Raw genomic sequence first — 222613 nt, 5'->3', positions numbered from 1 at the left:
ACCAGGTTGCCAACTGCGTGCCCAGGTTCGAGTACCTGGAACGCGACGCGATCAGCGGGGAGCAGCGGTACTTCTTCCAGTTCGAGTTCCCCAATCGCCGACTGAATTGCAAGGAACCACTGCCCCCCAGCTCGATCACCGAGCCCCGCGGATTCGCGAAGGCTCTCCTGGAGCGCACCCCAGGCGGCATGTTTGAAGGTGGGGAAAAAGTCCTGGGCATGCTCAAGAGCGATTGGCTGCGTAACCCCAACGTAGTCCGCACGCTGCCCTTCGTGGGTTACGACGAAGTCACCGGCGCCTACTGCTATCCGGGCTTCGGCTTTCACAACGGCAAGGCCATGCAGATGAACGATCACGGCTATCTCGACATCAAGGGGCAAGGTTTGAAGACATCCGCTCGCAGTTTCCCCATGCACCGTGGCGAGTCGTTCGACCCGTCCTGGTTCGACGACTTCCAGCGCGTATTCGGTCTGAACGGGGTGGCCAGCCTGGCCTGGTGGACCGGCTGCCTGTTCGCCGAGCAGATCCGGGCAGTGCAGCAAGGGTGGGCCTTTCTGGAACTGACTGGCGATGCCGGCGCAGGTAAGTCCACTCTGATCCGCTACCTGTGGCGCCTGGTTGGCCGCAAGAACGAGGAAGGCATCAAGCCCAGCGGCTCTGGCGCCTCGGCGATCGGCCTGCTGCGTTCGCTTTCGGCCGTCAGCAACCTGCCGGTAGTGCTCCTGGAGTCGGACAAGGAAACCACGGACGCCATGGGCCGAACGGTGGTCCAGCAATACGCCTGGGACGAAATCAAGTCGCTGTTCGACATCAACGCCAAGCTACGAGTAACGGGCGTGAAGTCCGGTAATAGCGACACTGATGCACTGATCTTCCGAGGTGCGATCTGCATCTCTCAAAACACCATGGTGGAAGGCTCCGAGGCGATCATCACCCGGATCGGCTATTTCCACATGACGCGGGATAACCACTCCGATGAGCTGAAAGCGGTAGCCAATCGCTTGAAGGCCATGCCGGTCGAGCAGTTGTCTGGCTATCTGCCAGCTGTCCTTGGCCGGGAAAGCGCCTGGCTGGACCGGTACTTCGAGGTCTACCCGGAATGCGAACAACGTTTCACGGCTATGGGTGGCGTGGAGCACTCACGGATCATCCAGGTCCACGCACAGATCCTGGCTGCAGCAATGGCTACCCAGTCCCTGTTCCCAACCTGGACCGATCGGCAGATGGAGAACCTGGCCAAGCATCTGGAAGCCCGAGCCCTTGATCGTCAACAGACCCTCTCGGCCGAAAGCAAGACGGCCTCGGTGTTCTGGCAGGCCTACCACTACCTGAACGAACAGGTCGTCACGATCGAAGACGCAGACGGTCGCCGCCAGGAAACCCGCGAGACCCTGAACCACAGCTCTGACAAAGAACTAATCGCGGTCAATCTCCAGCACTTCCAATCCGCGTGCCGCGCTGCCGGTCTTGAAATGTTGCCGACGATCTTGCTGCAGAGGGCGCTCAAGCAGAGCCGCACTCACCCCTTCCTGGAGACGCGAAAAACCCACTCTCGCATCGAGCAGAGGTCGCTCAACTGCTGGGTGTTCAAGAAGCGGGGATAACCCCGTCAGCGCGGGGGTAAGAGATTCGGAGCCAGGGGTAGCTGGGTGCTCTATGGGTTTCTGAGTAATCCCTTAAATCATCTGGAATATCTAGAAGGAATAGGAATAGGTCAATGAATACAGGTGGTTACGGTCGTTCGGCAAGCTGCATGCCACTGGAAGGAGCTGGAAGAAATTTCATTCCACCATCTTCCACCAACCTTCCACTTTGGATGTTCTTCCGTGAAACGGCTGTAGCCCAAGCGCTGCGCGGCCTGCAGCTGGATACGGGCAAATTGACCTTCCATTACCTTCCACCCCTGCTGGAAGGAAGCAAAAAAAGCTCAGCCCAGCAACCACGAGGGCTGGGGGGCCTACACCACTGGGTCCTTCCAGACATTCCAGATGTCTGGGGGGCATACCCGACGCATTCGAAAAACCGGCGGGAAACCGCCCAACTGCGCCGATGGGCGCACCAAGGAGAAGCACGCATGCAAACCGAGCAATCAACCGCTGACTTTCAATTGGCTGTGAGCGAATTTCGCGAGTTCGCGAAGACACGACTCAGCAGTGACAAGTTGAAAATGGAAGGCCAAGCCTTTGCCCACCCTGCTGTCCAGTTGGCGTTCAAAGCGTTCCAGGCCGGCCGCGACCCTAAACCTGTTGGGCAGCTGTTCGCGAGCATTCGCGAGGACAGCAAGTACCACCACCAGATCGAGTGGTGCATCCGGGACGGCATAGGGCATCCCTTCCCTGTCCGCTTCCAAGCACCAGGTGCGTACTACGACGACCACGTTTTGGCAGGCGGCGTCGGTGGTGCATATCGGCTGGCTGATGTGGATCTGTTCGTACTGCACGACGGCCAGCTGCATCGCGTAGCAGAAGGAGGTAACGGCGATGAGTAACGGACTGCGCACGATGGCCTCTGCACTCGCCGCCATCCAGGCCCATCAGGCGCAAGTACCAGCGATCCGGATCGCAGGCACTCAGGCGCTCAATCGATTGGTACCGGTCGCCCTGCGTGATAGCGGCCAGAGCCGTGTCCTGGGCCGCTTCCTGCTGAGCGTTTACAACGGCGAAGACTTCCCCTTCGCCATGAGCGACCTGCGCAGCTTGGACCTACCGCTGTTCGAGGACTGCCTGAAGGTGCTGATGATGGACTACACACCCGACTTGGAGGTGCATGAGCGCATCCAGAACGGCAGTGCGATATGGCAGCAACTGATCGAGCGCTGGGCCCCGGAGGTGATGGATTGAACGTGCAGTACACCGTCGATGGCGCACCTGGTGCGCTGCTGATGCCGGCGACGTATCTGCTTGTTGCCCGGGCTGAGGATCTGGCGGAACTGGTGGCCAGTGACTACTGGCGCGAACATCCGGCGCCTCCTGCAGCATGCGAGGTTCACCTGCAGAGCGTGGACGGGGTCGACCTAGGAATGTTCGAAGTGCAAAGCGTGACACGCCCGGTGTTCACCGCGAAAGCAGTGATCCGGGGCTGAAGGAGACGGTGCCAAGGAGGGGCAACTCCCTGGCACCAGACCACCACAAGAAGGAGAGCAACATGCGATCACTTACCCCTAGTAGCAGCGGTTCGAAGGCTACCACAACCCCGAGGCGCCTGCAGGCTACCGCCATCGTCGGCAGTGCGCTGATCGGCTTCCTGGTCGCCAAGAGTCCCGAGGCACGCACCCACCTGGAGACCATCACGGACCAGGCTCGCCATGAACTGGCGCCCGATGAGATCGCCCTGGTCGTGCGGCTGCTGGCCACTTACACCAAATTTCCCACCAATTGAAGGAAACAACCCATGGCTACTACCTATTCTTCCCGTGTCGCTGACAAATTCGTTCTACGGATGCCGAACGGCTTCCGCGACGAGATCGCCATCCTGGCCAAGGAGAGCGAGCGCAGCATGAATGCTGAGATGATCTGTCGGCTGAAGCAATCAGTGACCCAGGCCAAGGTCGTTCAGGATCAGGAAAAGCTCATCAGCCTCTTGCTCGAAAAGATCGAGTATCTGGAGGCCCGCCTGCACCCGCAGCAGACGGCACAGGTGGCCTGAGGTGGCTATCGATAGCGCCGATCCGCGCTTTGACGACCAGGACATCCGCCGGGCACGCACAGAGCTGCATCTGCCTTCGGACTTTCAGTTGGTCGGTGCCACTCGTTGGTTGGAGGTCGACACCGGTGACGGCCATGCAAGGGTATCGCTCCCCCTGGGCATGTACTTCGTCATGTTCGAGTCTGAAAAAGGACATCGGAAATATGGCGTTGTGCCGCTGCAGAGCGGGATCCGCGAAGATTTTTAGCGGCTAAATAGGAAAACAACTGAGGGCGCAATGCGCCCTCTTTTATTTTTAACTTCCAGTCATTAATTAGATTAGTGTTCGATATAAAGAATAAAGCCACTCTATATACAGAGTATTCCTATTGATAATTTTCGATATATCGAAAATTGCGCGAACAGTTCATCTAGACATTTCTCAAAACGCTATTCAACCACTCAAAAAAATCTTGACGCATCTAAACGCACATACCTAAACTAGCGGCTATATGCCATCACATTGAAGTGGAGAAACAGATGATTCACGCGGTTCCCTGTTTGAATAAGCTGGTCGAGGACATTGAGCAACATGGCAACCAATTAGCACTACTTGCAGATATAGCCACAGGTGAAATTAAACTTTCTAATCGCGCAAAGGTCGGCTTGGTGGACTTCGCGATTAATAGTCTAAATCACTTCTCAGATATTGAATCCCGGGTCCGCCACTATCGAGCGGCAGCGAACCCCAGTTGAGTGAATAGCTCTTTCTGTCGAGCTGGCGGAATATCCCGCAACAGATCGAAAAGAAGTCTATCCATCATATGCGCCGAAGGGGTCAGGGTGTGCGAAAACGTCAGGTTCGCCACCCATCGGTGCCCGCACCCGAGGCACTGGCAGTAGAGTGACGAGAACTCCTTGGAAAGATCATTCCTTGAAGTGATCCGGCCCCGCTCCCCACATTCCTTGCATGTAACTCGCATATCCCCTCCCAGGGTTCCTTATCCGGAACTATTCTGCCACAAGAAATATCCGTTGCGCTCAGCCTTTGACCATCAAGCAGCATCAGGCTTTAGTGGTTCCCGCCAACTAATTCGACGGTCATCACGCAACCGCTCATTGACGTGATTAAACAACTGGCAGATCGGCACAATCTCATTGCTGGTATAAACCCGATCGATTTTTTCAATGTCGCCAAAGCCACCCGTGTTCTCCGGAATGATTCCAGCCAGTGCGGGATTCATGCGCCAGGCGGCAATGATGTCGTTCCTGGTGATGTTCTTCACCTTCTCCAGCTCATCCCGCGCCTGGAAATCACCAACCGGAATAATCTTGATTGCGTTCTCCTGCCCACCCGGGATGTTGACGAACATCGACCGGAAGTTACCCACACCCTTGCTCGCGCTGATCTGAGCCCGCAGGTTGTCTTCGTCTTCTTCACTCAGGTTCGGGTCGTTGGTGTAGAAGATGTACCCAGCGTGGGCCCCGTTGCTGTAGTAGCGCCGGCGGAACAGCGTGGCCGCCTCGTTGAGCAGCAGCGCCTGCAGGCCGCCGAGGTAGTCGGGGATACCGTAGATGTTCTGCTCGACGTCGTAGTCCATGACATGGACCACCTCGTCCTGGTCGAACTCCTCCTCCTGCCCGTTGGGTAGCAACTGGACGAACCCACCATCCACCTTCACCCGCATGTTTATGGCCGGCAGGTGCTCCAGCTCCAGGACGTGCCCCAGGAAGTTCTCATGCGCCAGGAAGTAGGCTTCGCCGAAGACCATGTAGTCCATCGCGGCACACCCCATGGTGTAAGCACTGCAGCCCAGCGAGGGGATGAACTCGCGGATCAGCAGGTTGCGCTTGAACTTCGGGATCGCTCCATGGTGAGCGTTAGCCCGCAGCAGCTTGGCCAGGCCTGCCCGTGATACGGGCGGCTTGTACAGGCGCCCATCGTCGCTGGCGAACACGCCCAGGTACTCGCCCATATTGGCGGTTAGGACCTGTTCGGGCTCACCGAACGTGAACAGTCGCGTGGGCTGTTTGCCTCGTTGCTGCCCGGTCTGTGCTTTTTTCCGTTGCCGTTGATTGCGCATGTGTTCCGCTCAAGAGGTAGCGGCTGGAGCGCCGCTTGTTGGTGTTCAGGGGCTCGTTGTAGAGGGCGTGCATGACTGCCCAGGCTATGTCGGCATGGCCGGTGGCGTCGGTCCGGGAAGCGCTGAAGGTGATCTGGCCGCCGCCGGTGGTGCCACGCTTGATCGTCAGGAACGCCTGAGCGATATCGGTCCAGCTCGCTTCCCACTCGATCCGGCCCGCCCGGATGACGTCCTGGGCCTTGAGTACCAGCGTGGTCTTGGTTTCGAGGCTGTAGTGGATCCTGACCGCCTTCGGATAGAAGTCGTGCACCAGGTCATAAACGCCGATCCCTACTCCCGTCGTATCGATCCCGATGTGCTGGACGTTGAAACGCTGGGTCAGCTTCTTGACCTGGGCGGCCTGATAGGTGAACGACTGGCCGCGCCAACTGTGTTTCTCCAGGATCCGGAACTTGCCACCAGGCTCCGCCGGCGGCGCCACGACCACACACGTCGCATCGTCGCGGGTTCGGCTTGGGTCGTAGCCCAGCCACACCGGCGCGTTGCCGAACGGCCGTGGGTCGTCCGGCTTGTAGTCGTCCCACAGGCCAATGTCCGAGTAACAACGCTCCAGGTGGGAGAGGGAGAACGCTGACTGAGTGCTATCGATGAATTTGCACATGAACAGCTGTTCGAAGCGCTCTTCGTCGTTCTCCAGGCGCAAGCGATCAATGTTGAACAGGTGGCATCCGCCGGCAATCGCATCCTCCAGCGTGATGATTTTCCGCCACTGCCCATCCGGACAGAGCGTGCCGGCATGTATCTCTGCCTCGCTTGGCCATGGGCCGGCTTTCTTGCCGCGTGAGTCGTTGCGGAACGTCTCACCCGTCCAGAAGGGATAGGCCTCATGCGTGACGGCGCTGGGGGTAGAAAAGTAGGTTTGGCGCCACTTCTCGTGCGATGCCATACCACTGGCCACGGTCTGGATCTTGGCGAAGCGCGGGATCCAGAACACCTCATCGACATACAGGTGCCCGTGGTAACTCTGAGCGGTGGACGCGTTGGTCGACAGGAAACGAAGCTCGGCCCAGGGCTTGCCATCTTTACTCAGCTTGATGGGGTTGCCGGTCAGATCGATGTCGAACCACTTACTGGCGAAGGAGACGATGTAGCTCCGGAAGACCTCAGACTGGGCACGGCTGGCGGACAGGAATATCTGGTTATCGCCTGTCAGCACCGCATCCATGAACGCCTCGGCGGCAAAGTAGTACGTCAGGCCGATCTGGCGACTCTTGAGAATGTTGCGGATCCGAGCGGTCAGCGGGTTCTGCTTGGCGGCGAACAGCTCCTGCTGGTAGGCGAACATGGTCGAGGTGAACTTCTCCAGGAAGTCGACCTCGGTCAGCTGGCTGATGTCGTTCTTCAGCTTCTTGCCGCGCTTCTTCTCGCCATCATCGTCGCGGTGGGCACGTTCCCCACGTCGGCCTCGCCGGCGCTCTTGTGGCTCGCCTGCAGGCTGATCGTTGGCCGGTGGCTGTGTGGCCTTGCCGGTCTGCTTCAGCAACCGTTCCCGCAGGGACGTCAGCCGGTCCAGCTCGTCCAGTTCGCCCTTGGTCAGCGTCTCCACTTTTTCCAGGATAAGGGTGATCCTCCGGCTGACAGCGGTCAGCGGCTCCTCATCCGTCAGCATTTCGTCCCAGCTGTAGGTCCGGATCCAGTGATAGATGATCCGCACGTTGGGCAGCTTGAGCTGCGCCTGAATCTCTTTCACCGAGGCGCGGCGAAGGTAGAGGCGTTTGGCGGCTTCCTTGACTTCGATCGAATAGTTCATGGGCCGCAGTCTATGCGGCGAAAACCCTGAAAACGCGGGGTAAAACTGCGCGAAATTCCTAGATCGTGGAAATAGGAATTTCGCTCAATCGAACCGTTTGGCGGGGCCCGTTTCGCTCCCTATGGTGGCGCTCATCGACCACCACCGAGCGTTTCAACCCATGCCCCGATCCCTTGTCTCCTACTGGAAACGCGTAGCTGTCAGCGGCTCGACCGCCGACAACCGCGAGATCACAGTCCAGGAGCTTCGCGAGTGTGCGGAGACTTACAGCCTCTCCACCTACACCGGCGTGATCTGGAACGAGCACGATCGGGAAAAGGAAACGCTCGGGACCGTTTACGCCATCCGCCTGGTTGAAGATGACCCGGAACTGGCGCCTGGCCAGGTGGCCCTGGAGGCACAGCTCAAGCCGAACGACGACCTGCTCTATCTGAACGACCGGGGCAAGAAACTGTTCACCAGCGTGGAGATCACCCCGAACTTCGCCAACACCGGCCGCTTCTACCTGACCGGCTTGGCCGTCACCGACTCGCCGGCCAGCCTGGGCACTCAGGAGCTGTATTTCTCCCGGCGCGGCAACAAAGGGCGCCGCTACGCCAAATCCTCCTACTTCTGCGCCGCCGTTCCGCTGACCTCGCTGCGTGAAGGTAGCCAGCAACAAGGCGAGTTCCGCCGCTTCTTCTCCGCCCTGACCGGCCTTTGCAAGCGCTTCGCCGACATCAGCAACCCCGATACCCCATCCCCCGACGAGACCAATCCAATGGATGAAGCAACCGCCAAGGCGCTCAAGGCGCTGACCGACCAACTCGTAATCATTCTGGCCGGTTTCCAAGCCGTGCTTGAGCCAGTCCTGGAAGGCGTCGACACCGCCGGTACCGAGGAACACGTAGATGCCGTGGGCACTGCTGTCCAGGACGTCGTCGACGAGGCCGACGAAAACCGCGAGTTCAACCGCAAGGGCAGCAAAGCCGCCAAGGGCAAGGACGAGGTCAAGGAACTGAGCGCCCGCGTCGAGGAGCTTACCGAGACCATGACCCAGATGTTCAACTCGACCCAAAATCGCCGCCAGGTGAAGCGCAATACCGGCCCAGCTGACAACAAGAAGCGCGGCGGGGGCCTGCGCTAATGGGCGCCCTTTCGAAACGCGCTGCAGCGGAGTACCTGCAGCTCCAGTACGACCTGGCTGAGGCGTACAGCGTCGACGATGCTACCCGGACCTTTGCGGTGGAGCCGACCCACGCTCAGGAACTGAACGAACAGATCACCGAGCGCGTGGACTTCCTCGGTCGGATCAACGTCATCGGCGTGACCGAAATCAAGGGCGAGAAGGTGCTGCTGGGTCTGAACGGACCCGCGACCGGCCGCACCGATACCGATGAAAACGACCGCGAGCCGAGCAACCTGCTCGACCTCAAGAACAACATCTACGAGCTGTTCCACACCGAGACTGACGTCTCGCTCAAGTTCGCCACCATTGATGCCTGGGCCAAATTCCCCGAGTTCGCCCGCAAGTACCTGGAGGCGGTCCAGAAACGCATCGCCCTGGACCGGATCCTGATTGGCTGGAACGGTACCCATGTCGCGAAACAGTCCAACAAGACCAATTACCCACTGCTCCAGGACGTGAACAAAGGCTGGCTGCAGATCGCGCGTGAACAGATCCCCGAGCAGGTCCTGAAACCAGCCGACCCGGCTACCAAGATCAAGATCGGTGCGGGTGGCGACTACGCCAACCTCGACGCCGCGGTGCACGACGTCAAGCAGATGATTGACCCGGTGTTCCGCGATGAGGGCGACCTGATCGTCATCGTCGGCTCCGATCTGCTCGCCCACGAAAAGGGCAAGCTGTATGCCGCACAAGGCCGGACCCCGACCGAGAAGGAGCGCGTGGAAGAAGCCCAGGTGATCGACACCTACGGCGGCCTGCCTTCTTTCGTCGTCCCCTTCTTCCCGGCCAAGGGCATCCTGGTCACTTCCTGGAACAACCTGTCCATTTACTTCCAGGACAGCAGCTGGCGTCGTCACCTGCTGGAGAACCCCAAGCGTTCCCGCGTCGAGGACTACAACGGCCGCAACGAGGGCTATGTGATCGAGCAGTTGGGCAAGTTCGCCTATCTGGAATCCGACCAAGTGGAAACCGTATGAGCCTCGCCCTGGAGCACAAGCGCCGGATGCTGGCTCAGGGCAGCGTAGCTGTCGCCAGCATGGTCGCGGCTGCAGCCCTGCCCTACTCGCCTGCCGAAGCTCTGAGCAGCCCAGCGAATGCACGGAAGCATCTCGCACTCATGGAGGCCAGCCTGGACCAGGACCTGGCGCGACTCAGCGATATGTCTGGCCGCACTGCCGCCCGACAGGATTTGAAGCGCGACGAGCTGCTGCCCAAGTACGACGACTACATCCAGCGCTACCTGCAGTCCGACCTGGTGTTCCCGAACCGTGTCCTGATCCAGGTGATGATCTGGCTGTTCGACACTGCTCAACTGGACGACGCCCTGGCGCTCGCGGACATCGCGATCGAGCAAAAGCAGGTCATGCCGGAAGGCTTCAAGCGCCGGGATATCCAGACTTTTGTGGCCGATGCGGTCTTGGAATGGGCCGAAGCCGAGCACCAGGCCAAGCGTAGCCCCGAGCCATACCTGTCGGACCTTGTTCACCGCGTCGACGGCGAGTGGGAGGTGCCAGAGCAGATCCCGGCCAAGTACCACAAGCTGATTGGCATCAGGGCCATGGAGGCCGAGCCCAAGGAATGGGCGATCGCGGTGATGCACCTGGAGCGTGCGCACGAGCTCTATCCGAAGGTTGGCGTCGGTACCCGGATCGAGAACTGCCGCAAGGCCCTGCGCAAGGCCGAGGTCGCGCAAGCGGCCGCCGTCGGCACTGCATAACGACTACCCCCCCAGCGGGAACCCGTGAAGCGAGTCAGCCACTTGTGGCTTGCCCCGTGGCAACGGTGTTTCCCGCCCTTTTCGAGTGGCCAGCATGAGCTTTTCAGGCAAACCCAACACGGTCGTAGACCAGACCATCAAGAACGACGGCTTTTGGCCCGACCTCTCGCTGGCTGATTACCAGAAGGCTTACCGCCTGCCAGGCGAGTACCTGGGCGACGTGCTGGTCACTCAACTTGAACATGCGATGGGCGAAGTAAATGCCGACCTCGATCGCGTGAAAGCCGAGCTGCAGAACGCCGGCGTGGTCACTTTGGAGGCTGCCGCCGATGCCACGACCGTCTCCGGCTGGGCTTACGCATTCAAGGTCACGCTGTACCAGCGTGCGGTCTACTGCAGGGCCAAATCCACGGCCCTGACCGACTTCGCCACCGTCACCCGCCGCGAGGTCGCCGAGAACACCGGCAAGGAAGCCCCGGAGCGCTCGGAGACCTACCTGGCGCTGAGCCAGCAGGCCGTCCGCGCCCTGCAGGGCCGCAGCCGCATCACGGCCGCACTGGTATGAACAAGCTCAAGGCGCTGACCGCGTACCTGGTCGACCGGCAGTTGGTGCAGCCCGAGCAGTTGGACAGCTGGACCGAGCAGGTCGACCTCGCGCAAGTGTGGAACGACACAGAACAGGGCCTGCACATGGGCAACATGCGCTACCGGGCGGTCATCAGCATGGAGCGCTTCCAGGATCACCCCGGGCGCCTGATGGCACTGGTCGGCAGTTGGCTGGAAACCCACGACCCGGACCGTGACCGTCACGAACTGCCGGCGCCGACGTTCAGCATCGAGCCGATCGATCTCGGCAACGACCTGTTCGACGTCGACCTGGTGCTGGAGCTGGTCGACCCGCTGTATCTGTCGGAAGACCCGGCCGGCGAGTTCGAGGCCTTCGGCAAGCGCTGGTCGTTCGAGCCCTTTGACCTGTGGATAGCCGAGACGGGCGAGGTCGTCAGCCATGGCCAGTAGGCTCGCGGACCTCGACATTCGTGGCCTGCTCGATGCCCAGGACCAACTGGCGCTCCTGCAGCTGCCGCCCCAACTGCGCCGGCGACTGCTCAACAACGTCTCCAAGCGCGCCCGTTCCCAGGGGCGCAAGCGGATCCGCGAGCAGCGCAACCTGGACGGCTCAGCATTCGCCCCGCGCAACAGCACCGAGCCCGGCAAGAAGAAGATGGAGGCCGGCCTGGGCAAGCGCCTGCAGGTGACCAGCCTCACGCCTGACCAGGTTGTCCTGGGCTGGAAGAACGGGCTGACCGGCTGGATCGCTGCCCAGCAGCACAACGGCGCATCCGAGCGCCGCACCGCGCAGCAGATGCGCCGCTGGAATCGCGTACCCGAAGGCGCCGTATCGACACCGCGCCAGGCCAAGCGCCTACGCCGGCTGGGCTTTCGCGTGCGTATGGAAGGCAAGAAGCGCCTCACCCGGCCACCCGTGGCCTGGATCCTCGAACACGTCAGCTACATGCAGGCCGGCCTGCTGATCCGGATCCTCGACGAGGAGCGCGGCGAGACCACCGGCGCCGACAGTTGGGAGATCAAAGTGCCGAAACGGCAGTTCCTGGGCGCGAGCCCCGAAGAAACCCGCGACCTGGTGCAGCAGGTGCTGCAGCAGATCCTCAATTCACCCCGTTAACGAGGCATCCACATGGCACTCGGACAAGTCAGCGTCAACAACCTCAACCTCGGCCAGGGCGCTGTGGCCGAGGTGGAGCGCTACTTCCTTTTCATCGGCCCTGCCGCCAAGAACGTCGGCAAGCTGCTGGCCCTCAACACCCAGTCTGACCTCGATGTCGATCTGGGCGTTGCTGACAGCGACCTGAAAACCCAGATCACCGCAGCCCGGGCCAACGGCGGCGATCGCTGGGCCTGCGTCGCGGCGCCGATCGGCGCCGAAGGGGACTGGCAGACCGCGCTGGAATACTCGGCCCAGCAGGGTTTTTCCGTCGAGGCCGCAGTCATCACCCAGCCCGTCGATGCAGGCGCTGACCTGCTGGCCATGCACACCGCCGTCGAGACCTTGAGCAACAAGTACGGGCGCCGGATGTTCGTCATTGCGGCATCTGCCGGCATCTTGCCGACCGCCACTTGGGCGGATTACCTGGTGGAACAGAAGGCGATCACCGCGAACATCGCCGCGCCGCGTGTCGTGGTCGTGCCCCAGTTGCACGGTAACGACCTCGGCGTGCTGGCCGGCCGCCTGGCCAATGCGGCCTGGAGCATCGCCGACACCCCGATGCGCGTTGCCAGCGGCGCCGTGGTCGGCTTGGGCGAGACCCCGGTGGACAAGGACCTGGTACCGCTGCCATCGGCCGTCCGGAGCGAACTCGACAAGTCACGTTTCTCCGTCTCTCAGACCTACCCGGACTACGAGGGCGTGTATTGGGGCGACGCGAACCTGCTCGACACCGCTGCCAGCGACTACCAGGTGATCGAGAACCTGCGCCTGGCCGACAAGGCCGCCCGCCAGATCCGCCCGCGGCTGATCCGCCGCATCGGTGACCGCCGGCTGAACAACACCTCCGGCAGCATCGCCTCGAACACCAGCTACCTGATGACCCCCCTGCGCAAGATGGCCAAGGCCGTGACGTTCGGCGGCGAGGTGTTCCCGGGCGAGATCCAGTCGCCTCGGGACGGCGACCTGGTGATCTCCTGGAAGAGCCGTACCGCGGTCGAGGTGTTCATCAAGATCCGGCCGTACAACTGCCCCAAGGACATCACCGCGAACATCGCGCTGGACCTTTCCCAGGACGAGGAATAACCCATGGCCAAAATCAGTGGCATGAACTTCGACATCAACGTGGGCGACCTGAAGATCCACGTTGAAACCGCCACCCTGGACATCACCGACAACAGCGCGGTAGCCCAGACCAAGGGCGTACCGGATGGATGGGTCGCCGGCGACGTCGCGGCCAGCGGTGAACTGGAGCTGGACTCCTACAACTTCAGCCTGCTGATGGAAGCGGCCAAGGCCGCCGGCAGCTTCCGCGAGCTGGAGCCCTTCGACCAGCTGTTCTACGCCAAGACCCCGACCGAGGAGATCCGCGTTGAGGCGTTCGCCTGCAAGGCGAAAATTTCCAGCCTGCTCAACATCGACGGCAAGGGCGGCGAGAAGACCAAACACAAGGTGCCGTACGACGTCACCAGTCCGGACTTCATCCGCATCAACGGCGTGCCGTACCTGTCCGCCGCCGAGATCGAGGGCCTGAGCTGATGGTCTGCCCGTTCGACCGCGCTCAGAGGCTGGAGCAGCGACAGCGTGACCAGGCGATCGCCGCCGCGCTGGCCAAGGTCCGGTCGAAGAGCACGGGCCCGAGCCTGGACGAGTGCAAGGACTGCGGCGACGAGATCCCCGAAGCGCGTCGCGCCCTGGGCAGTATGACCCGCTGCGTTCCGTGCCAGACCACTTTCGAGAAGAGGGGCCAACGATGAGTGCGAATCAGGCCGCCCAGGACACTGCCATCGCCGTGGCCAAGGCCGCGCCGGCGATCGGAGTAGCCGCGACGGGCGCCACGGGAACCGTCGATTGGTCGGCGGTCGCCTACATGCTGACTGCTCTGTACATGGTGCTGCAGATCGTCCTCCTCGTTCCCAAGTACCGCCAGATGCTGCGCGACTGGAGGGGCAAGCCATGAGCCTGCGCAACAAGATCCTGACCGGGTCGATCGCTCTGGTACTGAGCAGCAGCACGCTGATGGCGTTCCTGGGCAATTGGGAAGGCGACGGCCAGAACGTCGTCTATGCCGACAAGCTGGCCCGTGGGCTGCCGACCGTCTGCAAGGGCATCACCCGTTACACAAGCCCGTATCCGGTCGTGGTCGGTGACTACTGGTCGCCGGCGCGTTGCGCCGAGGTCGAGCACCTGGTGGTCAGCAAGGGCCAACTGGAGCTGGCCGACTGCCTGACCAACGTCAGGATCAGCCAGAACACGTTCGATGCTCTGAGCAGTCACGCGCACAACTTCGGCGCGCCGAACACCTGCGCGAGCCGGGCGGTCGGCTGGATCAACGCCGGCGATATCGCCCGGGGCTGCAAGGCATTGGCCTGGGCGCCGGACGGCAAGACGCCGGTTTGGGCCTTCATCACCGATGCCCAGGGCAAGAAAGTGTTCGTCCAGGGCTTGCACAACCGCCGCTTGGCCGAAATGGAGCTCTGCGCCCGATGAACACCGTCACCCAACTTCTTTTCGCCCTGGTGCTGGCCGGCGCGACGTTCTGGATGTTCGACGACCTGAACGATCAGCTCGACAGCACCAGGACCGAGCGCGACCAGGCCCAGTACGAACGGGACGGCCTGCGCGAGGCTGCGCGGATCGCTGGCGAACGGCTGGCGATCGCGGCCGCAAACGACTTCAAGCACACCCAGGAACTGAAACATGAGCTCGATGACATTGATGACCTGCAGCGTGGTGTTGGCGATGGCCATAAGCGGCTGCTCGTCAAAGCCACCTGCAGCGCCGCAGTGCCCACCAGTGCCAGCGCCGCCGGCGTGGCTGATGCAGGAACCGCCGAACTCGCTGCAGACGCTCGACCGGATTATTTCACCCTCAGACGAGAGCTTGCCCTCAGCCGGCGAATGATTCTCGGCCTGCAGGACCACCTGCGACTCTGCCCTACAACCCCTACCACTACTGGAGCACCACAATGACCGGACGCACTGAGATCACCCTGGAAATCAATGGCCAGGCCTTCGACTTCCGCATGGACGTCGCCCTGCAGACCAAATACATCAACGGCCTGACCCAGGCCAACAAGGTGGCCCCGTCCCACAACCTGCTGATGGCCGCCGTGGTACCCGAGCACAAGGAAGCGCTGAAGCCTTTCCTGGTGCACCCGACCACCACCCTCGAAATCGCCGGTGCCCTGGTCGAGGAGTTCTCGCCGAAGGTTGAGGTCACCGTAAAAAAGCGCGAGAGCACGCCGAGCGACTGACCGACGACGGCCTGGGCCAGATGCTGGCCCTGGCCGAGCGCTGGCTGCCCGGCGCGCCTGCGACACCCGAAACACTGGGCACCGCCCTGTGGCTTGAAACGAACCACTGGGAGCGTATGGAGCAAGCGGTGGCCAACGGCATAGCCCGAGCATTCAACGGAAGCTGACCCCACATGGCGAACACCTCAAGCCGCCTGGACTTCATTCTGGCACTGACCGACAAGGTCACCGCGCCACTGGCCAAGGTGACGGCGGGTTTCAATGACCTCGCTGAAAAAAGCGAGGCCAACATCAAGCAGATCGGCGCCGGCGTGGCGGGTCTTTGGGGCTCGCTGACCGGCATCGATGCCGCGTTGGAACCCGCCCTGGAAGTGAACCGCGCCCTCGGCGACGTTCGATCGCTGGGCGTTGCCGAAAATGCCCTGGACGCGCTGAACCAGAAGTCCCTCGAGTTCTCGATCCAGTACGGCGAGAACGCCCATGAATTCGTCGCATCGGCCTACAAGATCGAGGGCGCCATCAAGGGCCTGGCCGGCTCCCAGCTCGCCACCTTTACCAACACAAGCAACGTGTTGGCCAAGGCCACGAAGTCCGACAAGGAAGTCATGAGCGAGTACATCGGCACGATGTACAACCTGCAGAAGCAACATGCGGACGCCATGGGCAAGAACGAATGGGTCGAGAAACTGGGCGGCCAGACCGCACTGGCGGTCGGGCTGTTCCGCACCAGCGGCGAGCAGATCAAAGACGCATTCAAGGAATCCGGGGCGATCGCCACCGCCGCCGGCATCGACCTGGCCGAGCAGATGGCGGTCATCGGCTCACTGTCCAGCACCATGGAAGGCGGCGACGCCGGCGGCCGCTATAAAGCGTTCTTCGAGAACATCGAGAACGCCTCGGAAAAGCTGGGGTTGAAGTTCACGGACACCAACGGAAAGGTCCTGCCGATGGTCGACATCCTGGACAAGCTCCAGGGCAAGTTCGGCGACCTGCGCGGCGCGGCCGCGAACGCCAAGATCGTCGAGGCCTTCGGTGGCGAGGGTGCCCAGGTGATCGGTGCGCTGGCCAGCGACACCGAGCGGTTCAAGAACGGGCTGGATCAGCTCGGCAAGGTGCGCGGCCTGGAGCAGGCCGAGAAGATGGCCCAGGCGATGGTCGACCCGTGGCAACAGTTCGGCGCGGCCGTCCAGGCGTTGCGTATCGCCTTTGGCCAGGCGCTGATCCCGATTCTGCAGCCGCTGATGACCCGCCTGGTCGATATCGGAAAGACCCTGGTGCGCTGGACCAAGCTGTTTCCGAACATCACCCGTCTGATCGGCATCGCCACGCTGACAGTGCTGGCAATCACGGCCGCGCTCAGCGCCCTGACCATTGTCGTCGGGCTGAGCAAGATGACCTGGCTGGGCCTCAACGTGGTATGGACCCTGCTGACCTGGACGGGCTGGAAGAGCATCGCGATGTTCTTCAAGCACACCGTGGTGCTGTCGATCTTCATGGTCCGCCTGGTCGCCATGGTCGCCTGGATGGGAATCGTAAAGGTGGCCACGCTGGCCTGGCAGAGCGCGATCTGGCTGGTGAACGCCGCACTCGCGGCGAACCCCGTGGGCCTGGTCATTGCCGGCATCGTCGCGCTGGCCGCTGCGATCACCGCCGTGATCGTGTACTGGGACGACATCAAGGCGGCGATTATGGACACCGCCGCGTTTCAGTGGTGCGCGGAGCAGCTGCAGGCGCTTGGCACCTGGTTCGATTCAATGGGCGGCTGGGCCGGCATGGTCAGTGCCGCGTGGGACAGCATCGTCTCGATCTTCAAGAAGGCGATCGCCGGCGTCATCGAGCTGCTGAACAAGATCCCGGGCGTGAGTATCGATGCGAGTTTCGGCGAGATGCCGGCGGCGCCGCAGGTTCCGGAAATCCCGGGCCAGACGGTGCCTGTCGGGGTTATGCCGATCCAGACGCCGCCCGTGCTCACCTCGATGCCTCCGGTGCAGCAGCTCCTGCAGGTGCCCCAGCGCGGACCGGTTGTGCCCTCGGTTCCTGGCCCTGCAGTACCGCAGACGCCCATCCGCGTAGAGGTTGAGGCCCCTGCAGCACAGGTCGAGCGCACCCGCGAGCGGATGGTTCAAGCGGCGCCGAGCATCACCCCGACGCGCCCGACCGCGGTGCCGAAAGGCGGCCTGATGAGCAGCATCCAGAACACCACCAACAACACCGATCGCAGGCCGCACATCGAGAAAGTCGAGATCAACACCAGCAAGCCCATGACCCCGCTTGAGCTGGAAAACATGATCGGGATGGCGGTCGGCTGATATGGGTGAGTACATCGACTTGCTGATCCAGGGCAATGACCTGGTGCTCGATGCGTCCCGTCAGCCGCTGCTGATCGAGGACCGAGCCAGCATTGCCCAGGACATCGGCCACATGATCCGCGAGAGCGGGCTGCTGGTGACCCTTGTCGCTGAGCGCAGCAAGCAGCGTCAGGCCGACTGCGTGCTGCAGATGGAACTGCTGGTGGAAGACGACGAGCGCCTGGTGCCCGGTACCGCCCGCATTACCCAGGAAGGCCTTGGCGTGTACCTCATCACAGCCAAGACCCTGAAATTCGGAGATATCGAGGTGTATTTGTGAGCGACGTGGATTTTCGCCAGGCGCTGAGCGACGCCGGCATTCCAACGACCGAAGCAGGTCTGAAAGCCGCATGGGAGGCCGAAGTGGCCGCGCAGGGCAGCAAGCTGAGCAACACCAGCAGCTACTCGCCCTTTTGGCGCCTGGTCACGGCTCTGGTGACCAAGCCAGTGCTGTGGCTGATCGCCCTGGTCAGCGACACGGTCCTGCCGAACTTCTTCGTCAAGACCGCGACCGGCGCCTGGCTGGAAATGCTCGCCTGGGCGGTGAACATCGAGCGCAAGGGCGCGACGAAAGCCGAGGGCGTGCTGCTGTTCACCCGCGAGAGCCCCGCCGGCGAACTGGTGATCCGTGCCGGCGTCCTGGTGCAGTCCGCAGCGATCAATGGCCACGTCTACCAGCTGGTGACGACGGAGGACCTGGTCATTCCTGACGGCCTGCTGCAGAAGACGGTCAAGGTCGAGGCCGTCGAGGTCGGCAGCGGCTACAACCTGGCCCCGGGTTACTACGCGATCCTGGTCGAGCCGATCCCGGGGATTGCCCAGGTCGTCAACGCCGACAGCTGGCTGACGACGCCCGGGGCAGATCCCGAGCCTGACGACCAGCTGCGCCTTCGCACGCGCAACCAGTTCAGCGCCGTCAATCAGTGGCACACGGATGCGGTCTACCGCGCCCTGATTACCGCGTTCGCCGGCGTTCGGCCGGATGGCGTCTACTTCCTGCACGGTGCACCACGCGGCCCGGGCAGTGCCAATGCCTACGTGTTGTTCGACGCCGGCGTACCGGCGGAGGCCTTCCTGCAGGAGATCAACGCTCACATCCGGGACGCCGGCAATCACGGGCACGGCGACGACATGCTGGCCATGGTGATGCCGGAGACCCAGCACGCTCTGGCCGTCACTGTCTGGCTGCGCGCCAACCTGACCTCGATGCGCCGAACCAGCCTGCAGACCGACATCGAGCTGTTTATTCGGGCCGCGTTTCGCGAGAGCACCGCGAGCGACTACCAGCCGACGCTGACCTTCCCCCAGTCGCGGTTCTCGTTCAGCCGCCTGGGGGAAGAGCTGCACCAAACCTTCCCCGACATCGACTCGCTGCAGTTCGGCAATGACGACATCGTTTCGGAGCTGAGTATCCCGCGCATCGCCAGCCTGCAGGTCGTGCTCGCATGATCCGGCTCAAACTGCCTTTCTGGCTCGCCGGCCCCGAGCTGGCCAAGCTCAAGCAGTCCGCCCAGGGCTGGTGGGAAAAGGTGGAAGGCTGGCTGCAGTGGCCGCTGCTGCAGCTCGACGCCGAGACCTGTCACCTGACGATCCTTGACCTGATGGCCTGGCAGCGGGACATCACGCGGTTCAAGGGCGAGCCGGAAAGCCTCTACCGGCTGCGCGTGAAGTACGCCTTCATCAACGCCGTGGACGCCGGCAGCACGGCCGGCCTCAAGCGCATCTTGCGCCGCCTCGGCGTCGGCTACGTCGAGATCGAGGAGCGCATGGAAGACCGGGACTGGGACGTCGTGCTCCTGCGCCTTTCCGACTCCCAGCTCTCTGAGAACCCCGAGCTGTTGCGCGTGCTGATCCAGCAGTACGGCCGCACCTGCCGGCGTTACGACTTCGTGACCATCACCCCCGTTTCGCTGCGTGTCTACGCGGCCGACTTCAACGACGATCAGCAGACGCTGGTCGCGACCCTGTAGGAGCCATCAGTGGCCAGGATCACAATTGCCGGCGAAAGCCTCATTGCCCAAAAGCAGGGCGCGCAGCAGCTGCTGCAGATCACCCGGTTCATCTACGCGAACGTGCCCGGCCTCGATGCCTCTGCGCCGGTAGACCGCGCTGCAGGCAAGCCGCCGGCAGGCCAGATCGTCCACACCTACGCAATTCCGCCGGAGAACAGCGGGTATGTGAACCCGAACCAGGTCGTTTACAGCTCGATGCTCGGTAGTGATATCGGGGACTTCGACTGGAACTGGCTCGGCCTTGAGTCGGCCGAGGGCGTGCTGTTCGCGGTCGCGTACGTGCCACTGCAGCAGAAGCGCAAGAACATTCCGCCGCTGCAGATCGGCAACAACGTCACCCGCAACATCCTGGTGGAGTACAGCGGCGCGCAGGAACTGACCGGCATCAGCATCGATGCGAGCACCTGGCAACACGACTTTACCGCTCGCCTGGCAGGGGTCGACGAGCGCGAGCGCCTGAGCAACCGCGACGTATACGGCAGGGCCTGTTTCCTCGGTACCGCGCTGCAGCTGGAAAAAGTCGGAAGCGCCTACCAGCTCAAGCCAGGCACCGCGTACTTGGAGGGGATCAGGGTCAGCTTCAGTGCCGCCACGCCGGTGGCTGTGCCGGCACTGCCTGCCCAGGCATGGCTGGACGTGTCGCTGCAGCGCCAGGGCAATGACCGCGTGGCGCTGGCAACGGTGGTATTCGGCGCCAACCTGGTCGACTACACCGACGCTGCAAGTACCCAGCACTACCTGATTCCGCTGGCCGAGATCCTGAACGCTGCGACTATCAACGATCTGCGCGCTGTTGAGCCGATTGATCTGCCCCTGGTGAAGGCGTTCGCCACGGTGCAGGCCCTGCAGCAAGTGAATACCCGGGTCACCGCGCTGGTCGACGGCACTACGCCGGCCGGCAAGGCCAAGCAGCTGAGCACTGCGCGAAGCCTATCGATCGCCGGCGCCGGCTTTGGCGCTGTCGCATTCGACGGCACAACGGACGTGGTGATCCCGTTCACGCTGGCCAATTCCGGTGTGCTCGACGGTATCTACACGAAGGTTCAGGTCACATCGAAGGGGATTGTTGTCGCAGGCCAGCAGTTGTCCGCTGGAGATATCCCGTCACTGGACTGGAGCAAGATCACAACCGGGCATCCGACCTCCCTTGCGGGTTACGGCATTAGCGACGGCCTGCAGCGTGGCGCATACGGCCTGGGCGGGCAGAACGCACCGGACAGCAATATCGACACGATCGGCTTGCCCGGCGGCTTTCACGTCTGCGTTACCGACGCCTATGCGATGCCGAAGTACACCACTGTCCTGAACATGCCGTATGCGTCGAACGGCGCAGCCCAGATAGCAATCCACCAGGGGCTGGCCGGGGTCAAGATGTTGGTGCGTTCGACCCAGTTCAGCGGCAGTTGGACACCGATCTACGAGGTCTATCACACCGGCAACCTTGATCCTTCTGCGATCCTGCCGGCCGGGTGCGTGGTCATGTTTGCCGCCGCCGTGGCTCCGTCGGGCTTCATCAAAGCCAATGGTGCAGCAGTGTCCAGGACCACCTTCGCCCGCTTGTTTGCTGCGATCGGCATTCAATACGGTGCTGGGGATGGCTTCACAACGTTCAACGTTCCAGACCTACGCGGTGAGTTCTTGCGCGGCTGGGACGACGGTCGAAATGTCGACCCCGGCCGGACCTTCGGCAGCGCTCAGGCTGGGCAGAACGCCGCGCACACCCACGCAGCGACTGTGTCGACGAACGGCGTTCACTATCACGACATCAACGGCACGGCGGCTTCCGCAGGCGATCACAGCCACAACTTGCGCAAAGCGAGTTCGGGTAACAACACGATCGGCGCCTACACCTCTCCAGCGAACGAGGGCGGCAGTTACGCCACAACCGAGACAGCCGGAGCACACACCCACACGGTCACAGGCACTGCGTCTTGGGCCGGAGACCACACCCACACCGTTTCGATCGCTTGGGACGGCGGCACCGAGGCACGCCCGCGCAACATCGCGCTGCTCGCCTGCATCAAATACTGAGGTAGTTCATGGAATCGAAAGTCGTCTATCAAACGAACGAGCTGGGCCTCTACATCGGCGCGGTCGCCGCTGATCCATGCCCCGTGGAAAAGGGCGTATGGCTGATCCCAGGCGGCTGCGTTGAAGTCGCCCCGCCAGAGGTCCCCCAGGACAAGGCCGCGCACTGGAACGGCAAGGCCTGGGCGCTGGTGAACTACTACCAGGGGCTTGTCGTGTACAGCATCGTCAATGCCGAACCCCTGACCATCACCGGCATCGGGCCTATCCCGGCCGGCTACACAACCAGCATCCCGGGGCCTGACCAGGTCTGGAAGAACGGCGCATGGGTGGATGACATCACAGCCGTGCTGGCCAAGCTGCATCCTCAGAAGATCGAGGAGATCAACAGCGGCTGCTCGGCATATATCGAAGGCGGGTTCTCGTCCGCCGCCCTGGGCGAGTCGCACAGCTACAGCAGCGCTCTCACAGACCAGGTCAACCTGACAGGCCTTGTGTTCAGTGGTCTGGACAGCGCGTATCCCTGCACCGGCGCCGACGGCGTCCGACAGTTTCGCGCTCACACCCGCGACCAGTTGCACCTGGTGAACCAGGACCTGGTCGTCTTCAAGCAGTCCGCGCTGCAGCACGCCGACAGCCTCAAGCGCGAGGCTGACCAGGCTCTGAAGGACAAGAAGTTGAAGGTCATGCGCAGCATCAAGTGGACGGTGCCGGCATGACCTGGTCGTCTGTCTCGATGCGCTGGCCCGCCCAGGCCACGCAGTGGATGGGGCAACTGGACGCTGCCAAGGGGCTGGCCGGTACCGAGCTGGCCAACACCGGCCAACGGCTGGCCAGCCTGCAGGACATCGCCAAGACCAACCCGGGGCCGGTGGGTGAAGCCGCCCAGGGCGCGATCGCTGCAGGCCGTCAGGCTCTGGCCGAGCAACTGGGCGAAGCGCCGACGGCGCTGGTCGTGACCCCATTCCAGAGCGGTATCGGCCAAGGGCGCGGCTATCAGCGTTTCCTGTCCGCGCCGAACCTCCTGCAGCAGCTCGCCGGCAAGATCGAGGACGACACCGATCCGGCCCGGCCGCAGGGTGAGCTTCATGCGCTGTGCGTGCTGTTCCTGGCTACGCGCTTCGATCAGCTCGCCGCTGGCCTTGTCCGGTTCAACGCGCTGATGCCGATGCCGGAGCTGGTCCGCGCCGAGCGCCGGGCCACACACCTGGCCAAACTGGAGACGGAAAAGTGGGTGATCCCCGAGGCTGGCCAGCTTCCGCGCTGGGCGCCGTTGCCGCTGGAGCGCTGCACCGTGGTGAAGGCCGCTCAGCAGTCCTTGGCCGGCCAGATCGCCGCCCTGGAGAGTTACGCCGCCGACAGCTCGCCCATGGCCGACCTCGCGGCCCTGGCCTCTCGTAAGGCACAGCTGCAGCAGGCCCGCGACCAGGCGCTGGCGGATCTGCAGGCGTCCCTGCAGGGTGGCCAGGCCGACAGCAGTACCCGGGCGCGGATGATCGGGCCTGGTACCGGCGCCGAGCTGCGCCGGCAACTGCTCGCCGGCGACGCCCCGGGGCATGAGTATGTGATGAGTGCCGGCGTGCTCCTGGTCGGGTCCGAGAAGGGCATGAGCTTCGTCCGTGAACTGGTGGGCCTGTAATGCTGCTGCTCCTGGACGGCGAAGCCGTGAAGGGCAAGACCCTCAAGATCACCGCAGACATGCGCATCGAGGCCGACGACCTGTCAGGCCAGACGAGCAACACGGAGACGGCGCACAAGGGCTTCAAGCCCAAGACCCTCACCGTGACCCTGACCATTCCCTATGTGAACGCGGCATGGCTGCGCGACCTGATGCGCCTTGCAGAGGCGACGGAAAGCGGTGGCCAGCTCAAGACCTACCGCGTGGTCAACGACAGCGCAGCGGCCTTCGGGATCCGACAAGTGCAGTTCAGCGACGGCGTGAGCGCCCGGGAGGATGACAACCTGGCGTGCTGGCGGATCCAGTTCAGCCTGCAGGAGAAGAAGTCGAACCCCGAGAAGGTCGAGAAGCGCCGCGACAAGAGCAAGGTCGCCGCCCAGGGCGGTACCGGCTCGGCGGTCGGTGGCAGCGCTGCCGGCGGCGATGGCGGCGCTGTCCAGCCCGGGCTGAGCCGTTTCGAGGAAACGCTGAAACAGGTCGATGACTGGCTGGGGACTGGCTCGTGAAGCTGCACCAGGTACTCACCATTGCCGGCGCCGACGTCGACCTGGTGAACGCTGATGTTCGCCTGGAACTGCACAACCCGGGGCGCGCCACATTCACGATCCAGGCCGAGGCGCCGGTGAAGGGCCTGGTGACGCTCGATGTCGGCTACAACGACAAGACTCTGCAGCGGCACTTCATCGGCTACGTCGAGCGCTGCACCGCGGCCAATAGCCGCCAGCAAGTGCTGTTCTGCCGCGAGCTGGCGGCGATCCTTGCCAAGCCTCTGCCGATGAATCTGCGCCACGTCGACCTGCGCGCCGTGCTCGAGGAGATCAGCCGACAGACCGGCCTGCGCTTCCGCGTGCCCGAGCAGGCCTACGCGACGACCAAGGCGCCGTTCTTCTACAGCCTCGCCGCCGGCATCCAGGCGATGGAAAGCATGGCCAGCGTCTACAGCATTCCGGACTTCATCTGGCAGCAGCAAGGTGATGGCGAGGTGTTCGTGGGCAGCTGGGCAGACAGCTTTTTCGGCGCCCGGCCGGCCCTGCAGCTGCCGATCGAGCTGTTCGACGGCTACCAGGGCAACCAGTCCGCCATGATCGCGGCCCTGCCCGGGCTGCGACCAGGTGCAACGATCAACCAGGGCGAGCGGGTGACCCACGTCGCGCTCGCCGGCAACCAGATGGCCATCAAATGGAAGACGCAATCCGCCGCGCTGTAGAGCGCCAGTTCCCCGAAATCACCGGTGGCTACCACCTGCCGCGCTTCGGTCGCGTCGTTGCGGTACCGGACGCGCCGGCGGCGCCGGGCCTGTGCGACGACTTCCGGCCTCGCTTCGGCGTCGACGTCCAGGTACTGCTGCCAGACGGCGAGCCCGACCCGGCGCTGCCGGTGTTCACCAGCTTGCCGCTGCCGGCGCCGATGGGTGGCCAGGAAGCCGGCATGTTCGGGTTTCCCGAAGAGGGCACCACCGTGGTGGTGTCCTTCGCCTATGGCCTGCCGCACAAGCCCTTCATCCAGCAGATCCTGCCGCACGGCCTGAGCCTGCCCCGGGTGCCGAAGGGCGACCAGGTCTGGCAGCACAGCGAGGCCTGCCAGCAGCGTGTCGACGCGGACGGCAACTGGCTGCGCCAGACGGACGGAAAGATCCAGGACAAGGCGATCGAGCGCGAGGTGGAGGCGATGGCCAACACCGAGCAATTCCAGAGCCATACAAGGAGCGTGGACGACCACAGCACCGAGACGGTGGGCGGCATCAAGAAGATCGAGGCGCTGGGCGCGCTCAAGCTGCTGTCAGGCGGATCCGCGAGCCTGGCGGCGTTCGACGATCTGCACCAGGCGACGGGCCGGGATCTGAACCTGGTGGTGGGGCAGAAGCTGAATGCGACGGTCGGGGGCGACCTGCAGGAGCGGATCCAGGGCATCCGCCGGAGCATCGCGCCGAAGACCTGGCTGGGGTCGGAAGGGGTCAACGTGCTGCAGGTGCTGTGTGACCTGTTGGACCTGGTGGAGCAGATGAACCTGCAGATTGCAGGTCACGTTCACGCATCCAGTCCGCCGCCCAATAATGCCAGTAGTTTCACTGCAGATGCGGCGAGCGCGTTAGCGCTTTCGGGGAAGCTGAAACCAATTACTGCATGAAACAAGGCCGCCAATTGGCGGCCTTGTACGGAAGTAAACTAGGGTTCAGGTACTTATTTGATAGTAAGGTCACAGATATCGCGAATTATGGGCGAATATTCTTTCACGAATTGAATTGCAGCATGCCTTGTTTCAATGAGGTAGGCTTCATAGTTATCCCCAAGAGTCACAAAGGCGACAGCGGCAATATCAGCGTCTGGATTCTGGTTAATATGAAGTTCAAGCTCAGCGACACTTTCTCGTCCAATATGAACCGACGAGTAGTAACCTAGGATCTCCAAGGAGTCTTCTATGCAACTTTTTCCGGACTTATCTAACAGCTGCTCGACAGTAAGGGTAGCCGCTGTGCTGATTACCCCGTTGTGTTTTACATACATCATTGTCATAAATCTTCCTTATTGATTGGTGCCCGTGGTGAGTGTTTTAAGTTGCGGAGCGTTGAGAATTGCCCACGCAAGGGCCTTTTTTTTACTTCCGTCGAACTGCGACACCAGCTCTTCCCAAGCCTCTGCTAATTCTTGCTCGGTAGTCGGGTTGATAAGAGCCTGAATCTGAATTTGTTTGGCCTTATATCGTGCGCTGGCTTTTTTCTGTGCGGTAGTCATAGGCGAAAAAGTTCAGCCTCTCGACTCAAAAGATCGATCATATAAGCAGTGCCTTGTTCGTCGCTTACTGCCACTCCACGGTAACCGAGAATTTTGGCCGCCCGAGCTGTCGCTAGTTGAATATCCCAGCTTGCCTCTGCCAGATCCTCTGGTTCCACGTTGCAGTCTAAGTCGTAAATGCTGATTGATTCATCAATCAATTTTTCAGCGTCAGACTCGCTTACATCGAATCGCTCGGCCAGTTGAGTAACCAAGCCCTCGAGCTTCTCCGCGCCCTGGTGGAAGAACAGGCTGCTGGCCTCGATGATGTCGCTATCGGCCACTTCAATTTTGTAAGTGACGTGAGTCCCTGCTGTGGTGACGTATTCGCTATCAGCAAAGAACAAAAACTCGCCAAAGCGACCATGCTGGCCAATGGCGGTTATCTCAGTAGGGCTGGTATGAAACAGTTCCATGTCGATATCTCTCCTGGGCATGGCGGTACTCTATCTATATCATATGATATAAGCAAGGGCTGCTTGTTGATTCTGCCCCTACAGCCTCATCTTGCCCGGCACCACCAGGACTGCGCATACGCGCAACCATCGACGAACTCGATCCCACTCAGCACGTACCCCATTGTCGACATCCCTGACAGGCGGGCATCGTAGAGGGGCGGTAGATGAGAGAGATCCCGCTTGTTCAAGGGGTGCAGCTCGGCAACATTCGTTGCACGCCCCAATCGACGATCATGCCCACATGCCACCCGGACATCGCCGCGATGCGGCTGATACGTCCGTCGCTCATCCTTGGTCAACTCTATCCCCCGTAGTCGCAGCGGGATTACGTCCGCGTGCATGACACGCTCCCCTTGCCTTGAGTCGCTGCTTCGTCCAGGTCCTGGGCACGCTCCAGGGCGTGCTCCAAGGCCGCATCCGCCAGTTCCAGCATCTCGGCGAGGGTGTTCTGATCGATCACATGGACATCGCGCAGAGCGTAGGCCTGATGCAGCAGCTCGCGGTGGTGAGCTATCGGAGCCTCATACAACGCTCGTTTGTCCTGGAGAAGCTGATGCCAATCCTCGGCAGAGCTCAGGGGTGTGGTCGACATGGAATGGGCACTCGAAATTTACTGTATGTGAATACAGTATTTCTTCTGGACTGCGCTTGGCTATCCCCACCAGACGAACCGCTCGGCCGGCGAGTGAAAAATCCGGGCGTGGGAAAAAAATCGATCGAGAAAATCACTTATCCCCCTCCCGCCGACGCGCTTTGCGTCAGAAAAAAGTGCAAAGACCAGATGCGGTGCAACGGGGGCGAAGATCAAGCCCCCCGTGGGCCCTGGGCAGGCGAGAGGCATTGCACGGAGTGCAAAGAACTGAAAACCAGAGAAAGACCACGCGTGCAATAACGTCCACATAGTGTCCACACACGGAAATAATATGCAGCCCAAATATCCGTCAATATCCAATAAAACCGCAGGATGTATGGGTTTTACCTGCAAACACTGGTCGCAGGCTTGGACTTGTAATCAGTAGGTCCCGGGTTCGATTCCTGGTGCCGGCACCATACGTAGTACTCAAAGGGCTCACCGAAAGGTGGGCCTTTTTTGTTTTTGGCTGCGAAAGGTGACTCACATGGCGAATTTCCCCAGCCTCGCTCCAGACGTTGTGCAGTCGGCTACGGCGTTCTCAAAGGCGTTCCGGCGAACCCCTCCGCGCTGGTTTGCGTTCGGTCTTTTCTCCATGTTCCCCACAAACTGCTGTGAATTCGCGAGCTTGTTGCTGGCGTGGTTCCTATGTGAGGAGCACGAGGGCATTACAATCGACGTGGTAACGGGCGAGTTGGAGGAAGATCGGAACCTACGGCACATTTGGCTGAGGCTCGAAGGGCATAACCTGGATATCACCGCCGACCAATTCGATAAAACTCTTCCTAACCTGCTTATCACCCAAGCCGGAGACTGGCATGAGCGATACGCCGTGATTCAAGTGGAGCCATTCCAAAGGGATTTTCATGAGGATTACGGTGATGATTGCAGGCAAGACATCATCGACGACTACGGGGCCTTGGCACATAGGGCACGGGCGCAGTTCAAATCGTAGGATCGGAGCTTGCTCACGATACGGAGTTAGCCGTCGTAGTGGCTCAACGTTATAGCGAACCCAGCCGTTCCGAGTCCGAGCTGCACTGTTGCTCCGAGACCCGAGTTCGAAAACGCTCCGCGTCGTTTGTGGGAGCGGCCTCCCGCCGCGATGGGCCGCAAAGCGGCCCCGGCATTCACGGAACATGACAGTGAAACCTCAAGACTCAAAATGTTCTATCAGGCGGCTTTCTGCTCCAACTCTCCGCGCGCCAATGTGCGCAGAACCGCTTCACGACCACTGCTGCAGCCCTGATCGCACATAGCCTTGCGGCAATCACCTTCGTGACAAACTCCAATGTCACCAGCAACAGCCTTGTAGATGATGGTGCCGCAGACCAGGGAATGGACTGCACCTGACTGACGGTCAGGCATGCCCCGGTCATCGCATTGCTGCTTGCGCCTGGATCAGGATCTTCAGGCACTGGTCTCGTCAGTCAATGCCGCCTCCATCCGCCCACCGGTAACGGAGCTCAGGAGGCCCGATCATGAAATGCCCTTGCTCTTGGCCGTAAAGAGACGCCAGTCCCACGCTAGAGAACATCCCCACAGGTCTCAGGGGCCTTGATCCCTGGTAACACTCAGCATTCTTGGCGGGATGACGTGGGGCGAGGATCGGAGAACGGCGGATGAGGTGACCGATATTACATTGGTGGGTAGACGCGATGAATGGGACAAGTCAAAACGCGAAGCTGAAAGTGGAAATATTGCAAGTTCGGATAGGCATGCAGACTGACACTGAAAGACGTAAATTCTTGCATTATATTCTGGAAATGTAAGAGCCTGAGATTGACCATATTAGTACTTGCCCCTAGGCAGCAATCGGCCTACGCCAAGCGCAATATAAGCCAATTACTACCGCCTGGTAGCTCGACAAACTTGCCACCCGATTATGCGAGCATAAATTGATAAGAATCTTATGCTTATACAGTTTTTCGACTCTTGGTGCGCACCACCTTAGAAGCCCCGAATTGCGGGGCTTTCGTCTTTTCAGGTGTTAGGTTTTACAGCGTAGGCTCATTCAAACGTCCACATTGTGTCCACACATCGTTCATTCCAGCATCGACTTCTTTAGCGGCTCATCAGTGAGTTAGCGATCTTCATCGCCTCCTGGAGTAGATAAACCGCCTCGTCGAAGTGCGCCCAGTCATTTGTGCCTTCATACAGCACCCCTCCAGGGGAGACATCCACAACCCAGCCACCAACAAGCTGATGGAAACGAACTATGTCCATTGCCTCCTCCACCGATAACAATCCAAGGCGATTGAGATTGGCTTGGTAGATCTGATTGAACGTGTCTGCGATGGCAATCGGGAAGCGATGCACTAGCCCCATGCTTCTCATGTCATCTCCATCTGAGCTTTGGAGATCAGCCGAGTAGTGCTTCATCTCAGCGATATAGCCTCGTGTTGCTTCAATCTCAACAAGTGCAGCAACTTCCGCAATTAAGGCTGCGCGAACACTGCGCTGCTCAGATCTCGCGGTCCCCCTCTGTCCGAACCATATCCCCGCCAAACTGAAAAAGCCCGCAAGCACCGCAGCCATAGACGCAGCACCAATAGTAATCAAGCTAGAAGTTGATGCTTTGGTCGACGGATCGGCCATAGACCAGATCACAGTGCACCATTCAACAGGATCAGCCATTTTTATTCTCCATGAGTTGCGCTCCCGCTTATAGACTCAGCGTCACAACTTCCGCGAAAAGACCAGAAGAAGAGGTGACAGGTTTGAATGGCTTACTTAACATGTTTCGGATGCCCATATTTTCTGATCTCCGCCCTTACTGATTGACGTGGTTTGGTCAGCAAGGGGTATGCTTGAGGTCTTCGTTTTATGGCCCGAGTCCTCGATACGCCCGAGCCGCTTGCCCACACGCCTCTGAGCAATCAGCACCAGCAAATCCACCACCTGATCCTCCTTGGCATCGGCGCCACGTTGTCGTAGCGCCAACCACAGCTGAAGACTGTGCTTGAAACTCAATTCACGAGGCAAGCAATCGGCCAACAATGCCGATTGCGACATGAGCACCCGGATCAGGTTGTGGGCCAAGAGATAAACCCACAGCTTCTTGATGGCCATTCCAGGGTTTTGCAGCTCAGCTTTCCCAGCCCCAGCGTTGCTTTCAGGTTTCGCAAATCCAGTTCGACATGCCAGCGCCTCACGTACCGTTTGCTACCAGCGCTGACAAAAACCCTAGACCGACCCCACAGGACGAGCCACAAAGGAAAGTCTTTTTAAAGCAACTTCAACAACTCATTAATCATCTTCGTAACTAGGAAATCATCCACACCCAGCCATACCTTTTTGCCAAGAAAACAACTTTATATTCTAAAATCATTAGGCGGCCAGCCGAAGGGTTATGCCCGCGTCAAAAACATGAGACACCACCACTATAAAAACAGTCGGAACCAAATCCTTAAACAAAAAATCACAAGCAGGCAAGCACTTCTCTGGATCTTATTCTAGCCATATAAACGCCAAATGAAAGAACTAGCTGCCCTAGAAGACTTATTAAAAACAGCATCATTCCTCCACCACTAGTAATTCCAGACTTAACTAGCCATGGCGAAATTGATATCACTGCAAAAATCACCGCATAATGTAACGCCACCCAGACATGGCATTTTAATTTCCAGTAATCCGGCCAAGCCGTAAGTATTTTGATCGTCTCCTTATCCTCTTGCAGTAACGTCCGGATCTCATTAAAAACCCACACAGCAAGGGCGACAGGAAGTACCATTATGTACTTCAATATCTCTTCATTTAGCGCCATCGAACCTGCGACAGAATCTATCTCCTTTGGAAAATTAATCCAAATCGACAGCCCGACCAATAAAACAACAGCCTCTAAACTTAATAGGAAAACTCGAGAAAAATATAGGACTCGCATAATCAATGCTTCATATCTCGCTCTTCACTAACTCGCTTAAAATGCTGATTCGCAAGCGTCGCAAGCTTCTTGGGATCTGGGCTTTTATCGAAGAGGAAGCTTTTCTGAGACTCTGAAGTTTTGACTACTACCTCATCGCCGCCCTCGATACCTACAGCTTTTCCAGAACCATATCCATCAGCAGCCATTAACAGTGCGGCATCTGTAATATCGGGTTCCTTCGATGGTTGGAAATTCGGATTTTCAAGAATTTTCTCTATCAATTCCACCAACTGCGTTGATAACCCTTCTGGTTTAGCTGTTACTTCTTTAACCATCACTTCTTCAGCTTGACGGCGTTTTACATAATTATCCAGACTACCCCAAAGCCTTCCAAATAAAGGGTTTGGTGGATGTACCTTGGCAGACAATTCGCTAATCACTTCCAAAGATTTGAGCTTCTCTAGAAACGCTCTATAATCTGTCACTGACTCAATTGTACAATCTACAAAAAAATTGTCATATGCCGACTCAATTATAGCCTTGAAACGTTTAGGGAAAATATTCTCTTGTATTCCGTTCCAGACGTGCAGAAAAGCTAGCCCAGAGAACTCTGGAAGATAAACAAACGGAGCGCTAGCCTCTAGCAAGTAAGGAGCGCGAGCTTGCCGCTGTTTTTTTGCAGATTCATTGACAATCGTAACCTCGCCATCCTCGGAATACTTAACTAAGTTTCCGTATATAAATGGCATATCAAAGTTACGACCATCAACAACGTCCGTGATAGTCCACTCGAAACTCCCAATAGCTACGATAGGAGCATTAGCGATCGCGTTTAAGAGCTTTTCCTGGTTAAGCAGGCCAAGCTTTATTACTCTCGCTAAATAATATCTACCCCGTCTAGACATTCTTTTCTTCCATAAAAAGACTTTTACTATTTTTCTTCAACATGTCTCATCAGACATGACAACACAATTGCCAGCGGCCAAAAGCTACTACTTTGACATCATCATGTCTAGAGTCTCAGATTTACGGCATTTCTTCTTCGCAGCTATGCTGGCTTAACCCTCAAAGGCTTCCTCAACTTGGAGAAGTAACAAAAAGGCCCACCTCCCGGTGAGCCTTCTTCCTTCACGCAGCGCTTCTACCCACTCACCCCCAACCGCCTCATCTCGATCCCATCCAGCACCGCATCCACCAACCCTTTGGCCATTTCCGCCGAATGCATCGGCGCCAGCAGCAGCCCTTTGCAAACGGGCAATTCTGCGGTTTCACAGGTTTGCTGGAGGGTTTCGTAGATGCCTTGCAGGAGCAGCGCGGCGTGGACCAGAGCGTCTTCCGCGTCGACATCGGCGCGGACGGTGAACAACGGGGGATGACCAGCCTTGCATTGGCCGAAGACGACAGCGGCGGTTTTGCCGAGAAAAGCTTTTGGGGGATCTGGAACAATCTTTGTCACGATGAATCTCCTCCTTAAGTGGAGCCATCACCGTTCCGCGACCAAACAGATTGGTGACGACTGTGTACGGATTGGTCGACCGGGACAAAGAGGCAAACCCGGCAGGCACGAATGCCTCCCGCACACAGCCGCCATAACACGCAACAAACGCAGAAGCGCCTGTACGCATGGAGGATGTATCTGTTTGCACACTTTTTAAACGGGCGACCAAACCCGATCGCTGTCTCGCAGCGACCGCGAAAGCCTACAGCCCATCCCCGCCCCAGTCCACCGAAACCCGCACGGAACTAAATCCCCCGCCAACCGGGCTAATCCAGTATCGATAGCTGACTCCCAAAGGCCCTCGACGTGAGCGATCCCCAAGTCCTTCCCGCCGGTCTGCACTACGTGGACGACACCCAACCCGGCATCCGCCGGCGCAAGCTGCGCGGCAAGTTCGCCTACTTCGACAGCCAGGGCGAACGTATCCGAGATCCGGAAGTGGTGGCCCGCATCAATGCGCTGGCGGTGCCGCCCGCCTACACCGACGTATGGATCTGCGCCGACCCCGACGGCCATCTGCAAGCCACCGGCCGCGACGCCCGCGGGCGCAAGCAGTACCGCTATCACCCGCGCTGGCGTGAGGTGCGCGACGCCGACAAGTACGCCAGTCTGCTGGCCTTCGGCAAGGCGCTGCCGGCACTGCGCGAAACCCTGCAGCAACACCTCGCCCTGCCCCAGCTCAGCCGCGAGAAGGTGCTGGCCACGGTGATCCTGCTGCTCGATGACACGCTGATCCGCGTCGGCAACACGCGCTACGCCCAGGAGAACCGCTCCTATGGCCTGACCACGCTGCGCAACCGCCATGTCGAGGTCAGCGGCAGCACCATCCGTTTTCACTTTCGCGGCAAGAGCGGCATCGAGCATGAGGTGAGCGTCAACGACCGGCGTCTGGCGCGGATCATCAAGCGCTGCCTGGAACTGCCCGGCCAGCAGCTCTTCCAGTACCTGGATGAAAACGGCGAGCGCCACAGCGTGACCTCCAGCGACATCAACCGCTATCTGCAGGAGCTGACCGGCGCCGAGTTCACCGCCAAGCACTACCGCACCTGGGCCGGCAGCGCCCTGGCCCTGACCCTGCTGCGGGAGCTGGAATGGCAACCCGAAACCGCCGCGAAGAAGCATGTGGTGGCGATGGTGACCGCCGTGGCGACCGAGCTGCGCAACACCCCGGCCGTGTGCCGCAAGTGCTACATCCACCCGGCGCTGATCGATGCCTTTCATGCCGGGGAGTTGAACGGCCTGCGCCTGGCCGCGGCGCGCAAGGGGTTGCGGGCGGAAGAGAGTCTGTTGATGAGGTTTCTGGAGAAGTTGTCCGTGAGTGCCGGGCAACCGGGCTGATATCGCACTTGCCATCCCCGGTGAGCCGAATACACTCATTATTCGGCTCATTTTGTGAGCCGAATAGACTTGGTATTCGGCTCAGAGGCACTCATGGCACCGCAATGGATATGGCAACAGCCGCAATGGCCGGCCTTTCACTGGCAGGCAGACGCGCTTGGCGAGCTGCTGCGCCAGTGCGTCCAAACCGTGCGGGCTATTACCGCATCCTCGAACAGAGCCAGAAGCGCACGCTGGACATCACGCACTGGCTGGTGTGGTTTCTGCAAACGCTGCTGGCGGCCATAAGCCAGGCGCTCGGCACCATCGACCCCGTGTTGAACGAGACACGGTTCTGGCAAAGCCACCGCCTGACACCGCTGTCGACAGAGCAGTTGAAGGTGTTGAACCGGCTGCTGGACGGCGGCACCAAAGGCTTCGAAAACGGCATCAGCGCCGCGCAGTATCAGGCGGTAGCGAAGGTGAGCAAGGCGACGGCGACCCGGCACCTGGCAGACTTGCTGGAAAAGGGATTGCTTGAGCGACTGCCGGGCGGCGGGCGGAGCACGCGGTATCGGATTCCTCCCGCCCGTTAGCGGGAGCGTCAGTAACTCCATACCAGCAACAACTGCCCATACAGATTCCCCCGCGTCGTCCCCAACTGACTACCGCCCTCTTCGGCACTGCGCCTGGGCTTGTAGTACCCCACCAGCGGCAGCACGCTCCAGTGCTCGTCCACGGCCCATTCCGCGTACAGGTCCAGCTCGCGGGCATCGCGATTGCCCAGGCTCGGGTCGAGGGTGTCGAAGGTGTAGATCAGCGCGCCCACGTTCAGGTTGTCATGCACGGTGGCCTTGAGGCCGAGGTGATGCACGCGGGTGTTGCTGTTGAACGGGCCGGCGTAGTTGGACGCGACTTCGCCCTGGAACCAGGTGCCTAGCGCCCGGCCATTGCCGTAGAACAACGGGTCGTAACCTTCGGAGAAGCGGCTGTAGCGGTAGTTGACGCTGGGTTTGCCGGGCAGTTGCGAGAAGGTCCAGCCGGCTTCGAGGTACCAGGCATTTTCGTTGCCGGCGTCCTTGCGCTCCCAGGCATGTTCGGCGGCGAGGAACAGGTCGCTGACGCCGGCATTGCCCTGGGCCCGGGCGCTGTAGAGCTTCATGCCCTTGCGTTCCGGGTACAGCAGGTCGGCCAGGGCGGCGTCGGTGTCGGTGACCTTGATGGCGGTGAGGCCGAAGGTGGCCGGTGCGGCGATGTGTTCGAGGGTCGCGACGGCGAGTTCGGGGCTGGCCTGGGCCGGGTTGTCGGACTTGAGCCACATGAGGTCGCCGCGCCAGCCCTGGTCGCCGCCCAGGCGCAGGATGGCGGTCTGGTCGAAGGCCTTGCGGCCGGTAAGGTAGTAGGCGCCGCCCCGATTGACCGCGCCGTCCAGCAGGCCGCGGCCGATGTTCAAGGCGTCGCTGGAGATCAGGAAGCCGTCACCCACCACGACGTTCTGGCGCCCGCCCGATATGTCCCACGCCGTTCTCGCCCAAGGCCGGGAACAGGTCGGCGGAGCGCCAGCCGAGCCAGGCGTTTTCGATCTTGGTGGTGCGTTCGTCGCCGACCGTCCAGCCGGCAGCGTCGCCATCACCGAAGCTGGCGCTGCTGACCCAGTCGAGGGCGCCGTGAAGTTCGCCGAACCCTGCGCTGCGGTGCTTGAAGTCGATGCCGTATTGCAGCGTGGCTTCCTGCCAGTCGACACTGCCGGCTTCGCGCTCGCCGGTCTGGGCGTAGCTTTCGCGGCTATGAAAAAGGCCGGCGGCGCCTTGCAGCCGGGCGGCGATTTCGCTGTCGGCGTCCTGGTACAGGGTCAGCGCCTGGGCCCAGGGTGACAGGGCCAGCAGTAGCGGAACGGATGCCAGGAGTTGTTGTTTTCGCATCGTGACGGTCTCGGATCAGGAAGAAGAACGGCTCCCGCAGGAGCCGGCGAAAGGGCTTCAGGCCGGGATCTCGCCTTCGGCGTACATGTCGGCGATCACCCGCCACTGGCCGTCGCTCAGCGCCCAGACGAACAGGCTTTTCATCGCGAAGGCCTCGCCCTGCAGCGGCAGCACGTGCCAGGTGACCCAGGTGTAGGCGGCGCTGTCGCCCAGCGCGGTGAGGCGGTCGATGCAGATCGAGGCGCCGCGCGAGTCGGTGACCAGGGCCGTGAGCAGTTCGCGCAGTTGCGCGGTGCCGTGGTACAGGGCGTCGCTGCCGGCGCCGGTGATTTCGGTGGCGTCGGTGTACAGCTCGCGGACGATGGCGTCGGCATCACGCCGCGCCCACAGGGTTTGCAGCAGGTCGAGGCGGGCTTGCAGGGCCGTTTTCAGGGCAGCAGAAGGCATGTTCGAATCCTCTCGGTCGAAGGGTTGGGTGCCCCGCGAGGGGCGTTTCAGAGGGGGTTGGCGGTCAGCGACGGCCGTTGCGGTAGCCGGCGAGCTGGTGGCTGACCTTGCCCAGGGTGCAGATCAGGTTGCGCAGGTTGTCCTTGCCGGGAATGCGGGTGCGGGGGATCGCACTCATCACGTCCCAGTGGCGCGAGCCGTGGGTCATGCCGTCGGCCACTACCTGGCTAATGACGTGGCTCGGGGTCACGCCGAAGCCCGAATAGCCCTGGACGAAATAGGCGTTGGGCCGGCCCGGCAAGGTGCCGATCTGCGGGAACAGGTTGGCACTGCATTCCATCGGCCCGCCCCAGGCCAGGTCGATACGCACCGGCTCCAGGTACGGGAACACCTTGAGCATCAGCTGGCGGTTCCAGGCCTTGAGGTCGTTGGGGATGTACTCGAGCATCCGCGTGGCCGAACCGAACAGCAGGCGGTTTTCGTTGGTGACGCGGTAGTACTCGATCACCGGGCGGATGTCGCTGAAGGCGCCGCGGATCGGGCTGATCTGCTGGATCAGTGCGTCGGGCAGCGGCTCAGTGACCAGCTGGAAGGCGTAGGTATTGACGATGCTCTTGTGCAGCTCGGGCTCCAGGCGGTCGAGGAAGGCGCCGCATGACCAGAGGACCTTCTTCGCCCGCACCGAGCCCTTGGCGGTGCGGATATGGATGGTGTCGCCGTAGGTCACTTCCAGTACCGGCGTGTTTTCGAAGATCCGCCCGCCCTGCTCCACCAACGCCTTGGCCGAGCCCAGCAGCATGTTCAGCGAGTGCAGGTGGCCGTTGCCCATGTGCTTGAGGGCGCAGGTGTAGATATCCGAGCCGACGATACCGCGCACTTCGCTGCCTTCCAGGTAAGCGATCTCATGGTTCGGGCTGAGTTGCTTGAACTCCTTCTCCCACGCCTGCAGCAGCTTGCCCTGGCGCTTGTTGAAGCCGAGGTAGCCGTAGCCGTGGCGAAAGTCGGCGTCGATACCGTATTTGGCGATGCGTGACTGGATGATCGAGGCGCCCAGGTCGCTGATCTCGAACACCGCCTGCAGGCCGTCGTCGCCAACGCTCCTGCGGATCTTTTCCAGGTCGTGGCCGATGCCGGCCATGATGTGCCCGCCATTGCGCCCCGAACCGCCGAAGCCGAGGTAGCGGGCCTCCAGCAGAACGATGTCGGTGACACCGCGCTCGGCCAGTTCCAGCGCGGTATTGACGCCGGAAAAGCCGCCGCCGATGACCACGACTTCGGCGTCCAGGTCCTGCTCCAGGTCGGGGAACCGTAGGTCGTACTTGCGCGTGGCGGTGTAGTAAGTGGTGGGGGTTTCTACGGACAGCATGGGTTCACCTTGTACGTGTCGTGATCGAACCGATTAACGGGAGAGCGCGTCCGGCGCGGGGTGCCGGTCCTGCAGCCGGCGGATGCCGTAGAGCACCAGCGACAGCAGCAAAATGCCGAGGCCGGTGGCGACTTCTTTCAGGCCGCCGTAACCCGCCAGTTCCGCCGAGGCGGTACCGACCACCACCACCGTGGCGGTGAACAGGCTCAGCACCCAGGCGACCACGATCCAGCCACGCCCCAGGCGCACCGGACGCGGCAGGTCCGGGGCATCACGGCGCAGCAACAGGAAGCCGGACAAGGCGAAGAAGATCGCCACCAGGTAGCCAATGTTGGCGGTCACCAGCATCGCCAGCGGCGAAGACAGCAGGAAGATCATCGCCAGATTGAGCAGCACCGCCACGCTCATGCAGCGCCCCGGCACCTGGTGCTTGTTGAGGGTGCCCAACTGGCGAATGGTCAGGCCCTCCAGCGCCATGCCGTAAAGGGCACGGGAGCCATCGGCCAGGGCAGCGTTGAGGCCCATGAACAGGCCGACCAGCAGCGCGGCGACGAAGAAATCGCTGTAGCCGCTGCCCACCACCGCGTTGAAGGCATCGATGTAGAAACCGCTCGGATTGGCCAGTGCGGCTTCGCGGTCCACCAGGCCGCCGAGGCCGAAGGCGACGGCAGCGAAGACCAGCACTGTGTAGCCGCCGGAGGTCAGCAAGGCCAGGCGCATGTCGCGCTGGCTGCGGTATTCCGGGCCGAAGGCGGCGCACATCTCGGTGCCGTAGGCACTCCAGCTGACGAGGAACAGCCACACCAGCGCGGTGCGCCAGAAGCTCCAGTCCAACGCCACCGGCTCATCCAGGGCGTGGCGGAAACGCTCGAAGCTCCAGCCATCGCCGAACACGGGCGACACCGCCAGCACCAGGATTGGCACCAGCAACAGCGCGCCCATGTATTTGGAAACGGACGCCGCCATGTGCACGCCCAGGCGATTGAACTGCCAGAACAGCAACAACAGGCCGGCCCCGATCAATTGCGGCAGGCCGACACTCAACGGACCGACGCTGTAGCTCCAGGTCTGATCCGCGAACCACTGCGCCTGTGCCAGCGCACCGGCGCTGACGCTGACAATCGACAGCACCGCCGACCAGCCCAGCCAGTAGCCGAATGAGGCCAGCGGGCCGACCAGCGTGCAGCGTCGGCGCCAGCCTTCGGTGGCGATCATGGCGATGCCACCGGGCTTGTCGGGGAACATCGCCGAGACTTCGAGGAAGATCCAGTTCTGGCAGGCGCCGATGGTCGCCGAACCGACCCAGAGCGCCAGGGCACCAACCGGGCCGAGCACGCCGAGGGCGAAACCGAAGGACGCGAAGATGGAACCGGACACCGCCATCGACAGGGCGAAGGCGTCGGTCCAGCGCAAGGTGGGCTGCAGATGCTGGCTGTTGTTGTTATTCATGGCCGGATACGAAGTAGTGGGACGAGCCATGATTAAAGTCCCTCTGTGCCCATCGTGAACACGGCTCACAGCGCCAGGCGCTTGCCTGGTGGTGCCATGCGTCGCGAGGGCGTCGGCGAACTTGTAAAAACAATTAACATGTTAGTAGATTGTTACCAGCTCCCGCACCACGCGCCCCGCCCCACAAGAACAACACCGGCCAAAGCCGGCCCGAGGTGAGCGATGAACCTGCAACACGCGAATCTGTTTCAAGGGCGCGAAGGCTTCGAGGTCTGGCATGGCGACCTGGCGTCCAGCTGCGGCACCTTCCATGTCGAACCGCCAGTCGAGACCCACATCACCAGCTTCCAGGGCGCGGTCACCGCGCTGGACAGCCAGCGCTGCCAGGTCGAAGGCGCGCGCATCACCAGCAACTGCTCCCATGTGCACCGCTCGCTGCGCGACATCCGTGGCGACGACAAGGACTTCTTCTACCTGGTGCTGCAACTGAGCGGCGAAGCGCTGAGCTGCCAGTCCGATACCCAGACCCGCCTCGCCAGTGGCGACCTGGTGTTGCTGGATGTCACCCGGCCGAGCGATTTTCACTTCAGCGGGCTGAGCGATCAGGTGTCGCTGATCCTGCCGCGCCAAGAGGTACTGCGGCGTTTTCGCGAGCAGCGCCTGCGCATCAACCAGCGCATCGACGCGGCATCATCCATGGGCGCGATGAGCGCCGTGCTGGTGGGCCAGTTGCTCAACGACACCCGTCTCACCACCGACGAATCCCTCGCCGTCCTCGACGCCATCCTCGCCCTGCTGCGCCCCGCCTTGACCGCGGCACAGGGCGAGGCTTGCGATGCTTCGCCGCCGGCGGTCATGGCCAAGGCCAAGGCGGTGATCGAGCGTTACCTGGCGGACGAAACCCTGTGCCCGGAGCGAATCGCCTCGGTGGCGGGCACCTCGGTGCGCAACCTGCATCGCCTGTTCGCACGCTACGAAACCAGCGTGGGCCGCTACATCCTCGAACGCAGGCTACAACGCTGCGCCGAGGCGATCCTGCAGAGCGACGTGAAGATCACACCCATCGCCCTGAGCTGGGGGTTCAAGGACCTGAGCCATTTTTCACGGGCGTTCAAGAGCGAGTTCGGGATGTCGCCGCGGGAGTATCGGGAGCAGCGGGGGTGAGCTCGAACGCGCTCTTCATCAGTCAAATATCCCCTGAATTTCATCGAGCGTCGGAATAGCCGCTGGTACGACTTCAAGTTGGCAATCCAGAGCAGCCAACGCTTGAGCGTAGAAAACCATACTCACCGAGGAGTTGCCTTGCTCAATCGCGATAACTTTTTGCCTGGTAATGCGCGCCAACCTGCCAAGCTCCGCTTGGGTCAATCCACGGTTTATGCGCAACTGACGGATCTGGTGCGCCAGGCGGCTGATGATGAATGCTGGGTCCATGTTTTGTATTCGTGACATTTGTTTTGATATGTAACGTATACGCTACTTTTACCAAAATCAAAGCCCCTCTCCTGCCCTTTCGTCGTTTAAGAGCTGTGCCGGGGTTTCACCCCTCCCGCGATAAAGTGTTTTACCGATTCCCCAGGTTTTCCCCCGCCGCGCTTTGCCTATCCTTGGCCCGATCAAGAGCCCAGCGGAAAACCCATGAAAGCGTTGTTCCAAAGCCGTTACGCCTGTCTGATCGGCTGCCTGTCGTTCACCTTCGTCAGCCTCCCGTTTCTGCCCGGCCACGCCTGGCTGTGGCCGTTCACGGCCATCACTGCACTGCTCAGCCTGGTCGGCCTGAACGATCTGCGGCAGACGCACCATGCGGTGCGGCGCAATTATCCGATCCTCGGCAATCTGCGTTACCTGATCGAAACCATCCGCCCGGAGATTCGCCAATACCTGATCGAGGGCGACGACGAGCAACTGCCGTTCTCCCGTGCGCAGCGCTCGCTGGTGTATGCCCGGGCCAAGAACGAGAGTGCGGAAAAGGCCTTCGGCACGCTGAAAGACGCCTATCGTCCCGGCTTCGAGTTCATCGGCCATTCGATGTTGCCGGTCGCCACGCCCGACCCGGCGTCGTTTCGCATCGCCATCGGCGGGCCGCAGTGCCGGCAGCCGTACTCGGCGTCGATCTTCAATATCTCGGCGATGAGTTTCGGCGCCCTCAGCGCCAATGCCATCGCGGCACTGAACAAGGGCGCCAAGCGCGGGCGCTTTGCTCATGACACCGGTGAAGGCAGCATCAGCCCGTATCACCGCGAGCATGGCGGCGACCTGATCTGGGAGATCGGTAGCGGCTATTTCGGTTGCCGCACCGCCGAGGGCCGCTTTGACCCGCAACGCTTCGCCGAACAGGCCCGTGACCCGCAGGTGAAGATGATCGAGATCAAGCTGAGCCAGGGCGCCAAGCCGGGGCACGGCGGGATTCTGCCGGGGCACAAGGTGAGCGCGGAAATCGCCGAGACGCGTGGCGTGATGGTGGGCCAGGACTGCATTTCGCCCGCTGCCCACAGCGCGTTTTCCACGCCGGTCGGTCTGCTGGAGTTCGTCGCCCGGTTGCGCGAGCTGTCCGGCGGCAAGCCGGTGGGGTTCAAGTTCTGCCTCGGGCATCCGTGGGAATTCATGGGCATTGCCAAGGCAATGCTGGCGACCGGCATCACCCCGGACTTTATCGTCGTCGACGGCAAGGAAGGCGGCACCGGCGCCGCCCCCCGCGAGTTCAGCGACAACATCGGCGTGCCGATGCGCGAGGGGCTGATGTTCGTGCACAACACCCTGGTGGGGCTGAACCTGCGGGACCGCATTCGCATCGGCGCGGCAGGCAAGATCGTCAGCGCCTTCGACATCGCCGCCGTGCTGGCCATCGGCGCCGACTGGGTGAATTCGGCGCGGGGCTTCATGTTCGCCATCGGTTGTATCCAGTCACAGAGCTGCCACACCAACGCCTGCCCGACCGGAGTCGCCACCCAGGACCCGCTGCGCCAACGGGCGCTGGTGGTGCCGGAGAAAGCGGACCGGGTCTACAGCTTCCACCGCAACACCCTGCACGCCCTGGCGGAGATGTTGGCGGCGGCGGGCCTGGAGCATCCGGGCGAGCTGAAGCCCAAGCATCTGGTCCGGCGCATCAGCCCAAGCGAGATCCGGCTGTTCTCGCAGGTGCACCTGTTCCTCAAGCCTGGGGAGTTGCTCAGCGGGTCGATCGACAGTGAGTTTTATGCGCGGATGTGGCGGATGGCCCGGAGTGACAGTTTCGAGCCGGAGATGGGGGATGCGGGGAGCGCTGCGTCACCTGCGCAGAGGGCGGTTGCCTGAGTCAGTCAACCTCAGGCACCAGACAATACCCGCAACGCGGCAGACGCCAGAAAGCCAGAGCGACTCTTCTGCTCCGGATGTGTTTTCACGTAGTCATCGATGCGCTGCAACAAATGCTCAGGAAGCGTTGCGTTGAAACGGACGGACTTCCCCAGATACGGCGTGATATCGAAATCGACTACAGCCCAGACGCCTCCTGCGTAGTCGCTGTTGCTCAAGTGAAAATCAATCGCGCGGCCTTGAGGCAGCGCTTCACCATCGGCCACCAACGCTTCGAAATGCAGCGCCAGCGCTTCCTGGACATTGTCCAGAGCGTCCTCGACCGTCTCGCCAGCGCTGAAGCAACCAGGAACATCGGGGATGGTTACGCCGTAGTCGGAGTCGGGGTCTTTGTGAATGACTATCGGAAACTTCACGGGGTTCTCCTGGGGCCATGCTAAGGGATCGCTGCAGATCATTTGAGGCCGGCGGTCTTGAGTATGCTGTGCAGCGTGCCGGTGGCGATCTGAGTTTTAGGATGTGGGACTGTGACCCTTCCCGACTTCACTGGATGCTTGAAATGGTGGTGGCTCCCACGTACACCTATTAACAGCCACCCATCCGCCTCAAGTAGGGTAATGACGTCCCTACTGCGCATGCTGTCAAGCGCCTCCGATAAGTGTGTACGGTACACATCAATGCACTAAAAGCAACGATTTTATACACACAGCACACACTATTAAGTCAGCAGCCGCTTCACTCTCTGTACAACAGTTCCGAAGGTAAAAACAAAAAAGGCCCACCCTCAGGTGAGCCTTTTCTTCACGCAATCAGAATCAGAAGATGCTGATCGGGTACTCGACGAACACGCGCAGCTCGTTGCCGTCTTCGGTGTAGTCGATGTTCTGCAGGTTGTTCGAGCCACGCAGGAACGAACCGCGAACTTTCATGCTCAGGTCCTTGGCAGGGCCTTCCTGAACGACGTATTTGACCTGGGTGAAGATCTCGCGCTCGGTACCTTCGCCAGCACCGCGGGTGTTGATGTTGTCACCACGGACGAACGCCAGGTTGTAGGTCAGACCCGGTACGCCAAAGGCGCCGAAGTCCAGGCCGTAGCCGATCTGCCAGGAACGCTCGTCTTCAGCGTTGAAGTCGGACCAGTAGGAGTTGGCCAGGTAGATGGTCGAACCACCGTCACCCACGCCGCCGCCATTCTGGTACCAGCCGTACTGGTAGCCGGTGCTGCCGGTGCTGCGCTGGTGCGCAACGGTGATCGAGTGCGGGCCGAAGGCGTAAGTGGCTGCCAGGCTCCAGATGGTGTTGCGGTCGCCGCTCAGGCCGATCTTGTCGACGTATTTCTTGTCGATGTCGGACTTGTAGCCGTTGAAGTCCAGGGTCAGGGACTGGTCTTTGGCGATCGAGTGAACGTAGTTGACGCCCAGGTAGTGCTTCTTCAGCACGTCTTCGACGTCGGAGGTGTACAGCGAAGCGGTCAGGTTCGGAGCGAACTTGTAGGTACCGCCGAAGACGTTGATCGACTTCAGGCCGCTGTCACGCTGCTCGGTGGACTTGCGTGCTTCGCGGGTGTAGCGACCGGCGTTCAGCTCCAGGCCTTCGATTTCCTTGGAGTTGATCGAGGTGCCGGTGAAGCTTTCTGGCAGCAGACGAGCATCGTCGTATTGCAGCACTGGCAGCGCTGGCATCTGGTCGCCGTATTTCAGCACGGTGTTGGAGACGCGGAATTTGACCGCTGCGCCGGCACGGGAGATGTCGTGCTGGGCATTGCCGCTGTCGCCACGCTTGAAGAAGTCGATGCCGCCGCCTTCGTTGTGGCCAGTACCGCCGTCCAGACGCACGCCGTACAGGCCGAAGGCGTCAACGCCGACACCAACGGTGCCTTGGGTGTAGCCGGAGGTGAACTTGCCGATGAAGCCTTGGCCCCATTGCATCTGGTCGTTGGTGTCGTGCTTCTTGTCGCGCTTGATGTAAGCGTTGCGCAGCAGCAGGCTGGCGTGGCTGTCTTCAATGAAGCCCTTGGACTCTGCTTGATCGTTTGCCATTGCCGAAGAGGCGGCCATGAGTCCCAGTGCGAGCAGACTGATCCGGGTTTTCAACATCTTGTTTTCCTTATTACGTGATTTGATACGCGCTGCAGCCAAACGCCAGACCACGCCCCCTGCGTGGGTTGACGCTCACGGACTGGAAATGAAAAGCCCGCGTGCGAGTGATCGCAGCGGGCCTTTTATTGTTCGAGTCTTGGCCTATGGGCCTACAGGCGTTGGGCCGAATCCTAGCCGCGTGCGGAACGGCATGTCAAAAAATCGTGAAGAAATGATGGCAATTTTCATCTTTTTCGTGATTTCGGCTGCAATTTTCTGCGAATACGGACGAAATCAGCTGCGGCAAAATCGCTGAAACTGCCCGACTGGACAGGGTTTCGTCTTCCGGCTGAATAGCTTCAGCAAAGATACATTCAGAAACAAATATCCGGATTACCTACGACTAAAGGCTTAACGTTTGCAAATGCCAAGCATTATCATTCGCGCGTTTTGCCAACCTCCTACAACACATCCGGATACACCCTCTCAATGCCTGCCCCTTGCCGCCTTTCCCCTTTGTCCCTGGGTATTTCCCTGTTGCTCGGCTCCGGTCTGACCATGGCCGCTTCTACCACCTTGCCGGAAACCTCGGTCAGCGCCGAGCAGGAAAGCGAGCGCGATGATCCACGGGTAAAGGAAGTCACCACCGCCACCCGCACCTCGACACCCGTGCGCTACGTGCCACAGGCCATCGACTCGGTGAAAACCAGCAACCTGCTGGACTACGGCACCAGTGAACTGGGCAAGGCCCTGAGCGGCATCCCCAACGTCAGCAGCGGCGCCGATACCCGTTTCGACAGCGTGCGCATCCGTGGCTTCGATGCCAGCAACGACTTCTATCTGGACGGTATCCGCGACGACAGCCAGTACGTGCGCGACCTGCACAACATCGAGCGGGTCGAAGTGCTCAAGGGCCCGGCAGCGGTACTTTACGGCCGCGGCAGCCAGGGCGGGATCATCAACCGGGTGAGCAAGGCGCCGGAGGCCGGGCGTCGCTCCAGCATCGAAGTCCAGGGCGGCAGCGAAGACCTGCGCAGCCTCTACGCCGACCTCAGCGCCGACCCGTCCGACGACATCAGCCTGCGCCTGAACATGGGCAACCGCGACAACAACAGCTTGCGCGACGGTATCGACGGCAACCGCCAACTGTTCGCCCCGTCCATGAGCTGGCAACTGACCCCGGACCTGAACTGGCTGGTGCAGTACGAGTACAGCCGCTACAACCGCACCCCGGACCGTGGCATCCCCGGCAATCCGCTGACCGGCCGCCCGGTGGACGTCAGCCGCGACACCACCTACGGTGACACCCAGCGCGACTACATCGACGACAAGACCGAGTCGCTGCGCTCGCGCCTGAACTACCAGCTCAACGAGCACTGGCAACTGCGCCACACCCTGGGCCTGATGACCCTGGACAGCAACTTCGACAACACCTACCTCACCGGCTACACCCCGGCCACCGGCCTGGTCACACGCCAGCGCTGGCAACAGGACCTGAACACCCGCAACCTGTTCAACAACCTGGAAGTGGAAGGCCGCTTCGACACCCTGGGCCTTGAACACACCCTGCTCACCGGCCTGGAACTGGGCGAGCAGCGGCGCAACTCGCTGCTGCACACCGCTCAGGCCGTCAGCGCTGGCGGCCAGGCCGTGCCGTCGCTCAACGTCTACAACCCGAACCGTAACCTGCAGCACACAGGCCGGATGGTGGTGTCGAGCAACAACCACACCGATGTCAGCAGCAGCGGGCTGTATGTCCAGGACCAGATCCGCCTGAACGATCACTGGCAGATCCTTGCCGGCGTGCGCTTCGATCGCTTCGAGGTAGAGACCACCAGCAAGGTCAGCGGCCGCAGCGAAAAACAGGACAGCACGGGTGTCAGCCCGCGCCTCGGTGTGGTCTGGTCGCCATGGCAGGAGCATTCCTTCTATGCTTCGTGGAGCAAGACCTTTTCGCCACCGGGCGGCGGCCTGATCGGCATCACCCCGGGCGCGGCGGGCAACACCAACGAGACCGATCCGGAAACCACCCGGCAGAAAGAAGTCGGGGTCAAGAGCGACTGGTTCGACGAGCGCCTGAGCACCACCCTCGCCGTCTACGAGCTGGAACTGTACAACCGCCGCAACCTCGACCCGCTTGACCGCAACCGGGTGATCCTCACCGGCCTGCAGCGCTCGCGCGGCATCGAGCTGACCGCCACCGGCAAACTCGGCGGCAACTGGTACGTGCGTGGCGGCCTCGGCCTGCAGGACGCGACGATCGTGGATGACACCGACGGCAACGCCGGCAACCGCGTCTCCGACGTCGCCAAGCGCAACGGCAGCGTGTTCCTGACCTGGAAACCCGAGATGGGCTGGTACGCCGAGACCGGCCTGACCTTTGTCGGCCAGCGTTATGCCGACACCCGCAACACCATTGTCCTGCCGGGCTATGGCACCTGGGATGCACTGGCGGGCTACCGGACCCGGGACTGGGACCTGCGTGCGGCGCTGAGCAACATCACCGACAAGACCTACTATGCGTCGGGCACCAGTACCTCGCAGATCCAGTTCGGCGACCCGCGCAGCCTGGTGGTGACGGGGACGTACAGCTTCTGATCGTTGCTGTGGCTACCGGCCTCATCGCCGGCAAGACCGGCTCCCAGGGTGACTTGCCAGCGAGAGGGCCTCTCCCAGCCAGCGGCCCCCAAGCCCATGAAAAAGGGCGGCACCGTCAACCGGTGCCGCCCTTTTCGCCTTTCAACCGTCGCCCCTTCAGCCGTGCCAGATACCCAGCAGAGCATCGAGCTCGGCATCGGTGATCAGGCCAGCGGGATAGCGTTCGAGCAGCAAACGCCGTGGATCGGTCTTCCTGACCCGGGTTGGTCCATTGTGTTTCAACCACTGCGCCAATACCTGAAGCGCCTCGTGATTCATCACGGTCGGGTGCGAAGCCAACTCACGTGCTGCATTCATTTCACACGTACTCCCCCAGAGGCGTGAGTTGACCAAAATACTCAAGCTTTATGACAAAACCGTGCAGAGCAAAGGTTTGCTCACTCACTTGATAACAAGTGAATCAAATACAAGAGCTGTGCCATTGGGGAGTGCCAGTCGTCGGCCGGGTACAAAAAGCCCGTCGCGGGACGGGCTGTTTTTTGGCGTCAGATCAACGACTTGCGGGCGCCGGCTGTTGCTGGGTGAGGCAGTGGATGTTGCCGCCGCCCAGCAGCAGCTCGCGGCCCGGCACCATGACCACGTCGTGATCCGGGAACAGGCGCGCCAGGATCGCTCTAGCCTCGGCATCCGCCGGGTCATTGAAGCTCGGCGCGATGATGCCGCCGTTGACGATCAGGAAGTTCACATAGGAGCCGGCCAGACGCGAAGACGGGCTGCGCTCCTGGCTGCCGGCGACCATGTCGACGCCGTCGCACTCGTCCTGGGTGGCGTACAGCGGGCCCGGAATCGGCATTTTGTGCACGACAAAAGTGCGTCCCTTGGCATCGCGCTGGCTTTCCAGCACTGCCATGGCCGCGCGGCAACGCGCGTAGTTGGGGTCATTGGAATCATCGGTCCAGGCCAGTAACACTTCGCCCGGGCTGACGTAACAGCAGAAGTTGTCGACGTGGCCGTCGGTTTCGTCGTTGTACAGACCATCCGGGAGCCAGATGATGGTGTCCACGGCGAGGTTGTCGCGCAGGATATCTTCGATCTGCTCGCGGTTCAGGTGCGGGTTGCGGTTGGCGTTGAGCAGGCATTCTTCGGTGGTGATCAGGGTGCCTTCGCCATCGACATGGATCGAGCCGCCTTCGAGCACGAAACCTTCAGTGACATAGCGGCCACTGCGCTCGAGCCCGAGGATCTTGCCGGCCACCTGCTCGTCACGGTTCCACGGCGCGTAAAGGCCGCCGTTGAAGCCGCCCCAGGCGTTGAAGCCCCAATCCACGCCGCGTACGTCGCCATGGTCGTTGATCACGAAAGTCGGGCCGGTATCACGGACCCAGGCGTCGTCGTTGCTGATTTCCACCACGCGAATGTTCGGCTCGCCGGCCAGGCGAGAAACCGCGTTCTCGTACTGGGCGGCGGAAACACCGACCGTCACCGGCTCGAAGCGGGCGATGGCCTTGGCAACAGCCGTATGGGCCGCCTGGGCCGGCTTGCCGCCAAGGCGCCAGTTGTCCGGCCGCTCGGGCCAGATCATCCAGACCTGGGTTTGTGGCGCCCATTCGGCGGGCATATGGAAGCCATCGGCGCGGGGAGTAGAGGTGAACGTCGTCATGGTCAAACCCAGGTTGGTCAGCGATAAATGCCTTTATAGCGGATAAATATCTGCTTTAGAAGTGACATTTAAATTTAATCAAGTATAAAAAAGCCGGATATGCCGATAAGAATCGAACTATCCGGCCCGATACTCACGCCCTAGAGCGCTTCGGACAACACCTTCGCCACGCTGTCCACAAAATAGTCGACGCTTGCACGGGTAGTGCACATCGGCGGCTTGATCTTGAGGATATTGAGGAAGTCGCCCGTCGGCTGCATGAAGATGCCCAGGTCGCGCAGGCGGTTGCACAGGGCCATGGTCTCTTCGGTCGCCGGCTCCAGCGTCTGTGCATCACGCACCAGTTCCAGCCCGAGGTAGAAACCGGAGCCGTGTACCGCGCCGGCCAGCGGAGAGTGATCGACCAGTTCCTGCAAGCGCGCCTTGAAGTAGCGGCCGACATCGCGGGTGTTGTCCCACAGCCCTTCGTCGGCCATGACGTCCAGCACCGCGATGCCGATCCGGCAACTGACCGGGCTGCCGCCGGCGGAGGAGAAGAAGTAACCCTCGGCCTCCAGCGCCTCGGCGATCTCCCGGCGGGTGATCACCGCGCCCAGCGGCTGGCCGTTGCCCATGCCCTTGGCCATGGTGATGATGTCCGGCACCACGCCCTGCTCTTCGAAGCCCCAGAAGAATTCGCCCATACGCCCGTAGCCGACCTGCACCTCATCGGCTATGCACACGCCGCCGCGCTCGCGCACGCGGCCGTAGACCTGCTCCAGATAACCCGGCGGCAGCGGGATACCGCCAGCGTTGCCGTACACCGGCTCGCAGATGAAACCGGCGAGCTGGCGGCCAGTAGCGTCCACTTTGGCCAGGGTGGCATCGACGTCGCGGACATAGTCGGCAGTGGTGTCGCTGCCGCGGTACTTGCCGCGGAAGGTGTTGGGCGCAGTCACCGGGTGCACCCACTCCGGCCGGCTCTCCAGGGCCTGCGGGTTATCGGCGATGGAGGTGGACACCGCGTCGGCGGCCACCGACCAGCCGTGATACGCCTCCAGCACGCTGAGCATGTCGCGCCCGCCGCTGTAGGCCCAGGCCAGGCGGATCGCCAGGTCGTTGGCCTCGGTGCCGCTGTTGACCAGGAACACCCGGTCCATGCCCTCGGGCGCCAGCGCCAGCAGGCGCTCGGAGAATTCGGCGATGGCCGCGTAATGGAAGCGCGAGTTGGTGTTGAGCAGCGACCATTGCCGCGCCGCCTCGCTGACCATCCGTGGATGGCCGTGGCCGAGGGTGGCGACGTTGTTGAGCATGTCCAGGTAGGAGCGGCCCTGCAGGTCGATCAGGTAATTGCGCCAGCCGCGCTCGATCTGCGGCGGCTGCTCGTAATAGTGCTTCTGCGAGCGGGCGAAACTGGCGTCGCGGCGCTGCAGCAAGGCCTGTGCATCGCTCAGCGGTTCGGCCTCGCAGTCGAAGCCGAGCAGCACCGCCGGAGACGGGCACAGCACACGCCAGGCCTCGGCGCGGGACGGCACCACGAACGCCGGCGGGCGCAGGCCTGCGACACGGCACAGCTGTACCCTCAGGTGCCCGCCCGTCTGACCGAGGATCTGCCCGCCTTCGAGCGTGCGGCCGTCACCCGGCGTGCCTTCCACACCCGACAGCCACACACTGATTCGCTCGCCCTGCAGGCAACCGCCGTTCGCGCCGTCGGCGTGCCAGACGCCAGTGAACGGCGCCAGCACATCGATCCCCGGCAGCAGGTGCACTTCAACCTGCAACGCGAACGTCTCGGGCTCCGCCGGGTTGTCGATGTGGGTGCGGGACAACCGGTACTGGCCGTATAGCGTCGTCGCCGGCGCCGGGTGCTGGCGCAGCAGTTGCCGGTCGATCCCAGGCTGCTCCCAGTTGCCGGCGCTGAAATGCTCGCTGAGCACACCCAGATCGACCCGCGCCACCGCCTGCCCTTCCACGGCGGGTACCAGTGGGCCGCAGGCCGACAGATCCGGGACTTGCGGCACGATGCCCGCCGCCTGAAGAATCGCCGCCTCCATCAAGGCAAACGGCACGCTGTCGGCGACCTCGAAGATTTCCCATTCGTGCGCAAGGTTGGCGCGGCTGTAATGATTGTCCGGGTCGATGCTCACCTGCTGCTCGCCACTGAGCACCAGTACCGCCGCACGGGCCACGATCAGCGGCCACAATGCGCGCAATTCGGCTTCAGTCAGCGGGTTGAGGGCGTGATAGGCGGCGACGGCAGGCAGAATGCGCAGCGGATCGCCTTCGGCGTGGTGCAGCAAGGCGGCGCAGGTCACCGACAGATCGGCAATGCGCCAGGTGCGCAACAGGTCGCCGAAGTCGATCACGCCCTGCAGTTGCCACTGGCGTTCGGCGTCGCGCTGCCAGACCGCATTGTCGTCGGTGATGTCGAGGTGCACGGCTTGCTGCGGCAGTTGATCCAGCAGCGGCGCCAGGGCTTGCTGCGCCTGGGCGGCGGCGGTCTGGACGCGGACCTTGCGCGGGCTTTCGGCGAGCACTGGCAGCAGGTGGGTAATCAATGCCTGGGCGTGTTGCGGGTCCCACTGCAGGGTGCGTTCGAGGCCGGGATGGGTGAAGTCGGCCAGCGCCTGATCGACCCGGGCACAGAGCGCGCCCAGCTCGGCCATCAGCCGTGGCTCCATGTGCTTGAGCCGGGTCAGGGTCTGGCCGTCGATATAGTCCAGCAGGCGGGCGCGAATGGGTTGCCCATCGATATCCAGCGCCAGCAGTTGCTCGCCCGACACCGACACGCGCACCGCCGGCACCGGCACGCCACGCTCGCGCAGCCAGCGCAGGGCCGCATGCTGCGCCTCCAGCTCGACCGCCGAGTAGCTGCCATGGCACACCTTCAGCACATAGCGCCCCTGCGGGCTGTCGAGACGGAAGTTGAGGTCCTGCTGGCTGCCCAGCGCCTGCAATGTGCCGTCGAAGCCATAGTGCTGATTGAGCAACGCGCGAGCCTGCTGCTCGCTGAGGGTGGGTGAAGGCTGGCTGGCACGATGGATCAGGGTGCTGAGGGGCATGACGGGGACCTCGGTTCTTTTGCGGTTATATCGCCATCTGCACTGCCATTACGCAAGTAGGGTGATTAAAATTCCGCACAATTTGTGCTGATTACGTTGCATAAACCGTCACAAAACGGTTATCCGGCGCAATCTGCTTGCACCTGCTCGCGCGTGCACACAAGCTATGCACCTTTTTGCTCAATGTCAGTTATGGAAGAAGCCCGACATGCGAATTCTCATCACCGGCGGAGCCGGCTTCATTGGCTCGGCGCTGGTTCGCCACCTGATCAATAACACCGATCACGAAGTACTCAACCTCGACAAGTTGACCTACGCCGGGAATCTGGAGTCGTTGACCAGCATCGCGACCAACACCCGCTACGAGTTCGTGCAGGCGGACATCGCCGACCAGCCGACCGTCAGTGCGATCCTCGAGCGCTTCCAGCCCCATGCCATCATGCACCTGGCCGCCGAATCCCACGTCGACCGCTCCATCGACGGCCCGTCCGACTTCATCCAGACCAACATCGTCGGGACTTACAGCCTGCTGGAAGCGACTCGCGCCTATTGGACGAAGCTGCCGGCCGGCGAGCGTGAAGCCTTCCGCTTCCACCACATCTCCACCGACGAAGTGTACGGCGACCTTCACGGCGTCGACGACCTGTTCACCGAAACCACCCCGTACGCGCCCAGCTCGCCCTACTCGGCGAGCAAGGCTGCTTCCGACCACCTGGTCCGGGCCTGGCAACGTACCTACGGCCTGCCGGTGCTGCTGACCAACTGCTCGAACAACTACGGCCCGTTCCACTTCCCGGAAAAACTGATCCCGCTGGTCATCCTCAATGCCCTCGCGGGCAAGTCGCTGCCGGTGTATGGCAACGGCCTGCAGGTGCGCGACTGGCTGTTCGTCGAAGACCACGCCCGTGCCCTGTTCAAGGTGGTGACCGAGGGCAAGGTCGGCGAGACCTACAACATCGGTGGCCACAACGAGCAGAAGAACATCGACGTGGTGCGCGGCATCTGCGCGCTGCTCGAAGAGCTGGCGCCACAGCGTCCTGAAGGCGTGGCCAACTACGCCGACCTGATCACTTACGTCCAGGACCGCCCCGGCCACGATCAGCGCTACGCCATCGACGCCAGCAAGATCGAACGTGAACTGGGCTGGGTTCCTGAAGAAACCTTCGAAACCGGCCTGCGCAAAACCGTCCAGTGGTACCTGGATAACCTGGAGTGGTGCCGCCACGTACAGGATGGCAGCTATCAAGGGCAGCGCCTGGGCACCTCCGACATCAAGGATCTGATCGCATGACCAAAGGTATCGTTCTGGCAGGTGGCTCCGGCACCCGCCTGCACCCCATCACTCTCGGCGTTTCCAAGCAACTGCTGCCGATCTACGACAAACCGATGATCTACTACCCGATCTCGGTACTGATGCTCGCCGGCATCCGTGAAATCCTGCTGATCTCCACCCCGCAGGACCTGCCGCAATACCGCCAGTTGCTGGGTGACGGCAGCCAGTTCGGCATCGAGATCAGCTACGCCGAACAGCCGTCCCCGGATGGTCTGGCCCAGGCGTTCCTGATTGGTGAAGAGTTCATCGGCAACGACCCGGTGTGCCTGATCCTCGGCGACAACATCTTCCACGGCCAACGCTTCAGCGAGCAGTTGCTGCGCGCGATCAAGCAACCTTCTGGCGCTACCGTGTTCGGCTACTGGGTCAAGGACCCGGAGCGCTTCGGCGTGGTCGAGTTCGACAAAGAAGGTCGCGCACTGTCCATCGAAGAAAAACCGGTCGAGCCAAAGTCGCACTATGCCGTCACCGGCCTGTACTTCTATGACAACGATGTGGTCCGCATCGCCAAGGACGTCAAGCCATCCCCACGGGGCGAATTGGAGATCACCGACGTCAACAATGCCTACCTGAACCGCGGCGACCTGCGTGTCGAGCGCTTCGGCCGCGGCTTCGCCTGGCTCGACACCGGTACCCACGACAGCCTGCTGGAGGCCTCGCAGTACGTGCAGACCATCGAACACCGCCAGGGCCTGAAAGTGGCGTGCCTCGAAGAGATCGCCTATGACCATGGCTGGATCGATCGCGAGCAACTGCTGGTTCGGGCCAAGGCATTCGGCAAGACGGGGTACGGCCAGTACCTCTACACCCTGGCCGGTGAGCGTCAATGACCCTGAAGGTCCTCGTCAGCGGTCATCAGGGCCAGGTCTCCCGCGAGCTGCAGGCCCGCCTGGGCGACCTGGCGCACCTGCACGTCCTGGGCCGCGACCAGCTCGACCTGGCGCACCCTGAAGGCATCGCCGAGAAGGTGCGCGCCATCGCGCCCGACCTGATCATCAACGCCGCCGCGCACACGGCGGTGGACCAGGCCGAGAGCGAGCCGGAGCTGGCCTTCGCGATCAACGCCACGGCGCCCGGTGTCTTCGCCGAAGAGGCCAAGCGCCTGGGCATCCCGCTGATCCACTACTCCACCGACTACGTGTTCGATGGCAGCAAGGCCGGCGCCTACAGCGAAGACGATGCCACCAACCCGCTGGGCGTCTACGGCCAGAGCAAGCTGGCCGGTGAACAGGCGATCGCCGCAGTGGGCGGGCAGCATCTGATCCTGCGCACCAGTTGGGTCTACTCGACCCACGGTCGCAACTTCCTGCTGACCATGCAGCGCCTGCTGCAGGAAAAGCCGGAATTGCGCGTGGTGGCCGACCAGATCGGCGCGCCAACCTGGGCCGGCACCATCGCCGACAGCACGCGCCAGCTGATCCAGCACTGGCAGGCCGGCAACGCCGGTGCCTGGGGCGTCTATCACCTGACCGCGCAGGGTGAAACCTCGTGGTTCGGCTTCGCCCAGGCCATCGGCGAGCAGCTCAAGGCCCAGGGCAAGCCCTGCGCCAACCTGTTGCCGATCGCATCCAGCGAGTACCCGACACCGGCTCGTCGGCCGTTGAACTCGCGCCTGGACTGCAGCCGTCTGCAACGCGAATGGAACGTCAGCCAGCCCGACTGGCACCAGGCGCTGATCGACTGCCTGAAGTAGCGCATAATGCGCCAGACCTTTCTGGCGCATTTTCCGCGATGACCATGACCCCCAGTATTCCCCGTCGTCCCCGCTGGCGCAGCCTGGCCCTCCTGGCACTGTGTCTGGCGCCACTGCTGTGGCCGCTCAAACACCTGGCCGAGCACTATTACCAGCAGGAGCTGGCCAGCCAGAACCGCCAGACCCTCGACCTCTACGTCGCCAACCTGCTGGGCACCCTGCACCGCTACGAAACCCTGCCGCAGATCCTCGGCGACTTGCCAACCCTGCGCGACGCGCTGGCCGACCCGTTGCGCCTGGAATACCTGACCAACGCCAACCGCCGGCTCAAGGAAATCAGCACCCAGACCGGCGCCGAAGTCATCTACCTGATGGACGCCAAGGGCAACACCCTGGCCGCCTCCAACTGGGACAAGAAAGACAGCTTCATCGGCCGCAACTTCTCCTTCCGCCCCTATTTCAGCGAAGCCACCGCCGGACGCCTGGGGCGTTTCTTCGGCCAGGGCACGACTTCGGCCAAGCGCGGCTACTTCTTCGGCGCCCCCGTGTGGCAAGGCAACGAAGTGATCGGCGTGCTGGTGGTCAAGATCGACCTGGACCACACCGAAACCCTGTGGGGCAAAAGCCCGGAGCAACTGCTGCTGACCGACAGCAACGGCGTGGTGGTGCTGACCTCGCGTCCGGACTGGCGCTTCCGCGCCACGCGTCCGCTGACCGATGAAGAACGCCAGGCGATTACCGCAATCCAGCCCTACCCGACCCAGGAACCCAAGCCGCTGAACCTCAATCGCCAGGCCTGGCTGATCCAGACCCAGGCCATTGAAGAAACCGGCTGGGAAGTGAACATCCTCGCCCCCCGGGTGCTGGTGGATCGCTCGGTGAGTACGGTGATGGCGGTCGGCGGCGCCACACTGCTGGTGGTGATGCTGCTGGTCGGACTGGTGATGCAGCGGCGTCGCCACTACATGGACCGCATCGACTTCGAAGCCCGCGCCCGCCACGACCTGGAAAAGCGCGTGGCCGAACGGACCGCCGACCTCGAAGGCCTCAACAGCCGGCTGAAAAACGAAGTGCTGGAACGCGAACACGCTCAGCAAGAGGCCGCCCGCGCCCAGGACGAACTGGTTCAGGCTGGCAAGCTGTCGGTGCTCGGCACCATGTCGGCGAGCATCAGCCACGAGCTCAACCAGCCGCTGGCGGCAATTCGCAGCTATGCCGAGAACGCCGAGATTCTGCTCGATCACCAGCGCATCGACGACGCCCGCGGCAACCTCAAGCTGATCAACGAATTGACCGGGCGCATGGCCTCGATCATCGCCCACCTGCGCGCCTTCGCCCGCCGCGACCGTCATGCGCCAGAAAGCGTGGCGCTGCAGCCGGCACTGGATGACGCCCTGGCCTTGCTGGCCAAGCGCCGTCGGGCCATGGCGGTGGAGCTGGTTCGCGATTTGCCGGAAGCCACCTTCTGGGTCCAGGCCGGGGAAACCCGCTTGCGCCAGGTGCTCGGCAACCTGCTGGCCAACGCCCTCGACGCACTGACCGAAAAGGCCAACCCGCGCAAACTATGGATAAGTGCCGAACGCCGCGAAGACTACGTCTACCTGACGATTCGCGACAACGGCCCGGGCTTCACCAGCCAGGCCCTGGCTCACGCCCGCGAACCGTTTTTCACCACCAAGACCCGTACCCAGGGCCTCGGACTGGGCCTGGCGATCTGCGACACGCTGATGCGCGCACTCGGCGGCGAACTGCTGCTGGCCAACCATCCCGAGGGTGGCGCACTGCTGACCCTGCAACTGCGCGTGGCCAAGCCCGGCGCCAATCTTCAGACTTCGGAGGACTCCTCGGCATGACCACCGAGACGCTGATCGACAGCCGCATCCAGGTAATCCTGGTGGACGACGACCCGCATCTGCGCCAGGCCCTGAGCCAGACCCTCGACCTCGCCGGCCTGCGCGTCCTGGCGTTGAGCGATGCCCAGGGCCTGGCCGGGTGCATCGAGGCCGACTGGCCGGGCGTGGTGGTCAGCGATATCCGCATGCCCGGCATCGACGGCCTGCAACTGCTGGAGCAATTGCACGGCCAGGACCCGGACCTGCCAGTGCTGCTGATCACCGGTCACGGCGACGTGCCGCTGGCGGTGCAGGCCATGCGCGCCGGTGCCTATGACTTCCTGGAAAAGCCTTTCGCCAGCGATGCCCTGCTCGACAGCGTGCGCCGCGCCCTGGCCCTGCGCCGCCTGGTGCTGGACAACCGCAGCCTGCGCCTGGCCCTGAGTGACCGGCAGGAGCTGAGCGGCCGGCTGGTTGGCCAGTCGCCGCAGATCCTGCGCCTGCGCGAGCAGATCGGCGCCCTCGCCGCGACCCGCGCCGACGTACTGATCCTTGGCGAGACCGGCGCTGGCAAGGAAGTGGTGGCCCGAGCCCTGCACGACCTGTCGGGCCGGCGCAACGGCCCGTTCGTGGCGATCAACGCCGGCGCCCTGGCCGAATCGGTGGTGGAAAGCGAGCTGTTCGGCCATGAGCCCGGTGCGTTCACCGGCGCGCAGAAACGTCGCATCGGCAAGTTCGAGTTCGCCAACGGCGGCACGCTGTTCCTCGACGAGATCGAGAGCATGAGCCTCGACGTGCAGGTCAAACTGCTGCGCATGCTGCAGGAGCGGGTGCTCGAACGCCTCGGCGGCAACCAGCAGATTCCGCTGGATATCCGCGTCATCGCCGCGACCAAGGAAGACCTGCGCCAGGCCGCCGACCAGGGGCGTTTCCGCGCCGACCTGTATTACCGCCTCAACGTCGCGCCGCTGCGCATTCCGCCACTGCGCGAGCGCGGCGACGATGTGCTGGTGCTGTTCCAGCACTTCGCCGACGCCGCCAGCGAACGCCACGGCCTGCCGCCCCACAGCCTGCAACCGGCGCAGCGGGCGATGCTGCTGCGCCACACCTGGCCAGGCAACGTGCGCGAACTGCAGAACGCCGCCGAGCGCTTCGCCCTGGGGCTGGAACTGGCCCTCGACGGCCAGCCCGACAGCAGCCCGGCGCCTCAAGAGCTGCCGCCAGCCAGCGGCAATCTGAGCGAGCAGGTCGAGCACTTCGAGCGCTCGCTGATTGCGGCCGAGCTGGGCCGTACCCACAGCTCCCTGCGCAGCCTCGCCGAAGCCCTCGGCATTCCGCGCAAGACCCTGCACGACAAGTTGCGCAAGCACGGCCTGAACTTCGCCGGGGCCAGCGCCAGCGACGACCTGGAGGAAAACCGCTGATGAGCCGCGACAGCCAGTACCTGCAGGACGTCCTGCACCAGGACATCCCGCTGACCCGCGACATGGGCCTGACCGTGCTCGACTGGCAGCAGCAGCGCCTGCGCCTGCAACTGCCGCTGGACGCCAACGTCAACCACAAGAGCACCATGTTCGGCGGCAGCCTGTACTGCGGCGCGGTGCTGGTGGGCTGGGGCTGGCTGCACCTGCGCCTGCGCGAGGCGGGGATCGATGACGGGCATATCGTCATTCAGGAAGGCCGGATCACCTACCCGCTGCCGGTGACCGGTGCGGCAACCGCCGTGTGCGAAGCGCCGGAAGAGAAGGTCTGGAACCGTTTCGTCAGCACCTACCACCGCTATGGCCGGGCGCGGCTGAGCTTGCACACCCGGGTATTCAACGAAAACGGCGAAGCGCCCGCCGTGGAATTCGACGGGCAGTACGTGCTACATCGCTGAGGCGAGCGCCAGCAGCTTGCCTCGCCATGGCGCCGCCGCAGGCAGGGCGAGGAAGAAGGGATTGAGCAGCGATTCGCGGGGCGGATAGACGAACGGCTCGCCGTCCAGGCCGAGCACTTCGCCGCCCGCGCCTTCCAGCACGCCTTGGGCGGCAGCGGTATCCCACTGCGAAGTCGGTGCCAGTCGCGGGTAGCAATCGGCGGCGCCTTCGGCCAGTAGGCAGAACTTCAGCGAGCTGCCGATATTCGCCAGCTCCAGCTCACCCACCGCCTCACCGAGACCGGCCAGCAGCCGCTCCTGCTGCGGGCTGGAATGACGGCGACTGGCAACCACGGTGAAGGACTCGCCGGCCGGCGGCGCCAGGCGTACCTGGATCGGCTGCGCCACGCCATCGGCGTCCGCGCACCAGGCGCCGAGCCCCAGGCCGCCGTAGTAGCACCGGCCATTGACCGGCATCGCCACCACACCGAACACCACGCGCCCCTGCTCGATCAACGCGATGTTGACGGTGAATTCTTCGGTACCGGCAATGAACTCCTTGGTGCCATCCAGCGGGTCCACCAACCACCAGCGCTGCCAGCCTTGCCGCTCTTCGAGGGTGATATCGCAATCTTCTTCGGACAGCACCGGGATCTGTGGTGCCAGCGCCAGCAGGCCCTCGACGATGACCTTGTGGGCAGCCAGGTCGGCCGCGGTCACCGGGGATTCATCGGCCTTGCTGGTGACGGCCACATCAGCGCGCCAGAACGGCAGGATTGCCGCGCCGGCACCACGGGCCAGCGCCACCACCTGGGAAATCAGTTCAAGATCGGTCATACAGGGAAAACTCCGCGCTGGGTCAGCAGGTCCCGCACCAGGTACAGCGCCGCCAGCGCCCGACCTTCGGAGAACTGCGGATGCTGGGCCAGGGCCGACAGCTCGCGCAGGCTCACGCGATCAACGCGCATCGGCTCCGGCTCGTCGCCCGGCAGATGTTCTTCATAGAGGTCGGTGGCGAGCACCACCTGGATTTTCTGGCTCATGTAGCCAGGCGACAACGACAGCTCGGTGAGGTGCTCGAGCTGGCGAGCGCCGAAGCCGGCTTCTTCCTTCAACTCGCGGTTGGCGGCCGCCAGCACGTCCTCGCCTGGCTCGATCAGGCCCTTGGGCAGCGACAGCTCGTATTCGTCGGTGCCGCCGCAGTATTCCTCCACCAGCACCGCGTGCTCGCTGTCGAGCATCGCCACGATCATCACCGCGCCGTAGCCGTTGCCGCGCCCCACCAGCCGTTCATAGGTGCGCTCGGTACCGTTGGAGAAGCGCAATTCTACGGCTTCGACACGGAACAGGCGGCTGCTGGCGACGATCTCGCGGGAAAGGACAGTGGGTTTCTGGCGCATGAGGGGGCGGCTCCTTGGCGGTAACGGGTTACTATACCGCCCACGACAGCCTGACCGAACGAGAATCTTTCACATGCCTGCCCTTGCCTGGCGCGACATCGACACCGTCCTGCTGGACATGGACGGCACCCTGCTCGACCTGCACTACGACAACCACTTCTGGATGGAACTGCTGCCCCAGCGCTACGCCGAGCACCACGGCATCAGCCGGGCCATGGCGGAGCTGGAAATCCAGCCGCTGTTCGAGCGCAACGCCGGCTCCCTGAACTGGTACTGCCTGGACTTCTGGACGGCGGAGCTGAAGCTGCCGATCCGCGAACTGAAGCAGGAAACCGCCAACCTGATCGCCCTGCGCCCGGACGCCGACACCTTCCTGGCGGCGATCCGCAACGCCGGCAAGCGGGTGATCCTGATCACCAACGCGCACCGCGATTCGCTGTCGCTGAAACTGGAACGAGTGGCGCTGGCGCCCTACTTCGAACGCCTGATCAGTTCCCACGACTACGGTTTTCCCAAGGAAAACCAGCAGTTCTGGAGCGCCTTGCAGGCCGACACCGGGTTCGACCCGGCGCGCAGCCTGTTCATCGACGACACCCTGGCCATCCTGCGCAGCGCCCGCACCTTCGGCGTCGCCCACCTGCTCGCCGTGCGCCAGCCGGACAGCCGCCAGCCTGCGCGCGATACCGAGGAATTCGCGGCACAGGAAGACTACCGGGTTCTACTGGAAGGGCTGTAAGAGCTGATCCGGCCTCATCGCTGGCAACGCCAGCTCCCACAGGTTTTGTGTACACCACCGCCCCTTGTGGGAGCCGGCGTTGCCGGCGATGGCGTTACTCCGGAATGCGTAGGGTCTGCCCCGGATAGATCTTGTCCGGATGGCTCAACAGCGGTTTGTTGGCCTCGAAGATCTTGTTGTACTGGTTGGCGTTGCCGTAAACGCTGAGGGAAATGGCACTCAGCGTGTCGCCTTTCTTGACCACCACAAAGCGTGCGGCCGCAACCACCGGGCCAGTCACCGTGATCTGGTCATCCACCGTCGCCACACCCGCGATATTCCCCAGGGCCAGAAGAATCTTTTCCTTCTCTTCCTGGCTGCTCACCTCACCCGTGACCGTGACCTTGTCACCGTCCACCGTGGTATGCACATTGGGGTTGCCGAGCCCCACCTTGGCGACGTGATCCTTGAGCTGCTCACTGGCATTGGCATTGCCGGGCGTCAGCAGATCGATGAGTTTTTCTCCCGCTTCTTTCACGAAACTGAACAGACTCATGACACTCTCCCTGATAAAGGAATCTCGGAGCCCAAAGTCTAGGACAGGTTAGAATGCCCCGCTCGCCAGCCTCCGAGACGACGATGGACATCAAACAACTGAAATTCCTCATCGCCCTGGACGAAACCCGCCACTTCGGCCAGGCCGCCGCGCTTTGCCACGTGACCCAGCCGACCCTGTCGATGCGCCTGCGCAACCTGGAGCGGGAGCTGGGGCTGGAACTGGTCAATCGCGGCCAGCGCTTCGAAGGTTTCACCGCACAGGGCGAACGGGTGCTGGCCTGGGCACGCTCGGTACTGGCCGCCTACGACGGCCTGCAGGCCGAAGCCGCCGCTTGCCGCGGGCACCTGGCCGGGACCTTGCGCCTGGGCATGGTGCCGCTGTCGAGCTTCGATCCGCTGCCGCTGCTGCAACGCCTGCATCGCCAGCACCCGGACCTGTGCTTCGAACTCAGTGCCCTTAGTTCCGAACAGATCCTCGAACAGCTCACCAGCAATCGCCTGGACATGGGCCTGTCCTACCTGGAAAAGCTCGACCACGACCGCTTCGAAGCGCTGCCCCTGGGCGAGTCGCGCATGGGCCTGCTGTACGACCCGGCGCACTTCCACTTCGCCGACCAGGCGCTGCACTGGGAGGCACTTGCCGAACTGCCCCTGGGCCTGCTCACCGCCGGCATGCATTTTCGCCAGTCGGTGGACCACAACTTCCACAGCCGCGGGCTCACGCCGCGCCTGCTGCTGCAGACCGATGCCGTCCATCAGTTGATCCAGGCCGTGCATGGCGGGCTGTGCTGCGCAGTCATGCCGCTGGGCACCGGACTGGATGCGGTGACTGGCTCGCTGCGCCTGCACGCCATCGAACAGGCCAGCACCCTCGCCCCACTGGGCCTGATCATGCGTCGCACCGCACCGCGATCAGCGCTGGCCGAAGCCTGCCTGGCCGAATACCGGCAACTGCTGGACGAACGTTGATCGACGGCCTCTATCGAGGCATCGGCACAAGCGATTAGACGATACCCGAGCACGGGCCTAGGCTTAAGACTGATTAGCCTGCGGGTATCCAATAATGAGCAGCAAACCCCCGGTCTGCGCGGCCTCGACGCCGCTGCAAGCACCGGCAGCCAGCGTGCGCTACGACTACAGCCAGCTCGAAGACAACCTCCCCGCCAGTGCCGACCTCGCCGAAGAGGTGGCCCTGGCCATTGCCTACAACGGCATCAGCCAGGCCGTGATGCTGGTCAGCCCAACCGATCTGGACGACTTCGTGGTCGGGTTCAGCATCGGCAGCGGCATCGTCGAAAACATCGACGACATCTATGACGTGAAGCTGGCCGGCAGCGGTTCGGCCTTGCATGCGCAGGTGGAAATCGCCAGCCGCGCCTTCTGGAACCTCAAGACCCAGCGCCGGCAGATGGCCGGCACCAGCGGCTGCGGCCTGTGCGGCGTCGAAGCCGTGGAACAGGCCCTGCCTGACCTGAAGGTGCTGCCCGGCGCGCCGCTGCCGCCTGCCGAATGGCTGGCCGGCCTGCGCCAGCGCATCAGCGCCTTCCAGCCGCTGGGCCAGCACTGCGGCGCCGTGCATGCAGCGCTGTTCATGAACGCCCAGGGCGAGCTGCTGCTGGGCCGTGAAGACATCGGCCGGCACAACGCCCTCGACAAGCTGATCGGCGCCCTGCTGCGCCAGCGCATCGACACCACTGGCGGCCTCGCCGTGGTCACCAGCCGCTGCAGCCTGGAACTGATCCAGAAAGTCCTGCGCGCCGGCATTCAGACCCTGGTGAGTTTGTCCTCGCCGACGGGCCTGGCGCTGCAATGGGCACGCCGTCACAACCTCAACCTTATCCACCTGCCTCAGCACAGTGCGCCACGGGTGTTCAGCCCGGCACGGGAGAATCGATCGTGAGCCTGCATCATCAAGCCGACCAGAAACCCGTTCCCCGCTACAAGCCCTACAACGGCGCCGCCGGTGGCTGGGGCGCGCTGCGCAGCGTGGCGCAGGCGTGGATCGGCAGCGACAACGCGCTGAAGAACATCCGCGCCCTGCTCAAGACCAACCAGAACGGCGGCTTCGACTGCCCCGGCTGCGCCTGGGGCGACTCGCCCGAGCACGGCATGGTCAAGTTCTGCGAGAACGGCGCCAAGGCGGTGAACTGGGAAGCGACCAAGCGCCGCGTCGATCCGGCGTTCTTTGCCCGCCACAGCGTTTCGGCACTGCTGGACCAGAGCGACTACTGGCTCGAATACCAGGGTCGGCTGACCGAGCCGATGGTCTACGACCCGTCCAGTGACCGCTACAAGCCGATTGCCTGGGACGATGCCTTCGCCACCATCGCCCGCCACCTCAAGGCGCTGGAAAGCCCCGACCAGGCCGAGTTCTACACCTCGGGCCGGGCCAGCAACGAGGCGGCGTACCTGTATCAACTGTTCGTCCGCGCCTACGGCACCAACAACTTCCCCGATTGCTCGAACATGTGCCACGAGGCCAGCGGTGTGGCCCTGGGCCAGAGCGTCGGCGTGGGCAAGGGCACGGTCACCTTCGACGACTTCGAACACGCCGATGCGCTGTTCGTCTGGGGCCAGAACCCCGGCACCAACCACCCGCGCATGCTTGAACCGCTGCGCGAGGCGGTGAAACGCGGTGCCCAGGTGGTCTGCATCAACCCGCTCAAGGAGCGCGGCCTGGAACGCTTCCAGCATCCGCAGCACCCGATCGAAATGCTCACCAACGGCGACCGCCCGACCAACACCGCCTATTTCCGCCCGGCCCTGGGCGGCGACATGGCGATGATGCGCGGCATGGCCAAGTTCCTCCTGCAATGGGAACGCGACGCCCAGGCCAACGGCGGCGAGCCGGTGTTCGACCACGCCTTCATCGCCGAGCACACCGCTACCGTGGATGACTACCTGGCAGTGGTGGACGCCACTTCGTGGGAGCAGATCGAATCGCAGTCGGGCCTGCCGCTGGCCGATATCGAACAGGCCGCGCGCATGTACGTGCGGGCGAAGAAAGTGATCATGTGCTGGGCCATGGGCATTACCCAGCACCGCCATTCGGTGGCGACCATCCAGGAAATCGCCAACCTCATGCTGCTGCGCGGCAACCTCGGCCAGCCGGGCGCCGGCCTGTGCCCGGTGCGCGGCCACAGCAACGTGCAGGGCGACCGCACCATGGGCATCAACGAGCGTCCGCCGGTGGCGTTGCTGGACTCGCTGGAGCGGCATTTCGGCTTCACCGTGCCGCGCCATAACGGCCACAACACCGTCGAGGCGATCCACGCCATGCTCGAAGGCCGGGCGAAGGTGTTCATCGGGCTGGGCGGCAACTTCGCCCAGGCAACGCCGGATACCGAGCGCACAGCCAAGGCCCTGCGCAGTTGCGACCTCACCGTGCAGATCAGCACCAAGCTCAACCGCAGCCATCTGATCCACGGCAAGGAAGCGCTGATCCTGCCGTGCCTGGGCCGTACCGACATCGACCTGCAGGGCGAAGGCCCGCAGGCGGTGACCGTGGAAGACTCGTTCAGCATGGTCCACTCCTCCAACGGCCAGTTGAAGCCGCTGTCACGGCAGATGCGCTCGGAGCCGGCAGTGGTCGCCGGGATCGCCGCCGCAACCCTGGGTGCGCACCCGGTGGACTGGAACTGGCTGATCGCCGACTACGGCCGCATCCGTGACCTGATCAGCCACACCATCCCCGGCTTCGACCGGTTCAACGAGCGCCTGAACCACCCGGGTGGCTTCTACCTGGGCAACAACGCCGGCCAGCGCATCTGGAAGACCGCCAGCGGCAAGGCCAACTTCAAGGCCAACCGCCTGCCGGACGACCTGCTGCACGAAGGCGTGCGCGCCAGCGGCCAGATGCCGGACCTGATCATGCAGTCGATGCGTTCGCACGATCAGTACAACACCACCATCTATGGCCTGGACGATCGCTATCGTGGGGTACGCGGCCAGCGCAACGTGCTGTTCGCCAACGAGGCCGACATCATTCGCCTGGGCTTCAACCCGGGCGACAAGGCCGATATCGTCTCGCTGTGGGGCGACGGGCTGGAGCGTCGGGTCAAGAGCTTCACCCTGCTGGCATTCGACATCCCTGCGGGCCAGGCAGCGGCGTACTACCCGGAAGTGAACCCGCTGGTGCCGCTGGAGAGCGTGGGCGATGGCAGCCACACGCCGACCTCAAAGTTCGTGGCGATCCAGTTGCAGCGGGCCAGCGCAGAGGCGCGGATCATCTGACACTCTTTCTGGCCTCATCGCTGCATGGGGCCGGATCACTTGCGATCCTCTGGGAGCGGATTCATCCGCGAAGGGCCGCAACGCGGCCCCAAAACCGGTATCCCGGGTGTATCAGTCAGATCGGGGATTCAGGCTTTACGACGGCTGCGCCGCCGATCGCGGCTGAAGCCGCTTCTATCAAACAAAAGATAACCCACTGTTTTTTCTAACGAAAAAACAGGTGCGCGGGTCGATGGCGGCGAAGTATTCACTCTTCTATACGTGGTCACAGCAAGCTGTGCCGACAGGGACTACACGCCGATGCCATTTGGGCCACTCTCTCATTCGGGAGCAAACTGCACACCAGTGCTGGTTACGGCCTCTATCCCGCGCATTGGGAAACATAGCAAAGCATTCGGCGACTGACCTACCCGGATCAGTCGCCGAATGCTTTTCAAAATCTCGATGTCAATACAGATCTAAAGTCATACGCATCCTGTTTGCTGCGCGACAGCGCGGCGCCGAGGCGACGGGCGGACTCTCATCAAACAAATCCCAACCCATTGATTTTTAATCATAAAAATCAAGCCGCGACCAGCTGCAATCCCAATTTCCGGGCTTTGCGTTGCAAAGCCCGGAGCTGGCGATCCTGGCTTCTGGCTTCGAATTCAGCCAGCCCTTGCTCCACATAGGCCTTCTTTTTGGTCAGCATCAAGTAGATCAGTCGTGCGAGCTGATGCGCCGTTGCGTTGATCGCACAGCTCGTATCCATGCGCGTCAGCCTTGCTCTGTGCGAAGCGCCGATAAACCCTTTGTCGTTTCGTGCGTTTGAAGCGGCTTGCTTCAAGGCTTGCCCCGCATGGTTGTGAATCTTGGGTCCAGCGCCGGATAAGGATTTTCCGCCCGATATGCGCGTAGGCGGAGCAAGGCCGAGCCAGGAACAAAAGTGCTGTGACGACGGGAAGCGGGAAAGATCAGCGCCGACTTCACTGGCAATGACTAGCGCAGTGTCGACACCAATGGTCGGAATGGCGGTCAGATCCACGCCCATCACCCGGCATAGTGCTTGATGCAATTGAGTTTGCTGTGCCGCTGTGCGATGCGGGCTACGCAAAGTCTTTTGGGGCCTGAATTCATAGAATAAGCGCAACGCTTGAAACGAGAGGCAGAGAGCCAGCCACCGGTAGAATCCAGGCTCTCACACCGAAGGATTCAAGCGCAGATGACTACGCATTACCGGCAGCTGACTCAGGGACAACGTTACCAGATTGAGGCTGGCTTGAGCGCCGCAGAGAGCCAGGCGAGCATTGCAAAGCGGGTCGGCGTGCATCCCTCGACGATCAGTCGCGAGGTTCGCCGCAACAGCACCCAGAATATCTACAAGGCTGTTTCTGCGGCCCATGAAAGTGATGCTCGTCGAGCGGGTGCGCGCAAGTTTTGCAAGCCGGCGACATGGCTCAGCCATCATCTCCCGGTGTGGCTCAAGCATGGCATGAGTCCGGAGCAGATCGCCCAGCGGTTGAAGCAGGAGCAGCCAAGCCGGGCGGTCAGCCATGAGTGGATTTATCGGTTCATTGCCGCCGAACAGCGCGCCGGTGGTGAGCTTTATACCTATCTGCGACATCGCCGAAAGCGCTACCGGAAACGCTATGGAAGCCACGATCGGCGCGGGCAGCTGCGTAATCGCGTGTCAATCAGTGAACGCCCAGCCGAGGTCGAAAGCCGCGAGCGCCTGGGGGACTGGGAGGGCGATACGGTACATGGACTGGGCGGTAACCTGGTGACCCTGGTTGATCGCAAAAGCGGCTATCTGAGCGCCTATCCGGTCAAGCGCAGAACGCGCCGGCAGGTAACGCGGGCGATCAATCTGATGCTTCAGGGCCATGCCGCTCACACGCTGACGCTGGATAACGGAAGGGAGTTTGCCGGGCATGAACGCATCGCGCTACGGAGCCAGTGCCAGGTCTTTTTTGCAGACCCCTATTCATCCTGGCAACGTGGCACCAATGAAAACACCAACGGTCTGCTCCGCCAGTATTTCCCCAAGGGCAGCGACTTCAGCAAGCTGACCGTCGAAGCCGTCAATCGGACAGTAGCGAGGATCAATCTACGCCCGCGCAAGCGCTTGGGCTGGAAGACGCCGTACGAAGTGCATACAGGGGTGAGCGTTGCACTTATGTGTTGAATTCAGGGGGCTTGGGTGGGGAAACATCCAATACCGGCATCTGGTCTATCACCTCGACAATAGCTTCGTCGCATTCGGCGATCTGTTTTTCCAGAAAGTCGTAAAGCGCCAACTCCAGCTTCAATGCCGTCAGGTGCTCCTTGCGCCAATTGCCGAGCAAGCTACGCGCTATGGTTTCCTGGCTTGCCTTGATGCGTGGGTCGCTCAAGCTGGCGAGTACGTACGGATCGCGCTCACCCTTATTGATAGCACGCAGGATTTTCATCCCAGTGACGCCGGAAATGTCGCTGATGACATTGGCCAGTTGAATATTCATCTGGGCCAAGGCTTTCTGGATCCGGTTCAGGGTCTTCGCTTGATCACGAACCTTGTGACTTCGCTGCCTGAACAAGGATCGCGCGACACATGTCAGGTCATCGGGTCGGAAAGCACTGCGCAGGAGCCCATAAGACATCAACTGCAAGATCCATTGGCAATCCATCACGTCAGACTTACGGCCTGTAATCTGTCGGGTTGACCGTGCATTGACGAGACGAACATCAAAACCTCGCGCATCGAGGATTTCGTAAATGGGGATCCAGTAAACGCCTGTCGACTCCATGGCTACGACCTTGATATTCAAGCTCTCCAGCCAGTCGGCAAGCTTATGAAGGTCGTCAGTGAAGGTCGCGAACTTGCGGACGGGCTTGTCATGCCTGTCATCAACTGCAACGAAGTGCTCCCGGCTGCCGATATCAATCCCGGCACAGTCGGTGTGGACAAGGGTGAGGTGTTGCTTGGAGGGCTTGCGTGCCATGGTCAATCCTCGCAGGATAAGGGGCGCGCGGGGCACACGGTGGCGAAAGGGGTTCACTCTCTCATACGTGGTCACAGCTGATTTTTCAGCTGATGCCGACAGGGACTTCACGCCGATACCGTGGCGGACCACTCTCCCACTCGGGTGTGCTGGCACACACCAGTGCTGGTTACGGTCTCTGTCCCGCGCGTACTGAACCTAACAAAGCAAAAGGCGGTTGGCCCTATCGGGCCAACCGCCTTTTGTCTTTAGATGTAAGCGGCACCGCGTAACTGGCGTCGTACGCTTCATGTTTGCTGCGCGACAGCGCGGCGCCGGGGCGGCGGGCGGACTCCCACAAAATCGCAAGCCTTCAACTACCCACAAAAAAGGCCCTGACATCACTGTCAGGGCCCCGTTCAAGTAGCGTAAGACCGTCGAAAACACGATAAGTTTCAGAGTAAAAACAACAACTTGGAAATATGTGCTGCACTCGTGTTACTCGTCGGATTTACATTGTCAGCCATGCCCCGAGGGACGCAGGATCGCCGCGTCATCCCTTTGAGGCTCTCGTATGAAGTACTCCTCGATTCTGCTGTTGTCCCTCAGCCTGCTCAGTGGCGTTGCCAGCGCAGGCGGCACCACCGAAGCCGGTATCGGCGGCGCACTGGGTGGGGTATTGGGTTCCGTGGTCGGTCAGTCCATCGGTGGCAGCACCGGTTCAGCGATCGGCGCGGGCCTCGGCGGTGCAGCCGGTAGTGCGGTCGGCGCCGACAAGCGCAGCCGCGGCGAAGCGGCCATCGGCGGCGCCCTGGGCGCGGCCGGCGGCAACGTGGTCGGCCGCAGCATGGGCGGCAACACCGGCAGCCTGATCGGCGCCGCCGCCGGCGGTGGCGCAGGTGGCGCGCTGGGCAACTACATGGGCAACAAGGCCGACGAAGACGACCGTCGTTACAACGACCGCGGCCGCGGCTACGACCGCCGCTATGTTCACGACCGTGGCCATCACTACGGCCACCGCAAGCACAAGCGTCACTGGCGCCACTGACAGGCCCCGCCCCCCGCATTCCGCTCTCCCCGAGAGCGGGATGCGGGAAAGCCCCCACACTCCCTGCACCATTGGCTTATCAAGCGAAAAGCCATCACACTTTTGCCTTACGCCATACACCTAGACTCCCCGCCATCACCTAAGCCACACCGGATCCTGCCGGTGCGCTGCCCATAAAGCGTTTCAGCCCACATTCCTGTCCACTCGATCAGCCAACTCCCGTACTGTTTTGTCGCGGTAGTTTTGTGACCGGCCGGTCGGCTTAAGGGGCGTCCCGATTTTGACGTCAAATCACTACCGCTAAGATCCCACGCCATCAAAGGATCAGTAGGCGTAAGGGAATGCGGATGTACTTGGGAATCGGGATCGGGATTGTCCTCAGTGCCTGCGGCCTGTTCTTCGAACAGCCCTGGCTGAATCTCGCCGGCCTGCTGCTGATCGCCCTGTGCGCCGCCGTCTGGGGCCCGCGCAAGCCCTCTGCAGCCCCCTCCCTTGCCTTCGACGCCGCCCCCGCCATCGAACCACCACCCCATGCCCTCGAACGCCTGCTGCCCACCGTGCTGCCACACTGGAGCGACAGCCTGCAACAGAGCCGTCGACTGCTCGCTGACAACATCGGCGGCCTGCTCACCCGCTTCACCGACATCAGCCAGCGCCTGCAAGCCAGCCTCGACCAGAGCGAGGACGTGCTGACCAGCGGCGGCCTCGGCGAAAACCTGCGCCAGGCCAACCAGCGCCTGCGCCAGGTCACCGAAGCCTTCGCCGCCGGGAGCCAGCGCCAGCAGGAATTCCTCGGCACCATCGGTCACCTCGGCGGCTACACCGGCGAGTTGCAGCAGATGGCGCGTCACGTTCAGGAAATCGCCAGCCAGACCAACCTGCTGGCCCTCAATGCCGCCATCGAGGCAGCCCGCGCCGGCGAGTTCGGTCGCGGCTTCGCGGTGGTCGCAGACGAGGTGCGCAAGCTTTCGCGCCTGTCCGCCGAAACCGGCCAGTCGATGGACGCCAAGGTCGGCGAGATCAACCAAGCGATCCAGTCCAGCATCGAAGCCGCCAACGACCTGAGCCACGAAGAACAGCACAACCTGGCCCGCCTCGAAGACGTTCTGGGCGAGGTCATCGACGGCCTGTCCGGCAACCTCGACGAACTCGACGCCGCCTCGCGCAACCTGCAGGACAACGCCCGCTCGACCCAGGGCGATATCCACGCGGTGATGGTGGCGCTGCAGTTCCAGGACCGCGCCGACCAGATGCTCGATCACCTTCAGACCGACCTGCTGCAACTGCTCGAAGCCATCGAGGGCCGCGACCAGCGCCTGCATGACGCCCAGGCCTGGCTTGCCCGCCTGCGCGAGCGCTTCACCACCAGCGAGGAGCGTACCGGCCACAGCCAGGCCGCGACCGCCAGCGACGTCACCTTTTTCTAACTGCCGAGGGCCCGAACATGGCCAAGACCATCCTGATCGTCGATGACTCCGCCTCAATGCGCCAACTGGTGAAAATCAGCCTCAACGGCACCGGCCACCAGATCATCGAAGCCAGCGACGGGCGCGACGCCCTGAGCAAGCTGAACGGGCAGAAGATCAACCTGATCATCAGCGACGTGAACATGCCCAACCTCGACGGCATCGGCTTGGTAAAGGCCGTGAAGGCCAAGCCCGAATACCGCTTCACGCCGATCATGATGCTCACCACCGAGAGCGAACAGGCCAAGAAAGCCGAAGGCCAGGCCGCCGGCGCCAAAGCGTGGATGGTCAAGCCGTTCCAGCCCCAGCAGTTGCTGGCGGCGGTCGAAAAGCTGATCGGCTGATGGCCAGCCTCACGCTGCATCCGGCAACCGACCGGGAGCCCGCGCGGCTGAGCGTGCTGGGCGACCTGACCCTGTATGAAGCCGCCGACACCCGTCAGGCCCTGCTCGCGCTGCTGGCGCAGGACCCGGGGCCCTGGGCCCTGGACCTCGGCAACCTGGAAGAACTCGACAGCGCCGGCCTTCAGGTGCTGCTGTCGCTGCAGAAGACCCTGACCGGCGGTGCCCAGGTCGTTGCGCTGTCCGATTCGGCTCGCGCGGTGGTCGCGCTGCTGCGCCTGGACGCCCTGAACCCCGCGGTAGAGGACTGAGCCATGTTCGATAGCGATCAATGGAGCCAACTGCTCGAAGGCTTTCTGGAAGAGGCCCGCGATCTGCTCAAGGAAGCCGAGGACAACCTGCTGCGCCTGGAACAGGCCAGCGACGACGCCGAGGCGATCAACGCGCTGTTTCGCGCGGTGCACACCCTCAAGGGCTCGGCGGGGATCTTTTCGCTGGAGCCGCTGGTGTCCCTCGCCCATCAGCTGGAAAACCAGTTGATGGGCGTGCGCGATGGTCTGCGCGATCTCGATCCGGCGCTGGTGTCGCTGATGCTCCAGTGCATGGATGAACTCAACGGCATGGTCGAGAGCATCGACCCGCAGGTCGGCACCCTCGCCCCCCACACACCGCGCCAGGCCGAACTGCTGCAGGCCCTCGGCGGCAACGCCCCAGACGATGCTGCCGCGGTCGCCATCGACCCCTCGCAGCAGGCCGGCGAAATCAACGAATGGTTCCTCTCGGTACGCTTCGATCCCGAACTGCTGCGCAACGGCTTCGAGCCCAGCAGTTTCCTGCGCTACCTCGACCGCCAAGGCCGCATCACCTCGCTGCAGACCCTCGACTGGGCGATACCCGACCTGCACAGCCTGGACGCCGAAACCTGTTATCTCGGCTTCGAACTGACCCTGGTCAGCGCCGCCAGCCGTGAAGAACTGGAAGACGTCTTCGCCCTCGCCGAAGGCTTCTACACCCTGCGCCTGCAGGTTCGGGAGGAGCCTGTCAGCGCACCCGCCCCCACCGTTGCCGTCGAGACGCAAACGTTAGCGCCCACCCCGCAGGCAACGGCAACGAGCGCTCCGCTCGCCAGTGCCGAACCGCGCAACGGCAGCAGCATGGTCAAGGTCGCCGCCCACAAGCTCGACGAATTGATCAACCTAGTCGGCGAACTGGTGATCAGCACCGCTGGCGCGCAGATGCAGTCGCTGCGCAGCGGATCCACCGCCTGCATCGAGAGCGTCCAGGCGGTGCAGCAGCATGTCGAACAGATCCGCGAGCGGGCGCTGAAGCTGCGCATGGTGGAGATCGGCGAGACCTTCAACCGCTTTCACCGCGTGGTGCGCGACGTCAGCCAGGGCCTGGGCAAGCAGATCCAGCTCAGCCTCAGCGGCAGCGACACCGAACTGGACAAGACCCTGATCGACCGCATCGCCGACCCGCTGGTGCACCTGGTGCGCAACGCCATCGACCACGGTATCGAATCGCCTGCCGAACGCCGTGCCGCCGGCAAGCCGGAGCAGGGCAACCTGCGCCTCAATGCCTGCCACGACTCCGGCATGATCGTGCTGGAAGTCAGCGACGACGGTCGCGGCCTCAACACCGAACGCATCCGCGAGAAAGCCATCGCCCGCGGCATGCTCGATGCCGACGCATCGCTCAGCGACCAGGACATCCATGCGCTGATTTTCGAACCCGGCTTCTCCACCGCCGAGGCCGTGTCCAGCCTCTCTGGCCGTGGTGTCGGGATGGACGTGGTGCGCAGTGCCATCGACGAGCTGCGCGGCATCATCGAAATCGAGTCGCAGCCCGGCCAGGGCTGCACCTTCCGCATCCGCCTGCCACTGACCCTGGCAATCATCGACGGTTTCCTGGTCAGCATCGGTGGCGACCACTTCGTGATTCCGCTGGACATGGTCACCGAATGCATGGAAGAGCGTCCCGAAGCCCTGGATGCCGGCGGCCATCTCAACCTGCGCGGCAAGCCGCTGCCCAGCGTCGATCTGGGCCGGCATTTCGGCCTGCAGGGCGACCCGAAGGCCCGGCGCAACATCGTCGTCGTCAGCCAGGGCCGGCAACAGGCCGGGCTGATCGTCGAACAGTTGCTGGGTGAACTGCAGACCGTGATCAAACCCCTCGGGCAGATGTTCCAGCACCTGTCCGGCATCAGCGGCTCGACCATTCTCGGCTCCGGCCAGGTCGCGCTGATCCTCGATATACCCAGCCTGTTCCGCCACTTGCAGCAGCGTGCCTAGAGCGAACCGCGCCTCGTCACGGCCCCTCTTGGAGAGTCCCCATGCAACTGATCAGCAACATGAAGATAGGCGTGCGCCTGACCCTGGGCTTTCTGCTGGTGGTCGCGCTGACCGCGATCATCGGCTTCATCGGCATCCGCAACCTGAACCAGGTCAACGACCTGTCCGACCGCATGTTCGACGTCGATGTCACCGGCCTCTCGACCTTGCAGGAAGCCAACATCCAGTTGCTGCTGGCCAACCGCGCAGTGCGCGCCAGCCTGATGGCCACCACCGCCGAGGCCCGCGACGAGTCCGCCGGCGTCGCCCGCACCGCCATGGACAAGACCCGCGAACTGCTGACCCGCTCCAAGGAGTTCTTCCTGAGCCGCGACGGCAAGGCCCAGGTCGAAGCCATCGAGGCGCCGCTGCAGGAGTACATCACTGCCGCCAACCTGGTGCTCAATGCGCACCGCCAGTCCGGCGAGCTGCAGACCATGAATGCGGCCCTGGAACTGATGCCGCGCAACACCGCCGCCGCCAACGAAGTCGATCGTCTGCTGGGCATCGCCAGCGACGCCAAGCAGGCCCGCGCCGGCGAGGCCAACGCGGCGATCACTGCGATTGCCGAAAGCTCGCGCACCCAGATGATCATCCTGGTGGCGGCCGCGACCCTGCTGGGCATGCTGATCGGCGTGCTGGTCACCCGCAGCATCACCCGGCCGCTGTCCGGCGCCGTGCAGGCGGCCGACCGCATGGCTTCCGGCGACCTCAGCCAGGACCTGCACATCGGCCGCAAGGACGAGACCGGCCAGTTGCTGACCGCCATGCAGAACATGACCGAACGCCTGCGCAGCATCCTCGGTGACGTGCGCAGCTCCGCCGACGCGCTGTCGTCGGCGTCCGAGCAGGTCAGTTCCACCTCGCAGTCGCTGAGCCAGGCGGCCAACGAACAGGCCGCCAGCGTCGAGCAGACCAGCGCCTCGGTGGAGCAGATGTCGGCCTCCATCGCGCAGAACACCGAAAGCGCCAAGATCACCGACGGCATCGCCGGCAAGGCGGCCAATGACGCGGTGCAGGGCGGTGGCGCGGTAGGCGACACGGTGCTGGCGATGAAACAGATCGCCGAGAAGATCGGCATCATCGACGACATCGCCTACCAGACCAACCTGCTGGCCCTCAACGCCGCGATCGAGGCCGCCCGTGCCGGCGATCACGGCAAGGGCTTCGCGGTGGTCGCCGCCGAAGTGCGCAAGCTCGCCGAACGCAGCCAGGTGGCCGCCCAGGAGATCGGCCAGGTGGCCTCCAGCAGTGTGCAACTGGCCGAACAGGCCGGGCATCTGCTGGGTGAGATCGTGCCGAACATCCAGCGCACCTCCGACCTGGTCCAGGAGATCACCGCCGCCTCGCAAGAGCAGAGCAGCGCCGCCGGCCAGATCAACATCGCCATGGGCCAGATGAACCAGATCACCCAGCAGAACGCCTCGGCCTCCGAAGAACTGGCGGCCACCGCCGAGGAAATGAACGCCCAGGCCAGCCAGCTTCAGGAACTGATCGGCTATTTCCGCTTCGAACAAGGCAGTGTCGTGAACCGAGCGCCGCGCATCGGCGGCGATTTGCCGGCGCCGGTACGACCAGGCCCGAAGGCCCTGATCGATGAAGGCCAGTTCGTCAGTTTCACGTGAGCGAGGTGCCCATGAGCCAGCCCCAACGACTTGAGGCGCAACCCGACGCCGTCCAGCACCTGAGCTTTCGCGTACGCGATGCCGGCTACGCGCTGCCCATCGACCTGGTGCGGGAGATCATCGAATACGCCGAGGTCACCCGCGTGCCGATGATGCCCGCCTACATCCACGGCGTGATCAACCTGCGCGGCAATGTGGTGCCGGTGCTCGACCTCGCTGCGCGCTTCGGCCTGAGCCTGACCGAGCCCGGCAACCGCACCTGCATCGTCATCATCGAGTTGCCGCTGGACGGTGGCCTGCAACGCATCGGCCTAGTGGTGGACGAGGTGGACGAAGTGCTGGAGATCGAGCCGCGGCAGATCATGCCGCCACCGGCCTTCGGCACGGCGATCCGCTCGGACTTCATCGCCGGCATGGCGCAGCAGGCACAGGAATTCCTGATCATCCTGAACATGCTGCAGGTGCTGTCGCTGGACGACATCCGTCACCTCAGCCAGGCATCGAAGGTTCACTGACATGTCTGCCATGCCTTCGCTGCCGGTACTCGGCGAGCAGAACTTTCGCCAGTTGCAGCAATTGATGCAGGACGCATCGGGTATCCACCTGTCGAGCAACAAGCGCTCGCTGGTGGCCGGGCGCCTGCTGAAGCGCCTGCGTCACTTCGAGCTCGACAGCTACGACGACTACCTGAACCGCCTGACCCACCCGCAGTACGCGCGGGAGCGGCGCCTGGTGGTGGATCTGCTGACCACCAACGAAACCTACTTCTTCCGCGAGCACGCCCACTTCGAGTACCTCGGCCAGTGGCTGCGCGGGCGCAGCGGGCCCTTGCGCCTGTGGAGCGCGGCGTGCTCGTCGGGCGAGGAGCCCTACAGCATGGCCATGACCGTGGCCGAACATGCCCGCGGCAACGAATGGTCGATCCTCGCCAGCGACCTCAGCCTGAGCATGCTTGGCCTCGCCGAGCAGGGCATCTACGACATGGCCCAGGCCCGCTACTTCCCCGACGGCTGGCTGCACCGCCACTGCCTGTGCGGGATCGAAGACATGCAGGGACGGCTGCGGGTACAGGCCTGGCTGCGGGCCAAGGTGCAACTGCGCGAGATCAACGTGGTGCAGCCGTTGCCGGAGAACATCGGCCAGTTCGACGTGATCTTCCTGCGCAACCTGCTGATCTATTTCGACACCGCGCAGAAGCAGCGCATCGTGCGCAACCTCACCGAGCGGCTGCGCCCCGGCGGGCTGCTGTTCATCGGCCACGCCGAAAGCATCCACGGCTTCAACCTGCCGCTGCGCCCGGTACGGCCTTCGGTGTTCGAACGCCTATGATCGAGCGCTCCACACCGATCCGCGTGTTCATCGTCGACGACTCGGCCCTGGTGCGCCAGGTGCTCAGCCAGTTCCTCGGCAATCATCCTGGCATCCAGGTGATCGGCATGGCTGCCGACCCGCTCTACGCCATCGAAAAGATGCGCCGCGACTGGCCCGACGTGCTGGTGCTGGACGTGGAAATGCCACGTATGGACGGCCTGACCTTCCTGCGCCAGATCATGGCCGAGCGACCGACCCCGACCATCATCTGCTCGACCCTCACCGAGGCCGGCACGGACCTCAACCTGGAGGCGCTGGCCGCTGGTGCCGTGGGCGTATTCACCAAGGCCAAACTGGGATTGCGACAGAGTCTGGAGAATCTGGCCGGGACGCTGGTGCGCTGCATCGAGGACGCGGCAAAAACCCGACCAGTGGCCCGCCACGCCCTGCCCCCGCTGGAAAAAAAAGACTTGCCGGCGGTCCCGGCGCTACGCCAAACCACTGATCGAATCGTTACACTTGGCTGCTCGACCGGCGGTACCCAGGCGCTGGAGTTCGTCCTGCGGCAATTGCCGCGCGATTGCCCCGGCCTGGTCATCGTTCAGCACATGCCGGAGAAGTTCACCGCCGATTTCGCGCGCCGCCTCAACGGCCTGTGCCAGATCGAAGTGCGCGAGGCCAGACACCTGGATCGCGTCCACACCGGGCTGGCCTTGCTGGCACCCGGTGGCCTGCACATGCAGCTCAAGCGCAGCGGTGCGCACTATCTGGTCGACGTGCTCGACGGCCCTGCCGTCAACCGGCACAAACCCTCGGTCGACGTCCTGTTCCGTTCCGCCGCACGCCATGCCGGTAGCAATGCCCTGGGCATCATCATGACCGGCATGGGTGACGACGGAGCCCGTGGCCTGCTGGCCATGCGCGAACAGGGTGCCAGCACCGTGGCCCAGGACGAGGCCAGTTGCGTGGTGTTCGGCATGCCCAAGGAAGCCATTCGCCTCGGCGCGGCCCAGTCCATCGAGCCGCTGCAACGCATGCCCGCACTGATCACTCAGTTCGGCGCCAGCATCCGTAATGGCTGAACACCTCCAGGCCAGACCACCCCCCACAGCCGCCCTGTTCGCGCCGCCGCTGAGCGGTGCCTGCCGCAGGCCATCCACCCCAGGGAGCAACACAGCGCAGCGACGATTGTTTCACCTCACCGTCCCACCTACGCGACACGGGCTCAAACCTATGCTTTGCCGATTACTGATTGCCGACGACTCGCCCCTGTTCCGCGCAGGCCTGCGAGCGTTGCTCGAACAAAAACAAGAATACGCGGTAGTCGGTGAGGCAGGCGACGCGGTCTCCACCCTCGAGCTGGCCGAACAGCTCAAGCCGGACATCATCCTGCTGGATATCGCCCTGGGCACCCTGACCGGCGAAGAACTGCTGCGTGAACTGTACCTGCGCGTGCCGGCGTGTACGGTGCTGATGCTGTCGTCGCGGTCGGAGCTGGAGTTCGTGATGCACTGCCTGCAACAGGGCGCCCATGGCTTCCTGCTCAAGAGCGCGACGGTGCAGGAACTGGAACTGGCGTTGCAGTCGCTGCGTGGCGGTGGGCAGTACCTGTCGTCGGCGGTGCTGCCGCTGGTGATCGGCCAGGCGGTGAAACAGAACCGTCGCCGGCCCCAGGCCAGCCCGGCGATGCAGTTGACCACCCGGCAACTGGAGATTCTGCGGCTGATCGCCCGGGGCGAATCGACCCGCTCCATCGCCGACGGCCTGGGCCTGAGCGTGAAGACGGTGGAAGCGCACCGCTCGCAGATCATGCACCGCCTGCAGATTCACGATGTGCCGGGGCTGGTGCTGTTCGCCGTGCGCGAAGGCATCATCCGGCTCAACGACTGAGCGCGGCAGGCTTCAGTTCAGTGCGTACAGCGCATCCTTGAGTGTTTCGGGGAAGGTTGCCGGCGTGCCGGTGGCGCGCTCGATGAACACCTGCACCACCCGGCCCAAGGCATAGAGCTGCTTGCCGGAGACGTCGAACAGGGCCACCTCGAACTCCACCGTGCTGCCGGCGATGCGCTCGGCTCGAATACCCACCTGAAGCAGATCGGTGAAACCTGCCGAGGCGTAGAAATCACAGGACGAACTCACCACAAACGCCACTACCTCACCTTCCTGCGGGTCGATTTCGCCGTGGGTGACGAGGTAGGACTGGATCACCGTGTCGAAAAAACCATACACCGCGGCGCTGGCGATCTGGCCGTTGATGTCGGCGTCCTGCCAGCGGGTGGAGATGAAGCCGGCGTGGGGGAAATGTTCGATCTGCAACGGGTCGGACATGGGGGCGCTCTCTGGTGTGGGGTCTCGATGCTGAAGGATTGTGGGGGTAATGGCAAAACCAACCCAAAACAAAAAGCCCCGACTCTCACGAGCCGGGGCTTTTTGTCAGCCAGCGGTTACAGGCAACTTACAGTTGCGGACCCGCAGCCTTGATCGCGTCGGAAACTTCGAATTTCTTGAAGTTCTCGATGAACAGCGAAGCCAGCGCTTTCGCCGCTTCGTCGTACGCAGCCTTGTCAGCCCAGGTAGTGCGTGGGTTCAGCAGCTCGGTATCAACACCTGGCACCGACTTCGGCACGTCCAGGTTGATGATGCCCAGGTGCTCGGTTTCAGCACCGACCAGAGCACCGCTCTGGATGGCCGCGATCACCGCACGGGTGGTCGGGATGCTGAAACGCTTGCCAACGCCGTAGCCACCGCCGGTCCAGCCGGTGTTGACCAGGTAGACCTTGGAGCCGAAGCCCTTGATGCGCTTGATCAGCAGCTCAGCGTATTCACCAGCCGGACGCGGGAAGAACGGTGCGCCGAAGCAGGTGGAGAAGGTCGACTTGATGCCGCCGCCCGAACCCATTTCGGTAGAACCGACCAGCGCGGTGTAGCCGGACAGGAAGTGGTAGGCCGCCTGCTCGTTGTTCAGGATCGACACAGGTGGCAGTACGCCGGTCAGGTCGCAGGTCAGGAAGATGACCGCGTTCGGCTCGCCGCCCAGGTTCTTCTCGGAACGCTTCTCGACATGCTCCAGCGGGTACGCGGCACGGCTGTTCTGGGTCAGGCTGCCGTCGGCGTAGTCAGCGTGCTTGGCATCGTCCAGAACCACGTTTTCCAGCACGGCGCCGTGCTTGATGGCTTTCCAGATGACCGGCTCGTTCTTCTCGGACAGGTCGATGCACTTGGCGTAGCAGCCGCCTTCGATGTTGAAGACAACGCCTTCGCCCCAGCCATGCTCGTCGTCGCCGATCAGGTAGCGGCTTTCGTCGGCCGACAGGGTGGTCTTGCCGGTGCCGGACAGACCGAAGAACAGGGTCACGTCGCCTTCTTCGCCGATGTTGGCCGCGCAGTGCATTGGCAGTACGTCGGCCGCCGGCAGCAGGAAGTTCTGCACCGAGAACATGGCTTTCTTCATTTCACCGGCGTAGCGCATGCCGGCGATCAGGACTTTCTTCTGGGCGAAGTTGATGATGACGCAACCGTCGGAGTTGGTGCCGTCACGCTCAGGCACGCACTCGAAGTTGGCGACGTTCAGCACTTGCCACTCTTCACGACCGGCCGGGTTGTACTGGGCCGGGTTGATGAACAGGCAACGGCCGAACAGGTTCTGCCAGGCGGTCTGGGTGGTCATCTTGACGGCCAGGTAGTGCTCTTGCGCAGCACCTACGTGAACGTGGGAAACGAAGTGTTCCTGAGCGTTGTTGAACGCCTCGACGCGAGCCCACAGGGCATCGAACTTGTCGGCGGGGAACTTGCGGTTGATCGGGCCCCAGGCGATGGCGTCCTGGGTGCTCGGCTCTTCGACGATGAAACGGTCAACTGGCGAACGACCGGTGCGGTGACCGGTTTTCACGACCAGAGCGCCAGTGTCGGCCAGCTCGCCTTCACCGCGTTTCAATGCTTCTTTTACCAGCTCGTCGACGCTCAGATCGGTGAACACGGCGTTGTTGGCTTGCGTCATGAGATTCCCCATCCGGCACTGAGGCCGAGTGCTCCAAACGATTTGTAGTAGATCTTTACAAACTACTACAGCGAAAAAAGTGGCCGGATTATGCCAGAAACGCCCAAAAAAAGTAGGGCCCTCCTGTCAGAACTGCGCTTTACGGGCGTTCGACAGGAGAATTCCCTGAGCAGAAACGTTTCAGTGACGAGTATCTGACGGCGCGTCCACACCACCGCCAGCAAACAATTGCTCAACGTCCGTCAAATCGAAGCCGTAGCGCTCGTTGCAGAACTGGCAATCGATCTCGACCTGGCCGCCATGCTCGACCACGAGTTGCCGTGCGTCCTCCAGGCCCAGGCTCACCAGCGCGTTGCCGGAGCGCTCGCGGGAGCAACTGCAACGGAAGCGCAGCGGCTGGATATCGAACAGGCGCACGGCATCTTCGTGGTACAGGCGGTGCAGCAGGGTTTCGTTGTCCAGGCTCAGTTGTTCCTCGCTGCGCAAGGTGCTGGCCATGGTGGAAACGTGGGCCCAGCTTTCGGCGCGGTCATCGGCGTCGGGCTGGCGGGCCACCGGCAGTTGCTGCAGCAGCAGGCCACTGGCGCGGGTGCCGTCGGCGGTCAGCCAGAAACGGGTACCCAACTGCTCGGAGAGCGCGAAGTAATTGGTGAAGCAGGCCGACAGATCGGCGCCGTCGAGGTCGACGATGCCCTGGTAGCGCTGGCCATGACGCGGATCGACGGTGAGCGCCAGCATGCCGTTGGGCATCAGGTCCTGCAGGCCGGCACCCGCTTCGATGGCGTCGGCTTCATAACGGGCGATCCCGCGGATCTCGCGCTCACTGGAGCACTCGACCATCAGCAGTGGCACCGGCCCTTCGGAGCGCGCCTGGAGAATCAGCAGGCCGTCGAATTTCAGCGTGCCGACCAGCAGCGCCGCCGCCGCCATCAACTCACCGAGCAGTTGCGCGACGGGCGCGGGATAGGCGTGTTTGGCCAACACTTCGGCATAGCTGCGCTCGAGCGACACCAGTTCGCCGCGCACATCGCGGTCGTCGAAGATGAAACGTTGGGTGAAGTCGGTGTCCGGGAAGTCGCTCATAGGTTCCGCTATCTGAAATTGTGACAAAATTGTTACAGGGATCCAAAACCCCTGTCGCAGAGCGCCGCCTCGGCGCTCCTTTCCATTGATGGCAATCGAGGTAGTTTATGGACAATCGACCACTGTTCCAAGCAAGGTGGTCATGGGGCCCATTGGCAGCGTGCACGCTGCTACCCATCGCTCTACTGTGTTTCTGGCTATGGCCTTTTGGCCAGATCCTGTGCCTGACTTTCGACGAATGGCTGTTCCACAGCCTCAACGGCCCGCTGGCCGACAACACCGCCTGGCGTTACATCTGGACCCTTGGCAGCCTGCGTCCGTTCGACATCGTTGTCGGCCTGATCCTGTTGGCCCTGCTGATCCGTGGCAATTGGGTATTCAAAGCCGCTCAGGTGCGCGAAGCCTTTTTCGGCTTTCTCGTCACGCTGCTCCTCTTAGTGGTGGTGCGTGCGCTGTTTTCCAAGTGGGTGGATGCGGCCGGCTGGCAACATAACAGCCCGTCGATGATGTTCGACGATGCCATTCGCCTCAGCGACTTCTATCCGCAACTGGAAGCCGGCTGGGAACTCAAGGACCGTTCCAGCAAGAGTTTCCCCGGCGACCACGCCTCGGTGCTGCTGATCTGGGCGCTGTTCATGGGCCGCTTCACCCGTGGCCTGTGGCAGAGCCTGGTGATCTGGGGCCTGGCCGTGCTGTTCATGCTGCCGCGCCTGGTGGCCGGCGCCCACTGGGGCCAGGACGACTATATCGGTGGTCTGCTGATGGCGCTGCTGGCACTGGGCTGGAGTTACTACACGCCCCTGGCGGCGAAGGGCAGCGCGGCGCTGCTGCGCTGGACCGCGCCGCTGTTCAGGCTGTTCGCCAGGCTGCCGCTGATCGGGCGACTGAGCGTGGTCAGCACTCAGTCGTAGTTGCCCTGGAACTGATGGATCTGCCGGCGCTGTTTCTTGGTCGGCCGGCCATCAGTGGTCACGCCCAGCGCACCGGCCTTGCGTAGCGCCGCCGCCTGTTCCCGGCGGCGGATGCTGTCTTCGGTTTCTTCGTACAGCGTCTGTGCCTCGGGCGCGCCGCGGCGCACGATCGACAACGCCCTGACCACCACGGTGCGCTCGTCGAAGCCGGTACGCAGGACGAACTCGTCACCGATGCGCGGCTCCTTGCCCGGCTTGCAACGCTCGCCACGGCAATGCACCTTGCCACTCTCGATGGCGGCCTTGGCCAGGGCCCGTGTCTTGTAGAAACGCGCGGCCCAGAGCCATTTGTCCAGACGCACCTTGTCGTCGTCTTCCTGATAAGCCATCGCACAGCTCCGATTCATAGCGGTCATGGAACTGTACTACCTTCACTTACGGATGCAAAAAGTCCGCTGCCTGCTTACAGTTCACCGAATTTTCCCGGGTTGTGCATCGTGAAGACATTTGATCATTTGAGCGTTATCGGTTTGCGCGAGTGGGTGGCCCTGCCCGACCTCGGCCTGGCCGGCCTGCGCGCCAAGATCGACACCGGCGCCAGCACCTCCAGCCTGCACGCCACTGAAGTCGAACCGTTCATGCGCAACGGCGAACAATGGGTGCGTTTCAACGCGCACCTGGGCTCGGTGGTGCAGTTGCGCCACCGGCGCTGCGAGGCACCGCTGGTAACCATGAAAACCATCAAGAGCTCCAACGGCCACGCCCAGGTCCGCTACGTGATCCGCACCCCGCTCGCGCTCGGCGACCGGGTCTGGGAAGTCGAATTCACCCTGGCCTGCCGCAAGGCCATGCGCTACCGCCTTTTACTCGGTTCCAAAGCCCTGGTGCACGGCCAGTTGGTGGTCAACCCAGGGCTCAAATACGTTCAGGACAAGCCGGTGTTCCCGGCGACCATTACCCCTTCCACAGGTGCTGCATGAAGATCGCTGTGCTGTCGCGTAACCCGCGTCTGTATTCCACCCGTCGCCTGGTCGAGGCCGGTACGCAACGGGGCCATGAAATGGTGGTGATCGATACCCTGCGCGCCTACATGAACATCGCCAGCCACAAGCCGCAGATCCACTACCGCGGCAAGCCACTGGAAGGCTTCGATGCGGTGATCCCGCGCATCGGTGCTTCAGTGACGTTCTACGGCTGCGCGGTGCTGCGCCAGTTCGAAATGATGGGCGTGTTCCCGCTCAATGAATCCGTGGCCATTGCCCGTTCGCGGGACAAGCTGCGCTCGCTGCAGTTGCTGTCGCGTCGTGGCATCGGCCTGCCGGTCACGGGCTTTGCCCACTCCCCGGACGACATTCCCGACCTGATCCAGATGGTCAACGGCGCGCCGCTGGTGATCAAGGTGCTGGAAGGCACCCAGGGCATCGGCGTGGTGCTGTGCGAGACGACCAAGGCGGCCGAGTCGGTGATCGAGGCGTTCATGGGCCTGAAGCAGAACATCATGGTCCAGGAATACATCAAGGAAGCCGGCGGCGCCGATATCCGCTGCTTCGTGGTCGGTGACAAGGTCATCGCCTCGATGAAGCGCCAGGCCAAGCCGGGGGAGTTCCGCTCCAACCTGCACCGTGGCGGCACCGCCAGCCTGATCAAGGTCACCCCGGAAGAACGCATGACCGCCATCCGCGCCGCCAAGGTCATGGGCCTGAGCGTGGCCGGTGTGGATATCCTGCGTTCCAATCACGGCCCGCTGGTGATGGAGGTGAACTCGTCACCGGGCCTGGAAGGCATCGAGATCACCACCGGCAAGGACGTTGCCGGGATGATCATCGAGCACCTGGAAAAGAATGGCGGGCCCAACCTGACCCGCACCAAAGGCAAGGGTTAAACCGCGTCGCGTGGCAGCAGAAGCCCGAGCGGCAAGCGCACCCGGGCTTCGATACCTCCGCCCGAGCGGTTGCGCAACTCGACGTTACCGCCGTGCTGGGCGGCGATCCGCTTGACGATCGCCAGCCCCAGCCCGGTGCCCTTGCCGCTGCGGGCACGGTCGCCGCGAATGAACGGATTGAAGATGGCTTCCAGCTCGCCAGGGTCGATGCCGGCGCCCCGGTCCAGCACGCTGAGCACCACATAGGGCGCGCTGGTGTCGCCGGATACGTAGGCCGCCACTTCAACGCCCTGCCCGGCATGGTGCAGGGCATTGCCGATCAGGTTGTTGAGCAGACGCTTCATCGATACCCGGCGCAGCGGGAACGGCGGAATCGGCTCAAGGCAAAGACGCACCTGCTCTTCCGGCTGGTTGAACGGCGCGACCACTTCGCGGACCAGGTCGCTCAGGTCCACCTCCTCCACCGGCTCGTCCCGACCATCACGGATGAAGGCGAGGAACTGGTCGAGAATGGCGTCCATGTCTTCGATATCGCGGACCATGTCATCGGTCAGGTCACTGTCGTTGGCCATCAGCGAAAGCGAGAGACGCAATCGCGTCAGCGGCGTGCGCAAGTCATGGGACACACCGGCAAGCATCAACTCCCGTTCTCGGCCGGCCTGCTCGACATCCTCGGCCATCTGGTTGAACGCCCGGTAGACCTCGGTCATCTCGCTCGGTGTATCGCTGATCGGCAAACGTACGCTGCGGCCCTGGCCCAATTGCCGCGCCGCAAAGACCAGGCGCTTGAGCGGCTGGTTGAGCTGGCGCACGAAGATCCACGCCGAGGCGGTGGACAGCAGGCCGATGGCGAGGAACCAGCCCAGCACATTCCAGATCTTCTGCCCGCGCAGCGGGTGCGGGTACAACGGGACTTTCAGCCAGTCATCGCCCAGGCTCGGCGCCCGCACCCACAACGCCGGCGGTGCATGGACGCGCAAACGGACTTCGGTGTCTTCGCCCAGTTCGGCCTGCATCTGCCGCTGGTAGATCTCGCTGTAGGGCCAGTGCTGCTCGCCTTCGGGCACGCTGTTGCCGTTGACCCGGATCAGACCGGCAGCTTCGGCGATCTTGTCCCGTTCCGACTCGTCCGCGGCCCAGTAGGCGCGCAAGGTCAAGGCGACGCCGTGGCTGTACTGGCGGTCCACCAGCACGTCCTCGTTCATCAGCAGATAGACCAGGGTGAGCGCCTTGGAAAACAGGACGACGATGAGCACCAGCCACAAGGTGCGGGCGAAGAAGCTTTGCGGGAACCACAGCGGCGTTTTCATGGACAACGGCTACACACTTGGCAGGCGCGAGCGCGGCTCGCGGGCTTTACGCGGGGCGCTTCACGCAAAAGCAGGGCAACCCTGCGGCGGCCCTGCTTCTGGTCAGTCACTGCGTAAAACGTCGGATCACTTGCTGGCATTGCCGTCCGGCACGAACACATAGCCGACGCCCCAGACGGTCTGGATATACCGGGGCTTGGACGGATCCGGCTCGATCATCCGGCGCAGGCGGGAGATCTGCACGTCGATGGAGCGCTCCAGCGCATCCCACTCGCGGCCACGGGCCAGGTTCATCAGCTTGTCGCGGGTCAGCGGCTCGCGGGCATGCATGACCAGCGCCTTGAGCACGGCAAACTCGCCGGTGGTGAGCATGTGCACTTCGTCGCCACGCTTGAGTTCGCGGGTGGCCAGCGACAGCTCGTAGTCGCCGAAGGTGACGGTTTCGTCCTCGCTGCCCGGCGCGCCCGGCACCGGGGCTGACTGCCGGCGCAGCACGGCCTTGACCCGTGCGACCAGTTCGTCAGGGTTGAACGGTTTGGCCAGGTAATCGTCGGCGCCCAGTTCAAGGCCCTTGATCCGGCTCAGCTCGTCGCCCTTGGCGGTGAGCATGATGATCGGCACCTGGTTGTTCGCCGCACGCAGGCGGCGACAGGCCGAAAGGCCGTCCTCGCCAGGCAGCATCAGGTCGAGGACGACAAGGTTGAAGACTTCCCGTGCGAGCAGGCGGTCCATCTGCTCGACGTTGGGTACTGCCCGTGCGCGGTAGCCTTTGCTGGTGAAGAATCGCTCAAGAAGGCTGCTGAGGCCCGGATCGTCATCGACGATGAGGATTTTCTCGCCTTCGGCTGTTTGTGCAGTGCTGCTCATGGGTAGCTCCTTTAATCTCGGCGCGCATTATGGCTTAGCCGCCATTTGCCAGTGCCGAGCTCATTGTTAGCAGATTTTTCCTGGTGTGCCAGCGGAATGGTCCACAAGGCTGGCCAGCCGCTATCACCGCAAGCCCGGCACGACGAGTATAATGCGCCGCTTTTCACCGAGTGCCGCCCTGCCCCGGCGCCCCTGCGGCGCGGGCTTCGCGGCCCAAGCATTCACAATTTGTCAGGTGGTTTTATGGACAGCATCAACAGCCGCATCGCCGAGGAACTCGGCGTCCGCCCGCAACAGGTCGAGGCGGCCGTGGCTCTACTTGATGAAGGCTCCACGGTGCCTTTTATCGCCCGTTACCGCAAAGAAGTGACCGGCAGCCTGGATGACACCCAGCTGCGCAACCTCGAAGAGCGCCTGCGCTACCTGCGCGAACTCGACGAACGGCGCGCCAGCATCCTCGCCAGCATCGAGGAACAGGGCAAGCTGACCCCGGAACTGGCCCGCGAGATCAAGCTGGCCGACACCAAGACCCGCCTCGAAGACCTTTACCTCCCGTACAAGCAGAAACGCCGCACCAAGGGCCAGATTGCCCTGGAAGCCGGCCTTGGCGAGCTGGCCGACGGCCTGCTGAACGACCCGCAGCTCACCCCTGAGACCGAAGCCGCCCGTTTCGTCGATGCCGAAAAAGGCGTCGCCGACGTCAAGGCCGCGCTCGAAGGCGCCAAGTACATCCTCATGGAACGCTTCGCCGAAGACGCCGCGCTGCTCGACAAGTTGCGCAGCTTCCTCAAGCAGGACGCCACCCTTAGCGCCCGCCTGGTGGCCGGCAAGGAAGAAGAAGGCGCCAAGTTCCGCGACTACTTCGAACACGACGAGCCGCTGAAAAGCGTACCGTCGCACCGCGCGCTGGCGATCTTCCGCGGCCGCAACGAAGGCGTGCTGGCCGCGTCGATCAAGGTCGGCGAGGAACTGCCCGGCACCCTGCACCCGTGCGAACTGATGATCGCCGAGCGCTTCGGCCTGGGTAACCAGGGCCGTCCGGCCGACAAATGGCTGGCCGAGGTGGTGCGCTGGACCTGGAAGGTCAAGCTCTACAGCCACCTGGAAACCGACCTGTTCGGCGAACTGCGCGACAACGCCGAAGGCGAGGCGATCAACGTGTTCGCCCACAACCTCCACGACCTGCTGCTGGCCGCACCGGCCGGCCCGCGCGCCACCCTGGGCTTCGACCCGGGCCTGCGTACCGGCTGCAAGGTGGCGGTGGTCGACTCCACCGGCAAGCTGCTCGACTACACCACCGTGTACCCGCACGCGCCGAAGAACGACTGGGACCGCACCATCGCCATCCTCGCCGCCCTGTGCGCCAAGCACTCGGTAGAGCTGATCGCCATCGGCAACGGCACCGCCAGCCGCGAAAGCGACAAGCTGATCGCCGAGCTGGTCAAGAAATACCCCGCCCTCAAGATCACCAAGATCATGGTGTCCGAGGCCGGCGCGTCGGTGTATTCGGCCTCCGAACTGGCGGCCCGCGAATTCCCGGATCTGGACGTGTCGATCCGTGGCGCGGTGTCCATTGCCCGCCGCCTGCAGGATCCGCTGGCGGAGCTTGTGAAGATCGATCCGAAATCCATCGGTGTCGGCCAATACCAGCACGATGTCTCGCAACTCAAGCTGGCCCGCGGCCTGGACGCCGTGGTCGAGGACTGCGTGAACGCCGTCGGCGTCGACGTCAACACCGCTTCGGTGGCGCTGCTGTCGCGCATCTCCGGCCTCAACGCGACCCTGGCGCAGAACATCGTCAGCCACCGTGATGCCAACGGCGCCTTCACGACCCGCGCCGCGCTGAAGAAAGTCAGCCGCCTGGGCGAGAAAACCTTCGAACAGGCCGCCGGCTTCCTGCGCGTCATGAACGGCGACAACCCGCTGGACGCCTCCGCGGTTCACCCGGAAGCCTACCCGCTGGTGCAGCGCATCGCCGCCGAGACCGACCGCGACATTCGCTCGCTGATCGGCGACAGCGGTTTCCTCAAGCGTCTCGATCCTAAGAAGTTCACCGACGAGACCTTCGGCCTGCCCACCGTCACCGACATTCTCCAGGAACTGGACAAACCAGGCCGCGACCCGCGTCCGGAGTTCAAGACCGCCGAGTTCCAGGAAGGTGTCGAAGACCTGAAGGACCTGCAACCGGGGATGATCCTCGAAGGCGTGGTGACCAACGTCACCAACTTCGGTGCTTTCGTCGATATCGGCGTCCACCAGGACGGTCTGGTGCACATCTCGGCGCTATCCGAGAAGTTCATCAAGGACCCGCGTGAAGCGGTCAAGGCCGGCGACGTGGTCAAGGTGAAGGTCATGGAAGTGGACATCCCGCGCAAACGCGTCGGCCTGTCCATGCGCATGAGCGACACTCCGGGCGAGAAAGTCGACGGCGCCCGTGGCAGCCGTCCGGGTTCGGGCCCGCGCCAGCAAGGCGCGCCGGCACGGGTCAAGGACACCCCGCCGCCGGCCAACAACGCCATGGCTTCGCTGTTCGCCAATGCCAAGCAGTTGAAGAAGAAGTGATGGACGCGCCTGAAGACATCGTTCAGAGCGCCTTCAGCCAGTTGCTGGGCTGCCGCCTGCAACGCCTCGAAGAGGGCGTGGCAGAGGTGGCCCTGTCGCTGGAGCCGCACCTGCGCAACCGGGGCGGCTTCCTGCACGGCGGCGCGATCTTCAGCCTGGTGGATATCGCCATGGGCCTGGCCTGTTCCAGCAGCCACGGCTTCGACCGGCGCAGCGTGACCCTGGAATGCAAGATCAACTACGTGCGAGCGGTCAGCGACGGCGAGGTGCTGTGCACCGCCCGGGTGCTGCACGCCGGGCGCCGCACGCTGGTTCTGGACGCCGACGTATTCCAGGACGACAAATTGATCGCCAAGGCCCAGGGCACGTTCGCCGCGCTCTAGCCGCAAACAGCCTTTCTGCGGTAATTTCGGCAGTGCGCGGGCGCTGCCGATTCCCTGCGAAAACCAGGCGACAACGCCAGTTCCTCTGTCCACCCTTGTAGACCGTCACCTCCACCCCCATATTGCGGCGACTGACGTGTGAAGGAATCCATCTTGAGCGAACTTCTCAACCGCCGCCTGAGCCTGCTTGGCCAGGGCGACAACCTCTCCCTGCTCAAGCAGTGCCTGCACGGCATCGAGCGTGAATGCCTGCGCGTGACCGAGGACGGTCGCCTGGCCCAGACCCCGCATCCCGAGGCCCTGGGCTCCGCCCTGACCCACGAATCCATCACCACCGACTATTCCGAGTCGCTGCTGGAATTCATCACGCCGGCCCTGGCCGACCCCGCGAAAACCCTCGAAAGCCTGGAAAGCATCCACCGCTTCGCCTACAGCAAGCTCGGCAACGAGTACCTGTGGAGCCCGTCGATGCCTTGCCCGCTGCCGGCCGAGGAAGACATCCCGATCGCCTGGTACGGCACCTCCAACATCGGCAAGCTCAAGTACGTCTACCGCAAGGGCCTGGCCCTGCGCTACGGCCGCACCATGCAGTGCATCGCCGGCATCCACTACAACTTCTCGCTGCCAGAACAGCTCTGGCCGCTGCTGCGCGAAGCCGAAGGCCATGACGGTGACGACCGCGACTTCCAGTCCTCGTCCTACATCGCGCTGATCCGCAACTTCCGTCGCTACAGCTGGCTGCTGATGTACCTGTTCGGTGCCTCGCCGGCACTGGACGCCGGTTTCCTGCGCGGCCGCCCGCACCAGCTCGAATCCTTCGACGCCGACACCCTGTTCCTGCCGTGGGCCACCAGCCTGCGCATGAGCGACCTGGGCTACCAGAGCAATGCCCAGGCCGGCCTCACCCCGTGCTACAACGATCTGAACAGCTACACCGACAGCCTGCGCCGCGCGGTGGCCACGCCCTACGCGCCGTACGTCGAGATCGGCACGCACCAGGACGGCGAGTGGGTGCAGCTCAACACCAACATCCTGCAGATCGAAAACGAGTACTACTCCAACATCCGCCCCAAGCGCGTGACCTATACCGGCGAACGGCCGATCCAGGCACTGATGGCCCGCGGCATCCAGTACATCGAAGTGCGTTGCCTGGACATCAACCCGTTCCTGCCGACCGGCATCGAACTGCCTCAGGCACGCTTCCTCGACGCCTTCCTGCTGTTCTGCGCGCTGGAAGACAGCCCGCTGCTGCAGAATGGCGAGTGCGGCCAGTGCACCGACAACTTCCTCAACGTGGTCAAGCAGGGCCGCCGCCCGGGCCTGCAACTGCAGCGCGACGGCCAGCCGGTCGAGCTGAAGACCTGGGCCAGCGAGCTGCTGGCACGTATCGCACCACTGGCCGAGCTGCTCGACCGCGCCCATGGCAGCGACGAGCATGTCCGCGCCCTCCAGGCGCAGGCGGCCAAGGTGGACGACCCGGCCCTGACACCATCGGCCCAGGTGCTGGCGAGCATGACCGAAAACCAGGAAAGCTTCGCCCGCTTCTCCCTGCGCCAGAGCGAGCTGCACGCCGAGTACCTGCGCAGCGAGCCGCTGCCGGTGGACGAGCAGGCCCGTTTCGAAACCCTGGCCCGCAAGTCGCTGGAAGAACAGGCGGAGCTGGAGCAACAGGAAGTCGGCGACTTCGACCTGTTCGTCGGCGCCTACCAGGCCAGCATCCTGGCGATCAGCAACTGATATGAGCCGCGGCGCCACCCCTCGCAAACCCCGCGCCCGCAGCCAGGCGCGGATCGACTCGATCCTCGACGCGGCCCGCACCCTGCTGGCCAGCGAGGGCGTGGCCAGCCTGTCGATCTACAGCGTGGCCGAACGGGCACAGATCCCGCCGTCGTCGGTGTACCACTTCTTCGCCAGCGTCCCGGCGCTGCTCGAAGCCCTCACCGCCGATGTGCACGCTGCCTTCCGCGCCTGCCTGCAGGCCCCCATCGATGCGCAGAGCCTGAACCACTGGCGCGACCTGTCGCGGCTGGTGGAGCTGCGCATGCTGGAGATCTACCACCAGGACGCCGCCGCCCGGCAGTTGATCCTGGCGCAGCATGGCTTGAGCGAAGTGACCCAGGCAGACCGTCAGCACGACATCGAGCTGGGCGATCTGATGCACAAGCTGTTCGAGCAGCATTTCCGGTTACCGGAACTGCCGAAGGACGTGGACGTGTTCGCCCTGGCGATGGAACTGGGCGATCGGGTGTATGCCCGGTCGATGCAGTTGCACGGGCAGATCACGCCGCGGATGGCGGAAGAAGGGATGCGGGTGTTCGAGGCGTATCTGGGGCTGTATCTGCCGCCGTTTTTGCCAAAACGCTGATCGAGAACCACCAGGCCCCGTGGGAGCCGGCGTTGCAGGCGATGGCGTCGGAACGGACACCATCGTCATCATTGCCGGCCTCATCGCTGGCAACGCCAGCTCTCATCAAACAAATCCCAACCCATTGATTTTTAATCATAAAAATCAAGCCGCGACCAGCTGTAATCCCAATTTCCGGGCTTTGCGTTGCAAAGCCCGGAGCTGGCGATCCTGGCTTCTGGCTTCGAATTCAGCCAGCCCTTGCTCCACATAGGCCTTCTTTTTGGTCAGCATCAAGTAGATCAGTCGTGCGAGCTGATGCGCCGTTGCCTTGATCGCACAGCTTGTATCCATACGCGTCAGCCTTGCTCTGTGCGAAGCGCCGATAAACCCTTTGTCGTTTCGTGCGTTTGAAGCGGCTTGCTTCAAGGCTTGCCCCGCATGGTTGTGAATCTTGGGTCCAGCGCCGGATAAGGATTTTCCGCCCGATATGCGCGTAGGCGGAGCAAGGCCGAGCCAGGAACAAAAGTGCTGTGACGACGGGAAGCGGGAAAGATCAGCGCCGACTTCACTGGCAATGACTAGCGCAGTGTCGACACCAATGGTCGGAATGGCGGTCAGATCCACGCCCATCACCCGGCATAGTGCTTGATGCAATTGAGTTTGCTGTGCCGCTGTGCGATGCGGGCTACGCAAAGTCTTTTGGGGCTTGGGTGGGGAAACATCCAATACCGGCATCTGGTCTATCACCTCGACAATAGCTTCGTCGCATTCGGCGATCTGTTTTTCCAGAAAGTCGTAAAGCGCCAACTCCAGCTTCAATGCCGTCAGGTGCTCCTTGCGCCAATTGCCGAGCAAGCTACGCGCTATGGTTTCCTGGCTTGCCTTGATGCGTGGGTCGCTCAAGCTGGCGAGTACGTACGGATCGCGCTCACCCTTATTGATAGCACGCAGGATTTTCATCCCAGTGACGCCGGAAATGTCGCTGATGACATTGGCCAGTTGAATATTCATCTGGGCCAAGGCTTTCTGGATCCGGTTCAGGGTCTTCGCTTGATCACGAACCTTGTGACTTCGCTGCCTGAACAAGGATCGCGCGACACATGTCAGGTCATCGGGTCGGAAAGCACTGCGCAGGAGCCCATAAGACATCAACTGCAAGATCCATTGGCAATCCATCACGTCAGACTTACGGCCTGTAATCTGTCGGGTTGACCGTGCATTGACGAGACGAACATCAAAACCTCGCGCATCGAGGATTTCGTAAATGGGGATCCAGTAAACGCCTGTCGACTCCATGGCTACGACCTTGATATTCAAGCTCTCCAGCCAGTCGGCAAGCTTATGAAGGTCGTCAGTGAAGGTCGCGAACTTGCGGACGGGCTTGTCATGCCTGTCATCAACTGCAACGAAGTGCTCCCGGCTGCCGATATCAATCCCGGCACAGTCGGTGTGGACAAGGGTGAGGTGTTGCTTGGAGGGCTTGCGTGCCATGGTCAATCCTCGCAGGATAAGGGGCGCGCGGGGCACACGGTGGCGAAAGGGGTTCACTCTCTCATACGTGGTCACAGCTGATTTTTCAGCTGATGCCGACAGGGACTTCACGCCGATACCGTGGCGGACCACTCTCCCACTCGGGTGTGCTGGCACACACCAGTGCTGGTTACGGTCTCTGTCCCGCGCGTACTGAACCTAACAAAGCAAAAGGCGGTTGGCCCTATCGGGCCAACCGCCTTTTGTCTTTAGATGTAAGCGGCACCGCGTAACTGGCGTCGTACGCTTCATGTTTGCTGCGCGACAGCGCGGCGCCGGGGCGGCGGGCGGACTCCCACGAGGTTCGGTGTGTTCTTCACAGCTTGGCGATGGACACCTCGGTGGATTTCACGAAGGCAATCACTTCGCTGCCGATGGTCAGTTCCAGTTCCTTGACCGAACGGGTGGTGATCACCGAGGTGACGATGCCCGAGGCGGTTTGCACATCGATTTCCGACAGTACCGGGCCTTCCAGGATTTCTTTGACGGTGCCCTTGAACTGGTTACGCACGTTGATCGCTTTGATAGTCATCTGCTTGCTTCCTTTGTAGGTTCTGAGGTCAATGAGCCCAGCGCAGTTGCGTAGGCAAGGGTGCTACGGGTTCGGGCTCGGGCGGGGTGCCCGGGACCGAGAGAACACGGTTCAATACTTCGGTTTCCAGCGCAGCGAGCCGGTGCGATCCACGCACCCGCGGCCGAGGCAGGTCCACCTGCAGGTCGAGGCCGATCTCGCCGTCCTCGATCAGGATCACCCGGTCGGCAACCGCCACCGCTTCGGCGACGTCGTGGGTCACCAGCAGCACGGTGAAGCCGTGCTTGCGCCAGAGGTCTTCGATCAGTTGCTGCATTTCGATCCGGGTCAGGGCATCCAGCGCACCCAGCGGCTCGTCCAGCAACAGCAGGCGCGGCTGGTGGATCAGGGCACGGGCCAGGGCCACGCGCTGTTTCTGTCCACCGGACAAGGCCGCCGGCCATTCGTTGGCGCGGTCGGCCAGACCTACCGCTTCCAGCGCCTTGCGCGCCTGTTCCTGCCAGTTGCCTTGCAGGCCCAGGCCAACGTTGTCGATTACCCGTTTCCAGGGCAGCAGGCGCGCTTCCTGGAACATCAGCCGGGTGTCCTCGCGGGCCTCGCTCAGCGGTGCACTGCCAGCCAGCAACTGACCGCCAGTGGGCTGATCGAGACCGGCCAGCAGACGCAACAACGTGCTCTTGCCGCAGCCGCTACGACCGACGATGGCGACGAACTGTCCCGCCGGAATGTGCAGGTCGATATCGCGCAGCACCTTGCGCTGGCCGAAGGTCTTTTCCACATTGCGCACGGCCAGCGGGATACCGCGCAAAAGCCGTGGCGGTTGCTCCTTGAGAATGGTCATGCGCCGTCTCCCTTGCTCGGTTGATAGGCCGGGTGCCAGCGCAACCACACGCGCTCCAGGCCACGGGCAGCGACGTCGGCGAGCTTGCCGAGCACCGCGTAGAGGACGATGGCCAGGACCACCACATCGGTTTGCAGGAATTCACGGGCGTTCATCGCCAGGTAGCCGATACCGGAGTTGGCGGAGATGGTCTCGGCCACGATCAGGGTCAGCCACATGAAGCCCAGGGCGAAGCGCACGCCCACCAGGATCGACGGCAGCGCACCCGGCAGGATCACCTGGCGGAACAGGCTGAAGCCGCTCAGGCCATAACTGCGGGCCATTTCCACCAGGGCCGGATCGACGTTGCGGATACCGTGGTAGGTGTTCAGGTAAATCGGGAACAGCGTGCCGAGGGCGACCAGGAAAATCTTCGCCGACTCGTCGATGCCGAACCACAGGATCACCAGCGGAATCAGCGCCAGGTGCGGCACGTTGCGGATCATCTGCACCGAGCTGTCCAGCAGGCGCTCGCCCCACTTCGACAGGCCGGTGATAAAGCCCAGGGTCAGACCGATGCTGCCGCCGATCAGAAAGCCCAGGCCGGCACGCCAGCCACTGATGGCCAGGTGAGTCCAGATTTCGCCGCTGCGCACCAGCTCGACACCGGCGGCGATCACCGCGCTCGGGGCCGGCAGGATGCGCGTCGACAGCCAGCCGGCGCTCACCGCCAGTTGCCAGATCGCCAGCAAGGCGACCGGCAAGGCCCAGGGGGCCAGGCGCTGCGTCCAAGAGGTTGAGGAAGAACGACTCATGTCCGGGCCCTCAGCTCTGTGCCGCAGCTTTGGGCAGGATGTCGTTGGCAACCATCTCGCCGAACGGGCTGACATAGCCCCGCTCCTTCGGCAATTCCGGACGCTGGATATCCAGGTGCGGGAACAGCAGCTCGGCGACGCGGTACGACTCTTCCAGGTGTGGATAACCGGAGAAGATGAAGGTGTCGATGCCGAGGTCGGCGTACTCCTTCACCCGGGCGGCCACGGTCGGACCGTCGCCCACCAGCGCGGTGCCGGCACCGCCGCGGACCAGGCCGACGCCGGCCCACAGGTTCGGGCTGACTTCCAGGTTGTCGCGGTTGCCGCCGTGCAGTGCGGCCATGCGCTGCTGGCCGACCGAATCGAAGCGCGCCAGGGACGCCTGGGCACGGGCAATGGTGTCGTCGTCCAGGTGCGAGATCAGTCGCTCCGCGGCTCTCCAGGCCTCCTCGTTGGTTTCCCGCACGATCACATGCAGACGGATGCCGAAGCGCACGGTGCGGCCCAGTTTCTCGGCCTTGGCGCGGACCTCCGCGATCTTCTCGGCCACCGCCGACGGTGGCTCGCCCCAGGTCAGGTACAGCTCGACCTGCTCGGCGGCGAGGTCTTGCGCGGCCTCCGACGAGCCACCGAAGTACAGCGGCGGACGCGGTTGCTGGATCGGCGGGTAGAGCAGCTTGGCGCCTTTGACCTGGAGGTGCTTGCCGTCGTAGTCGACGGTCTCGCCTTCCAGCACGCGGCGCCAGATACGGGTGAACTCCACGCTCGCCTGGTAACGCTCTTCATGGCTGAGGAACAGGCCGTCGCCAGACAGTTCTTCAGGGTCGCCACCGGTCACCAGGTTGAACAGCGCACGCCCGCCGGACAGCCGGTCGAGGGTTGCTGCCTGACGCGCCGCCACGGTGGGCGAAATGATCCCCGGGCGCAGCGCCACGAGGAATTTCAGCCGCTGGGTCACGGGGATCAGCGAAGCGGCTACCAGCCAGGAGTCCTCGCAGGAACGCCCGGTGGGGATCAGCACGCCGCCGAAACCGAGGCGGTCGGCAGCCTGCGCCACTTGTTGCAGATAACCGTGATCGACGGCGCGAGCGCCTTCGGCGGTGCCAAGGTAATGGCCGTCGCCATGGGTCGGTAGAAACCAGAAAACGTTGAGGCTCATTGGAGTTGTCTCCTAAGGGTGGCTCAGACCGGGGCGGCGCCCCGGCTCGGGCAAAACGTCAGGGCGCGGTGGCGACCTTGGCCGGCGGCGTCCAGATCACGTCCTTGATGCTCAGCGGCTTGGGAATCAGCTTCAGGGTGGTGAAGGTGTCGGCGATCTTCTGCTGCGCGGCGACCACTTCCGGGGTCAGGAACTGCGCGCCGTAGCCCTGGCGCTTGACCGAGGTCAGGGTGATGTCGGCGGGCAGGCCGAGCAGCGGCGCAACCTGATCGGTCACTTCCTGCGGGTTGGCCTTGGACCATTCGCCCACGGCACGCACCTCGTCCACCAGCGCACTGATCACTTCAGGATGCTGTTGGGTGTACGGCTTGGTCGCGAGGTAGAACTGGTGGTTGTCGACGATGCCCTTGCCGTCACGCAGGGTGCGGGCCTGCAGTTGCTGCTCGGCGGCAGCCTGGTACGGGTCCCAGATGACCCAGGCATCGACGCTGCCACGCTCGAAGGCGGCGCGGGCATCGGCAGGCGGCAGGAATACCGGCTGGATGTCGGTGTACTTGAGGCCGGCGTCTTCCAGGGCGCGGACCAGCAGGTAGTGCACGTTGGAGCCTTTGTTCAGGGCAACTTTCTTGCCCTTGAGGTCCTTGACCGACTGGATGGCGGAGCCCTTCGGCACCAGGATCGCCTCGCTGTGGGGCGCTGGCGGCTCGTAGGCCACGTAGAGCAGGTCGGCACCGGCAGCCTGGGCGAACACGGGCGGGGTTTCGCCGGTCACGCCAAAGTCGATCGAGCCGACGTTGAGGCCTTCCAGCAGCTGCGGGCCGCCGGGAAATTCAGTCCATTGCACCTGTACCCCCTGGGCGGCGAGACGCTTTTCCAGCGAGCCCTTGGCCTTGAGCAGCACCAGGGTGCCGTATTTCTGATAACCGATCCGCAGGGTTTCGGCTTGAGCTTGAGTGATGGCGCCGAACGACACAGCCGCAGCAAACAGAGCGACCAGGCCACGACGCAAAATGACAGTGCGCATAGCGCTCTCCTTTTTGCTGTTGGGTTGTTTGGTTGCACCTGCTTGCCTCGTTGTCGGGCGAGTAAGGTGGGGGTGACGCGATGAAACCGGTGTGGCGGGCTCAGATGCTCCAGCGGGCACTGAGCAGGCGTTCGTTCAGTACGCCTGGCGCTACGGGCCGCGGCCGGCGGGCCAGGGCGCTGTGGAACGTGTCGAGCGATTCGTTCAGGCGCTGCTCCAGGGCAGGTGCCAGGTGAGCCGGGGTGTTGCCCTGGCCATAGGCGATCTGGCTGTCGTCGGCGAAGATCCCTTGCAGGGTCTCCTGCGCCTTGAGAGCCGAGAGCACCGGCTTGAGTGCGTAGTCCACCGCCAGCATGTGGGCGATGCTGCCGCCGGTGGCGATCGGCAAGACCACCTTGTGATGCAGTGCGCGCTCGGGTAGCAGATCGAGCAGGGTTTTCAGGGCGCCGGCAAAAGACGCCTTGTACACCGGCGTGGCAACGATCAGGCCGTCGGCCTGTTCCACCAGTTGCTGGAAATGCTGGACCTGCGGGCTATCGAAACGAGCGTGGAGCAGGTCTTCGGCCGGGAAGTCCCGTACCTGGAACGTCACCACTTCCACACCCTGGCCTTGCAGCCAGTCCCGGGCGCGATCGAGCAGCACACCGGAACGGGAACGCAGGCTGGGGCTACCACCAATAGAGACAACCAACATGGAAAGCGCATCCTTGGAACTGTTCTGAAGGGCCGCGAGTTGGGTTGCTCGCTGGAATGGAGGTGACCTTAACAGGTGGGTGTATATATCCATAAATCATATTTTTTCATTTGTTTATGTGATTTAGAGATATATAAAACACACCCTGTGGGAGCCGGCGTTGCCGGCGATAAGGCCACCTACATCATCGTTCTATAAAGTGAACGCTAAAGCCAGATTTCACTGTCTACCGCACCAAAGGTTCTGAATTTAATCTTCTCCCATCAACGCGAAACACCACCCCTTACGAAGATCAGAACCTTTTAGGAGCAACGACCATGACCGCATTCAAATACAACCGCCTGAACAAAGACGACGCCGCCGTACTGCTGGTTGACCACCAGGCTGGCCTGCTGTCGCTGGTGCGCGACATCGAGCCGGACCGCTTCAAGAACAACGTCCTGGCCCTGGCGGACCTGGCCAAGTTCTTCAACCTGCCGACCATCCTCACCACCAGCTTCGAGCAAGGCCCCAACGGCCCGCTGGTGCCGGAACTGAAAGAACTGTTCCCGGATGCGCCGTACATCGCCCGCCCTGGGCAGATCAACGCCTGGGACAACGAGGACTTCGTCAAGGCCGTGAAGGCCACCGGCAAGAAGCAGCTGATCATCGCCGGTGTGGTCACCGAGGTGTGCGTAGCCTTCCCGGCGCTGTCGGCCCTGGAAGAAGAATTCGAGGTGTTCGTGGTGACCGATGCCTCCGGCACCTTCAACGAGATGACCCGCGACGCCGCCCACGACCGCATGAGCCAGGCCGGTGCGCAACTGATGACCTGGTTCGGCGTGGCCTGTGAGCTGCACCGCGACTGGCGCAACGATATCGAAGGTCTGGCGGCACTGTGCTCCAACCACATCCCCGACTACCGCAACCTGATCACCAGCTACAACGCACTGACGGCCGCCAAGTAACACCCCTTGTGGGAGCCGGCCTTGCCGGCGATGAGGACCGACCTGACACCCTCTTTGTCAGGGCTGGCCAAATCGCTGGCAAACCAGCTCCCACAGGATTGTGGGCATTTAGATTCAGGCAAAAAAAAGGGCCGTCGAAACGGCCCGAAAATCCCTGCGATGGCTAAAGCACTACGATGAAAACAGCGACTCAGCGGTTAGGCTGCGGGGTCAGGCGCAGGTACGGTTTGACTGCGCGGTAGCCCTTCGGAAAACGTTGCTTGATCTCTTCCTCATCCTTCAGCGACGGCACGATCACCACCTCGTCACCGTCCTGCCAGTTGGCTGGCGTGGCGACCTTGTGGTTGTCGGTGAGTTGCAGCGAGTCGATCACCCGCAGGATTTCGTGGAAGTTGCGGCCGGTGCTGGCCGGGTAGGTGATGGTCAGACGGATTTTCTTGTTCGGATCGATCACGAACAGGGAACGCACCGTCAGGGTGTCATTGGCATTCGGGTGGATCAGGTCGTACAGGTCGGACACCTTGCGATCGGCGTCGGCCAGGATCGGGAAGTTGACCGTGGTGTTCTGGGTTTCGTTGATGTCTTCGATCCAGCGGTGGTGCGAATCCACCGGGTCGACCGACAGCGCGATGGCCTTGACGCCGCGCTCGGCGAACTGCTCTTTCAGCTTGGCGGTAAAGCCCAGTTCCGTGGTGCACACCGGGGTGAAGTCGGCCGGATGCGAGAACAGCACACCCCAGCTGTCGCCAAGCCATTCATGGAAACGGATCTTGCCGGCGCTGGAATCCTGTTCGAAGTCGGGGGCGATATCGCCGAGTCTGAGGCTCATGGTGTGGCTCCTTGGGCTGAGTTCGTATGGCTTCACTCTGCCTGTGGTTGAGCCGAATTAAAAAGAATAAATATTGATTTATTTAGACCTGAAAGAAATAACAAATTTCGGACAAAACAACGCCCGCGCAGCACTGGGCCGGGCGGGCGTTGTTTGTATCTCGCCTTACAGCAGCGGGATGGAGTAGCTGAGGATCAGACGGTTTTCGTCCTGGTCCTTGGTGTTATCGATATCGCTGCGCCAGGTAGCGTTTTTCCACATCACGCCGAAGTTCTTCAGCGGACCTTCCGGTACGACGTAGGCCACGGTGATGTCACGTTCCCACTCGGTGCGATCACCGGTGGCGGTGTCGATATTGTCGCCCTTCAGGTAAACCACGCCTGCGGTCAGGCCAGCCAGGCCGACCTTGGCGAAGTCGTAGGAGTAGCGAGCCTGCCAGGTGCTCTCACCGGCGCGGCCGAACTTCTGGATCTGCGAGTCGGTGATGGTGTAGTTGGACGAGCCGTCACCCTGGTTCAGCCAAGGGAAGTCGCTGTCGCCACGGCTCTTCTGGTAGCCGCCACCGAAGGTGTGACCGGCAACGGAGTACAGGAACAGGGCGCTGTACAGGTCGTTGTCGACTTTGCCACGAGTCTTGATGGGGTTATTTGGGAAGTAACCGGTAGTGTAATAAGCAGCGGTATCACCGTTCTTGCCATCATCGGTGCTGTGGAAGTAACGGAAGTCCGACTTCAGGGTGCCCGGGCCAATCGCCCAGTTGTGTACTGCGCCCAGGAAGTGCTGTTTGTAGAAGTCTTCCAGGTTGCCGTAGTAGTACTGCAGCAGCAGGTCCTTGGTGACCTTGTAGTCGGCACCGGCGTAACGGAACTTGTTGCTGAACTGGCCATTGCCAGGGTTGGAACCACCGTTGGCACCCGCGATGGACAGACCTTCGGTGTTCGAAGAGTTACGGCCCTTGACGTGCTCGATCTGGCCGCCGATCAGGGTCAGGTCCTTGATCTCGTTCGAGGTGATCTGGCCACCCTCGAAGGTCTGCGGCAACAGACGACCGTCGTTGTAGGAGATGACCGGCAACTTCGGCAGCAGGGTGCCGTAGCGCAGTTCGGTCTGGGAAATTTTTACCTTGGCGGCTGCGCCCAGGCTGGAGTAATCGTCTACAGCACGACCGCTGCTGTCGGTTGGGAAGACAGTACCGCCGTAGGCATCGCTGCTGGCGTTGCCATGGCGACCCTTGCCGGAATCCAGACGGATGCCGAGCAAGCCGATTGCATCTACGCCGAAGCCGACGGTGCCTTCGGTGAAACCGGAGGTGTAGTCGAGCTGGAAGCCTTGGCCCCACTCTTCTTGATAATTGACGGAGCCGCTACCGTGGTTGCGGTTATCGGTATTGATGTAGAAGTTACGCAGTTTCAGCGTAGCCTTGCTGTCTTCGATAAAACCGGCAGCGCCTGCTTGCTGGGCCAGAACCCCAAGGGCCACGGCAAGAGTCAGGGTCGACTTCTTCATAAATGAATTGCTCCTCTCGTTTCTAATTCTTGTGGTTCGTTGACGGCAGGATCTGTCGTCCTGCTCGCCGTCGATGGGCGATTAGCACCAAAGGGTGACCATCAAGTCAATCGTAACAAGTCGTTTCAAGACTTTGGTCTAATGCGCCATGCTGGGGGCGAAGGATAATGACAATTTGATAAATCCAAAAAGAATTATTTGTGTCTTTTTAAGATTTTTTTGGAATATATCACAAAATTTTCACAACTCGTTCATACATAAGGTAATTACCAAAACGTATTTATTAAGCGTTTTTTAGATCGTTTAGCTTTATTGGGTCTCTCACTCAGGAACCCGGCCAGCATGAAACCCTCTCGCCCGACTCGATTATTCACCGCCCTTGCACTCACCGGCTTGACGCTGGTCAGCCACGCCGCTGGCCTCACCGTCGGCTACCAGACCGGCATCGACCCCAGCAAAGTGCCCCAGGCCGACGGCACGTACGAGAAAGAAATCGGCGAAAAAATCGACTGGCGCCGCTTCAACAGCGGCCCGGAAGTCGTCACCGCCATCGCCTCGGGCGACGTGCAGATCGGCAACCTCGGCTCCAGCCCGCTGGCGGCTGCCGCCTCGCGCAAGCTGCCGATCGTGGCCTTCATCGTGTCGGCGCAGATCAATGCCGCCGAGGCATTGGTAGTGCGTAACGGCAGCGGCATCAACGGCCCGCAGGACCTGATCGGCAAGACCATCGCCACGCCCTTCGTGTCCACGTCCCACTACAGCCTGCTGGGCGCGCTCAAGCACTGGAACCTCGATACCCGCCAGGTGAAGGTGGTGAACCTGCAGCCAGCAGAAATTGCCGCCGCCTGGAAACGCGGGGATATCGACGGTGCCTTCGTCTGGTCGCCGGCCCTGGGCGAGATCCGCAAGACCGGCAAGACCCTCACCGACGCTGCCGAAGTCGGGGGATGGGGCGCGCCGACCTTCGAGGTCTGGGTCGCCCGCAAAGACTTCGCCGAGAAGCACCCGGACGTCGTGGCCAGGTTTGCCAAGGTCACCCTGCAATCCTTCGCCGACTACAGCGCCAACAAGGCGCAGTGGACGGCCGACTCGGTGCCGGTGCAGAAGATCGCCAAATTGACCGGTTCCAACCCCGCGGATGTGCCGGAGCTGCTGGCCGGCTCTGCGTTCCCGGATGCCCAGGCGCAGCCGGCCCTGCTGCAAAGCCAGACGCCGAACGCCATTGCCGAGACGGCGAAGTTCCTCAAGGAGCAGGGCAAGGTGGAGACGGTGCTGCCGGACTATTCGCCGTTCGTGAGTGCGAAATTCGTTCAATAGCCTTGTCCGTGGTTTGTCAGCGATGACGCTATGGAGCTCATCGCTGACAAGCGGAGCGCCGCCTCCTTTCTTTGCCTCCTAAGCTAATTCTAAAAAGTTATTTATTTCTAATTTCTTAGATCAATTAGTCTTTGTTCACTTCCTAACCCATTCCGCCTGACCAGGAGTTCGACATGACCTTCTTCGCCCCTCTGCGCCTGTTCTCCGCCCTGGCTCTGGCCGGAGCCGCCTTCTTCGTCCAGGCCGCAGACCTGACCGTCGCCTACCAGACCACTGTCGATCCGGCCAAAGTGGCCCAGGTCGATGGTCGTTATGAACAAGCCAGCAAGGCCGATATCGCCTGGCGCAAATTCGACAACGGCGCCGACGTGATCACCGCCGTGGCCTCCGGCGACGTGCAGATCGGCTACCTCGGCTCCAGCCCGCTGGCCGCCGCCGCCACCCGCAAGCTGCCGGTGGAAACCTTCCTCATCGCCACCGAGATCGGCGCCGCCGAAGCACTGGTGGCCCGCGATGGCGCCGGGATCAATTCGCCCCAGGACCTGATCGGCAAGAAAATCGCCGTGCCCTTCGTGTCCACCGGTCACTACAGCCTGCTGGCCGCGCTGAAGCAGTGGAACATCGACCCGTCCAAGGTGCAGATCGTCAACCTCGCGCCGCCGGCCATCGCCGCCGCCTGGAAGCGCGGCGACATCGACGCCACCTACGTCTGGGACCCGGCCCTGGGCGTCGCCAAGGAGAACGGCAAGGTGCTGATCACCTCCGGCGAGCTGGCCAAGAAAGGTGCACCGACCTTCGATGCCTGGATCGTGCGCAAGGACTTCGCCGCCAAGCATCCCGAGGTGGTCAAGGCCTTCGCCAAAGTCACCCTCGACGCCTACGCCGACTACCGCAAGGACCCACAAGCCTGGCTGGCGGACAAGAACAACGTCGACAAGCTGGTGAAGCTGTCCGGCGCCAAGGCCAGCGATATCCCTGGCCTGCTGCAGGGCAACGTGTTCCCGCTGGCCGCCGATCAGGTCGCCGCCCTCGGCGCACCCACCACCAAGGCCATCACCGACACCGCCACGTTCCTCAAGGAGCAAGGCAAGGTCGAGGCCGTGCTGTCGGACTACTCGCCGTACGTCAGCGCACAGTTCATCACCCACTGAGTCACGGAGTCGTCATGGCCCTGCTACAACTGGAGCGCATCAGCGCACAGTACCCCGGCGCCGCCGAGCCGGTGCTGTCCGACATCTCACTGAGCCTGGGCCCGCAGCAATTGCTGGTGGCCCTCGGCCCTTCCGGCAGCGGCAAGACCTCGCTGCTCAACCTGATCGCCGGCTTCGTCAGCCCGAGCGCCGGACGCATCACCCTTGACGAGGTGCCGGTGCAAGGGCCGAGCGCCGAGCGCGGCGTGGTGTTCCAGGACGATGCCCTGCTGCCCTGGCAGGACGTGCTGGCCAACGTCGCCTTCGGTCTGGAGCTGGCCGGCGTGCCGCGAGCCAAACGGGAAGCAAAAGCCCGCGAAATGCTCGCCCTGGTGGACCTCGCCGATTTCGCCTCGCGGCGTATCTGGCAGTTATCCGGTGGGCAGAAACAGCGCGTCGGCCTGGCCCGCGCACTGGCGGCCGACCCACGGGTGCTGCTGATGGACGAGCCGTTCGGCGCCCTCGACGCCTTCACCCGCGAACAGATGCAGGAACTGCTGCTGCAGGTCTGGCAACGCACCGCCAAGCCGGTGTTCCTGATTACCCACGACATCGAGGAAGCGGTATTCCTCGCCACTGACCTGATCCTGCTGGCCCCCAATCCGGGCCGCGTGGTCGAACGTCTGCACCTGGACTTCGGCAAGCGTTACGCCGCCGGTGAGTCGGCGCGTTCGATCAAGTCCGACCCACGTTTCATCGAAACCCGCGAGCACGTACTGGCGCGGGTCTTTTCCCAACGCAGCGCCGCCGGGCGGCAGGAGATCGCATGAGCAGTCTTGACCTGCCGGTGACGGCCAAATCTTCCCCAACTGCCGCGCCGCGCAAGGCACGGCGTTCCCTGAGCACCCGCTGGATCAGCGGCCTGACCCTCGGCGGCCTGTTGCTGCTGTGGTGGCTGGTGACCGCTGCCGAATGGATCGAGCCACTGTTCCTGCCGTCGCCGGAAGCGGTGCTGGGCAAGGCGTGGCTGCTGCTGACCCAGGGCTACATGGAGTCAACGCTGTGGCAGCACCTGGGCGCGAGCCTCAGCCGTATCGGCCTGGCCCTCGGCGCGGCGATCCTCACGGCGATCCCGGTCGGCATCGCCATTGGCAGCAACCGTATTGCCCGCGGCATCCTCGACCCGCTGATCGAGTTCTACCGGCCGATTCCACCGCTGGCCTACCTGCCGCTGATCGTCATCTGGTGCGGCATCGGCGAGCTGTCGAAAGTGCTGCTGATCTACCTCGCGATCTTCGCCCCGATCGCCATCGCCACCGCCACCGGCGTGCGCACTGTCGACCCGGCCAAGCTGCGCGCCGCGCAGTCGCTGGGGGCGAGCAGGGTGCAACTGATCCGCCATGTAATCCTGCCCAGCGCCCTGCCCGACATTCTCACCGGCGTGCGCATCGGCCTGGGCGTGGGCTGGTCGACCCTGGTAGCCGCCGAGCTGATCGCCGCCACCAGCGGCCTTGGTTTCATGGTCCAGTCGGCGGCGCAGTTCCTGGTGACCGACGTGGTGGTGCTGGGCATTCTGGTCATCGCCCTGATCGCCTTCGCCCTGGAAATGGGCCTGCGCGCCCTGCAACGCAAGCTGGTGCCCTGGCACGGCCAGAGCCACTGAACACTCCCGCATTAGTGAGACAGACATGAGCCTGATCATTACCCCGCTGAGCCCTGCGCTCGGCGCCCAAATCAGTGGCGTTGACCTGACCCGCGACATCAGCGACGCCCAGCGTGACGCCATCGAACAAGCCCTGCTGCAGTACTCGGTGCTGTTCTTCCGCGACCAGCCGATCGAACCCAGGCAGCAGGCGAATTTCGCTGCGCGCTTCGGCGACCTGCACATCCATCCGATCTATCCCAATGTGCCGGAAACGCCGCAGGTGCTGGTGCTCGACACCGCCGTCACCGACGTGCGCGACAATGCCATCTGGCACACCGACGTCACCTTCCTGCCGACCCCGGCACTGGGCGCGGTGCTGGCCGCCAAGCAGTTGCCAGCTTACGGCGGCGACACCTTGTGGGCCAGTGGCATCGCGGCGTTCGACGCCCTGTCCGAGCCGCTGAAACAGTTGCTCGACGGCCTCACCGCCACCCACGACTTCACCAAATCCTTCCCGCTGGCTCGCTTCGGCAGCACACCTGAAGACCTGGAGCGCTGGGAAGCCACCCGCCGCGCCAACCCGCCGATCTCCCACCCGGTGATCCGCACGCACCCGGTGAGCGGACGCAAGGCGCTGTTCGTCAGCGACGGCTTCACTACCCGCATCAATGAACTGAGCGAGGCGGAAAGCGAGGCGCTGCTGAAGTTCCTGTTCGCCCACGCTACCCGCCCGGAATTCACCATTCGCTGGCGCTGGCAGGAAAACGACGTGGCCTTCTGGGACAACCGCGTGACCCAACATTACGCGGTGGACGATTACCGGCCAGCACGGCGGGTGATGCACCGCGCGACGATTCTGGGGGATGTGCCGTTCTGAGTGGTTGTCTGCATTACCTTGAAACGGTGAGAACTGAACTGTGGGAGCTGGCAAGGCCCGCTCCCACAGGGTATCGGGCCATTCAAGGCAGCGCCTTCTCCACCTCCAGCCGCTTCGGCAGCAACCGATTCTCGAAGAACAGATCCGCCGTCGCCTGCTGCGCCTTGATCACTTCATCGGTGATCGGCAGCACCGGCGAGGGCGGGCGGTTATCCACATAGCGGGCAACTACCGCTTCGGGCAGTCCCATGGACGCGCTCAGCACGTTCAGGCTACCCGCCCGATCGCTGCGGGTCAGGTCTTCGGCGGCAGTGAGCTGGTCCAGCAGGCTGTGGATAAATTCACCGTTCTGCGCCGCGTAGCCCCGCCGAGCGGTATACACCGGGCCGGACAACCCCAGCCCCTCACCATCGGCCAGCTTGCGACAGTGGCCTTCGCTCAGGGCCAGCGATACATACGGATCCCACACCGCCCAGGCATCGACGCTGCCGTGCTCGAACGCCGCACGGGCATCCGCCGGGCTAAGGTACACCGGCTGGATGTCCCTGAAGCTCAAGCCCGCCTTGTTCAGCGCCCGCAGCACCAGGTTGTGCGAGCTGGAGCCCTTCTGCAACGCCACCTTGCGACCCTTGAGGTCGGTCACCTGCGTGAGCGCGCTGTCGCTGCGTACCAGGATCACTTCCGCCGACGGCTTGGCCGGCTCGGCACCGATGTACACCAGGTCGGCGCCCGCCGCCTGGGCGAACAGCGGCGGGATGTCGCCGGTCGAGCCCACATCAAGGCTGCCGATGTTCAGGGCCTCGAGCATCTGCGGCCCGGCAGGGAATTCGATCCACTGCACCTTGGTGTCAGCGAAGCGCTTTTCCAGCAGGCCGTGTTCCTTGGCCAGCACCAGGGCGATGGAGCCCTTCTGGTAACCGATGCGCAGTTCCTGGGGATCGGCCAGTGCCGTTGTCGCCAGGCCCAGCAGGGCGAGGCCGGCACCGAGCATTGCAATCGCTTTCATCGGTCACTCCGCCAGCGAGGGCTTTTCCCAGAGGTTGATGCCGCCTTCGACGGCGTGACGGTCGATCAGCGCCAGTTCTTCAGCACTGAACGACAGGTTATCCAGCGCACCGACGTTCTCGATGATCTGCTCCGGCCGGCTCGCGCCGATCAGCGCCGAGGTCACCCGCGGGTCGCGCAGGGTCCAGGCCAGCGCCAGTTGCGCCAGGCTCTGGCCACGGGCCTGGGCGATCTCGTTGAGGGCACGAACGTGGGCCAGGTTGGCTTCGGACAGGTGCGACGGCAGCAGCGAGCCGCCCCCCGGCTTGTTGACCCGCGCATCCTGCGGCACGCCATTGAGGTACTTGCCGGTCAGCAGCCCCTGGGCCAGCGGGGTGAAGGCGATGACGCCGGTGCCCAGCTCCTCGGTGACATCCAGCAGGTCCTTTTCTACCCAGCGGTTGAGCAGGTTGTAGGCCGGCTGATGGATCAGCAACGGGATCTTCCACTCCTGCAGCAGACGGGCGATTTCCCGGGTCTTGCTGCCGGAGTAGGACGAGATGCCGACGTACAGCGCCTTGCCTTGCTGCACCGCCGTGGCCAGGGCACCGGCGGTTTCTTCCAGCGGGGTGTCGGGGTCGAAGCGGTGTGAATAAAAGATATCCACATAGTCCACGCCCAGGCGCGCCAGGCTCTGGTCGAGGCTGGCAAGAATGTACTTGCGCGAGCCGCCGCCCTGCCCGTACGGGCCAGGCCACATGTCCCAGCCGGCCTTGCTGGAGATGATCAGCTCGTCGCGGTAGTGCTTGAAGTCTTCCCGCAGCAGGCGACCGAAATTGATCTCGGCGCTGCCATAGGGCGGGCCGTAGTTGTTGGCCAGGTCGAAGTGGTTGATGCCCAGGTCGAAGGCCGTGCGCAGCAGCGCGCGCTGATCGCTCAGCGGCGTGCTGTCACCAAAGTTGTGCCACAGGCCCAGGGACAGGGCCGGCAGCACCAGGCCGCTGCGGCCCACGCGACGGTAGGGAATGGAGGTGTAGCGGTTTTCCGCAGCGACGTAGGTCATCAGCGTGTTCCTCAGGAGAAATAGGGATTGTTCGGCCGGCTCAGGCCGAGGTGGTCGCGCAGGGTGCGGCCTTCATAGCGGGTGCGGAACAGGCCGCGGCGCTGCAGTTCGGGCACCACCAGGTTGGCGACGTCTTCCAGGCCACCCGGCAGGTGCGGCACCAGCACGTTGAAGCCGTCGGCGGCGTCGTGCTCGAACCATTCCTGCAACTGGTCGGCGATCTGCACCGGGGTGCCGATCAGGCTGTGATGCCCACGACCGCCCGCGATGCGCCGGCCCAGTTGGGCGAGGTTGAGGTTTTCCCGCGCCGCCAGATCGCTGAGCAGTTGCTGGCGGCTGCGCTGGCCACTGTCGGTGAGCGGCAGTTCCGGCAGCGGACCGTCCTGTGGATAACCCGACAGGTCGAAGTTGCCGAGCATCCGCCCGAGCAGCGCGATGCCCACTTCCGGCTCAACGAGCTCCTGAAACGCAGCGAACTTATCCTCGGCCTCGGCCTGGCTTTCGCCGGTGACGATGAACACCCCCGGCATGATCTTCAGCGAATCGCGGCTGCGGCCGTAGGCAGCCAGCCGGCCCTTGAGGTCGGCGTAGAACGCCTGGGCCGCCGCCAGCGACGTCTGCGCGGTAAACACCACGTCGGCGGTGCGTGCCGCCAGGTCGAGCCCGGCCGGCGAAGACCCGGCCTGAACCACCACCGGGCGACCTTGCGGAGTGCGAGCTACATTCAAAGGACCGCGAACTTTGAAGTGTTCACCCTTGTGATTAAGCAATCGTACTGAGTCAGGCTTGTAGTACGTACCGCTTTTTTTGTCGCGAACGAAGGCATCGTCGGCCCAACTGTCCCACAGGCCCATCACCACTTCGTGAAACTCGCGGGCGCGAACATAGCGTTTTGCGTGGCCTACATGCTCTTCGAGGCCAAAATTCAGGGCTTCTGCAGCGGCATCCGACGTGACCAGATTCCAGCCTGCCCGCCCTCCCGAAAGATGATCGAGCGAAGCAAATTTCCGTGCTACATGGTATGGCTCGTTGTACGTTGTAGTAGCTGTGGCCACCAATCCGATGCGCTCCGTGACCCCGCTCAAAGCCGATAGCAATGTCAAGGGCTCGAAGTGGTCGGATCGCGCCATTCGACTGGCAATTTCACCTTCGGGGGCGGCAACGCTGTCGGCGACGAACAGCGCGTCGAACAACGCACCTTCCGCAACCCGGGCGAGGTGCCGGTAGTGCTGGATATCCAGGCCGGCATTGGCCGGCACATCGGGGTGACGCCAGGCGGCAACGTGGTGACCGGTCGCCATCAAAAAGGCGCCGAGGCTCATTTGCCGTGGGGTTTCGCTCATGTCAGAAGTCCTTGCGAAGCTGGATGCCGAAGTAACGTTCGTCGTCCCGCGGAACCGCGCGATAGACGTAGTTGCCCCCGGTGGCCAGGAGAGGTGAGTAGGATTTGTCCGCAAGGTTTTTGGCCAGCAGCGCCACGCGCCAGCCTTCGTTGTAATCGGCCAGGGCGACGCTGGCATTCCAGATGCCGTAAGCGCCCTGAACCGTGTCGGCGTTCTGGGAAATGTCGTATTGCACTTCGCTCTGCCAGCTGAAATCGGTGCCCAGTTCGATATCCAGGCCGTTGTCCAGCGGGATGCTGTAGTCGGCGCGCACGTAGCTCTTCCAGTCGGGGCTGTAGGGCAGCGGCTTGCCGTTGACGTTGCACGACGCGGCAGCGCCCGCCGGGCAGGCGAATTCATCGATGCGCGCCTTGGTGTAGGCCACGGCGCCGGAGAATTTCAGCTGCGAGGTGGCCTGCAGGGCGAAGTCCAGCTCCACGCCTTCGCTCTTCACGCTGCCGGCGTTGATCAGGCGGGTCACCACCTGGCCGGCGACGCTGTCGAAGAAGTTGGCCTGGTAGTTCTCGTACTCGGTGTGGAACACCGCCAGGTTGGTGGTCAGGCGGTTGTTCCACAGGCTGGCCTTGAGGCCGGCTTCCCAGCTGTTGGAGGTTTCCGGCTTGAGCGCGTCGGTATCACGCGGCTGCATGTTGAAGAACACGTTGTAGGCCGGGCCCTTGTAGCCACGGGAATAGGTCAGGTAACTGGTGATGTCGTCGGTGAGGTCGTACTGCACGCCCAGGCGGCCCGACCAGCCGTCTTCGTCCACCGAACCGGAACTGCGGGTGCCCGGCTGGATGCCGTTGACCGCCACGGCCGAGGTGGAAACGCGGCGGTGGTCATACTCGAGGTCGTCGTGGGTCCAGCGCAGGCCGGCGATACCGCGGAACCGCTCGGTGAAGTTCAAGGTGCTTTCACCGAACACCGCGTAGCTGTCGTTGGTGGTGCTGTAGTCGGCGATGCCCTGCTGGGTGACCGTGGTGGTCTTGAGGGTGCGGCGGTAGGTTTCCTCGTCCTTGCCGTGCATGTAGAACAGGCCACCGACGTATTCGAGGAACGCCCCTTTTGGCGACGCCAGCCGCAGTTCCTGGGAATACTGGTCGTAGGCCAGTTCGCCCTTGTCTTCAATACCGGGGAACGCGGCGCTGATGGTCGAAAGGCGGTCGCCGTCCTGCCACTGGGTGTTGTCCCAGCCGCGCCAGGCGGTGATGGAGGTCAGGGTGTAGTCGCCGAGGTTCCAGTCGAGTTGCGCGGACAGGCCCTTGTTGGTGTCTTCGACATGGCTGCGGTAGTCGCTGACGATATCGCGGTTGTCGCTGTCTGCGCGCACCGGCGCCAGGGCGTTGGAGAACGCCGGCAGCAGCGACTTGCTGACCACACCGTTGGGGGCGTCGTCGTGGGACTGCAGGTAGTCGGCGGCGAGGGTCAGGCTGACGTCGTCGCTGGGGGTGAACACCAGCTTGCCGCGCACGCCCTTGCGGTTGTAGCCGTTGACTTCCTGGCCGTTGGCCTTGTTGTCGACGTTGCCGTCATAGCTGCCGAACAGCGTGGTGATGGAGCCCTTGAGGGTTTCCGGGATCAAGGCGCCGCCGATGCCGAAGCGGGTGCGGCTTTCGTTGCCGCTGAAGTACGACTGCTCGACGAAACCGTGGGTTTCTTCGCTCGGCGTACGGGTGGTGATGTTGAGCACGCCGGCCGAGGCGTTCTTGCCGAACAGCGTGCCCTGCGGGCCGCGCAACACTTCCAGGCGTTCGATATCCAGCAGGTCGAGGGTGGACTGGCCGGGACGGCCGAAGACCACGCCGTCGATCACCGTCGCCACAGTCGGCTCGACACCCGGCGACGTGGAAATGGTGCCCACGCCACGAATGAACAGCGAGGTGTCCTTGTTCGAAGCGCCGGTGCGGAAGTTCAGGGTCGGCACCTGCTGCACGATGCTCGCCACGCTGTTGCGGTTTTCCCGCTCCAGTTGCTCACCGTCCACCACCGACACCGCCACCGGCACCTGTTGCAGCGACGCTTCGCGGCGGGTGGCGGTAACGGTCACTGCCTTGAGGGTCGGGCTGTCGCTCTGAACGGCGGGCGCCGTATCGGCGGCCATGGCCGGGGCCAGTGGCAGCGCGCTGAGGGCGACCAGACCAAGGCTCAGGCGCTGGCGACGGATGGCCTGGGCCAAGGGAGAGGTTGCGGGGGAGAACGCGGCGCGGCTATGCATGATTTGCTACTCGTAGAATGCCCTGTCCACCGCGATCACCGACCGCGGCGCCTGATGAAACGTCAGCGCGGGGTCCTTGGGCATTCGCTCGTGCGAGTAGCAGACAAACCACTTTGTTAGCGCTAACATCGCCAGTATCATCGGGCGCCGAATAGATCGTCCAATAATGAAAAATTACTTTTATATGCCTTCTGGTTTTTAAGGATTGACGCCGTGAGCGAAGAAAAAGCCCCTGCCCGCAAGCGTCGCGGCGCCGGTCGCGTGACCTTGCAAGCGGTGGCGCGGGCGGCTGGTGTCTCGGCCATCACCGTGTCGCGCTACTTCAACCAGCCGGAATCGGTCTCGCCGGAACGCCGCGAGCGCATCGCCGAAGTGGTCGCGGAACTGGGCTACGTGCCCAACCTGGTAGCGGGCGGGCTGGCCTCGGCGCGGGGGCGCATCGTCGGCATGGTCATCCCCAACATCTCCGGGCCGATCTTCGCCGACACCATCCAGGGCTTCAGCGACACCCTCAGCCGCCATGGCTATCAGTTGTTGCTGGCGTCCAGCTATTTCTCCACCGAACAGGAAGAGAACGCCGTGCGCGCCTTCCTCGGCTGGTCGCCGGCGGCGCTGGTGCTGACCAGCCACTTCCACAGCCCGGCTACGGAAAAGATGCTCGCCGAAGCCGACATTCCCCTGGTGGAAACCTGGGACTACCGCCCGGAGCGGGCGCCGATCCAGATCGGCTTCTCCCACCATGAAGTCGGCGTGGTCGCCACTCGCTACCTGCACGACAAGGGCTACCGGCGCATCGCCTTCGTACAGAACAGCGCGGCGGGCGACTTCAGCGCCCTGGAGCGGCGCGATGGCTACAGCAACACGCTGAAACGCCTGGGCGGCGAGCCATGGGTATTCGCGCCGGATGCGGGCCTTGCGCCCTTCGAGGCGGGCAAGCAGGCGATGCTGTCGCTGATGGACGCCGAACAGCGACCCGACGCCATCCTCTTCGCCAACGACAACCTCGCCGCCGGCGCCTTGCTGGCAGGGCAACGGGCGGGCCTGAAGATTCCGGAAGACTGCGCGGTGATGGGGTTTGGCGATTACCCGTTCGCGGGGATGCTGATGCCGGGGCTGACCACGGTGAAGCCGCCGGCATTGCAGATGGGGGTGCTGGCGGCTGAGCGGGTGTTGCAGCAGTTAGGGGTGATCGAGGGTGAGGCGAAGCCGTTGAATTTGCTGGAGTGTCTGGTGATTGGGCGGGAGAGCGCTTGAAGAGCCAAGAACAGAAAGACCATCACTCTTCTGAATCCTAATTCATATCATCATGCAGGTTATTGATCGGCGCCGGAATGCGACCTAGATCAATGTTATTCACACGCTAAAACTTCATTGGAAGTTTGTTCCGCTTTCGAAAAAAACGTGTACGTTCCCATGGCACTGGAAACGCAAACATATGAGCAAAACCGAATCCAAGTGCCAACCATGTTAGAACCGGATAGTCCGAATCCAAATGCGGAAAACAAAGAGTCTCTGTCAAGCAGCCTTCCATAAAAAGCCGCCAATGGAACACAAGAAAAAAACTGTTTGGAAACATAAACAATGCAAGCTTTATTTCAGAATAGTTAGATCCGGACAATTTCCGCCCTACAACACAAGCAGCAAAAAGGAGAAAACCCGAACAACAAAAATACAGAAAAGTTATCATTTTTATCCCTCACACGAACAACAACCAAGCAACGTCATCTAAGATCTCGCCTATCCTCGGACTGAGGACCGGCGTGCAAAACTGGAAACTTGCCACTTCAACCGGACACTAGAACCAACCTACCAAGCTCACTTAAACTTCCTCCGAAATCTTATCCGAGGAGTCCATTCCATGGGATGAGCCAAGCCGTGTAAAATAAAGCATAAAAAAGACCCCCAAGCTATGATCGGATATTTTTCCTCGAGATCCGTAAAACACCCGTAAAAAGTAATACACCCGTACTTAGCAAGCTCTAGATAATAAAAGCAAAAAACGCAATTATAGAAAAAGCATCCTATCGCCTGATGAGTTTTCAGATCCGGACCAGAGAACCTAACACGTAAATAATGTGCTACCGAAACACTAGGCACCGCAACAAAGATGAACAGCAGCGTGATCATTCTTGCATATCCTTATACATTTGATCAGCCGTCACTCCAGTTGCAATCACATCCAGCCCCAGGAAGGCTTACCCATTGACTTGTAGGCACGCTCCAGATCTGATGGTATTTTTTTAAATAGTTTCCAAGACCCAGCTTTTGGAACTTCTCCGAAAAGAGAATAGAGGTAAAACGAAATATCAACCGAGCGATAAGCATGATCTCCATGAACCGGACTTTTGCCAAGCCGCTCCGCAGCACCTCTATAAGACCCGCTACGTTTTTAGACTTGCCAGGATTAAAGCTCAAAACAGTCAATTTCTGATAAACCACACAACGTCCTCATTGAATATCAATTAGATCAAGTCAGAAATCCCGCTTTCTTCGGAAGAATCGCTTAGGCTCACGTGCTACGGGAAAAGCATAGCAATGGAGGAAAACACAGACAAAGGCAAACCAACTCAATACCGGGTAGTCAAAATGCAGGTTTGGGAAACAACCCAGAAACATAACGCAGCGATCAGTTATGATTTTCAAGTGAAAAACCCCAAGAGGAAAATTGCATACCACGCACAGTATAAAATATACTCCTTTATAATTTTTCCCCGAAAATTTACGCCGCACCCAATAAGAGCAACAGAGAACCAACGACGAGAGAAGTATAAACAACCCCGTAATCACTTCTCAGCCTCATCCGCAATCTGATTATAGGTCAACCAAGCTATATACATTTCAAATATTCGTGCAACTCCCCCCATCTGCTTGTACGCCGGAACATGATCAGTTGGTATTCTGTGAAAAAGCTTCCACGAGCCATGTTTCAAAACAGGACGCAAAAGCCCATAGCCAGCCAACCCCATATCAGCTAGCCAATACGCCATACTTCCTTGGCTTTCAGTCCCGCCAACGGCAACTGAAGCTTTCTGATAGAGCCCCCTAACTGGACCAACTACATCTGATCGACCAGTCCATAGATTGCCTCCATTTTCATACACATTGTTACCGCCATGAGCGATCATCGGCAAACCGGCAGCGCCGCATGCCAAGCCGACTGATGCATAGCAAATACCTACACCAGTAGCAAAGACCACGCCGCCAGAAATAAGCCCGGCTACTTGTTTACCAATATCATGCGAACTCTTTTGCAGATGCTTATGATCGGTCTCAATCGTGCGCAAACCTTCATCTACCGTTAAACGCCCATTCCTGACATCCTCCAGCACCTGCCGCACGGAATAAACCATCGCCCGGTTAAACCGCGCCCGCACTGCCACATCCCTGATATGCCGCGAACTAACAATGCACGCATACTGCGTCAGGTTCGCAGCACTTTGATGCAATTCCCAGGACTCTTCCGGAAACCACTCTGGCGAAGACGGGGACCATTTTTTCATTCGTCCATCCCCCAGAAGGCATAGCCATCGGTACTAGCGACATGGTGAGTCCAGGTGATCTGCTCATAGCGCAGCATTACCTGTTCGGTCGGCGGAGCGTCGTTGAACAGCAGTACGTCGGGTATGTCCAGGCTTAGGCCGACGATGCGTGCACCTATAAGCCTCAGGGTGTAGTACTTCTGCTGCCCCCCATTGGCGGTGCGGTAGAGATCGATCTCACAAGACAGTTCTTCGCGGTCAGCCATGGCCTGCGCCAGCAAGGGGGACGACTTGTCCAAGTGCTTGTAGATAATGAGGGGGTTGTGAACAGCGCTGGAGACGTTGCTGATACTGGTCATTGCATGATTCAGCGACAGCACGAGAATCTGGTCGGCATGCCCGACCTGGCACTTGTTGCCGATCGAGTCCTGGGTGGAACATCCGGCCGAGATCAGGCCCATTTTCTTGCCGGTGATGGTGAGGTAACTGTGACTGGCCATGCTCGAACTCCCTTGTAGGTTGGAGTTCGCAGCCTAGAGAGGTGAAGCGGCAGCGTCTGTGAGACGTTTCCGAAAGACGCTGCGTTTTTTCAGAAGGAAGACGGGAAAGCGCCAAGGCCCAACCTGTGGGAGCGAGCTTGCTCGCGAATGGCTGCAACGCAGCCGCAGAATCTGCAATCGCGGCGTGTCTGGCTCACCGCGATTGCAGGCTTCGGGACGGCTACGCAGCCCTTCGCGAGCAAGCGCCCACTCCATCCAGGCAGCAGGGCTTCAGGGATCAGCGCACCAGATGCAGGTACTGCAAATGCCGCTCGTACTGGTCGAGGATGTCGTTGATGATCTGCTCCTTGCTGTAGCCCATCAGGTCGTAATCCTGGCTGCCTTCGCTCAGGTGCACTTCGGCACGGTAGTAGCGGCGGTTCTTCTGCTCCTGGGTGCCGAGCCCGGCGAGGGCGAAGGACGGGGTGAAGTAGCCGCGCATCTGCACCTGGTAGATGAACGGCTGCTCTTCGCCATGGCCGATCTTCAGGCTGACGTTGTCGTGGCTCGGGTCTTCCTGGGTGATGACGTTCAGGCCCTTCTCCGCATACACCTCGGTCACTTCGGCAATGGCCGGGCGCACCACGTCGTCCATGAAGCGGTACACCTCGTCACGCGACGGGAAGTGCACCGCCTGGCTCAGGCGCTTGCGCCAGCCACCGCGACCACGCCCCGAACTGGAAAGCGGCGCCAGCGAGTGCATCTGCGCGATCTGGCGCTGGGACTCGAGGTAGAACGCCTTGTGCAGGCCCCACATCATCGCCAGCAGGATCAGCGAGAACGGCAGCGAGGTCAGCACCACGGCGGACTTGAGCGAGTCGATGCTGCCCGCGAACAACAGCCCGCTGGTAACCAGCGCGGTCATCACGCCCCAGAACACCCGCAGCCAGTTCGGCCCATCTTCGTCGGTGCCGCCGCCCTTGGCCGACAGGGTCGAGAGCACCACGGTGCCGGAGTCGGCGGAGGTGACGAAGAACACGAAGCTGATGAACACGGTGATGGCGATCACCGCCTTGCTCCAGGGGTAGGTTTCCAGCAGCAGGTAGAGGGTCATCGACGGGTTCTGCACCGCCGAATCCGCCAGTGCGGTCATGCCGTGGTCGAGCACCTGGGTCAGTGCGCTGTTGCCGAAGATCGACATCCACGCCAGGGTGAAACCCAGCGGAATCAGCAGCACGCCGAAGACGAATTCGCGGATGGTCCGGCCACGGGAAATCCGTGCGATGAACAGCCCCACGAACGGCGCCCAGGCGATCCACCAGGCCCAGTAGAACACCGTCCAGTTGCCCAGCCAGTCGTTGGCGCCGTCGTAGGCGTACACGTCGAAGCTCTTGCGCGGCAGCACCGCGAGGTAGTCACCGAGGTTCTGGATCAGGGTGTTGAACAGGTGCTGGGTAGGCCCGGCGAACAGCACGAACAGTAGCAGCGCGCAGGCCAGGAACAGGTTGATATCGGACATCACCCGCACGCCTTTCTCCACCCCGGCCACCGCCACCAGCACCGCGGCGCCCATCATCAGGGCGATCAGCGCCACCTGCACCCACTGGGTGTGGGCGACGCCGAACAGATAGTCGAGCCCGGAGTTCAGGTGCAACACACCAAAGCCCATGTCGGCACCCAGGCCGAACACCGTGGCGATGATGCCGAAGCCGTCCACCGCATAACCGATAGGGCCGTTGATGCGCTTGCCGATCAGCGGGTACAGCGCCGAGCGCAGCGCCAGCGGCAGGTTGTGGCGGTAGGCGAAATACGCCAGGGCCATGCCGACGAAGGCGAACACGCCCCAGCCGTGCAGGCCCCAGTGCAGGAACAGCACCTGCATCGCCTGACGCCCCGCCTCCACCGTGCCGGCTTCACCCTGGGGCGGCTGCATCAGGTGGGTCAGGGGTTCGGAGACGCAAAAGAAGAACAGGGTGATGCTGATGCCGGCGGCAAACAGCATCCCGGCCCAGGACAGGTAACTGAACTCGGGCTGGTCGTGGTCGGCGCCGAGCTTGATCTTGCCGTAGCCCGACAGCGCGGTGACCACCACGAACACCAGGTAAAGAGTCATGGCCAGCATGTAGTACCAGCCGACGGTGTGCGCGGCCCAGTTCTGCGCGGCCAGCAGCCATTGCCCGGCAGCTTGCGGGTTGGCGATCACGGTCAGGGCGAAGAGCAGGATGAAGCCGGCGGCGAAGTAGAACACCGGCGGGTTCATGCGGATATTGTCGCGGGAGTTCGTAGACGGTGCACTCATGGACGGTGCACCTCGCAAGGCAGGAAAGTGGTTGGGTTGAACGGGTTCAGCAAAGGCAAATCCTCCTGATGAACACCGGCAGTTCACCAGCGTTTAATTTGAACAAGCGTTCAAGTTAAACATGGATACGAATTTGAAGCGACCGATAGCCGACCGTTAGCGTTGGTTTTTTGGGACCGCAGCGCGGCCCCAAAACGTCGCCTTACTTCTGCGCCCCGTCTGCATGCTGCAACAGATTGGCCTGGGTCAGGTTGCTGCCTTCCGGCACGCTGCGGGTCAGCCAGACGTTACCGCCGATGGTCGAGCCCTTGCCGATGGTGATGCGCCCCAGGATGGTGGCGCCGGCGTAGATCACCACGTCGTCCTCGACGATCGGGTGACGCGGATGGCCCTTCTGCAGCTTGCCGCACTCATCCTCTGGGAAGCGCTTGGCGCCCAGGGTCACGGCCTGGTAGATGCGCACCCGCTCGCCGATGATCGCGGTCTCGCCGATCACCACACCGGTCCCGTGGTCGATGAAGAAGCTCGGGCCGATCTGCGCGCCCGGATGGATATCGATGCCGGTCGCCGAGTGCGCCAGCTCCGAGCTAATCCGGGCCAGCAACGGCAGCCCGGCGCGGTACAGGTGGTGCGCCAGGCGGTGGTGGATGATCGCCAGCACGCCCGGATAGCACAGCAGCACTTCGTCGACGCTACGCGCCGCGGGGTCGCCGTGGAAGGCGGCGAGAACGTCGGTGTCGAGCAGCACGCGCATGGCCGGCAAGGCGGCGGCGAACTCCTGGATCAGGCGCAGGGCGGTGGCGTCGACATTGGCGTCATCGACCTGACCGTGCCGTGCGGCGTAACGCAGCTCAAGGCGCGCCTGGGCCAGCAACGAGGTCAGCGCCGCGTCGAGGGTGTGGCCGACGTAGAAGTCTTCGCTTTCCTCGCGCAGGTCCACCGGCCCCAGGCGCATGGGGAACAGCGCACCACACAACTGTTCGAGGATCTGTCGCACCGCCTCGCGCGACGGCAGTTCGCGCCCGCCCTGCTCGCCGCTGCTGCGGCCGTTGCGGGTGCGCCACTCATCACGGGCCGAACGAAGCTGGCCGACGATGGACTGAAGTTGCCAATACCCGGATTGCGCGTTGTCGCTCACGGTTGTTTCTCCTGCTCGGCGGCATGGGACTGAAAGGGAAGGCCGCTCTCCTGAGGTACCACTCTACGGCAAAGGCCGGGGGTGGAAAAAATAACGCTTTATGCCGGTTGGCTATATGCAAGGCATAAGCAGGCGGGCCGGTTGCTCCCACTGAAATGCCTGCCTATGCTCGAATTTTCCTACAGCCGACTTCCGCCATGATCGAACGACAGCTAGCCCGCTTCAATCGCCAGGAACTGCTCGCCGCCCCCACCCCGCTGGAAAAGCTCCAGCGCCTCTCCGACTGGGCCGGACGCGAGATCTGGTGCAAGCGCGACGACCTTACCCCGCTGGCCCTCGGCGGCAACAAGTTGCGCAAGCTGGAATACCTCGCCGCCGATGCCTTGGCCAAGGGCGCCGACACGCTGATCACTGCCGGCGCGATCCAGTCCAACCATGTACGCCAGACCGCCGCCCTCGCCGCCCGCCTAGGCCTGGGCTGCGTGGCCCTGCTGGAAAACCCCATCGGTACCGACGCCACCGCCTATCTGGAAAACGGCAACCGCCTGCTGTTGGAACTGTTCGACGCCAAGGTCGAGCTTGTGGATAACCTCGACAACGCCGACGACCTGCTCCAGGCCCTCGCCGTCCGCCTGCACGCCAGCGGCCGCAAGCCCTACCTCGTGCCCATCGGCGGCTCCAACGCCCTCGGCGCCCTCGGCTACGTGCGCGCCGGCCTTGAGCTGGCCGAGCAGATCGAACAGAGCGGCGAGACCTTCGCCGGCGTAGTGCTGGCCTCCGGCAGCGCTGGCACCCACGCCGGCCTGGCCTTGGCCCTGGCCGAGCGGCTACCGCACCTGCCGGTGATCGGCGTTACCGTCTCGCGCAGCGAAGAGGCCCAGCAACCCAAGGTCCAGGCCCTGGCCGAACGTACCGCCGAGTTGTTGCAGGTGCGCCTGCCGGATGCCTTCAAGGTACAGCTGTGGGACGAGTACTACGCGCCACGCTACGGCGAAGCCAATGCCGGCGGCCTGGCGGCCATCCGTCTGTTCGCCAGCCACGAAGGCATCCTGCTCGACCCGGTCTACACCGGGAAGGCCGCCGCAGGCCTGCTGGACGGCATCGCCCGGCAGCGTTTCGACGACGGTCCGCTGATTTTTCTGCACACCGGCGGGGCGCCGGCATTATTCGCCTACCCTGATGTCTGTAAACGCTGAGAGAGGCGTAGGTTTATAGGCTCAAACGATATAGGAAAATGCTTTTTTATTATTTTTTGAGCCTATGAAGCGCGCCCTATAGTCACCACCACTTTCACAACAAGACTGGGGACAGGGCATGACGATTTCCGTTTTCACCAAACGCATTCTGGGCATCGGCGCCGGCATCCTGCTGGGCGCCAGCGTCCTCAGCCAGGCCATTGCCGGCGAGCAGTTGCAGACCATCAAGGACAAGGGCGTGATCAACGTCGGCCTGGAAGGCACCTACCCGCCGTTCAGCTTCGTCGACGAGAACGGCAAGCTCACCGGCTTCGAGGTGGAATTGTCCGAAGCCCTGGCCAAGGAGCTGGGGGTCAAGGCCAAGGTGCAGCCGACCAAGTGGGACGGCATCCTCGCCGCTCTGGAGTCCAAGCGCCTGGACGTGGTCATCAACCAGGTGACCATCTCCGACGAGCGCAAGAAGAAATACGACTTTTCCAAGCCCTACACCGTTTCCGGCATCCAGGCGCTGATCCTGAAGAAAAAGGCGGCCGAGCTGAACATCAATGCTGCCGCCGACCTCGCCGGCAAGAAGGTTGGCGTGGGCCTGGGCACCAACTACGAGCAGTGGGTCAAGCAAGATGTCCCCAAGGCCGACGTGCGCACCTACGAGGATGACCCGAGCAAGTTCGCCGACCTGCGCAACGGCCGCATCGACGCGATCCTGATCGACCGCCTGGCCGCCCTCGAATACGCCCAGAAAGCCAAGGACACCGAGCTGGCCGGCGCCGCCTTCTCGCGCCTGGAGTCGGGCATCGCCCTGCGCAAGGGCGAGCCGGAGCTGCTCGACGCCATCAACCAGGCACTGGACAAACTGCGGGCTGACGGGACGCTGGCCAGGCTGTCGAACAAATACTTCGGTGCCGATGTCACCCAATGATCGCTGAAAGCCTGCAACTGGTTGCCGACTCCACGCCCTTCCTGCTCAAGGGCGCTGGCTACACCGTGCTGCTCAGCGTCGGCGGCATGTTCTTCGGCCTGGTGCTGGGCTTTGCCCTGGCATTGATGCGCCTGTCGAAGAACCGTCTGCTGGACTGGCCGGCGCGGGTCTACGTGTCGTTCTTCCGCGGCACGCCGCTGCTGGTGCAGTTGTTCGTGATCTATTTCGGCCTGCCGCAGATCGGTATCGAACTCGATCCGATCCCGGCTTCGCTGATCGGCCTGTCGCTGAACATGGCCGCGTACATCTGCGAAATCCTGCGCGGTGCGATCTCGTCGATCGACCGCGGCCAGTGGGAAGCGGCAGCCAGCATCGGCATGAGCCGCACCCAGGCGATGCGCCGGGCGATCCTCCCGCAGGCATTGCGCACCGCCCTGCCGCCGCTGGGCAACAGCTTCATTTCGCTGGTCAAGGACACCGCCCTGGCCGCCACCATCCAGGTGCCGGAACTGTTCCGCCAGGCGCAACTGATCACCGCACGCACCTTCGAAGTGTTCACCATGTACCTCGCGGTGGCGGTCATCTACTGGATTCTCTGCAGCGTGCTCGCGCACTTCCAGCAGCGCATGGAAACGCGGGTCAACCGGCATGACGAGGAGCCACGACGATGATCCGGGTACAACGGCTGAACAAGCAGTACAACGGCCAGTCCGTGCTCAAGGACATCGACCTCAGCGTCGAGCCCGGCGAAGTCATCGCCATCATCGGTCCCAGCGGCTCGGGCAAGACCACCTTCCTGCGCTGCCTCAACCTGCTGGAAACCCCGGACAGCGGCGTGATCCAGGTCGGCGATATCAAGATCGACGCCAGCAACCCTATCAGCCAGCAGGCCGGTCTGATCCGCCGGCTGCGCCAGCAGGTCGGTTTCGTGTTCCAGAACTTCAACCTGTTCCCCCACCGCACCGCGCTGGAAAACGTCATCGAAGGCCCGGTGGTGGTGAAGAAGACGCCCAAAGACAAGGCCGAAGCCCTGGGCCGCGCCTTGCTCGCCAAGGTCGGCCTGGCGGGCAAGGAGGATGCCTACCCGCGCCGCCTCTCCGGCGGCCAGCAACAGCGCGTGGCCATTGCCCGGGCGTTGGCAATGGAGCCTGAAGTGATCCTGTTCGACGAACCCACCTCGGCCCTCGACCCCGAGCTGGTGGGTGAAGTGCTGGCGACCATCCGTGGCCTGGCGCAGGAAAAGCGCACCATGATCATCGTTACCCACGAAATGAACTTCGCCCGCGACGTGGCCAACCGGGTGATCTTTTTCGACAAGGGCGCGATCGTCGAGCAAGGCGAAGCAAAAGCACTGTTCGCCAATCCGCAGCACGAGCGCACGCGGCAGTTTCTCGGCAAGATTCTCGGCTCGGCGTGAGCGGCCTCATCGCTGCGGTTCGGCGCGCCGACAAGCCAGCGATGAGCCCCTCAAGACCACCACAACGCCCCCATCAACAAAGTGTTGATCCCCTGTTGCAACAGCAACACCCCGTTTTCTATCCATATTCCCAATCGTTAGTTCAATAAATTTTTATAAACGATTACGGTATATGAACCGGACCACCGGACCCCACGCAATCGCTGTCGCCGCGCGCACGCGACGTTATCCACAGATGAGGTCAGGTATGTCCAGTCTTGCCACCACCACCCTCCAGAGCGACCTGGATCAAGCCCCGCTGTTGCTTCCGGCCAAAGTCCTGCGCAGCGACGCCGAGGCCCTGCAGGCCGCCCATGAACTGGCCGCTATCGCCCGCCCCCAGGCCGGCAAGCGCGACCAGCAGCGCAAGCTGCCCTGGGCCGAAGTCGAGCAGTTCACCCGCAGCGGCCTGGGCAGCATCAGCATTCCCCGTGAATTCGGCGGCCCGCAGGTTTCCTTCGCCACCATCGGCGAGGTGTTCCGCATCATCAGTGCGGCGGACCCTGCGCTGGGACAGATCCCGCAAAACCAGTTCGGCCTGCTGCAACTGCTGCGCGGCGCCGCCAACGACCGGCAGAAAGAAGTGCTGTTCGGCTCGGTGATCGACGGCTGGCGGATCGGCAACGCCGGCCCCGAGCGCGGCACCAAAAACACCCTCGAATTGAAAGCCCGCATCACGCGCCAGGGCGATGGCTATGTCATCACCGGCCAGAAGTTCTATTCCACCGGCGCGCTGTTCGCCCACTGGGTGGCGGTCAAGGCCATCAACGACGAAGGCCGCCCGGTGCTGGCGTTCGTCCGCCGTGGCAGCCCTGGGCTGCGCATCGTCGATGACTGGTCCGGCTTCGGCCAGCGCACCACCGCCAGCGGCACCGTGCTGCTCAACGACGTGCCGGTAGAGGCCGAACTGGTCGTGGAAAGCTGGCGCCTGGGCGATGTGCCGAATATCCAGGGTTCGGTCTCGCAACTGATCCAGGCCGCCATCGACGCCGGCATCGCCGAGGCGGCGATAGAAGACGCCATCGCCTTCGTCCGCGACAAGGCCCGGCCGTGGGTCGATGCCGGCGTCGAGCGCGCCGGCGATGATCCCTACGTGATCGCCGACATCGGTCGCCTGAAACTCGAACTGCACGCCGCCCAGGCCCTGCTGGCCAAGGCCGCTCGGGTGCTGGACGAGGTGAGCGCCGCGCCCGTCGATGCTGCCTCCGCCGCCCGCGCCTCCATCGCCGTGGCCGAGGCCAAGGTGCTGACCACCGAAATCTCCCTGCTGGCCAGCGAGAAGCTGCTGGAGCTGTCCGGCAGCCGCGCCACCCTCGCCGAGTTCAACCTCGACCGGCACTGGCGCAATGCCCGGGTGCACACCCTGCATGACCCGGTGCGCTGGAAGTACCACGCCATCGGCGCCTTCCACCTCAACGGAACCCTGCCCGCCCGGCACTCCTGGATTTGACCAGACCACTGGAGCCCCTCATGAGCCTTCATTCGCACACCCGTGACAACGTGGCGGTCATCGCCGACGACGCCCAGGCCCTGGAGATCGCCGAGCGCATCGCCGGCCAACTGCAACAGGACAGCGCCCTGCGCGACCGCGAACGCCGCCTGCCACACCCGGAACTCGACCTGTTCACCCGTTCCGGCCTGTGGGGCATCAGCGTGCCGAAAGCCTTCGGCGGCGCTGGCGTATCCAACGTCACCCTGGCCAGGGTCATCGCCCGCATCGCCCAGGCCGATTCGTCGCTGGGGCAGATTCCGCAGAACCATTTCTACGCCCTCGAAGTGCTGCGGGTGAACGGTACACCCGAGCAACAACAACGCCTGTACGCCGAAGTGCTGGCCGGCAAACGCTTCGGCAACGCCCTGGCCGAACTGGGCACCAAGACCGCCAACGACCGCACCACGGCGCTGACCCGTGACGGCGCCGGCTACCGCATCAACGGCCGCAAGTTCTACGCCACCGGGGCGATCTACGCCCAGCGCATTCCCACCTCGGTGGTGGATGAACACGGCGTACAGCAACTGGCCTTCGTCCCGGCCGACAGCGCCGGCCTCAGCGTGATCGACGACTGGAGCGGCTTCGGCCAGCGCACCACCGGCAGCGGCTCGGTGGTGTTCGACAACGTCCGGGTCGAGGCCACCGACGTGGTGCCGTTCCAGAGCGCCTTCGAGCGCCCGACCCCGGTCGGCCCGCTGGCGCAGATCCTCCATGCCGCCATCGACACCGGCATCGCCCGCGCCGCCTATGAAGATGCCCTGCACTTCGTGCGCACCCGCACCCGGCCGTGGATCGACGCCACCAGCGACAAGGCCACCGAAGACCCGCTGAGCCTCAAGACCTTCGGCCATCTGTCGGTGCGCCTGCACGCCACCGAAGCCCTGCTGGAGCGCGCCGGCGAATACCTCGACCGCGCCCAGGCCGAGACCAACGCCGAAACCGTGGCCGCCGCCTCCATCGCCGTGGCCGAAGCCCGTGCCATCAGCACCGAAATCTCGCTGGCCGCCGGCAGCACCCTGTTCGAACTGGCCGGCAGCCAGGCCACGCTGGCCGAGCACGGCCTCGACCGCCACTGGCGCAACGCCCGCACCCACACCCTGCACGACCCGGTGCGCTGGAAGTACCACGCCATCGGCAACTACTACCTGAACGACCGTAATCCTCCGCTGCGGGGGACGATCTGATGGCGAAGAAGAAGATCCTGCTCAACGCCTTCAACATGAACTGCGTCGGGCATATCAACCACGGCCTGTGGACCCATCCACGGGACACCTCCAGCCAGTACAAGACCCTCGACTACTGGACCGACCTTGCGAAACTGCTGGAACGCGGCCTGTTCGACGGCCTGTTCCTGGCCGATATCGTCGGCGTCTACGACGTCTACCAGCAGTCGGTGGAGGTGCCGCTGAAAGAGTCGATCCAGTTGCCGGTCAATGATCCGCTGCTGCTGGTCTCGGCCATGGCCGCCGTGACCCGCAACCTTGGCTTCGGCCTCACCGCCAACCTCACCTACGAGCCGCCGTACCTGTTCGCCCGCCGTCTTTCCACCCTCGACCACCTGAGCCGTGGCCGGGTTGGCTGGAACATCGTTACCGGCTATCTGGACAGCGCCGCCAAGGCCATGGGCCTGGACGCACAGCCCGAGCACGACCGTCGCTATGACCAGGCCGACGAGTACCTGGAAGTGCTCTACAAGCTGCTCGAAGGCAGCTGGGAAGACGACGCCGTGGTCAACGACCGCGAGCAGCGCGTCTACGCCCGGCCAGACAAGGTGCACAAGGTTCGCCACCACGGCGAGTTCTACAAGGTCGAGGGCTACCACCTCAGCGAGCCGTCGCCGCAACGCACCCCGGTGCTGTTCCAGGCCGGCGCGTCGGAGCGCGGCCTCACCTTCGCCGGCCAGCATGCCGAGTGCGTGTTCATCAGCGGCCAGACCAAGGCCGCGACCCGCGCCCAGGTCGACAAGGTGCGTGCCGCCGCCGTTGCCGCCGGGCGTGCCCCCGAGGCGATCAAGGTGTTCATGGGCATCACCGTGATTGTCGCGCCGACCGAAGAGCAGGCCCGCGCCAAACACGCCGAGTACCTGCGCCATGCCAGCGCCGAAGCCGGCGTCGCGCATTTCTCCAGCTCCACCGGCATCGACTTTTCCGCCTATGAGCTGGACGAGCCGATCCAGTACGTGAAGAGCAACGCGATCCAGTCGGCCACCAAGCACCTGCAGAACAACGACTGGACCCGCCGTCGCCTGCTCGACCAGCACGCCCTCGGCGGGCGCTACATCACCCTGATCGGTGCGCCAGGACAGGTCGCCGACGAGCTGGAAAGCTGGATCGCCGAGACCGGCCTGGACGGCTTCAACCTGGCCCGCACCGTGACCCCGGAAAGCTACGAAGACTTCATCGACCTGGTCATCCCCGAGCTGCAACGCCGCGGCTCGTACAAGACCGCCTACGACAACGGTCCCCTGCGCCAGAAGCTGTTCCCGCAGGGCGATGCCCACCTGCCCGCCGACCATCCCGGCGCCGGCTACCGCCAGAACAACACCAACACCGCCCATACGAACGGAGCGCTCCAGCATGCTTAAGACCCTACTCGGCCGCCCCGTCGCGGCACTCGCCCTGAGCCTCGGCCTGATCGGCGCCAGCCACGCCGCCGAAGCACCGCTCAAGGTTGGCACCACCGCCGCCTTCGCCATCCCGCTGGAAGCGGCGGTGGGCGAGGCGAAGAAGCAGGGCCTGAACGTCGAGCTGATCGAGTTCAGCGACTGGATCGCGCCCAACGTTAGCCTCGCCGCCGGCGATATCGACGTGAACTACTTCCAGCACATCCCGTTCCTGGAAAACGCCAAGGCCGCCGCCGGCTTTGACCTGGTGCCGTACGCGCCGGGCATCATCAACAACGTCGGCCTGTATTCGAAGAAGTACAAAAGCTTCGCCGAACTGCCGCAAGGCGCCACCGTGGCCATCGCCAACGACCCGATCAACGGCGGGCGTGGCTTGCAACTGCTGGCCAAGGCCGGCCTGATCACCCTCAAGCCGGGCGTCGGCTACAAGGCCACCGAGGACGACATCGTCGGCAACCCGAAGAAGATCAAGATCCTCCAGGTCGAAGCCGTGCAACTGGTGCGCGCCTATGAAGACGCCGACCTGGTCCAGGGCTACCCGCACTACATCCGCCTGGCCAACACCTTCGATGCCGGCTCCGCCCTGCTGTTCGACGGTATCGACCACAAGGAATACGTGATCCAGTTCGTCATCAAGCCGCAGAACAAGGACGACCCGCGGCTGGCGAAATTCATCGACATCTACCAGCATTCGCCGGTGGTCCGTGCCGCCCTCGACAAGGCCCACGGCAAGCTCTACCAGCCGGGTTGGGAGAGCTGAGATGAGTGCCGCCAACGCCCGCGTGGCGCTGGAGGCGACAGGCCTGCCGGAACGCCGGCAGGCCCCGCACCGCGCACTGCATCCCGAGCTGAACAGCGCCCATGTGCGCTTCGTCGGCCTGCACAAGACCTACACGGGGCAAAGCGCCCCGGCCCTGGCCGACATCGACCTGAACATCCAGCACGGCGAGATCTTCGGCATCATCGGCCGCAGCGGCGCCGGCAAGTCGTCGCTGATCCGCACCATCAACCGCCTCGAACAACCCAGCGGCGGTCGTGTGCTGATCGACCAGGTGGACATCGCCGACTACGACGAAGACAAGCTGGTGGACCTGCGCCGGCGCATCGGCATGATCTTCCAGCACTTCAACCTGATGTCGGCCAAGACCGTGTGGCAGAACGTCGAACTGCCGCTGAAAGTGGCCGGCGTGCCCAAGGCCGAGCGCCAGCGCAAGGTCACCGAACTGCTGGAGCTGGTGGGGCTGCAGGAGAAGCATCACGTCTATCCGGCGCAGTTGTCCGGCGGGCAGAAACAGCGCGTCGGCATTGCCCGGGCGCTGGTGCACGACCCGGCCATCCTGCTCTGCGACGAGGCCACCTCGGCGCTGGACCCGGAGACCACCGAATCCATCCTCGGCCTGCTGCGCGACATCAACCGCCGGCTTGGCCTGACCATCGTCCTCATCACCCACGAAATGGCGGTGATCCGCGATATCTGCCACCGCGTGGTGGTGCTGGAGCGCGGTCGCGTGGTCGAGCAGGGCGAGGTGTGGCAGGTGTTCGGCAATCCGCAGCACGAGGTCAGCAAGACCCTGCTGGCGCCGCTGCAACCGGCCTTGCCGCCGTCGTTGCTGGCACGCCTGCTGCCCACCGCGCCGGATACGCGGGCGGCGCTGGTATTGCGCTTGCGGGTCAGCGGCGAAGACCGCGAAGCACCGGACCTGTCGGCACTGTTCAGCGCCCTTGGCGGGCGGGTCAGCCTGCTGCAGGGCGGCATCGAGCCCATCCAGGACCGCGCCCTGGGCCAACTGGTGATCTCGGTAGCGGACTCGCCGCACAGCCATGCCCGCATCCTCGAACAGGCCCGGGCATGGGCCGCCCAGGTGGAGGTACTTGGCTATGTGGTTTGATCGTTTGTTGCAGGGCGTGATCGACACCCTGCTGATGGTTGGCGTGTCGTCGTTGATCGCCTTGCTGGCGGGGATTCCGCTGGCGGTGATTCTGGTCACCAGCGGCAAGGGCGGGATCTTCGAAGCGCCCACTGTGAACCGGGTGCTGGGCGCCTTCGTCAACCTGTTCCGCTCGATTCCGTTCCTGATCCTGATGGTCGCGCTGATCCCCTTCACCCGGCTGATCGTCGGCACCACCTATGGCGTGTGGGCGGCGGTAGTGCCGTTGACCATTGCCGCCACGCCGTTCTTTGCGCGGATTGCCGAAGTCAGCCTGCGGGAAGTCGATCATGGCCTGATCGAAGCGGCGCAGGCCATGGGTTGCCGGCGCTGGCACATCGTCTGGCATGTGCTGTTGCCCGAGGCGCTGCCGGGGATCGTCGGTGGTTTCACCATCACCCTGGTGACCATGATCAACTCCTCGGCCATGGCCGGCGCCATTGGCGCGGGCGGATTGGGGGACATTGCCTATCGGTATGGTTACCAGCGTTTCGACACCCAGATCATGCTGACTGTGATCGTCATGCTGGTAGTGCTGGTGGCGTTGATCCAGGTGAGCGGGGACCGGTTGGCGAAGCGGTTGAACAAGCGCTGAAAAAGCTTTGCTTCAAAGCCAGACAGCGTCCCAGTGCGGATAGTCCCTCACTCTCCTCACCAGCCCGGCTCGTAGCGGATTGGCAATGATGTAGCGGGCCACGGCACAGACGTCTTCCTCTTGCCGCAAGGCCCGGTCATGGAACCCCGGCTGCCACAGGCGGCCGCGGGTTTCGAGCAGCCGATTGATACCCAGTGCGCTGCGCGCTTTGAAACGGCGCATCAGATCAGCCAGGGTTGCGTCCTGCAGCTCTGCCAACCAGTGAACATGATCAGGCATTACTACCCAGGCCAGTGAGTTGGCTGTGCCCTCCGCCTGTGCCAGACGGAATTGCTCAACCACGAGACGAGCCGGCCGCAAATTCTGAAACACGGCTTTGCGTCCATCCGTTACACATGTGAGCAGATACAGCCGCCCGCGCTCGGAGAAACGGCCAGTACGCAAACGCTCGGCGGCTGGATAGGGCATGAGGTCTTCCTTGAATGGATGAGCGTTCAAGGTAGTCAGGCACGCGGAGTTTCGCGGGCTGAGGATGGTGCAGGATGTGTCTGGCAGATCCGGGACTCAGGCTTTACGACGGCTGCGCCGCCGATCGCGGATAAATCCGCTCCTACTGGCAACTCATCCAGGATTGGGCGAGCGGCGACCATGAAGCCTGAGCGCCCAGTGGGAGATTCTATGGCCGGACGCAATTTTTTTGCCGATGGCCTTTTCTGCCCTCCCCATTCTCTACAGACGTGAGCTATCGCACCTGTGAGGAAGCTCCCAGGTGTAAGGCTGTTTCAGAGGTTTAATCGCTGTGAGCTGCGCAGCAGCTCCAGTCAGCCGGCTGGTTTTGCACCTCCGGTATAGACTTGCGGTTTCCAGTCCGTTTGGCTCTTCATCAAGGCATATGCCAGTCGTGCCAGCTTCCGTGAGAGGATTACCAGCGCCTGAGTGGTCTTCTTGCCTCGCTCCAGATGGTGCGCGTAGAACTGCTTCCAGGCCTGGGTTCGACTGCCGCTCATCGCCGCGTTATGCAGTAGCCTACGAACCTCCGAGTCCCCGCGCTTGCTCAACCTTCCTCGGCCAACCCACTTGCCTGACTGAGCCGTTATCACGTCCATTCCCAAGTACGCGACAAACGCATCGCTGTTGGCGAACTCACCACGCATGAACGACATCACCAAACCAGCCGCGGTGAGAAAACCAACGCCTGGCAATTGGCAAAGACAACGTAATTGATCCTTGAGTCCAGCTTCTTTGATGGCCTCGCGCAAACACATTTCGAACAATCGCTCAAGCCGTTTGAACGTCTTTTCCAGGATCTCGAGTTCTTCCTCAAACAACTTTTCTCCCGACAAGCTCATTCGCATCATGCCGCGCATTTCCACGATCTTGGCGCGGCGTCGCAGCAGCATCTGGAGCTCGCGGTGACCGGGCGGTGCTGGCACCCATACCTTCAGTGACGCACGTTCCCTGTTCAGAAAGCGGGCGAGTAAGGTGGCGTCATTTGCGTCAGTCTTTGCTCGCACACCGAGGCTGTCACGGTACCGACTCAGCCTAAGACCATCGACCACATAAACGCTCAAGCCCGCACTATGAGCCTGCTCGGCAAGTTCCATGTGATAGGAACTGGTTGCCTCGATGGCCAGGGCTGACCCTTTGGGCACTGTCTTGAGCCAGGTCTTGATCGATTTCGGAGTGTTGGGGATGGCGAAAGGCTTGGTGTCTGGACTACTTTGAATCACCAATTCGTCTTTGGCGACATCCACACCGGCTTCGAAGGGCATTGCGGGCATTGCCATAGGTAACTGCTCTCTGTAGCGTGACACGACTTGAAGGGCACACCCTGGCGCAGGCTTGCATCTATCGTCGTTTGCAAACGAGGCATTCCTTATCGGCGCTTGGGGTGTTTGAAAGGAGGAGGGGTGATTTCTCCCACGGTCTGTACTGCTGCGAACAGTCAGAAGCGGATTGCGTCCCTCCTCCTCCCTTCAAGTCTTACCATACAAGCGGATTTATCCGCGATTGGGCGCGAAGCGGCCATGAAACCTGAGCCCGCGATACATCTGGCAGATCCGGGACTCAGGCTTTACGACGGCTACGCCGCCGCTCGCGGACGAATCTCCTACAGGCCAAAGAGCTGCAAAGTGTCAGGCTTTTTCCGGCTCCCGGATCTTGTACCAGGCCACATACAACGCCGGCAGAAACAGCAGCGTCAGCAAGGTCGCAACGATGATGCCGCCAATCATCGCGTAGGCCATCGGCCCCCAGAACACTTCCCGCGCAATCGGAATCATCCCCAGACTTGCCGCCGCCGCTGTCAGCAAGATCGGCCGACGCCGGTGGTTGGTGGCTTCGAGCACGGCATCCCAGGGCGCATAGCCCTGGGCCTCGTACTCGTCGATCTGGGTCACCAGAATGACCGAGTTGCGGATGATGATGCCGATCAGCGCCAATATCCCGAGGATTGCCACGAAGCCCATCGGCGTGCCCGTCGGCACCAGGGCGATGACCACGCCGATCAACCCCAGCGGCGCCACGCTCGCCACCAGGAACAGCTTCTGCACGCTGTGCAACTGGATCATCAGGAAGGTCGCCATGAGGAACAGCATCAGCGGAATCACGCTGGCAATCGGCCCCTGGGCCTTACCGCTCTCTTCCACCGTGCCGCCCGTAGCCACTTCGTAGCCCGTGGGCAGCTTGCTGGCGAACTCGTCGATCTTCGGTTTGAGCTGCTTCACCAGGTCGGTAGGCTGGATCTCGTCACGCACCGAGGCCTTGATGGTGATGGTCGGCTTGCGATCACGACGCCACACCAGCGGTTGCTCCAGCTCGTAACGCACGGTGGCGAAGGCCAGCAGCGGGATGGAAGTGCCGTTGGGGGTGACGATCTGCAGGTCCTGCAGGGTCTGCGGCGACCCACGCTCGCTGTCTTCGGCACGGGCGATGACGTCGATCAGGTAGATGTTGTCGTGCACCTCGGTCACCGTCGCGCCACTGACGATGCTGTTCATGATGTTGGCCACATCCTCCGACGACAGCCCAAGCTGCCGCGCCTTGTCCTGGGCGATGTCGATGCGCAGCACTTTGCCCGGCTCGTTCCAGTCGTAGATCATGTCGCCGATATGCGGGTTGCTGTCGAGCAGCGTCGCCAGTTCGATGGCGTGCTTGCGCACAAGGTCGATGTCTTTGCCGCTGACCCGATACTGGATCGGTCGCCCCACCGGCGGGCCCATTTCCAGGCCCTGGACGTTGCTGCCGATACCGACGAAGTCGTCCCGCAGGCGCTTCTGCAGCCGCGCCTTGAGCGCCTCGCGGGACTCGATGCCTTTGCTCACCACCACCAGCTGGGCGTAGTACGGATTCTGCAGTTGCTGGTCCAGCGGCAGGTAGAAGCGCACCGCACCCTGGCCGATGTAGGTGCTCCAGTGGACGATGTCGGGGTCGTCCTTGAACGTGGCTTCGAGGCGGTCCACCACCTTGCGGGTTTCCTCGATGGAGGCGTTCTGCGGCAGGTTGATGTCCACCAGCAGCTCGGGCCGGTCGGAGTTGGGGAAGAACTGGTTCTGCACGAAGCGGAAGCTGAAGATCGACAGCGCGAAGATCAGCACCGTACCGAGGATGGTCAGCCAGCGATGGCGCATGCACCACAGCAGCCCGCCGCTGAACGCCTTGCCAATGCGTCCGGGCTCTTCGTCATGCTTCTTCAGGTTGGTGCTGAGCAAGTGCACGCCCAGCACCGGTGCGAACAGCACGGCGACGATCCATGACACGATCAGCGCCACCGCGATCACCGCGAACAGGGTGAAGGTGTACTCCCCCGCCGAGCTCGCGTTGAGGCCGATGGGCACGAAGCCGGCAACGGTCACCAGCGTACCGGTGAGCATCGGGAAGGCCGTGGAGGTGTAGGCGAAGGTCGCCGCCTGCTCCTTGGTCTCACCCATTTCCAGGCGCGTGACCATCACCTCGACGGTGATCATCGCGTCATCCACCAGCAGGCCCAGCGCGATGATCAGCGCACCGAGGGAAATCCGCTGCATGGTGATGCCGCTGTATTCCATGAACACGAAGACCATCGCCAGCACCAGCGGAATCGAGCAGGCCACCACCAGCCCGGCGCGCAGGCCAAGGCTGACGAAGCTCACCAGCAACACGATCACCACCGCCTCGAACAGCGCGCTGGTGAAGCCGCCCACCGCCTCTTTCACCACCACCGCCTGGTCGGAAACGGTGTACACCCCGACCCCCAGCGGCAGCTCGCCGATGATGCTGTCCATTTTCTCGCGCAACAGTTGCCCGAATACCTGCATGTTGCCGCCGGCCTTCATGCCGATAGCAAGGCCAATAGCGGTCTGGCCGTTGTAGCGGAACTGCACGGTGGGCGGATCGGCATAGCCGCGCTGGATATCGGCGATGTCCGCCAGCCGATAGAAACGGTCGTCCAGCCGCAGGTTGACCTCGGCCAGGTCCTTCTCCGAAGCGAACTGCCCGCTGGTGCGCACCGAAATCCGCTCGGGGCCGGCCTCGATCACGCCGGCCGGGGTCACCGCGTTCTGCGCCTGCAGGGCCTGCACCACCTGGCGCTGATCGATGCCCAGGGCGGCCAGCTTGCGTACCGAGAAGTTCAGGTAGAGCACCTCGTCCTGGGTGCCGATCATTTCCACCTTGCCCAGGTTCGGCACCTCGCGGATCTCCGCGCGCACCTGCTCCACATAGTCGCGCAGCTCCCGCAGGCTCAGGCCGTCGGCGGTGAAGGCGTAGATCGAGCCGAACACATCGCCGAACTCGTCGTTGAAGCCGGGGCCCTGGATGCCCTGGGGAAACTCGCCGCGGATGTCCTGGATCTTCTTGCGCACCTGGTACCAGATCTGCGGAATATCAGCGGCCTTGGTGGTGTCGCGCAGGTTGACGTAGACGGTCGATTCGCCGGGACGGGTGTAGCTCTTCACGTAGTCCAGCGAGTCCAGCTCTTCGAGTTTCTTCTCGATGCGATCGGTGACCTGCAGCAGGGTTTCGTCCTGTGTCGCACCCGGCCAGCGGGTCTGGATGACCATGGTCTTGATGGTGAACGACGGGTCTTCCTCGCGCCCCAGGTTGAGGTAGGAGAACACCCCCATCAACAACGCGACGAACATCAGGTACCAGACGAAGGACTGGTGCCGCAGTGCCCATTCGGAGAGGTTGAAGCTTCCTTTCATCGGGACTCGTCCTCATCGACCATGACCTTCTGCCCCGGCTTGAGGCTGTTCACGCCGGCAGTTACCACCCGCTCGCCCGGCTGCACGCCGGAGGCCAGCAGGACCACGCCGGGCCGCCGCTCCAGCACCTTCACTTCGCGAGGGTTGACCACTTTCTGCTGGGTATCGACTATCCACACCCGCGCCTGCCCGTCCACCTCCTGCACCGCACTGGGCGGCAGTTCACTGCGCGGCGTCACCGCCGAACTGAGGGTGACGCTGATGGAACTGCCGAGGCGGAAGCCGTCGGGGGTGTCCTTGAGGGTCAGCCGGGCACGCCGGGTTCGGGTGCTGGCATCGGCCTGGGGCTCGATCTCCCGCAGGGTCGCGGTGGTCTGCACGCTGTTGTCCAGTTGTGCCATGACGCGGAATTCGACGCCCGTGGACAATGCATCGGCCAGATGGGTCGGCAGGTCGATCACCGCTTCTTTCACGTCCGGTCGGGCCAGGGTCACCACCGCCTGGCCGGCGGCGACCGTCTGCCCGGCCTCGGCCTTCCATTCGGTAACGACTGCGGCGTGGTCGGTGCGCAGCTCGCTGTAGCCGAGCTGGTCGCGAGCCTGTTGCAGCGCAGCCTTGGCTTGCGCAAGGGTGGCGCCGGTGGTTTTCAGGTCGGTCTGGGCGACGTCGAGCTGCGCCTGGGCACCGACACCACGGTCATACAGCTGCTGCTGGCGACGGGCATTGGCCTGGGCGTTGATCCACTGCGCCTCGACCCGCGCCAGATCGCCTTCGGCGGCGCGCACCTGATTCTGCTGGTCGGTGGGATCAAGACTCGCCAGCACATCGCCGGGCTTGACCGTGCTGCCCACGTCCACCGCGCGCCGGGCAATGCGCCCGCCGACGCGGAAGCCCAGGGTGCTTTCGTAGCGGGCCTGGATGGTCCCGGCGAAGCGGCCGAGATCGAGCTGATCGAGGGTCTGCACCTTCATCGACAGCACCGGGCGGATCGGCTCCGGCGGCTTTTCCTTCTCGCCACAGGCCACCAGCGACAGGCAGCCAAGCATCAGCAACAACGGTTTCATGGTGTCACCCCGGCGTTATCGGCGATTTCCACCAGCATGCCCGGATGCAGCAACTGACCGCCCAGCACCACCACCTGCTGGCCGCTTTCCAGGCCTTCGGTAATCACCACCTTGCCGGTGAGGTAGCGGCCCACCGTGACCTTTTGCAGCTGCGCCTTGTGCGCCGGGTCTACCAGCCACACGGCCGGATCGTGGACATCCTTGGTCAGCGCCGACCACGGCAGCTCAACACCCGGCTTGCCGCGCGGATTGCCGGTGGCGCTCACCGCCGAACCCAGTTCCATGCCCGCCGGCACCTCGTCGAGGGCGATCTTCACCTGCACCGTGCCGCTCTGGGCCGACACGGTCGGGGTGATCTCACGCACATGCCCCCTGGCCTGGATTTTCGGGTTATCCAGCAGGCTGACGACGATCGACTGCTCGCTGCCCGGCCCCAGCAACAACGACTCGTAGACATTGAACACCGCATCGCGCCCGCCATCGCGCGCCAGGCTGAAGATCGGCACCGTGGCCTGGACCACCTGGCCGACTTCGGCCTGGCGCTCGGTAATGACCCCGGCAGCATCCGCCACCAGCGCGGTGTAGCTCAGTTGCTCCCGGGCATTGGCCAGTTGCGCCTCGGCGGCCTTCAGCGCGCTGCGGCTGCTGCGCAGTGCGGCCTCGGCGGAATCGTATTCACTCTGGCTGGTGTAGCCCTTGGGCAGCAGTTTCTGCTGGCGCACGAAGGCGGCAGAGCTTTGTGTCACCCGCGCCTTGGCGGCAAGCACCTCGGCGCTCGCCGAATCGACATTGGTCTGCAGGTCTTTGGGGTCGAGACGCGCCAGCACCTGATTGGCCTTGACGTGATCGCCGACATCGACGCTGCGGGAAATGATCTTGCCCCCCACGCGGAACGACAGGTCGCTGTGGACCCGCGCCTGGACATCACCGGTCAGCGTCACCGCCGCGGCAAAATCCCCGGGTTGCACCGTCTGCACCGCCACTCTTGGCCGCAGCGGCTCGACTGCGGCTTGCTCGCCACACCCCGCCAGCGAGAGCGCCAGCCCCAGGCAGACAAGCGTATAAGAACACGACAGCTTCATGCGGGCTCCTTTGCATGTGCCGGTCCGAGATAGGGAATGCGACTGTTAGCGTAGATCAGGGGTTCCGTAACCGCTCACAGAACAACCGGAACGGCCCTACAAATCTGATAAACAAGGTCTTACGCCAAATAAGCGATACTTCCGGCTTTATCCGTGCAGGACGCCCCGATGCTCACCACCCTGGCCGTCGCCAACTACCGCTCGATCAATCGCCTGGTACTGCCACTTGGCCGGCTGAACCTGATTACCGGGCCCAACGGCAGCGGCAAGTCCAACCTGTACAAGGCGCTGCGCCTGCTGGCGGAAACCGCCCGTGGCGGGGTGGTCAACGCGCTGGCGGCGGAAGGCGGGCTGGAATCGACGTTCTGGGCGGGGCCCGAAAAGATCACCCGGCGCATGAGCCGCGGCGAAGTCGCAATCGAAGGCGGACCACGCTCGGGTGTGAAGCGGCTGCGCCTGGGATTCGCCGGCGAGGATTTCGGTTACGCCATCGGCCTCGGCCTGCCGGAACCGGACAACCGGACCAAGTTCTTCCTTGATCCGCAGATCAAGCGCGAATGCCTGTGGGCCGGCGACAGCTACCGCCCCGCCAGCCTGCTGGTGGACCGCAAGGGGCCGATGGTCAAGGCCCGCGACGGGCACCAGTGGGACGTCCTGGCACACCATGTCTCCAGCGCCGAGAGCCTGTTCGACCACGTCGGCAACCTGCGGACCTCGCCCGAAGTGCTGCACCTGCGTGAACAGATTCGTGGCTGGCGCTTCTACGACCACCTGCGTACCGACGTCGACGCCCCGGCGCGACGGCCGCAACTGGGCACGCGTACGCCGGTGCTGCATCACGATGGCCGCGATCTCGCGGCAGCGTTGCAGACCATCGTCGAAGTGGGCGATCCGCAGGCGCTGCACGACACCGTCGCCGATGCGTTCCCCGGCGCACGGCTGGCGATTGATGCGGTGCCGGGCGGGCTGTTTGCCGTGCAGTTTCATCAGGAAGGCTTGCTGCGGCCGCTGAGTGCGGCGGAGCTGTCGGACGGGACTTTGCGTTATCTGTTGCTGGTAGCCGCGCTGCTGACGCCCCGCCCGCCCACCATGATGGTGCTCAACGAACCGGAAACCAGCCTGCACCCCGACCTGATCCCGGCACTGGCGCGACTGATCATCCGTGCCTCACAGCAGTGCCAGGTGTGGGTGGTGTCCCATTCGCGGGGGCTGATGGAGGCGCTGGAAGGCGATGCGACCTGCAACTCCATCGTGCTCGAGAAAGAGCTGGGGCAAACCCGGGTGGTGGGTCAGGCCATGCTGGATGAACCGGTGTGGCATTGGCCGGAATAGATACTGAACCCAACGATGCCCCTGTAGGAGCGGCTTCAGCCGCGATCGGCGGCGCAGCCGTCGTAAAACCCGAATCCGCGATGTTTCTGGAATACCGGGAGTACAGGTTTTATGGCCGCTATGCGGCCAATCGCGGCTGAAGCCGCTCCTACAGGTTTTGTGTCAGGCAATCCCGAAAGATCAGCCCTGCCACTTGCCGCCTTCGACGATCACGCTTTCCGGCTTGGTGTCATCGCTCAGTTCCTTGCGCACGTACTGGTCATACAGCTTGTGCAGGAACTTCTCTTCGCCCAGGCGCGACAGCTCGGCGTTGACCCAGTCGCGCAGTTCGATATTGCCCTTCTTCACCGCCGGCGCGATCGGCGCTTCCTCGCCCAGCAGCTCCGGCAGCACGCGGTAGCCCGGGTTCTGCTTGGACCAGCTGAACAGGATCAGGTTGTCCTGCGCATAGGCATCGCCACGGCCATTGGCCAGGGCCTGCAGCGACTCGCTGTTTTTCTCGAACTTGAGCAGTTTCCAGTCCGGGTGGTTCTTGGTCAGCCAGATATCGGCGGTGGTGCCGGTGGTGACGATGGTGGTCTTGTCAGCCAGGTCGTCGAGCTTCTGCACCGAACTGCCGTCAGCCACCAGGGCCTGGACCGCGACACGCAGGTTGGGGTTGGTGAACTCCACCGCTTCCTTGCGTTCCGGGGTGACGGTCATGTTGGCCAGGATCAGGTCGACCTTGTCGCTCTGCAGGAACGGAATGCGGCTGGCTGGCTCCACGGCCACGAATTCGACCTTGTTTTCATCGCCCAGCAGCGACTTGGCGAAAGCCCGGCCGATATCAGTGTCGAAGCCGACGTAGCGGCCGCTTTCGTCGACAAAGCCGAACGGCGGTTTGTCGGTAAATACGCCGACGATGAGTTTGTCGCGGGCCTTGATGGTTTCCAGGTAGCTGGTGGCGGGCGCAGGCGTGGCGGCGGCAGGCTTGGCCGGTTCTTCAGCCTTGTTGCAGCCGGCCAGCAACGCCAGGCCGAACAGCGATAGCAGCAGTTTCGAAGTTTTGGCAGTTTTCATGTCAGTTCCTTTTGAGGTCTCTCTGGCAGGTTTTCGACGTAGGAGAATTTCTCCAGGAACTGCTGCGCGCGTGCGGTCCGCGGGTTCTCGAAGAAGCTTTCGGGGTGGCTCTGTTCAAGGATCCTGCCGGCGTCCATGAACACGATGCGGTCGGCCACCGCGCGGGCGAAGGCCATTTCGTGGGTAACGATAAGCAGGGTCATGCCGTCGCGGGCCAGGCCCTGGATCACCTGCAGCACTTCCTTGACCATTTCCGGGTCGAGGGCGGCGGTGACTTCGTCGAACAGCATCACCCGGGGGTTCATGCACAGCGAACGGACAATGGCGATGCGTTGCTGCTGGCCGCCGGAGAGCTGGCGCGGGAAGGCATCGCGCTTGTCCAGCAGGCCGACCCGGGCCAGCAGCGCCTCGGCCTGGGCCTGGGCCTCGGCGCGTTCGCGCTTCTGCACCTTGAGCGGGCCGAGCAGCAGGTTGTCGATCACGCTCATGTGGCCGAACAGGTGATAACTCTGGAACACCATGCCCACCTGCTGGCGGATCTGGCGCCAGTCGGTGGTCGGGTTCAGCAACTCGCGGCCGTCCAGGCGCAGGCTGCCGCTGTGGGCGCTTTCCAGGCCGTTGAGGCAGCGCAGCAGGGTGCTCTTGCCGCAGCCGCTGGGGCCGAGGATCACCACCACCTCGCCCGCCGCAACCGACAGGTCGACGTCTTTCAGTACCTGGTTGTCGCCGAAGAATTTGTTGAAGCCCTGAAACTCGATCAATGCGCTCATGCGTGTGTCCAGCGGCGCTCAAGGGCGCGGGAAGCGGCCGAGAGCGGATAGCAGATAAAGAAGAAAAACAGGAACAGCGCGCCGTAGATCAGCACCGATTCGTAGGTGCGCTCGATGATCTGCTGGCCGACCTTGATCACATCCACCACCCCGATCAGCACCGCCAGCGAGCTGGTCTTGATGATCCGCGTATAGATGTTGATGGTCGGCGGCGTCATGCGCTTGAGCGCCTGGGGCAGCAGCACATGGCCGTACAACTGCCAGCCCGACAGACCGATGGACAGCCCCGCCTCGCGTTGCCCGCGCGGCAGCGACTGCAGCGCACCGCGCACCACCTCGCCCACCTCGCTGGCGCCCCACAGCCCCAGCACCAGCACCGCGCACCAGAAGCTCGGCAGGCTGATGCCGAGGAAGATCGGCAGTCCGAAGAACAGCAGGTACAGCCAGACCAGCACCGGGATGGCGCGGAACAGCTCCAGGTAGATGCGCAGCGCCAGGTTCACGCTGCGTTTGCCGAGGGTGGCCAGCACGCCATAGAGCACACCGCCCAAGGTCGCGAAGACGATGCCCAGGGCCGAGATCGACAGGGTTTGCGCGGCGCCCTTGCCCAGTTGCGGCAAGGACACCAGCAACAGCTCAAGACCCGAACTGGCCATGTTGCAGCCTCCGTTCCAGGCGGCTGAGCAGCAGCGACAGGGGCAGGAACAGCAAGACGCAGATCAGCGTCATCACCGCGAGCATTTCGTAGGTCTTGTAGTACAGGGCGATGTAGCTCTTGGTGGTGTAGAGAATCTCCGGCACCGCCACCGCCGAAACGATGGTGGTTTCCTTGAGCAGGAAGATGAAATTGGCGAACAGCGCCGGCAGGCTGAGGATCCCGGCCTGGGGCAGGATCACATGGCGCAGCAACTGGCCGTCGGACAGGCCGATCGAGCGCCCGGACTCCACTTGCGCCACCGGCACCGCCTCGACACCGGCGCGCAGCACCTCGGTGAGGTAGGCGCCGCCGAGGAAGGTCATGGTGATGATCGCGGCGGCGAAGCCGGAAATCTTCACGCCAAGGGACGGCAGGGCAAAGTAGACGAAAAACAGCTGGATCAGCAGCGGCGTGTTGCGTGCCAGCTCGACGTAGAGCGACACCAGGCTGTGCAGCACAGGCGTGCGGTAGAGCAGGATCGCGGCGTTGATCACGGCGACCACCAGCGAGGTGGCGATGGCGATCAGACCAACCTGCAGCGTGACGCCGACGGCTTTGGCGAACGCGGGGAGCGTGCTGAGGATGAAGGGAATATCGAAGGTCATGCGCGGTGTCTTTCCCGAACCGGCCCGAGGGTAGACGGGCGGATGCTGACAAGAGTGCGAGGCGGGTAAGCCTCATTGGGGAAAGACTCTAAAGGTATAAAAATGAAAATTTAAATACCGTTATTGCATATTGATAGCACCGAAAGCTGAGGCGTCAGAGCGCCAAAAGCATCGCTGCAGTGCGGCGGTCCGACAAGCTGGCTTGTCGGACCGCCGCACCGCAGCGATAGGGCCATCAGGAATCAGAACGCCGGCAGTACCGCGCCGCTGTATTTCTTCTCGATGAAGGTCTTCACCTCAGGCGAAGTCAGGGCCTTGGCCAGTTTCTGGATGGCGTCGCTGTCCTTGTTGTCCGGACGGGCCACCAGGAAGTTCACGTAAGGCGAGTCGCTGCCTTCGATCACCAGCGCGTCTTTGGCCGGGTTCAGACCCGCTTCCAGGGCGTAGTTGGTGTTGATCATGTCCAGGTCGACCTGGTCCAGCACACGCGGCAGCATGGCCGATTCCAGCTCGCGGAATTTCAGCTTCTTCGGGTTCTCGGCGATGTCTTTCGGGGTCGCCAGGGCGTTCTTCGGATCCTTCAGGGTGATCAGGCCAGCCTTCTGCAGCAGCAGGAGCGCACGACCGCTGTTGCTACCCTCGTTCGGGATCGCCACGGTGGCGCCTTCCTTCAGCTCGGCCAGGGTCTTGACCTTCTTCGAGTAGCCACCGAACGGCTCGACGTGAACGCCGATCACGGTTTCCAGGTGGGTGCCTTTGCCTTCGTTGAAGTTCTTCAGGTACGGCAGGGTCTGGAAGTAGTTGGCGTCCAGACGCTTCTGATCGACCTGCACGTTCGGCTGCACGTAGTCGGTGAAGACCTTGATCTCCAGATCCACGCCTTCTTTGGCCAGGGTCGGCTTGATCAGCTCGAGGATCTCGGCGTGGGGAACCGGGGTTGCGGCCACCACCAGTTTCTCGGCAGCGTGGGCGAAACCGGCAACCGACAGCGCAGCAGCCAGGGCGGTCATCAACAGCGTCTTTTTCATGTGCAGTCCTTATTGGATATCCGCGCCTCGTGGGCTCGGTCAGTGTTGGTTGGCCGGACCCGTGTTGCCCGGCGTGACGCGGACAATACCGAGATTTTTTATTCCGCAACAATATCTTTTTCTTGGCTGCTTATGCCTTTTTGCGATCAGCCATTAATGCAGCACGCGCAACGCTCTAGCTCGCGGCTTGCGTGAGGCGCAACAAGGTCTTCTCCAGCAGGCTTTGCAGGGCGCGACGTTCCAGGGCGTCACCCTGGGCGCTGATTCGATCCAGCCGCTCGGCCAGCGCCGTGAGTGGCGTGGGCAGGTTCAGATGCTCCGGCAGGATCTCGTCACCGCTCCCCAGCAGCAGGGCAAAGTGAATGACGTTCTCCAGCTCGCGGGTGTTGCCCGGCCAGTCGTGCAGTTCCAGCACCCGCTGCGCCGCCTCGCTGAGCAGAGGTACCGGCAGGTTGAGCCGCGGGCTGTAGATGCCGATGAAATACTCGGCCAGTGGCAGGATGTCGCCGACCCGCTCGCGCAGCGCCGGCAGCTCCAGCTGGCCTTCATGCAGGTAGTCGTACAGACGCTGATGGAAGCGACCCGCCGCCACGGCCTGGGCCAGGTCGATGCTGGTGGCGGCCACCAGTCGCACATCCACCGGATGCGCCTGCTGCGCGCCGACGCGGGTCACTTCGCGGGTTTCCAGGGCCGCCAGCAGCTTGACCTGGATGGCCAGCGGCAAGTCGGCGATTTCATCGAGGTAGAGGGTGCCGCCGTTGGCCGAACCGAACCAGCCGGCGCGGCTGCTGGCGGTGCCGCTATGGGCACCGGCGGCGTAGCCGAACAGTTCGGCATCGGCGTAAGTCGGGCTGATCGCCCCGCAGTTGACCGAAACGAACAGGCCGCCGCGGTCACTGGCGCGGTGGATCTGCCGGGCCAGCAATTCCTTGCCGGTACCGGTTTCGCCGCGAATCAGCACCGGCAGCGCCAGCGGCGCCAGCACCTCCAGTTCCTTGCGCAACTGGCGCGAGCGCGGGTCAACGAACACCAGCGCCTTGGCGCGGATGCTCAGCGGGCTTTTGTCGATTTCGGGGAAGGTCAGCAGCGGCTGGCCGAAAGTGTCTTGTGCGGTCATGGCAAAACTCCCGCCCGGGCGCTCCTGGCCCGGGCGTTACGCAGGAAAAGGAAAAAAGAGGCGGTGGAATCAGGCGCGACGCAAGGCGCCTTGTTCCAGACGGCTTTGCAGGCGGTACAGGTAGGCGAAACCCTGTTCCCAGCGACGGTGGCCGGACTTGACGTTGATATGCCCGGCGCCGCCGAGCACGCCGGCTTCGGCGCCCCAGGCGCGGGCCAGTTGCATGGCCCGTGGCGCGCTGACGGCCGGGTCGTTGTCGGAGGTGACCACCTGGCTCGGGAACGGCAAGGCGCGCATGGGAATCGGCGCGAAATTGCGCAGCGCCGGCGAGCAGGCCGGACGCTCGACATCCGCCGGCGCCACCAGCAGCGCTCCGCGTACCCGCCGCAGCAGCGCGGGATTGGCCTGCGCGGCCCAATGGGCCACCGTGATGCAACCGAGGCTGTGGGCAATCAGGATCACCGGCGCCTCATCGGCGGCGATGGCCTGTTCCAGCGCGGCGACCCAGTCCTGGCGCTGCGGCGTCAGCCAATCGGCCTGCTCGACGCGGGCACTGTTGGGCAGCGTGCTGTGCCAGTGGCTTTGCCAGTGGTCCTCTGGCGAGCCCTGCCAGCCCGGCACAATCAGGTAACGGATCGACTCGTTGCGCATGGGGAATTGCCTCCTGCTGCGGTTGCGTGCATGCCGGCAAGTATTAGCGCTGGGGTTATATCCGTAAAGGAATAAGAAGCTATTTATTAATAACCAAAACTCAACCGGGACCGCCACGCGGCCCCGATCCGCCTTATGTGGCGGGCTGCTGCAACTCCGCGCGTTCCATGCCTTCGATCAGGGCATCGATCAGCGCCTTGGACGCCTCCACGGCGTACATCGCCAGCCAGGAGTAATTGGCGCTGCCGCCCTGACGGGTGGCGGCCTCCATGGTCGACTCATAGGCGCAGCGCATGAGCATCGAAGCGTGGACCAGGGTGCTGTGGGGATCGATACCGGCGTTGACGGAAAACAGCGGCGGGTGGTCGGACGGGCACTGGCCGAAGTGGCGGGCGCAGGTGGGGGCAAGGGGTGGGTCGGGGACTAGTTTTTTCATGCCATTCTCCATTCAGAGTCGGGCTGCAACCTCGTCGTTTCCACACGAAAAAGGTGGCAGCTGTGCGCAGGGTGGAAAACCGAGCGAATGGAGAAACCCGGCAGGCCCAAAGGCCTCCCGCGCACAGCCGCCATAGAGCGGTACTCACATTCGAAATGCTCAGGTTTCCACACCTGATCGCTGAACATTCAGCGACCGGGGAAGCCTAGAAGGAGAGGCTTCCAGGGGCAAGGAAGGGAGGACCGACAGATCGCGTAGGGTACGTCCTAGGACTTTGGGGTTCCACAAACTTTATGTTTGCGGGTGTCTGGAATGGGCCTGCTGCGCAGCCGAGCACCACACTACCGGGTCTTCGTAGAACCGAGTCTTGAGGTATCAGGTCGCTGTAGCGTTTGAACAAAATTGCGTTGTTGTCGCGTGATTGCACCGTCCGTACGCTGCCTCGCTTTCCAGACGAGAGCACGTCATGCAGTGGAAGGATCTGATCATCGGCGGCAGAACACTATCAATGGCGCATTTGCAGCCATTCAATTTGATGTTTGATGTGGCAGGCAAGCAGGTCACCGTCAAATTCGAATTTGGCTTTCACTGCTTCACTGACGACAAAGGGCATGGAGAACCGCTTCGTTTCAGGCATGAGCGCCGCTACTTCTGCCGGGATCGTTATGACTGCAGCACCCAGTTGCGCGACTACATGGAGCGACGTTTCTATAACGGCCTGGCTGTTCCGTACTTCGTGGAGAACAACCAGCGGTACTACTGCCTGGACCTGCACGATTACGCAATCTTCTTCTCGATCAGCAAGCCTGGAAATACCGCCAACGTCCTCAAGTTGCGCGTCATCTCGGCCTATGAAGTCGCAACCTGGGGGCGGCACTCGCTGCCTCGAGGGAAGCCGCACAACGTGCGATACATTCTGGAAATGCGTAATGCCGGAAAGTCCGTCTGAAAACAAAAAGCCCCAAGGCTTTCGCACTTGGGGCTCTTGCTGAATCTGTATATCGGCCTGTTCTTTCGCTTTCGCTTATCCCGCTCACTGGCTAGGAGAGGCTTTCGCCTCCGAAATCGATACCCCCTTTCGGGTTCCGGTCCGTATCGACGAGGGCAAATCTACCGCCGGATGGCGCTTTCGTCAACCTGGCCTCCCCACGACATCTGTCACAAAAAAAAGCCAGCCCCTGCCACAGGACCGGCCTTCAAGTTTGCCTGAGTTGCGTATTGCTCAGCGTGCGGTAATCACCGACAGCTTGGTAATGCCCGCTCGTTCGATGGAGGCCATGGCGCGTGCCACCTCTCCGTAATTCACCCCGTCATCCGCCTGCAGTTGTACCCGCACTTCGGGGTCCTTGGCCTTGGCCGCCTGCAGGTTGGTTTCCAGCAAGTCCGGCTGGATCTCGTCCTTGTTGATGAAGAGCTTCCCTGCTCCATCGATGCTCACTACGAGCGGGTCTTTCTGCTCGACCGGGGCGACGGCCTCGGTCTTGGGCAAGTTGATCGGGATGGCGTTGGTCAGCAGCGGTGCGGTCACGATGAACACCACCAGCAGCACCAGCATCACGTCCACCAGCGGGGTCACGTTGATCTCGCTGAGTACCTCGTCACTGTCCTGGGTCGAGAAGGCCATGTCACACCGCCTCTTTCACTGGCTGGCCAGCACCGGCATTGGCCTTGTGCAGGGTCGGGTGGGCGATGACGCGGAAGGCACTCTTCTGCGCCAGGCTGTAGAAGTCGTGGGCGAAGTCGTCCAGATCGGCGGCGGTCAGCTTCAGGCGACGCAGGAAGTAGTTGTAAACCAGCACCGCCGGCACCGCGACGGCGATACCCACGCCGGTGGCAACCAGTGCCGCGCCGATCGGGCCGGCCACGGTTTCGAGGCTCGCCGAGCCTGCTGCGCTGATGCCCTTCAGGGCTTCCATGATGCCCCAGACGGTACCGAACAGGCCGATGAAGGGCGAGGTGGAACCGATACTGGCGACTACGGCGAGGCCGGTTTCCAGGGAGCGGCGCTCACGTACGATCTGCTGGCGCAGGGCACGTTCCAGGCGGTCCTGGTGGTTGATCGAGTGGCTGAGATCGGTGGCCTGGCCCGGCTCGTTGACGGCGATGGCGGCATAGCCAGCCTGGGCAACGCGAGCGGCGGAGCCTGGTTGGCTCTGGGCCAGATCGGCGGCCGAATCGAGGCTGGACGCGGCCCAGAATTGTTTGTGGAAACGCTTGTCCTGGTTCTTCAGACGGACGAACTGCACGGTCTTGACCAGGGCCAGGCCCCAGGTGACCACGGAGAAGCCGACCAGCAGCCAGATCACCGCGCTTTCGATGGATTCAAGGGGGGAAGCCAATAAGCTCATGATGTGTTCTCTCTCTAGTTGCGCGAATTTGGGTTAGCGAATCTTGAAGTCGATGGGCACGCTCACCCAGCCTTCCTGGGCGACATCGCCCTGCTTGGCCGGTACGAAGCTCCAGCGCTTCACCGCGGCCAGCGCGGCGTCATCGAGTTGCTGGCGACCGCTGCTCTTCTGAATCTGGATCTCGCCGGGCTTGCCGCTGGCGAGCACCTTGACCCGCAACAGCACCGTGCCTTCCCAGCCGCGACGCTGGGCCAGCGACGGATATTCCGGCGCCGGGTTCTTCAGGTACGCCGCGTTGGCCGAGGCCGGCGTCACCGGGGCAGGCGCAGGCGGTGCGGGCGGCTGTGGCGCGGCCACTGGCGGCGCCGGGGTCGGCGGCGGTGTCTGCACCGGCTGCGGAACCGGCTTGGGCACGGGCTTGGGCACCGGTTTCGGCTTGGGCTTGGGCACCGGCTTGGGCGGCGGCGGCTTCACGGCCAGTTCGTCTTCCACCGGTGGTGGCGGCTCGACCGGCGGTGGCGGTTGCTCGACCACAGGGGGCGGCGGCTCCACCACCGGCGGCGCCGGCTGGGAGAATTCGATGGTCATCGGTGGAATTTCCGGCGGGACCACCGGCAATACCGGGGTCGGTGCGTGGCTGACCCAGTACGCGGCCGCGCCATGCAACACCAGTGCAAAAACCCCGAGCAGGACTTTCTCACGACGGTTCAGGGCGCTGCGCGGCGTACGCTGCAAGCGCTGTTGCGCCAGCGGCACGCGGTGCGGACGGCCGAGATCGACCAGTTCGCCCGGCGCCGGGCGCCACAGCACATCGAGGGCGCTGGCGGCGGTCTGGACATTTCCCATTGATCAACTCCTGGGGGTTCGGTGCATTTCCATCGGAAGGCGTTGAGTTCGGGCCTTCGCTTGCGGTGGATGATCGGTGCGAGACGCTTATCTCTGAAAGTAATCTTTAAAGTTATGGATAGAATTTTCAGAAATAAGCGAGCCTGCTAAATCGCTACAACCCGCGCCACACAAGGGCTGCAGCGATGCCATCTTTTAGCCATGCCTTTGAGGCATGAAAAATATTCCCCAAAGGCATCGAAAACCGGCCTCAGAAGTCGTAGCGAGCGGTCACGCCCAGGGTTCTTGGCGTCCCGAGCAGGCCTTCATAACCGCCGTTGGCCGCGCTCCAGAGCGTGGTGTAGTAGGTCTTGTCGAAGGCGTTCTTCAGCCACAGCGAGACATCCCACTGGCCCTGGCCGTAATCGCCGCGCAGGCCGGTGGAGAGGTTGACCACGGCGTAGCTGGGGATCTGCGCGTAATCGGAGTCCTCGACCACGCCCACCGCCTTGGAGCGGAACGCATAGCTGGCGGTGACGTAGGGTTGCAGGCCGTTGTCCAGGTCCCACTGGTACTGGCCATTGGCGTTGGCGATCCATTTCGAGGCGCCGACTACCTGGTGGCCGGTGAGGTCGCAGGACGCCGGAGCACCTGGCTGCAGCGACACTTCCGGCGGGCACGGGGCGTCCTTGTAGGACAGGTAGCGGACGTCGTTGTAGGAGCCATTGAGGTTCAACGTCAGCCCGCGCAGCGGAATCAGGGTGCTTTCAAATTCCACCCCGCGCGAGCGCACCGACCCTGCGTTGGTCAGGTACTGCACGCGGTTGGCTTCGTCGTAGGCGTTGGTCTGGTAGCCGTTGACCTGGGTCCAGAACAGGTTGGCGTTGAGTTGCAGGCGTTTGTCCCACAGGGTGCTCTTGAAGCCCAGTTCAGCGTTGTTGGCGCGCTCGGTGCCCACCAGCAGCGAGTCGGCGCCAGCCACGGGTGCGGTGGCTACGGTGAGGTTGACCCCGCCGGACTTCTCGCCATGGGACAGCGTGGCATAGCCGAGCAGGTCGTCGTTGAAGCGATAGCTGAGGTTGAGCAGGCCCGACGGGCTGGCGCTGTACTGGTTCAGGTCGCCCGACTGGTAAGCGCCGACGCGGCCCTGACGGGCAGTAGCCGCCGCTCCGGCAACCGCTGCGCCGCCGACCGGTGCGGCGCGATTGACCCAGGCGCTTTTCTCTTCATAGGTGCCGCGCACGCCGGCGGTGAAATCGAGGCGATCGCTGAGGTGCCAGGTGCCCTGGGCGAACAGGGCGAAGCTGTCGGTCTCGATATGGCCCTTGCCGAGGGTGGTGACGTTGGCCAGCGCGCCTGTCGGCGTGCCGTTCCAGATATCCGCCCGGGGCCCGTAGTAGTTGAAGGACGTGTTATCCAGGTCGGAGCCGAAGTAGTAGGCCCCGAGCACGTAGTCGAAGAAACCGCCGGTGGGCGACGCCAGGCGGAACTCCTGCGACCACTGTTTATCCCGCACCGAGACTCCGGCGTTGTACGCCGCCGGCACGTTGAGGCCGTCGTCGTTCCGCGGGGTGAAGTCCCACCAGCGGTAGCTGCTGACCGAGGTCAGGGTGAAGTCGTTGTCGAGGGTCCAGTTGGCTTCCAGCGAGGTGCCGCCCTGGAACACGGTGACGTGCTGGTCGTTGTCCAGATTGACCTTGCGCTTGCTGCCGTCCACCAGCGTCGCGCCCGCTGCTGCGGCGCGGCTTTCATAGCGGTTGACGCCATTGATGGTCGGCCCGGTGCTGAACAGCACGCGGGTGCCGGCGCTGGAATCTTCCTCGTTGTAGTCGCCGATCCAGCGCAGGTTGAAGCGTTCGTTGGGCTTGTACAGCAGTTGCCCGCGAAAGCCTTGGCGCGAGCCGCCGTTGAGGGTGTGGCCGTCGTATTCGTTCTTGATGTCGCCGTCGTTGCGGGTGCGGTAGGCCGAGAAGCGCCCGGCGAGGGTGTCGCTCAGCGGGCCGGAGACCGTGCCCTTGGTCTGGAAGTAGCCGTCCTCGCCCACCGACGTTTCGATGCTGCGTTCCGGCGTGAAGCTCGGCGCACGGGTGCTGATGTTGATCACGCCGGCGGTGGTGTTCTTGCCGAACAGCGTGCCCTGCGGGCCGCGCAGCACCTCCAGTTGCTCGATGTCCATGAGGTCGAATACCGCCATGCCGGGGCGGCCGAGGTAGACGTTGTCCAGGTAGAGCCCGACGCTGCCTTCCAGGCCGTCGCTGGCCGGGTTGTTGCCCAGGCCGCGGATCGACACGCTGGACTGGCGCGCATGCATGTAGGCGACGTTGACGCTGGGCACCAGTTGCTGGAGGTCCTGGATGCGGTAGATGCGCTGGCTTTCCAGGGCCTGGCCATCGAGCACACTCATCGGCGTGGGCACGTCCTGGGCGCTTTCCTCGCGGCGGCGGGCGGTGACGGTAACGGTCTTGAGCTGGCTGTCGGACCTGGCAGCAGGAGCGGACTGCGCCGCCCCCGCATCGGCCGCCTGCGCCGGCAGCCAGTGCGCGCTGCCCGCCAGCAGCAGGGCCAGCGGCAGGCGCTTGAGCCGCCGTGAAGACAAGGGTGCAACGGAAGACGACTGGCTCATTTGCGGCTCCTTTTCAGGCAATCGTTATTCCCTGAAGTTATTTATTTATGTTTTTACATATGTTTACCGAATAAGTGATTGCCTTTATAAGGAGTGCAGCCGAGGCAGAGCAAATGCATTTGCCCGATACTTTTTATGTGAAAAATGCATATAGACCTTCGCCAACTCCGCCACCTGATCGCCCTCGCCGAGCACCGCAGTTTCGTGGCCGCGGCGAGCGCGGTGAACCTGTCGCAATCGGCGTTCAGCCGCAGTATCCAGGCCCTGGAACACAGCGCCGGGTGCCAGTTGGTGGACCGTTCGAACAAGGAGCTGCCGCCGACCAAACAGGGGCTGGTGGTGCTGGAGCATGCACGGCGGCTGGTCAGCGGCGCCTGCCAGTTGAGCAACGAGATTCGCCAGTTCAACGGCCTCGAAGCCGGCGAGCTGCGCTTCGGCTGCGGCCCGGCCCCGGCGGCGGGGCTGGTGCCACGGGCCATTGCCGGGTTCATCGAGCGTTATCCGAAGGCGCGGGTGCAGTTTCAGGTGGATGACTGGCAGAGCCTCAACCGCCGCCTGCTGGCCGAGGACTTCGAATTCTTCGTCGCCGACACCCGCAGCTTCGAAGCCGACCCGGCCTACCAGACCCTGCGCCTCAAGCCGCGCCGCTGGTATTTCTGTTGCCGCCCCGGCCATCCACTGGCCGGGCGCGTCAGTGTCAGCGGCGAGGAGCTGCTGCACTACCCGCTGGCCGTCACGCTGCGTCCGCCCAACCTGCGCAAGGTCATCGCCGACCTCAGTGGCCGTCCGGATGTGCAGGCCAATGTCGAATGCGAGAACAGCCACAGCCTGCTCACGGTGGTACTGCACTCCAACGCCATCGGCATCTGCGGCGCCTACAGCGACAGCCTGCGCAGCGCGCCGGGGGAACTGGTGCGGTTGAAGATCGACGGCCTGGACGACGACTGCGAAGAGCTCTACACCCGCTACGGCATCGTCAGCCGTGCACGCCAGCGCCTGGCACCGCTGGCCGAGGCGATGATCGAGCAGATCCTGTTGACCGACCAGAACGAGGAAGACCTCGACGCCGCCGCCCTGGAGCGCCTGGCCGTCTGAGGCATTGCGCCGGACGCATCGACGGTATTCGGCAAATGCGCTTGTCGCCGGGGCCCGCGGCGGCGAAAACAGTCGCCTGTCCTTTCAACCGGTGACTGCCATGCCCCAACCCTCCTCCGTGCGCAACGTGCTGTACATCATGTGCGACCAGCTTCGGCGCGATTACCTGTCCTGCTACGGTCACCCGCACCTGCACACACCGAATATCGACCGCCTGGCGGCTGCCGGCGTGCGCTTCAGCCGGGCCTACACCCAGGGCACCATCTGCGGTCCGTCGCGGATGTCGGCTTATACCGGGCGTTACGTCAGCAGCCACCAGGTGGCGTGGAACGCCGTGCCGCTGCCTCTGGAAGAACTGACCATCGGCGACTACCTGCGCCCGGCCGGCATCCGCACGGCGCTGGTGGGCAAGACCCACGCCACGCCCAACCTCGATGCCCAGCAGCACCTGAAGCTCGATCCGGCCAGCGCAGCGGTCGAGCAGCTCAACGAGGTGGGGTTCGAGCCCTATGCACGGCATGACGGCATCTTCCCCGACGACCCGCTGTTCGCCGACAAACGCGAAACCGCGCCTTACACCCGCTACCTGCGCGAGCAGGGTTTTGACGGTGACAACCCGTGGCACAGTTGGGCCAATGCCGCCGAGGGCGACCACGGTGAGGTGCTCAGCGGCTGGCACATGCGCAACGCCCACCTGCCGACGCGCCTGCCGGAGCCGCATTCGGAAACCGTCTACACCACCGACCGCGCCATCGACTTCATCCGCGAACAGGGCGAGCAGCCGTGGTGCCTGCACCTGTCGTACATCAAGCCGCACTGGCCCTACATCGCCCCGGCGCCGTATCACGCGCTGTATGGTGCCGCACAGGTGGTGCCGGCGGTGCGCGCCGAGGGCGGGCAACTGAGTGACCATCCGGTGTACGCCGCCTTCCGCCAGCATCAGGAGAGCGTCAACTTTTCCCGCGATGACGTGCGTTTGAACGTGATCCCGACCTACATGGGCCTGATCAAGCAGGTCGATGACCAGCTCGGTCGTCTGTTCGATGAACTGCAAAGCAGCGGGCGCTGGGATGACACACTGATCGTCTTCACCAGCGACCACGGTGATTTTCTTGGCGATCACTGGCTGGGGGAAAAGGAATTCCTGCTGGAGCCGGCGGTGGGCGTGCCACTGATCGTCCGCGACCCGCGCACCTTGGCCGATGGCACGCGTGGCACGGTCGACGAGCGCCTGGTGGAAACCATCGACGCCCTGCCCACCTTCCTCGACGCCCTCGGCTTGCCGCCGGCGGAGCATCGGCTGGAGGGGCGCTCGCTGGTTCCGCTGCTGCATGGCACTGCGCGGGACTGGCGGCGCTATGCGATTGCCGAGTATGACTACGCCTTCCAGTCACCGGCGCGTGAGCGGCTGGGCCAGCCGATCGACCGCTGCCGCATGACCATGGTCCGTAGCGAGCGCTGGAAATACCTGGCGTATGACGGCTTCAGGGCGCAGTTGTTCGACCTGCAGAACGACCCGCAGGAACTCAACGACCTCGGCGCCGACCCGGCGTATGCGGCGGTGCGGGAGGAACATCAGGGGTATCTGTGGGACTGGCTGCGAGGGCTGAAGCGGCGGACCACCATCAGCCATGCCGAGATCGAGCGGCGGGGGCAGTGGTTCAGGTATGGAGAGCCGCGAGAGGACAGTGTGGTGAAGATCGGGGTGTGGTGATGGGTTCATCGCCGGCAACGCCGGCTCCCACAATGTTTTGCGCCAGGCAATGAGCCTGCGCATGACGCAGGCATTGTGGGAGCTGGCGTTGCCAGCGATGAGGCCCTGAAGCCGGTCAGATATTCTCGACCTTCTGCCAGACCTTCGGCTTGAAGAACAAGGTTTCGCCCCGCGCCAGGCCGGTCAGGCTGTCATGGTCCTTGACCACTTCGGCCTCGATCAGATCGCTCTGCCCTTCCACCTTCAGCGTGACGCGGGTGGTCGCGCCCAGCGGACGGATGTCGCGCACTTCAGCCACATGGTGACCTTCCACTTCATGCCGCGACAGCGACACTTCGTGCGGACGGAACAGCACATGGTGGTTGTCGCTCAGGCTCAGGCGGTTGGAGTCGCCGAGGAAGTGGTAGACAAAATCGCTGGCCGGGTTCTCGTAGACATCGCCCGGCGAGCCGATCTGTTCGATCACGCCCTTGTTCATCACCACGATACGGTCGGCCACTTCCATGGCTTCTTCCTGGTCGTGGGTCACGAACACGGAGGTCAGGTTGATGTCTTCGTGCAGCCGCGCCAGCCAGCGGCGCAGTTCTTTGCGGACCTTGGCGTCCAGCGCGCCGAACGGCTCGTCCAGCAGCAGGACCTTGGGCTCCACCGCCAGGGCACGGGCCAGGGCGATACGCTGGCGCTGGCCGCCGGACAGTTGCTCCGGATAACGGTCGGCCAGCCAGTCCAGCTGGACCATGTTCAGCAGCTCATGGACCTTCTCGGCGATCTTGCTTTCGCTCGGACGCTCGCCCTTGGGCTTCATGCGCAAACCGAAGGCGACGTTGTCGAACACGCTCATGTGGCGGAACAGGGCGTAGTGCTGGAATACGAAACCGACGTTGCGGTCGCGCACGTCGTGTCCGGACACGTCCTCGCCATGGAACACGATATTGCCGTTATCCGGGGTTTCAAGGCCGGCGATGATGCGCAGCAGGGTGGTCTTGCCGCAGCCGGACGGGCCGAGCAGGGCTACCAGCTCGCCGCTGTGGATATCCAGGTTGATGTTGTCCAGGGCCTGGAAGGCGTTGAAGCGCTTGCTGACGTTACGAACTTCGATCGACATGAATTATTCCTCCGCTGCGCTATGGCGCAGACGGTTAATGCGGTTCTCGCTCCACTGCTTGAGCAGCAGGATGAAGAGCGCCAGGATCAGCAGCAGGCTCGCCACGCTGAAGGCCGCGACATGGTTGTATTCGTTGTAGAGGATCTCGACATGCAGCGGCAAGGTGTTGGTCACGCCGCGGATGTGGCCGGACACCACCGACACCGCGCCGAACTCGCCCATGGCCCGCGCCGTACACAGCACGACGCCGTAGATCAGGCCCCATTTGATGTTCGGCAGGGTCACATGCCAGAACATCTGCCAGCCGTTGGCGCCCAGCAGGCGCGCGGCCTCTTCTTCCTGGGTGCCCTGCTCCTGCATCAGCGGGATCAGTTCACGGGCGACGAAGGGCACGGTGACGAAGATGGTCGCCAGCACGATGCCCGGCAAGGCGAAGACGATCTGGATGTCGTGGTCCTGCAGCCACGGGCCGAAGAAGCCCTGGGCGCCGAACATCAGCACGTAGACCAGACCGGCGATCACCGGCGAGACCGAGAACGGCAGGTCGATCAGGGTCACCAGCACGCTCTTGCCACGGAAATCGTACTTGCTCACGCACCAGGCCGCGCTGACGCCGAACACCAGGTTCAGCGGCACCGAAATGGCCACGGCAATGAGGGTGAGTTTCAGCGCGGACAGGGCGTCAGGCTCGAAGATCGCCTCAAAGAAGGTACCCACGCCCATTTTCAGGCCCTGGGACACCACGATGACCAGCGGCAACAGCAGGAACAGGGCGAAGATCACCCAGCCCAGGCCGATCAGGATACGCCGGGCAGATGCACTGCCCCGGCGGGCGGCGTTGGCCGAAGCGGCGACGCCAACGGAAGATGCGGACATGCTCAGGCCTCCTTCAAGGGGTTTCGATGCGCCGCTGCAGCAGGTTGATCAGCAGCAGCAGGATGAAGGAAACCACCAGCATCAGCACGCCAATGGCAGTGGCACCGGTGTAGTCGTACTGGTCGAGCTTGACCATGATCAGCAGCGGCAGGATCTCGGTCTTCATCGGCATGTTGCCGGCGATGAAGATCACCGAGCCGTACTCGCCCACGCCACGGGCAAAAGCCAGGGCAAAGCCGGTCAGCCAGGCCGGCAGCAGCGCCGGGGCCAGTACGTAGCGGAACACCTGCAGCGGCTTGGCACCGAGGCAGGCAGCGGCCTCTTCGACTTCACGCGGAATGTCGGCCAGTACCGGCTGCACCGTGCGCACCACGAACGGCAGGGTGACGAAGGTCAGTGCCAGGGTAATGCCGAGCGGGGTGTAGGCGATCTTGAAGCCGAGGTCGGTGGCGAACTGGCCCACCCAGCCGGACGGCGCGTACAGCGCAGTCAGGGCAATACCGGCAACAGCAGTAGGCAGGGCGAACGGCAGGTCGATCATCGCGTCGATGATCTTGCGTCCGGGGAAGGTGTAGCGCACCAGAACCCAGGCCAGCAGAGTGCCGATCAGTCCGTTGATGACGGCGGCGCAGAGGGCGGTGCCGAAACTCAGCTTCAGCGCGGCGAGTACCCGCGGTGCGCTGACGATGGCCCAGAACTGATCCCAGGTGAGCTGGGCGGCGTGCACGAACATGGCACCCAGCGGTATGAGCACAATCAGGCTGAGGTACACCAAGGTGTAACCCAGCGTCAGCCCGAAGCCGGGTATGACGGGGGATATACGACGTGACATAGAGGTCCTTGGTTTAACGCATTGAGCCCGGGACTATGCCCGGGCCCATGCTTGGCTACGAAACGGCTCCTGCTCTATCGGGCAAGTGTCACTGCGCCGAGTAGATCTGGTCGAACACGCCACCATCGTTGAAGAACTTGGGTTGGGCAGTCTTCCAGCCACCGAAGTCTTTGTCGATAGTCACCAGATCCAGTTTAGGGAACTGCTTGGCGTATTCGGCGGCGACCTTCTCGTCACGCGGACGGTAGAAGTTGTCGGCGGCGATCTTCTGGCCAGCCGGGCTGTACAGGTGCTTGAGGTATTCCTCGGCGATCTTCTCGTTGCCCTTCTTCTCGGCGTTCTTGTCGACCACGGCCACTGGCGGCTCGGCAAGGATCGACAGCGAAGGCACGACGATTTCGAACTTGTCGCTGCCGCCATCTTCCTTGAGGGCCAGGAAGGCTTCGTTTTCCCAGGCCAGCAGCACGTCACCCTGACCGTTGTTGACGAAGGTGATGGTCGAGCCACGGGCGCCGGTGTCCAGTACTGGAACGTGCTTGAACAGCTCCTTCACGTATTCCTGGGCCTTGGCTTCGCTGCCGCCGGCTTTCAGGCCGTAGGCCCAGGCGGCGAGGAAGTTCCAGCGGGCGCCGCCGGAGGTTTTCGGGTTCGGGGTGATGACCGAGACGTCTTTCTTGATCAGGTCGCCCCAGTCCTTGATGCCTTTCGGGTTGCCCTTGCGTACCAGGAACACGATGGTCGAGGTGTACGGAGTGCTGGCCTCCGGCAGGCGGGTCTGCCAGTTCTCGGGCAGGGTCTTGCCGAGCTTGGCGACTTCGTCGATGTCGCCGGCCAGGGCCAGGGTCACCACGTCGGCGCGCAGGCCATCGATCACGGCGCGGGCCTGCTTGCCCGAGCCACCGTGGGACTGCTGGATCTTCACCTTGTCGTCCGGATGAGCCTGTTGCCAGTGCTTGATGAACTCGGCGTTGTACTGCTGATACAGCTCGCGGGTCGGGTCGTAGGACACGTTCAACAGCTCGTAGTCCTTGGCGATGGCGGAACCGGCAAAAACGGCACTGGCGAGTGCGGCCAGGGCATAACGGCGGATAGACATGGGTGAAGCTCCCGATTGGCTTTTTTTCTAATGTGCTGGTGCGGCGTGCCGAGGCTTAGCTGGGCTTGTTGCCGGAGTTCTGCAGGCGGAATTTTTCCTTGCGCTCGATCTGGACGACCTGGGCGTTGTGCACGGTGATCTCCACCGCACCGAACCGCAGGTCACGCAGTGCGCTCTGGATTTCACGCAAAATGGTGGCTTCGTCCTGACCGTCAACGCTACGCAGAGATGCGCTCATGCTCGTGCTCCTGTGAAAATGGGGGCCCGGGAGCAGCATGTAGGAAGGTGACTGCGCCTGGTGTAGGGGCAATCTTAGAGAGGGCTGAATATTCTTAAAAATACTATTTAAGAATGTTTATATAACTGAAAAGCGAGCCTCAAGCTGCAAGCTATAAGTTGCAAGAAAGAGCAGCGTGTACCGCCGATCTTTCTTGCCGCTTGAAGCTTGCAGCTTGCCGCTCAAAAACGCAGATCCTGCGCCGGCACCGGTCGCCCGTACCAGTAGCCCTGGCCCATGTCGCACTGGTGCTCCAGCAGGAACCGCGCCTGCTCGGACTGCTCGATGCCCTCGGCGTGGATCTGCATGCCCATGCTCCGCGCCAGGGCGATGATGACGCGGACGATCGCCACGTCATCGTCGTCATTGGGCAACCCGGCAACGAAGCCCTGGTCGATCTTGAGCTTCTGCACCGGCAGACGCTTGAGCCGCAGCAGCGACGAGTAACCGGTGCCGAAATCATCGATGGCCAGGCGCAAGCCCAGTTCGCGCAGGCGGTGCAGTTGCTCCAGGGCCACTTCCGGGTCGTCCATCACCGCGCTTTCGGTCACCTCGACTTCCAGCTTCGACGGTTCGAGCCCGGTGTCGTGCAACACTTGTGAAACCCGCTGGTACATGTCGCGGTGGGCAAACAGACGGCTGGAGACGTTGACCGCAACGAACTCCAGCGCCCTGCCCTCGGCGAGCCAGCGCACCATCTGCTGGCAGGACTGGCGCATCACCCACATGTCGAGGTCGGCGATCAACCCGGTGCGCTCGGCGATCGGGATGAACTCTCCCGGCGGCACCAGCCCGCGCTGCGGATGCATCCAGCGCACCAGCGCCTCGACACCGATCATCTTGCCGCTGAACAGGTCGTGCACCGGCTGGAAGTACACCTTGAGTTCATCCTGCTCCAGGGCCCGGCGCAGTTCGCTGGCGGTTTCCACCCGCTGCTGGGCGTGGGCGGTCAGTTCTTCGGTGTAGAGCGCGTAGCCGGAGCGGCCATTGCTCTTGGCCTTGAACAGCGCCGCATCGGCGTTGCGCAGCAATTGCTCGGCACTCTGCGCATCGCTGGGGAACAGGCTGATGCCAATGCTGGCGCTGCTGAACAGGCGATGGCTGTCCAGCTCGTAAGGTTCCTTGAGGACATCCACCACCAGCTGCGCCAGGTCCGCCGCCTGGCCGACCTGCGAGCAGTTTTCGCTGAGGATGGCGAATTCGTCGCCGCCCAGACGGGCCAGGGTGACGCCGGGGTCGATCACCAGTTTGAGACGGTCGGCCACGGCCTTGAGCAACTGGTCGCCGATGTTGTGGCCGAGGCTGTCGTTGATGCTCTGGAAATGGTCGAGGTCGAGCAGCAGCAAGGCGCAACCGCGCTTGTTGGCTTGCGCCGCCGCCAGCGCCTGGGCGGCGCGGTCGTTGAACAGCAGGCGGTTGGGCAGGTCGGTCAGCGGGTCGTGATGCACCAGGTGGGCGAGCTCGCGTTCAGTGTGCTTGATCGCACTGATGTCACTGAACACGGCGACATAATGGGTCAATCGGCCGCCATCGTCGCGGATCGCGCAGATGGTCTGCCACTGCGGGTACACTTCGCCGCTCTTGCGCCGGTTCCAGACTTCGCCGCTCCACTCGCCCTTGTCGTGGAGCGAGCGGTACATCTGCTCGTAAAAGGTCCGGTCGTGCCGGCCGGACTTGAACTTGTTCGGCCGTTGGCCGATGACTTCGTCCTTCTGGTAGCCGGTAATGTGCATGAAGGCGCGGTTGACGTGGACGATGATGCCGTCGGCATTGCTGACCAGCACCCCTTCGAGGGTACTGTCGAATACCGCCGCCGCCATGCGCAGGCGTTCCCGGTCTTCACGGCGCAGGCGGGCGCCGACACCAATGAAATTGAGCAGGCGCACCCGCGACAGAAAGATCAGAAAAGCACTGCACGCCGCCCAGGTGTAGGCATTGATGAGCTGCCAGCGGGCCATTTGCGCCGGATCATCGAAAACACTGCTTAATATTTGATCAGAAACAACTAGCCACAGAATCGACAGCACCAGGTACAACGCTGCCATTTTCAGGGCGTCTCGTGCGGAAACAGACATAGGGTCACAGATGCCCACATCAAAAGATGGGGCATTATAGGGACACTTTTCCCGGTTGACCTCCTATCTAAAAGGCCGACTGGTTTTATTTGACATCGTGGTAATAATACCGGTCGCTGTTCATCCGCTCTGAGAGGGCTCTTCCACCTATGTGGTACTACGGTTTACTCGACCTGTCGGCCTGGCAACTGCTGGCGGTCACCCTGCTGATGACCCATGTGACCATCGTCGCGGTCACGGTCTATCTGCACCGCTATTCGGCACACCGCTCCCTTGAGCTGAACGCCGGCCTGAAGCACTTCTTCCGTTTCTGGCTGTGGCTGACCACAGCGCAGAACACCCGCGAGTGGACCGCCGTCCACCGCAAGCACCACGCCAAATGCGAAACCGAGGACGACCCTCACAGCCCGGTGATCAAGGGCCTGTCCACCGTGCTGCGCAAGGGCGCCGAGCTGTACCGCGAGGAAGCCCGCAACCCGGAAACCCTGCGCATCTACGGCAAGAACTGCCCGGAAGACTGGATCGAACGCAACCTGTATTCGCGCTACAAGCTGGGCGGTATCGCCCTGATGGCGGTCATCGACCTGCTGCTGTTCGGCACCATCGGCATCACCATCTGGGCGGTGCAGATGATGTGGATTCCGTTCTGGGCCGCCGGCGTGGTCAACGGTCTCGGCCACGCGGTGGGCTACCGCAACTTCGAATGCCGCGACGCCGCCACCAACCTGGTGCCCTGGGGCATCGTCATCGGCGGTGAAGAACTGCACAACAATCACCATACCTACCCCAACTCGGCCAAGCTCTCGGTCAAGCGCTGGGAGTTCGACATGGGCTGGGCCTGGATCAAGCTGTTCACCTGGCTGCGCCTGGCCAAGGTGCAGCGCGTGGCGCCGATCGCCCACCGGGTCGAAGGCAAGGGTCAGTTGGACATGGACACCGCCATGGCCATCCTCAACAACCGCTTCCAGATCATGGCCCAGTACCGCAAGCTGGTGATCGGTCCGCTGGTCAAACAGGAACTGGCCAGGGTGGACGACTCGGTGCGCCACCAGTTCCGCCGTGCCAAGCGCCTGCTGTCGCGGGAAACCAGCCTGCTGGAAGACCGCCATCACCAGCGCATCCAGACCATGCTGGAGCACAGCCAGGCGCTGAAGACCATCTACGAAAAACGCCTGGCACTGCAACAGATCTGGGCTCGTACCAGCGCCAATGGCCACGACATGCTCGCCGCGATCAAGGACTGGGTCCACGAGGCCGAGGCCAGCGGCATCCACTCCCTGCGCGACTTCGCCGCGCAGCTCAAGACCTACTCGCTGCGCCCTGCCCTGGCCTGACGGCCGTTGATCGGCGCGCCCGTCCAGCGGGCGCTCCGGCAGGAACTTCCCCCTGTAACGCCGCTCTTACAGTCATGTCGCCCGCCTGGCGGGTCGGGTCGTGGCTGCACGGATCCGCCTTACTTGAAGTACTGCGCACATGGCCAATAACAACCCACCGCTCAATCCGCCTCCCGAGGCCGCCCAGATCCTGCTCGCACTGATGCACGCCCAGGGCGAGGTCGCCCGTCTCAGCGAACGCGAACAACTGATCAGCTCCCTGCTCGACAGCGTCAACGCCATTCTCTGGGCATTCGACTGGGAGTCGCGGCAGATGCTCTATGTCAGCCCCGCTTACGAACGCATCTTCGGCCGGCCTGCCAGCCTGCTGCTGGCCGACTACAACCAGTGGCGCGAGAGCATCTATCCCGACGACCTCGACTACGCCGAACGCAGCCTGGCCGAAGTGCTGGTCAAGGGCGCGGTGGAAGACCGCGAATACCGCATCATTGCCGCCGACGGGCAAGTGCGCTGGCTCAGCGACAAATGCTTCATCAACCAGCAGGCCGAGGGGCAGCGGTTGATCGTGGTGGGCATGGCCGAGGACATCACCGACAAGAAGCAGCTCGAAGGCGAGCTGCAGCGCCTGGCCACCACTGACGTACTGACCCAGAGCAGCAACCGCCGGCATTTCTTCGAATGTGCCGAGCAGGCCTTCGACAAGGCCCGCCAAGACGGTTTGCCGCTCTCTTTCCTGCTGCTGGATATCGATGATTTCAAGCAGGTCAACGACACCTATGGTCACCCCGAGGGCGACCAGGTGCTGCAGCGCATCGCCGACAGCGGCAAGGCGGCCCTGCGGCGCGGGGACCTGTTCGGCCGGATCGGTGGTGAAGAGTTCGCCGCGGTATTCCCCGGCTGCGCGCCGGAAATGGCCATGCAGGTGGCGCAGCGGCTGCAGCGGGAGATCCAGCGGCTGAACTTCAGCCACGAAGGCCAAACCTACGGCGTGACCGTCAGCCAGGGCCTGACCGGGCTCAGCGAAGACGACGAGATGCTGGAAAGCCTGTTCGCCCGGGCAGATGCGGCGATGTACCAGGCCAAGCGCAAGGGCAAGAACCAGATCGTGGTGGGCTGATCGTTGGGTTTGGGTCCTGAACAAAGATCCGGGTGGGAGCGGTTTCAACCGCGATTGGCCGCGCAGCGGCCATAAAACCTGTATTCCCGGTACTCCAGAAACATCGCGAAGTCAGGTTCTACGACGGCTGCGCCGCCGATCACGGCTGAAGCCGTTCCCACACCGACCTGAACATCAAACCTTGCGCAGCCGCTCCAGCTCCGCCCTTCCCACCTTGAGCAACCGCGCGGTCTTGCCCGTCGCCAGTTCATCCAGCCCGTCTTCCGGCGACAGCCGCGCCAGTTGCCCGGCCAGGTTCATCACCAGGTCTTCCCGGGAATACACCCCGCCGCCCAACTGATACACCGCAGCGATCAACTCGCGCAGCTCCAGCGGCAGACGCCAGCGGGTGCGCAGGGCCGAGCCATAGGCAGCGCCCGACTGGCTCAACGACAGCTCGATCTGTTGCTCGTCCAGCTCGCCGCCGGCCAGTTGCCATTCCTGCAGGCAACGCAGCAACGCCAGGTCGCCCAGGCAATGCAGCAGGCCCGCGCAGTAGCAGCGTTCCAGGTCGAGGTCGAGCATCTGCGCCAGGGTCCGGCCATATTCGGCGGCACGCAGGGACAGGTTCCAGTACTGCTCGGCATAGCGCGCCAGCAGCGGATCGCTCAGTTTGGCGCTGCGCTTGAGGGCAAGGCCAAGGATCAGGTTCATGCTCTGAGTGGTGCCCAGCTTGTTCAGCGCCTGCATCAGCGTCTGTACCGCACCTTCACGATGAAGGGCCGCGCTGTTGGCGGCAGCGATCAGCACGGCGGTGATCTGCGGGTCGGAACGAACCTCTTCTTCCAGCACCCGCAGGTCAAGCCCCTGCGGATTCAGCGCACGCTTGATCGCCTGCTGCACGTCGGCGAACAGCGGACCACCGTCGGCGGTGGCGCGGTGCTCCTCGATGAACGCCGCCAGCGTCATGCCCGCACGCAGTGGTGTCACGGCACAGGACACCGCCTCGCCACCCTTGAGCAGTTGCTCTTCCAGGCGCTGACGCAACAAATCGATGTTCAAGGGCTTGGTCAGGTAAGCGGTAGGCGCCAGCGGCAGGGCTTCGCGCACGCTGGCCACATCGCTGCGGCTGCTGATGAGGATGAACGGCAACGCCGGCGTGCGGGGTCGCGAACGCACTTTGCGCAGCAGGTCGAGGCCGTCCAGACCGGGCAGCTCCCGGGCGGCAATGATCAGATCCGGGCGCCCGGCCAGGCCTTCCAGGGCTTCGTTGCCATTGGCACAGACCTTCAACTGGGCATCACAACGTACACTGAGCAGCATCTGCGCCAGCATGTCACGCACCCACGGGTCGCCTTCGGCAATCAGCACTTTGGGTACCGTGGGTGGATCTACAGCAGTCATCAGAATCTCCTTAAAGCCGTCGCACGCGGTCCCTGCACCTTCCAAGGTGTCTCCTGAGAAGAAACCTTAGCGCCCCAACCGTTCCGTGGCGCGAAAAAAAACCCGCCGAAGCGGGTTTTTTTCTAGCGGCTCACAGTTTACGCGAGTTCAGCGAAGCACTCTTCGATGATTGCCAGGCCTTTGTCCAGCAGCGCGTCTTCGGCGGTCAGCGGAACCAGGATCCGCAGAACGTTGCCGTAGGTGCCGCAGGACAGCAGGATCAGGCCTTTGTCGCGAGCCTTGGCCACAACCTGGGCGACGGCAGCAGCGTTCGGGGTGTGGGTGCCTTTCTCGAAGACTTCGACAGCGATCATCGAACCCAGCGCACGCACGTCACCGATGATCGGGTGCTTGGCCTGGATCTGCTTCAGACCGGCAACCAGACGCTCGCCGACAGCCTGGCTGCGCTCCAGCAGTTTCTCTTCCTCGAACACTTCGATCACGGCCAGGGCTGCGGCGCAAGCGATCGGCGAACCGGCGTAGGTGCCGCCCAGGCCGCCCGGGGCGATGGCGTCCATGTACTCGGCCTTGCCGCACACACCGGCCAGCGGGAAGCCGCCAGCGATGGATTTGGCGAAGGTGGTCAGGTCAGGCGCAACGCCCATCTGTTCCATGGCGAAGAAGGTGCCGGTACGGCCAGCGCCGGTCTGCACTTCGTCGGCGATCAGCAGGATGCCGTGCTGGTCGCACAGGGCGCGCAGACGCTGCATCAGCTCTTTCGGAGCAGGCAGGAAACCGCCTTCGCCCTGAACCGGCTCGATGATGATGGCGGCGATGTCACGTGGCTCGGCGTCGTTCTTGAAGATGCGCTCGATGGAGGCGATCGACTCGTCGACGCTCACACCGTGCAGCTCGTTCGGGAACTGTGCACGGAAGATGCCGCCTGGCATCAGGCCCATGCCAGCAGAGTAAGGCACGACTTTACCGGTCAGGCCCAGGGTCATCATGGTGCGACCGTGGTAGCCGCCGGTGAAGGCGATCACGCCAGCGCGGCCGGTAGCGGCGCGAGCGATCTTGACGGCGTTTTCAACGGCTTCGGAGCCGGTGGTGACCAGCAGGGTCTTCTTGGCGAAGTCGCCTGGAACGCGAGCGTTGATTTTCTCGCACAGCTCGACGTACGGCTCGTAGGCCAGCACCTGGAAGCAGGTGTGGCTGACCTTGGTCAGTTGTTCCTGGACAGCGGCAACCACTTTCGGGTGCAGGTGGCCGGTGTTCAGTACCGCGATGCCGCCAGCGAAGTCGATCAGTTCGCGGCCTTCAACGTCAACCACCGTCGAGTTCTTCGCGGTATCGACGAAGATCGGGTGGATCTGGCCAACGCCACGTGGGACGGCGTTGACGCGACGTTGCATCAGGGATTCGTTGGTTTTGCTCATAGTGTCCTCAATTCGCCACCGCAGTGACGAGATTCAAGATGGCGCCGGTATTCAACTGCAGGCAGCATTCGTTGATCGACTGCTGCAGGGGCCCGGTGGCCGGGTGTTCCTGTGTAAAAAAGGCCAGCGAGACGTCGCTCTCGCGCCCCGCTGGCAGAGGTAAAGCCTTAAAACCGGATCAGATGCTCAGGCACAGGTACTTGATTTCGAGGTAGTCCTCGATGCCGTACTTGGAGCCTTCGCGGCCCAGGCCCGAGGCCTTGATGCCGCCGAATGGCGCGACTTCGTTGGAGATCAGGCCGGTGTTGATACCGACCATGCCGTATTCCAGCGCTTCGGCGACACGGAACACACGGCTCATGTCACGGGCGTAGAAGTACGAGGCCAGGCCGAACTCGGTGTCGTTGGACATGGCGATGACTTCGGCCTCGTCCTTGAAGCGGAACAGCGGCGCCAGCGGGCCGAAGGTCTCTTCTTTTGCAACAGCCGCAGTCTTCGGTACGTCGACCAGGATGGTCGGCTCGAAGAAGTTGCCTTCGATCAGCTTGCCGCCGGACAGCACCTTGGCGCCCTTGGAGACTGCGTCTTCAATGTGCTCCTGGACCTTGGCAACAGCCTTGCCGTCGATCAGCGGGCCAGTGGTGGTGCCTTCTTCCAGACCGTTGCCGATCTTCAGCTTGGCGACCGCGGCTTTCAGCTTCTCGGCGAAGGCGTCGTAGACACCGTCCTGCACGTAGATGCGGTTGGCGCAGACGCAGGTCTGGCCGTTGTTGCGGTACTTGGAAATGATCGCGCCTTCGACGGCCTTGTCCAGGTCGGCGTCGTCGAACACGATGAACGGCGCGTTACCGCCCAGTTCCAGGGAAACCTTCTTGATGTCCTTGGCGCATTCTTCCATCAGTTGGCGACCGATTTCGGTCGAGCCGGTGAAGGACAGCTTGCGCACCAGGGAGTTGCCGGTCAGCTCGGAGCCGACTTCGCCGGCGCTGCCGGTGATGACGCTGAGCACGCCAGCCGGGATGCCGGCACGGGTAGCCAGCTCGACCAGGGCCAGGGCGGAGTACGGGGTCTGCGAGGCAGGCTTGAGCACCATGGTGCAACCGGCGGCCAGGGCCGGGCCGGCTTTACGGGTGATCATCGCGGCCGGGAAGTTCCACGGGGTGATGGCGGCGGTGACGCCGATCGGCTGCTTGATGACGATCAGGCGCTTGTCGGGCTGGTGGCCAGGGATGACATCGCCGTAGACGCGCTTGGCTTCTTCGGCGAACCACTCGATGAACGAGGCGGCGTAGGCGATTTCGCCCTTGGCTTCGGCCAGCGGCTTGCCTTGTTCGGTGGTCATCAGGCGAGCCAGGTCGTCCTGGTTCTCGATCATCAGCTCGAACCAGCGGCGCAGCTTGCCAGCGCGCTCCTTGGCGGTCAGTGCACGCCAGGCCGGCAGGGCCTTGTCGGCCGCTTCGATGGCACGGCGGGTTTCGGCAGCGCCCATTTTCGGCACGGTACCGATGACTTCACCAGTGGCCGGGTTGGTCACCTTGATGGTCTGGCCGCTGTCCGCATCCAGCCACTCACCGTTGATGAAGGCTTGCTGACGGAACAACTGAGCGTCTTTGAGCTGCATGTCGACTTCCCTTGGGCACCGTGCTCGCACGGCGCGAATTATTGATTGTTGAGTAAGCGCCCTGCGGAGGCGCTTGCCTGTAGGAAATGAGGCACCGGAATCGGGCCATTGTTCCACTCGCAGGCGTCGAGCGTTTGAAATCTCGAACGAGATCCTAGGAGCAAGCCGGGAAAAGGACAATAGGGCGTTCGAAAAAAAGAACGATTGACGGAACAGCCGGTAGGTCCAGGCGACCGGCGGTGGCCCCACCGGCCTCATCGCTGGCGACGCCAGCTCCCACAGTTTCAGCGGTGCATGCAATTCCTGTGGGAGCTGGCGTCGCCAGCGATGAGGCCATCAGCAGCATCAACTAACCCAGCCCCTTCAGATAGGCCCAGGGATAAATCCCCCGGTCATGCCCATCGCTGAACACCAGTTGGACACCATAGCCCTGGACTTCGATGCGCTCCACCCGCACTGCGTCATCGACCAGAGCAATACGCCCGCCCAGCCGCCCCGCTCGACATTGCGAACAGGGGCACGCCCCACGCAGGCGGGCATGGCTGATCAATTGCTCGCCGTCGCCCCATTGCAGGGCCAGCTCGCCCGGCCCGCGCCGGTTGCTGACTGCGCTCGGGCCGTTCATCAGACCGCGCCTTGCAACTGGGCCAGGGCGATGCGCACGGCCTTGCGCACTTCCGGATCGCTGTCGGCTTCAGCCTCGCGCAACGCCGGCACCGCAGCGGCGTCGCCCAGTTCGCCAAGGGCCAGGGCGGCCTCCTTGCGCAGGTTGGCAATTGCGTGGCCGAGCAGTTCGGCCAGACCGCCCAGGGCCTCGCGGTAGCGCAAGCGCCCCAGCGAACGGGCCGCCCGCAGACGCACCTGCCAGTAACCGTCCTGCAACGCGCCAACCAAGGCCGGCCCGGCCTCGGCGTGGCCGATCTTGCCCAGGGTGGTGGCCGCTTCCTCGCGGACCTGCCAGGCCGCGTCGCCCAGCGCCGCCGTGAGCGCCGGCAGTACGTCGGTGTCACGGGCAAGACCCAGGGCGCCGATGGCGGCGCGGCGTACCTCGGTGTCGGGCTCTTCGGCGGCAAGCCGTGCCAGCGCCGGCAAGGCGGGCTGGTGCTTGAGCCAGCCAAGAATGCCCACGGCTTCACGGCGCACCGTGGCTTCAGGGTCCTGCAGGGCCTGCAAGGCCGGCCCCGCCGCTTCCTCCAGGCGCAACTCGCGCAAGGCGCGCAGGGCGCTGGCGCGGACAAAGCCCTCGGCATGGTTGACCCACGGCAGAATCAACAGGCCCGCTTCCAGGCTCTTCAGTTCGCTGAGGCTCTGGGCCGCCGCCAGCCGCACCGGTTCGGCGGCGTCGGCCAGGGCGGCGCACAGTGCCTGCACCACTTCCGGCTCTTCCCAGGCTTCCAGCAGGCGCGCGGCTTCGGCGCGAACCTCGGCAGCCGGGTCCACCAGCAACGCGTCGGTAAGCCACGGCAGGCCATCGGGATCTTCCAGGTCGGCCAGGTCGATCAGGGCGATGCGGCGCACAGCGGCGTCGCTGTCGGCCAGGCGCGGCAGCAGTTCGAGGATGTCGGGGTTGTCGCTGGTTCTTTCGGTCATAGGGCGATCCGTAGCGGTGGGTGGTCGCTGTCCGGCAGGCCGAGCGGGGTCAGGCGCGGCAGTTCGCGGCCTTCCTCGTGGCGCAGCAAGGCCAGGCAGTGACGCTTGAGATGGGTGAATTCCGGGCTGGTCAGCAGGCTGCTGCGCCGGGGCCGCGGAAAGGTCAGGCGCAAATCTTCGATAAAGCGCCCTGGGCGCGGGCTCATCACCAGGATGCGGTCAGCGAGGAACAGTGCCTCGTCGATGTCGTGGGTGACGAACACCACGGTGGTGCGGATGCGCGTCCAGATATCCAGCAGCAGTTCCTGCATGCGCGAGCGGGTCTGGGCGTCGAGGGCGCCGAAGGGTTCGTCCATCAACAGCAGGCGCGGGCGGTTGATCAGCACCCGGGCAATTTCGGCACGCTGCTGCATGCCGCCGGACAACTGGCTGGGCCAGCGCTCGGCAAAGTCGGCCAGGCCGACCAACTGGAGCATCTCGGCGGCACGGCGCTGACGCTCGGCCTTGCCCTGGCCTTGCATCTTCAGGCCGAAGGCGACGTTGTCCAACACGCTGCGCCAAGGCAGCAAGGTGTGGTGCTGGAAGACCATGCCGCGCTCGGGGGACGGTCCATCCACGGGCAGGCCGTCCACGTCCAGCTGGCCGCCGCTGGGCACCAGATGCCCGGCCAATGCGCCGAGCAGGGTGGACTTGCCGCAGCCAGACGGCCCGAGAATGCACACGAACTCCCCTGGGGCGACGGCAAAGTCCAGTGCCTGTACCGCCTCGAAGGCCTGGCTGCCCTGCCCCAGGCGGATCGATACGCCGCGGGCCTCGATACGCCCCGGCTCCGGGGCCTGTTCATAACGGCTCATCATGCCGACCTCCGTGGGCGATACCAGGGCGTGGCCAGCGCGCCGAGGCGCTTGACCAGGGCGCTGCTGCCCATGCCCAGCACGCCGATCAGCAGCATGCCGACGATGATGTCCGGGTAGTTCTGCAGGGTGTACGACTCCCAGGTGTAGTAACCGATGCCGAACTGCCCCGAAATCATCTCGGCGGTGACCAGGCAGAACCACGAGGTGCCCATGCCGATGGCCAGCCCCGTGACGATGCTGGGCAAGGCGCCCGGCAGCACCACTTCGCGCAGGATGGCAGCGCGACCGGCGCCGAGACTGCGGGCCGAGGCCACCAGGCGCGGGTCCACCGCCTCGACGCCGTGGATGGTGTTGAGCAACACCGGGAACAGCGCGCCGGTGAAGGTGATGAACACCATCGACAGTTCCGACGACGGAAACATCAGGATCGCCAGCGGAATCCACGCCACCGCCGGAATCGGCCGCAGCACTTCCAGCGGCGGCAGCAGGGTGTCTTCGGCCCATTTCGAGCGGCCGATCAGCAGGCCGAGGGCCACGCCCAGCAGTGCCGCCAGCAGATAGCCGGAGAACACCCGCGACAGGCTGCTGGTCAGGTGTGCCACCAGCGTGCTGGAGGTGAAGAGCTGCCAGGCCGCGTCGAGCACCGCCTTGGGGGTGGGCACATAGGTGAAAGTGAACAGGCCCAGGTTCAGTTTGCTGCTGGCGGCGACGTGCCAGAACAGCAGGCAGGCCAGCAGCGACAGCAGCCGTACCGGCCAGCGCGTGAAGGTGCTCGTCATGAAAAGTCTCCCGAACGTGCCCCCATTCGTGGTCGAGCGGGGGCACACCGATCAGCGCTGGGCCACCAGCTTCTGGTTGGCGACGGTGAAGTCCACGGCCTCGCCACCGTGGGCCTTGGCGTACTGTTCAGCCTGGTCCTTGAGCAGGAAGGCCGACAACTCACCCTTGCCGTTGCGGACGAACCAGGCCTGGTTGGCCAGCAGCTTGATGCCGCTGTCGGCCGCCTGGGCGTAGATGGCGCGGATGTCCTTGCCCTCCTGCTCCAGTTGCGCCAGCGCGCTCAGCGCCGCTTCCGGCGAAGCGTAGTGACGGACCTTGTCTTCGCCGCGCACCCAGATCTGCGCCAGGCGGCTGAAATCGGTGATCGGCTTGCCGGTCAGCGCATCGTTGGCCTTGAGCGGCAGTGGCTGATAGTTCTTCAGCGCGGCGTCGTAGTCCTGGCCGGCCTGCTTGAAGGCGGCGCGGATGTACTGGTCGTCGATGAATTTATCGGTGTCCAGCCCTCGGTCGGTCTTCTTCAGCAGCTTGAGGGTGTCGATGGAGGTCGCCACGGCCTGGCGGTACTCGGGTTTCCAGGTCAGGTCGCGGGTCTGCAGGCCGAGCGGGCCGTGGAACAGGTAATTGACCTCGGCCTCGATGCCAGTGACTTTCTCGATCAGCTCGCTGTACTTCTCGGGCTCGGCGGCGATCAGGCGATCGGCTTCGAGGCTGGCGCGCAGGTAGGCGGTGACCACTTCGGGGTATTTCTTCGCGTAGTCGGAGTCCACCAGCGCACCGTGGAAGGTCGGCGCATTGGCCTGGGAGCCGTCGTAGATCTTGCGGGCGAAGCCGCGGTTGGGGAACAGCTCGGCGAACGGCACGAAGTCGGCGTGGGCCTCGATGCGGTTGCTGCGCAGGGCGGAGCCGGCGATTTCCGGGGCCTGGGCGATGATCTTCACGTCTTTCTGCGGGTCCCAGCCCTGGGCCGCGACCGCGCGCAGCAGCATGCCATGGGCGGTGGAGGCGAACGGCACGGAGATGGTCTTGCCCTTCAGTTCGGCGAGCGACTGCACGCTGGACGACGCTGGCACCACGATGCCGTTGCCGCTGCCGTGGACACTGCCCGACAACACGCTGATGAACAGGCTGCGCTTGCCGGCGTCGAGGTGGGCCACGCCATTGAAGGAGCCGGGGAAGTCGGCCATGGCACCGAAGTCCAGCTTGCCGGCGACCATCTCGTTGGTCAGCGGCGCGCCGCTGGTGAAGTTCTTCCACTCGATCTCGTAGTTGGCGTCCTTGTACTTGCCGTCATGGGGCAGGTACTTCTCCAGCAGGCCCAGCTCGCGGATCAGCAGACCGCCGGTGGCGCAGTTGATGGTGGTGTCCTGGGTGCCGATGGCGACCCGGATGGTTTCGGCACTGGCGTTCAGGCCGGTGATTGCCAGCGCGAGGCCGGCCACGGTTGCTGCAAGGCGCATGGGTGTTTCCCCTCGAATCGTTAAGTATTGGAATCGTCTCCGCCACCAGGCTGGGTGGTGGGAAACGAGGGGGCGTCGAAAAGGCGTCCGGTGGTTCGCCGGATGGCTTGGGTGTGGCTCAGCGCAGCAGGTAAGGGATATCCACCTTCACCGCGCCGGTGGGGCAATCCTTCTCGCAGGGCATGCAGTACCAGCACTCGTCGAAGGCCATGTAGGCCTTTTGCGTGGCTGGATTGATCGCCAGCAGGTCCATGGGGCAGACCTCGACGCAGACGGTGCAGCCTTTGTCGGCGATGCACTTGTCCTCGTCGATGGTGACCGGGGCACTGCTCCTGAAGAAGATGTCCTGGGCTTGATAGGCCATTTCACGGTGTCCTTGGAGCCTTTGGCTCTCTTTATCTGTGTCTGACAACAGGGCTTGTGGTGGCGATGAGGCCCTTCGGGCTCAGGCCGCGTCGGACCGCACCCGCAGCCGGTCATACGCCGTCTGCTCCTCGGCATCGAGGGCGATCAGGTACGGCTCGACGGCTTTCTTGAAGCTGGTCATCTCGCCGTCCTCGCCCTTTTTCAGATGGCAATGGCAGAACCACTCACCATCGTTGCGCTCGGGGAAGTCCACCCGGTGGTGATACAGGCCCCAGCGGCTTTCCTCGCGGAACAGCGACGCCCGCGCGGCCATCTCGGCGCAGTCGCGGATCACCGAGACTTCCATCGCCCGCATCAGCTCGTGGGGGTTGCTGGCCTTCATCTGCGCCAGGTCGCGTTCGATTTCGGCGAAGCGGGCCAGGCCGATTTCCATTTTCTTGGTCACCTTGGGCGGCTGCAGGTAGTCGTTCACCATGCGCCGCAGCTTGTACTCGACCTGCGCCGGCGGCAGGCCGTGCTCGCGGTTCAGTGGCGCAAACACCCGCTCGCGCTCGCGCTCGACCTGGGCCTCGTCGACCTCGGCAAACTCGCGCCCGGCTACGTACTGCGCCGCGTTGACCCCGGCAAACCAGCCGTAGGTGAAGGCGCCGAGCATGTAGTTGTGCGGCACCGCCGCCATGTCGCCAGCGGCGTAGAGGCCTTTGACGCTGGTCTCGGCCTTCTCGTTGACCCATACCCCGGACGCCGAATGCCCCGAGCAGAAGCCGATCTCGGAAATGTGCATCTCGACCATGTGCTGGCGGTAGTCGGTGCCGCGATTGGCGTGGAACTGGCCGCGGCTGGGGCGTTCGTTGCTGTGCAGGATCTCTTCGATGTTCTGGATGGTTTCCTCGGCCAGGTGGTCGAGCTTGAGGAACACCGGGCCGTTGCCGCCTTCAAGTTCCTGGTGGAACTCCCACATCATCTGGCCGCTCCAGTAGTCGCACTCGATAAAGCGCTCGCCCTTGCTGTTGGCGGTATAGCCACCCAGCGGGCCGGTGACGTAGGCGCAGGCCGGGCCGTTGTAGTCCTTGATCAGCGGGTTGATCTGGAAGCACTCCAGGTTCGCCAGCTCAGCCCCGGCGTGATAGGCCATGGCGTAGCCGTCACCGGCGTTGGTCGGGTTCTCGTAGGTGCCCATCAGGTAGCCCGACGACGGCAGGCCGAGACGTCCGGCCGCACCGCAGGCGAGCACGACGGCCTTGGCGCGGATCACCCGGAACTCGCCGCTGCGGCAGTCGAAACCGAGCACACCGGCGGCAGCACCTTCGCCGTCCAGCAGCACGCGGGTGCAGACCATGCGGTTGCTGATCTCGACACGGGCGCGCTTGAGCTGGCGGTACAGCACTTTCTTGATGTCGTGGCCCTCGGGCATCGGCAGCACGTAGGCGCCCATGTGATGGACCTTTTTCACCGCGTAGTCGCCGGTCTCGTCCTTCTCGAACTTCACGCCCCAGCGATCGAGCTGCTCGATGGTCTCGAAACTGTGGGTGGCGTAGGCGTGCACGGCGGTCTGGTTGACGATGCCGTCGTTGGCGACGGTGATTTCCTTGGTGTACTGCTCAGGCGTCGCGTGGCCGGGAATGATCGCGTTGTTCAGGCCATCCATGCCCATGCTGATGGCGCCGCTGCGCTTGACGTTGGCCTTGTCCAGCAGCAGCACTTTCAGGCTTTTGTCCTGCTCCTTGGCCTTGATCGCCGCCATGGGCCCGGCGGTGCCGCCGCCGATGATGATGATGTCGTAGTCCTGGGTAGTGATGCTCATGCCTTGGCCCCCTTCTGGCGGTCGATGCGCAGGCGATACTGGAAGGCGTCGCCACGGTAGTAGAGGTGTTCGAAGTCCAGCGGCGTGCCGTTGGCGTCGTGGGTCAGACGCTCGATGCGCATGATCGGCGATCCCTCTTCCACGTCCAGGGCCTGGGTCAGGTCGCTGTCGGCCAGCACCGCGTCGATCGCCAGGTCTGCATGGCCCAGAGCGATGCCACAGTCGTTCTCCAGCACCAGGAAGATGTCGCGGGTGACCAGATCGGCTTTTTCCAGCTTCTCGCCGACGGCGCGGGGCAGCCAGGTCAGCTCCAGCGAGACGGGCTCGCGGTTGATCAGCCGTACCCGACGGATCTCGGTGACCGGCGCGCCCTCCTCGATCTGCAACCGCGCCGCCACCAGCGCATTGGCCGGCACATGACGCAGGCTGCGCAGGCGGTTGATCACCTCGTAGCCCCTCTGCGTCATCGACTCGGCCAGGCCCTGCAGGGTGCTGACGTTCTGGAACGCCTTGGGCTTGGCGACGAAGGTGCCTTTGCCGTGGATCTTGAAGATCAGCCCCTCTTTCTGCAGATCGCCCAGCGCCTGGCGCACCGTGATGCGGCTGACCTCGAACGCCTTGCCCAGCTCGTTTTCCGACGGCATGCGGCTGTGGGGTGGGTACGTACCGTCGAGGATGCGCTCGCGCAGCAGTTCCTTGAGCTGGGAATAGAGCGGTACCGGGGAGAGGGGGAGCAGTTCGGCCATGATTCTCTTCGCTGTTCGTGACTTGTTATAACAAGTTGTGACGAGAGAATAGGCGACATAAGAATCGGTGGGGAAATACTGATATCGAATATGGATATTTCCGTCGCGGTGCAGCGGCGGAGCACGGAAAAGCCGGAAAAAGTCACCCCGGATCAAGGCGATGGACGCCATACCCCAAGATGGGTATCATGGCGCCCGCGTTGCACTCGTAGCTCAGCTGGATAGAGTACTGCCCTCCGAAGGCAGGGGTCGTGGGTTCGAATCCCGCCGAGTGCGCCATATAATTCAAGGCCTCCACCGAATTCATCCGTCACGCGCTACAAGCCGTGGGTGCATGGTGGGTGCAAACGAAGCCCCGACACTCCGGGGCTTTTTTGTGCCTGACGCGCCAGAATTCGCACATCTTCAAACCTGACGCATCAGGGGGTATCCTCAAAAATGAGGACACCCCAAACTGGTCATCAGGTCCGAGTCGGACGATATGGTCTGTCTCGCTCCACTGTATTGAAAACGCCGCAGTTGGTGCTAGTCGCTTACGCCATTGGCGGAAGCGGCTTGCCATACGGGCGTCCCCACGCTTTCGGCGGCTTTCTTCATCTCGTTTTCCAGGTGCCTGGTTCTGAACGCTTGCTCACTGGCCGGCATGCCGTCGTAGATGACGACGCCCGTTACCCTGGCCATCAGCCTGGCCAATTCGTGCTTTCTCTCCCTGAATTCCTTGCCGGTACCAGTGCACAAGTGCTGCGACAGGGACTGAAGCAGCACCTCACGCAGCTTGTCTGCAAGCTCCATCCGTTCCTCAAGGGTCATATACGCCTCCAAAGCAATCCACCCTGCTGGGTTTCTCGATGTATCACGTCGCGAATCTGCTCGGTGACAGACTCGCTTATCGCGCTGGCCTGCCGTCGCGCTGCCTCATCACTCATACCAGGCTGGGCCTGCACGGTGATTGGCGCGTTGATCGTGATTCCGCCCGAACGGCCTCCGCCTGAACCCGCGTCGGCAGCATTGCGCAGGTACTGGGTCAGGTCGCGGTTTTGGTTCGGGTTCAGAACCCGCTCCCCACCATCGAGCAGCCAGGTGCCCTCTCGCGGGATGTTGTCTATACCGTCGTGAGCCATACCCATCAGCGCGCTGCTGGCCACGCCGGCGACCATCGGAGCGGTTGCAAGCGCGGCGGCGGCAGCAGCGGCCGGAGCGGCAGCAGGCCCGACGATCGGGATTGCCGCGGTCGCGGCGTATGCCGCCAGCTGAGCCTGGAACGAGGCCGCCTGCGCGTTGGCCACCAAGCCCATTGCTGCAACCGACTGGGTGCTCTTGCCGACCAACAGCTGAACACCTTGATAAATCAACCACTGCGCCGCCATGTCTGCCAGCGCGCCGATCATCGACTTGGCGAAGCCGGTGATCATGTCCATCAGCGCGTCGCCCGCGTCAGCCGAGCCGGTGGCAACGTCGGACATGAACGAGCTGAGCTCGCTTCTGGCGCTTCCCAGAGTCGATGTTGTCGCATCGGCGGCCATGGCCGAGTAGTCGTTCGCGGCATCGGCGAAGTTCCGCCAGGCGTCGCTCACGCCTTTCATCCAATCGCCCTGCCGTTCGTCTACCCGGTCGTAGTAGCTGTTCTGCAGATCCAGCCGTTCGGCCAGGGCATCGCTGAGCACCTGGGTTTCCTGGTCGTACAATTCCTGGCTGATGTCGCCGCTGTTGCGCTGCAACACCAAGTCGCGCTGCTGACGGTTGAAGTCCTCTTCAATCGCCAGCCGCTCCTTCAGCCTCTCGCGGTACTTGTCACCTTGGCCAGCGCCAGCCAACTCCTGGTCGAAGCCATTCTTGGCTGTGAGGTAATCCTCGTTGACGCTAGAGCGGAAGGAAGCGAGCTTCTTGGCATCCTCCTCGGCTTGCTTCAACTTCTTCAATGCGTCGAGCTCAGCCGCCAGCCCCTCCAGACGCTTGCGCTGTTGCGCATTGACGCCTTCCAACTTGCCGGCCGACATCTCGAAAGCGAGCTTCTCTACCTCGGTGGCATTCTTGCGCTTGTCGGTCGAGGTGTTGATCAGCTCGATCTGCCGCTGATACCCCTCCTCCATCTGTTCGAACTGACGACTCAAGGCCTTGCTGTCTTTATCACTGGCCTTCGACTCCTTCAGCGCTTTAGCTGCCTTATCGGCGATGGCAGCGGCGGCGTAGGCCTTTTTCTCATCCTCGGCAGAAAACTTCAGGGTGCCGGCCTGTATCTGAGCTCGGAGCTTATCCGTCTCGGTCAGCTTGCCGGCGACAATGGCTGTTTTTTCTAGATTTTTGAGATAAGCACTGCCGTCTTTATCGGACGCCAGGCGAGAGCTGTTCAGTTCCTTCTGCACCGACTGGATGGCCAGCCTGAGTGCATCTGCCTTTTCCTTCGCCTCATCCAGGGAGCGATCGAAGGGAATGTCACTTTTATCATCGACACCCTTCTGGAAACGCTCCTGCAGCTTCTCGGTTTCCTTGAGCTCGGCCTGCAGTCCCTTCAATCGATCCTGCAACTGATCGTAGGACTGGGTGCTCAGGTTCTCCGGCAGCATGGACCGGGAAGCCTGGCGGATGCGTGTCGAGGCGTCCTCGAAAGCGTTCGCCGCCTTGCCGGCACCTTCCTCAGCCTTGTCGCCGAAGTCGATGAAGGACACCGCCAGCGCGCCGACGGTCAGGATCAAACCTGGCCATCCGGCAGCCATTCGCAGAACGCCGCTTGCCGCATTGCGCAGCGCGAGCATTGAGACCCCCATCGCGGTGCTCGCGGAGAACCAAGCTCCCATGGATGCCGTGGCTGCAATCTGTGTAGCGTTTACTTGGGTGTTGGCGATCGCCAACGCTTCCTTGGCGACGGCCTGCTGGTTGATCGCCGCGGTGACCTGGGCGGATGTTGCCAGAGTTGTGGCTGCCAGCTTTGCCTCTGCCGCTGCGAGCTGATTGGTAATCGCAACCTCAGCCAACCGCAACTCAGCCATCCTGGCCACTGCCTGCTGACGACCAACATCAGTGATCTGAGCCTGAAGCCTCTGGGTTTCCAGCACTTTCTCAGAAGCCAACGCCGCCTGAACAGACTGCAATCTCGAAACATCAGAGGCCAGGACCTGGCGATCGGCGCTGACCCTGGCTTTAGCGCTGGCGACAGCTCGCGCTGCGGCCTCCACATCAGCGGCAGCCCCGGCACGAACTGCCTCGGCCCTGCGGAGCTCGCCGGCAGCTGCGACCGAGGTCATGTAAGTCTGCTGTTTCGTAGCCTGGAAGTCCGCCCATTTCGCAGCGCTGGAATTTACAAACCCTGTGGCCACGCGCGCCAGGGCCACATAGAGCCCAGTTTTCAGTAACTGCGTATAGACTTGAACGCCATTGGTGTCCCACGCCTTGGATAGTTCAAGGACTGCGCTCACGAAGGTCTTTGTCACGCCGAGCGACTCATCAAGCGTACCTATGACCTTGATTGCACTATTTTCCATCACCTGGAAAGCTCCGGAGATGGTGGTCTGCGATCGCGCAAATGAATCATCGATAGATCTGGTCTGATTCAGGATCGCGGCGAAAACTTCCTTGGAAGTCAGTTTGCCTGCCTCACCCATTGAGCGAAGCGACTCGCGTGCGACACCAAGACCATCCGCAATCGCCTGGGCCAAGCCAGGGGCCTGCTCGAGGACAGAGTTCAACTCTTCCCCACGAAGCACCCCGGAAGCAAATGCCTGGCCCAACTGTACCAACGCACCCTGGGCCGCTTCAGCAGAAATGCCGCTCGCGGACATTGCTTTACTGATGTTCTGCGTGACCTGGGCGATCTTCTCTTGACTTGCGCCAAGCTGACCAGAAGACGCCGCGATGCGTTGATAGAGCTCCGCAGTTGCGTCCAGGGACGACTGGGAGTTCTGCGCGATCGAGAAGACCGCCTGAGACTGCTTGGAGAAATCCTCGAAGGTCTCCGAAACCTGCTTGATTCGGTTTTGGACACCCACCCACGCCTGCGAGTACTGGACAATCTGCTGGGCGCCGAGATATGCAGCAGCAGCCCCTGCAATGGTCTTGAAGGAGGACATGACGGCTGCTGAAGCCCTGTCCGCGTGACGCTCAACCTGAGCCATGCTCCGCTGAGTTGATCTGGCGGCTTGATCCATGCCCTGCTGAAAACCGCCGATGCGGGCGATCAGGTCGAGTGTGAGTGTGCCGAGGGATCGTGTAGCCATGATGGCCTCCGGTGTTAAAGCTTTAACACCTTTAACACCAGCTTTAACAGATTTTAACACCTCACCTTTAACACCCTGGCAGGTGTCATATTGGACGCAGCCCTTTGATTGCGGGGCTCTCAGGGTAGGTGGTGGGGTCTTTCTGCTGTTAACAGGTGTTAACGATGGTGTTAACAAAAGCTGTAGGGGGAAAAAAATCTGCGAATGAGTTGGGCGCGGTGTCCGAGCGCGAAGGGTTTTCAGATCGAACCTACCCCCCACCCATTCGGGGCCTGCCGCCGCTCGCTATGAACTGCCCCTGTGGAGCGCGAGCGCGCAGACTGTCGCGGTTGTTGAGGACACTCACGACTTGTCCTGTGCATCCATCAACCGGCTGTTAGCTGGGCCACCAGGGCCTCCAGCTTCGCCACCCGGTCTTGCAAGTCTTCGATCAGGTCCAGGCTATCGGCAGCGCTCTTGTCGATGCGGTCAAGCTGAGGCTTGAGGGCCTGGCCAAGCCCTTTGGCCAGCACTTCCATTTCCTTGGCGTTCATGGCCGATCACCAGGTGGCGCCAGTCAGCAGCGCCACAGCGCCAGGGCGGGCCACTTCCCAGTTGAGATGACGCACCACTTTGATGGCGCTCAGGTTCTCCATGTACAGGTTGAGCGGCTGGCCGTCGCTGTCGATCAGCGTGGCTTGATCGGTGGTGCCCATGATCACGCCGTCATCTGCCAGCAGCACACCAGCAGCGTCCATCAGCACCACGGTGCCAGGCTGGACGGTCGAGGAGGTGACTTGCGGGATGCCGCCGATATCGCCACCCAAGGCGCCCGCGCCGAGGAAACCAGCAGCGTTCAGGCTTACCCCTGCCTCGGGTGAGGTGATGAACACAGCGGTCTCCAGATCGCCCTGGAACGCATCCAGCAGCGCAGCAATGTCCTTGGCTGCATTAGCGGTACCGGGGATTGCAGTGACACCGTGGGTGATCGAGGCAGGCGCTACACCAGCAGCACCAGCGTTCGCCGGGTCGATGAAGCTGGAGCCTTCCAGGGCGGCGATACCGCGTACCAGTTCGCGGCTTACCGCCGACTCGAACGTGGCGCCAGCGCCTTTCAGCAGCTCGGTGGTCATCACGACGATACCGGCCAGCTTGCGGTCCACCAGCTTGGTGCGCTCGAAGCTGCCCGAGGCAACTTGGATAGGTCCACCCTCGCTGACCCAGGACGCAATAGGCGCTGCCTGCTGGGTGAGGATGGGGGTGTGGAAGGGAACGGTGCGGAAGCCCACTGCCGCCTGAATCTTGCCGATCAGGGAGCGGGCCTTGACGATCTCCACGAACGCCCGACCAGCAGCGCGGAAATCAGGGTCATCGCCAAGGTTGCCGCTGGCCATTGCATCCTTCTGCAGCAGCTTTACCGTGGCGTTATCAGGGCCAAGGTGGGCCTTGGCGTAGCCCAGGGCAAGCATGGGGTCGCCGGCGCCTACCGCCTTGGCCATCACGTAACGTACAAAATCTCGGGGGTCTCGCATTGATCTGTGCTCCATGTGTCGATGGGCACAGCTTGGGGCGCTGGAGCCGCCTACTCCATGGCGGCTCGTTGCGCGGATTCACGCATCGCAGTAGCCGCTCTCGATGTACAGCGCCAGGTCGCTCAGCCGATAGCGCCAGCGATTGCCCACCTGGCGGCGCGGGATGCGGCAGGTGCCTTCTGTGCGCTGGGCGCGCAACGTGCCAGGACGATAGCCCAGCAGGCGCTCAGCGTCAGTCTCGACCACGGAACGGTCGCCGGCCAGCACCAGCTCCCATTCTCGGCAGGATGCGGCGAGCAGGGATTCAGTGGCCGTGACTCGTTCTTCTAGCCTGTCAGCCATGCTTTGCAACCTCCATTTTCATGGTTTCGTGAAAGTGCCTCGGCGCCAGCAACAGTGCGGCGTCTGGCGGTTTGTGCGGTGTTCCAAATACAGCGCGGGTCAACCTTGGAAACCTCACCTATGGTTGTTTCCACAATCACGCCCCAGCCCTTGCGGCATGGATGTTTCAGGCCGATACGCGAAAGTGCGCTTCTTTCTTCCTCCCACCCGTTTGCGCTGGGCTGACCCGGTTCTAACAACCTGGCGAACTGGGATCGGGGCGCTACAGGTAACGAGCCGCTAACGATCGGAGCGTTACCGAGGACTCCCGGACAACTCGTCGAGCGCTCGAAGACAACTCGTCGAGCCATCCCCCACACTGGGCCGACCTGCATCAGCTGCACCCCGTGACATTTGCTGCACCCCGCTCATCCGGCGCAAAGCAATCCATCGCCATCTGCCTGGGTTGGTTGTCGACGGCCAGTTGCACGTGGTTGCCGAGGCTTCTGGCATGGACGGTGAGCATCTGCGGATGCGCAAACACTGCGCACTCTCGGCAGCACCCGATGACGGTCCATGGCAGCCAATCCAGCACCAGGAACGAGTACCCTCCCGCACGTTTACAGCGCGCATCCGCTTGGGTCTTGCAGCGCATTTGCTTTGTCTTGATCCGGCTCATTTCAAAGCCCTGTGGTGGTAATAGTTATAAAGGGGCTCATTTTTTGAACCTGAAACACCCCGGAAACAGCCGGTAAGGGTTCATTTTTTGAACCGTTATTTCCTCGAAACAGGCCGATTCGCGGATAACGGTTCAATTTCTGGCCCGATGCAGTTCAAAAAATGAACCCGGTAATTGTCCAAATCACCCCGCCAACCTCCTCATCGGGGCTATCGTCGGGCCGAGCTCCAGTTGCTTGCCCTGGCACTCGTGAATGGGGAGCCAGGTCAGCGCATACAGCGCACACCTGGCGCCTTCCCGCCCCTTCATGTTCGTTCTAGTCTTCACGACCAAATTTCGCTCCAGCAGCCCTTGTAGCGATGCGGCCAGCGTGGCCTTGGCCATGCCGCCACGCTCCTCCATCATCGAGTGCGTGGCGGCCAGGTCGCCGTTGTTGTTGCCGCGGTACTGCGATAGCAGCAGCATGAACACGCGCAGCTCCGATCCGGTCATGGTCGTGAAGTCAGGGTGCTCGCCCAGCAGCCTGGGGATCATGTACGCGCCACGACCTCCCCAATCTGAGTCGCGGCGGGTCTTCCGCTTGGCCATCAGTGCCTCAGGCCGAGGCTGCCCATTCGCTCGGTAGCACGGCCGATGTGTTCGTCCAGGGCACTCCACTGACTATCCGCCAGGTACTGGGCGATGCTGGCCAGATGCTTGGCGTTATGGCCTCCCCCGGAACTCAGGTCGTCCCGAATAGCCCTGCAGAGCGCAACCATCCAACAGGCGTGTTCGCGAGAGCACTCCAGTTGCTCGACTGCTTCCTTTGCGGTGTCGGCTACCACCTCATGCAGCCCGTTGTCACCGATCGCTCGATCTGTCACGATGGCTTCCTCTCGTTGGTCCCTACCAATGTGATTTCGCCGGAGAGGTGTTGGCGCACCGCCTCCTGCATCTGCTCTACCAACTCGACGCCGCCTGCCCCGCCCACCGGGGCCTGGCGCCGAGTCGCTTCGTACAGAACATCCCCCACATACACCTCGACCATCTCGGGCTCGCCATCGCTGTGGATGTACCGCCGCCTGCCGAACAAAGCGGCATTCGTCTCGGCGCAGTCATCCAGCCAGCGCTCGTGATCGGCTGCGCTCCCTACAAAACGCTCGAATACCCAGCCGGGTAGCTCGCGGCGGGCGCGCATCTCGTTGAGCATCGTCCACCAACGGCTTGCATGCTTACGTTCGGTGTCCACCAGATCGGCTAGCGCCTGGCGCTGGTCGGCGTTAAGCGACACCACGGCCAACCCCGGCACAACTTCAGGCCAAACTCTCGCTTTCGCGCTCGAAACGACGCGCTCTGTCAACTGCGCAAGATCGGCGCTGTGGTACCCGGGCCTGATCGCGATAGTGGCCAGCAAAGTCCCGCCCGAGTCAGTAACGGCCAACTGATCCGCCCCAATCCCTTCCACGACAAGCTCCGCCGACAGCCGGAGCTCGCCCATGCAGCGGCCTGATGAATCGAGGACATTGATCGTCATCTGCTGTTCTCCTTTGCCACTCGGTTGATGAATGTCTCCAGCTCCTTGGTCAGGATCATGCGACGACGACCGATCTTGAAGCTGGGCAATTCGCCGCGGGCAACGACTTCGTAAATCACCGAGCGAGATACGCCGATGGCGCGGGCTGCATCGTCAATTCCGATGGCGAGAGTAGGTGTGGTTTGGGTCATGCGAATCTCCACCTGGGGTTGATGAGGGCCAGGTGGAATCAGATTAGCTATCGCAGTCCGTACGTGTCAATACACGCATTGCATGCATCGACACGCATTGACGGACAGTGCGCCGCTCGTATAATTTGCCGCCATCCAGGTAGGAGCACAGAGACCATGGCCAAGAAACCAGCCCGCAGCCGAACTCAGACATTATCTTTACGGACCAGTCCACAGACTCGTTACGCGCTGGAGAAGTCGAGCGTGCTATTTCGACAGTCAATGACAGAAGTTATCGAGCGAAGCGTTTCGCTGATGATGCAAAATGAGACTTTTGATTTGCCAGAGTGGGTAGATCCAGTCTTTGAAGAAAAAACAATTACCCTTCAAAGAGTCGTCTCGCTAACTTGGCATGAAAATGAAGTCATTAGAATATTGCGCACTGCAATCATTGCCCCGGCATTGCTTTCATCCGACGAGGCATTCGTCGCAATAGCTTTTTTCAACAAGGTTCCATATCGATTCGACAAGGATGTAGAGGCAGGATTCTGGGGTGAGGACGACCCATTTGAAGGCGTGGAAATGTCTGAAAAATACTACTCAGAGGTTCCAAAATTCAACATAGAAAAATGCATTTCTATGCTGGGAAAAATTAAAGAAAGTTCCGGAATGGCTGAAATAGATTTAGGGTTGGCATTCAGAGGAACGCTGGGCGACATGCGTAGGCTCAAATCTATACCGATCATATAATCATCTCAACGGCCGCCGCCTTGCTGTCTGGCGCAAGGTGCGCGTAGCGCAGCGTCATGGCTATATCAGAGTGCCCCAGCAGCTCCCGCACGGTATTAAGCGGCACGCCAGCCATGACCAGCTTGGACGCGAATGTGTGGCGCAGATCATGCCACCGAAAACCCTCGATCTTTGCAAGTTTCAACAGCCCATACCAACTCTTTTTCACATTGTCCAGTCGGCCACCTTCCTTGCCTGGAAATACATATCCGGATTTCCGGGCGTGTTGATCGCGCCAGCACTGTAATACTTCAAGCGCTTCTTTGTTCAATGGTATATGGCGCGTCTGTCCAGACTTGGAAGTTTCACCCTCTACGGTCAGCACCTTCCCCTTGAAGTTGATATCAACCCATTGCAGGTTGAATACCTCACCACGGCGCATGCCAGTATTGATGCTGAGTAAAACCAAGGGCTTCAAGTGATCCGCGAAAGTTACTTCGTGCAAGCTTTGCATAAGCTCTTTATTGCGCTCTTTGCGCCACAGATTCGCACTATCACGCTCGGCCCTGATGCCCTCCTCCCGCGTATCCATGGCCTGGCGCAGATCGGCCAGTTCCTCGGTCGTCAGGAAGCGGATACGGCCCTTTCGATCGGTCTTGAGGCGGCGCAGCTTGGCCAGCGGGTGCTCAGGCAAAACGCCCCACTCGACAGCCCTGCTCAGCAGCCCCTTGATGCGCTGGATATTCCGATTGGCGGTCGCGGGCGTATTTCCCCCGTCCACCCAGGACACCCGCAGGCGCTCGACACGGCGGTGGTCAATCTCTTCAAGTTTGAGAGGAAGCAGATCGGCGAAGGCCGACCGGATGGCACGCACGCTGTTCACATGGTCGCGGTGGTGAACCCTGGCCCAAGGCTCGAATTGCTCCACCAGGAAAACCTCAAGTGTTGGCATACTCGCGCCAGCGCGGGCCCGGGACACTGCCAGCGGCTCGCCATGCTCATGAGCTTCGGCAAGGTACTGCAACGCCTCCTTGCGCGCTCTATCGAGCGTTAGCACGCCTACACGGCCCAGGGTCTTCTTCTTGCCTCTGGCCCAGCGAACGACATAGCTCTTGTGGCCCGCCGCCGTGACACGTACAAACAAGCCGCTCACGGCGGTGTCGTGGACTTCGTAGGTGCTGCCGGTTGTCTCCAGGCCGCCAAGCAGTGATAGGGTCAATTTCGCTTTCATTGGTGCCGTGGGTGCATAGTGGGTGCAAATTTCACTATACGGGCCATCATCGGAAGACACAACTGGACAATAAAGCCCAGCTTTTACTGGGCATGGCCCGTAAACGCTGGACTTCCTTTCACGCTCCGAAGGCAGGGGTCGTGGGTTCGAATCCCGCCGAGTGCGCCATCTACGAGAAGGCCCCGTGAGAAATCACGGGGCCTTTTTCATTGGGGCTGTTGCTGCTCCAGCGTCAACTCCACCCGCCGGTTCAGCGCCCGTCCTTCCTCGTTCCCGTTATCCCCCAACGGCTGCGTCCCGGCCAGCCCCACCGCCGTCAACCGTCCACTCGCAATCCCCTGCTGCTGCAGATACCGCACAACACTGGCTGCCTGCGCCCCGGACAGTTCCCAGTTCGACGGATAGCGATCATTGCGAATCGTCCGCGTATCGGTGTGCCCCGCCACAGTGATGCGATGAGGGATGCCGCGCAGCACCTGCGCCAGACGTTTCAGAGCGTCCATGCCACGGGGGTCGAGGTCGGCCTGGCCGCTGGGGAACAGGATGCTGCTGTCGATGCGGAAGCTAACGCTGCGCTCGTTGCGGATGACTTCGATATCGCCGCCCAACTGGTCCAGCGGCAGTTCCGCCAGCGGGTTGGCAGGCTCTTCCACTATCGGCGCCTCGACGACCGGCGCCACGTCGGCTTCGACCGCAGGCGGCTCGGGTTCGGGCACAGGTTCGGCAATCACCGGCGGCACCCGCAGCAACGCGCCCGGCGGCTCGATCCGGGTCAGGCCGGCGATGTCCAGGACATGCGATGGCCCTGGCGCAGTGTCTATCGGTGGATGCCGGGCGATCAGTGCCTGAGCCAACATCGCCATGAGCATGACCAGCAGCACCGTGATCAAATCGAGGTAGGTCAGCATCCAGCCGTCGTTGTCGCCGTCCGCCGGCGGCAGGTCCGGCCAGGTCGAGGTCACGGCCGAGCGCTTGAGGTTGCACTGGCGCTCGCGGGCCCGCGCCAGTTCCTGTTCGAGGTTGCGCTGGTGCTCCAGCCAGTGGCGGTGGTCGGCCTGGCGGTTGGCGGCGATCTCGGGCAGGCTCACGGGCGCCTCCGCCATACGGTCAGCAGCGGCCGGCCCGTGCGCTGGGCGGCTTCGCCACGCAGTTCGTCATGGTAGTGGGCGACGAAGCACTTGAGGGTTTCGCGCATCAGGCCGGGGCTGCGCTTGCGGGCCATCATCGAGATGCCCTGCAGGATCATGTTCATCACCACCACACGCCGCTCGGTGCGCCGTTCTAGCTTCACCGCGATGGGCTTGCACAGCAGGTTGGCAAGCAGCAGGCCGTACAGGGTAGTGGTCAGGCTCATCGCCATCTGCCGCCCGACGTTGCCGATATCGCCGTCACCCAGGACGAACACCAGGTTCACCATCCCGACCAGCGTGCCGAGCATGCCGAACGCCGGCGCATAGCCCGCCATCACCCGGAACAGCTGCGCCTCGGCGTGTTCCTTGGCCCGCAGCCGGGCGATGCGCCATTGCAGCAGTTCGAGGATGTCGTCTTCGGCAACCTGGTCCACCAGCAGTTGCACGCCCGAGCAGAGAAACGGATTGCGCACCTCGGCCAGGGCGTTCTCCACCCCGCGGCTGTCGCCGTCGTTCCAGCGCCGGGCCAGGCCCACCAGTTCTTCGATGATCGCATCGGCCTGCTCCCGCTCGGAACGCAGCACGGTGGCCAGCAGGCCGGGAATCGCCCGCACTTCGGCCATGGGGTAGCTGATGCAGGTGGCGGCGAAGGTGCCGCCGAGGACAATGCCGAGGCTCGGCAGGTCGAGAAGCAACGCAGGATGCTGCGCCGAGAACATCAGCAGCACGCTCAGCAGAAAGAGGCTGACGAGCAGGCCGATCAGGGTCGATGTGTTCATGGGGTTCCGGTGACGGCAGCCGGCCGTTGACTAGGGTGGCCGCTGTTATAGCGCCAGCGGGGCGCCGGCAAAGGGACTAACACAGGCACTTTTGTCGATGAGTTTGGGCGACGGCAGCCGGCGGAAAATTTTTTCGCCCCGGAACTAAAGGTGGGTTTTCGCAGCGCCGATGTTCGCGCTGTCAGCAAGACGAAGGCGCTCTGCGCCAGATCCGTGTTTGTCATCAGTGCCCAACCACGAAAGGAAACGCAAAATGTCCGTCATCAATACCAACATCACTTCGCTGATCGCCCAGCAGAACCTCAGCGCCTCGGAAAACAGCCTGAGCACCTCCATCGAGCGCCTGTCCTCGGGCCTGAAGATCAACAGCGCCTCCGACGACGCCGCCGGCCAGGCCATCGCCAACCGCATGAGCTCGCAGATCACCGGTCTGGAGCAGGCGAGCAGCAACGCCAGCGACGGCATTTCCCTGGCGCAGACCACCGAAGGCGCGCTGGACCAGGTCAACGACAACCTGCAGCGTATCCGTGAACTGGCGGTGCAGGCAGCCAACGGCACCAACTCCCAGTCCGACCTGCAATCGATCCAGGATGAAATCACCCAGCGTCTGGACGAGATCAACCGTATCTCCAGCCAGACCTCGTTCAACGGCGTGGACGTACTGTCGTCCAACCAGAAGATCAGCATCCAGGTCGGCGCCAACGACGGCGAGACCATCGAGATCGACCTGAAGGAAATCAACGCCACCACCCTGGGCCTGGGCGATTTCAACGTCAACGGCTACGACACCACCCTGACCGCCGTCACCCTGAACGACGCTTCGGGCACCGCGATCACCTCCACCAACACCAGCTACGTCGACAGCTCGGGCACCACCGTCAGCGGCGGCACCCTGTCCCAGGACGCCGACGGTGACTACTTCCTGACCGTGGGTGGCAAGACCTACGCCGCCGAAGTCACCAAGACCACCAGCGGCAGCACCACGACCGCCACCATCACCATCGATACCGAGAACGAAGTCAGCAAGAAGTCCACCAACACCCTGACCGCGCTGGACAACGCGCTGAACACGGTGGACTCGATGCGTTCGGACCTCGGTGCGATCCAGAACCGCTTCGACTCGGCGATCACCAACATCTCCACCACGGTCACCAACCTGACGTCTGCCCGCTCGGGCATTCAGGACGTGGACTACGCCACCGAAGTGTCGGCCATGACCAGCGCGCAGATCCTGCAGCAAGCCGGTACCTCGGTGCTGTCCCAGGCCAACTCGATGCCGCAGCAGATGTTGTCGCTGCTGCAATAAGCCAGGTCGTTGCACGCCTGGTTATTCAAGAAGGGCGCGGCGCAAGCCGCGCCCTTTTTTTGTCGCCAATCCGCCTAATGCCGGGCTTGCACGGCGGCTTATCGGCGCTTTGACCGCCCCGCCACGGCGCTAGCATTCGAACAAGCTCCCCTTCGCCACAGGCCGTTCTTCATGTCCAAGACCCACCGCGCCCGTCCGCCCTATTCCCGCAACGCGGCCCCTGTCGATCTCGCCCAGGCGCGCCGGCTGTGCGAACGCCGACCCGAGGATGCCGGCGCCTGGCAGACTCTGGGCAATCTGCTGCTGAGCGCCGACCCGCAACAGGCCCTGAGCAGCTTCGAACAGGCCCTGCACCTGCGCCCGGACGACCCGCAAGCCCTGGAGCTGGTGGCCAAGGCCGCGCAGAAACTGGGGGATGCCGAACGCGCCGAGAACCTCGCCAACCGCGCCCTGGACCTGGCGCCGGGGTTCGTCCCGGCCCATCACCGGTTGGCCACACTGCACTTCGAAAAAGGCCAGTTCGGCCTGGCGCTGGAGCACATCGACCAGGCGCTGCAAGGCCAACCACACCATTGCCGGATGCTGTCGCGCAGGGGGCTGATCCTCAACCGCCTCGACCGCCACGGCGAAGCCATCGAGGTGTTCGAGGCCCTGATCCAGCGCGAACCGAACGACTACAGCCACTGGAACAACCTGGCCAACCTGTACAAGGACATCGGCCAGCTGCAACGGGCGGACGAACACTATTGCCGGGCCACGGAACTGGCCGGGCGCAAGGACGTGCTGCCCTACTCCAACCGCCTGACCACCCTGCACTACGACCCGCTGCGCAGCCGCGATTACATCTTCGAGGTGTGCAAGGAATGGCAGACCCGCTTCGGCCCGACCACGGTGCCACCAAGGCCGCAGCCCGACGACCTGTCGCCGGACCGTCAGTTGCGCATCGGCCTGGTGTCCGATGGTCTGCGCCAGCACCCAGTGGGCAACATGATCGTCGGCGTGCTGGAACGGCTACCGGCGCATCAGTTCCAGCTCTTCGCCTACAGCAGCAGCCAGGTCAGCGACCACCTGACCCGGCGGATCCGTGCACGCGTGCAGGACTGGCGGCCGATCCGGCACATGGACGACCCGCAACTGGCGCGGCAGATCCGCGATGACCGCATCGACATCCTCATCGACCTCAGCGGCCACAACGCCGGCAACCGCATGGGCACCATGGCGCTGCAACCCGCGCCGCTGCTGGTGAAATGGGTCGGTGGCCTGATCAACACCACCGGCCTCGACGCCATCGACTACCTGCTCAGCGATGCGATCGAGTCGCCGCCGGGCGAAGACGCCTTCTACACCGAAAAACTGATCCGCCTGCCCGACGACTACATCTGCTACGACCCGCCGCCCTATACGCCAGATGTCCGGCCGCTACCGGCGCTGGCCAACGGCTTCGTCACCTTCGGCTGCTTCAACAACCCGACCAAGGTCAACGACGAACTGCTGGGGCATTGGGCCGACCTGCTTCACGCCGTGCCCGATTCGCGCCTGCTGCTCAAGGGCGGCGCCTTCGCCAACCCGGAACTGCGCCAGCATGTGCATGACATTCTTGGTGAGCGCGGCATCGCCGCCGAGCGCGTGATGGTCGAGGGGCCGGTGGGCCACAAGAGCCTGCTGGAAAGCTACAACCGCGTGGATATCGCCCTCGATCCCTGGCCCTACTCCGGCGGCCTGACCACCTGCGAGGCGCTGCTGATGGGCGTGCCGGTGGTGACCCTGCCCGGCCCGACGTTCGCCGGCCGTCACTCCGCCACTCACCTGGTCAACGCCGGCCTGCCGGAGCTGGTGGTGGACAGCTGGGAACACTACGTACAACGGGCCGCCGGGCTGGCCCGCGACCTGAAGAACCTCGACCTGATCCGCAACTTCCTGCGCCGGGTGCTGATGGATTCGCCGGTGTGCGACAGCCAGCGCTTCGCCGGCCACCTGAGCACGGCGCTGCGGGCGATCTGGCAGCGCTACTGTGCGGCGCAGCCCGCAGCGGCCCTGACCCTGGACAAACAGGGCCGGGCCTTCTTCGAGGGCGACATCGACGCCGTGATTCTCAGGCATCCGCCGGCCCCCGCAGCGGACGAAGGTTTCAGCTTCAGGTTCCAGGGGCGCATCATCACCCTCGACCACGGCGCCACCCTGCTGGCGACGCCGCGCTTCGTCAGCCTGCAGCGCCTTGGCGTGCTCTCGACCATCGCCTTCGACCCGGCCAGCCGCATCGGCAATGCCAAGCAACTGGCCCAACTGGGCGAGCTGCACTACTACCCCAACACCGCCCTGGGCAACGGCCAGCCCACGACATTGCGCGCCTGCCTCGACCCGGCACTGAGCGCCACCCTGGAGCCTCTGGCCAGCCCGCAGGTGCTGGCGAGGCTGCCACTGGCGACGGTTCGCCCGGATGCGATCGAGGGGCTGCAAGGGGTGGACTGGCTGCTGCTGGACAACCTCAACGACAGCATCGCAATCCTCGACCACGGCACCCGCCTGCTGGCCGATACCCTGCTGGTGCAGGCGCGGATCAGCTTCGTGCCGACCCATGCCCGGCAGCCCGACCTGACCAGCCTCAGCCAGCGCCTAGCAGCGCTCGGGTTCGTGTTCCACCGGCTGCACAACCTTCAGCATCAGGACCTCGCCGCGTCGGGCTTCGCGGCATCGCACCTGGTGTGCGCCGATGCCGTGTTCCTGCCGGACGCCCAGCGCCTGGCCAGCCTTGCCGAGAACCCGCGGCGCAAGCTGGCCTTCCTGCTGCACACGGTGTACGACGCCAGGGACGTGGCCCTGCAACTGCTCGGCAACCTGGGCGAAGACGCCGCGGCGCGTTACGTGCGCCACTGCCGCCTTGAATCGACCCGCCCCGCCGGCCCGGTGCCCGAGGCTCCGGTTGCAGAGGTGCCGTTCGAAGAACCGCAACTGACCTTCCCGACGGAGGTGGGGCGTTATGTGCGCAAGCGCTACACCGAGGCCTCGGTGATCCTCGAGTACGGCAGCGGCGGCTCGACCCTGCTGGCCGGGCGCATGCCGGGCAAGACCGTGTTCTCGGTGGAAAACGACCTGCGCTGGGCACAGGGCATGCAGCGCTGGATCGAAGATGCCAACCTGCCCTCGCCGCCGCGCCTGTACCCGGTGAATGTCGGCCCGACCGGCGCCTGGGCGCGGCCGAAGAATGCCAGTGCGTGGAAGCGTTTTCACACCTACCCGCTGCAGATCTGGGACGAACCGTTCTTCGAGGCGCCGGATGTGATCCTGATCGATGGTCGCTTCCGCATCGCCTGCTTCGTCACCGCCTTCCTGCGGGTACGCAAGCCGACCATCGTGCTGTTCGACGACTATCTGGACCGACCGCATTACCACGTGGTCGAGCGGCTGGCGAAGCCGACCGCGCATGTCGGGCGCATGGCGCGCTTCGACCTGCAGCCGCTGGCGGAGGTGCCACGGGATGAGTTGACCTGGCTGGTGGCGAGTTACAACGAGGTGGCGTATGCCAGTTGAGTAGTTGTTTCTGACGGCCTCATCGCTGGCAAGGCCAGCTCCCACAAGGGCCGGTGAGTCCAGTACCTGTGGGAGCTGGCCTTGCCAGCGATGAGGCCATCAGCAGCACCAGAAGAATCAGCCCCGCCCGACAGCCAGGTAGGTCAACCCGGCATTCGCCGCCGCACGCGGCTCATAGAGATTGCGCCCGTCGATCACCACCCCAGCCCGCAACTGCTGGCGCAACCAGTGAAAATCGACACTGCGAAACGCCTTCCATTCGGTGCAGATCACCAGCGCATCCGCCCCTTCAACCGCCTGCTTGCGATCCCCGGCCAGCAGCAGATCATCGCGCTCGCCATACAGCCGCCGGCATTCACCCATGGCCTCGGGATCGTAGGCCTGCACCCGCGCACCGGCCTGCCACAGCGCTTCCATCAGCTCGCGGCTCGGCGCGGCCCGCACGTCGTCGGTATCGGGCTTGAACGCCAGCCCCCAGACGGCGATGGTCTTGCCCCGCACCTGGCCGTTCAGGGCACGCTCCAGCTTTCTGAACAACGAAGCCTTCTGTCGCTGGTTGATGGCCTCGACCGCGCTCAGCAGTTGCGGGTCGTAGCCGACCTCGCGGGCACTGCGGCTCAGGGCCTGCAGGTCCTTGGGAAAACACGAGCCCCCATAGCCGCAGCCCGGATAGATGAAGTCGTAGCCAATACGCGGGTCGCTGCCGATCCCGTGGCGCACTTCCTCGATATCCACCCGCAGGTGCTCGGCCAGGTTGGCCATTTCGTTCATGAAGCTGATCTTGGTCGCCAGCATGGCGTTGGCCGCGTACTTGGTCAGCTCGGCGGCCCGCAGGCTCATGAACATCAGTTTGTCGTGATGCCGGTTGTAGGGCGCGTAGCACTCGCGCATCAGCCGCCTGACCACCTCGGAGTCGGTGCCGACGACAATGCGTGCGCCGCGAGTGAAGTCGTCGATGGCGGCGCCTTCCTTGAGGAATTCCGGATTGGAGCAGACGTCGAATGGCAGCTTGCGTCCCCGCGCCGCCAGCTCGGCGGCAATGGCGCACCGCACCCGCTCACCCGTTCCGACCGGCACCGTGGACTTGCCCACCACCACCTTGTAGTCGTCCATGTGCCGGCCAATGTCCCGGGCCACCGACAGCACGTACTGCAGGTCGGCCGAGCCGTCTTCGTCTGGCGGTGTACCGACGGCGATGAACAGCAGTTCGGCGAAGGCGACCGTCTCGGCAACGTCCGTACTGAAGCGCAGGCGACCGGCCCGCAGGTTGGTATCGACCAGGGTCTTGAGCCCCGGTTCATGAATGGGAATTTCACCCGCATTGAGCAGTTCGATGCGCCAGGGATCGATGTCCATGCACAGGACGTCATGGCCGACATCGGCCAGGCAGGCGCTCGCCACCAGGCCCACGTATCCGGAACCAAACACGCTGATTTTCATGACTTCCCCAGAGATCAGAACAGGCCGTCAGGCTAGCACCGGGCCCTGTGGACAAAGCCCGGGATAAGCCCGTCGCAGCGGCGTATTTCCGCTCGCTCAGTCCGCCAGTTTCGAGCGCAGGCGGGCGATGGCCTGGCTGTGCAACTGGCACACGCGGGACTCGCTGATATCCAGTACCAGGCCGATCTCGCGCATGTTGAGTTTTTCCTGGTGATACAGCGCCATCAGCAGCCGCTCGCGCTCGGGCAGGGTGTCGATGGCGCGGATCAGGCGGCCGCGGTTGCGGTCTTCCAGCAGTTCGTTGAAGGGGTTGCGGCCCTGGGCTTCGGACGTGTCCAGCAGCTCTTCGTTCACCAGGTCGATGGGCAGCATCTGGCTGCCGTTGGTGTCGCAGAGCAACTGGTGGTACTCGGCCAGCGACAGGCCCATGGCCGCCGCCACCTCGCGCTCGCTGGCCGAGCGCCCCAGGCGCTGTTCCAGGCTGGTGAGGGTATTTTCCAGCAACCGGGCATTGCGCCGGACGCTGCGCGGCGCCCAGTCGCGGGTGCGCAGCTCGTCGATCATGGCGCCGCGGATGCGGTGCACGACGAAGGTGCCGAAGGTGGTGCCCTGGCTGTTGTCGTAGCGGGTGATGGCGTCGAGCAGGCCGATGCTGCCGGCCTGGATCAGGTCGTCGAGGTCGATGCTGGGCGGCAGCCGGGTCTTGAGGTTCAGCGCATGACGCTTGACCAAGGGCAGGTACTGCTCGAGCAGCTCCTGCTGGTACATCCTGCCTTGTGCCGTATACATCGTGCGTGCCTGTGAAGAACAAGAGGGGTCGCGAACCACGTCGGGATTATCGGGGCAGGGTCTGACGCGGCATGCGTGGAAAAACCACCTGATTCGGAGGGTATTCGGGGTTTAGCCAGCGATGGCCCCATCAGGCCGAAGGCGCGCCGATGATGCTGGTGATACGCAAGGTGCGGTCATCAGGGATCTCGCTCAGCGCAATCACCGTCAGTTGCCGCAAGCGCCGGCGCAGGAAGCGCGCCAGCACCTGGCGCAGGCGGTTGGGTACCACCAGCACCGCCGGGTCGTTGCCTAGTTCCTGGCGCTTGAGGGCCTTGGTGGTTTCCTGCATCAGGGTGTCGGCCAGGCTCGGCTCCAGCGCGCCGCCATTGCCCACCGCCTGCATCACCACCTGCTCCAGGTTGAAGTCGAGGCCGATCACCCGCAGCTCCGCCTTGTTGCCGAAGTACTGGTTGACGATGGAACGTCCAAGCGCCACACGCACCACAGCCGTCAGCTCCTGGATGTCCGGCGGCTGTTGCGCACCGCCGTGTTCGGAGAGCGCGTCGAGGATGGTGCGCAGGTCGCGGATCGGCACGTTCTCTTCCAGCAGGTTCTGCAGGATCCGCTGCAATTGGGTCAGGGTCAGCAGCTTGGGCACCACCTCTTCCACCAGGCCCTTGCTGTCGCCGCCCAGCTTGTCCAGCAACTTCTGCACCTCGCTGCGGCCGAGCATGTCCTTGGCGTGCTGGTGCAACAGGTGGTTGAGGTGGGTGGCGGCCACGGTGCTGGCGTCCACCACCGTGTAGCCGTAGATCTGTCCGTGCTCGCGCAGGCTCGGGTCGATCCAGATGGCCGGCAGACCGAACGCCGGGTCCACGGCCTCCTTGCCTTCCAGTTGCCCGGTGACCTTGCCCGGGTTGATCGCCAGCCATTTGCCGGGGTAGATCTCGCCACGCCCGACTTCCACGCCCTTGAGGCTGATGAGGTAGGTGTTGGGCGCCAGCTCCAGGTTGTCACGCACATGGATCACCGGCGGCAGGAAGCCCATGTCCTGGGCGAATTTCTTGCGCAGGCTCTTGATCCGCGTGCTCAGCTCGCCCTGCTGGCGCATGTCCACCAGCGGAATCAGGCGATGGCCGACCCGCAGGCTCAAGGTGTCCACCAGGCGCACGTCGTCCCAGCTCGCCTCGCTGCTCTGCACCGCCGCCTTGGGCGCCACCGCCGACGCCGGCTTCGGCTCCGCCTGCTGTTCCTGTTTCGAGAACCACCAGCCCAGCCCGCCAAGCAGCGCGGTCAGCAGCAGGAACACCAGGTTGGGCATGCCCGGTACCAGGCCCAGCAGGCCCATCACACCGGCGGTCATCATCAGCATCTTCGGCCGGCTGAACAGTTGGCCGATCATCTGCCGGCTGACGTCTTCCTCGGTGTTGACCCGCGACACCATCACACCGGCGGCGATGGAGATCACCAGGCCCGGAATCTGCGCCACCAGGCCGTCGCCGATGGTCAGCATGGTGTAGGTGTGGGCGGCGTCGGCGAAGCTCATGCCGTGCTGCAGCAGACCGATGGCCAGACCGCCGATAACGCACACGGCCATGATCACCAGACCGGCCACGGCGTCACCACGCACGAACTTGCTGGCACCGTCCATGGAGCCGAAGAAGTCGGCTTCCTGGGCGACTTCCTTGCGCCGCCGGCGGGCTTCAGGCTCGCCGATCAGACCGGCGTTGAGGTCGGCGTCGATGGCCATCTGCTTGCCGGGCATCGAGTCCAGGGTGAAGCGCGCACCCACCTCGGCAATACGCCCGGCGCCCTTGGTGATGACCATGAAGTTGATAGTCACCAGGATCAGGAACAGCGCCAGGCCCACGGCGAAGTTGCCGCCGACGAGGAATTCGCCGAACGCCTCGATCACCTTGCCCGCCGCATCGGTACCGGTGTGGCCGTGCATGAGGATCACCCGGGTCGAGGCGACGTTCAGCGACAGGCGCAACAGCGTGGTGAACAGCAGCACCGACGGGAAGGCGGAGAAGTCCAGCGGCTTCTCGGTGAGCATGCTGACGATCAGCACCATGATCGCCAGGGCGATGTTGAAGGTGAACAACAGGTCGAGGATGAAGCTCGGCAGCGGCAGGATCATCATCGACAGGATGAGCACGATCAGCACCGGGCCGGTCATGATCTTCAGGTCGGCGCCTGCGGGCCAGGCATCGCGGCGCAACAGGGCGTTCAGGCCTTTCATGGGTGGGGTGGGTCCTCAGCGGGTTTGGGGCGGCGTCCCGGCCGGTCCATGCCGTCGGGGACATCCAGGTTGTGCGGGACGGGCGGCATCGGTCCGCCATATTCGGCAACGCGCTTGAGGCGGATGGCCCAGGCCACCACCTCGGCAACGACGGTGTAAAGCTCCATGGGGATCTGCCGGTCGAGATCGACGTGGAAATACAGGGCACGGGCCAGTGGCGGCGCCTCCAGGATCGGCAGCTCATGTTCCTCGGCAATCTCGCGGATGCGCAGGGCCACCGCGTCGGCACCCTTGGCGACAACCCGCGGTGCGCCGTCCTTGTCCTTGCGGTAGCTCAGGGCGACGGCGAAGTGACTGGGGTTGGTGACGACCACGTCGGCCTTGGGCACCTTGCTCATCATCCGCCGCCGCGCGCGGGCTTGCTGCAGACGGCGGATGCGCGCCTTGACGTGGGGGTCGCCGTCGGAATTCTTGTGCTCCTGGCGTATTTCTTCCTTGGACATGCGCAGGTTCCTGGCGTAGGTCCAGAGCTGGTACGGCGCGTCCATGCCGACCACCACGATCAGCGCCGCCACGCAGGTGGCGCAGGCTTTCGCGGTCAACGCCATCATCGTCACCAGCGCCTGCTGGGGCGGCAGTTTCGGCAAGCCCAGCAGTTGGCCGAGGTGGCTGTCGAGAAACAGATAAAGCACGGTGCCGATCAGTGCGGCCTTGGCCACTGCCTTGGCCAGTTCTACCGGCACCTGCATGGAAAACAGCCGCCCCAGCCCGCTCACCGGGTTGACCCGGGAAAAGCGCGGCTTCAGCGCCCCCAGGGTGATAACCAGCCCACCGAGCAAGGCGGGCGCCACCAGCGCGGCGAAAACCATCAGGGCGAAGAACGGCACCAGCGCCAGCAGCGCCGACTGGCCGAGGTTCCAGCCGCTGGCGAGCATGCGCGAGGTGTCGAAGAGCTGGCCACGATCGAACAGCAGCCCACGCTCGACGATGCCGCCGAGGCGGTCGTACAGGTGTCCGCCCATGCCCCACAGCCCACCGACGCCGGCCAGCAGCATGATGAAGGTGCTCAATTCACGGGAACGGGCGATCTGCCCTTCTTCCCGGGCTTTCTCGATGCGCCGGGGCGTGGCCGCTTCCGTGCGGTCTTCGGTGCTGGTTTCGGACATGAGACAGGCCTTGCTGTACGCCAGGGGCGCAACGCGGCCCTGTGGGAGCGGCACAAAGTGATTGGGCTATTGTGCGTAGCCGGTGCCGCTGTCGAATCGCCAAAAACCCGCGCTAATCCCGCCTTATTGCCCCGATTGCCCAGCCTGCGGCGCGGTGAACTCTTCCTGGTTGAGGATCCGCTCCGCCACCTGGCTGTCCAGCACGATGATCTCGATCCTGCGGTTCACCGCATCGAACGGGCCGGCGCCGTGGAAGAGGATGCGATCGGACATGCCGGACACCCGCAGCAGCTTCTCCGGGTCAAGCCCGCCGGCCACCAGTTCCTGGCGCGACGCCTTGGCCCGGTCGGCGGACAGGTCCCAGTTGCTGTAGCCGGCCTCGCCACCGGAGTACGGATGGCTGTCGGTGTGGCCGCTGATCTGGATACGGTTGTGCAACTCGTTGAGCACCGGCGCGAAGGTGCGCAGCAGTTGGCTCATGTACGGCGCGACCCGGGCGCTGCCCAGTTCGAACATCGGGCGCTTGTCGGTATCCAGCAATTGCACCCGCAGCCCCTCGGGGCTGAGTTCGATGGCGATCTGCTGCTTCAGCTCACTGAGTCTGGGGTCGCGCTCCACCGCGCTTTCCAGGCGCTGCTTGAGCGCTTGCAGGTGCCGCCGCTCCTCGCTGGACAAGCGTGTGGGCCGCCGCGCCTTGCGCGCGGTTTCGCCCTCGGAGACGCTCGGGTTGGTGCCCCCGCCAGGAATCGCGCTGGTACTGGCGGAGCTTTTGTCGCCGTTGCTCATGGCCACCAGCAACGGTGTGCTGAAGTATTCGGCGATGGCGTCCTTGTCGCTCTTGCCGGCGTTGGACAGCACCCACAGCACCAGGAACAGCGCCATCAGCGCGGTCATGAAGTCGGCGAAGGCGATTTTCCAGGCACCGCCGTGGTGGCCCTTGGCGGCCTTTTTCTTGCGCCGGATGATCAGCGGCTGTTCGTTCATGCGGTGGCCACCTCAGGTCGGGCGCCGCCGCCGCGCACGAAGGTTTCCAGCTCATCCGCGCTGGGCCGCTCACTGATATGCAGCGCCTTGCGGCCGAACTCCACGGCCAGTTGCGGGGGGATGCCCTGCTGATAGGCGAGCAGCGTGACCCGCAGGCAATGCAGCATCTTCACCGACTCGGCGGTCTGCCGCTCGATGCGGCTGGCCAGCGGCGCGACCACGCCGTAGGCGAGGTAGATGCCGAGGAAGGTACCGACCAGCGCGTGAGCGATCATCAGGCCCATCATGTCCGGACCGACATTGACCGCGCTCAGCGCCTTAACCACACCCAGCACCGCGGCGACGATGCCAAACGCCGGCAGGCCATCGCTGACCTTGTACAGGGCATCCGATGGCAGGTGCGCCTCGTGCTCGAACTCCTCGATTTCGTGCTGCATCAGTTCGTCGAGTTCATGGGCCTGGATCGACAGGCTGATCAGCACCCGCAGGTAGTCGACGACGAAGCCGAGCACCAGCGGGTCGTCCAGCAGCCTGGGGTACTGGGAAAACACCGGGCTTTCCCGCGGGTTGTCGATGTCCCGCTCGACCGCCAGCAGACTTTCGCGCCGCGCCTTGCTCAGCAGGTTGTACATCATCGACAGCAGGTCCATGTAGAACGCCTTGTCGTAGCCGGCGCTGCGCCTGAACTTCGAGACCGCACCGAACGTGGCACGAATCGCCTTGCCGTTGTTGGCGGCAATGAAGGCGCCCAACGCGGCCCCGGCGATCATCAGCAACTCGGTAGGCTGGTACAGCGGGCCCAGGCTGCCACCGGACAGCACGAAGCCACCGAACACCGAAGCCAGCGCCACGGAAAGGCCTATCAGAATGAGCATGTCGCCGCTCCTCAGGTTCCAGTGAAAGACCGCTGAAGATCGGCAACGGCGAGGGGCGACTTGAGAAAACCTGGCGGATTATCGCTGCCGGACGGGCCGCAGGCTGTCGAGGTCGTCGGGCTCGAGCTCGCGACGCTTGAGCGTCTTGCCGGCCCGGGAGGGTGGCTGGCAGATGCCGCAGACGTAGTTCTGCTTGGGTGTATGCGAGTGGGCGATGAAGTCGCCGCTGCAGCAGGAGCAGCGAATCTGTTCGAGCATGCCGTTCTCGACGAAGCGCACCAGGGTCCAGGCCCGGGTCAGGCCCAGCACCCGCTCGCTGTCGGGGTCGCCGGCGTGTTCCATGTACAGCCGATAGGCCTTGATGAAGGCGTCGATACGGTGCCCGCCGATCTCCAGCATGCTGCGGTAGATGCTGTAGAACAGTGACGAATGGATGTTCGGCAGCCAGGTCACGAACCAGTCCGTGGAAAACGGCAGCATGCCCTTGGGCGGCGGCGCGCCTCGGACTTCCTTGTACAGGCGGATCAGCCGCCCGCGACTGAGGGAGGTTTCGGTTTCCACCACCTGCAGGCGAGCGCCCAGCTGGATCAGCTCGATGGCCAGATGCACCTGTTGCATCTCGGCAACCAGACTTTTCTCCGACATGGTTCAGCCACCGCTGCTGAGCAGGCCATCGGAACGGTCGGCGGCCGCCATCAGCAGGGACGTGTGGATTTCGACCATGCCCAACTCCCGGGAGTTGTCGAGGGCCCGGGAAATACGTTCGGCTTCTTCGAAAATCGGGCGACAGATCAATTGATTGATCCGCGACAACTGGGTCATCTGCTTGCTGCTCAACTTGATCAGCAAGTCCGCCATGTTTTCGCTGAGTTTCAAACGGAAGATCGCTACTTCACGATCCTTGCGCAACAAGTTCTGAGCCAGCAGCAGATAGGAAAGATTTAATTCCTGAATATCCGCCAGGTCGGTATTGGTGTTTGGCAACTTTCTCCCCTCCCCTTTTTTCGGTAGTGACTACCGCTCCGACTTGCCACAGCGTTTCGGCCAACCACGTTCGAGTCCATGGTCGAAATACCGGAGCCTCTAGGTCGGGCATTTCCGGTGCGCTTTTTGCTGTGGGCAGTCGCTTCTGTCGAGATTTCGACGCACCTTTTCAGTGCGCCGAAAAAATAATTTTTCTTCCTAAAGTATCAAGTGCTTCGTTCGATAACAGATAGGGGCAGATCTTTATTTGTATATTCAAGCGAGTTTACAAAAGCCTTACATTTCGCATTAGTTAGCTTGCTCATGATGGCTTAATGTCCCTACTGGCACAAGCGCTGGGTCAGCGGGATCACTTGCCCACCGCCTACGCGATAAGCACCGTCCAGCTGGCCTTTTTGCCGGGCGACACGCATTAGTTGGCCGAGGTAATTCTGTCGGTCTTGCAGAAAACTGCTGACCCGTCCGTCCAGTTCGAGAATTTCGCTGATCAGTTCAAGTTTGCGCAGTTGCCCGGTGTCGTCGAGCTCGGTCTGGCTTTCCGCGCGACGCAGGCTGGCGGCATCGAGCAGCCCCTGCGACTTGAGCGCGAAGATGCCGTCCCAGTCGGCGTTTTCCGCGCATTCGAGCATGCGACGGGACTGCTCCAGCAGTCTTTCGTAGGCAGCGATCACTTGTGCTTGCAGCATATCTAGCGTTATTCCTCGATTTGCGGGCCAATTGCGCTCCACGCCGAAGCGATGGGGCCCAACAGCTCCGCGGCGGCATTCAGGGAGGCTTCGTCGTTATCCAGATTGGCGCGCAGCAGCAGGCGCACGACGAAGTCGTAGAGATCGTCGAGTTGCCTGGCGATGTCGCCGCCCTGTTCCAGGTCCAGGGCCCCGCGCAACCCCCGGCTGACGATGTTGATCGCCCGGGTGATCGCCTTGCCCTTTTCCGGGATGTTGCCCGCCTGCATTTGCAGCCGGGCCATGCGGATCGCGGCCTGGTAATGATCGAACAGCATGCTGATGCGCTGATGGGGCGAGGCGGCAAGAATGCCGCTCTCCAGCCCTACCCGCGCATAGGCGCTGGCGTCGCGGGACGAGATCATGGTGCGGGCTCCCGGGGGCAAACCTTAACTGTCACTGTTGAGCGCCTCGAACTGGCTGGTGAGGTAGTCGGCGGTGGAATTCAGCGTCGAGATCAGGGTGTCGAGCTGGGTGAACTCTTCCCGCCAGCGCTCCATCTCGGAATCGATCAGCGCCTGCTTCTCTTCGTAGCGCTCTTCGAGCCGTTCGAGCTTGGACTCCAGGCTGTCGGTCTTGGCGGTGATCAGCCCGGTGTCTTCGTCGAGGTAGTTGTCCAGGTCTTCGGTCATGCGGGTAATGAAACCGCCGGTCTTGCCGTCGCCGATAAAGAACTCGGACACCGCGTCGATGTTGTCTTCCAGGGCGCTTTCCAGCTTGTCGTCGTCGATCGACAGGGTGCCGTCCGACTCCAGGCCGATGCCCAGTTGCGACAGGTAGGTAAAGGTGCCGCTGCCGATCTGGCTGTAGAGGTCACTGGCAAGCTCCGTGCTGATGCGCCGGGTGGTGGAATCGCCCAGCAGTTCCCCGGAGCTGCCGGAGTCGGCGTCGTAGGCGGTCAGCGTATCGACGGTGGAAACGAAGTCGTTGTAGGCGTCGACGAAATCAGTGATCGCATCGAGGATCTTGTCGGTGTCGCGCTTGATGGTCAGGGTCTGCGACGCGCCGGTGGCGGTCAGGTTCAGGGTGACACCCTGCAATGCATCTTCGACCGTGTTGCTCTGACTGCTGATAGCGATGCCGTTGATGGTCAGCTCGGCGTTCTTCGCTGCCACCGTCTCGGTCATGTTGCCGCTGCCGTCGCTGTAGCCGAACAGCGAGGACGCCAGGTCGCTGCTGTCGTCGCTGCTGTAGCTGACGGTCATCTCGGAGCTGGTGCCGGTGCTGTTGGAGGTCAGTACCAAGCGGTAAGGGCTGTCGCTGCCGTCGTTGACCAAGGTCGCGGTCACGCCCGCGTCCGAGGCGTTGATGGCATCGCGCAGGCCCTTGAGGGTGTTGTTGCTGCTGTCGAGGGTAATGGACACTGCGTCGCCACTGCCGACCTGCAGCGTCAGCGTGCCGGTGCCCAGGGTGCTGGTGAGGTCGCTGATGCCGGTGGTGGCCAGGCTCTGGGCCTGCGCCAGCTGGGTGACTTCGATGCTGTAGCTGCCGGCCACCGCGTCACTGGAGGTGGACACCGACACGCCGCTGCCGGAAATGCTCGTGGCCAGGCTCTGGTACAGGCTGGAATCGGCCAGCGCCTCGGCCGCTGTCTGCAGCGCATTGAGGGCGCTGGTCAGGGTGCCGTAGGCCGAGATTTCGGCTTCGACCGCGGTTTCCTGGGTGGTGATCGGAGTCAGCAGGCTGGCGGTCTTCGACTCTTCCAGGCTTTCCAGGATGCTTTCCAGATCGAGCCCCGAGCCTACGCCCAGTGAGGTGATGGTTGCGGTAGAACTGGTGGTCGTCGTCATGTGAGTGTCCGTCCTGATGAGCTTCGCGGGCCGCTTTCCCCTGCGCGGGGTGCCGTCGGGCGCAACATCGGCAATCGCCGGGTGCGTCTTTAGGGGCCTGACCTCGACAACGAAAAAAAATCTAGACCTGCATCGCCATCACATCTTTGTAGGCGGTGAGCAGGCGGTTGCGCACCTGCACGCCCATCTGGAAAGCGACACTGGCCTTCTGCGAGTCGGCCATGACTTCGCTGAGCGACACTTCGCTACTGCCTGCCTGGAACGCATTGGCCTGGCGGCCGGCGGTCTGCTGCAACTGATTGATGCGCTGCAACGAGCTTTCCAGCTCGCCGGCAAAACCGGTGGCGAGCTGCCCGCTGCGCACCGCATCCACGCCCTGGGCCTGGTCGGCGAGGCTGTTCATCTGTTGCAGGGCATCGACGAGGGCCTGGCTGGTCATGGCGTTGAAGCTCGTGGTTGGCGGATGCGCGCAGATTAACAAGCAAGCCGCCCTGCGAATCCGCCCAATTGACCGCAAAACAGTGGGCTTTTCCGCCCTTTGCCCGCTGACGGCTTCACCAGAATGATGCCGAGCCCATCCTGCCTGGACCTCCGCGCCAACCCGCCGGCGGACGGCGGGGTCGATTACCACTGCCAGCGGACTCTGTGATGCTCCTCTTCCCGGCCACAACCTCAGCTTCGAGGTGCTCGTGACTACTGCTGCCCAGGCCAAGGGCACGAACAAGAACCTGCCGATCGCCGCCCCGGCCCGCCCCCTGGATGCGCTGGCAGCGCTGTTGCGTGGCCGCCCGATGCTGCCACTGATGCTGGCCGGGGCCGCAGCCGTGGCGGTGCTGGTGGCGTTGCTGCTGTGGGCGCGGGAGCCGGAGTACCGGGTGCTGTTCTCCAACCTCGGCGAGGCGGACGGCGGGCAGGTCATCAGCGAGCTGGACAAACGCAACGTGCCATACCGGCTGAGCGAAGGCGGCCACACCATCATGGTCCCTGCCGAGCGGATGAACGCCCTGCGCCTGCAACTGGCCGAACAGGGCCTGCCCAAGGGCGGCAACGTCGGCTTCGAACTGCTCGACAAGCAGGCGTTCGGCATCAGCCAGTTCGCCGAGCACCTCAACTACCAGCGCGGCCTGGAAGGCGAGCTGGCGCGCACCATCGAATCCCTCGGCCCGGTGTCCCGCGCCCGGGTCCACCTGGTGATGGCCAAGGACTCGGTATTCGCCCGCGACCGCGAAGCCGCCCGCGCCTCGGTCACCCTGACCCTGCAGCCGGGCCGCGAGCTGGGCGAAGGCCAGGTCAGCGCGATCATTCACCTGGTGACCTCCAGCGTGCCCGAACTGTCGGTGGACGGTGTCACCGTGGTCGACCAGAACGGCCGCCTGTTGTCCCGCAGCCACGCCGGCGACGGCCTCGATGGCTCGCAACTGGACTACGTCAGCGAGGTGGAGCGCACCTACCAGCGGCGCATCGAGGAGATTCTTGCGCCCCTGCTGGGCAGCCACAACGTCCACGCCCGGGTAACGGCGCAGATGGACTTTTCCACCCGCGAGAGCACCGCCGAACGCTACGCCCCCAACCAGGACGCGAAGAACGCCTCGGTGCGTAGCCAGCAGACCTCCGAGCGCATGGCGCAAGGCGGCGACAGCGGGCGCGGCGTGCCCGGAGCCCTGACCAATTCGCCACCGAACACGCCGCCGCCGACCAAGGCCAATGCCCCGGCCAACAGCACCAGCGGGAGCGAGACCGCCAGCTCCGGCGGCGAATCCGGCAAGCCGCTGCAGACCGAGCGCATGGTCAACTACGAGGTCGACCGCAATATCGAGCACGTCAAAACCAGCGTCGGCGGCCTGGAGCGCCTGACGGCGGCGGTGGTGGTCAACTACAAGACCGTGATCAAGGACGGCACCCCCACCAGCGAGCCGCTGAGCAAGGAAGAACTGGCCGGCATCAACGACCTGGTGCGCCAGGCCATGGGCTTCAGCGAAAGCCGTGGCGACACCCTGCAAGTGATCAACAGCCCCTTCGTCGAAGAGCAGCAGTCCCTCGACGAACTGCCGTGGTGGCGCACCCCGGAAGCCTACAACCTGACCATGGGCGTGCTGCGCTACCTGCTGGTGGCCTTCGCCGCCCTGACCCTGTGGAAGATGGTGCTCAAGCCCATGCAACGCCGCGCTGCCGCGTCGTCTGGTCGCGAGCTGATGGATCTGGACGACGGCGACCTGGACATGGCCCCGGCCAGCCGCGGCAGCGACAACCTGGTGGTCGGCCAGGACGGCGCGGCGCGTCCCGCCCTGCCGCGCAAGTCGGCGCTTTACGAACAGAACCTGGAGAGCCTCAAGCGGCTCGCCGGCGAAGACCCGCGCCTGGTGGCGATGATCGTGCGAGGCTGGATGAAAAAGCATGAGTAGCAAAATCAGTGGCGCGCGGCGCAGCGCCATCCTGCTGTTGTCGCTGGACGCCGACAGCGCCGCCGAAGTGTTCAAGTTCCTGCCGGGCGAGGACGTCGAGACCATCAGCCTGGAAATGGCCCGGCTGAGCCAGGTGTCCCATGAAGAAATGCGCCAGGTGCTGGCCGAGTTCATGGACGAGACCGAGCAGTACGCCGCCATCAGCATCCAGAGCAGCGACCATATCCGCGCCGTGCTGACCAAGGCCCTGGGCAGCGAGCGCGCCGCCAGCCTGATCGACGACATCCTCGAAACCACCAACACCGGCTCCGGCATCGACAAGCTCAACCTGATGGAAGCGCCGGTGGTGGCCGAGATGATCCGCGACGAGCACCCGCAGATCGTCGCCACCATCCTCGTCCATCTGGAACGTCACCAGGCCTCGGCGATCCTGCAACTGCTCCCGGAGCGGCTGCGCAACGACATCGTCCTGCGTATCGCCACCTTCAGCGGCGTGCAGCCGGTGGCGCTGCACGAACTCACCGAAGTGCTGGGGGTCATGCTCGACGGCCAGAGCCTCAAGCGCAGCAAGATGGGCGGCGTGCGAGCGGCGGCGGAGATCCTCAACCTCATGGCCTCCAGCCAGGAATCCTCGGCAGTCGAGTGCCTGCGCGGGCACAACGCGGACCTGGCGCAGAAGGTGCTCGACGAAATGTTCCTGTTCGAGAACCTCGCCGACGTCGACGACCGCAGCATCCAGACGCTGCTGCAGAACATCGACAGCAACTCCCTGGCCATCGCCCTCAAGGGCGCGTCGGCACCGCTGCTGGAGCGCTTCATGCGCAATATGTCGCAGCGGGCCTCGACCCTGTTCCGCGAGGACATGGAGGCCCGTGGCCCGGTGCGCATGTCGCAGATCGAGAACGAACAGAAGACCATTCTGCAGGTGGTCCGGCGCCTGTCGGAAACCGGCGAGATGGTGACGGCGCGGGGCGACGATGCCTATGTCTGAATCGCTGGCGCACTGGCAGCCGTGGCGCATGGAGCCGTTGGGCACCGATGCGCCCGCCGTTGACCCGGCGGACATCGCCCGCCGCGAACTGCAACGCCGCCGCGCTGCCGAGCAACGCCTGGAACTGCAGCGCCAGCGCGAACAGGCGCTGGACGAGGCGCGGCAACAGGGCCATGCCGAGGGCCGGCAGCAGGGTTACGACAATGGACTGGCCGAAGGACGCGAGGCGGCTGCCGAAGAACTGCGTCAGCAGGTGAAGCAGACACTGGGACCGCTGCGCGCCCTGTGCCTGAGCTTCGACGCCGCGCTACGCGAGGTGGACGGCCTGCTTGCGGTGCAGGTCGGCAAGGTCGCCCTCGACCTGGCGGGGCGTCTGGCCGGTGAAGCGCTTGCGGTACAACCCACCCAAGTGGAAGCGCAGGTGCGGCAGATGCTCGCCAGTGACCCCGAACTGGCCGGCAAGCCACGCCTGAGCCTGAACCCGGACGACCTGCCCTGGGTGGAGAGCAGCCTGGGCGAGGAACTGCACGCGGCGGGCTGGAGCCTGCACGCCGACCCGAGCCTGCTGCCCGGCGGCTGCCGGGTATCGAGCAAGGCCGGCGAGCTGGACGCGACACGCCAGACCCGCCAGGCCCTGTTCGAGGGCAATGGCCAGTGGCTGCTCGACCAATCCGGCACGCCCCAATGATCACCGACAACCCGCACCTTCAGCGCTGGGGCCGCGGCCTGCAGACCCTGGCCGAGGAACTGCCTGCTGTACCCGCCTACCGCCGCAGCGGGCGTATCACTCGCGCCACCGGCATGGTGCTGGAAGCGATCGGCCTGCGCCTGCCGCTGGGCGCGGGTTGCCGGATCGAACGACTGCCCGGGAGCGGAGCCGCCGGTTTCGCCGAAGCCGAGGTGGTCGGCTTCGCCGGCGAGGTGCTGTACCTGATGCCGCTGGAGGAGATCCATGGCCTGCAATCCGGCGCACGGGTCTTCGCCCTGGCCGACGAGCCCGGATCCGGCGACGGCGGGCGCCTGGTGCCGCTGGGCCTGGACCTGCTCGGCCGGGTGCTGGACAGCAGCGGCACTCCCCTCGACGGCAAGGGCCCGCTGCTGGCAACCCGTCGCGCCAGCCTGCACGGCCAGCCGATCAACCCCCTGCAACGGGCGCCCATCGATCGCCAGATCGATGTCGGCATCCGCGCCATCAATGCCCTGCTCAGTGTCGGTCGCGGCCAGCGCCTGGGCCTGTTCGCCGGCTCCGGTGTGGGCAAGTCGGTATTGCTCGGGATGATGGCTCGCTACACCCGCGCCGACGTGGTGGTGGTCGGCCTGATCGGCGAGCGCGGCCGCGAGGTCCAGGACTTCATCGACAGCATCCTCGGCGAAGAAGGCCTGGCCCGCTCGGTGGTGGTGGCCGCGCCTGCGGACGCCTCGCCGTTGCAGCGCCTGCAGGGCGCCGCCTATGCCACGCGCCTGGCCGAAGACTTTCGCGACCAGGGCAAGGACGTGCTGCTGATCATGGACTCGCTGACCCGCTACGCCATGGCCCAGCGCGAAATCGCCCTGGCCCTGGGCGAGCCGCCGGCAACCAAGGGCTACCCGCCGTCGGTGTTCGCCAAGCTGCCGAAACTGGTGGAGCGCACCGGCAACGGCCCCCGTGGTGGCGGTTCGATCACCGCGTTCTACACCGTGCTCAGCGAGGGCGACGACCAGCAGGACCCGATCGCCGACTCGGCGCGGGCGATTCTCGACGGACACATCGTGCTGTCCCGTCATCTGGCCGAGGCCGGGCATTACCCGGCCATCGACATCGAGGCCTCCATCAGCCGGGCGATGAGCGCCATCGTCAGCGACGTGCAGCAGCGCAAGGCGCAGCGGCTCAAGCAGGCGCTGTCGCGTTACCAGCGCAACCGCGACCTGATCGGCGTCGGCGCCTATGCGCCGGGCCACGACGCCCAGCTCGACCAGGCGGTGAAGCTGTACCCGCATATCGAACGCTTCCTGCAGCAGCGGACCCACGAGCGCAGCGCGATGGAAGACACCCTTGCCGGGCTCAACCTGCTGTTTCCCGGCAAATGACCCTGACCAGACCGAGGTAGAACCATGGCCCATGAGTCGCTCCAGCTCCTCGTCGAACTGACCGCCCGCGCCCGCGAAGCGGCCGCCACCGCGCTGGCCAAAAGTCGCCGCGCCGAACAGCAGATGGCCGAGCAGTTGCGGGCGCTGGACGGTTACCAGCGTGAATACCGGCAGGGCCTGCAACAGGAACTGGCCGGCGCAGGCATGAGCCCGGCGACCCTGGCCAACTACCGGGGCTTTCTCAAGTCGCTGGAAGGCGCTATCGAGCGTGCTGAAAGCAACCTCCAGCGCCACCGTGCGCAGGTGGCGGCGCATCAGCAGACGTGGCAACAGGCGTGGCGCAAGGTCAATGCGCTGGAGACGCTGCTGGCGCGGCGGCAGGAACAGGAACGCCTGGTCGCCGGTCGGGCGGAGCAAAGACGAACCGATGAGATGGCGGGGCGTTCGCGGGGTGGGAATGTGTTTCTGGGGGGCGGGTTTTGAGGCTGTCGGGGGATCTGCGGCGACCCGCAGATCAAGCGCCGCTATGCGGCGCATCGCCGGCAACGCCGGCTCCCACAGTGATCGTGGTCAGCCGGACCCTCCTGCCATGCGCCAAGACGGGCAATACGAATTCCACAGGCCATGGCGCGTTGCAACAAATGTGGGAGCCGGCGTTGCCGGCGATGCGCCGCGCGGGCGGCGCTCGATCTCGAGCGCACCACACCCTCTCGCCCTGCACCCCAAGGCCACCGCACTTCAGAGCTGAATAAATGGACATCATCACCGCAATCACCCCAGTGGCCCCGGCCGCCGAAGCCTCTGCCAGCACCGCCGACGGCGAGGCGACGGCCTTCTCGGCAGCGCTGGAACAGGCGCAAAACACCCCTGTCGAACCCACTGCTCCGGCGGCAATTGCCCCTCCCCCCGAAACGCTCAAGGTGGCGGCGAGCAACCCGGCTTTGGTAGCCCCGCAGCCCGAAATCCCGGCCGAACCCCAGCCTGCGGTGCAACCGCCAGAGCCGGAGCCCGAACAATCCGTGCAACCGGTAGCGCCCAAGATCGCAGAAACAGAGCCCGCCGAAGACGAGCCCGCCCCCATGACCCCGGCCCCTTTGGCATCCCTCACGACCCCGGAATCCGAAACCCCAGACGACACCGACGAAACCACCGACCAACCCGAAGACCCGCTGGACGCCATCCGCCAGCGCCTTAACCTGATCGACAGCGCCGGCCAACTGGCCTGTGGCGCCCTCGCGATCACGCCGCCCACGACCTGGACCCAGACGCCACAGGCCGCCCCGGAACAAGCGCCCGACCCCGACCATGGCACCGACATCAGGTTGGCCGAAACCCCGCAATGGTCGCCGCCCGAAACCGACAGTTTCACACTGGCGCCAGGTGAGCCAGCCGAGAACCCGATCGCTGCCGCCCTGGTGGTAGAGTCTGAACCCGACACCACCGATACCGCCCTGCCCGATCGACCAGCCGCCACCACCAGCGACACGCCGACGCCGCCGCTGAGCGCACTCTCAAGCGTGGTATCCAGCAGCAGCGCAACCGTCACGCCGCCCCTCAGCGCCAATCCGCAGGCCACCGCCCCTCTGGGCAGCGACACCTGGCAGGACGACCTCGGTCGCCACGTCCTCGCAATGGTCCAGCGCGGCGACCAGCAGGTGGACATGCAGCTCAACCCGGCCGGCCTCGGTCCGTTGTCCATCAGCCTGAATGTCGGCGAAAGCGGTGTCCAGGCGCAGTTCCAGTCGGCCCACGCCTCGGTGCGCAGCGCCGTGGAACAGGCGCTGCCGCAACTGCAATCGGCCCTCGCCTCACAGGGTCTGACCCTGGGCGAAGCCTCGGTCAACGACGGCGCCTCACGCCAGGCCGGTGGCGAGCAGCCGCGACGCGATTACCCCGGCAGCAACGGCGAAGCACGCAGCGAGCCTCTGGAGAACGCCACTGCATCGGTGCCGGCGCAACGGATCGCCACGGCCGGCGCAGGTGTCGACCTGTACCTCTGAACCGGGCAAGCAAAGCCGCAAGATAACGCCCTAAACCCGCGCTTATCGCCACTTCGGGGCAGACGTCCGCTGGGCATACTCGCGCCCCGTCGAACCGCTTTCTCATTGCCAAGGCGCTGTCCATGCCCACCACCACCAAGAAGATCTGGCTCTGGTTCATTCCATTGGCCCTGGTCGCCGCGGCGGCCAGTTCCGCGGGTGTGTACGCCTACGTGATGCGCGAACGGGCCCATGTCCAGGCCAACCGCACCAGCGTCGCACCGCCCCAGGCACCGATGCTGGTGAGCGTCGCGCCGATGACCGTCAACCTGCGCGACGGCAGCAACGGACCGAACATGCTCTACGTCGGCTTCAACCTGGAGGTCGGCAACGACGCCACACGCAAGCTGCTGGAGCTGTACATGCCGCGCATCCGCAGCCAGTTGCTGACGGTGCTCAGCGGCCAGGACAGCAGCGAACTGGCCACGCCCCAGGGCAAGGAAGCGCTGGCGGCGCGGATCCTCGACCTGCTGCGCAGCACCCTGTCTCCCGACCAGCCGGACTTCGCGCTGCTCGGCGTTCTCTACACCGACTTCATCGTGCAGTAAGCCATGTCCACCAACGACGTGCTCTCGCAAGAAGAGATCGACATGCTGCTGCGTGGCAGCGACGACGCCGATGCCATCGACTTCAACGACGGATCGCCCCAGGAGTTCGCCGGCGACGACACGCCTGCCGGCCATGAGCGGATCCGCCCCTACGATCCAGCCACCCAGCACCGGGTGATCCAGGAACGCCTGCACGCGCTGGACATCATCAACGGCCGCTTCGCCCGCTATTTCCGCATGAGCCTGTTCAACCTCATCCGGCGTAACGTGGACATCACCCTCAAGAGCATCGGCTACCAGAGCTTCAGCGAGTTTTCCCTGCGCCTGCCGATGCCCACCAACATCAACCTGCTGTCGATGAAGCCGCTGCGCGGCACTGCGCTGGTGGTATTCCCGCCGAGCGTGGTGTTCATGGTGGTGGACAACCTCTTCGGTGGTGACGGCCGCTTCGTCACCAAGTCCGAGGGCCGCGAGTTCACCCACACCGAGATGCGCATCATCCGCCGCCTGCTCGGGCTGACCGTGGATGCCTACCGCGACGCCTGGAAATCGGTGTACCCGCTGGAGATCGAATACCTGCGTTCGGAGATGCAGGCCAAGTTCGCCAACATCACCGGCTCGCCCAACGAAATCGTGGTCAACGCCACCTTCCACCTGGAAGTAGGCAACCTGTCCAGCGACTTCAACATCGTCATTCCCTACCTGATGATCGAACCCATGCGCCAACTGCTCAACGGCCCGCTGACCGACATCAACCCCGAGGAAGAGCGGCAGTGGAACCGGCGCATGGCCGACGAAATCACCCACTCCAAGGTCGACCTGATCGCCGATTTCGTCGAGGTCGAGTTGCGTCTGGGCGACGTCATGGCGCTGAAGGTGGGCGACGTACTGCCCATCGACCTACCGGAGAACGTCAAGGTGCGGGTCGATGGCGTGCCGGTGATGAACTGCGAATTCGGCAGCTACAACGGCGCCCGCGCCTTGCTGGTGAAGGATCTGATCGATCACTCCATCGGCAAGCCCTCTTCTTCCAGCCGATTCGTCAAGGGCCACCTGCCCACCGCCAAGGAATCCGATGATGAGTGACCCGATCAATCCCGAACCGCACGAAAGCGACGACTGGGCCGATGCCCTGGCCGAGCAGAACGCCGGCGCCAGCGCCAGCGCCGACGGCGAAGATCCCTGGGCCATGGCCCTGGCCGAACAGCAGCAGGCCGCGCCCGCCACGACCGCCAGCGCCACCGATGCCGGCATCTTCAAGCCGCTGGGCACGGTCCAGCCGATGGCCTCGCCCCGTGAGCTGGAAATGATCATGGACATCCCGGTGAAGCTCAGCGTCGAGCTGGGCCGCACCCGCATCACCATCAAGCAGTTGCTGGAGCTGGCCCAGGGCTCGGTGCTGGCCCTCGACGGCCTGGCCGGCGAGCCGATGGACATCCTGATCAACAGCTACCTGATCGCCCAGGGCGAAGTGGTCGTGGTGGATGACCGCTACGGCATCCGCATTACCGAGATCATCACGCCGTCCGAGCGCGTGCAGAAGCTCAACCGATGACGGCAAGCAGCGTGGGCGTAGCGGCGGACGACCTGGTCGGGCTGACGGTACTGGGCAAGACGGCGCTGGCCCTCGGGCTGGTGGCGGCCTGCATCCTGCTGTGCGGCTGGCTGGTGTCGCGCCTCGGCGTGCGACCGGCGCGGGCGGGTGATGTGGTCCGGGTGATCGGCAGCACCCGCCTCGGCCAGCGCGAGAAGGTGGTGGTGGTCGAAGTTCGCGGGCGCTGGCTGGTGCTGGGGGTGACGGCGCAGCAGGTGGCGTGCCTGTCCGACCTGGAGGCGCCGCCAGCGGCCGACACAACGGGCGTCGAACCGCCCGCGCGGAGCTTCGGCCTGCGCCTGGCGGATGCCCTGAAACGCGGTGGCTCGCGCGGCCCGGAGCAGCGCCCATGAAACGCCGCTTGTGCCTGATTGCCCTGCTGTTGCCGGGCCTGCTCCCTCTCGCCGAAGCCGCGCCGGCGTTGCAGGGCCTGTCTGGCTTTACCGGCGAGGCCGGTGGCGAGAAGTGGTCGCTGAGCCTGCAGACCCTGATGCTGCTCAGCGCCATGGCCTTCCTGCCGGCCGTGCTGCTGATGATGACCGGCTTCACCCGCATCATCATCGTCCTCGGCCTGCTGCGCACCGCCATCGGCACCACCACCGCGCCGCCCAACCAGGTGCTGCTGGGGCTGGCGCTGTTCCTGACCTTCTTCGTGATGTCGCCGACCCTCGATCAGGCCTACCAGAAGGCATGGCTGCCGTTTTCCCGCGACGAGATGAACGTCGAGCAGTTTCTCGACCAGGCCAGCCAACCGTTTCGCACCTTCATGCTGGCGCAGACCCGCCAGACCGAGCTCGCCCTCTACGCCCGCCTGGCGCGGATCGGCGACCTGGAAGGCCCCGAGGACGTACCGATGCGGGTGCTGCTGCCGGCCTTCGTCACCAGCGAACTGAAGACCGCCTTCCAGGCAGGGTTCACCATTTTCATCCCGTTCCTGATCATCGACCTGCTGGTGGCCAGTGTGCTGATGGCGTTGGGCATGATGATGGTGCCGCCCTCGACCATTTCCCTGCCCTTCAAGCTGATGCTGTTCGTGCTGGTGGACGGCTGGCAACTGCTGCTCGGCTCGCTGGCACAGAGTTTCTACCCCGTATGAGCCGCCGAGGAGCCCCGCGATGACCCCGGAAATGGTGATGGACCTGGCCTACAAGGGCATGCGCATGAGCATGATGATGGCCGCGCCGCTGTTGCTGGTGACCCTGTGCATCGGCCTGCTGGTGAGCCTGTTCCAGGCCGCGACGCAGATCAACGAATCGACCCTGTCGTTCATCCCCAAGATCGTCGGCGTGTGCCTGGTGCTGATCCTCGCCGGGCCCATGCTCATGGAAATGCTGGTGGACTACACCCGGGCCCTGTTCACCGGCCTGCCGTCGCTGATTGGCTGACCGGCGTTGATCGAGTTCGGCTGGTCGCAACTGCAGCTCTGGGTCAGCGCCTTTTTCTGGCCGTTCTGCCGGTTGCTGGGGTTCTTCATGAGCGACCCGATTCTCGGCCACAAGAACATCGCCAACCAGGTCAAGGTCGGCCTGGCGCTGGTGCTGGCCTTCCTGCTTTCGCCCAACCTGCCGCCGATGCCGGACATCGCTTTGTTTTCCTGGGCCGGACTGGGGGTGATCGTCGAACAGTTGCTGATCGGTGTGTCGCTGGGGATGGTGATGCGCATCACCCTGGCGGTGGTGGAAATGGCCGGGGAGATCTGCGGCATGCAGATGGGCCTGGCGTTCGCCTCGTTCTTCTCCGCCGACAGCAACACCAACAGCCAGGTACTGTCGCGCTTCCTGAACCTGGTGACCATCCTGATGTTCCTGGCGCTGGACGGGCACCTGATGGTGCTGGAGTTGCTGGCATCCACCTTCGTGCGCCTGCCGATCGGCCAGTTCAGCTTCGAGCCCCAGGCGTGGAACGCCCTGGCCCGGCACGGCGCGACCATCTTCCTCACCGGCCTGCTGCTGGCGCTGCCCATGGTGGGCGCGCTGCTGATCATCAACCTGGCAATGGGCATTCTCAACCGCGTGGCGCCGCAGTTGACGGTGTTTTCCGTGGGGTTTCCAGCGACGCTCAGCGTGGGGTTGCTGCTGTTGATGGTGCTGGTGGGGGATCTGGGGCAGTTTCTGGCGGGGTTGCTGTATCGGGCGCTGGAGTTCATGGAGTTTCTGATCGGGCATATGGCGCGGCCCTGATGCCGGGCGCTCCGGCCTCATCGCTGACAAGCCAGCGATGAGGCCAGCAGCAACACCGCCTCAGATGTACTCGAACAACGACAACTGCTGCACGCTGGCAAACGTCTGCTGCGCCGCCTGCATCGAGACCTGCAGGGTCACATAGCGGGAGATGGATTCGGTGTAGTCCGCATCCACCAGACCCGACAGCCGCTCGGTGTAGCTCAGCGCCAGATCGTCGCCGATGGTGTCGAGCACTTCCACCTGACTCAGCCGCGCGCCCACCGAGGTGATGACGGTCAGGACGTTGTCCTGGGCATTGCTCAACTCGCGGCTGGCGGTGGACAGGGTGTTGCTCAGGGCCGCCTGGTCGGCGGCGTCTTCCACCGGGGTCTGCAAGGCCGAGATCAGGTTTTTCAAGGTGGTGAACACATCCGGATCGGCATCGGCCGCAGCGCTGACGGTCAGGCTGTCGCCATCGGCCGGGGTGCCGCTGAGGGTCAGGCTCAGGCCGTTGATGTCCAGGGTCTCGCCGTCGGTATACGCCACCGGATCCGCGCCGTCGACGCTGTACTGGGCGGTGCCGTCGGCGGCGGTGCTGAAGGTCAGGGTGAAGCTGCTGCCGTAGTTGGCATCCTGGGTGTCGGCGATGTCCGGACCGTCGAAGGTCAGGGTCCCGGTGTTGTCGCCGGCCCTGGCGATGAAGCCGGCCGTGCTGCTCACCGACTGGAAGACGCTGGCACCGTTGTCGCCGCTGGCCATGCTCTGGGTGGCGCTGACCTGCTGGGTCACCACGTTGTCATCGCCCTGGTAGACCAGCTCGCCACTGGCATCCACGGCAAACGCCGGGCTCTGGCTCTGGTAGCCGGCGAACAGGTAATTGCCGTTGCTGTCGGTGCTGTTGGCCAGGGTCACCAGGGTGTCGTAGATACCTTGCAGCGAGGTGGCGATGGATTCGCGGTCGGCATCGCTCAGAGTGCCGTTGCCCGCCTGCACCACCAGGGTCATGGCGCTGGTGATGGCGTCGTTGACGCTGTCCAGGGTGCTTTCCTCTTGGGACAAGGCGGTGGTAATGCTGGCGCGGGCGTCGGCGTACTGCTGGTTGGCAGCGATCGACTGGCGCACCGTCACCGCCTGCGCCGCCGCCAGGGAGTCGTCGGACGGCTTGCTCACCCGGGTACCGCTGGAGACTTGCTGGGCGGCGTCCTGGTAGTCGCTCTGCTGGGCCAGCATAGAATTGAGGTTCTGGTTGTAGATGGTCGCACTGCTCAGGCGCATGGCGGGCTCTCCTCAGACGGGCATCAGTTGATGTCGAGAATGGTGTCGAGGACGTTCATGCCCACTTCGACGACCTTGGCGCAGGACTGGTAGTACTGCTGGTAGACGATCAGGTTGGCCGCCTCTTCGTCGAGGTTCACCCCCGACTCGGATTGCTGCAGGGTAGTCAGCTGCTCGGTCAGCGCCGACTGGGTTTCCAGTTGCGCGGCCACGCGGGTGGCGCTGCTGCCGACATCGCTGACCAGCGAGGCATAGGACTCGCTTAGGGTGGAATTGCCGCCGACGATGTCGCTGGTCTGCAAGGCCAGCATCGCCAGGGCATTGGTGTTGTCGCCGCTGCCGCCGGAGGTACCCGCGGCGATCTGCTCGCCATCGCTGATCAGGGTGCTGAAGCTGCTGGCGGCATTGCGGGTGGGCTGGATCAGGAAGCTGTCGCCATCCGCCGCGGTGCCGCTGAGGGTCAGCTCCATGCCGGCGAAGCTCAGGGTGCCGCTGCTGCTGTCGTAGCTCACCGCGACGCTGGCGCCGGTGTCGTTGCGCACGGCGGTGAAGCCGTTGGCGGCGGAATAGCTGAGGGTGTAGTCGCTGCTGGTCAGGGCACTGACATCGTCGCTGAACGTCGCGCTCAGGGTGGCATCGCCGCTGTTGCCGGTATTGCCGTAGACCACCGGGTCAGCCACGGAGAAGAAGTCCGTGCCGGCATCACCGTTGAGATCGATGCCCTGGGCCTGCAGGCTGTTGAACGCCTGGGTCAGCGACACCGCCATCAGGCCAAGTTGGTTCTGGGTCTCGGCCAGCGTGGTGTCACGAAACGCCAGGAGGCCGCCGAGGGAGCCACTGTCCAGGGTGCTGTCGCTCAGGGCCACGCTGCTGCCGGCGGCATCCACGTAGCTGATGGACACTTGGCTCGGATCACTGGCGGACACCCCGGTGGCGAGGTCGAAACTGTCATTGCCAGCCACCAGCGCCATGCCGTTTTCCAGCGACACGGTGTAGCTGCCGTTGTCCTGCACCTTGACGTCCACGCCCACCAGTTCGCTGAGCTGGCTGACCAGTTTGTCGCGCTGGTCCAGCAGGTCGTTGGAGGCGCCGCCGAGGGCATTGGACAGGCTGATCTGGCCGTTGAGGGTGGCGATCTGCGAACTGAGGTCGTTGATCTGGCTGACCTGATCCTCGATCTGGTTGTTGACGTCGTCGCTCATGCTGGCGAGGTAGCTGCCCAGCTGGTTGAACTGGCTGACCAGGGTCTCGGCAGAACCGATCACTTCTTCCCGCGCCGCCGTGTCGCTGGCGTCGGAGGTAAGGGTCTGGATCGACGAGAAGAAGCTCTGCAACAGGCTGTCCAGGCTGCCGTCGCTGTCTGCCAGCAGGCTGTCGATCTGGTCGATCTCGGTCTTGTAGGTCGACAGCGCGCTTTCGGCGCTGAGGGAGCCGTTGAGCTGGGTGGTGACGAACTGGTTGTACTGCCGGTCGACACTGGAAATCTTCACCCCACTGCCCGAGGTGGCTTCGCTGAAGGTCGCGACCTGGCGGGTGTAGCCGTCGGTGTAGGCGTTGGTGGTGTTGTTGCTGCTGGTGGTGAGGGCGATCTGCGCCGCCGTGAGGCCGCTGACGCCGATGGAGATGATGCTCATGGGATGGGCTCCTGGGCTGCATGTTGCGCAACATCGGCCCCGCGTCGGGGCATCTTGAACGCCGGCGCGGATTTGTTTTGGCGCCGGGGCAATCCGTGGGTCACTGGGCCAGCGGGCCGATGGTGGCCATCACGGCGATCAGTTTTTCCGCATAGCGCGGGTCGGTGGCGTAGCCGCCCTGCTGCAGGGCGATCGCCGCCTCGGCGCTGTCGGCGGCGGTACGCGCGGCGGCATAGTCGGGGCGGCCGCGAATCAGCCGGGCGTAGTCGTCGAAAGCCGCTTCGGCGTTGGGGTACACGCGGAAGCTCTCTTCCTGCTTCTGCGCCTCGCCGGCGACGTATTCGGTGGTCGTTACCCGGGTGCTCTCGCCCTGCCAGCGCCCGCCGGCCTTGATGCCGAACAGGTTGTGGCTGTCGCCGCCGTCGGCGGTGGTAATGCGCCGCCGTCCCCAGTCGGTTTCCAGCGCGGCCTGGGCGAGGATCAGTTCCGCAGGCACGCCGCTGTTGCGTTCGGCACGGCGCGCGGGGCCGGCGAGGCGGGCGACAAAGTCCTCGACGTGGTCGGCACGCTCACGCTCGTCGGCGCTGACGGCATGGCGCTTCCACGACTCATAGGCCGGCGACTGCCGCGCCAGCCCGGCGAAGGGCGATTCACTGGCGGCCAGCGGCGGGCGGTCCAGCAGGCTGATGGCGTCCTGCCCGGCGACGCTGCGCCGGGCCAGGCCGCGGGTCAGGTGTTCGGCCAGGCCCATGCCACGGCTCGCCAGGGTCTGCGCCCATTGCTGGTCGAGCAGTTCGGTGTAGAGCTGGTTCTGCGAGTCGCTGGACAGCTCCGACTTGGGGATGGCCTCGCGCATGCTCTTGAGCATGGTCTGCAGAAACAGCGCTTCGAACTGCCGCGCCGCTTCTTTCAGGCCGGCCTCGCCGTCGCGCCCGGCCTGGCTGCGCAAGCGCTGCAGGCCCTGCACATCGAGGGCGAAGCCCGCTGCGCCGTCGGCCACGCTCATCAGATGATCTCCAGTTCGGCGCGCAGCGAGCCTGCGGCCTTGAGCGCCTGGAGAATGACCATCAGGTCCTGGGGCGTGGCGCCGAGGGCGTTGAGGCCCTTGACCACGTCCATCAGGTTGGCGCTGCCTTCCACGACGTGCAGGGCGCGGGCCTGGGTCTCGATGGTGATGCTGCTGTTGGCGACGGCGGCGGTCTGCCCGCCACTCAGGGCGCCAGGCTGGCTGATGGTGTTGGTGGTGTCGATGGTCACCGACAGATCACCATGGGCCACGGCGGCGCGGAACAGCTTCACCGAGCCGTTGAGCACCACCGAGCCGGTGCGCGAATCGAGGATGACCTTGGGCCGCGCCTGCATCGGCAGCACTTCGATGCTGTCGATGCGGGCCATGAAGTTGACCCGCTCGTTGGCCGACAGCGGCCCCTGGACCTGCACCAGACCGCCGTCCACCGCCGAGGCCACGGTGTTGCGCATCTCGCTGTTGATGGCGAAGACCACGCGCTGTGCGGTGGCCGGGTCGGGCTCGCGCAGTTGCAGTTCGAGCACGCCGTGCTCGGCGCCCAGGTCCAGCGGCACGCTGTGCTCGATCACCGCGCCACGGGGAATGCGGCCGCCCGCCAACTGGTTGATCTGCACGCTGCTGCCGTTGGCCGAGGCGCCGGCACCGCCCACCAGCAGGTTGCCTTGGGCCATGGCGTAGACATCGCCGTCGGCGCCCTTGAGCGGTGTCATCAACAAGGTGCCGCCGCGCAGGCTGCGGGCGTTGCCGATGGACGACACCACCACGTCGATGGGCTGGCCGGGACGGGTCAGCGGCGGCAGATTGGCGGTGACAATCACCGCCGCGATGTTGCGCATCTGCATGTTGGCGTTGGCCGGCAGGGTCACGCCGAGCTGCGACAGCATGTTGGTCAGGCCCTGTTCGGTGAACGGGCTCTGGGTGGTCTGGTCGCCTGTACCGTCGAGCCCCACCACCAGGCCGTAGCCCACCAGGTTGTTGGTGCGGATCCCGGCAAAGTCGGCGATATCGCGGATCTGCTCGGCCTGGGCGACGCCGCCCAGCAGCAACGCGCAGGCGCCGAACAGGGCGCGCAGGAAGGTGGACGGAGACTCAGCCATGATTCATTCCCTAGAACGGCGACAGGTTGAGCAGCACGCGGTGGAGCCAGCCCATGCGCTGCGCCTCGTTGATGTAGCCCTCGCCGACATATTCGATGCGGGCCAGGGACACCTGGGTCGACAGCACGGTGTTGTCGCCGGTGATGGTGCGCGGGTTGACCACGCCGGAGAAACGGATGAACTCGGTGCCCTGGTTGATGGCGATCTGTTTGTCGCCGCGGACCCGCAGGTTGCCGTTGGGCAGCACTTCCATGACCGTCACCGAGATGGTGCCGGTGAACGAGTTGTTGGCCCGCGAGCCACCGCTACCGGCGAATTCATGGTCGGTGGAGGCATTCAGGCCGTAGTTGCCGACCTTGGAGTCGCGGTCGGAGCTGGTGGAAAAGGCCAGGCCCATGCTGCCGGAACGGTCGGCACTGGAGGACGAGGTCTTGCTGGCGCTGACCTGCTCGTTGAGCTCGACCGTGAGGGTGTCGCCCACCACCCGTGGCCGGCGGTCTTCGAACAGCGGCTGCGAGCCGCGCCGGCCCTGATAGATCGAACCATTGGCCTGGCGCGGCGGTGGCGACGGAATGTCCATCGACTCGTCGGGCACCACCGGCTGGCGCGCCAGCGGGCCGCAACCCGACAATGCCAGCAGGGCCGACAGCAGCAACGCAGGAGCGCCGGACGAACGGAGAACGCCTGAAAGAGTCATGGCGATCAGAGCTGCGACAGGCGCTGGAGCATTTCGTCGGAGGTCTCCACCGACTTGCTGTTGATTTCGTAGGCGCGCTGGGTCTGGATCATGCCGACCATCTCCTCCACCACGTTGACGTTGGAGGTCTCGACGTAGCCCTGGCTCAGGGTGCCGCCGCCATTCAGGCCCGGAGTGGTCTCGGTGGGCGCGCCGGAGGCGTCGGTCTCCAGGTAGAGGTTCTGGCCGATGCTCTGCAGCCCGGCGTTGTTGATGAACAGCGCCAGGTTCAGCTGGCCCACCTGGGTCGAGGTGGCGCTGTCGGGCTGGGTCACCGAGACGATACCGTCCGAGCTGATGGTGACCGAGGTGGCGTTGGCCGGGATGGTGATGCCGGCGGTCAGCTTGTAGCCGTTGGAGCTGACCATCTCGCCGTTGGCGTCGAGCTGGAAGCTGCCGTCACGGGTGTAGGCGGTGGAGCCGTCGGGCATGTCCACTTCGAAGAAGCCGCCGCCGTTGATGGCCAGGTCCTTGGAGCTGCTGGTCTGCTCCAGGTTGCCCTGGGTGTGCAGGCGCTCGGTGGCCACCTGGCGCACACCGGTACCGACCTGCAGGCCGGACGGCAGGCGGGTGTCGGTGCTGCTCTGGGCGCCCGGCTGGCGCACGTTCTGGTAGACGAGGTCTTCGAACACCGCCCGCGAGCGCTTGAAACCGTTGGTGCTGACGTTGGCCAGATTGTTGGCGATCACGTCGAGCTGTTCCTGCTGGGCTTCGAGACCGGTCTTGGCCGTCCACAGCGATCTGATCATCTTGCTTTCCCTTTAACCCTGCATCGACAGCAACTGGTTGGCGGTCTTGGCGTTTTCGTCGGCGCTGCTGATGGCTTTCATCTGCAGCTCGTAGCGGCGGGCGTTGTCGATCATCGCAACCATGGCGCCGGTGGGACTGACGTTGCTGCCCTCCAGCGCGCCCGGCGTGAGGCGCAGGCTCTCGTCGGCCGCCAGCGGCTGGCTGACGCCGTTGGCATCCGGCGGCTGGCGGAACAGACCGTCGAGGCCCACTTCCAGCGTGCCAGGCGGCGCCGACACCAGTTTCAGACGCCCCACCGGACTGAGCCCGCGCGGCTCCATGCCCTGCTCGCGGACGCTGATGGTGCCGTCGCTGCCGAGGCTGACCTCACTGCCCAGAGGCACGCTGATCGGGCCGCCATCGCCGATCACCGGCAGGCCGGCCACGGTCATGGCGCCGCTGCCGTCTACCTGCAGGTCGCCGCGGCGGGTGTAGGCCTCGCTGCCATCGGCGGCCTGCACCGCGAGCATGGCGTTCTCGCCCAGGGCCACGTCGAGGTTGCGGTCGGTGTGGGTAGTCGGGCCTTCGGTCCAGTCCACGCCCACACCGTGGGCGCTGACCGAGACCCGAGTCGGCAGGCCGTCGCCCGCCACCGGCGAGGACTGCATTTCCACCAGCTGCGCACGGAAGCCCGGGGTGACGACGTTGGCCAGGTTGTTGGCCACCACCGCCTGCTGTTCCAGCGCCTGGTTGGCCCCGCTCATGGCGGTGAAAAGCATCCGGTCCATGGCATCAGGATCCGATGTTCACGGCTTGCTGGAGCACTTCGCTCTGGGCGGTGACCGACTTGGCGTTCGCCTGGAAGTTGCGCTGGGCGATGATCAGGTTCACCAGCTCGGCCGTGAGGTCGACGTTGGAGTCTTCGGTGGTGCCGCTGAGGATCGAGCCCAGCGAGCCGCTGCCGGCCACGCCCAGCAGCGCCTGGCCGGACGAGCTGGTGGCCAGCCAGGTGTTGTTGCCGTTGGACTTCAGGCCGTTTTCGTTGGAGAAGGTCGCCAGCTGGATCTGGGCGATGGTCTGGGTCTGATCGTTGGAGTAGGTGGCGATCACCGTGCCGGTGTCGTCGATGGTGAAGCTCACCAGGCTGCCGGAGGTGTAGCCGTTCTGGGAGATGTCCGAGACTTCCGAGTCGTTGCCGAACTGGGTGGTGCCGGTCAGGTCCAGCTCGAAGGACATGTCGGCGGCGCCGTTGTCCGGGTCGTAGGTGTAGGTGCCGGTGGCGCCGCTGGTGATCAGGCCGCTGGAGCTGAAGGTCACCGTCTGGGTGTCGCTGAGCAGGTTGCCGTCGATGGCGGTGTGCACGTCCCAGGTGTTCTCGGCGGACTTGGTGAAGTACAGCGTCGAGGTGTGGCTGTTGCCCAGCGAGTCGTAGATGGTCGCGGTGGTGGAGTACGAATAGGTCGAGGCGTCGGTGGCATCGAAGGTCGAGGTGATGACGTCTTCGCTGGCGTCCAGGTTCAGCTCGGCGTTCAGCTCGGTGCTGGCGCTGGCCTGCATGCCGCTGGTGGGGATCTGGATCACGCCGTTGACGCCGAGCAACTGGTCGCCCGCCGAGTTCACCAGGTAGCCCTCGGCGGTCAGGGTCAGCTGGCCGTTACGCGAGTAGACGGTCTGGGTGCCGTCGGTGAAGGTGAAGAAGCCGTCGCCGTTGATGGCAAGGTCCAGGCTGTTGTCGGTGGTGGTCAGGCTGCCCGCCCCGAAGTTCTGCACCACCCCCGACACCGTGGTGCCCAGGCCCACGTCGGCGTCCGAATAGACATCGGCGAACTGCACCGTGGAGCTCTTGAAACCCACGGTCTGCGAGTTGGAGATGTTGTTGCTGACCACGTTCAGGTCGGTGGAAGCGGCGGACAGGCCGCTCAGCGCT

The 222613-nt window shown here is 63.3% G+C and carries 221 protein-coding genes, 1 tRNA gene and 6 pseudogenes (2 of these 228 running past the window's edge); 108 read left to right on the top strand and 120 right to left on the bottom strand.

Going from position 1 to position 222613, the window contains the following annotated elements; translation table 11 throughout:
• From AC05QJ_RS02990 to AC05QJ_RS02955, 8 genes are all read left to right on the top strand, one after another.
• Positions 1–1604: the 3' portion of a toprim domain-containing protein gene (locus AC05QJ_RS02990; RefSeq protein WP_476745515.1), read on the top strand. It extends 1087 nt beyond the left edge of the window; the window shows 1604 of its 2691 coding nt (coding positions 1088–2691); its start codon lies beyond the left edge, outside the window; its stop codon occupies positions 1602–1604.
• Positions 1605–1717: 113 nt separating this feature from the next.
• Positions 1718–2488, top strand: coding sequence for a hypothetical protein (locus AC05QJ_RS02985; protein ID WP_476745514.1), 771 nt, complete (start codon positions 1718–1720; stop codon positions 2486–2488).
• Positions 2481–2840 carry a DUF7673 family protein gene (locus AC05QJ_RS02980; RefSeq protein ID WP_476745513.1) on the top strand — a complete coding sequence of 120 codons (360 nt, stop codon included), beginning with the start codon at positions 2481–2483 and terminating at the stop codon, positions 2838–2840. The genes AC05QJ_RS02985 and AC05QJ_RS02980 overlap by 8 nt, the downstream gene beginning before the upstream one ends.
• Positions 2837–3082: a hypothetical protein gene (locus AC05QJ_RS02975; RefSeq protein ID WP_476745512.1), complete on the top strand. Its 246-nt coding sequence runs from the start codon at positions 2837–2839 to the stop codon at positions 3080–3082. Before AC05QJ_RS02980 ends, AC05QJ_RS02975 begins: the two co-directional genes overlap by 4 nt.
• Positions 3083–3144: 62 nt before the next feature.
• Entirely contained in the window at positions 3145–3378 is a 234-nt protein-coding gene (locus AC05QJ_RS02970; RefSeq protein ID WP_476745511.1) for a hypothetical protein, read from the top strand.
• Between the two features lie 12 nt (positions 3379–3390).
• The gene (locus tag AC05QJ_RS02965) at positions 3391–3645 is read left to right on the top strand and encodes an Arc family DNA-binding protein (RefSeq protein WP_476745510.1); all 255 of its coding nucleotides are present in this window, start codon (positions 3391–3393) and stop codon (positions 3643–3645) included.
• Position 3646: 1 nt separating this feature from the next.
• On the top strand, positions 3647–3892 hold the full coding sequence (locus tag AC05QJ_RS02960) for a hypothetical protein (RefSeq protein ID WP_476745509.1): 246 nt from the start codon (positions 3647–3649) through the stop codon (positions 3890–3892).
• A gap of 272 nt (positions 3893–4164) precedes the next feature.
• Positions 4165–4380, top strand: coding sequence for a hypothetical protein (locus AC05QJ_RS02955; protein ID WP_476748051.1), 216 nt, complete (start codon positions 4165–4167; stop codon positions 4378–4380).
• On the opposite strand, the gene AC05QJ_RS02950 is transcribed toward AC05QJ_RS02955, so the two are convergent.
• From AC05QJ_RS02950 to AC05QJ_RS02940, 3 genes are all read right to left on the bottom strand, one after another.
• Entirely contained in the window at positions 4353–4607 is a 255-nt protein-coding gene (locus AC05QJ_RS02950; protein ID WP_476745508.1) for an ogr/Delta-like zinc finger family protein, read from the bottom strand. The two genes, AC05QJ_RS02955 and AC05QJ_RS02950, sit on opposite strands and share 28 nt — an antisense overlap.
• 72 nt (positions 4608–4679) lie before the next feature.
• The gene (locus AC05QJ_RS02945) at positions 4680–5600 is read right to left on the bottom strand and encodes a phage portal protein (protein ID WP_476747855.1); all 921 of its coding nucleotides are present in this window, start codon (positions 5598–5600) and stop codon (positions 4680–4682) included.
• Positions 5601–5625: 25 nt separating this feature from the next.
• Positions 5626–7518 carry a terminase large subunit domain-containing protein gene (locus AC05QJ_RS02940; RefSeq protein ID WP_476745507.1) on the bottom strand — a complete coding sequence of 631 codons (1893 nt, stop codon included), beginning with the start codon at positions 7516–7518 and terminating at the stop codon, positions 5626–5628.
• 160 nt (positions 7519–7678) lie between these two features.
• Between AC05QJ_RS02940 and AC05QJ_RS02935 the strand changes: the two genes are divergently transcribed.
• The 24 genes from AC05QJ_RS02935 (at position 7679) to AC05QJ_RS02820 (ending at position 25575) form a co-directional block, all read left to right on the top strand.
• The gene (locus AC05QJ_RS02935) at positions 7679–8644 is read left to right on the top strand and encodes a GPO family capsid scaffolding protein (RefSeq protein ID WP_476745506.1); all 966 of its coding nucleotides are present in this window, start codon (positions 7679–7681) and stop codon (positions 8642–8644) included.
• Positions 8644–9663, top strand: coding sequence for a phage major capsid protein, P2 family (locus tag AC05QJ_RS02930; RefSeq protein ID WP_476745505.1), 1020 nt, complete (start codon positions 8644–8646; stop codon positions 9661–9663). The genes AC05QJ_RS02935 and AC05QJ_RS02930 overlap by 1 nt, the downstream gene beginning before the upstream one ends.
• Positions 9660–10403, top strand: coding sequence for a phage terminase small subunit (gene gpM, locus AC05QJ_RS02925; RefSeq protein WP_476745504.1), 744 nt, complete (start codon positions 9660–9662; stop codon positions 10401–10403). Before AC05QJ_RS02930 ends, gpM begins: the two co-directional genes overlap by 4 nt.
• 94 nt (positions 10404–10497) lie before the next feature.
• Positions 10498–10968, top strand: a complete 471-nt coding sequence (locus tag AC05QJ_RS02920) for a head completion/stabilization protein (RefSeq protein WP_476745503.1) — start codon at positions 10498–10500, stop codon at positions 10966–10968.
• Positions 10965–11420, top strand: coding sequence for a phage tail protein (locus AC05QJ_RS02915; protein WP_476745502.1), 456 nt, complete (start codon positions 10965–10967; stop codon positions 11418–11420). Before AC05QJ_RS02920 ends, AC05QJ_RS02915 begins: the two co-directional genes overlap by 4 nt.
• Positions 11410–12087, top strand: coding sequence for a virion morphogenesis protein (locus tag AC05QJ_RS02910; protein ID WP_476745501.1), 678 nt, complete (start codon positions 11410–11412; stop codon positions 12085–12087). The genes AC05QJ_RS02915 and AC05QJ_RS02910 overlap by 11 nt, the downstream gene beginning before the upstream one ends.
• A 12-nt stretch (positions 12088–12099) precedes the next feature.
• Entirely contained in the window at positions 12100–13212 is a 1113-nt protein-coding gene (locus AC05QJ_RS02905) for a DUF2586 domain-containing protein (RefSeq protein WP_476745500.1), read from the top strand.
• Between the two features lie 3 nt (positions 13213–13215).
• Complete coding sequence (locus tag AC05QJ_RS02900; RefSeq protein ID WP_476745499.1) at positions 13216–13665, top strand: phage protein; 450 nt, start codon at positions 13216–13218, stop codon at positions 13663–13665.
• Positions 13665–13883, top strand: a complete 219-nt coding sequence (locus AC05QJ_RS02895) for a TraR/DksA C4-type zinc finger protein (RefSeq protein WP_476745498.1) — start codon at positions 13665–13667, stop codon at positions 13881–13883. Before AC05QJ_RS02900 ends, AC05QJ_RS02895 begins: the two co-directional genes overlap by 1 nt.
• Positions 13880–14086 carry a hypothetical protein gene (locus AC05QJ_RS02890; RefSeq protein ID WP_476745497.1) on the top strand — a complete coding sequence of 69 codons (207 nt, stop codon included), beginning with the start codon at positions 13880–13882 and terminating at the stop codon, positions 14084–14086. The genes AC05QJ_RS02895 and AC05QJ_RS02890 overlap by 4 nt, the downstream gene beginning before the upstream one ends.
• Positions 14083–14616: a lysozyme gene (locus AC05QJ_RS02885; protein WP_476745496.1), complete on the top strand. Its 534-nt coding sequence runs from the start codon at positions 14083–14085 to the stop codon at positions 14614–14616. The genes AC05QJ_RS02890 and AC05QJ_RS02885 overlap by 4 nt, the downstream gene beginning before the upstream one ends.
• Positions 14613–15098, top strand: coding sequence for a lysis system i-spanin subunit Rz (locus tag AC05QJ_RS02880; RefSeq protein ID WP_476745495.1), 486 nt, complete (start codon positions 14613–14615; stop codon positions 15096–15098). Before AC05QJ_RS02885 ends, AC05QJ_RS02880 begins: the two co-directional genes overlap by 4 nt.
• Positions 15095–15382 carry a putative phage tail assembly chaperone gene (locus AC05QJ_RS02875; RefSeq protein ID WP_476745494.1) on the top strand — a complete coding sequence of 96 codons (288 nt, stop codon included), beginning with the start codon at positions 15095–15097 and terminating at the stop codon, positions 15380–15382. Before AC05QJ_RS02880 ends, AC05QJ_RS02875 begins: the two co-directional genes overlap by 4 nt.
• 20 nt (positions 15383–15402) lie before the next feature.
• Positions 15403–15549: a DUF6890 family protein gene (locus AC05QJ_RS02870; protein WP_476745493.1), complete on the top strand. Its 147-nt coding sequence runs from the start codon at positions 15403–15405 to the stop codon at positions 15547–15549.
• A gap of 6 nt (positions 15550–15555) precedes the next feature.
• The gene (locus tag AC05QJ_RS02865; RefSeq protein ID WP_476745492.1) at positions 15556–17691 is read left to right on the top strand and encodes a phage tail tape measure protein; all 2136 of its coding nucleotides are present in this window, start codon (positions 15556–15558) and stop codon (positions 17689–17691) included.
• A gap of 1 nt (position 17692) precedes the next feature.
• Positions 17693–18010 (top strand): DUF2590 family protein, encoded by a 318-nt coding sequence (locus AC05QJ_RS02860; RefSeq protein ID WP_476745491.1) that lies wholly within the window; start codon positions 17693–17695, stop codon positions 18008–18010.
• Positions 18007–19179 (top strand): baseplate J/gp47 family protein, encoded by a 1173-nt coding sequence (locus AC05QJ_RS02855; RefSeq protein WP_476745490.1) that lies wholly within the window; start codon positions 18007–18009, stop codon positions 19177–19179. The genes AC05QJ_RS02860 and AC05QJ_RS02855 overlap by 4 nt, the downstream gene beginning before the upstream one ends.
• Positions 19176–19700: a phage tail protein gene (locus tag AC05QJ_RS02850; protein ID WP_476745489.1), complete on the top strand. Its 525-nt coding sequence runs from the start codon at positions 19176–19178 to the stop codon at positions 19698–19700. Before AC05QJ_RS02855 ends, AC05QJ_RS02850 begins: the two co-directional genes overlap by 4 nt.
• A gap of 9 nt (positions 19701–19709) precedes the next feature.
• Positions 19710–21773 (top strand): phage tail-collar fiber domain-containing protein, encoded by a 2064-nt coding sequence (locus AC05QJ_RS02845; protein WP_476745488.1) that lies wholly within the window; start codon positions 19710–19712, stop codon positions 21771–21773.
• Positions 21774–21781: 8 nt separating this feature from the next.
• Positions 21782–22489, top strand: coding sequence for a hypothetical protein (locus AC05QJ_RS02840; protein WP_476745487.1), 708 nt, complete (start codon positions 21782–21784; stop codon positions 22487–22489).
• Positions 22486–23409 (top strand): hypothetical protein, encoded by a 924-nt coding sequence (locus tag AC05QJ_RS02835; protein ID WP_476745486.1) that lies wholly within the window; start codon positions 22486–22488, stop codon positions 23407–23409. Before AC05QJ_RS02840 ends, AC05QJ_RS02835 begins: the two co-directional genes overlap by 4 nt.
• Positions 23409–23954 carry a baseplate complex protein gene (locus AC05QJ_RS02830; RefSeq protein ID WP_476745485.1) on the top strand — a complete coding sequence of 182 codons (546 nt, stop codon included), beginning with the start codon at positions 23409–23411 and terminating at the stop codon, positions 23952–23954. The genes AC05QJ_RS02835 and AC05QJ_RS02830 overlap by 1 nt, the downstream gene beginning before the upstream one ends.
• Positions 23951–24655, top strand: coding sequence for a hypothetical protein (locus tag AC05QJ_RS02825; protein ID WP_476745484.1), 705 nt, complete (start codon positions 23951–23953; stop codon positions 24653–24655). The genes AC05QJ_RS02830 and AC05QJ_RS02825 overlap by 4 nt, the downstream gene beginning before the upstream one ends.
• Positions 24628–25575 (top strand): hypothetical protein, encoded by a 948-nt coding sequence (locus AC05QJ_RS02820; protein WP_476745483.1) that lies wholly within the window; start codon positions 24628–24630, stop codon positions 25573–25575. Before AC05QJ_RS02825 ends, AC05QJ_RS02820 begins: the two co-directional genes overlap by 28 nt.
• A gap of 53 nt (positions 25576–25628) precedes the next feature.
• On the opposite strand, the gene AC05QJ_RS02815 is transcribed toward AC05QJ_RS02820, so the two are convergent.
• The 4 genes from AC05QJ_RS02815 to AC05QJ_RS02800 form a co-directional block, all read right to left on the bottom strand.
• Complete coding sequence (locus AC05QJ_RS02815; RefSeq protein WP_476745482.1) at positions 25629–25961, bottom strand: hypothetical protein; 333 nt, start codon at positions 25959–25961, stop codon at positions 25629–25631.
• 9 nt (positions 25962–25970) lie between these two features.
• Positions 25971–26180, bottom strand: coding sequence for a hypothetical protein (locus AC05QJ_RS02810; RefSeq protein WP_476745481.1), 210 nt, complete (start codon positions 26178–26180; stop codon positions 25971–25973).
• Positions 26177–26635 carry an AcrIF11 family anti-CRISPR ADP-ribosyltransferase gene (locus AC05QJ_RS02805; RefSeq protein ID WP_476745480.1) on the bottom strand — a complete coding sequence of 153 codons (459 nt, stop codon included), beginning with the start codon at positions 26633–26635 and terminating at the stop codon, positions 26177–26179. The genes AC05QJ_RS02810 and AC05QJ_RS02805 overlap by 4 nt, the downstream gene beginning before the upstream one ends.
• Positions 26636–27002: 367 nt before the next feature.
• On the bottom strand, positions 27003–27269 hold the full coding sequence (locus AC05QJ_RS02800; protein ID WP_476745479.1) for a hypothetical protein: 267 nt from the start codon (positions 27267–27269) through the stop codon (positions 27003–27005).
• 526 nt (positions 27270–27795) lie between these two features.
• Here AC05QJ_RS02800 and AC05QJ_RS02795 point away from each other — a divergent pair.
• On the top strand, positions 27796–28263 hold the full coding sequence (locus AC05QJ_RS02795) for a hypothetical protein (protein ID WP_476745478.1): 468 nt from the start codon (positions 27796–27798) through the stop codon (positions 28261–28263).
• 218 nt (positions 28264–28481) lie between these two features.
• Here the strand turns inward: AC05QJ_RS02795 and AC05QJ_RS02790 are convergent, their stop codons facing one another.
• The 6 genes and pseudogenes from AC05QJ_RS02790 to AC05QJ_RS02765 form a co-directional block, all read right to left on the bottom strand.
• Positions 28482–28676 carry a hypothetical protein gene (locus AC05QJ_RS02790; RefSeq protein WP_476745477.1) on the bottom strand — a complete coding sequence of 65 codons (195 nt, stop codon included), beginning with the start codon at positions 28674–28676 and terminating at the stop codon, positions 28482–28484.
• A gap of 696 nt (positions 28677–29372) precedes the next feature.
• Entirely contained in the window at positions 29373–29945 is a 573-nt protein-coding gene (locus tag AC05QJ_RS02785) for a hypothetical protein (RefSeq protein ID WP_476745476.1), read from the bottom strand.
• Positions 29946–30037: 92 nt separating this feature from the next.
• Positions 30038–30466: pseudogene (locus AC05QJ_RS02780) on the bottom strand (IS4 family transposase); the annotation flags it as partial.
• Between the two features lie 263 nt (positions 30467–30729).
• A complete protein-coding gene (locus AC05QJ_RS02775) occupies positions 30730–31191 on the bottom strand; it encodes a hypothetical protein (RefSeq protein WP_476745475.1) in 462 nt (153 codons plus the stop codon).
• 2 nt (positions 31192–31193) lie between these two features.
• On the bottom strand, positions 31194–32078 hold the full coding sequence (locus AC05QJ_RS02770) for a DUF4747 family protein (RefSeq protein ID WP_476745474.1): 885 nt from the start codon (positions 32076–32078) through the stop codon (positions 31194–31196).
• Positions 32079–32314: 236 nt separating this feature from the next.
• A complete protein-coding gene (locus AC05QJ_RS02765) occupies positions 32315–32629 on the bottom strand; it encodes a DUF3077 domain-containing protein (protein WP_476745473.1) in 315 nt (104 codons plus the stop codon).
• A 348-nt stretch (positions 32630–32977) separates the two neighbouring features.
• Here AC05QJ_RS02765 and AC05QJ_RS02760 point away from each other — a divergent pair, with 348 nt between their 5' ends.
• The 3 genes and pseudogenes from AC05QJ_RS02760 to AC05QJ_RS02750 all read left to right on the top strand — a co-directional run.
• Positions 32978–34009: a DNA topoisomerase IB gene (locus AC05QJ_RS02760; protein ID WP_476745472.1), complete on the top strand. Its 1032-nt coding sequence runs from the start codon at positions 32978–32980 to the stop codon at positions 34007–34009.
• Between the two features lie 93 nt (positions 34010–34102).
• A pseudogene (locus AC05QJ_RS02755) lies at positions 34103–34168 on the top strand (hypothetical protein); the annotation flags it as partial.
• A 26-nt stretch (positions 34169–34194) separates the two neighbouring features.
• A pseudogene (locus AC05QJ_RS02750) lies at positions 34195–34584 on the top strand (Fic family protein); the annotation flags it as partial.
• 8 nt (positions 34585–34592) lie between these two features.
• On the opposite strand, the pseudogene AC05QJ_RS02745 reads toward AC05QJ_RS02750, so the two are convergent.
• The 4 genes and pseudogenes from AC05QJ_RS02745 to AC05QJ_RS02730 all read right to left on the bottom strand — a co-directional run bounded on the left by AC05QJ_RS02745 (position 34593) and on the right by AC05QJ_RS02730 (position 39202).
• A pseudogene (locus AC05QJ_RS02745) lies at positions 34593–35910 on the bottom strand (alginate export family protein).
• A 57-nt stretch (positions 35911–35967) separates the two neighbouring features.
• Positions 35968–36357: a nuclear transport factor 2 family protein gene (locus AC05QJ_RS02740; RefSeq protein WP_476745471.1), complete on the bottom strand. Its 390-nt coding sequence runs from the start codon at positions 36355–36357 to the stop codon at positions 35968–35970.
• A gap of 64 nt (positions 36358–36421) precedes the next feature.
• Complete coding sequence (locus AC05QJ_RS02735) at positions 36422–37723, bottom strand: NAD(P)/FAD-dependent oxidoreductase (RefSeq protein ID WP_476745470.1); 1302 nt, start codon at positions 37721–37723, stop codon at positions 36422–36424.
• Between the two features lie 33 nt (positions 37724–37756).
• Positions 37757–39202 carry an APC family permease gene (locus tag AC05QJ_RS02730; protein ID WP_476745469.1) on the bottom strand — a complete coding sequence of 482 codons (1446 nt, stop codon included), beginning with the start codon at positions 39200–39202 and terminating at the stop codon, positions 37757–37759.
• 192 nt (positions 39203–39394) lie between these two features.
• Between AC05QJ_RS02730 and feaR the strand changes: the two genes are divergently transcribed.
• Positions 39395–40336, top strand: coding sequence for a transcriptional regulator FeaR (feaR, locus tag AC05QJ_RS02725; RefSeq protein WP_476745468.1), 942 nt, complete (start codon positions 39395–39397; stop codon positions 40334–40336).
• Between the two features lie 18 nt (positions 40337–40354).
• Here feaR and AC05QJ_RS02720 read toward each other — a convergent pair whose 3' ends face one another.
• Positions 40355–40606: a helix-turn-helix transcriptional regulator gene (locus AC05QJ_RS02720; protein WP_476745467.1), complete on the bottom strand. Its 252-nt coding sequence runs from the start codon at positions 40604–40606 to the stop codon at positions 40355–40357.
• A 204-nt stretch (positions 40607–40810) separates the two neighbouring features.
• On the opposite strand from AC05QJ_RS02720, the gene AC05QJ_RS02715 reads away from it, so the two are divergent.
• Positions 40811–42466, top strand: coding sequence for an FMN-binding glutamate synthase family protein (locus tag AC05QJ_RS02715; RefSeq protein ID WP_476745466.1), 1656 nt, complete (start codon positions 40811–40813; stop codon positions 42464–42466).
• A gap of 11 nt (positions 42467–42477) precedes the next feature.
• Here AC05QJ_RS02715 and AC05QJ_RS02710 read toward each other — a convergent pair whose 3' ends face one another.
• From AC05QJ_RS02710 to AC05QJ_RS02700, 3 genes are all read right to left on the bottom strand, one after another.
• A complete protein-coding gene (locus tag AC05QJ_RS02710; protein WP_476745465.1) occupies positions 42478–42882 on the bottom strand; it encodes a type II toxin-antitoxin system HicB family antitoxin in 405 nt (134 codons plus the stop codon).
• A gap of 38 nt (positions 42883–42920) precedes the next feature.
• A complete protein-coding gene (locus AC05QJ_RS02705) occupies positions 42921–43103 on the bottom strand; it encodes a type II toxin-antitoxin system HicA family toxin (protein ID WP_476745464.1) in 183 nt (60 codons plus the stop codon).
• Between the two features lie 178 nt (positions 43104–43281).
• Entirely contained in the window at positions 43282–44562 is a 1281-nt protein-coding gene (locus tag AC05QJ_RS02700) for an OprD family porin (RefSeq protein ID WP_476745463.1), read from the bottom strand.
• On the opposite strand from AC05QJ_RS02700, the gene AC05QJ_RS02695 reads away from it, so the two are divergent.
• Positions 44522–44860, top strand: coding sequence for a hypothetical protein (locus AC05QJ_RS02695; protein ID WP_476748050.1), 339 nt, complete (start codon positions 44522–44524; stop codon positions 44858–44860). The two genes, AC05QJ_RS02700 and AC05QJ_RS02695, sit on opposite strands and share 41 nt — an antisense overlap.
• A gap of 173 nt (positions 44861–45033) precedes the next feature.
• Complete coding sequence (locus AC05QJ_RS02690) at positions 45034–47142, top strand: TonB-dependent receptor (protein WP_476745462.1); 2109 nt, start codon at positions 45034–45036, stop codon at positions 47140–47142.
• A 156-nt stretch (positions 47143–47298) separates the two neighbouring features.
• On the opposite strand, the gene AC05QJ_RS02685 is transcribed toward AC05QJ_RS02690, so the two are convergent.
• From AC05QJ_RS02685 to AC05QJ_RS02675, 3 genes are all read right to left on the bottom strand, one after another.
• Complete coding sequence (locus tag AC05QJ_RS02685; RefSeq protein WP_476745461.1) at positions 47299–47499, bottom strand: hypothetical protein; 201 nt, start codon at positions 47497–47499, stop codon at positions 47299–47301.
• Positions 47500–47692: 193 nt separating this feature from the next.
• Positions 47693–48802, bottom strand: a complete 1110-nt coding sequence (aguA, locus tag AC05QJ_RS02680) for an agmatine deiminase (RefSeq protein WP_476745460.1) — start codon at positions 48800–48802, stop codon at positions 47693–47695.
• Positions 48803–48942: 140 nt separating this feature from the next.
• Entirely contained in the window at positions 48943–51843 is a 2901-nt protein-coding gene (locus AC05QJ_RS02675) for an aminotransferase (protein ID WP_476745459.1), read from the bottom strand.
• Between the two features lie 208 nt (positions 51844–52051).
• Between AC05QJ_RS02675 and rfbB the strand changes: the two genes are divergently transcribed.
• The 6 genes from rfbB to AC05QJ_RS02645 are packed head-to-tail and all read left to right on the top strand — an operon-like array spanning position 52052 to position 58580.
• Complete coding sequence (gene rfbB, locus AC05QJ_RS02670) at positions 52052–53134, top strand: dTDP-glucose 4,6-dehydratase (RefSeq protein WP_476745458.1); 1083 nt, start codon at positions 52052–52054, stop codon at positions 53132–53134.
• A complete protein-coding gene (rfbA, locus tag AC05QJ_RS02665; protein WP_476745457.1) occupies positions 53131–54006 on the top strand; it encodes a glucose-1-phosphate thymidylyltransferase RfbA in 876 nt (291 codons plus the stop codon). Before rfbB ends, rfbA begins: the two co-directional genes overlap by 4 nt.
• On the top strand, positions 54003–54869 hold the full coding sequence (gene rfbD, locus AC05QJ_RS02660; protein WP_476745456.1) for a dTDP-4-dehydrorhamnose reductase: 867 nt from the start codon (positions 54003–54005) through the stop codon (positions 54867–54869). The genes rfbA and rfbD overlap by 4 nt, the downstream gene beginning before the upstream one ends.
• Before the next feature lie 38 nt (positions 54870–54907).
• Positions 54908–56722: a sensor histidine kinase gene (locus AC05QJ_RS02655; protein ID WP_476745455.1), complete on the top strand. Its 1815-nt coding sequence runs from the start codon at positions 54908–54910 to the stop codon at positions 56720–56722.
• Complete coding sequence (locus tag AC05QJ_RS02650; protein WP_476745454.1) at positions 56719–58125, top strand: sigma-54-dependent transcriptional regulator; 1407 nt, start codon at positions 56719–56721, stop codon at positions 58123–58125. Before AC05QJ_RS02655 ends, AC05QJ_RS02650 begins: the two co-directional genes overlap by 4 nt.
• Positions 58125–58580 (top strand): YiiD C-terminal domain-containing protein, encoded by a 456-nt coding sequence (locus tag AC05QJ_RS02645; RefSeq protein ID WP_476745453.1) that lies wholly within the window; start codon positions 58125–58127, stop codon positions 58578–58580. The genes AC05QJ_RS02650 and AC05QJ_RS02645 overlap by 1 nt, the downstream gene beginning before the upstream one ends.
• On the opposite strand, the gene cysQ is transcribed toward AC05QJ_RS02645, so the two are convergent.
• Both cysQ and nudE read right to left on the bottom strand, forming a co-directional pair.
• Entirely contained in the window at positions 58569–59396 is an 828-nt protein-coding gene (gene cysQ / locus AC05QJ_RS02640) for a 3'(2'),5'-bisphosphate nucleotidase CysQ (RefSeq protein ID WP_476745452.1), read from the bottom strand. The two genes, AC05QJ_RS02645 and cysQ, sit on opposite strands and share 12 nt — an antisense overlap.
• On the bottom strand, positions 59393–59959 hold the full coding sequence (gene nudE, locus AC05QJ_RS02635) for an ADP compounds hydrolase NudE (RefSeq protein WP_476745451.1): 567 nt from the start codon (positions 59957–59959) through the stop codon (positions 59393–59395). The genes cysQ and nudE overlap by 4 nt, the downstream gene beginning before the upstream one ends.
• A gap of 73 nt (positions 59960–60032) precedes the next feature.
• Here nudE and yrfG point away from each other — a divergent pair, with 73 nt between their 5' ends.
• On the top strand, positions 60033–60695 hold the full coding sequence (yrfG, locus tag AC05QJ_RS02630) for a GMP/IMP nucleotidase (RefSeq protein ID WP_476745450.1): 663 nt from the start codon (positions 60033–60035) through the stop codon (positions 60693–60695).
• Between the two features lie 94 nt (positions 60696–60789).
• Here yrfG and lysM read toward each other — a convergent pair whose 3' ends face one another.
• Positions 60790–61230, bottom strand: a complete 441-nt coding sequence (gene lysM, locus AC05QJ_RS02625) for a peptidoglycan-binding protein LysM (protein WP_476745449.1) — start codon at positions 61228–61230, stop codon at positions 60790–60792.
• Positions 61231–61313: 83 nt separating this feature from the next.
• On the opposite strand from lysM, the gene AC05QJ_RS02620 reads away from it, so the two are divergent.
• The 3 genes from AC05QJ_RS02620 (at position 61314) to AC05QJ_RS02610 (ending at position 65465) form a co-directional block, all read left to right on the top strand.
• Positions 61314–62201 (top strand): LysR family transcriptional regulator, encoded by an 888-nt coding sequence (locus tag AC05QJ_RS02620; RefSeq protein ID WP_476745448.1) that lies wholly within the window; start codon positions 61314–61316, stop codon positions 62199–62201.
• Between the two features lie 94 nt (positions 62202–62295).
• A complete protein-coding gene (gene fdhD / locus AC05QJ_RS02615) occupies positions 62296–63132 on the top strand; it encodes a formate dehydrogenase accessory sulfurtransferase FdhD (protein ID WP_476745447.1) in 837 nt (278 codons plus the stop codon).
• Positions 63129–65465, top strand: coding sequence for an FdhF/YdeP family oxidoreductase (locus tag AC05QJ_RS02610; RefSeq protein WP_476745446.1), 2337 nt, complete (start codon positions 63129–63131; stop codon positions 65463–65465). Before fdhD ends, AC05QJ_RS02610 begins: the two co-directional genes overlap by 4 nt.
• Before the next feature lie 562 nt (positions 65466–66027).
• Here AC05QJ_RS02610 and AC05QJ_RS02605 read toward each other — a convergent pair.
• Positions 66028–66567: pseudogene (locus AC05QJ_RS02605) on the bottom strand (transposase); the annotation flags it as partial.
• Positions 66568–66666: 99 nt separating this feature from the next.
• Here AC05QJ_RS02605 and AC05QJ_RS02600 point away from each other — a divergent pair.
• On the top strand, positions 66667–67629 hold the full coding sequence (locus AC05QJ_RS02600) for an IS30-like element ISPpu17 family transposase (RefSeq protein WP_004577240.1): 963 nt from the start codon (positions 66667–66669) through the stop codon (positions 67627–67629).
• Positions 67630–67645: 16 nt separating this feature from the next.
• Here the strand turns inward: AC05QJ_RS02600 and AC05QJ_RS02595 are convergent.
• A pseudogene (locus AC05QJ_RS02595) lies at positions 67646–68425 on the bottom strand (IS110 family RNA-guided transposase); the annotation flags it as partial.
• 553 nt (positions 68426–68978) lie between these two features.
• Between AC05QJ_RS02595 and AC05QJ_RS02590 the strand changes: the two are divergent.
• From AC05QJ_RS02590 to AC05QJ_RS02545, 10 genes are all read left to right on the top strand, one after another.
• Positions 68979–69452 (top strand): glycine zipper domain-containing protein, encoded by a 474-nt coding sequence (locus AC05QJ_RS02590; protein WP_476745445.1) that lies wholly within the window; start codon positions 68979–68981, stop codon positions 69450–69452.
• A gap of 341 nt (positions 69453–69793) precedes the next feature.
• A complete protein-coding gene (locus AC05QJ_RS02585) occupies positions 69794–70879 on the top strand; it encodes a methyl-accepting chemotaxis protein (protein ID WP_476745444.1) in 1086 nt (361 codons plus the stop codon).
• A 17-nt stretch (positions 70880–70896) separates the two neighbouring features.
• Positions 70897–71262, top strand: a complete 366-nt coding sequence (locus AC05QJ_RS02580; RefSeq protein ID WP_476745443.1) for a response regulator — start codon at positions 70897–70899, stop codon at positions 71260–71262.
• Entirely contained in the window at positions 71262–71570 is a 309-nt protein-coding gene (locus tag AC05QJ_RS02575; RefSeq protein WP_476745442.1) for an STAS domain-containing protein, read from the top strand. The genes AC05QJ_RS02580 and AC05QJ_RS02575 overlap by 1 nt, the downstream gene beginning before the upstream one ends.
• A 3-nt stretch (positions 71571–71573) precedes the next feature.
• Positions 71574–73550: a chemotaxis protein CheA gene (locus AC05QJ_RS02570; protein ID WP_476745441.1), complete on the top strand. Its 1977-nt coding sequence runs from the start codon at positions 71574–71576 to the stop codon at positions 73548–73550.
• Positions 73551–73591: 41 nt separating this feature from the next.
• Positions 73592–75214 (top strand): methyl-accepting chemotaxis protein, encoded by a 1623-nt coding sequence (locus AC05QJ_RS02565; RefSeq protein WP_476745440.1) that lies wholly within the window; start codon positions 73592–73594, stop codon positions 75212–75214.
• An 11-nt stretch (positions 75215–75225) separates the two neighbouring features.
• Entirely contained in the window at positions 75226–75729 is a 504-nt protein-coding gene (locus AC05QJ_RS02560) for a chemotaxis protein CheW (protein WP_476745439.1), read from the top strand.
• A gap of 1 nt (position 75730) precedes the next feature.
• Complete coding sequence (locus AC05QJ_RS02555; protein WP_476745438.1) at positions 75731–76543, top strand: CheR family methyltransferase; 813 nt, start codon at positions 75731–75733, stop codon at positions 76541–76543.
• Positions 76540–77607, top strand: a complete 1068-nt coding sequence (locus tag AC05QJ_RS02550; protein ID WP_476745437.1) for a protein-glutamate methylesterase/protein-glutamine glutaminase — start codon at positions 76540–76542, stop codon at positions 77605–77607. The genes AC05QJ_RS02555 and AC05QJ_RS02550 overlap by 4 nt, the downstream gene beginning before the upstream one ends.
• A gap of 151 nt (positions 77608–77758) precedes the next feature.
• Positions 77759–78415 (top strand): response regulator, encoded by a 657-nt coding sequence (locus tag AC05QJ_RS02545; protein ID WP_476745436.1) that lies wholly within the window; start codon positions 77759–77761, stop codon positions 78413–78415.
• A 12-nt stretch (positions 78416–78427) separates the two neighbouring features.
• On the opposite strand, the gene AC05QJ_RS02540 is transcribed toward AC05QJ_RS02545, so the two are convergent.
• From AC05QJ_RS02540 to hslO, 3 genes are all read right to left on the bottom strand, one after another.
• Positions 78428–78853, bottom strand: a complete 426-nt coding sequence (locus AC05QJ_RS02540) for an acyl-CoA thioesterase (protein ID WP_476745435.1) — start codon at positions 78851–78853, stop codon at positions 78428–78430.
• A gap of 127 nt (positions 78854–78980) precedes the next feature.
• Positions 78981–80522: a phosphoenolpyruvate carboxykinase gene (locus AC05QJ_RS02535; RefSeq protein ID WP_476745434.1), complete on the bottom strand. Its 1542-nt coding sequence runs from the start codon at positions 80520–80522 to the stop codon at positions 78981–78983.
• A 180-nt stretch (positions 80523–80702) separates the two neighbouring features.
• Positions 80703–81605, bottom strand: a complete 903-nt coding sequence (gene hslO, locus AC05QJ_RS02530) for an Hsp33 family molecular chaperone HslO (RefSeq protein WP_476745433.1) — start codon at positions 81603–81605, stop codon at positions 80703–80705.
• 107 nt (positions 81606–81712) lie between these two features.
• Between hslO and AC05QJ_RS02525 the strand changes: the two genes are divergently transcribed.
• Complete coding sequence (locus tag AC05QJ_RS02525) at positions 81713–82516, top strand: phosphatase PAP2 family protein (RefSeq protein ID WP_476745432.1); 804 nt, start codon at positions 81713–81715, stop codon at positions 82514–82516.
• Here the strand turns inward: AC05QJ_RS02525 and AC05QJ_RS02520 are convergent.
• Positions 82507–82905: an RNA-binding S4 domain-containing protein gene (locus AC05QJ_RS02520; protein WP_476745431.1), complete on the bottom strand. Its 399-nt coding sequence runs from the start codon at positions 82903–82905 to the stop codon at positions 82507–82509. The genes AC05QJ_RS02525 and AC05QJ_RS02520 overlap by 10 nt on opposite strands.
• 108 nt (positions 82906–83013) lie before the next feature.
• Here AC05QJ_RS02520 and rimB point away from each other — a divergent pair, with 108 nt between their 5' ends.
• The gene (rimB, locus tag AC05QJ_RS02515) at positions 83014–83496 is read left to right on the top strand and encodes a retropepsin-like aspartic endopeptidase RimB (RefSeq protein ID WP_476745430.1); all 483 of its coding nucleotides are present in this window, start codon (positions 83014–83016) and stop codon (positions 83494–83496) included.
• Positions 83493–84398, top strand: coding sequence for a 30S ribosomal protein S6--L-glutamate ligase (rimK, locus tag AC05QJ_RS02510; RefSeq protein ID WP_316921742.1), 906 nt, complete (start codon positions 83493–83495; stop codon positions 84396–84398). Before rimB ends, rimK begins: the two co-directional genes overlap by 4 nt.
• On the opposite strand, the gene AC05QJ_RS02505 is transcribed toward rimK, so the two are convergent.
• Both AC05QJ_RS02505 and ompR read right to left on the bottom strand, forming a co-directional pair.
• Entirely contained in the window at positions 84395–85708 is a 1314-nt protein-coding gene (locus AC05QJ_RS02505; protein ID WP_476745429.1) for an ATP-binding protein, read from the bottom strand. The genes rimK and AC05QJ_RS02505 overlap by 4 nt on opposite strands.
• 126 nt (positions 85709–85834) lie before the next feature.
• Complete coding sequence (gene ompR / locus AC05QJ_RS02500) at positions 85835–86575, bottom strand: osmolarity response regulator transcription factor OmpR (RefSeq protein ID WP_476745428.1); 741 nt, start codon at positions 86573–86575, stop codon at positions 85835–85837.
• Between the two features lie 243 nt (positions 86576–86818).
• On the opposite strand from ompR, the gene AC05QJ_RS02495 reads away from it, so the two are divergent.
• The 4 genes from AC05QJ_RS02495 to AC05QJ_RS02480 all read left to right on the top strand — a co-directional run bounded on the left by AC05QJ_RS02495 (position 86819) and on the right by AC05QJ_RS02480 (position 91885).
• Positions 86819–89137: a Tex family protein gene (locus tag AC05QJ_RS02495; RefSeq protein WP_476745427.1), complete on the top strand. Its 2319-nt coding sequence runs from the start codon at positions 86819–86821 to the stop codon at positions 89135–89137.
• Positions 89137–89520, top strand: a complete 384-nt coding sequence (locus AC05QJ_RS02490) for a PaaI family thioesterase (RefSeq protein ID WP_476745426.1) — start codon at positions 89137–89139, stop codon at positions 89518–89520. Before AC05QJ_RS02495 ends, AC05QJ_RS02490 begins: the two co-directional genes overlap by 1 nt.
• A gap of 153 nt (positions 89521–89673) precedes the next feature.
• Entirely contained in the window at positions 89674–91257 is a 1584-nt protein-coding gene (gshA, locus tag AC05QJ_RS02485) for a glutamate--cysteine ligase (protein WP_476745425.1), read from the top strand.
• Between the two features lies 1 nt (position 91258).
• Positions 91259–91885: a TetR/AcrR family transcriptional regulator gene (locus tag AC05QJ_RS02480; RefSeq protein ID WP_476745424.1), complete on the top strand. Its 627-nt coding sequence runs from the start codon at positions 91259–91261 to the stop codon at positions 91883–91885.
• A 144-nt stretch (positions 91886–92029) separates the two neighbouring features.
• On the opposite strand, the gene AC05QJ_RS02475 is transcribed toward AC05QJ_RS02480, so the two are convergent.
• From AC05QJ_RS02475 to ssuE, 7 genes are all read right to left on the bottom strand, one after another.
• Positions 92030–93358: an IS110 family RNA-guided transposase gene (locus AC05QJ_RS02475; RefSeq protein WP_476745423.1), complete on the bottom strand. Its 1329-nt coding sequence runs from the start codon at positions 93356–93358 to the stop codon at positions 92030–92032.
• A gap of 355 nt (positions 93359–93713) precedes the next feature.
• On the bottom strand, positions 93714–93929 hold the full coding sequence (locus tag AC05QJ_RS02470; protein WP_009400132.1) for a TOBE domain-containing protein: 216 nt from the start codon (positions 93927–93929) through the stop codon (positions 93714–93716).
• 28 nt (positions 93930–93957) lie between these two features.
• Entirely contained in the window at positions 93958–94770 is an 813-nt protein-coding gene (ssuB, locus tag AC05QJ_RS02465; RefSeq protein ID WP_476745421.1) for an aliphatic sulfonates ABC transporter ATP-binding protein, read from the bottom strand.
• Entirely contained in the window at positions 94767–95564 is a 798-nt protein-coding gene (ssuC, locus tag AC05QJ_RS02460; protein WP_476745420.1) for an aliphatic sulfonate ABC transporter permease SsuC, read from the bottom strand. Before ssuC ends, ssuB begins: the two co-directional genes overlap by 4 nt.
• 10 nt (positions 95565–95574) lie before the next feature.
• Entirely contained in the window at positions 95575–96723 is a 1149-nt protein-coding gene (ssuD, locus tag AC05QJ_RS02455; RefSeq protein WP_476745419.1) for an FMNH2-dependent alkanesulfonate monooxygenase, read from the bottom strand.
• A gap of 58 nt (positions 96724–96781) precedes the next feature.
• The gene (locus AC05QJ_RS02450; RefSeq protein ID WP_476745418.1) at positions 96782–97747 is read right to left on the bottom strand and encodes a sulfonate ABC transporter substrate-binding protein; all 966 of its coding nucleotides are present in this window, start codon (positions 97745–97747) and stop codon (positions 96782–96784) included.
• A 100-nt stretch (positions 97748–97847) separates the two neighbouring features.
• Entirely contained in the window at positions 97848–98441 is a 594-nt protein-coding gene (ssuE, locus tag AC05QJ_RS02445) for an NADPH-dependent FMN reductase (RefSeq protein WP_476745417.1), read from the bottom strand.
• A 317-nt stretch (positions 98442–98758) separates the two neighbouring features.
• Here ssuE and ycaC point away from each other — a divergent pair, with 317 nt between their 5' ends.
• Positions 98759–99388: an isochorismate family cysteine hydrolase YcaC gene (ycaC, locus tag AC05QJ_RS02440; protein WP_476745416.1), complete on the top strand. Its 630-nt coding sequence runs from the start codon at positions 98759–98761 to the stop codon at positions 99386–99388.
• A 190-nt stretch (positions 99389–99578) separates the two neighbouring features.
• Here ycaC and AC05QJ_RS02435 read toward each other — a convergent pair whose 3' ends face one another.
• Together AC05QJ_RS02435 and AC05QJ_RS02430 are read right to left on the bottom strand one after the other, a co-directional pair.
• Positions 99579–100217, bottom strand: a complete 639-nt coding sequence (locus tag AC05QJ_RS02435) for a peroxiredoxin (protein WP_476745415.1) — start codon at positions 100215–100217, stop codon at positions 99579–99581.
• 165 nt (positions 100218–100382) lie between these two features.
• Positions 100383–101723 carry an OprD family porin gene (locus AC05QJ_RS02430; protein ID WP_476745414.1) on the bottom strand — a complete coding sequence of 447 codons (1341 nt, stop codon included), beginning with the start codon at positions 101721–101723 and terminating at the stop codon, positions 100383–100385.
• Between the two features lie 342 nt (positions 101724–102065).
• On the opposite strand from AC05QJ_RS02430, the gene tauA (AC05QJ_RS02425) reads away from it, so the two are divergent.
• The 5 genes from tauA (AC05QJ_RS02425) (at position 102066) to tauD (ending at position 106692) form a co-directional block, all read left to right on the top strand.
• The gene (tauA, locus tag AC05QJ_RS02425) at positions 102066–103040 is read left to right on the top strand and encodes a taurine ABC transporter substrate-binding protein (RefSeq protein ID WP_476745413.1); all 975 of its coding nucleotides are present in this window, start codon (positions 102066–102068) and stop codon (positions 103038–103040) included.
• A gap of 173 nt (positions 103041–103213) precedes the next feature.
• The gene (gene tauA / locus AC05QJ_RS02420; protein ID WP_476745412.1) at positions 103214–104191 is read left to right on the top strand and encodes a taurine ABC transporter substrate-binding protein; all 978 of its coding nucleotides are present in this window, start codon (positions 103214–103216) and stop codon (positions 104189–104191) included.
• A gap of 14 nt (positions 104192–104205) precedes the next feature.
• Positions 104206–105000 (top strand): taurine ABC transporter ATP-binding subunit, encoded by a 795-nt coding sequence (tauB, locus tag AC05QJ_RS02415; protein WP_476745411.1) that lies wholly within the window; start codon positions 104206–104208, stop codon positions 104998–105000.
• Entirely contained in the window at positions 104997–105833 is an 837-nt protein-coding gene (tauC, locus tag AC05QJ_RS02410; protein WP_476745410.1) for a taurine ABC transporter permease TauC, read from the top strand. Before tauB ends, tauC begins: the two co-directional genes overlap by 4 nt.
• Before the next feature lie 25 nt (positions 105834–105858).
• Positions 105859–106692, top strand: coding sequence for a taurine dioxygenase (tauD, locus tag AC05QJ_RS02405; RefSeq protein ID WP_476745409.1), 834 nt, complete (start codon positions 105859–105861; stop codon positions 106690–106692).
• Positions 106693–106774: 82 nt separating this feature from the next.
• On the opposite strand, the gene AC05QJ_RS02400 is transcribed toward tauD, so the two are convergent.
• The 4 genes from AC05QJ_RS02400 to AC05QJ_RS02385 are packed head-to-tail and all read right to left on the bottom strand — an operon-like array spanning position 106775 to position 112222.
• A complete protein-coding gene (locus AC05QJ_RS02400) occupies positions 106775–107698 on the bottom strand; it encodes an aliphatic sulfonate ABC transporter substrate-binding protein (RefSeq protein WP_476745408.1) in 924 nt (307 codons plus the stop codon).
• Positions 107699–107701: 3 nt separating this feature from the next.
• On the bottom strand, positions 107702–108739 hold the full coding sequence (gene mgrA / locus AC05QJ_RS02395; protein ID WP_476745407.1) for an L-glyceraldehyde 3-phosphate reductase: 1038 nt from the start codon (positions 108737–108739) through the stop codon (positions 107702–107704).
• An 11-nt stretch (positions 108740–108750) separates the two neighbouring features.
• Complete coding sequence (locus AC05QJ_RS02390; protein WP_476745406.1) at positions 108751–110082, bottom strand: LLM class flavin-dependent oxidoreductase; 1332 nt, start codon at positions 110080–110082, stop codon at positions 108751–108753.
• A gap of 1 nt (position 110083) precedes the next feature.
• Positions 110084–112222 carry a TonB-dependent receptor gene (locus AC05QJ_RS02385; protein ID WP_476747853.1) on the bottom strand — a complete coding sequence of 713 codons (2139 nt, stop codon included), beginning with the start codon at positions 112220–112222 and terminating at the stop codon, positions 110084–110086.
• Between the two features lie 327 nt (positions 112223–112549).
• Between AC05QJ_RS02385 and AC05QJ_RS02380 the strand changes: the two genes are divergently transcribed.
• On the top strand, positions 112550–113590 hold the full coding sequence (locus AC05QJ_RS02380) for a LacI family DNA-binding transcriptional regulator (RefSeq protein WP_476745405.1): 1041 nt from the start codon (positions 112550–112552) through the stop codon (positions 113588–113590).
• 897 nt (positions 113591–114487) lie between these two features.
• Here AC05QJ_RS02380 and AC05QJ_RS02375 read toward each other — a convergent pair.
• From AC05QJ_RS02375 to epsC, 5 genes are all read right to left on the bottom strand, one after another.
• A complete protein-coding gene (locus tag AC05QJ_RS02375; protein WP_476745404.1) occupies positions 114488–114775 on the bottom strand; it encodes a hypothetical protein in 288 nt (95 codons plus the stop codon).
• A 344-nt stretch (positions 114776–115119) separates the two neighbouring features.
• Positions 115120–115836: a DUF4225 domain-containing protein gene (locus AC05QJ_RS02370; protein WP_476745403.1), complete on the bottom strand. Its 717-nt coding sequence runs from the start codon at positions 115834–115836 to the stop codon at positions 115120–115122.
• Positions 115833–116315, bottom strand: coding sequence for an Hcp family type VI secretion system effector (locus AC05QJ_RS02365; RefSeq protein ID WP_476745402.1), 483 nt, complete (start codon positions 116313–116315; stop codon positions 115833–115835). The genes AC05QJ_RS02370 and AC05QJ_RS02365 overlap by 4 nt, the downstream gene beginning before the upstream one ends.
• A gap of 277 nt (positions 116316–116592) precedes the next feature.
• The gene (gene betT / locus AC05QJ_RS02360) at positions 116593–118593 is read right to left on the bottom strand and encodes a choline transporter BetT (protein ID WP_476745401.1); all 2001 of its coding nucleotides are present in this window, start codon (positions 118591–118593) and stop codon (positions 116593–116595) included.
• Positions 118594–118795: 202 nt separating this feature from the next.
• On the bottom strand, positions 118796–119731 hold the full coding sequence (gene epsC / locus AC05QJ_RS02355) for a serine O-acetyltransferase EpsC (RefSeq protein WP_476745400.1): 936 nt from the start codon (positions 119729–119731) through the stop codon (positions 118796–118798).
• Between the two features lie 197 nt (positions 119732–119928).
• On the opposite strand from epsC, the gene AC05QJ_RS02350 reads away from it, so the two are divergent.
• The 10 genes from AC05QJ_RS02350 (at position 119929) to AC05QJ_RS02305 (ending at position 129940) form a co-directional block, all read left to right on the top strand.
• On the top strand, positions 119929–120927 hold the full coding sequence (locus AC05QJ_RS02350) for a D-cysteine desulfhydrase (RefSeq protein WP_476745399.1): 999 nt from the start codon (positions 119929–119931) through the stop codon (positions 120925–120927).
• 124 nt (positions 120928–121051) lie between these two features.
• Positions 121052–121846: a cystine ABC transporter substrate-binding protein gene (gene tcyJ / locus AC05QJ_RS02345; RefSeq protein ID WP_476747852.1), complete on the top strand. Its 795-nt coding sequence runs from the start codon at positions 121052–121054 to the stop codon at positions 121844–121846.
• Positions 121843–122517 (top strand): cystine ABC transporter permease, encoded by a 675-nt coding sequence (tcyL, locus tag AC05QJ_RS02340; protein WP_476745398.1) that lies wholly within the window; start codon positions 121843–121845, stop codon positions 122515–122517. Before tcyJ ends, tcyL begins: the two co-directional genes overlap by 4 nt.
• Positions 122514–123263: an L-cystine ABC transporter ATP-binding protein TcyN gene (tcyN, locus tag AC05QJ_RS02335; RefSeq protein ID WP_476745397.1), complete on the top strand. Its 750-nt coding sequence runs from the start codon at positions 122514–122516 to the stop codon at positions 123261–123263. The genes tcyL and tcyN overlap by 4 nt, the downstream gene beginning before the upstream one ends.
• Before the next feature lie 247 nt (positions 123264–123510).
• Entirely contained in the window at positions 123511–124752 is a 1242-nt protein-coding gene (locus AC05QJ_RS02330) for an SfnB family sulfur acquisition oxidoreductase (RefSeq protein ID WP_476745396.1), read from the top strand.
• Between the two features lie 20 nt (positions 124753–124772).
• On the top strand, positions 124773–125978 hold the full coding sequence (locus AC05QJ_RS02325; RefSeq protein ID WP_476745395.1) for an SfnB family sulfur acquisition oxidoreductase: 1206 nt from the start codon (positions 124773–124775) through the stop codon (positions 125976–125978).
• Entirely contained in the window at positions 125978–127378 is a 1401-nt protein-coding gene (locus tag AC05QJ_RS02320; protein WP_476745394.1) for an LLM class flavin-dependent oxidoreductase, read from the top strand. Before AC05QJ_RS02325 ends, AC05QJ_RS02320 begins: the two co-directional genes overlap by 1 nt.
• Positions 127371–128177 (top strand): MetQ/NlpA family ABC transporter substrate-binding protein, encoded by an 807-nt coding sequence (locus tag AC05QJ_RS02315; protein ID WP_476745393.1) that lies wholly within the window; start codon positions 127371–127373, stop codon positions 128175–128177. The genes AC05QJ_RS02320 and AC05QJ_RS02315 overlap by 8 nt, the downstream gene beginning before the upstream one ends.
• Position 128178: 1 nt before the next feature.
• Positions 128179–129306 (top strand): methionine ABC transporter ATP-binding protein, encoded by a 1128-nt coding sequence (locus AC05QJ_RS02310; RefSeq protein ID WP_476745392.1) that lies wholly within the window; start codon positions 128179–128181, stop codon positions 129304–129306.
• Positions 129296–129940 carry a methionine ABC transporter permease gene (locus AC05QJ_RS02305; RefSeq protein WP_476745391.1) on the top strand — a complete coding sequence of 215 codons (645 nt, stop codon included), beginning with the start codon at positions 129296–129298 and terminating at the stop codon, positions 129938–129940. Before AC05QJ_RS02310 ends, AC05QJ_RS02305 begins: the two co-directional genes overlap by 11 nt.
• Before the next feature lie 12 nt (positions 129941–129952).
• On the opposite strand, the gene AC05QJ_RS02300 is transcribed toward AC05QJ_RS02305, so the two are convergent.
• The 5 genes from AC05QJ_RS02300 to AC05QJ_RS02280 form a co-directional block, all read right to left on the bottom strand.
• A complete protein-coding gene (locus tag AC05QJ_RS02300; RefSeq protein ID WP_476745390.1) occupies positions 129953–130408 on the bottom strand; it encodes an REP-associated tyrosine transposase in 456 nt (151 codons plus the stop codon).
• Positions 130409–130761: 353 nt separating this feature from the next.
• Positions 130762–131727 (bottom strand): IS110 family RNA-guided transposase, encoded by a 966-nt coding sequence (locus AC05QJ_RS02295; RefSeq protein WP_476745389.1) that lies wholly within the window; start codon positions 131725–131727, stop codon positions 130762–130764.
• 348 nt (positions 131728–132075) lie between these two features.
• A complete protein-coding gene (locus AC05QJ_RS02290; RefSeq protein ID WP_476745388.1) occupies positions 132076–135123 on the bottom strand; it encodes an efflux RND transporter permease subunit in 3048 nt (1015 codons plus the stop codon).
• Positions 135120–136187, bottom strand: coding sequence for an efflux RND transporter periplasmic adaptor subunit (locus tag AC05QJ_RS02285; RefSeq protein ID WP_476745387.1), 1068 nt, complete (start codon positions 136185–136187; stop codon positions 135120–135122). The genes AC05QJ_RS02290 and AC05QJ_RS02285 overlap by 4 nt, the downstream gene beginning before the upstream one ends.
• A complete protein-coding gene (locus AC05QJ_RS02280) occupies positions 136184–137269 on the bottom strand; it encodes an efflux RND transporter periplasmic adaptor subunit (RefSeq protein ID WP_476745386.1) in 1086 nt (361 codons plus the stop codon). Before AC05QJ_RS02280 ends, AC05QJ_RS02285 begins: the two co-directional genes overlap by 4 nt.
• 168 nt (positions 137270–137437) lie before the next feature.
• Between AC05QJ_RS02280 and AC05QJ_RS02275 the strand changes: the two genes are divergently transcribed.
• Positions 137438–138601, top strand: a complete 1164-nt coding sequence (locus AC05QJ_RS02275) for an AAA family ATPase (RefSeq protein WP_476745385.1) — start codon at positions 137438–137440, stop codon at positions 138599–138601.
• A gap of 180 nt (positions 138602–138781) precedes the next feature.
• Here AC05QJ_RS02275 and AC05QJ_RS02270 read toward each other — a convergent pair whose 3' ends face one another.
• The 8 genes from AC05QJ_RS02270 to AC05QJ_RS02235 all read right to left on the bottom strand — a co-directional run bounded on the left by AC05QJ_RS02270 (position 138782) and on the right by AC05QJ_RS02235 (position 144964).
• Positions 138782–139660 (bottom strand): transporter substrate-binding domain-containing protein, encoded by an 879-nt coding sequence (locus AC05QJ_RS02270; RefSeq protein WP_476745384.1) that lies wholly within the window; start codon positions 139658–139660, stop codon positions 138782–138784.
• Positions 139657–140430: an amino acid ABC transporter ATP-binding protein gene (locus AC05QJ_RS02265; protein ID WP_476745383.1), complete on the bottom strand. Its 774-nt coding sequence runs from the start codon at positions 140428–140430 to the stop codon at positions 139657–139659. The genes AC05QJ_RS02270 and AC05QJ_RS02265 overlap by 4 nt, the downstream gene beginning before the upstream one ends.
• The gene (locus tag AC05QJ_RS02260; protein WP_476745382.1) at positions 140427–141086 is read right to left on the bottom strand and encodes an amino acid ABC transporter permease; all 660 of its coding nucleotides are present in this window, start codon (positions 141084–141086) and stop codon (positions 140427–140429) included. Before AC05QJ_RS02260 ends, AC05QJ_RS02265 begins: the two co-directional genes overlap by 4 nt.
• Positions 141067–141732 carry an amino acid ABC transporter permease gene (locus AC05QJ_RS02255; RefSeq protein WP_476745381.1) on the bottom strand — a complete coding sequence of 222 codons (666 nt, stop codon included), beginning with the start codon at positions 141730–141732 and terminating at the stop codon, positions 141067–141069. The genes AC05QJ_RS02260 and AC05QJ_RS02255 overlap by 20 nt, the downstream gene beginning before the upstream one ends.
• 242 nt (positions 141733–141974) lie before the next feature.
• Positions 141975–142760 carry a MetQ/NlpA family ABC transporter substrate-binding protein gene (locus AC05QJ_RS02250; protein ID WP_476745380.1) on the bottom strand — a complete coding sequence of 262 codons (786 nt, stop codon included), beginning with the start codon at positions 142758–142760 and terminating at the stop codon, positions 141975–141977.
• Positions 142761–142935: 175 nt separating this feature from the next.
• Positions 142936–143877: a sigma 54-interacting transcriptional regulator gene (locus AC05QJ_RS02245; protein WP_476745379.1), complete on the bottom strand. Its 942-nt coding sequence runs from the start codon at positions 143875–143877 to the stop codon at positions 142936–142938.
• A gap of 69 nt (positions 143878–143946) precedes the next feature.
• Entirely contained in the window at positions 143947–144528 is a 582-nt protein-coding gene (locus AC05QJ_RS02240; protein ID WP_260600730.1) for an alpha/beta hydrolase, read from the bottom strand.
• Positions 144529–144661: 133 nt separating this feature from the next.
• A complete protein-coding gene (locus AC05QJ_RS02235) occupies positions 144662–144964 on the bottom strand; it encodes a DUF3077 domain-containing protein (RefSeq protein ID WP_260600729.1) in 303 nt (100 codons plus the stop codon).
• A gap of 508 nt (positions 144965–145472) precedes the next feature.
• Between AC05QJ_RS02235 and AC05QJ_RS02230 the strand changes: the two genes are divergently transcribed.
• Entirely contained in the window at positions 145473–145913 is a 441-nt protein-coding gene (locus AC05QJ_RS02230) for a hypothetical protein (protein WP_476747851.1), read from the top strand.
• Between the two features lie 273 nt (positions 145914–146186).
• Here AC05QJ_RS02230 and AC05QJ_RS02225 read toward each other — a convergent pair whose 3' ends face one another.
• From AC05QJ_RS02225 to AC05QJ_RS02210, 4 genes are all read right to left on the bottom strand, one after another.
• On the bottom strand, positions 146187–146588 hold the full coding sequence (locus AC05QJ_RS02225; protein ID WP_009041659.1) for an ExbD/TolR family protein: 402 nt from the start codon (positions 146586–146588) through the stop codon (positions 146187–146189).
• A gap of 1 nt (position 146589) precedes the next feature.
• Positions 146590–147312, bottom strand: a complete 723-nt coding sequence (locus AC05QJ_RS02220; RefSeq protein WP_476745378.1) for a MotA/TolQ/ExbB proton channel family protein — start codon at positions 147310–147312, stop codon at positions 146590–146592.
• A 33-nt stretch (positions 147313–147345) separates the two neighbouring features.
• A complete protein-coding gene (locus AC05QJ_RS02215; RefSeq protein ID WP_476745377.1) occupies positions 147346–148158 on the bottom strand; it encodes an energy transducer TonB in 813 nt (270 codons plus the stop codon).
• Positions 148159–148408: 250 nt separating this feature from the next.
• Positions 148409–150760: a TonB-dependent receptor gene (locus AC05QJ_RS02210; RefSeq protein ID WP_476745376.1), complete on the bottom strand. Its 2352-nt coding sequence runs from the start codon at positions 150758–150760 to the stop codon at positions 148409–148411.
• A 144-nt stretch (positions 150761–150904) separates the two neighbouring features.
• Here AC05QJ_RS02210 and AC05QJ_RS02205 point away from each other — a divergent pair, with 144 nt between their 5' ends.
• Together AC05QJ_RS02205 and AC05QJ_RS02200 are read left to right on the top strand one after the other, a co-directional pair.
• Positions 150905–151855, top strand: a complete 951-nt coding sequence (locus AC05QJ_RS02205) for a LysR substrate-binding domain-containing protein (protein ID WP_260600724.1) — start codon at positions 150905–150907, stop codon at positions 151853–151855.
• 100 nt (positions 151856–151955) lie between these two features.
• Positions 151956–153569, top strand: coding sequence for an alkaline phosphatase family protein (locus AC05QJ_RS02200; RefSeq protein WP_476745375.1), 1614 nt, complete (start codon positions 151956–151958; stop codon positions 153567–153569).
• A gap of 115 nt (positions 153570–153684) precedes the next feature.
• Here the strand turns inward: AC05QJ_RS02200 and AC05QJ_RS02195 are convergent, their stop codons facing one another.
• The 6 genes from AC05QJ_RS02195 to dibA all read right to left on the bottom strand — a co-directional run bounded on the left by AC05QJ_RS02195 (position 153685) and on the right by dibA (position 159830).
• On the bottom strand, positions 153685–154674 hold the full coding sequence (locus AC05QJ_RS02195; protein WP_476745374.1) for a sulfate/molybdate ABC transporter ATP-binding protein: 990 nt from the start codon (positions 154672–154674) through the stop codon (positions 153685–153687).
• A gap of 3 nt (positions 154675–154677) precedes the next feature.
• Entirely contained in the window at positions 154678–155550 is an 873-nt protein-coding gene (gene cysW / locus AC05QJ_RS02190) for a sulfate ABC transporter permease subunit CysW (protein ID WP_476745373.1), read from the bottom strand.
• A gap of 13 nt (positions 155551–155563) precedes the next feature.
• Positions 155564–156382 carry a sulfate ABC transporter permease subunit CysT gene (gene cysT, locus AC05QJ_RS02185; RefSeq protein ID WP_476745372.1) on the bottom strand — a complete coding sequence of 273 codons (819 nt, stop codon included), beginning with the start codon at positions 156380–156382 and terminating at the stop codon, positions 155564–155566.
• A gap of 88 nt (positions 156383–156470) precedes the next feature.
• The gene (locus AC05QJ_RS02180) at positions 156471–157478 is read right to left on the bottom strand and encodes a sulfate ABC transporter substrate-binding protein (protein ID WP_476745371.1); all 1008 of its coding nucleotides are present in this window, start codon (positions 157476–157478) and stop codon (positions 156471–156473) included.
• A gap of 55 nt (positions 157479–157533) precedes the next feature.
• Positions 157534–157716 (bottom strand): sulfur starvation response protein OscA, encoded by a 183-nt coding sequence (gene oscA / locus AC05QJ_RS02175; protein ID WP_009400195.1) that lies wholly within the window; start codon positions 157714–157716, stop codon positions 157534–157536.
• Positions 157717–157937: 221 nt separating this feature from the next.
• Positions 157938–159830: a phosphodiesterase DibA gene (dibA, locus tag AC05QJ_RS02170; protein ID WP_476745369.1), complete on the bottom strand. Its 1893-nt coding sequence runs from the start codon at positions 159828–159830 to the stop codon at positions 157938–157940.
• A 149-nt stretch (positions 159831–159979) separates the two neighbouring features.
• Here dibA and desA point away from each other — a divergent pair, with 149 nt between their 5' ends.
• Positions 159980–161164, top strand: a complete 1185-nt coding sequence (desA, locus tag AC05QJ_RS02165) for a delta-9 fatty acid desaturase DesA (RefSeq protein ID WP_476745368.1) — start codon at positions 159980–159982, stop codon at positions 161162–161164.
• A gap of 139 nt (positions 161165–161303) precedes the next feature.
• Positions 161304–162281: a GGDEF domain-containing protein gene (locus tag AC05QJ_RS02160; RefSeq protein WP_476745367.1), complete on the top strand. Its 978-nt coding sequence runs from the start codon at positions 161304–161306 to the stop codon at positions 162279–162281.
• Positions 162282–162455: 174 nt separating this feature from the next.
• On the opposite strand, the gene AC05QJ_RS02155 is transcribed toward AC05QJ_RS02160, so the two are convergent.
• From AC05QJ_RS02155 to AC05QJ_RS02105, 11 genes are all read right to left on the bottom strand, one after another.
• Positions 162456–163664 carry an HDOD domain-containing protein gene (locus AC05QJ_RS02155; protein ID WP_476745366.1) on the bottom strand — a complete coding sequence of 403 codons (1209 nt, stop codon included), beginning with the start codon at positions 163662–163664 and terminating at the stop codon, positions 162456–162458.
• A 137-nt stretch (positions 163665–163801) separates the two neighbouring features.
• Positions 163802–165079 (bottom strand): 4-aminobutyrate--2-oxoglutarate transaminase, encoded by a 1278-nt coding sequence (gene gabT / locus AC05QJ_RS02150; RefSeq protein ID WP_476745365.1) that lies wholly within the window; start codon positions 165077–165079, stop codon positions 163802–163804.
• Between the two features lie 178 nt (positions 165080–165257).
• The gene (gene gabD / locus AC05QJ_RS02145) at positions 165258–166700 is read right to left on the bottom strand and encodes an NADP-dependent succinate-semialdehyde dehydrogenase (RefSeq protein WP_075805974.1); all 1443 of its coding nucleotides are present in this window, start codon (positions 166698–166700) and stop codon (positions 165258–165260) included.
• Between the two features lie 349 nt (positions 166701–167049).
• Positions 167050–167325, bottom strand: a complete 276-nt coding sequence (locus tag AC05QJ_RS02140) for a DUF971 domain-containing protein (RefSeq protein WP_476745364.1) — start codon at positions 167323–167325, stop codon at positions 167050–167052.
• On the bottom strand, positions 167325–168290 hold the full coding sequence (locus AC05QJ_RS02135) for a HEAT repeat domain-containing protein (protein ID WP_476745363.1): 966 nt from the start codon (positions 168288–168290) through the stop codon (positions 167325–167327). The genes AC05QJ_RS02140 and AC05QJ_RS02135 overlap by 1 nt, the downstream gene beginning before the upstream one ends.
• Positions 168287–169144 carry an ABC transporter ATP-binding protein gene (locus tag AC05QJ_RS02130; RefSeq protein WP_476747850.1) on the bottom strand — a complete coding sequence of 286 codons (858 nt, stop codon included), beginning with the start codon at positions 169142–169144 and terminating at the stop codon, positions 168287–168289. Before AC05QJ_RS02130 ends, AC05QJ_RS02135 begins: the two co-directional genes overlap by 4 nt.
• Positions 169144–169926, bottom strand: coding sequence for an ABC transporter permease (locus AC05QJ_RS02125; protein ID WP_476745362.1), 783 nt, complete (start codon positions 169924–169926; stop codon positions 169144–169146). Before AC05QJ_RS02125 ends, AC05QJ_RS02130 begins: the two co-directional genes overlap by 1 nt.
• Before the next feature lie 51 nt (positions 169927–169977).
• Positions 169978–171384 carry an ABC transporter substrate-binding protein gene (locus AC05QJ_RS02120; RefSeq protein ID WP_476745361.1) on the bottom strand — a complete coding sequence of 469 codons (1407 nt, stop codon included), beginning with the start codon at positions 171382–171384 and terminating at the stop codon, positions 169978–169980.
• 118 nt (positions 171385–171502) lie between these two features.
• On the bottom strand, positions 171503–171748 hold the full coding sequence (locus AC05QJ_RS02115; protein WP_476745360.1) for a 4Fe-4S dicluster domain-containing protein: 246 nt from the start codon (positions 171746–171748) through the stop codon (positions 171503–171505).
• Between the two features lie 81 nt (positions 171749–171829).
• On the bottom strand, positions 171830–173554 hold the full coding sequence (locus AC05QJ_RS02110) for a fumarate reductase/succinate dehydrogenase flavoprotein subunit (protein WP_476745359.1): 1725 nt from the start codon (positions 173552–173554) through the stop codon (positions 171830–171832).
• Complete coding sequence (locus AC05QJ_RS02105; protein ID WP_476745358.1) at positions 173551–174300, bottom strand: GntR family transcriptional regulator; 750 nt, start codon at positions 174298–174300, stop codon at positions 173551–173553. Before AC05QJ_RS02105 ends, AC05QJ_RS02110 begins: the two co-directional genes overlap by 4 nt.
• A gap of 202 nt (positions 174301–174502) precedes the next feature.
• Between AC05QJ_RS02105 and AC05QJ_RS02100 the strand changes: the two genes are divergently transcribed.
• A tRNA-Arg gene (locus AC05QJ_RS02100) sits at positions 174503–174579 on the top strand.
• A 246-nt stretch (positions 174580–174825) separates the two neighbouring features.
• Here AC05QJ_RS02100 and AC05QJ_RS02095 read toward each other — a convergent pair.
• The 10 genes from AC05QJ_RS02095 to AC05QJ_RS02050 all read right to left on the bottom strand — a co-directional run bounded on the left by AC05QJ_RS02095 (position 174826) and on the right by AC05QJ_RS02050 (position 182726).
• Positions 174826–175110 (bottom strand): hypothetical protein, encoded by a 285-nt coding sequence (locus AC05QJ_RS02095; RefSeq protein ID WP_476745357.1) that lies wholly within the window; start codon positions 175108–175110, stop codon positions 174826–174828.
• The gene (locus AC05QJ_RS02090) at positions 175107–178511 is read right to left on the bottom strand and encodes a phage tail tape measure protein (protein WP_476745356.1); all 3405 of its coding nucleotides are present in this window, start codon (positions 178509–178511) and stop codon (positions 175107–175109) included. The genes AC05QJ_RS02095 and AC05QJ_RS02090 overlap by 4 nt, the downstream gene beginning before the upstream one ends.
• A 365-nt stretch (positions 178512–178876) precedes the next feature.
• Positions 178877–179044, bottom strand: a complete 168-nt coding sequence (locus tag AC05QJ_RS02085; RefSeq protein WP_476745355.1) for a hypothetical protein — start codon at positions 179042–179044, stop codon at positions 178877–178879.
• 6 nt (positions 179045–179050) lie between these two features.
• Positions 179051–180022: a phage major capsid protein gene (locus AC05QJ_RS02080; RefSeq protein ID WP_476745354.1), complete on the bottom strand. Its 972-nt coding sequence runs from the start codon at positions 180020–180022 to the stop codon at positions 179051–179053.
• A gap of 78 nt (positions 180023–180100) precedes the next feature.
• The gene (locus AC05QJ_RS02075) at positions 180101–180364 is read right to left on the bottom strand and encodes a helix-turn-helix domain-containing protein (protein ID WP_476745353.1); all 264 of its coding nucleotides are present in this window, start codon (positions 180362–180364) and stop codon (positions 180101–180103) included.
• A gap of 373 nt (positions 180365–180737) precedes the next feature.
• On the bottom strand, positions 180738–181022 hold the full coding sequence (locus tag AC05QJ_RS02070; RefSeq protein ID WP_476745352.1) for a hypothetical protein: 285 nt from the start codon (positions 181020–181022) through the stop codon (positions 180738–180740).
• Between the two features lie 183 nt (positions 181023–181205).
• Positions 181206–181610: a hypothetical protein gene (locus tag AC05QJ_RS02065; protein WP_476745351.1), complete on the bottom strand. Its 405-nt coding sequence runs from the start codon at positions 181608–181610 to the stop codon at positions 181206–181208.
• Positions 181610–181885: a hypothetical protein gene (locus AC05QJ_RS02060; protein ID WP_476745349.1), complete on the bottom strand. Its 276-nt coding sequence runs from the start codon at positions 181883–181885 to the stop codon at positions 181610–181612. The genes AC05QJ_RS02065 and AC05QJ_RS02060 overlap by 1 nt, the downstream gene beginning before the upstream one ends.
• Positions 181882–182535, bottom strand: a complete 654-nt coding sequence (locus AC05QJ_RS02055; RefSeq protein WP_476745348.1) for a hypothetical protein — start codon at positions 182533–182535, stop codon at positions 181882–181884. Before AC05QJ_RS02055 ends, AC05QJ_RS02060 begins: the two co-directional genes overlap by 4 nt.
• Complete coding sequence (locus AC05QJ_RS02050; protein WP_476745347.1) at positions 182532–182726, bottom strand: helix-turn-helix domain-containing protein; 195 nt, start codon at positions 182724–182726, stop codon at positions 182532–182534. Before AC05QJ_RS02050 ends, AC05QJ_RS02055 begins: the two co-directional genes overlap by 4 nt.
• 156 nt (positions 182727–182882) lie before the next feature.
• Here AC05QJ_RS02050 and AC05QJ_RS02045 point away from each other — a divergent pair, with 156 nt between their 5' ends.
• A complete protein-coding gene (locus tag AC05QJ_RS02045) occupies positions 182883–183455 on the top strand; it encodes a hypothetical protein (RefSeq protein WP_476745346.1) in 573 nt (190 codons plus the stop codon).
• On the opposite strand, the gene AC05QJ_RS02040 is transcribed toward AC05QJ_RS02045, so the two are convergent.
• The 3 genes from AC05QJ_RS02040 to AC05QJ_RS02030 form a co-directional block, all read right to left on the bottom strand.
• Positions 183448–184653, bottom strand: a complete 1206-nt coding sequence (locus tag AC05QJ_RS02040; protein WP_476745344.1) for a tyrosine-type recombinase/integrase — start codon at positions 184651–184653, stop codon at positions 183448–183450. The two genes, AC05QJ_RS02045 and AC05QJ_RS02040, sit on opposite strands and share 8 nt — an antisense overlap.
• A 218-nt stretch (positions 184654–184871) precedes the next feature.
• The gene (locus tag AC05QJ_RS02035; RefSeq protein ID WP_476745343.1) at positions 184872–185753 is read right to left on the bottom strand and encodes an OmpA/MotB family protein; all 882 of its coding nucleotides are present in this window, start codon (positions 185751–185753) and stop codon (positions 184872–184874) included.
• A complete protein-coding gene (locus tag AC05QJ_RS02030) occupies positions 185750–186574 on the bottom strand; it encodes a motility protein A (protein WP_476745342.1) in 825 nt (274 codons plus the stop codon). Before AC05QJ_RS02030 ends, AC05QJ_RS02035 begins: the two co-directional genes overlap by 4 nt.
• Positions 186575–186827: 253 nt before the next feature.
• Here AC05QJ_RS02030 and AC05QJ_RS02025 point away from each other — a divergent pair, with 253 nt between their 5' ends.
• Positions 186828–187880 (top strand): flagellin N-terminal helical domain-containing protein, encoded by a 1053-nt coding sequence (locus AC05QJ_RS02025; RefSeq protein ID WP_476745341.1) that lies wholly within the window; start codon positions 186828–186830, stop codon positions 187878–187880.
• A gap of 171 nt (positions 187881–188051) precedes the next feature.
• Entirely contained in the window at positions 188052–191408 is a 3357-nt protein-coding gene (locus AC05QJ_RS02020; RefSeq protein ID WP_476745340.1) for an O-linked N-acetylglucosamine transferase, SPINDLY family protein, read from the top strand.
• A 117-nt stretch (positions 191409–191525) separates the two neighbouring features.
• Here AC05QJ_RS02020 and AC05QJ_RS02015 read toward each other — a convergent pair whose 3' ends face one another.
• The 12 genes from AC05QJ_RS02015 to fliE all read right to left on the bottom strand — a co-directional run bounded on the left by AC05QJ_RS02015 (position 191526) and on the right by fliE (position 202824).
• Positions 191526–192848 carry a UDP-glucose dehydrogenase family protein gene (locus tag AC05QJ_RS02015; RefSeq protein ID WP_476745339.1) on the bottom strand — a complete coding sequence of 441 codons (1323 nt, stop codon included), beginning with the start codon at positions 192846–192848 and terminating at the stop codon, positions 191526–191528.
• 96 nt (positions 192849–192944) lie between these two features.
• Positions 192945–193637, bottom strand: coding sequence for an RNA polymerase sigma factor FliA (locus AC05QJ_RS02010; protein WP_476745338.1), 693 nt, complete (start codon positions 193635–193637; stop codon positions 192945–192947).
• Between the two features lie 130 nt (positions 193638–193767).
• Positions 193768–195861 (bottom strand): flagellar biosynthesis protein FlhA, encoded by a 2094-nt coding sequence (gene flhA / locus AC05QJ_RS02005; protein ID WP_476745337.1) that lies wholly within the window; start codon positions 195859–195861, stop codon positions 193768–193770.
• On the bottom strand, positions 195858–197027 hold the full coding sequence (flhB, locus tag AC05QJ_RS02000; protein WP_476745336.1) for a flagellar biosynthesis protein FlhB: 1170 nt from the start codon (positions 197025–197027) through the stop codon (positions 195858–195860). The genes flhA and flhB overlap by 4 nt, the downstream gene beginning before the upstream one ends.
• 123 nt (positions 197028–197150) lie before the next feature.
• Positions 197151–198011 (bottom strand): flagellar motor protein MotB, encoded by an 861-nt coding sequence (gene motB, locus AC05QJ_RS01995; RefSeq protein WP_476745335.1) that lies wholly within the window; start codon positions 198009–198011, stop codon positions 197151–197153.
• The gene (gene motA / locus AC05QJ_RS01990) at positions 198008–198886 is read right to left on the bottom strand and encodes a flagellar motor stator protein MotA (protein WP_476745334.1); all 879 of its coding nucleotides are present in this window, start codon (positions 198884–198886) and stop codon (positions 198008–198010) included. The genes motB and motA overlap by 4 nt, the downstream gene beginning before the upstream one ends.
• Positions 198887–198964: 78 nt before the next feature.
• Positions 198965–199531 carry a flagellar transcriptional regulator FlhC gene (flhC, locus tag AC05QJ_RS01985; protein ID WP_476745333.1) on the bottom strand — a complete coding sequence of 189 codons (567 nt, stop codon included), beginning with the start codon at positions 199529–199531 and terminating at the stop codon, positions 198965–198967.
• 3 nt (positions 199532–199534) lie between these two features.
• On the bottom strand, positions 199535–199870 hold the full coding sequence (gene flhD / locus AC05QJ_RS01980) for a flagellar transcriptional regulator FlhD (RefSeq protein WP_476745332.1): 336 nt from the start codon (positions 199868–199870) through the stop codon (positions 199535–199537).
• Positions 199871–200190: 320 nt separating this feature from the next.
• Positions 200191–200556 carry a flagellar protein FliT gene (locus AC05QJ_RS01975; RefSeq protein WP_476745331.1) on the bottom strand — a complete coding sequence of 122 codons (366 nt, stop codon included), beginning with the start codon at positions 200554–200556 and terminating at the stop codon, positions 200191–200193.
• Positions 200557–200564: 8 nt separating this feature from the next.
• Positions 200565–200960, bottom strand: coding sequence for a flagellar export chaperone FliS (gene fliS / locus AC05QJ_RS01970; protein ID WP_476745330.1), 396 nt, complete (start codon positions 200958–200960; stop codon positions 200565–200567).
• 24 nt (positions 200961–200984) lie between these two features.
• Positions 200985–202385, bottom strand: coding sequence for a flagellar filament capping protein FliD (gene fliD / locus AC05QJ_RS01965; RefSeq protein ID WP_476745329.1), 1401 nt, complete (start codon positions 202383–202385; stop codon positions 200985–200987).
• Between the two features lie 121 nt (positions 202386–202506).
• The gene (gene fliE / locus AC05QJ_RS01960; protein ID WP_476745328.1) at positions 202507–202824 is read right to left on the bottom strand and encodes a flagellar hook-basal body complex protein FliE; all 318 of its coding nucleotides are present in this window, start codon (positions 202822–202824) and stop codon (positions 202507–202509) included.
• A 250-nt stretch (positions 202825–203074) separates the two neighbouring features.
• On the opposite strand from fliE, the gene fliF reads away from it, so the two are divergent.
• From fliF to fliR, 13 genes are all read left to right on the top strand, one after another.
• Positions 203075–204787 (top strand): flagellar basal-body MS-ring/collar protein FliF, encoded by a 1713-nt coding sequence (gene fliF / locus AC05QJ_RS01955; RefSeq protein WP_476745327.1) that lies wholly within the window; start codon positions 203075–203077, stop codon positions 204785–204787.
• Positions 204780–205778 (top strand): flagellar motor switch protein FliG, encoded by a 999-nt coding sequence (fliG, locus tag AC05QJ_RS01950; protein WP_476745326.1) that lies wholly within the window; start codon positions 204780–204782, stop codon positions 205776–205778. Before fliF ends, fliG begins: the two co-directional genes overlap by 8 nt.
• Positions 205765–206466 (top strand): flagellar assembly protein FliH, encoded by a 702-nt coding sequence (locus AC05QJ_RS01945; RefSeq protein WP_476745325.1) that lies wholly within the window; start codon positions 205765–205767, stop codon positions 206464–206466. The genes fliG and AC05QJ_RS01945 overlap by 14 nt, the downstream gene beginning before the upstream one ends.
• Positions 206463–207845: a flagellar protein export ATPase FliI gene (fliI, locus tag AC05QJ_RS01940; RefSeq protein ID WP_476745324.1), complete on the top strand. Its 1383-nt coding sequence runs from the start codon at positions 206463–206465 to the stop codon at positions 207843–207845. The genes AC05QJ_RS01945 and fliI overlap by 4 nt, the downstream gene beginning before the upstream one ends.
• A 24-nt stretch (positions 207846–207869) precedes the next feature.
• Positions 207870–208328, top strand: coding sequence for a flagellar export protein FliJ (gene fliJ, locus AC05QJ_RS01935; protein WP_476745323.1), 459 nt, complete (start codon positions 207870–207872; stop codon positions 208326–208328).
• Between the two features lie 269 nt (positions 208329–208597).
• Positions 208598–209845 carry a flagellar hook-length control protein FliK gene (locus AC05QJ_RS01930; RefSeq protein WP_476745322.1) on the top strand — a complete coding sequence of 416 codons (1248 nt, stop codon included), beginning with the start codon at positions 208598–208600 and terminating at the stop codon, positions 209843–209845.
• A 122-nt stretch (positions 209846–209967) separates the two neighbouring features.
• Entirely contained in the window at positions 209968–210432 is a 465-nt protein-coding gene (locus AC05QJ_RS01925; RefSeq protein ID WP_476745321.1) for a flagellar basal body-associated FliL family protein, read from the top strand.
• A 3-nt stretch (positions 210433–210435) separates the two neighbouring features.
• Positions 210436–211518 carry a flagellar motor switch protein FliM gene (gene fliM, locus AC05QJ_RS01920; RefSeq protein WP_476745320.1) on the top strand — a complete coding sequence of 361 codons (1083 nt, stop codon included), beginning with the start codon at positions 210436–210438 and terminating at the stop codon, positions 211516–211518.
• Positions 211511–211987, top strand: a complete 477-nt coding sequence (gene fliN / locus AC05QJ_RS01915; RefSeq protein ID WP_476745319.1) for a flagellar motor switch protein FliN — start codon at positions 211511–211513, stop codon at positions 211985–211987. Before fliM ends, fliN begins: the two co-directional genes overlap by 8 nt.
• Positions 211984–212379, top strand: coding sequence for a flagellar biosynthetic protein FliO (fliO, locus tag AC05QJ_RS01910; protein ID WP_476745318.1), 396 nt, complete (start codon positions 211984–211986; stop codon positions 212377–212379). The genes fliN and fliO overlap by 4 nt, the downstream gene beginning before the upstream one ends.
• Entirely contained in the window at positions 212376–213122 is a 747-nt protein-coding gene (fliP, locus tag AC05QJ_RS01905) for a flagellar type III secretion system pore protein FliP (RefSeq protein WP_476745317.1), read from the top strand. Before fliO ends, fliP begins: the two co-directional genes overlap by 4 nt.
• Before the next feature lie 19 nt (positions 213123–213141).
• Complete coding sequence (gene fliQ / locus AC05QJ_RS01900; RefSeq protein ID WP_476745316.1) at positions 213142–213411, top strand: flagellar biosynthesis protein FliQ; 270 nt, start codon at positions 213142–213144, stop codon at positions 213409–213411.
• A gap of 6 nt (positions 213412–213417) precedes the next feature.
• Entirely contained in the window at positions 213418–214206 is a 789-nt protein-coding gene (fliR, locus tag AC05QJ_RS01895) for a flagellar biosynthetic protein FliR (protein ID WP_476745315.1), read from the top strand.
• A gap of 60 nt (positions 214207–214266) precedes the next feature.
• Here the strand turns inward: fliR and flgL are convergent, their stop codons facing one another.
• The 8 genes from flgL to flgE form a co-directional block, all read right to left on the bottom strand.
• Positions 214267–215463 (bottom strand): flagellar hook-associated protein FlgL, encoded by a 1197-nt coding sequence (gene flgL, locus AC05QJ_RS01890; protein ID WP_476745314.1) that lies wholly within the window; start codon positions 215461–215463, stop codon positions 214267–214269.
• A gap of 23 nt (positions 215464–215486) precedes the next feature.
• Complete coding sequence (flgK, locus tag AC05QJ_RS01885) at positions 215487–217097, bottom strand: flagellar hook-associated protein FlgK (protein ID WP_476745313.1); 1611 nt, start codon at positions 217095–217097, stop codon at positions 215487–215489.
• Between the two features lie 100 nt (positions 217098–217197).
• Positions 217198–218103: a flagellar assembly peptidoglycan hydrolase FlgJ gene (flgJ, locus tag AC05QJ_RS01880; protein WP_476745312.1), complete on the bottom strand. Its 906-nt coding sequence runs from the start codon at positions 218101–218103 to the stop codon at positions 217198–217200.
• Positions 218103–219221, bottom strand: coding sequence for a flagellar basal body P-ring protein FlgI (locus AC05QJ_RS01875; RefSeq protein ID WP_476745311.1), 1119 nt, complete (start codon positions 219219–219221; stop codon positions 218103–218105). The genes flgJ and AC05QJ_RS01875 overlap by 1 nt, the downstream gene beginning before the upstream one ends.
• Positions 219222–219231: 10 nt before the next feature.
• The gene (locus AC05QJ_RS01870; protein WP_476745310.1) at positions 219232–219918 is read right to left on the bottom strand and encodes a flagellar basal body L-ring protein FlgH; all 687 of its coding nucleotides are present in this window, start codon (positions 219916–219918) and stop codon (positions 219232–219234) included.
• Between the two features lie 5 nt (positions 219919–219923).
• Positions 219924–220706 (bottom strand): flagellar basal-body rod protein FlgG, encoded by a 783-nt coding sequence (flgG, locus tag AC05QJ_RS01865; protein WP_476745309.1) that lies wholly within the window; start codon positions 220704–220706, stop codon positions 219924–219926.
• 12 nt (positions 220707–220718) lie between these two features.
• Positions 220719–221474 carry a flagellar basal body rod protein FlgF gene (locus AC05QJ_RS01860; RefSeq protein ID WP_476745308.1) on the bottom strand — a complete coding sequence of 252 codons (756 nt, stop codon included), beginning with the start codon at positions 221472–221474 and terminating at the stop codon, positions 220719–220721.
• Positions 221475–221478: 4 nt separating this feature from the next.
• A protein-coding gene (gene flgE, locus AC05QJ_RS01855; protein ID WP_476745307.1) for a flagellar hook protein FlgE crosses the window boundary here: on the bottom strand, positions 221479–222613 show its 3' portion. The gene runs 14 nt beyond the window's last position; the window shows 1135 of its 1149 coding nt (coding positions 15–1149); its start codon lies beyond the right edge, outside the window; the stop codon is at positions 221479–221481.

The organism is Pseudomonas sp. TUM25319, from assembly GCF_056388475.1.
This window is presented reverse-complemented; position numbering and strand designations above follow the sequence as displayed.

Coding starts and splice junctions, on each gene's coding strand:
- AC05QJ_RS02985 (WP_476745514.1), top strand. CDS start 1,718: ATGAATACAGGTGGTTACGGTCGTTCGGCAAGCTGCATGCCACTGGAA.
- AC05QJ_RS02980 (WP_476745513.1), top strand. CDS start 2,481: ATGAGTAACGGACTGCGCACGATGGCCTCTGCACTCGCCGCCATCCAG.
- AC05QJ_RS02970 (WP_476745511.1), top strand. CDS start 3,145: ATGCGATCACTTACCCCTAGTAGCAGCGGTTCGAAGGCTACCACAACC.
- AC05QJ_RS02965 (WP_476745510.1), top strand. CDS start 3,391: ATGGCTACTACCTATTCTTCCCGTGTCGCTGACAAATTCGTTCTACGG.
- AC05QJ_RS02955 (WP_476748051.1), top strand. CDS start 4,165: ATGATTCACGCGGTTCCCTGTTTGAATAAGCTGGTCGAGGACATTGAG.
- AC05QJ_RS02950 (WP_476745508.1), bottom strand. CDS start 4,607: ATGCGAGTTACATGCAAGGAATGTGGGGAGCGGGGCCGGATCACTTCA.
- AC05QJ_RS02945 (WP_476747855.1), bottom strand. CDS start 5,600: ATGGGCGAGTACCTGGGCGTGTTCGCCAGCGACGATGGGCGCCTGTAC.
- AC05QJ_RS02940 (WP_476745507.1), bottom strand. CDS start 7,518: ATGAACTATTCGATCGAAGTCAAGGAAGCCGCCAAACGCCTCTACCTT.
- AC05QJ_RS02935 (WP_476745506.1), top strand. CDS start 7,679: ATGCCCCGATCCCTTGTCTCCTACTGGAAACGCGTAGCTGTCAGCGGC.
- AC05QJ_RS02930 (WP_476745505.1), top strand. CDS start 8,644: ATGGGCGCCCTTTCGAAACGCGCTGCAGCGGAGTACCTGCAGCTCCAG.
- gpM (WP_476745504.1), top strand. CDS start 9,660: ATGAGCCTCGCCCTGGAGCACAAGCGCCGGATGCTGGCTCAGGGCAGC.
- AC05QJ_RS02920 (WP_476745503.1), top strand. CDS start 10,498: ATGAGCTTTTCAGGCAAACCCAACACGGTCGTAGACCAGACCATCAAG.
- AC05QJ_RS02915 (WP_476745502.1), top strand. CDS start 10,965: ATGAACAAGCTCAAGGCGCTGACCGCGTACCTGGTCGACCGGCAGTTG.
- AC05QJ_RS02910 (WP_476745501.1), top strand. CDS start 11,410: ATGGCCAGTAGGCTCGCGGACCTCGACATTCGTGGCCTGCTCGATGCC.
- AC05QJ_RS02905 (WP_476745500.1), top strand. CDS start 12,100: ATGGCACTCGGACAAGTCAGCGTCAACAACCTCAACCTCGGCCAGGGC.
- AC05QJ_RS02900 (WP_476745499.1), top strand. CDS start 13,216: ATGGCCAAAATCAGTGGCATGAACTTCGACATCAACGTGGGCGACCTG.
- AC05QJ_RS02895 (WP_476745498.1), top strand. CDS start 13,665: ATGGTCTGCCCGTTCGACCGCGCTCAGAGGCTGGAGCAGCGACAGCGT.
- AC05QJ_RS02890 (WP_476745497.1), top strand. CDS start 13,880: ATGAGTGCGAATCAGGCCGCCCAGGACACTGCCATCGCCGTGGCCAAG.
- AC05QJ_RS02885 (WP_476745496.1), top strand. CDS start 14,083: ATGAGCCTGCGCAACAAGATCCTGACCGGGTCGATCGCTCTGGTACTG.
- AC05QJ_RS02880 (WP_476745495.1), top strand. CDS start 14,613: ATGAACACCGTCACCCAACTTCTTTTCGCCCTGGTGCTGGCCGGCGCG.
- AC05QJ_RS02875 (WP_476745494.1), top strand. CDS start 15,095: ATGACCGGACGCACTGAGATCACCCTGGAAATCAATGGCCAGGCCTTC.
- AC05QJ_RS02870 (WP_476745493.1), top strand. CDS start 15,403: ATGCTGGCCCTGGCCGAGCGCTGGCTGCCCGGCGCGCCTGCGACACCC.
- AC05QJ_RS02865 (WP_476745492.1), top strand. CDS start 15,556: ATGGCGAACACCTCAAGCCGCCTGGACTTCATTCTGGCACTGACCGAC.
- AC05QJ_RS02860 (WP_476745491.1), top strand. CDS start 17,693: ATGGGTGAGTACATCGACTTGCTGATCCAGGGCAATGACCTGGTGCTC.
- AC05QJ_RS02850 (WP_476745489.1), top strand. CDS start 19,176: ATGATCCGGCTCAAACTGCCTTTCTGGCTCGCCGGCCCCGAGCTGGCC.
- AC05QJ_RS02840 (WP_476745487.1), top strand. CDS start 21,782: ATGGAATCGAAAGTCGTCTATCAAACGAACGAGCTGGGCCTCTACATC.
- AC05QJ_RS02835 (WP_476745486.1), top strand. CDS start 22,486: ATGACCTGGTCGTCTGTCTCGATGCGCTGGCCCGCCCAGGCCACGCAG.
- AC05QJ_RS02830 (WP_476745485.1), top strand. CDS start 23,409: ATGCTGCTGCTCCTGGACGGCGAAGCCGTGAAGGGCAAGACCCTCAAG.
- AC05QJ_RS02820 (WP_476745483.1), top strand. CDS start 24,628: ATGGAAGACGCAATCCGCCGCGCTGTAGAGCGCCAGTTCCCCGAAATC.
- AC05QJ_RS02815 (WP_476745482.1), bottom strand. CDS start 25,961: ATGACAATGATGTATGTAAAACACAACGGGGTAATCAGCACAGCGGCT.
- AC05QJ_RS02810 (WP_476745481.1), bottom strand. CDS start 26,180: ATGACTACCGCACAGAAAAAAGCCAGCGCACGATATAAGGCCAAACAA.
- AC05QJ_RS02805 (WP_476745480.1), bottom strand. CDS start 26,635: ATGGAACTGTTTCATACCAGCCCTACTGAGATAACCGCCATTGGCCAG.
- AC05QJ_RS02800 (WP_476745479.1), bottom strand. CDS start 27,269: ATGTCGACCACACCCCTGAGCTCTGCCGAGGATTGGCATCAGCTTCTC.
- AC05QJ_RS02795 (WP_476745478.1), top strand. CDS start 27,796: ATGGCGAATTTCCCCAGCCTCGCTCCAGACGTTGTGCAGTCGGCTACG.
- AC05QJ_RS02790 (WP_476745477.1), bottom strand. CDS start 28,676: ATGCCTGACCGTCAGTCAGGTGCAGTCCATTCCCTGGTCTGCGGCACC.
- AC05QJ_RS02785 (WP_476745476.1), bottom strand. CDS start 29,945: ATGGCTGATCCTGTTGAATGGTGCACTGTGATCTGGTCTATGGCCGAT.
- AC05QJ_RS02775 (WP_476745475.1), bottom strand. CDS start 31,191: ATGCGAGTCCTATATTTTTCTCGAGTTTTCCTATTAAGTTTAGAGGCT.
- AC05QJ_RS02770 (WP_476745474.1), bottom strand. CDS start 32,078: ATGTCTAGACGGGGTAGATATTATTTAGCGAGAGTAATAAAGCTTGGC.
- AC05QJ_RS02740 (WP_476745471.1), bottom strand. CDS start 36,357: ATGCCTTCTGCTGCCCTGAAAACGGCCCTGCAAGCCCGCCTCGACCTG.
- AC05QJ_RS02735 (WP_476745470.1), bottom strand. CDS start 37,723: ATGCTGTCCGTAGAAACCCCCACCACTTACTACACCGCCACGCGCAAG.
- AC05QJ_RS02730 (WP_476745469.1), bottom strand. CDS start 39,202: ATGGCTCGTCCCACTACTTCGTATCCGGCCATGAATAACAACAACAGC.
- feaR (WP_476745468.1), top strand. CDS start 39,395: ATGAACCTGCAACACGCGAATCTGTTTCAAGGGCGCGAAGGCTTCGAG.
- AC05QJ_RS02720 (WP_476745467.1), bottom strand. CDS start 40,606: ATGGACCCAGCATTCATCATCAGCCGCCTGGCGCACCAGATCCGTCAG.
- AC05QJ_RS02715 (WP_476745466.1), top strand. CDS start 40,811: ATGAAAGCGTTGTTCCAAAGCCGTTACGCCTGTCTGATCGGCTGCCTG.
- AC05QJ_RS02705 (WP_476745464.1), bottom strand. CDS start 43,103: ATGCGCAGTAGGGACGTCATTACCCTACTTGAGGCGGATGGGTGGCTG.
- AC05QJ_RS02695 (WP_476748050.1), top strand. CDS start 44,522: ATGAGTCCCAGTGCGAGCAGACTGATCCGGGTTTTCAACATCTTGTTT.
- AC05QJ_RS02700 (WP_476745463.1), bottom strand. CDS start 44,562: ATGTTGAAAACCCGGATCAGTCTGCTCGCACTGGGACTCATGGCCGCC.
- AC05QJ_RS02690 (WP_476745462.1), top strand. CDS start 45,034: ATGCCTGCCCCTTGCCGCCTTTCCCCTTTGTCCCTGGGTATTTCCCTG.
- AC05QJ_RS02685 (WP_476745461.1), bottom strand. CDS start 47,499: ATGAATGCAGCACGTGAGTTGGCTTCGCACCCGACCGTGATGAATCAC.
- aguA (WP_476745460.1), bottom strand. CDS start 48,802: ATGACGACGTTCACCTCTACTCCCCGCGCCGATGGCTTCCATATGCCC.
- AC05QJ_RS02675 (WP_476745459.1), bottom strand. CDS start 51,843: ATGCCCCTCAGCACCCTGATCCATCGTGCCAGCCAGCCTTCACCCACC.
- rfbB (WP_476745458.1), top strand. CDS start 52,052: ATGCGAATTCTCATCACCGGCGGAGCCGGCTTCATTGGCTCGGCGCTG.
- rfbA (WP_476745457.1), top strand. CDS start 53,131: ATGACCAAAGGTATCGTTCTGGCAGGTGGCTCCGGCACCCGCCTGCAC.
- rfbD (WP_476745456.1), top strand. CDS start 54,003: ATGACCCTGAAGGTCCTCGTCAGCGGTCATCAGGGCCAGGTCTCCCGC.
- AC05QJ_RS02655 (WP_476745455.1), top strand. CDS start 54,908: ATGACCATGACCCCCAGTATTCCCCGTCGTCCCCGCTGGCGCAGCCTG.
- AC05QJ_RS02650 (WP_476745454.1), top strand. CDS start 56,719: ATGACCACCGAGACGCTGATCGACAGCCGCATCCAGGTAATCCTGGTG.
- AC05QJ_RS02645 (WP_476745453.1), top strand. CDS start 58,125: ATGAGCCGCGACAGCCAGTACCTGCAGGACGTCCTGCACCAGGACATC.
- cysQ (WP_476745452.1), bottom strand. CDS start 59,396: ATGACCGATCTTGAACTGATTTCCCAGGTGGTGGCGCTGGCCCGTGGT.
- nudE (WP_476745451.1), bottom strand. CDS start 59,959: ATGCGCCAGAAACCCACTGTCCTTTCCCGCGAGATCGTCGCCAGCAGC.
- yrfG (WP_476745450.1), top strand. CDS start 60,033: ATGCCTGCCCTTGCCTGGCGCGACATCGACACCGTCCTGCTGGACATG.
- lysM (WP_476745449.1), bottom strand. CDS start 61,230: ATGAGTCTGTTCAGTTTCGTGAAAGAAGCGGGAGAAAAACTCATCGAT.
- AC05QJ_RS02620 (WP_476745448.1), top strand. CDS start 61,314: ATGGACATCAAACAACTGAAATTCCTCATCGCCCTGGACGAAACCCGC.
- fdhD (WP_476745447.1), top strand. CDS start 62,296: ATGAGCAGCAAACCCCCGGTCTGCGCGGCCTCGACGCCGCTGCAAGCA.
- AC05QJ_RS02600 (WP_004577240.1), top strand. CDS start 66,667: ATGACTACGCATTACCGGCAGCTGACTCAGGGACAACGTTACCAGATT.
- AC05QJ_RS02590 (WP_476745445.1), top strand. CDS start 68,979: ATGAAGTACTCCTCGATTCTGCTGTTGTCCCTCAGCCTGCTCAGTGGC.
- AC05QJ_RS02585 (WP_476745444.1), top strand. CDS start 69,794: ATGCGGATGTACTTGGGAATCGGGATCGGGATTGTCCTCAGTGCCTGC.
- AC05QJ_RS02580 (WP_476745443.1), top strand. CDS start 70,897: ATGGCCAAGACCATCCTGATCGTCGATGACTCCGCCTCAATGCGCCAA.
- AC05QJ_RS02575 (WP_476745442.1), top strand. CDS start 71,262: ATGGCCAGCCTCACGCTGCATCCGGCAACCGACCGGGAGCCCGCGCGG.
- AC05QJ_RS02570 (WP_476745441.1), top strand. CDS start 71,574: ATGTTCGATAGCGATCAATGGAGCCAACTGCTCGAAGGCTTTCTGGAA.
- AC05QJ_RS02565 (WP_476745440.1), top strand. CDS start 73,592: ATGCAACTGATCAGCAACATGAAGATAGGCGTGCGCCTGACCCTGGGC.
- AC05QJ_RS02560 (WP_476745439.1), top strand. CDS start 75,226: ATGAGCCAGCCCCAACGACTTGAGGCGCAACCCGACGCCGTCCAGCAC.
- AC05QJ_RS02555 (WP_476745438.1), top strand. CDS start 75,731: ATGTCTGCCATGCCTTCGCTGCCGGTACTCGGCGAGCAGAACTTTCGC.
- AC05QJ_RS02550 (WP_476745437.1), top strand. CDS start 76,540: ATGATCGAGCGCTCCACACCGATCCGCGTGTTCATCGTCGACGACTCG.
- AC05QJ_RS02545 (WP_476745436.1), top strand. CDS start 77,759: ATGCTTTGCCGATTACTGATTGCCGACGACTCGCCCCTGTTCCGCGCA.
- AC05QJ_RS02540 (WP_476745435.1), bottom strand. CDS start 78,853: ATGTCCGACCCGTTGCAGATCGAACATTTCCCCCACGCCGGCTTCATC.
- AC05QJ_RS02535 (WP_476745434.1), bottom strand. CDS start 80,522: ATGACGCAAGCCAACAACGCCGTGTTCACCGATCTGAGCGTCGACGAG.
- hslO (WP_476745433.1), bottom strand. CDS start 81,605: ATGAGCGACTTCCCGGACACCGACTTCACCCAACGTTTCATCTTCGAC.
- AC05QJ_RS02525 (WP_476745432.1), top strand. CDS start 81,713: ATGGACAATCGACCACTGTTCCAAGCAAGGTGGTCATGGGGCCCATTG.
- AC05QJ_RS02520 (WP_476745431.1), bottom strand. CDS start 82,905: ATGGCTTATCAGGAAGACGACGACAAGGTGCGTCTGGACAAATGGCTC.
- rimK (WP_316921742.1), top strand. CDS start 83,493: ATGAAGATCGCTGTGCTGTCGCGTAACCCGCGTCTGTATTCCACCCGT.
- AC05QJ_RS02505 (WP_476745429.1), bottom strand. CDS start 85,708: ATGAAAACGCCGCTGTGGTTCCCGCAAAGCTTCTTCGCCCGCACCTTG.
- ompR (WP_476745428.1), bottom strand. CDS start 86,575: ATGAGCAGCACTGCACAAACAGCCGAAGGCGAGAAAATCCTCATCGTC.
- AC05QJ_RS02495 (WP_476745427.1), top strand. CDS start 86,819: ATGGACAGCATCAACAGCCGCATCGCCGAGGAACTCGGCGTCCGCCCG.
- AC05QJ_RS02490 (WP_476745426.1), top strand. CDS start 89,137: ATGGACGCGCCTGAAGACATCGTTCAGAGCGCCTTCAGCCAGTTGCTG.
- AC05QJ_RS02480 (WP_476745424.1), top strand. CDS start 91,259: ATGAGCCGCGGCGCCACCCCTCGCAAACCCCGCGCCCGCAGCCAGGCG.
- AC05QJ_RS02475 (WP_476745423.1), bottom strand. CDS start 93,358: ATGGCACGCAAGCCCTCCAAGCAACACCTCACCCTTGTCCACACCGAC.
- AC05QJ_RS02470 (WP_009400132.1), bottom strand. CDS start 93,929: ATGACTATCAAAGCGATCAACGTGCGTAACCAGTTCAAGGGCACCGTC.
- ssuB (WP_476745421.1), bottom strand. CDS start 94,770: ATGACCATTCTCAAGGAGCAACCGCCACGGCTTTTGCGCGGTATCCCG.
- ssuC (WP_476745420.1), bottom strand. CDS start 95,564: ATGAGTCGTTCTTCCTCAACCTCTTGGACGCAGCGCCTGGCCCCCTGG.
- ssuD (WP_476745419.1), bottom strand. CDS start 96,723: ATGAGCCTCAACGTTTTCTGGTTTCTACCGACCCATGGCGACGGCCAT.
- AC05QJ_RS02450 (WP_476745418.1), bottom strand. CDS start 97,747: ATGCGCACTGTCATTTTGCGTCGTGGCCTGGTCGCTCTGTTTGCTGCG.
- ssuE (WP_476745417.1), bottom strand. CDS start 98,441: ATGTTGGTTGTCTCTATTGGTGGTAGCCCCAGCCTGCGTTCCCGTTCC.
- ycaC (WP_476745416.1), top strand. CDS start 98,759: ATGACCGCATTCAAATACAACCGCCTGAACAAAGACGACGCCGCCGTA.
- AC05QJ_RS02435 (WP_476745415.1), bottom strand. CDS start 100,217: ATGAGCCTCAGACTCGGCGATATCGCCCCCGACTTCGAACAGGATTCC.
- AC05QJ_RS02430 (WP_476745414.1), bottom strand. CDS start 101,723: ATGAAGAAGTCGACCCTGACTCTTGCCGTGGCCCTTGGGGTTCTGGCC.
- tauA (WP_476745413.1), top strand. CDS start 102,066: ATGAAACCCTCTCGCCCGACTCGATTATTCACCGCCCTTGCACTCACC.
- tauA (WP_476745412.1), top strand. CDS start 103,214: ATGACCTTCTTCGCCCCTCTGCGCCTGTTCTCCGCCCTGGCTCTGGCC.
- tauB (WP_476745411.1), top strand. CDS start 104,206: ATGGCCCTGCTACAACTGGAGCGCATCAGCGCACAGTACCCCGGCGCC.
- tauC (WP_476745410.1), top strand. CDS start 104,997: ATGAGCAGTCTTGACCTGCCGGTGACGGCCAAATCTTCCCCAACTGCC.
- tauD (WP_476745409.1), top strand. CDS start 105,859: ATGAGCCTGATCATTACCCCGCTGAGCCCTGCGCTCGGCGCCCAAATC.
- AC05QJ_RS02400 (WP_476745408.1), bottom strand. CDS start 107,698: ATGAAAGCGATTGCAATGCTCGGTGCCGGCCTCGCCCTGCTGGGCCTG.
- mgrA (WP_476745407.1), bottom strand. CDS start 108,739: ATGACCTACGTCGCTGCGGAAAACCGCTACACCTCCATTCCCTACCGT.
- AC05QJ_RS02390 (WP_476745406.1), bottom strand. CDS start 110,082: ATGAGCGAAACCCCACGGCAAATGAGCCTCGGCGCCTTTTTGATGGCG.
- AC05QJ_RS02385 (WP_476747853.1), bottom strand. CDS start 112,222: ATGGCCGCCGATACGGCGCCCGCCGTTCAGAGCGACAGCCCGACCCTC.
- AC05QJ_RS02370 (WP_476745403.1), bottom strand. CDS start 115,836: ATGAAAAAATGGTCCCCGTCTTCGCCAGAGTGGTTTCCGGAAGAGTCC.
- AC05QJ_RS02365 (WP_476745402.1), bottom strand. CDS start 116,315: ATGGCCAGTCACAGTTACCTCACCATCACCGGCAAGAAAATGGGCCTG.
- betT (WP_476745401.1), bottom strand. CDS start 118,593: ATGAGTGCACCGTCTACGAACTCCCGCGACAATATCCGCATGAACCCG.
- AC05QJ_RS02350 (WP_476745399.1), top strand. CDS start 119,929: ATGATCGAACGACAGCTAGCCCGCTTCAATCGCCAGGAACTGCTCGCC.
- tcyL (WP_476745398.1), top strand. CDS start 121,843: ATGATCGCTGAAAGCCTGCAACTGGTTGCCGACTCCACGCCCTTCCTG.
- tcyN (WP_476745397.1), top strand. CDS start 122,514: ATGATCCGGGTACAACGGCTGAACAAGCAGTACAACGGCCAGTCCGTG.
- AC05QJ_RS02330 (WP_476745396.1), top strand. CDS start 123,511: ATGTCCAGTCTTGCCACCACCACCCTCCAGAGCGACCTGGATCAAGCC.
- AC05QJ_RS02325 (WP_476745395.1), top strand. CDS start 124,773: ATGAGCCTTCATTCGCACACCCGTGACAACGTGGCGGTCATCGCCGAC.
- AC05QJ_RS02320 (WP_476745394.1), top strand. CDS start 125,978: ATGGCGAAGAAGAAGATCCTGCTCAACGCCTTCAACATGAACTGCGTC.
- AC05QJ_RS02315 (WP_476745393.1), top strand. CDS start 127,371: ATGCTTAAGACCCTACTCGGCCGCCCCGTCGCGGCACTCGCCCTGAGC.
- AC05QJ_RS02310 (WP_476745392.1), top strand. CDS start 128,179: ATGAGTGCCGCCAACGCCCGCGTGGCGCTGGAGGCGACAGGCCTGCCG.
- AC05QJ_RS02305 (WP_476745391.1), top strand. CDS start 129,296: ATGTGGTTTGATCGTTTGTTGCAGGGCGTGATCGACACCCTGCTGATG.
- AC05QJ_RS02300 (WP_476745390.1), bottom strand. CDS start 130,408: ATGCCCTATCCAGCCGCCGAGCGTTTGCGTACTGGCCGTTTCTCCGAG.
- AC05QJ_RS02295 (WP_476745389.1), bottom strand. CDS start 131,727: ATGGCAATGCCCGCAATGCCCTTCGAAGCCGGTGTGGATGTCGCCAAA.
- AC05QJ_RS02290 (WP_476745388.1), bottom strand. CDS start 135,123: ATGAAAGGAAGCTTCAACCTCTCCGAATGGGCACTGCGGCACCAGTCC.
- AC05QJ_RS02285 (WP_476745387.1), bottom strand. CDS start 136,187: ATGAAACCGTTGTTGCTGATGCTTGGCTGCCTGTCGCTGGTGGCCTGT.
- AC05QJ_RS02280 (WP_476745386.1), bottom strand. CDS start 137,269: ATGAAGCTGTCGTGTTCTTATACGCTTGTCTGCCTGGGGCTGGCGCTC.
- AC05QJ_RS02275 (WP_476745385.1), top strand. CDS start 137,438: ATGCTCACCACCCTGGCCGTCGCCAACTACCGCTCGATCAATCGCCTG.
- AC05QJ_RS02270 (WP_476745384.1), bottom strand. CDS start 139,660: ATGAAAACTGCCAAAACTTCGAAACTGCTGCTATCGCTGTTCGGCCTG.
- AC05QJ_RS02265 (WP_476745383.1), bottom strand. CDS start 140,430: ATGAGCGCATTGATCGAGTTTCAGGGCTTCAACAAATTCTTCGGCGAC.
- AC05QJ_RS02260 (WP_476745382.1), bottom strand. CDS start 141,086: ATGGCCAGTTCGGGTCTTGAGCTGTTGCTGGTGTCCTTGCCGCAACTG.
- AC05QJ_RS02255 (WP_476745381.1), bottom strand. CDS start 141,732: ATGACCTTCGATATTCCCTTCATCCTCAGCACGCTCCCCGCGTTCGCC.
- AC05QJ_RS02250 (WP_476745380.1), bottom strand. CDS start 142,760: ATGAAAAAGACGCTGTTGATGACCGCCCTGGCTGCTGCGCTGTCGGTT.
- AC05QJ_RS02245 (WP_476745379.1), bottom strand. CDS start 143,877: ATGACCGCACAAGACACTTTCGGCCAGCCGCTGCTGACCTTCCCCGAA.
- AC05QJ_RS02240 (WP_260600730.1), bottom strand. CDS start 144,528: ATGCGCAACGAGTCGATCCGTTACCTGATTGTGCCGGGCTGGCAGGGC.
- AC05QJ_RS02235 (WP_260600729.1), bottom strand. CDS start 144,964: ATGAAAAAACTAGTCCCCGACCCACCCCTTGCCCCCACCTGCGCCCGC.
- AC05QJ_RS02230 (WP_476747851.1), top strand. CDS start 145,473: ATGGCGCATTTGCAGCCATTCAATTTGATGTTTGATGTGGCAGGCAAG.
- AC05QJ_RS02225 (WP_009041659.1), bottom strand. CDS start 146,588: ATGGCCTTCTCGACCCAGGACAGTGACGAGGTACTCAGCGAGATCAAC.
- AC05QJ_RS02220 (WP_476745378.1), bottom strand. CDS start 147,312: ATGAGCTTATTGGCTTCCCCCCTTGAATCCATCGAAAGCGCGGTGATC.
- AC05QJ_RS02215 (WP_476745377.1), bottom strand. CDS start 148,158: ATGGGAAATGTCCAGACCGCCGCCAGCGCCCTCGATGTGCTGTGGCGC.
- AC05QJ_RS02210 (WP_476745376.1), bottom strand. CDS start 150,760: ATGAGCCAGTCGTCTTCCGTTGCACCCTTGTCTTCACGGCGGCTCAAG.
- AC05QJ_RS02205 (WP_260600724.1), top strand. CDS start 150,905: ATGCATATAGACCTTCGCCAACTCCGCCACCTGATCGCCCTCGCCGAG.
- AC05QJ_RS02200 (WP_476745375.1), top strand. CDS start 151,956: ATGCCCCAACCCTCCTCCGTGCGCAACGTGCTGTACATCATGTGCGAC.
- AC05QJ_RS02195 (WP_476745374.1), bottom strand. CDS start 154,674: ATGTCGATCGAAGTTCGTAACGTCAGCAAGCGCTTCAACGCCTTCCAG.
- cysW (WP_476745373.1), bottom strand. CDS start 155,550: ATGTCCGCATCTTCCGTTGGCGTCGCCGCTTCGGCCAACGCCGCCCGC.
- cysT (WP_476745372.1), bottom strand. CDS start 156,382: ATGTCACGTCGTATATCCCCCGTCATACCCGGCTTCGGGCTGACGCTG.
- AC05QJ_RS02180 (WP_476745371.1), bottom strand. CDS start 157,478: ATGTCTATCCGCCGTTATGCCCTGGCCGCACTCGCCAGTGCCGTTTTT.
- oscA (WP_009400195.1), bottom strand. CDS start 157,716: ATGAGCGCATCTCTGCGTAGCGTTGACGGTCAGGACGAAGCCACCATT.
- dibA (WP_476745369.1), bottom strand. CDS start 159,830: ATGTCTGTTTCCGCACGAGACGCCCTGAAAATGGCAGCGTTGTACCTG.
- desA (WP_476745368.1), top strand. CDS start 159,980: ATGTGGTACTACGGTTTACTCGACCTGTCGGCCTGGCAACTGCTGGCG.
- AC05QJ_RS02160 (WP_476745367.1), top strand. CDS start 161,304: ATGGCCAATAACAACCCACCGCTCAATCCGCCTCCCGAGGCCGCCCAG.
- AC05QJ_RS02155 (WP_476745366.1), bottom strand. CDS start 163,664: ATGACTGCTGTAGATCCACCCACGGTACCCAAAGTGCTGATTGCCGAA.
- gabT (WP_476745365.1), bottom strand. CDS start 165,079: ATGAGCAAAACCAACGAATCCCTGATGCAACGTCGCGTCAACGCCGTC.
- gabD (WP_075805974.1), bottom strand. CDS start 166,700: ATGCAGCTCAAAGACGCTCAGTTGTTCCGTCAGCAAGCCTTCATCAAC.
- AC05QJ_RS02140 (WP_476745364.1), bottom strand. CDS start 167,325: ATGAACGGCCCGAGCGCAGTCAGCAACCGGCGCGGGCCGGGCGAGCTG.
- AC05QJ_RS02135 (WP_476745363.1), bottom strand. CDS start 168,290: ATGACCGAAAGAACCAGCGACAACCCCGACATCCTCGAACTGCTGCCG.
- AC05QJ_RS02130 (WP_476747850.1), bottom strand. CDS start 169,144: ATGAGCCGTTATGAACAGGCCCCGGAGCCGGGGCGTATCGAGGCCCGC.
- AC05QJ_RS02125 (WP_476745362.1), bottom strand. CDS start 169,926: ATGACGAGCACCTTCACGCGCTGGCCGGTACGGCTGCTGTCGCTGCTG.
- AC05QJ_RS02120 (WP_476745361.1), bottom strand. CDS start 171,384: ATGCGCCTTGCAGCAACCGTGGCCGGCCTCGCGCTGGCAATCACCGGC.
- AC05QJ_RS02115 (WP_476745360.1), bottom strand. CDS start 171,748: ATGGCCTATCAAGCCCAGGACATCTTCTTCAGGAGCAGTGCCCCGGTC.
- AC05QJ_RS02110 (WP_476745359.1), bottom strand. CDS start 173,554: ATGAGCATCACTACCCAGGACTACGACATCATCATCATCGGCGGCGGC.
- AC05QJ_RS02105 (WP_476745358.1), bottom strand. CDS start 174,300: ATGGCCGAACTGCTCCCCCTCTCCCCGGTACCGCTCTATTCCCAGCTC.
- AC05QJ_RS02095 (WP_476745357.1), bottom strand. CDS start 175,110: ATGACCCTTGAGGAACGGATGGAGCTTGCAGACAAGCTGCGTGAGGTG.
- AC05QJ_RS02090 (WP_476745356.1), bottom strand. CDS start 178,511: ATGGCTACACGATCCCTCGGCACACTCACACTCGACCTGATCGCCCGC.
- AC05QJ_RS02085 (WP_476745355.1), bottom strand. CDS start 179,044: ATGAACGCCAAGGAAATGGAAGTGCTGGCCAAAGGGCTTGGCCAGGCC.
- AC05QJ_RS02080 (WP_476745354.1), bottom strand. CDS start 180,022: ATGCGAGACCCCCGAGATTTTGTACGTTACGTGATGGCCAAGGCGGTA.
- AC05QJ_RS02075 (WP_476745353.1), bottom strand. CDS start 180,364: ATGGCTGACAGGCTAGAAGAACGAGTCACGGCCACTGAATCCCTGCTC.
- AC05QJ_RS02070 (WP_476745352.1), bottom strand. CDS start 181,022: ATGAGCCGGATCAAGACAAAGCAAATGCGCTGCAAGACCCAAGCGGAT.
- AC05QJ_RS02065 (WP_476745351.1), bottom strand. CDS start 181,610: ATGGCCAAGCGGAAGACCCGCCGCGACTCAGATTGGGGAGGTCGTGGC.
- AC05QJ_RS02055 (WP_476745348.1), bottom strand. CDS start 182,535: ATGACGATCAATGTCCTCGATTCATCAGGCCGCTGCATGGGCGAGCTC.
- AC05QJ_RS02050 (WP_476745347.1), bottom strand. CDS start 182,726: ATGACCCAAACCACACCTACTCTCGCCATCGGAATTGACGATGCAGCC.
- AC05QJ_RS02045 (WP_476745346.1), top strand. CDS start 182,883: ATGGCCAAGAAACCAGCCCGCAGCCGAACTCAGACATTATCTTTACGG.
- AC05QJ_RS02030 (WP_476745342.1), bottom strand. CDS start 186,574: ATGAACACATCGACCCTGATCGGCCTGCTCGTCAGCCTCTTTCTGCTG.
- AC05QJ_RS02025 (WP_476745341.1), top strand. CDS start 186,828: ATGTCCGTCATCAATACCAACATCACTTCGCTGATCGCCCAGCAGAAC.
- AC05QJ_RS02020 (WP_476745340.1), top strand. CDS start 188,052: ATGTCCAAGACCCACCGCGCCCGTCCGCCCTATTCCCGCAACGCGGCC.
- AC05QJ_RS02015 (WP_476745339.1), bottom strand. CDS start 192,848: ATGAAAATCAGCGTGTTTGGTTCCGGATACGTGGGCCTGGTGGCGAGC.
- AC05QJ_RS02010 (WP_476745338.1), bottom strand. CDS start 193,637: ATGTATACGGCACAAGGCAGGATGTACCAGCAGGAGCTGCTCGAGCAG.
- flhA (WP_476745337.1), bottom strand. CDS start 195,861: ATGAAAGGCCTGAACGCCCTGTTGCGCCGCGATGCCTGGCCCGCAGGC.
- flhB (WP_476745336.1), bottom strand. CDS start 197,027: ATGTCCGAAACCAGCACCGAAGACCGCACGGAAGCGGCCACGCCCCGG.
- motB (WP_476745335.1), bottom strand. CDS start 198,011: ATGAACGAACAGCCGCTGATCATCCGGCGCAAGAAAAAGGCCGCCAAG.
- motA (WP_476745334.1), bottom strand. CDS start 198,886: ATGCTCATTCTGATAGGCCTTTCCGTGGCGCTGGCTTCGGTGTTCGGT.
- flhC (WP_476745333.1), bottom strand. CDS start 199,531: ATGTCGGAGAAAAGTCTGGTTGCCGAGATGCAACAGGTGCATCTGGCC.
- AC05QJ_RS01975 (WP_476745331.1), bottom strand. CDS start 200,556: ATGCTGCAAGCACAAGTGATCGCTGCCTACGAAAGACTGCTGGAGCAG.
- fliS (WP_476745330.1), bottom strand. CDS start 200,960: ATGATCTCGTCCCGCGACGCCAGCGCCTATGCGCGGGTAGGGCTGGAG.
- fliD (WP_476745329.1), bottom strand. CDS start 202,385: ATGACGACGACCACCAGTTCTACCGCAACCATCACCTCACTGGGCGTA.
- fliE (WP_476745328.1), bottom strand. CDS start 202,824: ATGACCAGCCAGGCCCTCGTCGATGCCCTGCAACAGATGAACAGCCTC.
- fliG (WP_476745326.1), top strand. CDS start 204,780: ATGAGTAGCAAAATCAGTGGCGCGCGGCGCAGCGCCATCCTGCTGTTG.
- AC05QJ_RS01945 (WP_476745325.1), top strand. CDS start 205,765: ATGCCTATGTCTGAATCGCTGGCGCACTGGCAGCCGTGGCGCATGGAG.
- fliI (WP_476745324.1), top strand. CDS start 206,463: ATGATCACCGACAACCCGCACCTTCAGCGCTGGGGCCGCGGCCTGCAG.
- fliJ (WP_476745323.1), top strand. CDS start 207,870: ATGGCCCATGAGTCGCTCCAGCTCCTCGTCGAACTGACCGCCCGCGCC.
- AC05QJ_RS01930 (WP_476745322.1), top strand. CDS start 208,598: ATGGACATCATCACCGCAATCACCCCAGTGGCCCCGGCCGCCGAAGCC.
- AC05QJ_RS01925 (WP_476745321.1), top strand. CDS start 209,968: ATGCCCACCACCACCAAGAAGATCTGGCTCTGGTTCATTCCATTGGCC.
- fliM (WP_476745320.1), top strand. CDS start 210,436: ATGTCCACCAACGACGTGCTCTCGCAAGAAGAGATCGACATGCTGCTG.
- fliN (WP_476745319.1), top strand. CDS start 211,511: ATGAGTGACCCGATCAATCCCGAACCGCACGAAAGCGACGACTGGGCC.
- fliO (WP_476745318.1), top strand. CDS start 211,984: ATGACGGCAAGCAGCGTGGGCGTAGCGGCGGACGACCTGGTCGGGCTG.
- fliP (WP_476745317.1), top strand. CDS start 212,376: ATGAAACGCCGCTTGTGCCTGATTGCCCTGCTGTTGCCGGGCCTGCTC.
- fliQ (WP_476745316.1), top strand. CDS start 213,142: ATGACCCCGGAAATGGTGATGGACCTGGCCTACAAGGGCATGCGCATG.
- flgL (WP_476745314.1), bottom strand. CDS start 215,463: ATGCGCCTGAGCAGTGCGACCATCTACAACCAGAACCTCAATTCTATG.
- flgK (WP_476745313.1), bottom strand. CDS start 217,097: ATGAGCATCATCTCCATCGGCGTCAGCGGCCTCACGGCGGCGCAGATC.
- flgJ (WP_476745312.1), bottom strand. CDS start 218,103: ATGAGCGTGGCCGACGGCGCAGCGGGCTTCGCCCTCGATGTGCAGGGC.
- AC05QJ_RS01875 (WP_476745311.1), bottom strand. CDS start 219,221: ATGGCTGAGTCTCCGTCCACCTTCCTGCGCGCCCTGTTCGGCGCCTGC.
- AC05QJ_RS01870 (WP_476745310.1), bottom strand. CDS start 219,918: ATGACTCTTTCAGGCGTTCTCCGTTCGTCCGGCGCTCCTGCGTTGCTG.
- flgG (WP_476745309.1), bottom strand. CDS start 220,706: ATGATCAGATCGCTGTGGACGGCCAAGACCGGTCTCGAAGCCCAGCAG.
- AC05QJ_RS01860 (WP_476745308.1), bottom strand. CDS start 221,474: ATGGACCGGATGCTTTTCACCGCCATGAGCGGGGCCAACCAGGCGCTG.